General features: G+C 57.8%; 214 protein-coding genes (2 of these 214 cut by a window edge). 67 read left to right on the forward strand and 147 right to left on the reverse strand.

The genetic code is table 11. From position 1 onward, the window contains the following. A protein-coding gene (locus tag AB4O01_RS11165) for a PIN domain-containing protein (RefSeq protein WP_460091750.1) crosses the window boundary here: on the reverse strand, window positions 1–310 show its 5' end (the start). It extends 764 nt beyond the left edge of the window; the window shows 310 of its 1,074 coding nt (coding positions 1–310); the start codon lies at window positions 308–310; the stop codon falls past the left edge of the window. Between the two features lie 284 nt (window positions 311–594). On the opposite strand from AB4O01_RS11165, the gene AB4O01_RS11170 reads away from it, so the two are divergent. Next, entirely contained in the window at window positions 595–2,238 is a 1,644-nt protein-coding gene (locus AB4O01_RS11170; protein ID WP_460091752.1) for an SIR2 family NAD-dependent protein deacylase, read from the forward strand. 430 nt (window positions 2,239–2,668) lie between these two features. Here AB4O01_RS11170 and AB4O01_RS11175 read toward each other — a convergent pair whose 3' ends face one another. Beyond that, on the reverse strand, window positions 2,669–2,887 hold the full coding sequence (locus AB4O01_RS11175; RefSeq protein WP_460091753.1) for a hypothetical protein: 219 nt from the start codon (window positions 2,885–2,887) through the stop codon (window positions 2,669–2,671). A 129-nt stretch (window positions 2,888–3,016) separates the two neighbouring features. Then, entirely contained in the window at window positions 3,017–3,382 is a 366-nt protein-coding gene (locus AB4O01_RS11180; protein ID WP_460091755.1) for a histone-like nucleoid-structuring protein, MvaT/MvaU family, read from the reverse strand. Between the two features lie 1,148 nt (window positions 3,383–4,530). Here AB4O01_RS11180 and AB4O01_RS11185 point away from each other — a divergent pair. Beyond that, entirely contained in the window at window positions 4,531–4,764 is a 234-nt protein-coding gene (locus AB4O01_RS11185) for a hypothetical protein (RefSeq protein WP_460091756.1), read from the forward strand. 275 nt (window positions 4,765–5,039) lie between these two features. On the opposite strand, the gene AB4O01_RS11190 is transcribed toward AB4O01_RS11185, so the two are convergent. Beyond that, window positions 5,040–6,320: a Y-family DNA polymerase gene (locus tag AB4O01_RS11190; RefSeq protein ID WP_460091758.1), complete on the reverse strand. Its 1,281-nt coding sequence runs from the start codon at window positions 6,318–6,320 to the stop codon at window positions 5,040–5,042. Continuing rightward, window positions 6,307–6,738 (reverse strand): LexA family protein, encoded by a 432-nt coding sequence (locus tag AB4O01_RS11195; RefSeq protein WP_460091760.1) that lies wholly within the window; start codon window positions 6,736–6,738, stop codon window positions 6,307–6,309. The genes AB4O01_RS11190 and AB4O01_RS11195 overlap by 14 nt, the downstream gene beginning before the upstream one ends. A 98-nt stretch (window positions 6,739–6,836) precedes the next feature. Here AB4O01_RS11195 and AB4O01_RS11200 point away from each other — a divergent pair, with 98 nt between their 5' ends. Beyond that, window positions 6,837–7,532: an SOS response-associated peptidase family protein gene (locus tag AB4O01_RS11200; RefSeq protein ID WP_460091762.1), complete on the forward strand. Its 696-nt coding sequence runs from the start codon at window positions 6,837–6,839 to the stop codon at window positions 7,530–7,532. A gap of 251 nt (window positions 7,533–7,783) precedes the next feature. Further along, on the forward strand, window positions 7,784–8,608 hold the full coding sequence (locus AB4O01_RS11205) for an abortive infection family protein (protein ID WP_460091764.1): 825 nt from the start codon (window positions 7,784–7,786) through the stop codon (window positions 8,606–8,608). 180 nt (window positions 8,609–8,788) lie between these two features. Here the strand turns inward: AB4O01_RS11205 and AB4O01_RS11210 are convergent, their stop codons facing one another. Together AB4O01_RS11210 and AB4O01_RS11215 are read right to left on the reverse strand one after the other, a co-directional pair. Continuing rightward, window positions 8,789–9,697 carry a restriction endonuclease gene (locus AB4O01_RS11210; RefSeq protein WP_460091766.1) on the reverse strand — a complete coding sequence of 303 codons (909 nt, stop codon included), beginning with the start codon at window positions 9,695–9,697 and terminating at the stop codon, window positions 8,789–8,791. Between the two features lie 204 nt (window positions 9,698–9,901). Then, window positions 9,902–10,459 carry a lipocalin family protein gene (locus AB4O01_RS11215; RefSeq protein WP_460091767.1) on the reverse strand — a complete coding sequence of 186 codons (558 nt, stop codon included), beginning with the start codon at window positions 10,457–10,459 and terminating at the stop codon, window positions 9,902–9,904. Window positions 10,460–10,759: 300 nt separating this feature from the next. On the opposite strand from AB4O01_RS11215, the gene AB4O01_RS11220 reads away from it, so the two are divergent. The 6 genes from AB4O01_RS11220 (at window position 10,760) to AB4O01_RS11245 (ending at window position 22,567) form a co-directional block, all read left to right on the forward strand. After that, window positions 10,760–13,855: a TrlF family AAA-like ATPase gene (locus AB4O01_RS11220; RefSeq protein WP_460091769.1), complete on the forward strand. Its 3,096-nt coding sequence runs from the start codon at window positions 10,760–10,762 to the stop codon at window positions 13,853–13,855. A gap of 348 nt (window positions 13,856–14,203) precedes the next feature. Further along, on the forward strand, window positions 14,204–18,025 hold the full coding sequence (dsr1, locus tag AB4O01_RS11225) for an anti-phage defense-associated sirtuin Dsr1 (protein ID WP_460092249.1): 3,822 nt from the start codon (window positions 14,204–14,206) through the stop codon (window positions 18,023–18,025). Between the two features lie 239 nt (window positions 18,026–18,264). Then, window positions 18,265–19,176 carry an HNH endonuclease gene (locus AB4O01_RS11230; RefSeq protein ID WP_460091771.1) on the forward strand — a complete coding sequence of 304 codons (912 nt, stop codon included), beginning with the start codon at window positions 18,265–18,267 and terminating at the stop codon, window positions 19,174–19,176. A 51-nt stretch (window positions 19,177–19,227) separates the two neighbouring features. Next, window positions 19,228–20,631 carry a phospholipase D-like domain-containing protein gene (locus AB4O01_RS11235; protein ID WP_460091773.1) on the forward strand — a complete coding sequence of 468 codons (1,404 nt, stop codon included), beginning with the start codon at window positions 19,228–19,230 and terminating at the stop codon, window positions 20,629–20,631. Between the two features lie 42 nt (window positions 20,632–20,673). Then, window positions 20,674–21,660: a hypothetical protein gene (locus AB4O01_RS11240; RefSeq protein WP_460091774.1), complete on the forward strand. Its 987-nt coding sequence runs from the start codon at window positions 20,674–20,676 to the stop codon at window positions 21,658–21,660. A 145-nt stretch (window positions 21,661–21,805) separates the two neighbouring features. After that, window positions 21,806–22,567, forward strand: coding sequence for a hypothetical protein (locus AB4O01_RS11245; protein WP_460091776.1), 762 nt, complete (start codon window positions 21,806–21,808; stop codon window positions 22,565–22,567). Between the two features lie 1,252 nt (window positions 22,568–23,819). Here the strand turns inward: AB4O01_RS11245 and AB4O01_RS11250 are convergent. Continuing rightward, window positions 23,820–24,059: a hypothetical protein gene (locus AB4O01_RS11250; protein ID WP_460091777.1), complete on the reverse strand. Its 240-nt coding sequence runs from the start codon at window positions 24,057–24,059 to the stop codon at window positions 23,820–23,822. A gap of 365 nt (window positions 24,060–24,424) precedes the next feature. On the opposite strand from AB4O01_RS11250, the gene AB4O01_RS11255 reads away from it, so the two are divergent. Genes AB4O01_RS11255 through AB4O01_RS11265 form a run of 3 tightly spaced genes read left to right on the forward strand, consistent with a single transcriptional unit; the run spans window position 24,425 to window position 31,697 of the window. Then, the gene (locus tag AB4O01_RS11255; RefSeq protein ID WP_007908640.1) at window positions 24,425–25,051 is read left to right on the forward strand and encodes a response regulator transcription factor; all 627 of its coding nucleotides are present in this window, start codon (window positions 24,425–24,427) and stop codon (window positions 25,049–25,051) included. 8 nt (window positions 25,052–25,059) lie between these two features. Continuing rightward, window positions 25,060–28,704 (forward strand): transporter substrate-binding domain-containing protein, encoded by a 3,645-nt coding sequence (locus AB4O01_RS11260; protein WP_460091779.1) that lies wholly within the window; start codon window positions 25,060–25,062, stop codon window positions 28,702–28,704. A gap of 47 nt (window positions 28,705–28,751) precedes the next feature. Next, complete coding sequence (locus tag AB4O01_RS11265) at window positions 28,752–31,697, forward strand: HD domain-containing phosphohydrolase (protein ID WP_460091782.1); 2,946 nt, start codon at window positions 28,752–28,754, stop codon at window positions 31,695–31,697. On the opposite strand, the gene AB4O01_RS11270 is transcribed toward AB4O01_RS11265, so the two are convergent. After that, window positions 31,698–32,180, reverse strand: a complete 483-nt coding sequence (locus tag AB4O01_RS11270; protein WP_460091783.1) for a GAF domain-containing protein — start codon at window positions 32,178–32,180, stop codon at window positions 31,698–31,700. Next, entirely contained in the window at window positions 32,177–33,067 is an 891-nt protein-coding gene (locus AB4O01_RS11275) for an ATP-binding protein (RefSeq protein WP_093435135.1), read from the reverse strand. The genes AB4O01_RS11270 and AB4O01_RS11275 overlap by 4 nt, the downstream gene beginning before the upstream one ends. A gap of 167 nt (window positions 33,068–33,234) precedes the next feature. On the opposite strand from AB4O01_RS11275, the gene AB4O01_RS11280 reads away from it, so the two are divergent. Beyond that, window positions 33,235–35,556, forward strand: coding sequence for a hybrid sensor histidine kinase/response regulator (locus tag AB4O01_RS11280; protein WP_460091785.1), 2,322 nt, complete (start codon window positions 33,235–33,237; stop codon window positions 35,554–35,556). Here AB4O01_RS11280 and AB4O01_RS11285 read toward each other — a convergent pair. The 3 genes from AB4O01_RS11285 to msrB all read right to left on the reverse strand — a co-directional run bounded on the left by AB4O01_RS11285 (window position 35,540) and on the right by msrB (window position 36,988). Continuing rightward, a complete protein-coding gene (locus tag AB4O01_RS11285; RefSeq protein WP_116256540.1) occupies window positions 35,540–36,001 on the reverse strand; it encodes a MarR family winged helix-turn-helix transcriptional regulator in 462 nt (153 codons plus the stop codon). The genes AB4O01_RS11280 and AB4O01_RS11285 overlap by 17 nt on opposite strands. Beyond that, window positions 35,998–36,483, reverse strand: a complete 486-nt coding sequence (locus tag AB4O01_RS11290; RefSeq protein ID WP_016985485.1) for a glutathione peroxidase — start codon at window positions 36,481–36,483, stop codon at window positions 35,998–36,000. Before AB4O01_RS11290 ends, AB4O01_RS11285 begins: the two co-directional genes overlap by 4 nt. Before the next feature lie 109 nt (window positions 36,484–36,592). Beyond that, on the reverse strand, window positions 36,593–36,988 hold the full coding sequence (gene msrB / locus AB4O01_RS11295) for a peptide-methionine (R)-S-oxide reductase MsrB (protein WP_093435141.1): 396 nt from the start codon (window positions 36,986–36,988) through the stop codon (window positions 36,593–36,595). Between the two features lie 224 nt (window positions 36,989–37,212). Between msrB and AB4O01_RS11300 the strand changes: the two genes are divergently transcribed. Then, complete coding sequence (locus AB4O01_RS11300) at window positions 37,213–38,424, forward strand: pyridoxal phosphate-dependent aminotransferase (protein WP_007908620.1); 1,212 nt, start codon at window positions 37,213–37,215, stop codon at window positions 38,422–38,424. Window positions 38,425–38,727: 303 nt separating this feature from the next. Further along, window positions 38,728–39,615, forward strand: coding sequence for a protease HtpX (gene htpX, locus AB4O01_RS11305; protein WP_007908619.1), 888 nt, complete (start codon window positions 38,728–38,730; stop codon window positions 39,613–39,615). Window positions 39,616–39,816: 201 nt separating this feature from the next. Here the strand turns inward: htpX and AB4O01_RS11310 are convergent, their stop codons facing one another. Further along, the gene (locus AB4O01_RS11310) at window positions 39,817–40,464 is read right to left on the reverse strand and encodes a thiopurine S-methyltransferase (RefSeq protein WP_460091787.1); all 648 of its coding nucleotides are present in this window, start codon (window positions 40,462–40,464) and stop codon (window positions 39,817–39,819) included. Between the two features lie 103 nt (window positions 40,465–40,567). On the opposite strand from AB4O01_RS11310, the gene AB4O01_RS11315 reads away from it, so the two are divergent. Further along, the gene (locus AB4O01_RS11315; RefSeq protein ID WP_257355719.1) at window positions 40,568–41,335 is read left to right on the forward strand and encodes a DODA-type extradiol aromatic ring-opening family dioxygenase; all 768 of its coding nucleotides are present in this window, start codon (window positions 40,568–40,570) and stop codon (window positions 41,333–41,335) included. A 105-nt stretch (window positions 41,336–41,440) separates the two neighbouring features. On the opposite strand, the gene AB4O01_RS11320 is transcribed toward AB4O01_RS11315, so the two are convergent. Further along, entirely contained in the window at window positions 41,441–43,114 is a 1,674-nt protein-coding gene (locus tag AB4O01_RS11320) for a DEAD/DEAH box helicase (protein WP_008088238.1), read from the reverse strand. 422 nt (window positions 43,115–43,536) lie between these two features. Between AB4O01_RS11320 and AB4O01_RS11325 the strand changes: the two genes are divergently transcribed. Continuing rightward, window positions 43,537–44,328: a crotonase/enoyl-CoA hydratase family protein gene (locus AB4O01_RS11325; RefSeq protein ID WP_093435147.1), complete on the forward strand. Its 792-nt coding sequence runs from the start codon at window positions 43,537–43,539 to the stop codon at window positions 44,326–44,328. 106 nt (window positions 44,329–44,434) lie between these two features. Here the strand turns inward: AB4O01_RS11325 and AB4O01_RS11330 are convergent, their stop codons facing one another. After that, window positions 44,435–45,190, reverse strand: coding sequence for a spermidine synthase (locus tag AB4O01_RS11330; RefSeq protein ID WP_095125136.1), 756 nt, complete (start codon window positions 45,188–45,190; stop codon window positions 44,435–44,437). A 153-nt stretch (window positions 45,191–45,343) separates the two neighbouring features. Between AB4O01_RS11330 and AB4O01_RS11335 the strand changes: the two genes are divergently transcribed. Continuing rightward, window positions 45,344–46,690, forward strand: a complete 1,347-nt coding sequence (locus AB4O01_RS11335; RefSeq protein WP_460091788.1) for a class II 3-deoxy-7-phosphoheptulonate synthase — start codon at window positions 45,344–45,346, stop codon at window positions 46,688–46,690. A gap of 98 nt (window positions 46,691–46,788) precedes the next feature. On the opposite strand, the gene AB4O01_RS11340 is transcribed toward AB4O01_RS11335, so the two are convergent. Both AB4O01_RS11340 and AB4O01_RS11345 read right to left on the reverse strand, forming a co-directional pair. Further along, complete coding sequence (locus tag AB4O01_RS11340) at window positions 46,789–48,015, reverse strand: winged helix-turn-helix domain-containing protein (protein WP_460091789.1); 1,227 nt, start codon at window positions 48,013–48,015, stop codon at window positions 46,789–46,791. An 80-nt stretch (window positions 48,016–48,095) separates the two neighbouring features. Then, window positions 48,096–48,317, reverse strand: coding sequence for a DUF1127 domain-containing protein (locus tag AB4O01_RS11345; protein WP_093435156.1), 222 nt, complete (start codon window positions 48,315–48,317; stop codon window positions 48,096–48,098). A 96-nt stretch (window positions 48,318–48,413) separates the two neighbouring features. Here AB4O01_RS11345 and AB4O01_RS11350 point away from each other — a divergent pair, with 96 nt between their 5' ends. Then, the gene (locus AB4O01_RS11350; protein ID WP_007908606.1) at window positions 48,414–49,268 is read left to right on the forward strand and encodes a LysR substrate-binding domain-containing protein; all 855 of its coding nucleotides are present in this window, start codon (window positions 48,414–48,416) and stop codon (window positions 49,266–49,268) included. On the opposite strand, the gene AB4O01_RS11355 is transcribed toward AB4O01_RS11350, so the two are convergent. Then, window positions 49,258–50,007: a sulfite exporter TauE/SafE family protein gene (locus AB4O01_RS11355; protein ID WP_175553567.1), complete on the reverse strand. Its 750-nt coding sequence runs from the start codon at window positions 50,005–50,007 to the stop codon at window positions 49,258–49,260. The genes AB4O01_RS11350 and AB4O01_RS11355 overlap by 11 nt on opposite strands. 109 nt (window positions 50,008–50,116) lie before the next feature. Here AB4O01_RS11355 and AB4O01_RS11360 point away from each other — a divergent pair, with 109 nt between their 5' ends. The 3 genes from AB4O01_RS11360 to AB4O01_RS11370 all read left to right on the forward strand — a co-directional run bounded on the left by AB4O01_RS11360 (window position 50,117) and on the right by AB4O01_RS11370 (window position 52,348). Then, on the forward strand, window positions 50,117–51,073 hold the full coding sequence (locus AB4O01_RS11360) for a LysR family transcriptional regulator (protein WP_220556656.1): 957 nt from the start codon (window positions 50,117–50,119) through the stop codon (window positions 51,071–51,073). Window positions 51,074–51,145: 72 nt separating this feature from the next. Beyond that, window positions 51,146–51,601 carry a MarR family winged helix-turn-helix transcriptional regulator gene (locus tag AB4O01_RS11365; protein WP_460091791.1) on the forward strand — a complete coding sequence of 152 codons (456 nt, stop codon included), beginning with the start codon at window positions 51,146–51,148 and terminating at the stop codon, window positions 51,599–51,601. A 327-nt stretch (window positions 51,602–51,928) separates the two neighbouring features. After that, window positions 51,929–52,348: an organic hydroperoxide resistance protein gene (locus AB4O01_RS11370; RefSeq protein ID WP_093435168.1), complete on the forward strand. Its 420-nt coding sequence runs from the start codon at window positions 51,929–51,931 to the stop codon at window positions 52,346–52,348. 190 nt (window positions 52,349–52,538) lie between these two features. Here the strand turns inward: AB4O01_RS11370 and AB4O01_RS11375 are convergent, their stop codons facing one another. Next, window positions 52,539–53,108: an elongation factor P gene (locus AB4O01_RS11375; protein ID WP_007908599.1), complete on the reverse strand. Its 570-nt coding sequence runs from the start codon at window positions 53,106–53,108 to the stop codon at window positions 52,539–52,541. A 48-nt stretch (window positions 53,109–53,156) separates the two neighbouring features. Beyond that, window positions 53,157–54,299 (reverse strand): elongation factor P maturation arginine rhamnosyltransferase EarP, encoded by a 1,143-nt coding sequence (gene earP, locus AB4O01_RS11380; protein WP_460091793.1) that lies wholly within the window; start codon window positions 54,297–54,299, stop codon window positions 53,157–53,159. A gap of 124 nt (window positions 54,300–54,423) precedes the next feature. On the opposite strand from earP, the gene AB4O01_RS11385 reads away from it, so the two are divergent. Together AB4O01_RS11385 and AB4O01_RS11390 are read left to right on the forward strand one after the other, a co-directional pair. After that, a complete protein-coding gene (locus AB4O01_RS11385) occupies window positions 54,424–54,831 on the forward strand; it encodes a hypothetical protein (protein ID WP_460091794.1) in 408 nt (135 codons plus the stop codon). Between the two features lie 2 nt (window positions 54,832–54,833). Continuing rightward, complete coding sequence (locus AB4O01_RS11390; protein ID WP_034155245.1) at window positions 54,834–55,316, forward strand: GreA/GreB family elongation factor; 483 nt, start codon at window positions 54,834–54,836, stop codon at window positions 55,314–55,316. 9 nt (window positions 55,317–55,325) lie between these two features. Here the strand turns inward: AB4O01_RS11390 and cysB are convergent, their stop codons facing one another. From cysB to AB4O01_RS11415, 5 genes are all read right to left on the reverse strand, one after another. Continuing rightward, window positions 55,326–56,300 carry an HTH-type transcriptional regulator CysB gene (gene cysB, locus AB4O01_RS11395; protein ID WP_003183769.1) on the reverse strand — a complete coding sequence of 325 codons (975 nt, stop codon included), beginning with the start codon at window positions 56,298–56,300 and terminating at the stop codon, window positions 55,326–55,328. A gap of 113 nt (window positions 56,301–56,413) precedes the next feature. After that, window positions 56,414–56,917, reverse strand: coding sequence for a universal stress protein (locus AB4O01_RS11400; protein ID WP_016985500.1), 504 nt, complete (start codon window positions 56,915–56,917; stop codon window positions 56,414–56,416). Window positions 56,918–57,014: 97 nt separating this feature from the next. Further along, a complete protein-coding gene (locus AB4O01_RS11405) occupies window positions 57,015–57,920 on the reverse strand; it encodes a 5'-nucleotidase (protein ID WP_093435175.1) in 906 nt (301 codons plus the stop codon). 32 nt (window positions 57,921–57,952) lie between these two features. After that, window positions 57,953–58,909, reverse strand: a complete 957-nt coding sequence (locus AB4O01_RS11410; RefSeq protein WP_460091796.1) for a putative 2-dehydropantoate 2-reductase — start codon at window positions 58,907–58,909, stop codon at window positions 57,953–57,955. Beyond that, window positions 58,906–59,292, reverse strand: a complete 387-nt coding sequence (locus AB4O01_RS11415) for a thioredoxin family protein (RefSeq protein ID WP_093435180.1) — start codon at window positions 59,290–59,292, stop codon at window positions 58,906–58,908. Before AB4O01_RS11415 ends, AB4O01_RS11410 begins: the two co-directional genes overlap by 4 nt. On the opposite strand from AB4O01_RS11415, the gene AB4O01_RS11420 reads away from it, so the two are divergent. Then, the gene (locus AB4O01_RS11420; RefSeq protein ID WP_099756854.1) at window positions 59,291–59,734 is read left to right on the forward strand and encodes a PilZ domain-containing protein; all 444 of its coding nucleotides are present in this window, start codon (window positions 59,291–59,293) and stop codon (window positions 59,732–59,734) included. The genes AB4O01_RS11415 and AB4O01_RS11420 overlap by 2 nt on opposite strands. 143 nt (window positions 59,735–59,877) lie before the next feature. Then, window positions 59,878–60,954, forward strand: a complete 1,077-nt coding sequence (locus AB4O01_RS11425) for a 3-deoxy-7-phosphoheptulonate synthase (RefSeq protein ID WP_007908583.1) — start codon at window positions 59,878–59,880, stop codon at window positions 60,952–60,954. Window positions 60,955–61,014: 60 nt separating this feature from the next. Here the strand turns inward: AB4O01_RS11425 and AB4O01_RS11430 are convergent, their stop codons facing one another. Further along, complete coding sequence (locus AB4O01_RS11430) at window positions 61,015–61,296, reverse strand: GNAT family N-acetyltransferase (protein ID WP_003226804.1); 282 nt, start codon at window positions 61,294–61,296, stop codon at window positions 61,015–61,017. Between the two features lie 638 nt (window positions 61,297–61,934). Between AB4O01_RS11430 and oprI the strand changes: the two genes are divergently transcribed. Beyond that, a complete protein-coding gene (oprI, locus tag AB4O01_RS11435; protein ID WP_003199355.1) occupies window positions 61,935–62,186 on the forward strand; it encodes an outer membrane lipoprotei OprI in 252 nt (83 codons plus the stop codon). A gap of 126 nt (window positions 62,187–62,312) precedes the next feature. On the opposite strand, the gene AB4O01_RS11440 is transcribed toward oprI, so the two are convergent. From AB4O01_RS11440 to AB4O01_RS11450, 3 genes are all read right to left on the reverse strand, one after another. After that, complete coding sequence (locus AB4O01_RS11440) at window positions 62,313–63,284, reverse strand: L,D-transpeptidase family protein (protein ID WP_460091797.1); 972 nt, start codon at window positions 63,282–63,284, stop codon at window positions 62,313–62,315. A 198-nt stretch (window positions 63,285–63,482) separates the two neighbouring features. Next, window positions 63,483–63,776: a hypothetical protein gene (locus tag AB4O01_RS11445; protein WP_007908575.1), complete on the reverse strand. Its 294-nt coding sequence runs from the start codon at window positions 63,774–63,776 to the stop codon at window positions 63,483–63,485. 58 nt (window positions 63,777–63,834) lie between these two features. Then, complete coding sequence (locus AB4O01_RS11450) at window positions 63,835–64,440, reverse strand: arylesterase (protein ID WP_150706461.1); 606 nt, start codon at window positions 64,438–64,440, stop codon at window positions 63,835–63,837. Window positions 64,441–64,450: 10 nt separating this feature from the next. Between AB4O01_RS11450 and AB4O01_RS11455 the strand changes: the two genes are divergently transcribed. The 3 genes from AB4O01_RS11455 to greB are packed head-to-tail and all read left to right on the forward strand — an operon-like array spanning window position 64,451 to window position 68,170. Next, window positions 64,451–65,134, forward strand: a complete 684-nt coding sequence (locus AB4O01_RS11455; RefSeq protein WP_007908572.1) for an ABC transporter ATP-binding protein — start codon at window positions 64,451–64,453, stop codon at window positions 65,132–65,134. Further along, the gene (locus AB4O01_RS11460; protein ID WP_093435189.1) at window positions 65,134–67,638 is read left to right on the forward strand and encodes an ABC transporter permease; all 2,505 of its coding nucleotides are present in this window, start codon (window positions 65,134–65,136) and stop codon (window positions 67,636–67,638) included. The genes AB4O01_RS11455 and AB4O01_RS11460 overlap by 1 nt, the downstream gene beginning before the upstream one ends. A 34-nt stretch (window positions 67,639–67,672) precedes the next feature. Further along, a complete protein-coding gene (gene greB / locus AB4O01_RS11465) occupies window positions 67,673–68,170 on the forward strand; it encodes a transcription elongation factor GreB (RefSeq protein WP_003226818.1) in 498 nt (165 codons plus the stop codon). 6 nt (window positions 68,171–68,176) lie between these two features. On the opposite strand, the gene AB4O01_RS11470 is transcribed toward greB, so the two are convergent. From AB4O01_RS11470 to AB4O01_RS11480, 3 genes are all read right to left on the reverse strand, one after another. Continuing rightward, window positions 68,177–68,485: a hypothetical protein gene (locus AB4O01_RS11470; RefSeq protein ID WP_093435191.1), complete on the reverse strand. Its 309-nt coding sequence runs from the start codon at window positions 68,483–68,485 to the stop codon at window positions 68,177–68,179. 248 nt (window positions 68,486–68,733) lie between these two features. Next, window positions 68,734–69,168: a DoxX family protein gene (locus AB4O01_RS11475; RefSeq protein WP_007908568.1), complete on the reverse strand. Its 435-nt coding sequence runs from the start codon at window positions 69,166–69,168 to the stop codon at window positions 68,734–68,736. A gap of 112 nt (window positions 69,169–69,280) precedes the next feature. After that, on the reverse strand, window positions 69,281–70,702 hold the full coding sequence (locus tag AB4O01_RS11480) for an MltF family protein (protein ID WP_116256327.1): 1,422 nt from the start codon (window positions 70,700–70,702) through the stop codon (window positions 69,281–69,283). Between the two features lie 236 nt (window positions 70,703–70,938). Between AB4O01_RS11480 and AB4O01_RS11485 the strand changes: the two genes are divergently transcribed. From AB4O01_RS11485 to AB4O01_RS11495, 3 genes are all read left to right on the forward strand, one after another. After that, window positions 70,939–71,745: a TatD family hydrolase gene (locus AB4O01_RS11485; protein WP_460091800.1), complete on the forward strand. Its 807-nt coding sequence runs from the start codon at window positions 70,939–70,941 to the stop codon at window positions 71,743–71,745. A 214-nt stretch (window positions 71,746–71,959) separates the two neighbouring features. Next, window positions 71,960–73,441 carry a methyl-accepting chemotaxis protein gene (locus tag AB4O01_RS11490; RefSeq protein WP_460091802.1) on the forward strand — a complete coding sequence of 494 codons (1,482 nt, stop codon included), beginning with the start codon at window positions 71,960–71,962 and terminating at the stop codon, window positions 73,439–73,441. 213 nt (window positions 73,442–73,654) lie between these two features. Then, the gene (locus AB4O01_RS11495) at window positions 73,655–74,020 is read left to right on the forward strand and encodes a DUF962 domain-containing protein (RefSeq protein ID WP_034155260.1); all 366 of its coding nucleotides are present in this window, start codon (window positions 73,655–73,657) and stop codon (window positions 74,018–74,020) included. 1 nt (window position 74,021) lies between these two features. On the opposite strand, the gene AB4O01_RS11500 is transcribed toward AB4O01_RS11495, so the two are convergent. The 3 genes from AB4O01_RS11500 to AB4O01_RS11510 form a co-directional block, all read right to left on the reverse strand. Continuing rightward, complete coding sequence (locus tag AB4O01_RS11500; RefSeq protein WP_460091804.1) at window positions 74,022–74,816, reverse strand: acyl-CoA thioesterase; 795 nt, start codon at window positions 74,814–74,816, stop codon at window positions 74,022–74,024. Between the two features lie 238 nt (window positions 74,817–75,054). Continuing rightward, window positions 75,055–75,819 carry a CHAD domain-containing protein gene (locus AB4O01_RS11505; RefSeq protein WP_095048528.1) on the reverse strand — a complete coding sequence of 255 codons (765 nt, stop codon included), beginning with the start codon at window positions 75,817–75,819 and terminating at the stop codon, window positions 75,055–75,057. A 79-nt stretch (window positions 75,820–75,898) separates the two neighbouring features. Beyond that, window positions 75,899–76,177 carry a hypothetical protein gene (locus AB4O01_RS11510; protein ID WP_064120270.1) on the reverse strand — a complete coding sequence of 93 codons (279 nt, stop codon included), beginning with the start codon at window positions 76,175–76,177 and terminating at the stop codon, window positions 75,899–75,901. Between the two features lie 215 nt (window positions 76,178–76,392). Between AB4O01_RS11510 and AB4O01_RS11515 the strand changes: the two genes are divergently transcribed. Then, a complete protein-coding gene (locus AB4O01_RS11515) occupies window positions 76,393–77,433 on the forward strand; it encodes a patatin-like phospholipase family protein (RefSeq protein ID WP_093435209.1) in 1,041 nt (346 codons plus the stop codon). A gap of 123 nt (window positions 77,434–77,556) precedes the next feature. Here the strand turns inward: AB4O01_RS11515 and AB4O01_RS11520 are convergent, their stop codons facing one another. The 6 genes from AB4O01_RS11520 to kdpF form a co-directional block, all read right to left on the reverse strand. Then, window positions 77,557–78,255: a response regulator gene (locus AB4O01_RS11520; RefSeq protein WP_093435212.1), complete on the reverse strand. Its 699-nt coding sequence runs from the start codon at window positions 78,253–78,255 to the stop codon at window positions 77,557–77,559. Between the two features lie 48 nt (window positions 78,256–78,303). Continuing rightward, window positions 78,304–80,955 carry a DUF4118 domain-containing protein gene (locus AB4O01_RS11525; protein ID WP_460091806.1) on the reverse strand — a complete coding sequence of 884 codons (2,652 nt, stop codon included), beginning with the start codon at window positions 80,953–80,955 and terminating at the stop codon, window positions 78,304–78,306. A 130-nt stretch (window positions 80,956–81,085) separates the two neighbouring features. Continuing rightward, on the reverse strand, window positions 81,086–81,631 hold the full coding sequence (gene kdpC / locus AB4O01_RS11530) for a potassium-transporting ATPase subunit KdpC (RefSeq protein ID WP_460091808.1): 546 nt from the start codon (window positions 81,629–81,631) through the stop codon (window positions 81,086–81,088). Between the two features lie 454 nt (window positions 81,632–82,085). Further along, window positions 82,086–84,143 carry a potassium-transporting ATPase subunit KdpB gene (gene kdpB / locus AB4O01_RS11535; protein WP_093435221.1) on the reverse strand — a complete coding sequence of 686 codons (2,058 nt, stop codon included), beginning with the start codon at window positions 84,141–84,143 and terminating at the stop codon, window positions 82,086–82,088. 10 nt (window positions 84,144–84,153) lie between these two features. Then, the gene (kdpA, locus tag AB4O01_RS11540) at window positions 84,154–85,848 is read right to left on the reverse strand and encodes a potassium-transporting ATPase subunit KdpA (protein ID WP_093435224.1); all 1,695 of its coding nucleotides are present in this window, start codon (window positions 85,846–85,848) and stop codon (window positions 84,154–84,156) included. An 8-nt stretch (window positions 85,849–85,856) separates the two neighbouring features. Beyond that, window positions 85,857–85,946 carry a K(+)-transporting ATPase subunit F gene (kdpF, locus tag AB4O01_RS11545; RefSeq protein ID WP_007899818.1) on the reverse strand — a complete coding sequence of 30 codons (90 nt, stop codon included), beginning with the start codon at window positions 85,944–85,946 and terminating at the stop codon, window positions 85,857–85,859. 397 nt (window positions 85,947–86,343) lie between these two features. Between kdpF and eat the strand changes: the two genes are divergently transcribed. The 3 genes from eat to AB4O01_RS11560 all read left to right on the forward strand — a co-directional run bounded on the left by eat (window position 86,344) and on the right by AB4O01_RS11560 (window position 88,697). Continuing rightward, the gene (gene eat / locus AB4O01_RS11550) at window positions 86,344–87,708 is read left to right on the forward strand and encodes an ethanolamine permease (RefSeq protein WP_460091811.1); all 1,365 of its coding nucleotides are present in this window, start codon (window positions 86,344–86,346) and stop codon (window positions 87,706–87,708) included. 129 nt (window positions 87,709–87,837) lie between these two features. After that, the gene (locus AB4O01_RS11555) at window positions 87,838–88,005 is read left to right on the forward strand and encodes a DUF2897 family protein (protein WP_007908505.1); all 168 of its coding nucleotides are present in this window, start codon (window positions 87,838–87,840) and stop codon (window positions 88,003–88,005) included. Between the two features lie 137 nt (window positions 88,006–88,142). Further along, window positions 88,143–88,697: a TetR/AcrR family transcriptional regulator gene (locus AB4O01_RS11560; RefSeq protein WP_186620571.1), complete on the forward strand. Its 555-nt coding sequence runs from the start codon at window positions 88,143–88,145 to the stop codon at window positions 88,695–88,697. Here the strand turns inward: AB4O01_RS11560 and fabF (AB4O01_RS11565) are convergent. The 5 genes from fabF (AB4O01_RS11565) to AB4O01_RS11585 form a co-directional block, all read right to left on the reverse strand. Next, the gene (fabF, locus tag AB4O01_RS11565) at window positions 88,694–89,968 is read right to left on the reverse strand and encodes a beta-ketoacyl-ACP synthase II (protein ID WP_186620569.1); all 1,275 of its coding nucleotides are present in this window, start codon (window positions 89,966–89,968) and stop codon (window positions 88,694–88,696) included. The two genes, AB4O01_RS11560 and fabF (AB4O01_RS11565), sit on opposite strands and share 4 nt — an antisense overlap. Before the next feature lie 22 nt (window positions 89,969–89,990). Then, entirely contained in the window at window positions 89,991–90,794 is an 804-nt protein-coding gene (locus tag AB4O01_RS11570; protein WP_460091814.1) for an SDR family NAD(P)-dependent oxidoreductase, read from the reverse strand. A 215-nt stretch (window positions 90,795–91,009) separates the two neighbouring features. Further along, window positions 91,010–91,345 (reverse strand): ComEA family DNA-binding protein, encoded by a 336-nt coding sequence (locus AB4O01_RS11575; RefSeq protein WP_460091817.1) that lies wholly within the window; start codon window positions 91,343–91,345, stop codon window positions 91,010–91,012. A 110-nt stretch (window positions 91,346–91,455) separates the two neighbouring features. Further along, window positions 91,456–93,450 carry a polysaccharide biosynthesis protein gene (locus AB4O01_RS11580; protein WP_093435241.1) on the reverse strand — a complete coding sequence of 665 codons (1,995 nt, stop codon included), beginning with the start codon at window positions 93,448–93,450 and terminating at the stop codon, window positions 91,456–91,458. An 87-nt stretch (window positions 93,451–93,537) separates the two neighbouring features. Next, entirely contained in the window at window positions 93,538–94,566 is a 1,029-nt protein-coding gene (locus AB4O01_RS11585) for an MraY family glycosyltransferase (protein ID WP_460092252.1), read from the reverse strand. A gap of 347 nt (window positions 94,567–94,913) precedes the next feature. Here AB4O01_RS11585 and AB4O01_RS11590 point away from each other — a divergent pair, with 347 nt between their 5' ends. Genes AB4O01_RS11590 through AB4O01_RS11620 form a run of 7 tightly spaced genes read left to right on the forward strand, consistent with a single transcriptional unit; the run spans window position 94,914 to window position 100,919 of the window. Beyond that, the gene (locus AB4O01_RS11590) at window positions 94,914–95,933 is read left to right on the forward strand and encodes a glycosyltransferase (protein ID WP_460091819.1); all 1,020 of its coding nucleotides are present in this window, start codon (window positions 94,914–94,916) and stop codon (window positions 95,931–95,933) included. Then, window positions 95,933–97,090: an NAD(P)/FAD-dependent oxidoreductase gene (locus AB4O01_RS11595; protein ID WP_460091821.1), complete on the forward strand. Its 1,158-nt coding sequence runs from the start codon at window positions 95,933–95,935 to the stop codon at window positions 97,088–97,090. Before AB4O01_RS11590 ends, AB4O01_RS11595 begins: the two co-directional genes overlap by 1 nt. Then, window positions 97,087–97,824: a glycosyltransferase gene (locus AB4O01_RS11600; RefSeq protein WP_093435252.1), complete on the forward strand. Its 738-nt coding sequence runs from the start codon at window positions 97,087–97,089 to the stop codon at window positions 97,822–97,824. Before AB4O01_RS11595 ends, AB4O01_RS11600 begins: the two co-directional genes overlap by 4 nt. 2 nt (window positions 97,825–97,826) lie before the next feature. Then, window positions 97,827–98,768 carry an aldo/keto reductase gene (locus tag AB4O01_RS11605; RefSeq protein WP_257355761.1) on the forward strand — a complete coding sequence of 314 codons (942 nt, stop codon included), beginning with the start codon at window positions 97,827–97,829 and terminating at the stop codon, window positions 98,766–98,768. A 15-nt stretch (window positions 98,769–98,783) separates the two neighbouring features. Beyond that, window positions 98,784–99,149, forward strand: a complete 366-nt coding sequence (locus AB4O01_RS11610) for a GtrA family protein (RefSeq protein ID WP_460091825.1) — start codon at window positions 98,784–98,786, stop codon at window positions 99,147–99,149. Between the two features lie 29 nt (window positions 99,150–99,178). Beyond that, a complete protein-coding gene (locus AB4O01_RS11615; protein WP_460091827.1) occupies window positions 99,179–99,673 on the forward strand; it encodes a hypothetical protein in 495 nt (164 codons plus the stop codon). Beyond that, window positions 99,654–100,919, forward strand: a complete 1,266-nt coding sequence (locus AB4O01_RS11620; RefSeq protein ID WP_460091829.1) for a hypothetical protein — start codon at window positions 99,654–99,656, stop codon at window positions 100,917–100,919. The genes AB4O01_RS11615 and AB4O01_RS11620 overlap by 20 nt, the downstream gene beginning before the upstream one ends. A 55-nt stretch (window positions 100,920–100,974) precedes the next feature. On the opposite strand, the gene AB4O01_RS11625 is transcribed toward AB4O01_RS11620, so the two are convergent. The 24 genes from AB4O01_RS11625 to mtnA all read right to left on the reverse strand — a co-directional run bounded on the left by AB4O01_RS11625 (window position 100,975) and on the right by mtnA (window position 132,346). Then, the gene (locus tag AB4O01_RS11625; protein ID WP_460091832.1) at window positions 100,975–102,909 is read right to left on the reverse strand and encodes a hypothetical protein; all 1,935 of its coding nucleotides are present in this window, start codon (window positions 102,907–102,909) and stop codon (window positions 100,975–100,977) included. A 125-nt stretch (window positions 102,910–103,034) separates the two neighbouring features. Beyond that, window positions 103,035–104,414: an FAD/NAD(P)-binding protein gene (locus tag AB4O01_RS11630; RefSeq protein ID WP_460091835.1), complete on the reverse strand. Its 1,380-nt coding sequence runs from the start codon at window positions 104,412–104,414 to the stop codon at window positions 103,035–103,037. After that, entirely contained in the window at window positions 104,411–105,004 is a 594-nt protein-coding gene (gene cysC, locus AB4O01_RS11635; protein ID WP_093435268.1) for an adenylyl-sulfate kinase, read from the reverse strand. Before cysC ends, AB4O01_RS11630 begins: the two co-directional genes overlap by 4 nt. Before the next feature lie 62 nt (window positions 105,005–105,066). Further along, window positions 105,067–105,963 carry a hypothetical protein gene (locus AB4O01_RS11640; protein ID WP_460091837.1) on the reverse strand — a complete coding sequence of 299 codons (897 nt, stop codon included), beginning with the start codon at window positions 105,961–105,963 and terminating at the stop codon, window positions 105,067–105,069. A 102-nt stretch (window positions 105,964–106,065) separates the two neighbouring features. Beyond that, complete coding sequence (locus tag AB4O01_RS11645) at window positions 106,066–109,956, reverse strand: glycoside hydrolase family 99-like domain-containing protein (protein ID WP_460091839.1); 3,891 nt, start codon at window positions 109,954–109,956, stop codon at window positions 106,066–106,068. Window positions 109,957–109,960: 4 nt separating this feature from the next. After that, on the reverse strand, window positions 109,961–111,328 hold the full coding sequence (locus tag AB4O01_RS11650) for an ABC transporter ATP-binding protein (RefSeq protein WP_093435273.1): 1,368 nt from the start codon (window positions 111,326–111,328) through the stop codon (window positions 109,961–109,963). Next, window positions 111,318–112,136, reverse strand: a complete 819-nt coding sequence (locus AB4O01_RS11655) for an ABC transporter permease (protein ID WP_008079795.1) — start codon at window positions 112,134–112,136, stop codon at window positions 111,318–111,320. The genes AB4O01_RS11650 and AB4O01_RS11655 overlap by 11 nt, the downstream gene beginning before the upstream one ends. A gap of 117 nt (window positions 112,137–112,253) precedes the next feature. Further along, window positions 112,254–113,261: a glycosyltransferase family 2 protein gene (locus AB4O01_RS11660; protein ID WP_093435275.1), complete on the reverse strand. Its 1,008-nt coding sequence runs from the start codon at window positions 113,259–113,261 to the stop codon at window positions 112,254–112,256. A 352-nt stretch (window positions 113,262–113,613) separates the two neighbouring features. Beyond that, a complete protein-coding gene (locus AB4O01_RS11665) occupies window positions 113,614–114,573 on the reverse strand; it encodes a UDP-glucose 4-epimerase family protein (RefSeq protein ID WP_460091842.1) in 960 nt (319 codons plus the stop codon). Further along, complete coding sequence (locus AB4O01_RS11670) at window positions 114,570–115,493, reverse strand: glycosyltransferase (RefSeq protein ID WP_460091844.1); 924 nt, start codon at window positions 115,491–115,493, stop codon at window positions 114,570–114,572. Before AB4O01_RS11670 ends, AB4O01_RS11665 begins: the two co-directional genes overlap by 4 nt. A gap of 57 nt (window positions 115,494–115,550) precedes the next feature. Further along, window positions 115,551–116,441 (reverse strand): glucose-1-phosphate thymidylyltransferase RfbA, encoded by an 891-nt coding sequence (gene rfbA, locus AB4O01_RS11675; protein WP_460091846.1) that lies wholly within the window; start codon window positions 116,439–116,441, stop codon window positions 115,551–115,553. Then, on the reverse strand, window positions 116,438–117,319 hold the full coding sequence (gene rfbD, locus AB4O01_RS11680; protein ID WP_460091847.1) for a dTDP-4-dehydrorhamnose reductase: 882 nt from the start codon (window positions 117,317–117,319) through the stop codon (window positions 116,438–116,440). Before rfbD ends, rfbA begins: the two co-directional genes overlap by 4 nt. Then, window positions 117,316–118,392, reverse strand: coding sequence for a dTDP-glucose 4,6-dehydratase (rfbB, locus tag AB4O01_RS11685; protein ID WP_175559626.1), 1,077 nt, complete (start codon window positions 118,390–118,392; stop codon window positions 117,316–117,318). Before rfbB ends, rfbD begins: the two co-directional genes overlap by 4 nt. 223 nt (window positions 118,393–118,615) lie before the next feature. Continuing rightward, the gene (locus AB4O01_RS11690) at window positions 118,616–118,855 is read right to left on the reverse strand and encodes a lipopolysaccharide assembly protein LapA domain-containing protein (RefSeq protein ID WP_093435289.1); all 240 of its coding nucleotides are present in this window, start codon (window positions 118,853–118,855) and stop codon (window positions 118,616–118,618) included. A gap of 30 nt (window positions 118,856–118,885) precedes the next feature. After that, on the reverse strand, window positions 118,886–119,182 hold the full coding sequence (gene ihfB / locus AB4O01_RS11695) for an integration host factor subunit beta (RefSeq protein WP_003189779.1): 297 nt from the start codon (window positions 119,180–119,182) through the stop codon (window positions 118,886–118,888). A gap of 152 nt (window positions 119,183–119,334) precedes the next feature. Then, entirely contained in the window at window positions 119,335–119,613 is a 279-nt protein-coding gene (locus tag AB4O01_RS11700) for a hypothetical protein (RefSeq protein WP_007908433.1), read from the reverse strand. A gap of 203 nt (window positions 119,614–119,816) precedes the next feature. Continuing rightward, window positions 119,817–121,502: a 30S ribosomal protein S1 gene (gene rpsA / locus AB4O01_RS11705; protein ID WP_093435292.1), complete on the reverse strand. Its 1,686-nt coding sequence runs from the start codon at window positions 121,500–121,502 to the stop codon at window positions 119,817–119,819. A 119-nt stretch (window positions 121,503–121,621) separates the two neighbouring features. Beyond that, window positions 121,622–122,311 (reverse strand): (d)CMP kinase, encoded by a 690-nt coding sequence (gene cmk, locus AB4O01_RS11710; protein ID WP_064391442.1) that lies wholly within the window; start codon window positions 122,309–122,311, stop codon window positions 121,622–121,624. Then, a complete protein-coding gene (locus AB4O01_RS11715; protein WP_460092253.1) occupies window positions 122,308–124,515 on the reverse strand; it encodes a bifunctional prephenate dehydrogenase/3-phosphoshikimate 1-carboxyvinyltransferase in 2,208 nt (735 codons plus the stop codon). Before AB4O01_RS11715 ends, cmk begins: the two co-directional genes overlap by 4 nt. Window positions 124,516–124,543: 28 nt before the next feature. Then, window positions 124,544–125,656, reverse strand: coding sequence for a histidinol-phosphate transaminase (gene hisC, locus AB4O01_RS11720; protein WP_093435297.1), 1,113 nt, complete (start codon window positions 125,654–125,656; stop codon window positions 124,544–124,546). Between the two features lie 12 nt (window positions 125,657–125,668). Beyond that, a complete protein-coding gene (gene pheA / locus AB4O01_RS11725) occupies window positions 125,669–126,763 on the reverse strand; it encodes a prephenate dehydratase (RefSeq protein WP_016770924.1) in 1,095 nt (364 codons plus the stop codon). Continuing rightward, window positions 126,763–127,848 carry a 3-phosphoserine/phosphohydroxythreonine transaminase gene (serC, locus tag AB4O01_RS11730; protein ID WP_194934042.1) on the reverse strand — a complete coding sequence of 362 codons (1,086 nt, stop codon included), beginning with the start codon at window positions 127,846–127,848 and terminating at the stop codon, window positions 126,763–126,765. The genes pheA and serC overlap by 1 nt, the downstream gene beginning before the upstream one ends. 223 nt (window positions 127,849–128,071) lie before the next feature. Then, window positions 128,072–130,846 carry a DNA gyrase subunit A gene (gene gyrA, locus AB4O01_RS11735; protein ID WP_093435302.1) on the reverse strand — a complete coding sequence of 925 codons (2,775 nt, stop codon included), beginning with the start codon at window positions 130,844–130,846 and terminating at the stop codon, window positions 128,072–128,074. Window positions 130,847–131,269: 423 nt separating this feature from the next. Beyond that, a complete protein-coding gene (gene mtnA, locus AB4O01_RS11740; protein ID WP_093435305.1) occupies window positions 131,270–132,346 on the reverse strand; it encodes an S-methyl-5-thioribose-1-phosphate isomerase in 1,077 nt (358 codons plus the stop codon). Window positions 132,347–132,454: 108 nt separating this feature from the next. Between mtnA and AB4O01_RS11745 the strand changes: the two genes are divergently transcribed. The 5 genes from AB4O01_RS11745 to AB4O01_RS11765 all read left to right on the forward strand — a co-directional run bounded on the left by AB4O01_RS11745 (window position 132,455) and on the right by AB4O01_RS11765 (window position 137,323). Beyond that, the gene (locus AB4O01_RS11745; RefSeq protein ID WP_093435307.1) at window positions 132,455–133,789 is read left to right on the forward strand and encodes a TRZ/ATZ family hydrolase; all 1,335 of its coding nucleotides are present in this window, start codon (window positions 132,455–132,457) and stop codon (window positions 133,787–133,789) included. Between the two features lie 56 nt (window positions 133,790–133,845). After that, a complete protein-coding gene (gene ubiG, locus AB4O01_RS11750) occupies window positions 133,846–134,544 on the forward strand; it encodes a bifunctional 2-polyprenyl-6-hydroxyphenol methylase/3-demethylubiquinol 3-O-methyltransferase UbiG (RefSeq protein WP_093435309.1) in 699 nt (232 codons plus the stop codon). 4 nt (window positions 134,545–134,548) lie between these two features. Further along, window positions 134,549–135,220, forward strand: a complete 672-nt coding sequence (mupP, locus tag AB4O01_RS11755; RefSeq protein ID WP_093435311.1) for an N-acetylmuramic acid 6-phosphate phosphatase MupP — start codon at window positions 134,549–134,551, stop codon at window positions 135,218–135,220. 72 nt (window positions 135,221–135,292) lie between these two features. Next, window positions 135,293–136,033 (forward strand): YciK family oxidoreductase, encoded by a 741-nt coding sequence (locus AB4O01_RS11760; protein WP_460091850.1) that lies wholly within the window; start codon window positions 135,293–135,295, stop codon window positions 136,031–136,033. A gap of 363 nt (window positions 136,034–136,396) precedes the next feature. After that, the gene (locus AB4O01_RS11765; protein WP_460091852.1) at window positions 136,397–137,323 is read left to right on the forward strand and encodes a GGDEF domain-containing protein; all 927 of its coding nucleotides are present in this window, start codon (window positions 136,397–136,399) and stop codon (window positions 137,321–137,323) included. 134 nt (window positions 137,324–137,457) lie between these two features. Here AB4O01_RS11765 and AB4O01_RS11770 read toward each other — a convergent pair whose 3' ends face one another. The 7 genes from AB4O01_RS11770 to AB4O01_RS11800 form a co-directional block, all read right to left on the reverse strand. Then, window positions 137,458–138,219, reverse strand: a complete 762-nt coding sequence (locus AB4O01_RS11770) for a TenA family transcriptional regulator (protein ID WP_460091853.1) — start codon at window positions 138,217–138,219, stop codon at window positions 137,458–137,460. A 79-nt stretch (window positions 138,220–138,298) separates the two neighbouring features. Continuing rightward, window positions 138,299–140,758 (reverse strand): EAL domain-containing protein, encoded by a 2,460-nt coding sequence (locus tag AB4O01_RS11775; RefSeq protein WP_460091855.1) that lies wholly within the window; start codon window positions 140,756–140,758, stop codon window positions 138,299–138,301. Window positions 140,759–140,959: 201 nt separating this feature from the next. Further along, window positions 140,960–142,786, reverse strand: coding sequence for an ABC transporter ATP-binding protein (locus AB4O01_RS11780; protein ID WP_093435319.1), 1,827 nt, complete (start codon window positions 142,784–142,786; stop codon window positions 140,960–140,962). Continuing rightward, window positions 142,779–143,381, reverse strand: coding sequence for a DsbA family protein (locus tag AB4O01_RS11785; RefSeq protein ID WP_460092255.1), 603 nt, complete (start codon window positions 143,379–143,381; stop codon window positions 142,779–142,781). Before AB4O01_RS11785 ends, AB4O01_RS11780 begins: the two co-directional genes overlap by 8 nt. A gap of 35 nt (window positions 143,382–143,416) precedes the next feature. Beyond that, window positions 143,417–144,358, reverse strand: a complete 942-nt coding sequence (trhO, locus tag AB4O01_RS11790; protein WP_099756885.1) for an oxygen-dependent tRNA uridine(34) hydroxylase TrhO — start codon at window positions 144,356–144,358, stop codon at window positions 143,417–143,419. Between the two features lie 102 nt (window positions 144,359–144,460). Further along, window positions 144,461–144,760 (reverse strand): BolA family protein, encoded by a 300-nt coding sequence (locus AB4O01_RS11795; protein ID WP_064391455.1) that lies wholly within the window; start codon window positions 144,758–144,760, stop codon window positions 144,461–144,463. 12 nt (window positions 144,761–144,772) lie between these two features. After that, on the reverse strand, window positions 144,773–145,294 hold the full coding sequence (locus AB4O01_RS11800; protein ID WP_034155305.1) for a DUF2059 domain-containing protein: 522 nt from the start codon (window positions 145,292–145,294) through the stop codon (window positions 144,773–144,775). Between the two features lie 193 nt (window positions 145,295–145,487). Here AB4O01_RS11800 and AB4O01_RS11805 point away from each other — a divergent pair, with 193 nt between their 5' ends. Further along, entirely contained in the window at window positions 145,488–146,882 is a 1,395-nt protein-coding gene (locus AB4O01_RS11805) for a class II fumarate hydratase (protein ID WP_007908383.1), read from the forward strand. A 123-nt stretch (window positions 146,883–147,005) separates the two neighbouring features. Here the strand turns inward: AB4O01_RS11805 and AB4O01_RS11810 are convergent, their stop codons facing one another. Continuing rightward, window positions 147,006–147,965: a DMT family transporter gene (locus AB4O01_RS11810; RefSeq protein WP_116256294.1), complete on the reverse strand. Its 960-nt coding sequence runs from the start codon at window positions 147,963–147,965 to the stop codon at window positions 147,006–147,008. A 210-nt stretch (window positions 147,966–148,175) separates the two neighbouring features. On the opposite strand from AB4O01_RS11810, the gene AB4O01_RS11815 reads away from it, so the two are divergent. Next, complete coding sequence (locus AB4O01_RS11815; protein ID WP_093435328.1) at window positions 148,176–148,370, forward strand: DUF6316 family protein; 195 nt, start codon at window positions 148,176–148,178, stop codon at window positions 148,368–148,370. A gap of 139 nt (window positions 148,371–148,509) precedes the next feature. On the opposite strand, the gene AB4O01_RS11820 is transcribed toward AB4O01_RS11815, so the two are convergent. Together AB4O01_RS11820 and pap are read right to left on the reverse strand one after the other, a co-directional pair. Next, complete coding sequence (locus tag AB4O01_RS11820; protein ID WP_427120430.1) at window positions 148,510–149,694, reverse strand: thiolase family protein; 1,185 nt, start codon at window positions 149,692–149,694, stop codon at window positions 148,510–148,512. A gap of 102 nt (window positions 149,695–149,796) precedes the next feature. Further along, the gene (gene pap, locus AB4O01_RS11825) at window positions 149,797–151,311 is read right to left on the reverse strand and encodes a polyphosphate:AMP phosphotransferase (RefSeq protein ID WP_460091859.1); all 1,515 of its coding nucleotides are present in this window, start codon (window positions 151,309–151,311) and stop codon (window positions 149,797–149,799) included. Between the two features lie 172 nt (window positions 151,312–151,483). Here pap and mnmC point away from each other — a divergent pair, with 172 nt between their 5' ends. The 5 genes from mnmC (at window position 151,484) to AB4O01_RS11850 (ending at window position 158,891) form a co-directional block, all read left to right on the forward strand. Then, window positions 151,484–153,463, forward strand: a complete 1,980-nt coding sequence (gene mnmC / locus AB4O01_RS11830; protein WP_460091861.1) for a bifunctional tRNA (5-methylaminomethyl-2-thiouridine)(34)-methyltransferase MnmD/FAD-dependent 5-carboxymethylaminomethyl-2-thiouridine(34) oxidoreductase MnmC — start codon at window positions 151,484–151,486, stop codon at window positions 153,461–153,463. Between the two features lie 161 nt (window positions 153,464–153,624). Then, window positions 153,625–155,397: an N-acetylglutaminylglutamine amidotransferase gene (locus tag AB4O01_RS11835; RefSeq protein ID WP_460091862.1), complete on the forward strand. Its 1,773-nt coding sequence runs from the start codon at window positions 153,625–153,627 to the stop codon at window positions 155,395–155,397. A gap of 3 nt (window positions 155,398–155,400) precedes the next feature. Beyond that, window positions 155,401–157,146 carry an N-acetylglutaminylglutamine synthetase gene (ngg, locus tag AB4O01_RS11840; RefSeq protein WP_460091863.1) on the forward strand — a complete coding sequence of 582 codons (1,746 nt, stop codon included), beginning with the start codon at window positions 155,401–155,403 and terminating at the stop codon, window positions 157,144–157,146. A 156-nt stretch (window positions 157,147–157,302) separates the two neighbouring features. Then, on the forward strand, window positions 157,303–158,493 hold the full coding sequence (locus AB4O01_RS11845) for an osmoprotectant NAGGN system M42 family peptidase (protein WP_016985987.1): 1,191 nt from the start codon (window positions 157,303–157,305) through the stop codon (window positions 158,491–158,493). Window positions 158,494–158,663: 170 nt separating this feature from the next. Continuing rightward, window positions 158,664–158,891, forward strand: a complete 228-nt coding sequence (locus AB4O01_RS11850) for a YheU family protein (RefSeq protein ID WP_003199186.1) — start codon at window positions 158,664–158,666, stop codon at window positions 158,889–158,891. Window positions 158,892–158,896: 5 nt separating this feature from the next. Here AB4O01_RS11850 and csrA read toward each other — a convergent pair whose 3' ends face one another. The 3 genes from csrA to AB4O01_RS11865 all read right to left on the reverse strand — a co-directional run bounded on the left by csrA (window position 158,897) and on the right by AB4O01_RS11865 (window position 160,429). Then, on the reverse strand, window positions 158,897–159,082 hold the full coding sequence (gene csrA / locus AB4O01_RS11855; RefSeq protein WP_016985988.1) for a carbon storage regulator CsrA: 186 nt from the start codon (window positions 159,080–159,082) through the stop codon (window positions 158,897–158,899). Window positions 159,083–159,217: 135 nt separating this feature from the next. After that, window positions 159,218–159,550 (reverse strand): YnfA family protein, encoded by a 333-nt coding sequence (locus AB4O01_RS11860; protein WP_460091866.1) that lies wholly within the window; start codon window positions 159,548–159,550, stop codon window positions 159,218–159,220. Between the two features lie 63 nt (window positions 159,551–159,613). Then, window positions 159,614–160,429 carry an SDR family oxidoreductase gene (locus tag AB4O01_RS11865; protein ID WP_186620510.1) on the reverse strand — a complete coding sequence of 272 codons (816 nt, stop codon included), beginning with the start codon at window positions 160,427–160,429 and terminating at the stop codon, window positions 159,614–159,616. 323 nt (window positions 160,430–160,752) lie between these two features. Here AB4O01_RS11865 and AB4O01_RS11870 point away from each other — a divergent pair, with 323 nt between their 5' ends. Next, window positions 160,753–160,911 carry a DUF3309 family protein gene (locus tag AB4O01_RS11870; protein WP_169432680.1) on the forward strand — a complete coding sequence of 53 codons (159 nt, stop codon included), beginning with the start codon at window positions 160,753–160,755 and terminating at the stop codon, window positions 160,909–160,911. A gap of 74 nt (window positions 160,912–160,985) precedes the next feature. Here AB4O01_RS11870 and AB4O01_RS11875 read toward each other — a convergent pair whose 3' ends face one another. The 10 genes from AB4O01_RS11875 to AB4O01_RS11920 form a co-directional block, all read right to left on the reverse strand. Then, complete coding sequence (locus AB4O01_RS11875) at window positions 160,986–163,079, reverse strand: LTA synthase family protein (RefSeq protein ID WP_460091869.1); 2,094 nt, start codon at window positions 163,077–163,079, stop codon at window positions 160,986–160,988. Between the two features lie 314 nt (window positions 163,080–163,393). Then, entirely contained in the window at window positions 163,394–163,999 is a 606-nt protein-coding gene (locus AB4O01_RS11880) for an START domain-containing protein (protein WP_016985992.1), read from the reverse strand. A 41-nt stretch (window positions 164,000–164,040) separates the two neighbouring features. Further along, window positions 164,041–164,295 carry a YkgJ family cysteine cluster protein gene (locus AB4O01_RS11885; protein WP_007908349.1) on the reverse strand — a complete coding sequence of 85 codons (255 nt, stop codon included), beginning with the start codon at window positions 164,293–164,295 and terminating at the stop codon, window positions 164,041–164,043. Between the two features lie 166 nt (window positions 164,296–164,461). Next, window positions 164,462–164,932, reverse strand: coding sequence for a translation initiation factor 2 (locus tag AB4O01_RS11890; protein WP_460091871.1), 471 nt, complete (start codon window positions 164,930–164,932; stop codon window positions 164,462–164,464). Between the two features lie 79 nt (window positions 164,933–165,011). After that, window positions 165,012–166,451 (reverse strand): aminotransferase-like domain-containing protein, encoded by a 1,440-nt coding sequence (locus AB4O01_RS11895; RefSeq protein WP_016985994.1) that lies wholly within the window; start codon window positions 166,449–166,451, stop codon window positions 165,012–165,014. A gap of 201 nt (window positions 166,452–166,652) precedes the next feature. Then, entirely contained in the window at window positions 166,653–167,465 is an 813-nt protein-coding gene (locus AB4O01_RS11900; RefSeq protein ID WP_093435353.1) for an OmpA family protein, read from the reverse strand. After that, window positions 167,462–167,818 carry a DUF4398 domain-containing protein gene (locus AB4O01_RS11905; protein WP_460091873.1) on the reverse strand — a complete coding sequence of 119 codons (357 nt, stop codon included), beginning with the start codon at window positions 167,816–167,818 and terminating at the stop codon, window positions 167,462–167,464. Before AB4O01_RS11905 ends, AB4O01_RS11900 begins: the two co-directional genes overlap by 4 nt. Window positions 167,819–167,827: 9 nt before the next feature. Further along, the gene (locus AB4O01_RS11910; protein WP_095048587.1) at window positions 167,828–168,649 is read right to left on the reverse strand and encodes a substrate-binding periplasmic protein; all 822 of its coding nucleotides are present in this window, start codon (window positions 168,647–168,649) and stop codon (window positions 167,828–167,830) included. Between the two features lie 80 nt (window positions 168,650–168,729). Beyond that, window positions 168,730–169,659: an electron transfer flavoprotein subunit alpha/FixB family protein gene (locus AB4O01_RS11915; RefSeq protein ID WP_093435361.1), complete on the reverse strand. Its 930-nt coding sequence runs from the start codon at window positions 169,657–169,659 to the stop codon at window positions 168,730–168,732. Then, on the reverse strand, window positions 169,660–170,409 hold the full coding sequence (locus tag AB4O01_RS11920; protein WP_007908338.1) for an electron transfer flavoprotein subunit beta/FixA family protein: 750 nt from the start codon (window positions 170,407–170,409) through the stop codon (window positions 169,660–169,662). A 548-nt stretch (window positions 170,410–170,957) separates the two neighbouring features. On the opposite strand from AB4O01_RS11920, the gene AB4O01_RS11925 reads away from it, so the two are divergent. Further along, on the forward strand, window positions 170,958–172,622 hold the full coding sequence (locus AB4O01_RS11925; protein ID WP_016985998.1) for an electron transfer flavoprotein-ubiquinone oxidoreductase: 1,665 nt from the start codon (window positions 170,958–170,960) through the stop codon (window positions 172,620–172,622). A gap of 184 nt (window positions 172,623–172,806) precedes the next feature. Here the strand turns inward: AB4O01_RS11925 and AB4O01_RS11930 are convergent, their stop codons facing one another. Then, a complete protein-coding gene (locus tag AB4O01_RS11930; RefSeq protein WP_460091875.1) occupies window positions 172,807–173,697 on the reverse strand; it encodes an AraC family transcriptional regulator in 891 nt (296 codons plus the stop codon). A 192-nt stretch (window positions 173,698–173,889) separates the two neighbouring features. Between AB4O01_RS11930 and AB4O01_RS11935 the strand changes: the two genes are divergently transcribed. Further along, a complete protein-coding gene (locus tag AB4O01_RS11935) occupies window positions 173,890–174,942 on the forward strand; it encodes an NAD(P)-dependent alcohol dehydrogenase (protein ID WP_093435364.1) in 1,053 nt (350 codons plus the stop codon). Here the strand turns inward: AB4O01_RS11935 and AB4O01_RS11940 are convergent. The 10 genes from AB4O01_RS11940 to AB4O01_RS11985 all read right to left on the reverse strand — a co-directional run bounded on the left by AB4O01_RS11940 (window position 174,939) and on the right by AB4O01_RS11985 (window position 183,332). Further along, a complete protein-coding gene (locus AB4O01_RS11940; protein WP_093435365.1) occupies window positions 174,939–175,742 on the reverse strand; it encodes an IclR family transcriptional regulator in 804 nt (267 codons plus the stop codon). The two genes, AB4O01_RS11935 and AB4O01_RS11940, sit on opposite strands and share 4 nt — an antisense overlap. 61 nt (window positions 175,743–175,803) lie before the next feature. Beyond that, window positions 175,804–177,114, reverse strand: coding sequence for an MFS transporter (locus AB4O01_RS11945; RefSeq protein WP_093435366.1), 1,311 nt, complete (start codon window positions 177,112–177,114; stop codon window positions 175,804–175,806). Between the two features lie 174 nt (window positions 177,115–177,288). Then, window positions 177,289–178,437, reverse strand: a complete 1,149-nt coding sequence (dgoD, locus tag AB4O01_RS11950) for a galactonate dehydratase (protein WP_007908327.1) — start codon at window positions 178,435–178,437, stop codon at window positions 177,289–177,291. Window positions 178,438–178,498: 61 nt separating this feature from the next. Then, a complete protein-coding gene (locus tag AB4O01_RS11955) occupies window positions 178,499–179,119 on the reverse strand; it encodes a 2-dehydro-3-deoxy-6-phosphogalactonate aldolase (protein ID WP_460091878.1) in 621 nt (206 codons plus the stop codon). 19 nt (window positions 179,120–179,138) lie between these two features. Next, on the reverse strand, window positions 179,139–180,128 hold the full coding sequence (locus tag AB4O01_RS11960) for a 2-dehydro-3-deoxygalactonokinase (protein ID WP_460091879.1): 990 nt from the start codon (window positions 180,126–180,128) through the stop codon (window positions 179,139–179,141). Between the two features lie 154 nt (window positions 180,129–180,282). Next, window positions 180,283–180,804: a hypothetical protein gene (locus AB4O01_RS11965; protein ID WP_460091881.1), complete on the reverse strand. Its 522-nt coding sequence runs from the start codon at window positions 180,802–180,804 to the stop codon at window positions 180,283–180,285. Between the two features lies 1 nt (window position 180,805). After that, a complete protein-coding gene (locus AB4O01_RS11970) occupies window positions 180,806–181,534 on the reverse strand; it encodes an alpha/beta hydrolase family protein (protein WP_186620494.1) in 729 nt (242 codons plus the stop codon). Between the two features lie 5 nt (window positions 181,535–181,539). Further along, the gene (locus AB4O01_RS11975; protein WP_093435374.1) at window positions 181,540–182,034 is read right to left on the reverse strand and encodes a PAAR domain-containing protein; all 495 of its coding nucleotides are present in this window, start codon (window positions 182,032–182,034) and stop codon (window positions 181,540–181,542) included. Then, window positions 182,031–182,693, reverse strand: coding sequence for a hypothetical protein (locus AB4O01_RS11980; protein WP_460091882.1), 663 nt, complete (start codon window positions 182,691–182,693; stop codon window positions 182,031–182,033). The genes AB4O01_RS11975 and AB4O01_RS11980 overlap by 4 nt, the downstream gene beginning before the upstream one ends. A 159-nt stretch (window positions 182,694–182,852) precedes the next feature. Then, window positions 182,853–183,332, reverse strand: a complete 480-nt coding sequence (locus tag AB4O01_RS11985; RefSeq protein WP_093435380.1) for a GNAT family N-acetyltransferase — start codon at window positions 183,330–183,332, stop codon at window positions 182,853–182,855. A gap of 228 nt (window positions 183,333–183,560) precedes the next feature. On the opposite strand from AB4O01_RS11985, the gene AB4O01_RS11990 reads away from it, so the two are divergent. The 4 genes from AB4O01_RS11990 (at window position 183,561) to AB4O01_RS12005 (ending at window position 186,243) form a co-directional block, all read left to right on the forward strand. Continuing rightward, window positions 183,561–184,214, forward strand: coding sequence for an HD domain-containing protein (locus AB4O01_RS11990; protein WP_460091884.1), 654 nt, complete (start codon window positions 183,561–183,563; stop codon window positions 184,212–184,214). A 109-nt stretch (window positions 184,215–184,323) separates the two neighbouring features. Continuing rightward, window positions 184,324–185,520, forward strand: a complete 1,197-nt coding sequence (locus AB4O01_RS11995) for an MFS transporter (RefSeq protein WP_460091885.1) — start codon at window positions 184,324–184,326, stop codon at window positions 185,518–185,520. Between the two features lie 82 nt (window positions 185,521–185,602). Then, a complete protein-coding gene (locus AB4O01_RS12000; RefSeq protein ID WP_008085503.1) occupies window positions 185,603–185,944 on the forward strand; it encodes a hypothetical protein in 342 nt (113 codons plus the stop codon). A 44-nt stretch (window positions 185,945–185,988) separates the two neighbouring features. Further along, the gene (locus tag AB4O01_RS12005) at window positions 185,989–186,243 is read left to right on the forward strand and encodes a hypothetical protein (protein ID WP_093435386.1); all 255 of its coding nucleotides are present in this window, start codon (window positions 185,989–185,991) and stop codon (window positions 186,241–186,243) included. Window positions 186,244–186,403: 160 nt separating this feature from the next. Here the strand turns inward: AB4O01_RS12005 and AB4O01_RS12010 are convergent, their stop codons facing one another. From AB4O01_RS12010 to AB4O01_RS12140, 27 genes are all read right to left on the reverse strand, one after another. After that, window positions 186,404–187,333 carry a PfkB family carbohydrate kinase gene (locus AB4O01_RS12010; protein WP_460091886.1) on the reverse strand — a complete coding sequence of 310 codons (930 nt, stop codon included), beginning with the start codon at window positions 187,331–187,333 and terminating at the stop codon, window positions 186,404–186,406. Beyond that, a complete protein-coding gene (locus AB4O01_RS12015) occupies window positions 187,326–188,792 on the reverse strand; it encodes a purine-cytosine permease family protein (protein ID WP_460091888.1) in 1,467 nt (488 codons plus the stop codon). Before AB4O01_RS12015 ends, AB4O01_RS12010 begins: the two co-directional genes overlap by 8 nt. Before the next feature lie 203 nt (window positions 188,793–188,995). Then, the gene (locus AB4O01_RS12020) at window positions 188,996–189,994 is read right to left on the reverse strand and encodes an ADP-ribosylglycohydrolase family protein (protein ID WP_460091889.1); all 999 of its coding nucleotides are present in this window, start codon (window positions 189,992–189,994) and stop codon (window positions 188,996–188,998) included. Then, the gene (locus AB4O01_RS12025; protein WP_250605987.1) at window positions 189,991–190,704 is read right to left on the reverse strand and encodes a GntR family transcriptional regulator; all 714 of its coding nucleotides are present in this window, start codon (window positions 190,702–190,704) and stop codon (window positions 189,991–189,993) included. Before AB4O01_RS12025 ends, AB4O01_RS12020 begins: the two co-directional genes overlap by 4 nt. A gap of 298 nt (window positions 190,705–191,002) precedes the next feature. Continuing rightward, window positions 191,003–191,971, reverse strand: coding sequence for an L-arabinose ABC transporter permease AraH (gene araH, locus AB4O01_RS12030; RefSeq protein WP_026000669.1), 969 nt, complete (start codon window positions 191,969–191,971; stop codon window positions 191,003–191,005). Window positions 191,972–191,983: 12 nt separating this feature from the next. Then, entirely contained in the window at window positions 191,984–193,531 is a 1,548-nt protein-coding gene (gene araG / locus AB4O01_RS12035) for an L-arabinose ABC transporter ATP-binding protein AraG (protein WP_093435398.1), read from the reverse strand. 53 nt (window positions 193,532–193,584) lie between these two features. Then, complete coding sequence (locus AB4O01_RS12040) at window positions 193,585–194,589, reverse strand: substrate-binding domain-containing protein (protein ID WP_064120360.1); 1,005 nt, start codon at window positions 194,587–194,589, stop codon at window positions 193,585–193,587. A 135-nt stretch (window positions 194,590–194,724) separates the two neighbouring features. Then, on the reverse strand, window positions 194,725–195,543 hold the full coding sequence (locus tag AB4O01_RS12045) for an SDR family oxidoreductase (RefSeq protein ID WP_186620478.1): 819 nt from the start codon (window positions 195,541–195,543) through the stop codon (window positions 194,725–194,727). A 270-nt stretch (window positions 195,544–195,813) separates the two neighbouring features. Beyond that, window positions 195,814–196,689 carry an SMP-30/gluconolactonase/LRE family protein gene (locus AB4O01_RS12050; RefSeq protein ID WP_099756904.1) on the reverse strand — a complete coding sequence of 292 codons (876 nt, stop codon included), beginning with the start codon at window positions 196,687–196,689 and terminating at the stop codon, window positions 195,814–195,816. 132 nt (window positions 196,690–196,821) lie between these two features. Further along, on the reverse strand, window positions 196,822–197,538 hold the full coding sequence (locus tag AB4O01_RS12055) for a FadR/GntR family transcriptional regulator (RefSeq protein WP_093435405.1): 717 nt from the start codon (window positions 197,536–197,538) through the stop codon (window positions 196,822–196,824). Between the two features lie 201 nt (window positions 197,539–197,739). Beyond that, a complete protein-coding gene (locus tag AB4O01_RS12060) occupies window positions 197,740–198,300 on the reverse strand; it encodes a DUF1285 domain-containing protein (RefSeq protein ID WP_320336532.1) in 561 nt (186 codons plus the stop codon). A gap of 15 nt (window positions 198,301–198,315) precedes the next feature. Further along, the gene (locus AB4O01_RS12065; RefSeq protein ID WP_007908280.1) at window positions 198,316–198,921 is read right to left on the reverse strand and encodes a DUF4823 domain-containing protein; all 606 of its coding nucleotides are present in this window, start codon (window positions 198,919–198,921) and stop codon (window positions 198,316–198,318) included. A gap of 170 nt (window positions 198,922–199,091) precedes the next feature. Beyond that, window positions 199,092–200,060 (reverse strand): GTP 3',8-cyclase MoaA, encoded by a 969-nt coding sequence (locus AB4O01_RS12070; RefSeq protein WP_186620467.1) that lies wholly within the window; start codon window positions 200,058–200,060, stop codon window positions 199,092–199,094. Between the two features lie 137 nt (window positions 200,061–200,197). Next, window positions 200,198–200,836 (reverse strand): TetR/AcrR family transcriptional regulator, encoded by a 639-nt coding sequence (locus AB4O01_RS12075; protein ID WP_007908276.1) that lies wholly within the window; start codon window positions 200,834–200,836, stop codon window positions 200,198–200,200. A 351-nt stretch (window positions 200,837–201,187) separates the two neighbouring features. Next, the gene (locus AB4O01_RS12080) at window positions 201,188–201,979 is read right to left on the reverse strand and encodes a TatD family hydrolase (protein WP_460091893.1); all 792 of its coding nucleotides are present in this window, start codon (window positions 201,977–201,979) and stop codon (window positions 201,188–201,190) included. A 14-nt stretch (window positions 201,980–201,993) separates the two neighbouring features. Beyond that, the gene (locus tag AB4O01_RS12085; RefSeq protein WP_093435417.1) at window positions 201,994–202,350 is read right to left on the reverse strand and encodes a PilZ domain-containing protein; all 357 of its coding nucleotides are present in this window, start codon (window positions 202,348–202,350) and stop codon (window positions 201,994–201,996) included. Between the two features lie 42 nt (window positions 202,351–202,392). Beyond that, entirely contained in the window at window positions 202,393–203,376 is a 984-nt protein-coding gene (locus AB4O01_RS12090) for a DNA polymerase III subunit delta' (protein WP_095048608.1), read from the reverse strand. After that, window positions 203,369–204,001, reverse strand: a complete 633-nt coding sequence (gene tmk, locus AB4O01_RS12095) for a dTMP kinase (protein ID WP_093435422.1) — start codon at window positions 203,999–204,001, stop codon at window positions 203,369–203,371. The genes AB4O01_RS12090 and tmk overlap by 8 nt, the downstream gene beginning before the upstream one ends. 19 nt (window positions 204,002–204,020) lie before the next feature. Next, window positions 204,021–205,196: an endolytic transglycosylase MltG gene (gene mltG / locus AB4O01_RS12100; RefSeq protein WP_116256275.1), complete on the reverse strand. Its 1,176-nt coding sequence runs from the start codon at window positions 205,194–205,196 to the stop codon at window positions 204,021–204,023. A gap of 3 nt (window positions 205,197–205,199) precedes the next feature. After that, entirely contained in the window at window positions 205,200–206,015 is an 816-nt protein-coding gene (pabC, locus tag AB4O01_RS12105) for an aminodeoxychorismate lyase (protein WP_460091896.1), read from the reverse strand. Continuing rightward, window positions 206,015–207,259, reverse strand: a complete 1,245-nt coding sequence (gene fabF, locus AB4O01_RS12110) for a beta-ketoacyl-ACP synthase II (RefSeq protein ID WP_093435430.1) — start codon at window positions 207,257–207,259, stop codon at window positions 206,015–206,017. The genes pabC and fabF (AB4O01_RS12110) overlap by 1 nt, the downstream gene beginning before the upstream one ends. 108 nt (window positions 207,260–207,367) lie before the next feature. Further along, window positions 207,368–207,604 (reverse strand): acyl carrier protein, encoded by a 237-nt coding sequence (gene acpP / locus AB4O01_RS12115; protein WP_003175607.1) that lies wholly within the window; start codon window positions 207,602–207,604, stop codon window positions 207,368–207,370. Window positions 207,605–207,800: 196 nt separating this feature from the next. Further along, window positions 207,801–208,544 (reverse strand): 3-oxoacyl-ACP reductase FabG, encoded by a 744-nt coding sequence (fabG, locus tag AB4O01_RS12120; RefSeq protein ID WP_034155354.1) that lies wholly within the window; start codon window positions 208,542–208,544, stop codon window positions 207,801–207,803. 16 nt (window positions 208,545–208,560) lie between these two features. Next, on the reverse strand, window positions 208,561–209,499 hold the full coding sequence (fabD, locus tag AB4O01_RS12125) for an ACP S-malonyltransferase (protein WP_034155355.1): 939 nt from the start codon (window positions 209,497–209,499) through the stop codon (window positions 208,561–208,563). Window positions 209,500–209,621: 122 nt separating this feature from the next. Continuing rightward, a complete protein-coding gene (plsX, locus tag AB4O01_RS12130; protein ID WP_095125201.1) occupies window positions 209,622–210,632 on the reverse strand; it encodes a phosphate acyltransferase PlsX in 1,011 nt (336 codons plus the stop codon). 4 nt (window positions 210,633–210,636) lie between these two features. Next, a complete protein-coding gene (gene rpmF / locus AB4O01_RS12135; protein ID WP_003179396.1) occupies window positions 210,637–210,819 on the reverse strand; it encodes a 50S ribosomal protein L32 in 183 nt (60 codons plus the stop codon). A gap of 13 nt (window positions 210,820–210,832) precedes the next feature. After that, window positions 210,833–211,360, reverse strand: a complete 528-nt coding sequence (locus AB4O01_RS12140; protein WP_038364482.1) for a YceD family protein — start codon at window positions 211,358–211,360, stop codon at window positions 210,833–210,835. Between the two features lie 105 nt (window positions 211,361–211,465). Between AB4O01_RS12140 and AB4O01_RS12145 the strand changes: the two genes are divergently transcribed. After that, window positions 211,466–212,044 carry a Maf family protein gene (locus AB4O01_RS12145; RefSeq protein ID WP_116256273.1) on the forward strand — a complete coding sequence of 193 codons (579 nt, stop codon included), beginning with the start codon at window positions 211,466–211,468 and terminating at the stop codon, window positions 212,042–212,044. A 48-nt stretch (window positions 212,045–212,092) separates the two neighbouring features. Here AB4O01_RS12145 and AB4O01_RS12150 read toward each other — a convergent pair whose 3' ends face one another. The 3 genes from AB4O01_RS12150 to rluC are packed head-to-tail and all read right to left on the reverse strand — an operon-like array spanning window position 212,093 to window position 214,715. Continuing rightward, on the reverse strand, window positions 212,093–213,082 hold the full coding sequence (locus tag AB4O01_RS12150; RefSeq protein ID WP_460091899.1) for a S49 family peptidase: 990 nt from the start codon (window positions 213,080–213,082) through the stop codon (window positions 212,093–212,095). A gap of 24 nt (window positions 213,083–213,106) precedes the next feature. Then, on the reverse strand, window positions 213,107–213,769 hold the full coding sequence (locus AB4O01_RS12155) for an HAD-IA family hydrolase (RefSeq protein ID WP_460091901.1): 663 nt from the start codon (window positions 213,767–213,769) through the stop codon (window positions 213,107–213,109). Beyond that, window positions 213,756–214,715: a 23S rRNA pseudouridine(955/2504/2580) synthase RluC gene (gene rluC / locus AB4O01_RS12160; protein WP_038364486.1), complete on the reverse strand. Its 960-nt coding sequence runs from the start codon at window positions 214,713–214,715 to the stop codon at window positions 213,756–213,758. The genes AB4O01_RS12155 and rluC overlap by 14 nt, the downstream gene beginning before the upstream one ends. Window positions 214,716–215,414: 699 nt before the next feature. Here rluC and rne point away from each other — a divergent pair. Continuing rightward, window positions 215,415–218,654 carry a ribonuclease E gene (gene rne / locus AB4O01_RS12165; protein WP_460091902.1) on the forward strand — a complete coding sequence of 1,080 codons (3,240 nt, stop codon included), beginning with the start codon at window positions 215,415–215,417 and terminating at the stop codon, window positions 218,652–218,654. A gap of 267 nt (window positions 218,655–218,921) precedes the next feature. On the opposite strand, the gene AB4O01_RS12170 is transcribed toward rne, so the two are convergent. From AB4O01_RS12170 to AB4O01_RS12225, 12 genes are all read right to left on the reverse strand, one after another. Further along, a complete protein-coding gene (locus AB4O01_RS12170; RefSeq protein WP_116256271.1) occupies window positions 218,922–219,518 on the reverse strand; it encodes a nucleotidyltransferase family protein in 597 nt (198 codons plus the stop codon). Then, complete coding sequence (locus AB4O01_RS12175) at window positions 219,515–220,495, reverse strand: XdhC family protein (RefSeq protein ID WP_095048619.1); 981 nt, start codon at window positions 220,493–220,495, stop codon at window positions 219,515–219,517. Before AB4O01_RS12175 ends, AB4O01_RS12170 begins: the two co-directional genes overlap by 4 nt. After that, on the reverse strand, window positions 220,495–222,816 hold the full coding sequence (locus tag AB4O01_RS12180; protein WP_186620457.1) for a xanthine dehydrogenase family protein molybdopterin-binding subunit: 2,322 nt from the start codon (window positions 222,814–222,816) through the stop codon (window positions 220,495–220,497). The genes AB4O01_RS12175 and AB4O01_RS12180 overlap by 1 nt, the downstream gene beginning before the upstream one ends. Next, window positions 222,813–223,283 (reverse strand): (2Fe-2S)-binding protein, encoded by a 471-nt coding sequence (locus AB4O01_RS12185; protein WP_186620455.1) that lies wholly within the window; start codon window positions 223,281–223,283, stop codon window positions 222,813–222,815. The genes AB4O01_RS12180 and AB4O01_RS12185 overlap by 4 nt, the downstream gene beginning before the upstream one ends. A gap of 245 nt (window positions 223,284–223,528) precedes the next feature. Continuing rightward, window positions 223,529–224,548: a UDP-N-acetylmuramate dehydrogenase gene (gene murB / locus AB4O01_RS12190; RefSeq protein ID WP_186620453.1), complete on the reverse strand. Its 1,020-nt coding sequence runs from the start codon at window positions 224,546–224,548 to the stop codon at window positions 223,529–223,531. Continuing rightward, complete coding sequence (locus AB4O01_RS12195) at window positions 224,545–225,009, reverse strand: low molecular weight protein-tyrosine-phosphatase (RefSeq protein WP_016986041.1); 465 nt, start codon at window positions 225,007–225,009, stop codon at window positions 224,545–224,547. The genes murB and AB4O01_RS12195 overlap by 4 nt, the downstream gene beginning before the upstream one ends. After that, window positions 225,009–225,773, reverse strand: a complete 765-nt coding sequence (kdsB, locus tag AB4O01_RS12200; RefSeq protein WP_460091906.1) for a 3-deoxy-manno-octulosonate cytidylyltransferase — start codon at window positions 225,771–225,773, stop codon at window positions 225,009–225,011. The genes AB4O01_RS12195 and kdsB overlap by 1 nt, the downstream gene beginning before the upstream one ends. Then, window positions 225,770–225,955 (reverse strand): Trm112 family protein, encoded by a 186-nt coding sequence (locus tag AB4O01_RS12205; protein ID WP_038364501.1) that lies wholly within the window; start codon window positions 225,953–225,955, stop codon window positions 225,770–225,772. The genes kdsB and AB4O01_RS12205 overlap by 4 nt, the downstream gene beginning before the upstream one ends. 21 nt (window positions 225,956–225,976) lie before the next feature. After that, window positions 225,977–226,987, reverse strand: a complete 1,011-nt coding sequence (gene lpxK / locus AB4O01_RS12210) for a tetraacyldisaccharide 4'-kinase (RefSeq protein WP_460091908.1) — start codon at window positions 226,985–226,987, stop codon at window positions 225,977–225,979. Beyond that, a complete protein-coding gene (locus AB4O01_RS12215) occupies window positions 226,987–227,415 on the reverse strand; it encodes an ExbD/TolR family protein (protein WP_093435463.1) in 429 nt (142 codons plus the stop codon). Before AB4O01_RS12215 ends, lpxK begins: the two co-directional genes overlap by 1 nt. Then, entirely contained in the window at window positions 227,412–228,047 is a 636-nt protein-coding gene (locus tag AB4O01_RS12220) for a MotA/TolQ/ExbB proton channel family protein (protein ID WP_042560451.1), read from the reverse strand. The genes AB4O01_RS12215 and AB4O01_RS12220 overlap by 4 nt, the downstream gene beginning before the upstream one ends. A 101-nt stretch (window positions 228,048–228,148) precedes the next feature. Then, the gene (locus tag AB4O01_RS12225; RefSeq protein ID WP_460091910.1) at window positions 228,149–230,383 is read right to left on the reverse strand and encodes a DNA internalization-related competence protein ComEC/Rec2; all 2,235 of its coding nucleotides are present in this window, start codon (window positions 230,381–230,383) and stop codon (window positions 228,149–228,151) included. Window positions 230,384–230,519: 136 nt separating this feature from the next. Here AB4O01_RS12225 and AB4O01_RS12230 point away from each other — a divergent pair, with 136 nt between their 5' ends. After that, window positions 230,520–230,686, forward strand: partial view of a DUF2062 domain-containing protein gene (locus tag AB4O01_RS12230; protein WP_095048627.1) — the beginning only. It continues 352 nt past the right edge of the window; 167 of the gene's 519 nt are visible here — the first part of the coding sequence; its start codon is at window positions 230,520–230,522; its stop codon lies off the right edge, out of view.

Genomic DNA, 230,686 nt, shown 5'->3' on the forward strand with positions numbered 1-230,686 from the left:
ATGCTTTTAGCGCTTTTGCCTCTAGATCGTCTTCATTGATTTCCGTAAAAAGGCTTTTTATACTCTCGTCATCATACTCTTTAAGGACGGCGGCTTTTCGTCGGAAATTCTTGATGCCTTTGAGTGCCTCTTTGATGTGATCAATAATCTTTCGTCGCACTTCATTAACCACGATTGTGGTAGTGATGTGGCTCAGTTGATTATCGCTGCACAATTCCTCAAAAGACTTTATTGTACTAGAGTTGAAATCAAGATTTGCTTTGACAAAGAATTCCGTATCTATAAATACCTTGCGCGTAACTAACGGCATCTTCCTGTACTCCTTCAGGTCCATTGCGCTACTTTCGCACCAGCACGAAAAAAAGTCGATAGTGACCGCTCGGCTGAGTAGGAGGTGGCTGAGAAGCCTTCACACCCCGTGGCACACCAAGGGCAGAACTTCTGCGAGCACACCTCCTCTTTGCTGGCAGTAATTCACCAATCTCTTAGAAATGGATGACTGCAATTCACCGATAGCTGCCTGCTATCGAGGCTAATTTGGCATCTAAATGCCATTACTGATATCGTCCGACGCTGTTCAAGGAGGATTTCGCAGTGGCCACAACTTACCTCAAGTATTTCCCCAAGCCGGTTCTCGACGACCTAGTGAACGGCAGGTGGCTGCCAATTATCGGCGCCGGAATGTCCCTCAATGCACATGTCACGTCGGGTCAAAGACCGCCGCTTTGGGGTGAGTTAGGCAAGCTTCTGGAGGATGACTTGATTGATTTCAGCTCCAGTGGGGCCCTTGACGCAATCTCAGCTTACGAGCATGAACTTGGCCGTGCGAGGTTAATGGACAAGCTCACACAAGTGCTGTTAATCCACGAGGCGCAACCGGGGAAAGCACACAAGAGCTTTTGCTCCATTCCATTCGATATCGTTTGCACAACGAACTTCGATTTTCTGCTGGAGCAGGAATACCGCCTAGGGCCCAATACCGTCTACCCCATCCTTGAGGAGGAACAGCTGTCGCTGAATTCCTCTAAAGCGGGGGTGAACTTGCTGAAACTGCATGGCGATCTTCACCACCCTAGAAGGATGGTGGTTACAGAGGCCGATTACGACGGTTTCCTAGGGAACTACCCGCTCTTTGCAACCTATCTTGCGAACCTTTTGATCACCAAGACAGCGGTACTGGTTGGATATAGCCTTGACGATCCAGATTTTCGACAAATCTGGCACGTGGTAACACAGCGTTTAGGGCGTACCAGACGATTTGCCTACACCATCGTTGTTGGCGCGAATCAATCCGATGTCTCCCGATTCGAGCGTCGTGGGGTAAAGGTGATAAACCTGCCAGGTACCCGAGACAAATACGGGGAGATCCTTGCCGCCGCATTCGATGAGCTTCGGGAGCTTTTGAGAGACAAAGCCTTCACAGTTATGAAAGCGACCGAGGAGAGGGCAATGCAGGAGCTGTCGCTGCCGAGATCAGCGTCCTCACGGCTTTGCTTCTTTTCGTTACCGTTAGATGTTTTACCGTTCTATAAAGATCAAGTCTTCCCTGCTCTTGAGGATATCAACCTCGTCCCGATAACGGCGGATGGGGTGATTTCCCCAGGTGATATGGTCATCGCCAAGCTTGATGCGCTGATTGATAGATCAATTGCCATGGTCATTGATCTATCGTCTAACTGGACAATAGTTGAGCTAAAAATGGCGCTTAACCGTGCTGCGTCTAGGAGGCACGAGGGAAGGCCGCTCACGTTGATAGTGGTCATGAGAGAAGGGCAGCAATTACCTACCGCATTAGAAGGAGTGATGGCGATCTACCGCCCCGATCTTTTAACCTCTCAATCAGAGGATTTTGCTCGCAACCTAGTCGAAACCCTCGAACGGGCGCTTCCCTCCGACGGTGATTCCCAGTTAGACGAGGTGCGCCGGCTTTTTAGAGTTAAGGCATACCGCGCAGCTATAGTTTCCGCCATCACGTACCTTGAAGGTGAGCTGCGAAAAGTTATGCGGATCGGAGATGAGGAAACTGCTCTGAAGCCCCACCTGTCTCTGATTGGGATGATAAAAAGTGCGGTTAATCGCGGTCTGATCAGTGTAGAAGCGCTCCCAAATCTTCAAGATTGGATTCAGCTTAGGAACGGCATTGTACATTCGAAGGAGGAGCTAGAAGTGACCAGAGGAATGGCGAAAACGATTGTTGACGGCGTAATCAGAATCGTAAGCGAGTTTCATAGGTCATAGAGTAGGTCAGATTAAATCGAGAAAAGCGCATGCTTAGGCCCCCAGGTAGTGAAGTAATGAACGGCCAAGAGCCGACGCTCAACTCGCCCGCTACGACCAGAAGCTGAAGGTCGTTTTGGCTTAGGCTCAGATTGGGCAAGCCGGTCGCGCTCCTATCGACCAAAAACGGACAGCTCTGAGGGGCGGCTCTTGACCGAGCGCTGCCTGTCACCCTTTTGGGTTGTGGATCTGCAATAGATTCACCAGTTCGCCGGTCGTTACTTCGCCGCCTTTGAGTCACTTCGAATGCAACGGGTCGCTCGGCGCTGATGCGCATGCAACGTAGTGACAAGGCAAGCGAGGGTGGACAAACATGCAAATTCCCACGCTTAAAAGAATCAGACACCCGCCGTCATCTGGGAAGCGCCTAGCGTTGAAGGTAGGACGAATACTACAGCTGCCGTAATCGCATGATGGCTTTTGTAATTCCCTGGGCATTTGTGTCCAACGTGTTCAGAGCAGCCACCGCGTTAGCGGCGACTACTTCCACCCCATTCTCTGTAAGCCACACAGTCACTTCTTCGATGGCCGCTGCTAGGGCGTGTTGATTGTGTAGCATCAGCGTTAGCGCGTCCGCTATGTTTATGTTGGCTTCGGTGTTATCTGGCATGAATGTCGTCCATAGGTAATCTGTGCAAGCAAGACTATTGGGCAAATAAGTATTTTCCGTACCACCGAACAAAATCAGACAAACCTTACAAAAAAGACCCATAAGGGCCTTTTCATAGTTTCAGCGAGATTACTTCGAGAGCCATGACTCTACGGTGGCAGCGCCATGCTCTTTCTTCCATTCCTTCAAGGTTTTGTGGTTTCCGCCCTTGGTTTCAACGGACTCACCTGTATGAGGGTTCTTATAGACCTTCAACTGACGAGGCTTACGGCTGCCGCCTTTGACTTCTGATACAGGGGCACGTCGAACTGGCTGGGGATCAAGCAGATTGATCACATCGCGCAGGCTATATCCATACTCTGCTAGCAAAGCGCGCAGCTTTGATTCGAATTCAATTTCTCTCTTAAGACCTGCGTCACCCTTCAACGCTTCTAGCGCGCTTAGCTGCTCGGCGAGATGTTTTTCAAGCTGGCGGAACTCTGCGAGTTTTGACATGACGGGCCTCTTTCTAATAGTCCTACGAGACTACCATAAAAACGATTAATGTCATCATGGTTGGAGCCGCGAGGAATGCATTCTTTCCTTACCTTTGATACCCATACCGTTATGATTCAACCGACGATTTTCGAGAGTGAAAGCGGCGCCTATACATGCCCCCGGAGCGGAGCGAAGCTTTTGCATGTCGAACGAACATCACGGAATAAAATAATAAGGGCGAACGTCTTCAGGAGAAACTAGCCCTGCGGGCACGTAACTGCTAACTCCGAGCTTCCAGTGATGATTTATGTTCCTCACATACTCATCGGTTACCACTGGCATCATTTCCGCTTGAAAGGTCTCCCTATCAAAAATCTTAATGATGACCCTCCACCAATAAGGGTCTTCTGCGACGCCAAAAACGTCATCCCACTCCCGTTTAAACTCCTCCGATCTCACCAGTTCACTTCCAGCATCAACCACCAACGTTACGCTGCCCGATCGCGCACAGACGAAAAGTATTGGAGACAAAATCCCTCTCGCTAAAGCATCCTCTAGCCATAGGAACAAGTTGGGCTCACTGAGCGCACACCAAGCCACCCCTATACGCTGAATGCTTCGTACCATTAACGGTTTTCCGTCCATAGCTCTCCATTGAACAGCCTGCAAGATGCTGTACCCACATTGGTCCTCATTAATGAAAGGCCCGCTTTGCTCGTACTCTGTAAAGAAAAACCTAGAGTACCGAGAATACTCATTTCCAATTAACATACATTCGTACCTACTCTTGATAGCTACGAGCAATACAAGACCATCGCTTAATAAAATTCAAGAATTTGTTCTTAGCCAAATCGGCCTGCACCAACCACAATACCGGCTATCGGGAAATTCTGCACGCCCCGCTTATTATCGCGCCCCCAAAAACAATGCATATTGTTTGTCTAATAAACGCCCCCGCGCTATACGTGCAGCGAGATATGCCACACCATCATGGAAATCAATTAGTTACGTACCAAGACAAAACTCAAAATAACAGAATCAAAACCAAATTAATAAACCAAGAAATATCAGCTTTTTATTTTTTCGGCTTTGAATGGACCTTGACGATTCGCTCATCCTGAACTTTCATTAAAAACCATATTGGATAACGAGAGAGAGAGATTGAGATGAAAGCCCCAAAAACCCCGCAGACGCATAATACTAGGAGGCGCATCGAAGACCTCGAATTAAGACGCTGCCTTGCGCGCCGACTCATGTTGAAACACACAAACATCAACCAAATTATTGACTACATGACCGGGCATTTGGCACCACAGCATCTGAACCATTACTTCGACTTGGCCCTACAAGCCACCAAAGAAAATGAACAACTCCAAATGGATGCTTCATCACTTCCATGACCTTGACGTGACCTCTGATTGTAGAAGCGCTCCAGCATGGTATTACGATGCGGCGCAAATACTGCTTCTGGACTAAGAGGGGAAAGCCTTCCTTGCCTTATATTCGGTGATGAATTTTGGCGGATTATCTCCGCTTTACTCTCTACTACGTGGGAAATGCAGCGGAAGAGGCTACAGCCCCCCCCCCAATTGCTCTTCGACATGCCTGGGTACGATGATTAGCCAGCAATTGAGAAATATTCAATATGGCTGAAAGCGACTCGAACGCCTCTAGTTCATAGGGATTTGACGATCCATAACTGATCGAGTTTTGTGGTAAAGCTTTGGCTCATCAAATCCCGCCGCATTGACCATTGTGGATCTGCTGGAACGCTTGCGGCACGCAATGTCCCTCGTCCCCACCTGCCATTAATTTCATCAAGAATCCCCATCACCTTGCCCACCGCAGCAGGCTGCGAAAAAGCGAATAGGTCATCGGTGAACTCACCGGGCTGGCGTAGATCCATGAGTAACACTTCTGCTTTGCTGTATTTAAACCCAGACCGGAACAGCCGATTGACTGCCTCAGTTGCAGCCTTCGTCATCAACCTTACGTCATTGGTGGGATATGGTAGCTCGACCAATGCGCCGTTTGCATACTTCGCCTCTTCTGGGTTGAACATTCCAGTACGGATACTGACTCGTATCTTTTTGCAGAGAGAGTTCTGCGCCCGAAGCTTCTCAGCAGCACGCTGGGTGTATGTCGCCACCGCCTCTTTGATTGGCTCGATGTCTGTTAGGCGAGTGCCAAACATTCGACTGCAACAGATTTCCTGTTTCGGCGCGTCGGCCTCCCCTAGCTCCAGGCAAGGAGTCCCGGCAAGCTCGCGAGCGGTCTTCTCAATGACCACGCTGAACTTCTGCCTGAGCATCGTTGGATCAGCGTTGGCTAGGTCCATCGCCGTCTTGATTCCGAGGGAATCGAGGTGTGCCTTCATACGTTTGCCAACGCCCCAGACTTCTCCTACATCAGTGTTGCGCAGCGTCCAATCGCATTTGAACTGATCGCAGAGGTCCACCACTCCGCCCGTCTTATCGAGTAGACGTTTAGCGGTGTGGTTGGCCAGTTTCGCAAGGGTCTTGGTACGAGCGATCCCCACACCAACAGGTATGCCTGTTTGCTTGAAAATCGTTGCGCGGACTTTGCGGCCGAACGCTGTCAGATCACCGGGTATCCCCGTGAGATCCGCAAACGCTTCGTCGATGCTGTAAACCTCAAGTGCAGGTACTAGGGACTCGATGATGGTCATCACACGCTCGCTCATGTCCCCATAAAGCGCATAGTTGCTGCTGAACGCCACCACGCCGTTACGACGAAGGTGGTCTTTGATCTGAAAGTATGGCGCCCCCATCTTCACGAAGGGTTTCGCGTCGTATGAGCGGGCGATGACGCAGCCATCGTTGCTCGACAGTACTACGATGGGGGTTTTCGCAAGATCTGGTCGAAAGACCCGCTCACAGCTCGCGTAGAAGCTGTTGCAGTCGATCAGTCCGAATACCGGTTCAGGTTTTTTCATGACTGCGCACGCTGTACTTCACCACACCCCAGATCAATAGCTCGTCGCCTTCCATTACATGCCGCGCAGGGTACTTCGGGTTCTCGGACATCAAAATCACTTCGTGCTGACGCATATGCAGACGCTTGCAAATGGGCTCTGAATTTAGCGCTGCGATCACAATGTCACCATGCTCCGCGTATACGCTACGGTCGACGATCACCAAGTCTCCCCCATAGATGCCGGCTCCCTGCATGCTGTCGCCTTCGATCTTGACCAGATACACATGAGGCGCCCGGATGTTGAACAGTTCATCCAGTGAGATGTGCTTTTCAATGTGATCGGCCGCAGGGGATGGAAAACCCGCCGGTACCTGGAAGGAATAGAAAGGGAGCTTCTCGCCGCCAGACGATAGCAATCCTAGGAAGGTGATGCTCATGAGACACGCTCTGCGCAGATTACTGTATATACATACAGTTAACGATTTGCCTCGCTTGAGGTCAATCTCATATGTAGAAAATTTCGACGGGTGACAGCATGTGCGGGCGTTATTCGATCTACGAGTCCATGGACCACTACCTCAAGGAGCTGGCGCCTAAGCAGCTCATCATCAACGGCTACGACCTCTGGCCGATAGAACCCTACAACGTTGCTCCAACGACCCGTGTGGAGATTATTCGGCCGGTGGAGGACGGGCTAAGCATCGACAAGGTGCGCTGGGGATGGTCGCCATTCTGGGCAAAGGGGAAGCGGCCTGACCCAATAAACGCCAGAGTCGAGACAGTGATGACAGGAAAGTTCTTCAAGGAGCTTTGGCCACATGGCCGGATGCTTGCGCCGGCCAATGGCTGGTTCGAATGGGTGAAAGACCCTACCGACCCAAAAAAGAAACAGCCGTATTTCATCAGGCTTAGGGATGAGCGCCCGATGTTCTTCGCTGCACTCGGCCAGGTTCGACCAAGGCTCGAACCGGACGAGCGTGATGGTTTCGTGATTATCACGGCTGATAGCGACCAAGGTATGGTCGACATTCATGACCGCCGTCCCGTTGTCCTGAGCGCTGAGCATGCTCGGGAATGGGTTGATCCGAATACCTCAGCACTACGCGCTGAGGAGCTTGCCAGGGAGTGCTGTCGGGAGGTTGGGGACTTCGTCTGGTACCCGGTTGGCAGGGAGGTGGGCAACGTGCGGAATCAGGCGGCTGAACTTATTGACCCACTGGTTGCTGAGTAGCAATGTTCACAGTCACTCACCATGCGATTGTGAGGCTCAACCACCGGACATTCCCCACGTGATCAAAGGACGGTGTGTGCTCTAAGTGACGCTATTCGGCCTGCCAATCGGATTCAATCCGCCGAGATCCTTGCTCCTTTCAAAACGAACTATGTGCAGCAGATGGCCTTCCAGCACAGTGCTTGGACGAATGAACAATGGATTACTAAGCTTGCCACGCTGCCCAAAACAAAAAAGAGAGCATAAAACGAATGGCACTTCCAATCACAGACTTGATCGTGGCGACAGTCAGTAAGATGGTCGATGACTCCCAATCGGGGGCGTACAGAGAGCCAAGTCATTCGGATCTGGATTTCTACATTAGCCGCGCGGGACTATCGGAAATCGACCCAAAGGTACAGGGTCAAACGGTGGGCAAAGCGAAGCGTGTACGGGCTGTGCTGTCCTGGGCACTCGATAACGACCAAGCTGCCGGAGGAAAGCTGGTCGAGAGCTTGATTTCCAAGATAAGAGCTTCCGGTGGTTTCAGGGAAACGTCCGAAAACTATGTAGGAAATGATGTCATTTTGCGAGCCGTAGACGCCTTCAATTCCGAAGGCTATGTGCTCGCAATGGATGGAGATCTACGATCCAAGAACTTGGAATCACTAAGTGGCCGGAACCTCACCGAGGCACTACGAGCATATGCTAGACGCGCTAAGAAAGGTTCGGAAGACGCAGCGCTGCTCTCCGGCACAAGCAAAGACTTACTAGAAGCGACGGCGGCTCACGTGATAACAGTGAAGTTCGGCGCCTACCCTCAGCAAGCCAATTTTCCAGCATTGCTTGGCCAAGCCTTTGTTGCTCTCGGCATGGCTACGCCGGAAGACCCGCCATCACCGACGGAAGCTCCATGCCGCGTGATGGAACGAGGGATGTATCACGTTGCAGTAGGCGTAAATCGTCTTCGGAATAAAGAAGGCACCGGTCACGGTCGCCCTTGGTCTTCTGGCATTACAAAGGTCGAAGCAGAAACGGCGGTTGAGGCGGCTGGCGTAATAGCTGGGTACATGCTGGATAAGCTCAACACATACTAAAAGTGGAGATCGCCCGACTCTAACAGCTTTAGCGACTTGCTATGACGCAGCTGACCTGTGTCAGGCGGGAGAGATCACCCATGGATGCTTTCGCCTAATTGTTGCATTTCGGCGGCAGCTTAGGGTCGCATGCCGTCTTTAGAGACAGGCGAAAGATGACCGCTCTAGAACCTTCCCACGTTACCTCTTTGTTGGTTTACTCCCTTCGGTTGCGCCTGGCATCACGCGTCGCACTCGGAGCTGCTCCTTGTATTCCTCACAGTATTCATCGATGAGAATCTGCCGAGGCATATCGCTGAACATGTTGCCGCCGTCGGCAAATTGATGATTTGGTGGTGGGGCGGCTGCAAAACTTCCACTCATTGCATCAACGACAAGAATATAAGAAAAGAGATGGCGTGCTTCCAGCCCGCGAACCTGCCACTTCGCCGCAAGTTGATTGCGAGCATGGTATTTAGCTGCTTGATTTTTAGACCAAAAAAGCAACGCATGGATACCCTTAGCATGCCCCAAACCAAAAGGTGCTCCGGTTTCCAAGTCGAAGAAAGTCCAGAAAGGGGTTCCCACGCAGAGTTCGGTTGGTATCGCATTATGACGAAGCCGCATTCCTAACAGCTGTCCAATTGAGGGGATCTCATCGATACTTAAAGCTGAAATTCGGTTCCGCTCAGCGAAATCCTTTGCTCCAGATTGGAAACCGCTGGCAGAAACGATGACGCCTATTACATCAGAAAACTCGCCGATCTTAGCTTTGAAAGCCAATACATCGTTGCGTTCTACTCGTCTTTTTGTATTTTTACACTCAATAGCAACTCGATGCCGTATTCCAGCCACCTCAAACTCGTAATAAACGTCAATCTGATACTCGGCGCCTTCTCGGCCCATCAAACAAGCATCCTTCGCAACCACGACGTTGTGGCCACCAAGGCTCAGAAGTGTTTGATAAACATATTGAACGTGATCCTCAAAATCCTTCCAATTTAATGAGCTGGAGGGGTCGGCACGTTGCTGTTCGAGGGTTTCTATGAGGCCTAACATCGACCGTTGGATTGTTCTAGACATGGCGGCAAGGTTCGAATTGGAAGCCATTGGAAACCGACGCCATAACGCCGGAGTGCATGCCTGTATTTTATATGAGTTACATTGCGCCCCGCATTAACTCAGCACAATGCATCTATGAGGTGAATGGGCAAGATGCTTCAGACACGTGACGAGGGGTGCTGCTGGCCGTTCCCTGAGACTCAAGTCAGGCAACAATCGTCAGACTGCTGCCTACGCACCATTACAAGTTGACTAGGGCTGGGTCGGATCTGCCGGACGCCAGATCAGTTTGCTGGTGTCATACCCCTGTCGCTGGGCAATCTTTAGCAGTTGTTCACGGTTGACGCCGTTAATTTCAGAAGCGCGTGAAAGCACCCATAGATATTCACGGTTCGGGTGGCCGACCAGTGCGAACTGGTAGGCGGAGTCGTGGTAAAGCACCCAGTACTCACCTTTGGTTATGCCTGGTGCGATGCGGCTGAACCAGTTATCAAATTGCACCCACAGTTTGTCTGCCCTACCTGCCTGCTGCGGCTCGGCAATTCCGCGCACCTCTTTCCAATCGCCACCCTCCTCCCTGCAACGATTGGTGACGTCAATGCGGCCATCATCACGTAGACCATAATGCGCCTCTGACTGCTGGCAATTCCGCTGAAAGAACATAGGTAACCTAGCCTGCTCGTACCAAGTGCCCTGGTATTTCTGAAGGTCGATTTGCATGGTCGTGGGAGGGGGCTTCTGGCTTGGGCCTGCACATCCGGCGAGTGCTAAACCCAGGTAGGAAAGTAAAGCGATCTTGCGAATCGACATATCGACCTCCAGGTTGTCAGGAGAAACGCACATGTCATTGGAGATAAGTGAGGGCGAAAAGTGCTATCAATTTCTTGATGGCGGCGTTCACTGTTGGGACGGGCCGATTGCTGCCTTTCGCGACCGGCAGCATTCGGCCAAAAAAAGCGATGGGTCATGAGCGGTTGCTAGCGATCAGAAACAGGCATTTCAGGTAAAAAATCGTCGACTTGTCGGTAATAGGAACTAGACCTACCATCTGGTATCCATTGGCGCGATGAACCAAATGGATCGGCAGTTCCAGACAAAGGAAGGCGAGCAATGGCGATTCAGAGCGGCAGTGAGCGCGGTTCAGAGTGGCGGCAGTGGGATTTGCATATTCACACTCCAGCGTCATTTGAGTGGAGCGGGAAGAAGTTTGACCGGAAGAACCTAGGTTCACCTGCTAACAACGCCCTTGTGGACGAGATGATTAAGGCGCTGAATGAGGCGGAGCCCGATGTCTTTGCGCTGATGGATTATTGGACGTTTGACGGCTGGTTTGCGCTGAAACGCAGATTGAGTGAGCCGGATGCCCCGAAGTTGACGAAAACTGTCTTCCCTGGGATTGAGCTGAGGCTTGCTGCCCCTATGAAGGGGCGCCTTAACGCCCATGTTCTGTTCTCCAACGAGCTGAATGATCAGATCCTCAAAGATTTTTTATCCCACCTCCGACTCGCCGAAAACAGCAGGCCATTGTCAGGTGGGGGGCTCATCGATTTCGCCAAGCAAGTTCCGGACGCACTTCTCAGGTATCACGGTTTCAAGCCTGAGCAGGTGGCAGCAGATGATGCGCAGGCCTACATAGCTGGCGCTAAAATTGCCGAGTTGACTTGTGACAGCTACAAAGAGGCCATAGCAAAAGTTCCTGATGAACAAGCTATTGGGTTCATGCCATACGATACGAACGATGGCCTGAGCGATGTGAAATGGACAGATCACTACGCTTATTTCATTGGACTGGTACGATGCTCTCCGATTTTCGAAAGTCGAAATCTAGATGTCCGTGCCGCTTTTGTCGGTGAAGAAACTCCCGGTAATGCCAAGTTTTATGCTGGTATCAGAGAGGGATTGAAAGACGTATCTCGCCTAGTTGTGGCCGGAAGTGATGCGCACTGCTTTGTTGGTACTCATGGAAGCAATGATCGTCGTGGATACGGCGACTTTCCGTCAGGCAAGAAAACCTGGATCAAGGCTGACCCTACATTTCGTGGGTTGCAGCAAGCAATACTAGAGCCCGCAAAGCGCTCATTCATAGGCATATCACCGCCGAAGCTAGATCATATCGCGGCCAACAAAACGTATTTCATCGACCATGTGATGATCAGCAAAGTGCAGGGATCTGCACTGGCCTCGCACTGGCTGGGCGATGTCCAGCTTCCGTTGAACTCCGATCTTGTCGCCATAATTGGCAACAAGGGGAGTGGCAAAAGCGCTCTGGCTGACGTCCTGGCTCTGTTGGGCCATTCGCGCCAGACCAATCACTTCTCCTTCCTTCGAAAGGAGCGGTTCCGGGGGAAGGCTGGAGAGCCTGCTCGACAGTTCGAGGGGTTCATCATCTGGCATGATGGAACCATTAACACCTGCAATCTCAATGCGGACCCGCCCGCCGAGATGGTTGAAATGGTGAGGTATATCCCTCAGGGACACTTCGAAGATCTCTGCAACGCACATGTTACCGGCCAATCTAACGCTTTTGAAAATGAGCTTAGGGCGGTCATTTTCTCACATACCGATGATGCAATCCGTTTAGGCGCACTGGATTTTGACCAGCTAATTGAGCAGCAGGAGAGCACGTACCGCCTTCAGCTGAACGAGTTTCGTAAGGATCTGAAACGGGTCAATCTTGAAATCGCTACCTACGAAAACCAACTCCATCCTTTAGTCAGAAAAAGTCTAACGGAACAACTGACCCTCAAGCGACGGCAGCTTACGGAGCATGAGGCTGTGAGGCCAGCGGCGATTGAAAAGCCTTCTGCTGAGCTGTCACCTGAGCAAAAAAGGACGGCCGAGGCTATTGAGGCAATCGCTGCAAATCTCAAACTATTGGAAGATGAACACAACAAATCTAATGAAAAGGCCTCACAGCTAGCGGCCAAGAGCAAGGCTGTCAAGGACGTGAAGGAGCAAGTCCGGTTGCTCCAGCGTACCTACGACCAGTTCGTGAACGACACCAGTAGAGATCTCAACTTATTGGGTCTGGCTGTCACCGACGTGGCGAAAATCGACTTAAATCTTAGTGCACTGGTCCAGTTCGAAGAAGCGTTTCTAGCTGAGCAAACGACCATTGGTATTAGAGGCACCGCAGCGGAAGGTGAACGCCAGGAACTCTTAGGGAAGCAAGTCGAAGCTAAAGCGAAGTTGGATCAACCTCAGCTGTTTTATCAGAATCATCTGCTCGCAGTTCAAGAGTGGCAGAGGAAGTATCTGGAGCTTATTGGCTCTAGTGACTCTCCAGAAACTGTGAAAGGACTAGAGGCTAGGATCGCTCAAATAGATGCTCTGCCAGAGTTGTTGAAAGCTCATCGAAGCGCTCGACTGGCGTTGGCAGGCGAGGTCTACGACATCCTCGATGCTCAGCGACGAGCTAGGGAGGCGCTGTTCACGCCGGTTCAAGAATTAATCCAGGGAAACAGTCTGATTCGCGAGGAGTACAAGCTCCAGTTCAAGGCGAAGCTCGGCGGCTCAATTGACGCTTTTGCCACCAGCCTTTTCACTCTGCTGAAGCAAAACGTCGGTGAATTTCGAGGCGAGGACGAGAGCCTCAACACAGTGCGCCGATTGGGTGAAGCTGCTGATTTCGACAACCGCGAAGAGGCTGTTGCTTTTGCTCAAGCGCTGCACGACAGGATCTCAGCTGCGGCCGCTACGATTGGCGACAGGGTTGAATACGGCATCGACTCAATGCTGCGTAAGGACAAAAGTGCAAATGAGGTTTATGACCTCCTATTTGATCTTTCCTACCTAGAACCCCGGTATTCGTTGACGTTTCAAGATGCTGAGATCGAGCAGCTCTCTCCCGGTCAACGGGGTGCTCTGCTCTTGATCTTCTATCTGCTGGTGGACAGGGGGCGCAACCCGATCATTCTGGATCAGCCGGAAGAAAACCTCGATAACGAAACTGTGGTGAGCCTTCTTGTGCCAGTGCTCACCGAGGCTAAGAAGCGTCGGCAAATCATTATGGTCACGCACAACCCGAACCTTGCCGTTGTCTGCGACGCGGAGCAAATCATCTGGTCTCATTTTGATCGAGCGAACAGCCAAAAAATCTCCTACACCGCAGGAGCCATTGAAAGCCCTGCTATCAACGGGCATGTGGTGAAGGTGCTTGAGGGGACGAAGCCTGCCTTCGATAACCGCAGGTTCAAATATCATTGATGAGCGCCCGGCTTAATGTATGCAATGGCGTCGTGGGACGGAAATACCTGATGGTCAGAGATGGCCCCCAATTCCTGAAAACTCTAAAATCGAAAATTCCCGACAACCTCCCCGCAGAGTCAGGATTGACCTCATAACTCTGATACGTGAAATGCCTGAGCAAAGTATCGATTTCGGATAAGAACATATAACGCCTGCTCACCATTCCCTCCTTTGCGGCTGGCTGTAGGCGTCACCCATATATATTTTCGTAAGCAAAATTCGCGTCGGCAAAAGTAGGATGGCAACCGGTACCAGCGCATGCTAAATAGGCTTCCGCGCACATTCGGCATGTTTGAGGAAAAGGGAATGCAATTTGTAACTGACGGACCAGACATTCCGGACGAGCTGCTTCAGGCCCACGAGGAGGGACGCGTGGTGTTCTTCTGCGGAGCAGGTATTTCTTATCCCGCAGGCTTAACCGACTTCAAAGGCCTGGTGGAACAGATCTATCAAGAAGTACACGATGAGCTTGGCGGTGCCGAAGAAAAAGCCTTCAAGAATTACCAATTCGACGCCACTCTTGATCTGCTCGAACGACGAATCAACGGAGGCCGTTTCGCCGTCCGACAAGCTCTTTGCAGGGCTCTAAAACCAAACTTACGTAAGAAAGGTGCCGTTGACACACACGCCGCATTGCTGAGGCTCGCCCGTACCCGGCATGGCACGCTTCGCCTAGTGACGACAAACTTCGACCGCATTTTCGATACCGCAGCGAGAAAAGTCTCCCAGAAATTTCAGTCCTATTCGGCCCCGATGCTGCCTATTCCGAAAAATAGTCGCTGGGACGGATTGGTCTACTTGCATGGTGTATTGCCTAAAATTCCTGATGAGGCGGGCTTGAACCGTCTCGTAGTCACCAGTGGCGATTTCGGTCTGGCCTACTTGGTCGAACGGTGGGCGGCTCGATTCGTAAGCGAACTCTTTCGTAACTATGTCGTTTGCTTCGTTGGGTACAGCATTAATGACCCCGTTCTCAGGTACATGAGGGATGCGATAGCTGCTGACAGGATGCAGGGTGAGATCACCCCAAACGCATGGGCCTTCGGCTCAAGCTCTCCTGGAGAAGAGGAAGCCCGGCAAGAAGAGTGGGAAGCGAAAGGTGTTACCCCGATACTCTACAACGTACCGGCTGGTACCTATGATCATTCGGCGCTGCACTTGACGCTCCAAGCTTGGGGAGAAGTGTACAGAGACGGGGTAATGGGTAAGGAGCGCTTTGTCGTCACTCATGCTCAAAGTCGCCCATCGGCCAGCACAAGGCAGGATGACTATGTAGGCCGGGTGCTATGGGCCCTTTCTGATAAATCTGGTTTACCAGCTCGTCTTTTTGCCGATTTCAATCCGGTCCCTCCTCTTGACTGGCTTGAGGCTTTTGCAGACTACCGATACCGCCATACTGACTTGAATCGGTTTGGTGTAACTCCCCAAAATGAAACTGATAAAAAACTAAAATTTAGCCTCGTACAACGACCGGCGCCCTACCCACTCGCTCCCTCCATGTCACTGGTTTCGTCGAATGATTCCGGCTCACAGTGGGATGACGTAATGGGTCACATCGGCCGTTGGCTGGCTCGGCATCTAGATAATCCCGACCTACTTCTATGGATAGTCGATCGCGGCGGGCGAATCAATGACCAGTTCCGCTGGAGAATAGAGGAGCGGTTGGGCTTTTTTTCTCGACTGGAGACCGGGGGACAGACCTCTGAGCTGGCAGAAATCTTAAAAAATGCTCCGAAAGCACAACCAAACCGGTTGATGCAGATTCTATGGCGGCTGTTGTTAACTGGTAGGGTCAAACAGCCATGGCGCGACTCAGCCCTTTACGATTGGCAAGAGCGTTTCAAACGGGATGGATTAACGCTGACTGCACGGCTTCAGCTACGCGAGTTGCTCGCTCCAATGATCGCGCTATCGAAACCATTTCGCTGGCAAGAAGAGTCCGACCAGCCCTCCGTACCTAGAGGAATTCGTGACCTTGTTGAATGGAAATTAACGCTGGCGTCGGACGACATCTATTCGGTGTTTCGTAATTTCAAGAGCAGCCGATGGCAAGCTGCATTGCCTCTGCTACAGAGAGATCTCCAGCAGCTTTTAACGGATGCGCTGGAATTGCTTTGTGAACTGGGCGATGCGGACGAAGAAAAAGATCGATCTCATTGGGATCTTCCATCAATCGCACCCCATACTCAGAACCGCAAGAATCGTGATTGGGTAGCTTTGGTCGAACTCCTGCGGGACTCCTGGCTATCCGTCTACGATCAGAATATCCCGCTGGCCCACCATATTGCGAATGAGTGGTCCGAACTTCCGTTCGCGACTTACAAGCGTCTCGCACTATTCGCTGCCAGTCAGGAAAATTGCATCTCCCCCAATCAGTGGGTCGAGTGGCTTTTGGCAAATCATGCGTGGTGGCTTTGGTCTGTGGCTACTAAGCGCGAAATGTTTCGACTCATCGTGTTGCAGGGACGCTTCTTAGCGCCTGCGGATCAGAAGCGGCTTGAGACCGCAATATTGGTAGGCCCACCACGTCGCATGTATCGCGATGACATCCTGCCTGAAGCATGGAAAGACCTCGCAGACAGCGCCGTGTGGCGTAGGCTCGCCAAGCTGCAAAGCTCCGGCGTATCGCTGGGTAAGGCCGCATCTGCACGATTGAAAGCCTTGTCACGTGCGTATCCAAAATGGCGCCTTGCATCCAACGAAAGCGACGAGTTCTCTCATTGGATGAGCATGAGTGGTGAGCCTGACCACGAAGAAACCCAGAGCATTGACGTCGCACCAAGCAAAAGAGATGAGTTAGTCCAGTGGCTTAAAGCCCCGCCCTCTGAATCAGGACATTACGAAGACACCTGGCGCGAAACCTGTCGTAAGCATCCATTGAACGCAATGTACGCATTGAGAGATCTCGCGGAAGAAGGAGTATGGCCAGCCAATCGATGGCGGCAGGCTATTCAGACTTGGGGCGAAAAAGGTCGTACCAGGAGGTCGTGGCAGTATTCAGCTCCTTGGATACTGACCCTGCCAGATGACCTGCTGACAGAGATCGTCCACAGCGTTACATATTGGATCGATGCTGTGTCCAAGGTTATCAGCCATGACGAATCGACCCTTTTGGAATTGTGCGGGCGGATTATGGCTCTGCCGCTTGAGCCAAAATCAGGAATTACAAGCAACGGCGAGCCGCTGAACGATCCAGTGACCGATGCCATTAACCATCCGATTGGTCACGTCACCCAGGCGTTGTTGAGTCTTTGGCTGGCCAAACAACCCAACGATAACGATGGTCTACCGACTCAGATCAAAGACCTTTTCACCGAGCTGTGTGACACCACAATAGAAAAATACCGACATGGCAGAGTGATTCTCGGTTCGAGGTTGATCGTCCTTTTCCGTGTTGATAGCCCCTGGACAGAATCGTGCTTGCTTCCATTATTCGACTGGAACACTCATCCATTTGAAGCAAAGGGCGTATGGGAGGGTTTCCTATGGTCGCCTCGTTTGTACCGCCCTCTATTGCTAGCCTTCAAAAATCAATTCTTGGACACAGCCAAGCACTTTGAAGAATTGGGTGAGCACGCACAGCAATTCGCAGCTTTTCTCACGTACGCAGCGTTAGGCCCGCTTGAGGGCTATGCCGACATGGAATTTAGATCTGCCTTCAAAGAGTTGCCTAAGCGGGGCCTCGAAGACGCAGCGCAGGCTCTGACACAAGCTTTAGAAGGCGCTGCCGAGCAAAAGGAATCTTACTGGGAAAATCGAGTTCTCCCTTTTTGGCGAGACGTCTGGCCGAAGTCAAAGCAACTGGTAAGTCCGGCTATTGCCTCCTCACTGGCAAGCCTAGCCGTTGCATCTGGCGAAAAATTTCCAGCGGCCTTGGCTTCGGTTCGAGATTGGCTCCTGCCCATTGAGCATCCACATTCGTTGCTTCACGAAATGAATGAAAGCACCGTTTGCACCGACTTCCCGGCAGAAGCCCTATTGCTGCTGAGCCTCACAATAGAGGATCAACAATGGATTCCATCGGACCTCACATCCTGTCTCAGCAAAATTGTTCAAGCCGCTCCAAAGCTCACCGACGATGCTAGGTACCTACAATTGATGGTGGGGGTGCGTCGTCGCGGTGGATGACAGCGGACGCATGCATGCGTCATACGTGACTCATGCTAAAGTGCCATCAATAATTCGAAAGTAGCGGAAAAACTATAAGGAACAGATTATTTGACAGCGATCAGTCGGCCAATGCCAGGAACAAATATGGAATGATGTAGCAAAAACAACACCGTCTCAGATTCAGGCAAATCCATACGTCGTTCAGATTTGTAAGTCATTATGCGATTTCACTCCATTAATAACCATTTGAGGTGATTGTGCGCTGTTTATTCTGCAAGGAAGCGAGTCATGACACCAAGGGTGTCGAGCATCTAATTCCCGAATCTATAGGAAGCAAAAAACTGGTCCTTCCAAAAGGACTGGTTTGCGACAAGTGCAACAATTATTTCGCTAGAAAAGTAGAAAACCCCGTACTTTCCCACCCCTCGATAAGAAACCTCAGAGGTTGGTATCAAGTCCCCAATAAGAAGGGCACTTACCCATCCGTTTTAGGATGGATTGCTGGAACTGATATAGAAGTTAATTTACGAAAAGGTACAGATGGGAAATTACAGATCATCGCTGAAAAGCTATCTGAGCAAAAATTCGTTGACGCACATCTCTCCAGCATAACTACAGATTCAGATTTTTCACCATTTTTATTTAAGATTGAGATTGATCCACCACAAAAAGAGATGTCTCGTTTTTTAGCGATGATGGCTTTGGAAGCTTTGGCTCTGCGCTATGTGAAACTAGGAGACGTCAACGTTATCATTGACCATCCAGCTTACGACGCTATTAGACGATTCGCTAGATACGGTGAAGGCGTGAAACATTGGCCTTACCATCGGCAAGTTCTGTTTTCGATGGATGCACAAATGAAGCGTCCAGATACAGGCCAGTGGCTTCAGGCTGGCTTTGGGCATGATTTGATTTTTACTCCTCACCCCGAAACATACTTTACATTTTTACTGTACGGCGTCAATTTCACTATCAATCTAGGGGGCCCCTCAATTGATGGATATGAATTGTGGCTTCAAGAACATGATCCGCTAAAACGCATCGGTGTAAAGTTGATAAAAAAGCTCGTTGACGGAAAGGAAGTAGATTTCCTCGAAGGTAGCTTTAGCTCTAACGTTGGAGCCAAGTATGATCGAAAGGCTCAGCTGATGAAAAATAAATCTGTGTGAAACAGAGGCTCCAAGGAAAAGCGATCGACAATTGAAATGGAATAAATACAGATGAGCTTTGATTTGCTCTCGGTCCCAAAAGGATACCAACTGGATTTGGCGCTGGTTATCGCGCCTTACGTAGACGTGAAATTCATGGATGCGCTGGTTAAACGCATGAATCCCCGGCGGCTCTGTTTGTTAGTGGATGATGGTGTCAGACCCGAGGACCTACAAGGTTTCCATAAAGCTCGCCGCAAAGGTGTAAAGCTTGAGGTTCGTCTAGGCCGGGCAGCAGGCCTCATGCACATGAAAGCCTTTTATTTCGAATTCATCCGCGAGGAGGCACCGAAAAGACGAAAGCGCAGATTGTTATTCGGTTCGGCAAACGCTACGAATGCAGCATTTCTCGGCAGCAGGAATGCGGAGCTGATCGCAGACCTCGACTTAGCTATTCAACACGACGCGGATATTGCGCATTATTTTTCTAGAATCCTCGCAACCTTCGATACGGAATCTACGACGGTGATTGAGGGTGCGGAGGTCTGGCCGAGTCAAATACCAAAGCTCTACCTTCCAAGATTCAAGAGCATCGTGCCTTGCGCGATGCCTTTTGGATTCGACACCTGGCTGCAACGTGGCCTGCTTGCCGCTCAATATAGAAACGCCCCGCAGTTCGCGATATTGAGTATTCAGCTAAAGAAGGCCTTACCTCAAGACATGGTTGCAAAGATCTTCGCCAGTCGCAGCTTCACCGAGAAAGGTGATCGAGACATCGTCCGGTACGGCTACATGAACGGCAGCAGCGACATCGCTGTGGATGAAGCTGAAATACCTCGTTGGAAATCTCGGTATGGCGTGTGGACCCACTTGGGCGACTGGATTTCGTATGAATGCTACAAATCACATAGCACACACATGAAGTCGAAAGCCTCATCTGCCCGTCATGCAAAAATATCCAAGCTATTAGGCAGTGCTCATGATGCTGGTTGGCGTCGGGAAAAGATTGACGTTTTGTTGAGAGCGCTAGCGGAGGTATGGAACGATTTGGAGGCATCTGGCGTTGTTCCTAGCCTTTACCTCGAACGCAAAAACGGAAAATTGAACTCAGCCTTTTATGAGCAACGACTGATACAAAAATTAGAGCAGGATCTCCATCTTGCCCAAGACGAAGACTTTAGAAATCGGTATGTAAACGGGTACGACTTTCCGGACGTTCCGCGGTTTAGGCAAGATGTAATTGCATGGGAACGCTTTGTATACTCCTGGTGTGAGTCGATTGCAGTTGAGGCGGTAAAAAAACTAACACCATCGTTAGTAGCCCGACGAATCCGCCACACTATGGAGCGCGAGGGGCTTAACCTGTTTGATTTGGAGCCAAAAGAAATCGGTAGTTTTCTGAGAGAGAACTGGGAAAAGGAGTGGGAGGATTATGATATGACCCTGGGTGAATGGATAATTGCCTACCATGAATAAAACTGCCCTAGACGAAATCAACAAAGTAAAGGAACCCTTTTGATGCATTTCTTGGCACAGGTAGCGGCAGAAATCAATAAAAAGTCAAAATCATATAAAGTCGGAAAACTACAAAACATACGGAAAAAAATCAATAAACTGTCAAGGGTTCCCTCCAGCCAATTGTTCGATCAAAGAACTGTATTTGAAAATTGGGGATGGCACTATGGGGGACGAAAAGAGCTTCAGTTTAACATCGGCATTGAGGGAGAGTTCGTAAGGTACGGTGTCGCCTTTTCCCTAGAGTGCAGCCAATCTCTTCCTAATATCGACGTGCTCGTTCCCAAGATAGCGCGGTTTAATGAGTACCTAAGCGAGTTCTGCGAAAACTTTTCTGACTTGCGTATGTGGCATTACGAAGATGATGTCCGAAGCTCCGAATACATGCCCTCCTCCATTCCTCAGGAACGAGTGAAAGAAGGTGTTTTTATATTCCTTGGTACGAGATCAGAAAAGAGCGCTATCGACTATGACCAGATACTGGAAATTCTTGATCGACTACTTCCAATCTATTTATTCACAGAGGGAGGCCTTCCTGAGATAGCTTTGGATAAGAAGCTATACGATTTAAGATTTAGTGCGGGCTGTACAAAAAAACCATCGCAAACCTCAGGTCTACTCACCCAAAGAGAACTGGACATTCGACTGAGACATAACGATTATCAAAGCAACCTCTATATAGAACTGTCAGCTTTATACGGGGAAGATAATGTTGGCACAGAAATATACGCGAACGGCTTAAGCATAGATTTGGTAGTCAAACAGGGTGAAAGCTATTGGTTTTACGAAATTAAGACGGCATCTACTGCCAGAGCCTGCATTCGACAGGCACTTGGACAGATAATGGAATATTCTTACTGGCCTGGTCATCAACGCGCCGCAAAATTGTTTATCGTCGGCTCTGCGGTGGCGACTTCGGAGGAAATTTCGTACATCGAGTATTTACAAGAAACATTTAGCCTGCCACTCGAATACAAGGCGGTTAGCTAATAATCAATTCAATGCTTTATTTTTTATAGAAATAAACAATTTTGAATCAGCGCGCCTAGCTAGCGCAGACCAGGATGGTACATTTACAACTCATGTGTTCATCTTTGACTAAAATGCACCCGTCACAATTCCAGGCAGGTACCCCATGAAGCCAGTTCCCCCTGCAAATAGCCAACCCGCCAATGATTGGAGACTACAAACATTCACGTATTTAGCAGAGGATTGGGTATCGCCTTGGTCCGGAGTTTTGTCACCTAAGGGCACACGTATAACCGTATCCTCAATCATCTCTTTAACCAAAAAAAAGCAGCTTACCATCCCGTTACCAAATGCTTCGGCATTACTACTCAATTCATCTGCTTTGGCGTTCATTTCAGCACGCAACATTCGCGACCGGAGCGGTATTGATAGAACCTTGCATACTGAAGTCAATTTCCCCTCTGACGAGGAAGCTTTTGACTATATTGAAAAAATGATTGAATCGATTGTTTTGGCCTTCACGGCACTTGAGGCATTTGTTAACGAGACTATACCTTCAGACTATTTTTATGCACGCCACCACAGAAGTGACATCGTATTAGAGGCCGCTAGCAAACAAACGATTGAACGCCATACCAAGTTAGACGAAAAGCTAACAAATGTTCTGCCGGAAATCTTGAGCTGCACCTCACCAAAAGGTGGGAGATGCTGGCATGGATATAAAACTTTAAAAAATGCTCGAAACCGCATAATTCATATGAAAACAGAAGACCGTCGATCATCAGGTACCGAGATAGACACAGTATGGAAGGCCATTATTCTTGCACCCGCTCCCCACATTGCGGCAAAAGCAGTTATTGATCACTTCGTAAGCACGATGAAAGAAAAACCGAATTGGCACCAACAATTCCCCTATTTCACACCATGAATAATTAACACGGAGTGGAATAGGCAGCCATACTGCGTATGAGGCTTACACGCTGAATCAGGCGGACAACCCGTACCTTGTCATTTGTTAGACGCCTCACCCTAGTATGCTTTACGCCGCTTTTCTAAGACTGCTCGCACAGTCTCAAGCGCTGCTACAGATTCCCTAGCGACCTCACAACGACTATATATATACTTTAAAAGTATGTGCTTCTCGTTTTTTGTCCTGGCTAGATAAGCATCAGGTACACCACAACTGGGCGTTCGATGAGGAATCTCGCAAAACGCGCAGCCGACAACCAAGTTGACTTGCAGCAAATGATCTTCAGGCGCTTGTAAATGCTGAAAACGGTAAAACTGATAGATGCCGGAAATGTAGCAAAATACGGATTTTTTTGGTTTGAAGCTCTTGCAGATACATGGCGTTTTCAATGACATGTTCAGACCAAAGATGTGCACCGCGGCTTCGAACCTGCGGTGCACATTTTTATTCAACGTTGGTTGTAGTAATCGCGGATTATCTGCCAGATTTGGTAGAGTGCGAATGCGATCCTGAGGATAAACACAAGCATGCCTGCTCCTTGATGAAGCCGGCCTCCAGAAACGATATCCAGTCTTCATTTCTGGTAGGGGGGAGACGCCAGTGCACCCACCTTAGGCAAGCTCAAACCTATGATCCTTTCGCTGAACTGGTAGGGTTACTAATCCTAGGCAAAAGGGCCGATCTACCGGCCGTCTGAAAATCCAACCGATCGTCTGATCATACAGAACCAAATCTGATTGTGAAATCGTAGCTCGGTGCCATCATTGACAAAGTCACTTTGATATCGAACTGGTGTCCTTTTGCCATTATCAAGAAACTGGCACTCTGTCTTCTAATGATGGCAATTTGACGTGAGTGGATACTAGAGTTAAGATCTTCTTGCGCCAGTGCACCCACCTTGGGTGAACCTAAAGATAGCCACTAACTATCTTTAATGCGAAAACCGCCCACCAGGGCGGTTTTTTTATTCTCCATTTCAATTGAGTCAATTCACAAAGCCAATTAGGGAAGCTGTCTCAAGATATAATTTCAATGCTTTAAAAGAGCATTTATTTATAGAGGATGGCCGTCTGCGGCGCATTTCCTGAAGCGGGCAGGAGGATGTAGATGCAATAGAGCGACTGTACAACAGCTATCTGAGAGTTGGACAGCGCATTAAGTCGCGGCGAAAAGCAACTACCTTATGGCTAAGATACTTTTCTCATGCCTCTCAAATTTTTTTGTGTTTTTTGTGCGCAATCGACTCTTCAATAACATGGGCGTCTTCGATCCCCTTCGCAACTCTCTTGAGAGCAGCCAACGTTAGATCGATAGTTATTTCTACCTCACAATCGGGAAACGCCGAATCCTGCTTCAAGCGTAAATCCACTATTCTTGCTTGCTCAGCGATTGCTGCTACAAAGCCCAAAGCATCGTGTAGGTATTCTGCACGAAACCAAAAATCCGTCATACATCCATCCCTAGGCATCAAATTTAATTTAGAACAAATGTTGCCGCACCCTCAAAAATCTATATGAGTGAAAACTGCTGGCGACCTCACTAGCACAGATTTACACGAACTTCCCATTTATTATTGCCAATAGGTTCCAGGTTATCACCTTGGTCTAGGCATATAAGCGGGCTCACCCACCTCATGTTTGGGGAAAAGGTAACGAAGTAGCGATATAAAAAATCCGGTAGCCAAGCATCCTCAAAAATAGTTACTTTTTCATAAGCTATTAATTTCAATGACTTAGCTAGAGGTAACAGTTACTACGTGTACTAATCGCAAGAGCTAAGGTGCGCGCTTTATTCGTGCTTGCATGGGATTTGATTATGAACTCCGTTTTTATTGTCGACGATCACCCGGTCATCCGTCTCGCCGTTCGAATGCTGCTGGAGCATGAAGGTTACAAGGTCGTCGGTGAAACCGATAACGGAGTCGATGCCATGCAAATGGTGCGCGAGTGCATGCCCGATCTGGTCATTCTCGATGTGAGCATCCCCAAGCTGGATGGCCTCGAAGTACTGGCTCGCTTCAATGCCATGGGATCCCCGTTAAAGATCCTGATCCTGACGGCACAGTGTCCGACGCTGTTCGGCATTCGCTGCATGCAATCCGGCGCATCGGGTTATGTCTGTAAACAGGAAGACTTGAGTGAACTGGTCAGTGCGATCAAAGCGGTACTGTCCGGTTACAACTATTTCCCCAGCCAGGCATTGAATCCGGTGCGCAGCGACGACATCCGTTTTGCCGAACTTGAATTATTCAAATCTGTTAATGATCGTGAGTTGATGGTCTTGCAACTTTTCGCCCAGGGTCGCACTAACAAGGAAATAGCCAAGGGCATGTTTCTAAGTAATAAAACCGTCAGCACCTACAAAAAACGTCTGATGCAAAAACTCAAGGCCAAATCCCTTGTAGAACTTATCGAGATGGCCAAACGAAACGCACTCGTGTGAGAGCCCGCATGCCTAGCCGTTTAAAGGACTATTTAATTGCGTTGAGCGCAGGTTTTTACCTGAGCGCCAATGTGTTCGCCATGCCCGGCACCTCACCTGACTACGCCTTGCTCAGCCGGTCGGCGGACGAGCCAGTGCCGGTCACGCTCGAACACTCCCAACGGCAGTGGCTGCTGACACGTAACGAACTGGTCGTGGGCACCTCCGCGCCCGACTACCCGCCTTTTGACATGACGACCAGTGGCAAGGATTACGAAGGTCTGACGGCCGACTACACCGGGCTCCTCGGCCAGGCCACCGGTCTACCGATCCGGGTGCAGCGCTTTCCCTCTCGGGACGCGGCGATTAGCGCACTGGTCGATGGCCGGATCGACCTGCTCGGTACCGCGAACGGCTTCGAAGCGGGCAATGCCAACCTGGCGCTGTCGATACCCTACGCCGTTGACATGCCGGTGCTGGTTACCCGCGAGGACGAAACCCGCTCACTCACCGAAGGCCTGGCCGGGCTGCGATTGAGCATGGTCTATCACTATCTGCCGTTGCCCGAAGTCAAGGCGCTGTACCCCAAAGCGCTCATCACCTGCTACCCCTCCTACCAGAATGCAATCAACGCCGTGGCGTTCGATCAGGCCGATGTGTTTCTCGGCGACACGCTTTCAACTCACTACATGATCAACAAGGGTTATCTGAACAACGTGCGCATGGCCAATTTCGGCAAGCAGGAAGCCCAGGGATTCAGCTTCGCCGTGCGCCGCAACAACCCACAACTGCTGGCGATCATCGATGCAGTACTAAAAGCTGTGCCGGCCAGTGAGCGTGACAATATTGCCAAGCGCTGGAGCGCTGGCAGCGATCTGCTGCTCACCGACCGGAAACTGCAACTGACCCAGCGCGAAGAAGCGTGGCTCAAACAACATCCGGTGGTCAGTGTGGTGGTCAATGAAGCGTTCGCGCCGCTGACATTCTTTGACAACGACGGTAATTTTCGCGGCATCAGTGCCGACCTGCTCGAGCTGATCCGCCTGCGCACCGGCCTGCGTTTCGAGATCCGTCGCAGCCGCAACGACGCGGAAATGATCCAGCAGATCGACCGTCATCAAGCCGATCTGATCGCCGCATTACTGCCGACGGCGGAGCGCGAGAAAACCCTCAATTTCAGTCGTCCCTATCTGGAAAACTCCTACGTTCTGCTGACCCGCAAAAGCGCGGATGGTCCGACCAATCTGGGCAAGCTCAAGGGCAAGCGACTGGCGATTGCCCAAGGCAATCCGATGGTCGAGTACCTGCGTCGGGAATATCCGCGCATCCAGTTGATCGAAACGGCAGATACGTTCAGCGCGGTGTCCCAGCTCGCTGAAGGCCATGTCGACGGTGCGGTGAACTCGCTGGTGATTGCCAACTACTTCATTTCTTCACGAATCTTCAATCAGGCGCTGCAGATCACCACCACGATCGGCACGGGCCAGGCGGCGTTTTCACTGGCGACCGCGCGGGACAACACGGAACTGACGTCGATCATCAACAAGGCGTTGTTGAGCATCGCCCCCGACGAACTGGGGGTGATCAATGGACGCTGGCGCGGTTACTCGACTGTCTCGCAGAACATCTGGCACAACTACCAACGCCTGTTCTATCAAGTGATCATCGGCGCTTTCCTGTTACTGCTGTTGCTGCTGGTCTGGAACGCTTACATGCGCCACCAGATCAAAAAACGCCAGGCTGCCGAACGAGCGCTGAACGACCAGTTCGAATTCATGCGTTCGCTGGTCGACGGCACACCGCATCCAATTTACGTGCGCGACCGCCAGGGCCGGTTGCAAAGTTGCAATGAGAGCTATCTCGAAGCATTCAATGCCCGCCGCGAGGATGTCATCGGCAAAAACGTCATCGATGGCTCCCTGAGCAATGCCTTCGAGGCCCAGGCCTTTCAGGCCGATTACCAGCGTGTCATCGCCGAAGGCACGCCGATGGTCGTCGACCGGCCCCTGCACATCGGCAACCGGCGTCTGACGATCTATCACTGGATACTGCCGTACCGCGACTCCAGCGGTGAGGTGAAAGGCATCATTGGCGGCTGGATCGACATCAGCGAGCGCCGCCAGTTGTTCGACGAGTTGCGTACGGCCAAAGAACGGGCGGATGAGGCCAACCGGGCGAAAAGCACCTTTCTGGCGACCATGAGCCACGAGATCCGCACGCCGATGAACGCGGTGATCGGCATGCTCGAACTGACGCTCAAACGCATGGATCCGCAGCATCCGGATCGCTCATCCATCGACACCGCGTACCACTCGGCCAAGGACTTGCTGGGTTTGATCGGCGACATTCTCGACATCGCACGGATCGAATCCGGGCGTCTGAGTCTTTGCCCGGAACGGGTCAATCTGGTCGATACGGTGACGTCAGTCGCCAGGATCTTCGACGGTCTCGCCCGGCAGAAAAACCTCTCCCTGCAAGTCATCTTCAACCCACCGGATCTGGCCGTCGATGTGCATCTGGACCCACTGCGTTTCAAGCAGGTGCTGTCGAATCTGGTCAGCAATGCGATCAAATTCACTGAGCAGGGGCATGTGCGGATCACCCTCGACCTCATGAACACCGATGTACCTGCCCGCGCCCTGATGCAGTTGACCGTACAGGACAGCGGCGTCGGTATCAGTGCCGAGGATCAGCAGCGCTTGTTCGAACCGTTTGCCCAAGCGGAAAACAGCAGCCAGCAAGGCAGAGGTGGTGCCGGCCTGGGGCTGGTGATCAGCCGTAACCTGTGCGAAATGATGGGCGGGCAATTGCAATTGAGCAGCCAGCCTGGCATCGGCACCCAGGTCTGCGTCTCGCTGGCACTGGAAACGCTGCCGATACAGCTGAGCACGGTCAAAAGTGAATCCCCAATCAAGGCATCGCAGACCCCCTTACGCGTGTTGGTGGTGGACGACCATCCCGCCAATCGCCTGCTGATGTGTCAACAACTGGAGTTTCTCGGCCATCACTTCAGCATTGCCGAGAACGGTTGCAGCGGCCTGGAACTGTGGAAGACCGGTCACTTCGATCTGGTGATTGTCGACTGCAACATGCCGTTGATGAATGGCTATGATCTGACCCGCGCCATTCGTCAGCAGGAACTGCAGGCGCGCTGTCCGCCATGCACCGTGCTGGGTTTCACGGCCAATGCGCAGCCCGAAGAAATCCAGCGCTGCAAGCAGGCCGGCATGAACGACTGCCTGTTCAAACCCCTGAGCCTGAGCCTGCTCAGCCAGTGGGTCGATGGCATCACACCGACATCAGCGCCGCCGGCTTTCAACCTGCAAAACCTGAACATGCTGACCGGTGGCAATCCGGCCCAGGCTCGCCGTCTGCTGGCGGAATTGCTCAAAAGCAGCCGTATCGACCGAGAGGAACTGCTCGCACTGTCGCCGGAACAGGATCGCGGGGCGCTGGCGGTGGTCGCTCACAAAATCAAGGGTGCGGCACGTATCGCGCAGGCATCGCGCGTGATCGAGTGTTGCGATGCCCTTGAGCAGGCCTGCGCCGAGGCCATGGCGACAGACGAAGTCGCTCGCCGTTGCGAGGCGAGCAACCGCGCCATGCTCGAACTGGAGCAGGCACTACAGCAACAATTGGCGGTGTCGGATCGAAGCACAATGAGCTTGCCTTAACTATGCTTGGCGCTGAGCAGTGAGTTAACCATCATGGAGAGTCCGAAATGCCCAGCCCACTGCGCCCGGAGCAACGCCGGTTTCCGCTGCATGTGCACATCAGCGTCATGTTCACATTCCTGTTGCTGCTCACCGGGGTCGTACTGGGCCTGTTCAATTATCACCAGACCACGCAGATCATCCTGTCGAGCAGCGAAAAGCTGTTCGACAGGATCGAACAAGACGTACGTCTGGACATGTCCGCCACCTATCAGCCGATTCGGCACCTGCTGAGTTTGCTGGCGGATGACCCCGCCACTCAGGCCGCGCGCCTTGAACAACGCTTGCCCTTGCTCCGACCGTTTAGCCAGTCGCTCAGCGACAATCCCAATCTGGCGTCGCTATATCTGGGTTATGCCAATGGCGATTTTTTCATGGTGCGTCCGCTGCGCAGCGCCGCCATCAAGACATTGCTCAAGGCCCCTGAAGCGGCGGCGTATCAGGTCTGGAGTATCGAACATGACCCGCAGGGCGCGATGCACTCGCAATCGCTGTTTTTTGACCAGACATTGTCGCTGATCAGCCGTCAGGACAACCCCGACGACAGCTACGATCCGCGTAGCCGCGCGTGGTTCAACCATGCTCGCCAGCAAAACGAACAAATCACCACCGAGCCCTACGTGTTTTTCTCCACGCGCAATGTCGGCACGACGCTGGCCCGACGCAGCGGCGAGAACGCCGTCATCGGTGCTGACCTGACGCTGGTCGCCCTGTCGGCGGCGCTGAGCAAACATGTCGTCACACCCTCCACCGAAATTGCCCTGTTCGATGCCGAAGGCAACGCTGTGGCCTATCCCGACAGCGAACGCCTGATCGTCGACAGTAGCGGCGCGCATCTGGCCAAAGCGGCGGATCTGAGTCCGGGCTTGCATGCGCTGTTGTCCGGCGCAGCCACAGGCAATCGCCTGGAAGCCGATGGTCGCCAGTGGATCGTCGCCCGCAGCAACATTCAGGAGGGCGGTCCGAAAGGTTTGCAGTTGGCGCTGCTGGTGCCCGAGGACGAGTTATTGATCGATGCCTACCGCCTGCGCTGGCAAGGCGCGCTGATAACCCTCGCGACCCTGCTGCTGTGCCTGCCGCTGGGCTGGGTGATTTCGCGAATTCTGGTCAAGCCGTTGCATGCACTGGTCAAGGAAGCCGACGCGATTCGCAGTTTCGATTTCAACTTTCCTCTGGCCCGCCGCTCGCCGGTGCTTGAAGTCGACCAGTTGAGCGTGTCGATGGCGCGGATGAAAGACACTCTGGCGAGTTTCTTCCGGATTACCGACACCCTCGGCGCCGAAACCCGCTTCGCCCCGCTGCTGCAACGGGTGCTGTTTGAAACGGTGCAGATTGCGCAGGCGCAGGCAGGGCTGATCTATCTGCGTGAAAGCGACAGCAGCCGCATGGAGCCATACGGGCTGGTGATCGATGGTACGTCTCAGGCGTTGGAAGCATTCGACATTCAGGGCCACGACCTGCAGCAGAACAAAGGGCCGGCGTGGTTTGAACAATTGGTCGGCGCCAATAACGTGGTGAGCAACTTCGGCGTCGATCAGGCCGGCGACTTGCAGAAGGTCCTGCTGGCAATGCAATCGCCCCGCATCCATCTGATCGGCATCCGCCTGCACAACCGCCACGACGAAACCATCGGCCTGCTGATTCTGCTGGTGAGCGACAGCGGCACGGCAGCCGATCTGGAAAAACTGCGCCCTGATCGCATCGCGTTCCTCCAGGCTGTCTCCGGCGCGGCGGCGGTCAGCATCGAGAGCCAACGCCTGCAAGCCCGCCAAAAGCAATTGCTCGACGCCTTCATTCAACTGCTCGCTGGCGCCATCGACGCCAAGAGTCCGTACACCGGCGGCCATTGTCAGCGCGTGCCAGAGCTGACGTTGATGCTCGCTCAGGCGGCAGCGGCAAGCGAGGCGCCGGCGTTCAGTGCCTACCAACCGAGCGAGGATGAATGGGAAGCCTTGCACATTGCCGCGTGGCTGCACGACTGCGGCAAGGTGACGACGCCGGAATACGTGGTCGACAAGGCCACCAAACTGGAAACCATCAACGACCGTATTCATGAAATTCGCACGCGTTTCGAAGTGCTCAAGCGTGATGCCTGGATCAGCTATTGGCAGGCGTGCGCTCTGGGCGGCGATGAGACTGCACTGGCCGAATTGCGCGATGCCACGCTGACGGCGCTGGACGACGATTTTACGTTTGTCGCGCGCTGCAATCTGGGCAGTGAAGCGATGGCAGAGGCGGATCTGCAGCGCCTTGACCATCTGGCGCAACGCACCTGGCTACGCACCCTTGATGACCGCTTGGGCGTGTCATGGGAAGAGAACCGGCGTCAGGCGCGCACGCCGGCACCGAATCTGCCGGTCAGTGAAAAGCTTTTGGCAGACAAGCCAGAGCACTTGCTTGAACGCGACCCGAACGAGTTGATCCCCGAAGACAATCCATGGGGCTTCAAACTGGATGTACCGCACTACAAATACAATCGCGGCGAGCTGTACAACCTGAGCATCAACCGTGGCACCCTGACCCGCGAAGAGCGCTACATGATCAATCACCACATGGTGCAGACGATCATGATGCTCAGCCACCTGCCCTTCCCCGGCCACCTCGACAGCATTGCCGAAATCGCCGGCGGTCATCATGAAAAAATGGACGGCACCGGTTACCCGAAACGCCTGAAGCGTGAGGACATGAGCCTGCCCGCGCGGATGATGGCGATTGCCGATATCTTTGAGGCGCTGACCGCAGCCGATCGCCCGTACAAAAAGGCCAAAACCCTGAGCGAGGCCTTGGCGATCATGGCCACCATGTGCCGTGAGGCGCACATCGATGCTCAGCTATTCGGATTGTTCATCAACGAAGGCGTTTACATGCAGTACGCCGTGCGTTTTCTCGATCCCGCACAGATCGATAACGTCGATCCGGCCAGCCTGTTGCACAAGGCTGGCCTCACCGCATGATCAGCAGTCGGTCAGACGCAGGAAAATCGCTGCCAGTTGCTCGATGCCGGCCTGATCCTGCTCGGTAAAACGCGCCAGCTTCGGGCTGTCGAGGTCGAGTACACCGATCAGGCGACCGTCCTTGACCAACGGCACGACCAGCTCGCTGTTCGAGGCGCTGTCGCAGGCGATATGCCCCGGGAACGCGTGTACGTCTTCAACGCGCTGGGTTTGCCGAGTGGCCGCCGCCGCGCCACACACACCACGGCCAAACGGGATGCGCACGCAGGCGATCTGCCCCTGGAACGGACCAAGCACCAGTTCTTCGTTGCGATTGAGGTAAAAGCCCGCCCAGTTCAGGTCATCGAGCTGGTTGAACAGAAACGCCGAAAACTGCGCGGCGTTGGCGATGAAATCGCGCTCGTCCGCCAGCAGCGATTCCAGTTGTGCGGCCAACATGCCATAGCCTTCGAGGCCCTGGCCGCTTTGTTGCAAATCAATCATGCCTTGTGCTCCAACAATTTCAGTCCCACCCAGTAACGGGCGAATTGGTACGCGCAACGTCCGTTGCGATTACCGCGGCCGGTGGCCCAACGCACGGCGAGGATGTCCAGTGCTTCGTCGCGCTGCCAGCTCAGGCCGGCCTTGGCGGCCAACTGGCCGATCCAGTGTTCGACGACGTTAAGGAAGTGTTCTTGGGTAAACGGATAGAACGACAGCCACAGACCGAAACGGTCCGACAGCGCGATCTTGTCTTCAACGGCTTCGCTGGGATGCAGTTCGCCGTCGACGCGTTTCCAGTTTTCGTTATCGCTCTCCTTTTCCGGCACCAAGTGGCGGCGGTTGGAGGTGGCGTACAGCAAGACATTGTCCGGGGCCTGCTCGAGCGAGCCGTCGAGGACGCTTTTGAGAACGCGATAATCGCCTTCACCGGATTCGAACGACAAGTCATCGCAAAACAGCACGAAGCGTTGTGGCAGCTTGCCGATCTGCTCGACCACCCGCGGCAGATCCGCCAGATGATCACGCTCGATCTCGATCAGGCGCAGGCCGGTGGCGGCGTGTTCCGCCAGCAAGGCCCGCACCAGCGACGACTTGCCGGTACCGCGCGAACCCCAGAGCAACGCATGGTTGGCCGGCATGCCATCGAGAAACTGCTGGGTGTTGCGCCCCAGCTGTTCGAGCTGACGGTCAACGCCGATCAGGTCGGACAAGCGCATGTCGAGGCTGACTTCCAGCGGCATCAGATAGCCGCTGCGCCCGTCGCGTTGCCAGCGCGCCGCCAGACAAGTGCCCCAGTCGATCACCGGCCGTGGTGCCGGCAACAACGGTTCGATACGCGCCAGAACCGACTCGGCGCGTTCAAGAAAAGCATTTAATCGGGAATCCACGTCTTCTCCTCGGGCACGTTCACAGTGATGATGGTGAATCCTGCGACGACACACAGATAAAAATCACCCTACCAAGCCTTGTTACAAGGCGATTCGGGAACCTCGGTATCCATACATGATCGACTATGCTTGAGCAGCGAAGGGAAACGGAAGTGGTTCAACACCCCATGGATATCAAATTCACCCACCGGCTGTCTTACAAGCAAGCCAGGCTTACCGTGCTGGTCGGGTTCATTCTGGGCACGCTGCTCAGCCTGCTGCAAATCGGCATCGATTATGCCAGTGAAGACGCCTCCATCAACCGTGAAATCCTGTCTTTGCTGGAAATCAGCCACAACCCGGCCTCACGGATCGCCTACAACATCGACGCCGAACTGGCGCAGGAACTGACCCTGGGCCTGTTGCGCTCGCCGGCAATCATTTCTGCGCAACTGATCGACAACAACAATACGGTGCTGGCCAGCGTCAAACGACCGGAACTGAAAAGCGGCTATCGGGTCATCAGCGACTTCCTGTTTGGCGCCAAACGCCAGTTCGAAGACCGTCTGTATCTGGATCATCTGCCCAATGAATCGCTGGGCGTGTTAAGCCTTGAGGTCGACACCTATGCCTTCGGCAGTCGCTTCCTGCGCCGCGCCGAGGTGACCCTGCTCAATGGCTTCGCCCGCAGCCTGATTCTCACCGGCATCCTGTTGGCGCTGTTCTATGTGATGTTGACCAAACCACTGGTGCGGGTCATCCGCGAACTCAGCGGGCGCGACCCGCGCAGCGCCGAGCCGACCACGCTGGAGTGCCCGTCCGGCCACGGCAACGATGAAATCGGCGTGCTGGTCAAAGTCGCCAATCAGCAATTCGAGAACATTGCCACCGAGATCCAGCAGCGACGCAACGCCGAAAACCGTCTGACCGACTACCTCGGACAACTGGAAAACATCGTCTCGGCGCGCACCGCTGAACTCAAGGCGATCAACGCACGGCTGAGCCAGTCCAATCAGGAACTCGAAGTCGCCCGCAGCACCGCCCTGGAAATGGCCGAGGCCCGCTCGGCGTTCCTCGCCAACATGAGCCATGAGATCCGCACGCCGCTCAACGGCCTGCTGGGAATGATCGCGCTGTCACTCGACGGTCCGTTGAATGCCGAACAGCAGCAACAACTGTCGATCGCCCACGACTCGGGCAAGGTGCTGGTCGAATTGCTCAACGATATTCTCGACCTGTCGAAGTTCGATGCCGGGCAACTGGAGCTTGAGCACATCCCGTTCGATCTTGGCTCGTTGATTGAAGACACCGCCAACCTGTTGTCGCAGAATGCCGCGCCGAGCGTCGAACTGACCTGCCTGATCGACCCGCACTTCCCGGCACTGGTACTGGGCGATCCGACCCGCGTGCGGCAGATCGTCAGCAACCTGCTGTCCAACGCGCTGAAATTCACTCGGTTCGGCCGGGTCGATGTGCGCTTGTCGACCTACAAGGAGGGCGTGCGCATCGAGGTCTGCGACACCGGCATCGGTATCGCCCAGGACGCGCAGCTGAAAATCTTCCAGCCGTTCACTCAAGCGGGCGCCGGCATCACTCGACAATACGGCGGCACCGGGCTGGGTCTGGCGCTGACCTACAACCTCTGCGAAGCCATGCAGGGGCGTCTGACCATCAGTTCCGAAACCGGGTTCGGCAGTCAGTTCTGTGCCGAGCTGCCATTGCCGTGTCATACCCGCGCACTGGTTCCGGCGCCGCTGCACGGAAAAATCCTCGCCATCACCGCTGCCAGCAGTGGACTGGCGGAACTGTTGCAGAGCCTGCTGCCGGTGTGGGGACTTACATATGAGCAGCGCACCATCGATGACTCACTGCTGGGCCTGACGCCGGACGTGGTGATCACCGATTGTCCGGAGTGCCTGTTCGGTTTGCGCCCGACGCTTGTGGCGCCGATTTTGCTGGTAACCGCCTACGGCAGTTTCCTGCCCAGCGAAGAAGCCGCCGCACTCGCGCCTCTGCAGCAACAGGCCCGACCATTGGCGCGTAATGCGCTGTACCAGAACCTGCGACGTACCCTGCAACCGGACGTGGTCGCCGTTAACGATGCGCAGCTCGAAACGTCTCCCTCGGTGCGGCGCGGGCGGGTGTTGCTGGTCGAGGACAACCCGGTCAATCAACTGGTGGCCAAAGGCATGCTCGGCAAACTGGGCTGCGAGGTCATCGTCGCCGCCCACGGTGCCGAAGCGCTGGATCAGTTGGAGTATCACGAATTCGATCTGGTGCTGATGGACTGCAACATGCCCGTGATGGATGGCTACGAAGCCAGCCGACAGATCCGTCAAAGCGGGCGCTGGCCGAGCCTGCCCATCGTCGCTCTGACCGCCAACGCCATGTCCGAAGAACGCGAACGCTGTCGCGCAGCCGGCATGAGCGACTATCTGGCCAAGCCGTTTCGCCGTGAAGAGCTGGCGGCGCTGCTCGATCAGTGGATCCCGACTACGACAGCGCTTTGATCTGCCCCAGCAAGTGATCGAGGCCGTCACGCAACTCATTGAGACGGTCCAGATCCACCCCGCTGTCGCACAGCAATCGGGCCTTGAGCGGCCCGACCTGCTCGCGCAAGGCTTGCCCCGCCGGCGTCAGACTCAGGTGCACTTCGCGCTCGTCACGCGTTGAACGCTGGCGCTGTACCCATTGCAACTGTTCCAGACGCTTGAGCAATGGCGTCAGCGTGCCCGAGTCCAGTGCCAGACGCTCGCCCAACGCCTTGACCGTCGGTTGCTCCGGCGCAGCGTCCTGCCATTCCCACAACACCAGCATCGCCAGGTATTGCGGGTACGTCAGGCCGAGCTGATCGAGCATCGGTTTGTAGGCACGAATCACCGCCCGAGAGGCGGCGTACAGCTTGAAGCACAACTGGTTGTCGAGCTTCAGCGAATCGACCGGCAAGCTGTTCATTTGAGCAGGGCTTCGATCTCGCCGCTCAGCTCCTGCGGCTTGGTGGTCGGGGCAAAACGCTTGACCAGTTTTCCGTCCTTGCCAATCAGGAACTTGGTGAAGTTCCACTTGATGCCCTGGGAGCCAAGCAGGCCCGGCGCGCGTTTTTTCAGCTGCACGAACAGCGGATGCGCGTCTCCACCGTTAACGTCGATCTTCTTGAACAGCGGGAAGCTGACGCCGAAGTTCAGCTCGCAGAACTCACTGATCGCCCCTTCGTTACCCGGCTCCTGCTTGCCGAACTGATTGCACGGAAAGCCCAGAACCACCAGGCCCTGATCCTTGTAGGTCTGCCACAGTTCTTCGAGGCCTTTGTACTGTGGAGTGAAACCGCATTTGCTCGCGGTGTTGACCACTAAAACCGCTTTACCGGCGAAATCGGCGAGGGTCTTTTGCTCCCCCTTGATGGTGGTGCACGGAATGTTCAACAGGTTGTCGCTCATGGCGTCGGGCTCCGCAGACAGTCAAGAAAGATCAAACATAGCGAGCAATTAAATTGTGTGCAATTTAATTATCGAATAATAAGGCGACCCGAAGGTCGCCTTCATTCGTTTATGCGCGTGGAACCAGATCCAGGCAAACCGAATTGATGCAATAACGCAAACCAGTCGGCGGCGGGCCGTCCGGGAACACATGACCCAGATGCGCATCGCAGCGCGCGCACTTCACTTCCGTACGGATCATGCCGTGACTGATGTCACGGATTTCAGTCATCGCGCTTTCGCCGATTGGCGCGTAGAAGCTCGGCCAGCCGCAGCCGGAGTCGAATTTGGTCTTGGAGTCGAACAGCGGCTCGTTGCAGCAGACGCAGTGGTAGATACCATCGGTCTTGGTGTCGTTGTATTTACCGGAGAACGGGCGCTCGGTCGCGCTCAGACGACAAACGTTGTACTGCTCAGGGTCGAGCATCGCCCGCCATTCTTCCAGGGTTTTTTCCAACTTTTCCATCATCACACCTCAGCGGCTGAAAAAGCCCGATCTGTACCTTTTCCACGGATCGGGCGGCACGTATGATTGCGCCTCGTCACGCACCAGTCTGGCAGCCAGACCGGGCGCATTCAAACGGATTATGGGAGCCACGGCTCAAGACGTCCGCCTGTGTGAAGACGCAGGAATCCCAGTACGGTTGTCCATCCGCCGCCTGGATCGTTCATTTTCGGGATCACATCGCCATGCAGTTCAGCAAATCGAACAAGCTCGCCAACGTCTGCTACGACATTCGCGGCCCGGTGCTCAAGCACGCCAAACGACTGGAAGAGGAAGGCCAGCGCATCCTCAAGCTGAACATCGGCAACCCGGCGCCGTTTGGTTTCGAAGCGCCGGACGAAATTCTTCAGGATGTGATCCGCAACCTGCCGACCGCGCAAGGCTACAGCGACTCCAAAGGTCTGTTCAGCGCGCGTAAAGCGGTGATGCAGTACTACCAGCAGAAGAATGTTGAAGGTGTCGGCATCGAAGACATCTATCTGGGTAACGGCGTTTCCGAACTGATCGTGATGTCGTTGCAGGCGCTGCTCAACAACGGCGACGAAGTGCTGGTGCCCGCCCCGGACTACCCGTTGTGGACTGCCGCCGTCAGCCTCGCCGGCGGTAACGCCGTACATTACTTGTGCGACGAAGGCGCCGACTGGTTCCCGGATCTGGCCGACATCAAGGCCAAGATCACCCCGAACACCAAAGCGATGGTGATCATCAACCCGAACAACCCGACCGGCGCGGTGTATTCGAAGGAAGTGTTGCTGGGCATGCTGGAAATCGCCCGCGCGCACAACCTGGTGGTGTTCTCCGACGAGATCTACGACAAGATTCTGTACGACGATGCCGTGCACATCTGCACCGCGTCGCTAGCCCCGGACTTGCTGTGCCTGACCTTCAACGGTCTGTCGAAGTCCTACCGTGTGGCGGGTTTCCGCTCCGGCTGGATCGCCATTTCCGGGCCGAAGCACAACGCGCAGAGCTACATCGAAGGCATCGACATGCTGGCCAACATGCGCCTGTGCGCCAACGTGCCGAGCCAGCATGCGATCCAGACCGCTTTGGGCGGCTATCAGAGCATCAACGACCTGGTGCTGCCGCAGGGTCGTCTGCTGGAACAGCGTAACCGCACCTGGGAATTGCTTAACGACATTCCTGGCGTGAGCTGCGTCAAGCCGATGGGCGCGCTGTATGCGTTCCCGAAGATCGACCCGAAAGTCTGCCCGATCCATAACGACGAGAAGTTCGTCCTCGACCTGCTGCTCTCCGAGAAGCTGCTGGTGGTACAGGGCACGGCGTTCAACTGGCCGTGGCCGGATCACTTCCGCGTGGTCACCCTGCCCCGCGTCGACGATCTGGAAATGGCCATCGGCCGTATCGGCAACTTCCTCAAGTCCTACCGCCAGTAACTGGCCAGCAGTGCGCAACGGCCAAACGTTGCGCACTGTCTGATTCAGCAACACTTCTGCGTTCCGCGTCCGCGCACGCCTTCTACACTTGCGATTCGTACCGTTTACCTGCGTCCAGCTTAATGGCGACGGGTCGCGGCTGGCCGTCATCCCTATCGTTATCTGTCGTGGGAAATGTGCCGGGCACCGAAGAATCCGCTGTAGGACACAGTTTGAAATAGTCACTCAGTTGAATAGCCCGGTGCAGCACCTTATATACCCCGCAGTACGCTACATCTTTAGCTTGAGGAGATTTCTACAACCATGATGCGCATCCTGCTGTTTTTGGCCACTAACCTGGCGGTCGTGCTGATAGCCAGCATCACCCTGAGCCTTTTCGGCTTCAACGGGTTCATGGCGGCCAACGGGGTTGATCTCGACCTTAGTCAGCTGCTGGTTTTCTGTGCAGTCTTTGGTTTCGCCGGCTCGCTGTTCTCGCTGTTCATCTCCAAGTGGATGGCGAAGATGAGCACTGGCACCCAGATCATCAGCCAGCCACGTACCCGGCATGAGCAATGGCTGCTGCAAACTGTCGAGCAACTGTCCCGCGAAGCCGGGATCAAGATGCCCGAAGTCGGTATTTTCCCGGCCTACGAAGCAAACGCCTTCGCCACCGGCTGGAACAAGAACGACGCGTTGGTCGCGGTCAGCCAGGGCTTGCTCGAGCGCTTCTCGCCCGATGAAGTGAAAGCCGTGCTGGCCCACGAAATCGGCCACGTCGCCAACGGCGACATGGTCACCCTGGCGCTGATCCAGGGCGTGGTGAACACCTTCGTGATGTTCTTTGCGCGGATCATCGGCAACTTCGTCGACAAAGTGATCTTCAAGAACGAAGAAGGCCAAGGCATCGCCTACTACGTGGCGACCATTTTTGCCGAACTGGTACTGGGCATTCTCGCCAGTGCGATCGTCATGTGGTTCTCGCGCAAGCGCGAATTCCGTGCCGACGAAGCCGGCGCCCGCCTGGCCGGTACCAGCGCAATGATCGGCGCACTGCAACGCCTGCGCGCCGAACAGGGTCTGCCGGTGCACATGCCGGACACCCTTAACGCCTTTGGCATCAACGGTGGTATCAAACAGGGCTTTGCCCGCATGTTCATGAGCCACCCGCCGCTGGAAGAGCGTATCGACGCACTGCGTCGTCGCGGTTGATCCGACCGGTGTAACAATGAAAAAGGCCCGCAGTGATGCGGGCCTTTTTTACATCTTTGGATTGCGCGCCGACAGTGCCGGCCCTTTCGCGAGCAAGCTCGCTCCCACAGGGTTCTGCGGTGTTTAGGCGATCTGTGACATAGCACAAATCACTGTGGGAGCGAGCTTGCTCGCGAAGAGGCCCGTAACGGCGCCAACAAACTATCGGGAAGAAACGCGGTAAACCCGCTCCTCCAGCCGCGTCACGCCTGCCTGCAGGAACTTCCCGCTCTCCCCCAGCACATCCTGCTCTTCCAGCATCTGCACCTGCCAGGCACCACTCAGCAACCGCTGCACCTCATCATCCCCCACCGCAAACGGCGGCCCCGGCATCTGCGCCTGAGCGTAGTCCAGGGTAATCAACAACCCTTGCACAGCCAGCGGCAGAATCTGCTGAAGATGCGCCGCATAGCGCTCACGCATCGGCGCCGGCAAGGCAATCAGCGCGGCGCGGTCGTACAACGCGGTGCAATCGGCCACATCGCTCGCCGTTAGCGCAAAAAAGTCACCGCACCACAGCTCGATGGCTTCACCGCGATAGACCTTGAACGCGCCCTTCTGGCTGATCTGCGGCTGCACCTGATGTTCACTGAAAAAGTCCTCGATAGCCTTTTCCGACAGTTCGACCCCGAGCACCTGATGACCGCGTCCGGCCAGCCACGCCAGATCCAGACTTTTCCCACACAGAGGCACGAGCACTCGCGCCGTTTCAGGTGCCGCCCAGTGCCGCTGCAAATACGGGTTTACCTCAGGCAGATGGAAACCAATCTGCCCCGAAGCCCACTTCTTGTGCCAAAACTCAGGTTGCATGCATCACTCCCAATAATTCGATCAAAAAGCGTTAAAACTTATATTAGATTTAGATCAATGATCTGACTGAAGATGAAGCCATCTTAACGCTCAGGAACCCATCATGTTGCCCAGCCTGTTCATTTCCCATGGTTCACCCATGCTGGCCCTGGAGCCCGGCGCCAGTGGCCCGGCTCTGGCTCGTCTGGCCGCCGAATTGCCGAAACCCAAAGCCATCGTTATCGTCTCCGCGCACTGGGAAAGCCAGGAACTGCTGGTCAGCAGCCATGCGCAACCGGAAACCTGGCACGACTTCGGCGGCTTTCCCCGGGCGCTGTTTGAAGTGCAGTATCCGGCGCCGGGTAATCCGCAACTGGCTGCTGAGGTGGCTGATCTACTGACTGCCAACAACCTGCCTGCCCGTCTCGATCCGCAACGCCCGTTCGATCACGGTGTTTGGGTGCCACTGTCGCTGATGTACCCGCTGGCGGATATTCCAGTGGTGCAGGTTTCGCTACCTAGCCGCGCGGGCCCGGCGCTGCAAACCCGAGTCGGCCGGGCACTGGCGAGTCTGCGTGATCAGGGCATTTTGCTGATCGGCTCCGGCAGCATCACGCACAACCTGCGCGAACTGGACTGGCACGCCGGCCCGGAAAGCGTTGAGCCCTGGGCGCGGGATTTCCGTGACTGGGTGATCGACAAGCTCGCGGCCGACGATGAGGCAGCGCTGCATGATTATCGCCAGCAGGCGCCGCATGCGGTGCGCAGCCATCCGAGTGATGAGCATTTGTTGCCGTTGTATTTTGCCCGGGGTGCGGGCGGTGAGTTCAGCGTGGCGCACAAGGGATTCACGATGGGTGCGCTGGGCATGGATATTTACCGCTTCGGTTGACGCCTTCGCGAGCCGGCTCGCTCCCACAAAGGCAAAAAACAGGCAAAAAAAATCCCCGAACCAGTCGGGGATTTTTTATGTTCGATCAATCAGCCCAAGGGCGGATCAATCTTCGCGATAGCGACGCAGCTTCAACTGCTTGCCAGCAACGCGAGTGTCCTTCAGTTTGGTCAGGAGTTTGTCCAGACCATCTTCCGGCAGCTCGACGAGGCTGAAGCTGTCACGCACCTGGATGCGACCGATCGCTTCACGGGCCAGACCGCCTTCGTTGAGGATGGCGCCCAGCAGGTTCTTCGCAGCGATACCGTCACGCGCACCCAGCGCGGTACGGCAACGAGCACGGCCTTCGCCCAAAGGCATTGGCGCGCGACGCTCGCGGTCACCACGATCAGGACGATCACCAGTGCGCTCAGGACGGTCGCCACGCGGTGCGTTGTTCGGCACCAGTGGACGTTCCTTCTCGATCGCCGCCAGGTTCAGCGCTTGACCGTTGGTGGCTTTGCGCAGCAGCGCAGCAGCCAGAGCACGCGGGGTGCAGCCGATGTCTGCAGTCAGACGATCGAGCAGCTCACCGTGGGTCGATTCGGCATCAGCGACCAGCGGCGACAGGCTGTTGGTCAGTTTCTTGATGCGTGCATCGAGAACGGCTTGAGCGTCCGGCAGGCGTACTTCAGCAACTTTCTGACCGGTTACACGCTCGATCACTTGCAGCATGCGGCGCTCACGTGGAGTCACCAGCAGCAGTGCACGACCTTCGCGACCGGCACGGCCAGTGCGGCCGATACGGTGAACGTAGGACTCTGGGTCGTACGGCATGTCAACGTTGAACACGTGAGTGATGCGCGGAACGTCCAGACCACGAGCAGCTACGTCGGTCGCGACAACGATGTCCAGACGGCCATCTTTCAGCGAGTCAATAACGCGCTCACGCTGGTTCTGGGCGATGTCACCGTTCAGCGCCGCGGCTTTGTAGCCTTTGGCGTCGAGGGCGCTGGCCAGATCCAGGGTCGCTTGCTTGGTGCGTACGAACATGATCAGAGCGTCGAAATCTTCCACTTCCAGCAAGCTGAGAACGGCCGAAGTCTTCTGGTCAGCGTGAACCAACAGGTGAGCCTGTTCGATCGCGGTAACGGTCTGGGTCTTGGTCTGGATCTTCACGTGTTGCGGATCGCGCAGATGGCGTTCGGCAATGGCGCGGATCGACTGCGGCAGGGTAGCCGAGAACAAAACGGTCTGACGGGTCGCTGGCAGAGCCTTGAAGATGACTTCCAGGTCATCCATGAAGCCCAGTTTCAACATTTCGTCAGCTTCGTCGAGAACCAGGTGGTTCACGGTCGACAGAACTTTTTCGTCGCGACGCAGGTGGTCGCACAGACGGCCCGGAGTGGCGACAACGATCTGTGCGCCATTACGGATTGCTTTCAGTTGCGGGCCCATAGGCGCGCCGCCGTAAACGGCCACAACGGTAACGCCCGGCATTTGCTTGGCGTAGGTTTCAAAAGCGGTTGCTACTTGCAGCGCCAACTCACGAGTTGGCGCCAGGATCAGGGCTTGCGGTTCGCGCTTGGCAGGATCGATGCGGTGCAGAATAGGCAGTGCGAACGCGGCGGTTTTACCGGTACCGGTTTGCGCCTGACCAATCATGTCCTGGCCGGCCATGATGATCGGGATCGATTGCTGCTGAATCGCCGAAGGCTCTTCGTAGCCAGTCGCTGCGACGGCTGCAAGAATATTCGGGTTAAGATTAAAAGCGGCGAATCCGCCGGTTTCCTGGGTCATGGGTCTGCCTCTAAGTGCATCCGCAAAGACCCATGCTCCAAAGCTGCGCATGCCGTGTTGAGACTCAAGAGTCGCCCTGGCAGCTTTGTCGGCGGGGATTTGCGAAAACGAATGAATGAAAAAAAGAATCGTCCGGGAAGAGCCCGCAATGCGGACGTGCAGCCGAAGCTGACTTCGGGAAATGCGCTACCTAAACGCGGCCCGGTTAAAGGCCGGCGCGCACTATACCGGATTTTGCCCAAAAAGGGAGCTTTTTTTATTGCCTGAATGAGCGTGTCACCGCTGTGTAACGGGGTTTTGCGGATAATCGCGCGAAGGTCTATTTTTCAAAGGCCCGGCCCTGCGGGCGATGACGCTTAAACGATTCACTGATGTGCGGCATACCGTCGCTGCACCCGCCCTTCCCGCCCGAGGATCTACCCATGAATCAGCCCTGCCCCGGCCGCGTCAGCCGTGAACGTCGTGGTCACGTCCATCTGATTGGCCTGGATCGAGCGGCCAAGCGCAATGCTTTCGACCTCGACCTGCTCAACGAGCTGAGCTTGGCCTACGGCGAGTTCGAGGCCGACAGCGAAGCGCGGGTGGCGGTGGTGTTCGGGCATGGCGAGCACTTTACCGCTGGCCTGGATCTGGTCAACGCCAGTTCCGCCCTCGCCCAGGGCTGGCAGGTTCCGACCGGCGGTTGCGATCCGTGGGGCGTTTTCGTCGGCCCACGGGTGAGCAAACCAGTGATAGTCGCCGCGCAGGGTTATTGCCTGACCATCGGCATCGAGCTGATGCTGGCAGCCGATATAAACCTGTGTGCGAGCAATACCCGCTTCGCGCAGATGGAAGTGCAGCGTGGGATCTTTCCTTTTGGTGGTGCGACTTTACGTTTTCAGCAGATCGCCGGTTGGGGCAACGCGATGCGCTGGCTGCTGACCGGCGATGAGTTTGATGCGCACGAGGCGTTGCACCTGGGGTTGGTGCAGGAAGTCATGGCCAGCGAAGACCTGCTGCCGCGGGCGATTGAATTGGCTGAGCGGATTGCGCGGCAGGCGCCGTTGGGGGTGCAGGCGACGTTGATGTCGGCGCGGCAGGCGCGGTATGAAGGTGAGACAGCGGCCGCGCAAGGGTTACCGGCGTTGGTGAAGAAATTGTTGGCGAGTGAGGATGCCAAGGAAGGGGTGCGGTCGCTGGTGGAGCGGCGGCCTGGAGTCTTCAAAGGGATCTGAAATATTTGCTGGTTATCAGATCCTCTTCGCGAGCAGGCTCGCTCACAGGGAAAATGCATTCCAATGTGGGAGCGAGCCTGCTCGCGAAGAGGCCATCACTGACGACTCAGGTCGCCGGGCGAATACTGTTGATCAACGACTGCAACGAATACCCCAACCGCGGCGCCAGCGCTTCAGCCCGGGCCGTCAGTGCCTGCATGTCCAGCTCCTGATCGAGGTCCGCCGGCACAATCAGAATCACATTGCCCTCCTTCACCGGCAGCTCCCAATAATGCCGGTGATACAGCCCGCGCAACAACGCCGCGCCCAGAGGCTTGCCGTCATCGGTGGCCCACTGGTTGATCACCAGCCAACCACCCGGATTCAGACGCTTCTGGCAGTCGCCGAGAAAACTCCAGGCCAGATGCCCGACACCCGGACCGACATCGGTATACAGGTCGACAAAAATCAGGTCCGCCGGCTCAGCCGTCGGCAGTAACTCCAGCGCATCGCCAACACGGATGTACAGCCGCGGATCATCGTCCAGGCCAAGGTATTCGATGGCCAGGCGCGGCACATCCGGACGCAGTTCAATGGCTTCGACATCTTCCAGCGGCAGAAACTTGAGGCAGGCCTGGGTCAATGTACCGGCGCCGAGCCCGAGAAACAGCGCGCTCTCCGGCTGCTCGTGGCACAACGCGCCGATCAGCATCGCGCGGGTGTAATCGTATTCGAGCCAGCTCGGGTCGGCGGTGAACACGCAGCTCTGCTCGATCGCATCGCCGAACTCGAGAAAGCGGTAATCGGCCACTTCCAGCACGCGAATCACGCCGAACTCATCCTGTACTTCGGCGAGCAGATGCTCGACGCGCTCCTCAGTCATTTCGTCTCCTGATGGTCACCGGGCGCGGTGACGCGATGGCACCGCTGTGGCGCCGTGGCAAAGCGGCGATTGTCGGCGATGGGGCGGGAGCAGGTCACGTACTAATTGCTGCTACCATGGGCTTCCCGTGCGTAGAACCAATTAGAGACCGTGATGAGCCAACCGTGGAGTCCTGATAGCTGGCGCGCCCTGCCGATCCAGCAACAACCCCAATATCCTGACGCGGCGCATCTGCGCCAGGTCGAGCAGACGCTAGCCAGTTATCCGCCACTGGTGTTTGCCGGCGAAGCGCGCGAACTGCGCCGCCAGTTTGCCGAAGTCACCCAGGGCCGGGCATTCCTGCTGCAGGGCGGCGATTGCGCGGAAAGCTTTGCCGAATTCTCCGCGGCGAAGATTCGCGACACGTTCAAAGTGTTACTGCAAATGGCGATCGTCATGACCTTCGCCGCAGGCTGCCCGGTGGTCAAGGTCGGGCGCATGGCCGGTCAGTTTGCCAAACCGCGCTCGGCCAACGACGAGACCATCGACGGCGTGACGCTGCCGGCTTACCGGGGCGACATCGTCAACGGCATCGGCTTCGACGAAAAGAGCCGCGTGCCGGATCCAGAGCGCCTGCTGCAGTCCTATCACCAGTCCACCGCGACCCTGAACCTGCTGCGCGCGTTTGCTCAGGGCGGTTTTGCCGACCTGCACCAAGTGCACAAGTGGAACCTCGATTTCATCGCCAACTCGGCGCTGGCAGAAAAATACAGTCACCTCGCCGACCGCATCGATGAAACCCTGGCGTTCATGCGCGCCTGCGGCATGGACAGCTCGCCGCAACTGCGCGAAACCAGTTTCTTCACCGCCCACGAAGCGCTGCTGCTGAACTACGAAGAAGCCTTCGTGCGCCGCGACAGCCTGACCAACGATTACTACGATTGCTCGGCGCACATGCTGTGGATCGGCGACCGCACCCGTCAGCTCGACGGCGCGCATGTCGAATTCCTGCGCGGGGTGAACAACCCGATCGGCGTCAAAGTCGGCCCAAGCATGGATGCCGATGACCTGATCCGCCTGATCGACGTGCTCAACCCGGACAACGATCCGGGGCGCCTCAACCTGATTGCGCGGATGGGCGCGAACAAGGTGGGCGATCACCTGCCGGCGCTGATCCGCGCGGTGCAGCGCGAAGGCAAGCAAGTGCTGTGGAGTTCCGACCCGATGCACGGCAACACCATCAAGGCCAGCAGCGGCTACAAGACCCGCGACTTCGCGCAGATCCTTGGCGAGGTTAAACAGTTCTTCCAGGTGCACGAGGCGGAAGGCAGTTATGCCGGCGGCATTCACATCGAGATGACCGGGCAGAATGTCACCGAGTGCATCGGTGGTGCACGGCCGATTACTGAAGATGGCTTGTCGGATCGCTATCACACGCACTGTGATCCACGGATGAATGCTGACCAGTCGCTGGAGTTGGCGTTTTTGATTGCCGAGACGCTGAAACAAGTCCGCCGCTAGACCGCGTCGCCCCCTTCGCGAGCAAGCTCGCTCCCACATAGGTTTTGTGTACGACACAGATCCAGTGTGGGAGCGAGCTTGCTCGCGAAGGGGCCAACTCAGTCACCACCGATCTCGGCCAATGCCACCCGCAACCGCGCCGCACTCTCGCGCTGACAATTCAACTGCACCCGCGCCAGCCCCAACCAATCCGCCATCTGCCGCAGATTCACGGCCAGCGCCAGCATCCCCTGCTCATCCAGCCCCGGCGCTTCCTCGTGCAGCGCATGCACTGCCAACTGCCCCGCCGCCCGTTCGGCGCGCAAATCGACCCGTGCGGCGATCCTCTCGTTGTGCAAGAAGGGCAACACGTAATAGCCGTAGACTCGCTTGTCCTGTGGCGTATAAATCTCCAGTCGATAGCGAAAATCGAACAAGCGCTCAGTCCGGCTGCGCTCCCAGATCAACGAATCAAAGGGCGACAGCAGCGCACCGGCCATGACCTTGCGCGGGACGCTCGGCTCCGGCAGGCAATAGGCGATTTGCCGCCAACCGGCAACCTCGCACATCTGCAATTGCCCGGCCTCGACCAGTTCCGCGAGACGTGGCCGCGCATCCGCCGGATTCAGGCGAAAGTAATCACGCAGGTCTTTTTCAGTACCGACACCCAGGGCCTGTGCCGCGTGCAACAGCAGCCCACGTTGCGCTTCGGCTTCATCAGGCAACGCCTGTTGCAGGATCGATGAAGGGATCACCCGCTCCGGCAAATCATACAAACGCTCAAAACCACGCCGCCCCGCCACCGTCACTTCACCCGCCGCGAACAGCCACTCCAGCGCATGTTTTTCCGCGCTCCAGTCCCACCACGGCCCGGCCTTGTCTGCACGGGTTGAAAGGCTGCCGGCGCCCAACGCGCCCTGCTCTTGCACCGAATTCAAGACCCGACGCACCACGTCCTGCTGCTCGCGACCGAATCTGGCCAGTTGCTGATAAATATCCTCGCCACGCTTGGCCCGCTGCATGCGCCAGCCCAGCAACGGATACATCGACATCGGCAGCAACGAGGCTTCGTGTCCCCAGTATTCGAACAACGTGCGACGTCGCCCCGAACTCCAGGCAGCCTGGTCGAGCAAGTCGGAAGAATAGGAACCGAGACGGGAAAACAGCGGCAGGTAGTGCGAGCGCACCACGGCGTTGACGGAGTCGATTTGCAGCAAACCCAGCCTTTCGATCAGCCGGTTGACGTGTGGCGCCTTGACGGTCGGCGGCTGGCGCCCGTTGAACCCTTGGGCAGCCAGCGCCAGTCGTCGCGCCTGTTTGAGGGAAAAGGCCAGAGTCGCGGGCATGAGCATCTCCTTGTCTGCTCGCAACCTACCTCACTGGAAGAGGGTTTGTGTAGCGTTCTGCTCATCATTTATGCAGCGGGTCATTTATGCATCGGATCATCCCAGAACGGCCGCACGGACTCGTGTTCAACGTCGGCACGACTGACGCCGATGTCTTTCAACGCTTCGTCGCTCAGACTGGCAAGCAGCTCGCGTTCACGGTGCAATTCGTACCAGCGGCTAAACTTGTGCAGCAGGTCGGAAACGAGATGGCCGTGGCCGGAAAATTTTGCGTCGTCTACATACTCTCTTTGACCTTTCATCGTGTTGCCTCCTTTGTGGATGGCTCAAGTCTCGCGCCGGCGCTAAGATCAATCCAACGAATGTTTCTGATGGCATGCATCACGGAGATTCATCAATTGTCGGCCTACCCCAGTATCGATACCGATGTCCTGCGCACCTTTGTCGCGATTGCCGATCAGGGCGGTTTCACCCGCGCCGGCGAAATGGTCAACCGCACGCAGTCGGCGGTGAGCATGCAGATGAAGCGTCTGGAAGAAGACGTGTTGCAGCGGCAGTTGTTTGAGCGCGACGGACGCCAGGTGCGCCTGACCGCTGAAGGCCAGGTGCTGCTCGGATACGCGCGGCGCATCCTCAAGCTGCACAGCGAAGTGTTCAACACCTTGCGCGAGCCGCACATGGTCGGCACCGTGCGCATCGGCACGCCGGATGACTACGTGATGCGTTTTCTGCCGGGGATCCTGTCGCGGTTTGCGCAGTTCTATCCACTGATCCAGATCGAAGTGCATTGCGAATCGACCAAACAACTGTTGCAGCGTACTGACCTGGATTTGTCGATCGTCACCCGTGAACCGGGCAACGAAATCGGTCAGTTGCTGCGCAAGGAGCGTTTTGTCTGGGCCGAGGCGCAGAATTTCAGCGCCCACGAACAAACGCCACTACCTCTGGCGATGTTCAACAGTGATTGTTTCTGCCGCTTGTGGGCGTGTAACGCACTGGATGCGATGGGCCGCGAATACCGCATCGCATATAACAGCACCAGCCTCTCGGCGTTGATGGCAGTGGTGAGCGCGGGTCTGGCGATCACCGCGCAACTGGAAAGCCTGATCACCCCGGACATGCGCATTCTCGGCGCCGCCGAAGATCTGCCGCTGTTGCCCGAGGCCAGCATCATGCTGATCCGCAACCTGAACAATCCGTCGCCGATCACCGAGTGCCTGGCCGAGCATATCGTCGAAGGTTTTAAACTTTAAACGCGAGCATCACCGCACACAGCACCAGGAAACCGCAGAACAGCCCGCGCAGAAGCTTTTCCGGCATGGCGTGGGCAACTTTCACCCCCCAACTGATGCTCGCCAGACCGCCGATGGCCAGCGGCAGGCCGATCATCCAGTCCACTTCGTGATGTACCGCGTAGGTCACCAGGGTCACGCCGGTGCTTGGCAACGCCAGCGCCAGCGACAAGCCCTGAGCGACCACTTGCGTGGTGCCGAAGAGGCTGGTCAGCACCGGCGTTGCCACCACGGCACCGCCGACACCGAACAAGCCGCCCATGGTTCCGGACGCCGCACCGAGAACGCCGAGCCAAGGCCAGGAATAGCGCATCTCGGAAGTCGCAGCGGGTTGCTTGCCGAACATCTTCAGCAGGTTGTACGCCGAGAGCACCACCAGGAAAGCGACAAAACCGATGCGCATGGTTTGCGCATCGATACCCACCGCCCAGATCGAACCGATCCACGCAAAGCAAAAACCCATCACCGCCAAGGGCAACGCATGCCGCAGTTCGATGCGATTGCGCTGGTGATAGCGCCACAGCGCCAGCATCACGTTCGGCACCACCATGACCAGCGCCGTGCCTTGGGCAATCTGCTGATCGAGGCCGAACCACACACCGAGCAACGGGATAGCAATCAGGCCACCGCCGATGCCGAAAATGCCGCCAAGTGTGCCAAGGGCGGCGCCGAACAGCAGGTACAACAAAAACTCCATCACAGCTGAATTCCTCTTACGTCAGGCGATTCATCCTACGCAGTCGTGGCTGGCGGGGAAACGCACAGCAACGCACAATGGCTATGCCGATTTCGCACAAGCGTGAATTCTCATGAACCCCAACCAACTGACTGAACAATTAGGGCTGTTTCTTGATGTGTTGGAGAGTGGCAGCTTTTCCGCCGCCTCGCGCCGTCATCCGCTGACACCTTCGGCCGTTGCGCGACGCATCGACAGCCTGGAAAGCGCCGTCGGCAGCCAGTTATTTATACGCAGCACCCACGCCGTCAGAGCCACACCCGCCGGTCTGGCGTTTGCCGAACGTGCCCGGCGCATTGTCGCCGAGTTGCAACTGGCGCGGGCCGAAGCCGTGTCCTTGAGCAGCGCGCCGGAAGGCTTGATTCGCATCGACGCCCCCGCTGCGTTCGGGCGACGGCATCTGGCACCGGTGATCGCCGACTTTCTCGTCCTCTACCCGGGGCTGGATGTGCAGTTGCACTTGATCGACAGTTTCGTCGACATGGGCGGCTCGAACCTGGGCAAGGTTGACCTGGTGCTGCGTGCCGGGCAAATGGCTGACACGCGATTGGTGGCCACGCCTTTGGCGAGCATGGTGCGCATAGCCTGTGCCAGTCCTGACTATCTCAAACGCCGGGGTGTGCCCGGCAGTCCGGCGCAACTTGGCGAGCATGACGGTCTGGACTGGGAAGGCCTCGCCCCGCCCTTCGCCTGGCGGTTCGAGCAGGACGGCCAGATGCACTTGCACCGCCCGGCGCGCATCCGCATGAGCGCCAACAATGCCGAAGCGCTGGTGTGTGGGGCTTTGGCGGGATTAGGGATTGCGCATTTGCCGACCTGGCTGGCGAGCGAATACCTGCTGCGCGGTGAACTGGTCCCGCTGTTCTGCGAGAACGGTCTGCCGGCCCCGGAATCCACCGGCATCTACGCACTGCGCATGGAACAGCAAACCAACTCGCGCAGCCGCTTGTTGCTTGAATACCTCAAAACTCGTTTCAGTCCAGTGCCGCCGTGGGATCTGGCGCTGCAACGGGATCTCGGCCGCCATTAGATCCGGAGAATTATCTGGCGCATTAAAGATTCGAGCGCTAGATTCATGACCATCACCGAACAAGGCTTTGACATGACTTCCCAACGCGACACCTGCGACGACCTGCTGCTGGATAACCAGGCCTGCTTCGCCCTGCATTCCACTTCGCTGATGATGACCAAGGTCTACAAGCCGCTGCTGCAAGCCTTGAACCTGACCTATCCGCAGTACCTGGCGATGATGGTGTTGTGGGAGGAGGATGGATTGACGGTCGGAGAAATCAGCACTCGACTACTGACCGATCCTGGTTCGCTGACGCCACTGCTCAAACGCCTGGAGGGCGAAGGGTTGCTCAGCCGCACGCGCAGTCGTGAGGATGAGCGGGTAGTGATTGTCGAGCTGACCGAGCAAGGCCGAGCGCTGAAAGAAAAAGCCGAGACCGTTCCGCAATGCATCCTCGGCGCCAGCGGCTTCACTCTGGAACGGCTGCAAAAGCTGCAAGCGGAGTTGCAGGCGCTGCGCAGTCATCTACAAGAAAGCCTTATTTAAGGCCCACCAATCCCTGTAGGAGTGAGCCTGCTCGCGATAGCGGTGGTTCAGTCGACTTCTGAGTTGACTGGCACACCGCTATCGCGAGCAGGCTCACTCCTACATTTGATTTCATCGACTGAAAATTATTTTTCAGCGCTCCCATTGTCTCGCCATCCCCTCTAAGTCGAATCTTTCCAGCCGATGGACGAGTCAGCCAGATCAGTCCAGCGGGACATTTTTCGAAATTTATCTTGCACACTAAATATTCGCGCGATACATTCATCTGGCACTTACTTAGCGCGCAAATAATTAGCGCACAAAATCACACTCAACGAGGCTCACACCATGCAAACTCTCTACACTGCAATCGCAACCTCCACTGGCGGCCGTGACGGTCGTGCGGTCTCCAGCGACAACATCCTCGACGTCAAGCTCGCCACTCCGAAAGAACTCGGCGGTGCCGGCGGCGCGGCAACCAACCCTGAGCAGCTGTTCGCTGCCGGCTACTCGGCCTGCTTCATCGGCGCACTGAAATTCGTCGCCAGCCAGACCAAACGCAAAATCCCTGACGACGCCTCGATCACCGCCCACGTCGGTATCGGCCAGATCCCTGGCGGTTTCGGTCTGGACATCGACCTGCACATCAGCCTGCCAGGCCTGGAACAAGCCGATGCGCAAGCGCTGGTCGACGCCGCTCACCAGGTTTGCCCGTACTCCAACGCCACCCGTGGCAACGTCGATGTACGTCTGCACACCACCGTCTGAAACCGGACACAAACCCCCTGTGAGAGCGAGCCTGCTCGCGAAGGCGTCCTGTCAGTCAACATTTCATTGAATGACGTCCCGCATTCGCGAGCAGCCTCGCTCCCACAGGAGTCGGTGGTTAATGAGAAATCGCAGGCACGAAAAAGCCCGGCTCAATGGCCGGGCTTTTTCTTTCCGTAAAAAGCGGTGCTTATTTAGCACGGCCTTTGTAGGAACCGCCTTCGCGGGTGTCGATTTCGATCTTGTCACCGATTTCGATGAAGTCAGCAACTTGCAGCTCAGTACCGTTGGCCAGCTTGGCTGGCTTCATGACTTTGCCGGAAGTGTCGCCACGAGCCGAACCTTCGGTGTAGTCAACTACGCGCACGATGGTGGTCGGCAGCTCTACGGAAACCAGACGCTCTTCGAAGAAGATCGCTTCGCAAACATCGGTCATGCCTTCTTCAACGAAAGGCAGAACAGCTTCGATGTCTTCAGCGTTCAGCTCGTACATGGTGTAGTCAGTGGTGTCCATGAACGTGTAGGTGTCGCCGCTGATGAAGGACAGGGTCGCTTCTTTGCGGTCGAGGATTACGTCGTCCAGTTTGTCGTCAGCGCTGTAAACGATCTCGGTCTTGTAACCGGTCAGCAGGTTTTTCAGCTTGGTCTTCATGATCGCGCTGTTACGGCCCGACTTGGTGAATTCAGCTTTCTGAACCAGCCAAGGATCGTTCTCGAGACGGATCACGGTACCGGGTTTCAGTTCTTTACCAGTTTTCATTGCGAATATCCGAATTTGGATGGGATTTACAAAAATCTAGGCCGCGTATCATATCCAATTTAGGTAAAACTGTACCAGCGCTGCGGCAAGATCGGCCTGCAAGCCTTGTTCCAGACACCACGCTTCGGCATTTTCCTGCAGTTCTGGCCAATGATTGCGGACTTCGAGCCAGTGTTCACCGATAGGCTGACCGGCGCTCCAGGCTCGCCACAGACCGTTCATCGCCTCGGCAGCGGCCGATGACAGACCTTTTGTGTAAAGCGCGAGGAAGGCATCAAGCTTGTCCAGATGGATGTCTTCGTCCTGCTGATAGATGTGCCAGAGCATCGGCCGCCCCGCCCACTGCGCCCGCACAAACGAGTCCTCACCACGCACCGCGTTGAAATCACAGCACCAGAGCAAGTGGTCGTATTGATCCTGACGGACGAACGGCAACACCTGCACGGTCAACGACTGACGCACATTGATCTCGCCCACCGTCAGGGCTTCCACCCCGAGCCAGCGCGCCACGTCGCCAAGAATCCGCCCTTCCGGCACCAACAGGTGAGTCGGCGCAGCGTCCGCCGCCAAAACGTCCAGCCAACTGGCCAGCCCGGCATTCTCGTAGGCAAACAACGAAATCAGCTGGGCGTCAGACGCAGGATCGATCCCGAGACCTTGCAGGAATTGCCGTTGAGCTTCGGCATCCTGTTGAAACTGCCGAAGCTGCTCGAGCAAGCCGCGCTCACGCAACAGCCCGCCAGTGCCTGGCTGGAATCCGGGAAAGAAAAAGAACTTCTGCACCGATTTGTATTTGACCGACGGCAAGCCGTGACAACCAATCACCCAGTCTTCGGCGCTGAGATAGTCGAGGTTCATCCACAGTGGCGGCTGCTCGCGCGCAGCCATCGCGTCCATGTAGTCAGTGGGCAACTGACAAGCGAACGCTGCAATCACCACATCCGCCGCCTCTGTGTGCACCCAGTCAGCCGGCCAGTGCCGCACTTCAACGCCTTGTTGCGATTGCTGTGCGGCGTTGATATCAATCGCCGGGCAAATGCGTTCGAAGGCGCGCAGATCATCGACCCACAAGCGCACCGCCAAACCATGCTCAGCCACCAATTGCCGAGCCAGACGCCAGGTCACGCCGATGTCGCCAAAGTTGTCGACCACCGTGCAGAAAATATCCCAGCGGGGTTTCAATTGCGGCATTCAAGACTCCCGTTGGCAAAAGCTGCGATTGTCCGCATAAATCACCTCGCGCAGAAGAGCCGACGGCGATTAATCTTCGTGCGACAATCGCCACTTGCCCGCAATCATCCGCCAGGAGGCAGCCATGCCCTATCGCCCCAATCCGCGTCGCCCGTTGCCTGTTCAGCTTAGCGCGCTGCATTTGACCGGCAGCATTGCCTTGGGCATGTGGCTGGGCTTTGTCGCCATTGCGCTGACCTGCTGGCTGCTGTCGCACTTTTTGCTCGAGGAGCAATTGGCACCGGTTGCGCAAGCGGTGCAGCAACTGGCCAATCCACCGGTCGTGCAGGTGCAACCGGACATTCCTCCGCCGAGCCCGCAGTTCCAGCAATACGAAGAAAACCTGCGCAAGAACGAACAACAGGCACGTCTGGATCAGGCACGCGGCAGCACGCGTAATCTGTCCAATCCGAAATGCCAGTTCTGGCTGCAACAGGATCAGACGGCCCCGAGCGAGAAAAGCCGCGCCAACGTTTTGCAATTCTGCGATTGATCATGAACAAGCACATCGTCCACCAACTGATTCTCGACAAACTGCGCATCGACCTCGACATCGCCGAGCGCGCCGCACAAACCGCTTACGAAACCGCAACGCACGAAGAAAACATCGCCGAAAACAAGTACGACACGCTGGGTCTGGAAGCGTCGTATCTGGCAGCCGGGCAAGCAAAACGGGTCGAGGAAATCCGTCAGTCTTTGGCGTTGTGCCAGAACCTGACGCTGCGGGCCTACGATGAAAACCGTGGTATCGAAGTCGGTGCCCTGCTCGGCCTGGAGGACGAAAAGGGTCGCGAGCAATGGCTGTTTCTGGCGCCGGATGCAGCAGGCCTGAAAGTCGATGTGGTCGGTCAGCCGATTACCGTCATCACTCCGCGCTCGCCGCTGGGCAAAGGTCTGCTGGGCAAGTGCGAAGGTGATGAGGTGGAGATTCTGGTGGCGGGCACTCGGCAACAGTTTGCTGTCACCGAGGTACTCTGAGGCAACTGATCAGTGAACGGGTAGCTCGACGCCGTCGAACAGCTCTTCCAGTTCCTGCTTGTTGTGGCACTGAATGGCTTTGGCCATGACTTCGCGAGTCAGATGCGGGGCGAACTTCTCGATGAAGTCGCACATGAAGCCGCGCAGGAAAGTGCCGCGACGGAAACCGATCTTGGTCACGCTCGATTCGAACAATTCACTGGCATCCAGCACCACCAGATCGTTGTCGAGCTTGGTGTCGACTGCCATTTTAGCGACGATGCCCACGCCCAGACCCAGACGCACGTAAGTCTTGATCACGTCGGCGTCGGCGGCGGTGAACACCACTTTCGGCGTCAGGCCGCGATGGCTGAAGGCTTCGTCGAGTTTCGAACGGCCGGTGAAGCCGAACACGTAAGTCACGATCGGGTATTCGGCCAGCGCTTCCAGAGTCAGCTTTGGCAACTTGGTCAGCGGATGGCCCTGCGGGACGACCACGCAACGATTCCAGCGGTAGCACGGCATCATCACCAGATCGCCGAACAGCTCCAGCGCTTCGGTGGCGATGGCAAAATCCACAGTGCCATCAGCGGCCATTTCGGCGATCTGCATCGGCGAACCCTGGTGCATGTGCAGCGCCACGTCCGGGTATTGCTTGATGAAATTGCTGATCACCGGCGGCAGTGCATAACGTGCCTGGGTGTGGGTGGTGGCGATCGACAGGGTGCCTTTCTTCTCGTTGGAGAATTCCTGGGCGATCTGCTTGATGCTTTCGACCTTGCGCAGAATCTCACCGGCGGTGGTGATGATGCGCTCGCCGGCCGGGGTCACGCGGGTCAGGTGTTTGCCGCTGCGGGCAAACACTTCGACACCGAGTTCGTCTTCCAGCAGGCGGATTTGTTTACTGATGCCCGGTTGCGAGGTGTAAAGGCTTTGGGCTGTAGCGGAAACGTTGAGGTCGTGGTGCGCCACTTCCCAGATGTAGCGCAATTGTTGAAGCTTCATATGAATCCCTCAAAGCAGGTAGACGCCACGGGCATCAGCGACGGTATATAACTATATTAATGGTTTGAATAATAAATCTAGAACTTTTTTATCAAAGCGCCATTATTCCTGCCTTAGCGATCCTCCCGCCGCCGCCGCTCCACTAACGGCACCAGATAAACCGGCACCTTGGCCAATTGCAGGACCCGCGCCGCCGTGCGCCCCAACGGCGTTTCCGCGCCCACCCCATGGCTATGACTGCCTACGATCAGCAGATCGACGGAGAGTTTCTGCACCTGGTCGAGAATCACCTGCGACGGATCGCCCTGCAGCACGCGCACGGCGCGAATGCGCTGCAGATCCTGTTCGCCTTCATCCCCCAGTTCTTCGCGAAAACTGTCCAGCACCCGCTGCTCGATATTGGCAATGACAGTTTTCAGACCCTGACTATGAAATTCGTTCAATGCCTGCTCGTCGAGATAGCTCTGCAACACCGATTCGGCAAACAGCCCCATCGGCTCCACCGCGTGCACCACGTACAGATCGGCATTGAACGTTCGCGCCAACGCCAGGGCATGCTGCATCACTAACGGTGCGTACAGACCGAGGTCAGTGGCATACAGCATCGAACGAATCATATGACCTCCTCGCGTGCCAACATGGCGGAGATTTGATTCAGCTTAGCAGTGCCTTGGCGACTACGACGGGCGACGCAACGTCTTGAAGCACAGGGCTTTAGATGGACGGCTCATTGCTGATGCCGTGAGGCACGTGACCGGTGGCGACCACTTCGCGGGCGAGTTCGCAGTGACCGGCCTGATCGTCGAAAAACACGTCGGCGGCGAAGGCTTCAAGGAACGCCGATTTGGTCAGGCCACCGAGAAACAGTGACTCGTCGAGACGAATGTCCCACTCGCGCAAGGTGCGGATCACCCGCTCATGGGCCGGCGCCGAACGTGCAGTGACCAGCGCCGTGCGGATCGGGCAATCGTCATCGGGAAACTCGCGCTGCAACAGATTGAGCGCCGCCAGAAAGCCCTTGAACGGCCCACCGCGCAACGGCTCGCGAGCCGACTCACGCTCCTTGGCCTGGAACGCTTCGAGCCCGCCGGACTGATAGACGCGTTCCGACTCGTCGGAAAAAATCACTGCGTCGCCGTCGAAGGCGATGCGCAATTCGTCACTGGCCGCACGACTGGCACCACCGGACAGAATCGTCGCCGCTGCAAATCCGGCATCCAGCGCCGCGCGCACATCTTCGGCATGGGTCGAAAGAAACAGGTCGCAACCAAAGGCTTTCAGATACGGATACGGACTGCGCCCGCCAACAAACGCCGCGCGGGAAATCGCCAGACCATAATGATGAATCGAGTTGAATACGCGCAGGCCGGTGTCGGCACTGTTGCGCGAGACCAGAATCACCTCGACCCGCGCGCGGCCGAGGCGACTGTTGAGTTTCAGGAGTTTTTCCACCAGCGGAAAAGCATCGCCAGGTGCGAGGATTTCGTCTTCATGCTCAATCTGGTATTGCCGATAGGCTTCGACACCGCTCGACAGGTAGACCTTGTGGCTCTCGCTCAGGTCGAACAGGGCACGCGACGAAATCGCCAGCACCAGTTTGTCATCGATGTTCTTGGCCATGCCTTCCCCCGCCCCTCACAAAAAAAAACGACCTAAACGTTGCGCCGGTCGATAAAACGTAAATTACGATACAGCGCTTCGATGCGCGGCAGCTCACAGCCCGCCGCTTTGGCCGCTGCCAGTGGCCGAGCGTAAATCGCCTCCAGCTCCAGCGGTCGCTTATGTAAAAAGTCGTGGTACATGCTCGGCCAGTAGTCGGGCATTTTCTCGGTCATCATGAACAGGTAATCGGCGTATCCCGGCGGTATGTCCTGGCCGCAGGCCTTGGCACCCTGCACCACTTCGGCCATCAACGCCTGGATCTGCATGCGGCTGTCGGCGTCTGCCATCAGCGGCGTGGTGCTGGCGCCGAGCAGTACCGAAAGTCCATTGTAGGGGATGTTCCACACCAGTTTCTGCCAGCGCGCCTGGTGCAGATTGGCCATCGCCTGGGAATCGATTCCGGCGGCGCGGAACAACCCGGCTCCCTCCTCGACGATCGCCATGCGTGCAGCGTCAGCGCTGAACGGACCACTGTGGTAACCGACGTTCACCGCGCCCAAGGCTTGGTGGGTAACTTGTCCAGGCCCCTCGCGATGCACGCAGATCAGGCACAAGCCACCCAATAGGTGCAGGGAATCGGGAAGCAGCTCACGCAAACTGTCTTCGACGTCGAGACCGTTTTGCAGCACCAGCACTTTCGCATCCGGTTTGGCCGCTTGAATGATCGACGGAGCCAGGCCGGCGTTGCTGGTAGTCTTCGCCCCCACTAACAGCCAGTCGCACTTGGGCATGTCTTCGGCGGCGGAATAGGCCTGCGCCGGATGCAATGTCAGCGGGCCATGCACCGCGCTGTTGATTTGCAAACCGCGCTCAGCCACCGCCGAAAACTCGCTGCGCAACAAAAAGTGCACATCGAAACCGGCGCGCGCCAGCATCACACCGTAAAAACCACCAATTGCGCCGGTGCCGATGATCCCTACGACCGGTTTATTCACTGCCCCCATCATGGCAACTCCTCTGCAATTCGCCCCAGTGCCTGCGCCAGCGCCGCGTTCAACGCATCGGTCGTCAGGCGCGTGTGCAATGCCCCAAAGAACTCGCCGTCGCGCACCACGAACAACGCCGGTAAATGAAAGACCTGATAGCGCTCGACCAACCCGCCGTTGTCGCCGGCATCGATCCAGCACAGACGATCAATCCCCAGCGCCATAGCCGGCAACACTTCGCGGGCATATCGGCAACTGGCGCAGCCGACGCTGGTGAAAATCACCAGCGAAACGCCGCTCATCGCCAATAGCCGTTGGTCGGCGTCGAAATCGGTCAGTTCGGATTCGACCACTATACTGGGGGAAACAATGTCAAATGGCTGACACAGGGAGTCTGTGCTCATGGGACGTTTCATTCCTCATCCGGACGAGGTGCCGGTTGAATTAACCTTGCTCAAGCCTGAGTGTATTTCCAGGCAACAGCTGCACACTATCAGCCTCGGCGGCATCGCTTGCAATTACCACCGTGCCTGGCGCCATGGCACGGCGCTGCAAGTGCGCATGCCGTCACTGCATGCCGACATTTGTTACCCGGGCTACGTGGCGTGGTGCCTGCGGCGCAAAAAAGGCTATCTGGTGGGCATCGCGTTTACCGATGAGCAGACGCTGTTCAGTGCGCGAATGGGTGAGCAAGTGTGTCAGATCGAGCGCTACTGCCGCATGCACGACACCCACGATGACCTGCAAGAAATTCAGGCGGTGGCCCTGCAATGGGTCGAGCAACACGCCGACGAGTTCTCCCACGACAGCGTGCGCAAGGCTTTCGCCCAGCCAGTACTGGACTGACGCTCTTCTCTAAACCGTTACATGCCCATTGTCGAGCAGGCGCTTTACGCGCTAAGGTTCCGCTCCCCGACGCGCTTAAATCTGCTGTGCTCCGCCGCGCGGGGATCGCTGGCGGCCGGCACCCGTGACCTGACGAGTAAACGATGGCTGATTTACCGATCAACGACCTAAACGTCGCCTCTAACGAGACCCTGATCACTCCCGATCAGCTCAAGCGTGATATTCCTCTGAGCGATGCTGCCCTGCGCACCGTCACCAAGGGCCGCGAAGTCATTCGCAACATTCTTGATGGCACCGACCACCGTCTGTTCGTAGTGATCGGCCCGTGCTCGATCCACGATATCAAGGCTGCCCACGAATACGCCGATCGCCTCAAGGTGCTGGCTGCGGAAGTCTCCGACACCCTATACCTGGTCATGCGCGTGTATTTCGAGAAACCACGGACCACCGTGGGCTGGAAAGGCCTGATCAACGATCCGTACCTGGACGACTCGTTCAAGATTCAGGACGGCCTGCACATCGGTCGTCAGTTGCTGCTGGATCTGGCCGAAAAAGGCCTGCCGACCGCCACCGAAGCCCTCGACCCGATCTCCCCGCAGTATCTGCAGGACCTGATCAGTTGGTCGGCCATCGGCGCACGTACCACTGAATCGCAGACTCACCGTGAGATGGCTTCCGGCCTGTCCTCGGCCGTCGGCTTCAAGAACGGCACCGACGGCGGTCTGACTGTGGCGATCAACGCCTTGCAGTCGGTGTCCAGCCCGCACCGCTTCCTCGGCATCAACCAGGAAGGTGGCGTGTCGATCGTCACCACCAAAGGCAATGCCTACGGTCACGTGGTGCTGCGCGGTGGTAACGGCAAGCCGAACTATGATTCGGTCAGCGTTGCCCTGTGCGAGCAGGCGCTGAACAAAGCGAAGATCAAGCCGAACATCATGGTCGACTGCAGCCACGCCAACTCCAACAAGGATCCGGCCCTGCAACCGCTGGTGATGGAGAACGTCGCCAACCAGATCCTCGAAGGCAACCAGTCGATCATCGGCCTGATGGTCGAAAGTCACCTGAACTGGGGCTGCCAGGCGATTCCGAAAGACCTCGCCGACCTGCAATACGGCGTGTCGATCACCGATGCCTGCATCGACTGGTCCGCTACCGAGAACACCCTGCGCAGCATGCACGCCAAGCTCAAGGATGTTCTGCCAAAACGCCAGCGCAGCTGATACGCGTTTTACAGGCATAAAAAAACGCCGGGCAATGCCCGGCGTTTTTGTGTGTGCGATTCAGATCTTGGCGGCGCGGCGCTGATGACGCTCCATGTAGCGCTCGACGTAGGAGCAAGACGGGATCACCGTGTAGCCCATTTCTTCGGCGTACTGCAGCGCGCTTTCGGTCAGCGCTGCGGCAATGCCACGGCCACGCAGGGCGTTGGGCACAAACGTGCGATAGATATCCAGGGTCTGTTTCCCCAGATCCATATAGGTCAGGTAGGCACGATGACCGTCCACATTGGTCTCGAACTGATGACCAGCCTGGTCATGGTGGATGGACAACGCCTCGCTCATCACTACTCCTCGCGGGTCTTGAATTCTGACCCCTACCTTACCGATGTTTTTCCGGCGAAGGAACATCTACGCCACCCCGTGCCTGATGGACACCGAGAAGAGCCACACCGATCTCGCGCAACCTGGCACCTGATAAATAGTAGGCACCATTGGCAAAAATGCTCAAGGTACGCTCGTCATCAAGCGGGTTGACGGGGGTTGCTCCGATGGACGCAGGGTGGGCCTGGAAGAAGATCTTGCCAAACCGGTCACCTGAACATTGCCGGATGTTGAGACTTAAGACGTGCAGCGTTTTTTAAAGTCACCTCAACATGGACAAAGATAAGCGAAGCAGCACGCAAATTCGGAACAAAAGTGTCGACGTATTCATCTAGAAAGACTTTAGCCAAGACTGCAAAAACAGCACGTGGCAACGGGAACTTTTTCTCATTAACTCGCTCAGCTCGGGGCTTGTAGCTGTATATTTTTTAAACAGCGCAGTTAAAAGTTGCTCGAAAAAGAATCAACGCCTACAATTTTTTTTGCTTCTTGCCTTACGTCAGTTTACTTACTACAAGTAATGGGTAGTATGTACGCCGGCTATTTCCTCAATCGTGAGGAGACAGCCACTTAATTGAAAGTCCTTGAAGGGGAACACGATGAACAACGTTCTGAAATTCTCTGCTCTGGCTCTGGCCGCAGTTCTGGCTACCGGTTGCAGCAGCGCATCGAAAGAAACCGAAGCACGTCTGACCGCTACTGAAGACGCAGCTGCTCGCTCCCAGGCTCGTGCAGACGAAGCTTACCGTAAAGCTGATGAAGCTCTGGCTGCTGCTCAAAAAGCACAACAGACTGCTGACGAAGCTAACGAGCGTGCTCTGCGCATGCTGGACAAAGCTAGCCGCAAGTAATAATCCTTCGGGGTTGTTATCGAGCCGACCCGATTTTTCGGGTCGGCTTTTTTGTGCCCGATGCTTTTGCCCGGGCAATAAAAAACCCGCCGGCGCTGTACGCATCGGCGGGCCTTTAACCTCGACTTACTGCTGCAAGTCGATCGGTGTACTCGAAACCATCGGGGCCGAGGCACTCGGCGTGCCGATTTCCGTTGGCAGGCCATCTTCGGCCGCGACCACATCACGCACCACATCCCAGTTCACCCGCAGGTTGCTGGTGACGTCTTCACGCTTGAGCATCGCGTTGATCACCGCAGTGTGCTTGTCGACCACCGACGGGTTGCCCTTGTCGTCGATCGGCGTGTGCGCTTCCAGATAAACCTTGCCGCCACTGCTGCCGAACTTGTAGGCATCGTTGAGGATACGCACCGACGTGCCTACCGGCACCATGCTGGCCATTTCCAGCACGTTATTGTTGAACATGCGGAAGCAGCCGTGACTGGTGCGCATGCCGATACCGAATTTCTTGTTCGAACCGTGGATCAGGTAACCCGGCGTACCCAGGGTGAACTTGAACGGGCCCAACGGGTTGTCTGGGCCGGCCGGCACTACGTTTGGCAGCGGATCACCGTCTGCGGCGTGTTCAGCCTTGATCGACGCTGGAGGCGTCCAGGTCGGGTTTGGCGTTTTGGCGATGATCGAGGTGTGGGCGATTGGCGAGCCCCAACCCTCACGACCGATACCCAGCGGGAACGTGTACACCACGTTGCGGCCTTTCGGGAAGTAGTAGAGGCGGTATTCGGCAAGGTTGATAACGATGCCTTCGCGCGGGCCCGGCGGCAGAATGAAGCGGGTCGGCAAGACGATTTCAGTGCCGGCACCCGGCAACCAGGCATCGACGCCCGGGTTGGCCGCGACCATCTCCGAGTAGCCCAGATCGTACTTCGTGCCCAGATCGGCGAAGGTATCTTCGTACTTGGCTTTGATCACCTGCACCTGACCGATGATGTCTTCACCGGGTGGTGGCAGGGGAAACTCCAATGCAGCAACGGGACCGGCCACACACAGGGCGGCAAGTGACAGGCAGCGGGTGACGGCAGGAAAGCGCGGCAACATCCGGAAAATCCTTCGCATGATCAACAAGGGTATAAGAGCGCGATTGTACACCGCACTTTGAATATTCGGGGAGATCACCCCATTGCAGGCGACAAGGTGTTCCAGGTGGGAGCGAGCTTGCTCGCGAAAGCGGTGGGTCAGTCGCCAAAAATGTTAACTGACTTGGCCTCTTCGCGAGCAAGCTCGGCTCCCACAGAATCAGAGCTCGAAACGCAGCTCCGGCCAGATCGGCGAGGTGCCGCGCTTCTGCGATTCCAGAATCGCCCGGCACAGCGAGCACAGGCGCTGATCCTGAAACACCCGGCGATCAACGCTCGACCAGCGCGGTTGCGCCGGCAGCAAGCTGCCGCACAGGGTGCGATCAGCCGAACCACCGAGTTCGAGTTGACGGGTCACCAGATGCACCCGCACTTCCTGGCAGGCGAACAGATCCAGCTGTTCGTCAGGCTCGATCAGTTGGTAGGCAAACAGGGACCAGGCAGAACGCGACATCGGGGGCTCCAGATAAGGGGGGCGCCACATTAGCCGAAAGCCTGTCCTTAGAAAAGCCTCATAACAGCGGTTTTAGCGTCGGCCAGACATTTTCCAGCAACTTGCCCTGAGCCCCGGCTGCCGGGTGCAGACCATCGGCCTGCATCAGGTCCGGATGACCGCCCACACCGTCGAGGAAAAACGGTACCAGGGGGATCTTTTTATCGTTGGCGAGTTTGCCGTAGACCTCGGCGAAGGCATCGGTGTAACGCTTGCCGTAATTGGGCGGCAGTTGCATGCCGAGCAGCAGCACCTTGGCCCCGCTCTGACGCGAGCTGTCGATCATCGAGGCAAGATTTTGTTGCAATTGAGTTGGCGGCATTCCACGCAAGCCATCGTTGCCACCCAGTTCGAGGATCACCAGTTCCGGCTTATGCTCTGCAAGCAGCGCCGGCAGCCGTGCCTGGCCTCCGGCGCTGGTGTCGCCGCTGATGGAGGCATTGACCACTTTGTCGTCGAAACCCTCCTGTTTGAGCCGTTGTTCGAGCAACGACACCCATCCCAAGCGGGTATCCAGTCCGAAACCGGCGCTGATACTATCGCCAACGATCAGGACAGTACCCGCCGCTGCGTTCTGGGCCATGCACATCAAGGCCAGGCCAGCACTCAAAAACCACACACGCATCGGATTCTCCATGGGCGCAAGCATTCTCACCGCGAAGAACCTCAGCAAAGTGGTTCCCAGCGCGGAAGGTGAACTGACTATCCTGCACGAACTCAGCCTGGAACTGAACAAGGGCGACAGCCTCGCCATCGTCGGCGCGTCCGGTTCGGGCAAATCCACCCTCCTCGGCCTGCTCGCCGGCCTCGACTTGCCGAGCAGCGGCGAAGTCATCCTCGCCGGCCAGGGCCTGAGCAATCTCGACGAAGACCAGCGTGCACGCATTCGTGCCGAGCATGTCGGCTTCGTCTTCCAGTCCTTTCAGTTGCTCGATAGCCTCAACGCACTGGAAAACGTCATGCTGCCGCTGGAACTCGACGGCCGCAAAGATGCGCGTGAACGGGCCACCGAATTGCTCCAGCGCGTCGGTCTCGGCCAGCGCCTGACGCACTCGCCGCGCCAGCTCTCCGGTGGCGAGCAGCAACGTGTGGCCATTGCCCGCGCCTTCGCAGCCGAGCCTGACGTGCTGTTCGCCGATGAACCGACCGGCAACCTCGACAGCCACACCGGCGAGCGCATCAGCGACTTGCTCTTCGAATTGAACAAGGAACGCGGCACCACCCTGGTTCTGGTGACACACGACGAACGCCTGGCCCATCGCTGCCGGCGCCTGATCCGTCTTGAAGCCGGGCTGTTGGTCGCCCCTCTGGAGCCTTGATGGCACGTTTGCCGCTGTTGCGTCTGTTCAGTCTCGCCATACGCCAACTCATGCGCGATGCCCGCGCCGGGGAATTGCGTGTGTTGTTCTTCGCGCTGGTGGTGGCGGTGGCGGCGAGTACCGCCATCGGTTATTTCGGCGCCCGCCTCAACGGCGCCATGATGCTGCGCGCGACCGAATTTCTCGGTGCCGATCTGGTGCTGGAGGGCAGCTCGCCAGCCCGTGAAGAACAGATCAGGAGTGGCACCGAGCTGCGTCTGAAGCATGCGCAAGTGGTGGAATTCTCCAGCGTCATCGCCACCGACAATGGCATTCAGTTGTCGAGTATCAAAGCCGTCGACCGTGCCTATCCGTTGCGCGGCGAACTGAAGAGCGCACCCGCGCCGTTCGCCACCGAAGAATCTGGCGGCGAACCGCAACCCGGCGAAGCCTGGGTCGAGGCACGCCTGCTGACTGCACTGGATCTGAAAATTGGCGACAGCATCGATGTCGGCATGAAGACGTTGAAACTGGCCCGAGTACTGACGTATGAACCGGATCGCGCCGGCAACTTCTATAGCCTCACGCCGCGAGTCATGATCAACCTCGACGACCTCGCGGCCACCGGCGTGGTGCAACCCGGCAGCCGCGTGAGTTACCGCGAGCTGTGGCGCGGTGAACCGCAGGCGCTGGAAACTTATCGACAACTGATCAAACCCGGGCTCGCCGCGAATCAGCGGATTCAGGACGCCCGCGATGGCAACCGGCAGATCGGCGGTGCACTCGGTAAGGCCGAGCGCTATTTGAATATGGCCAGTCTGGTCGCCGTCTTGTTGGCCGGAGTGGCGGTGGCATTGTCGGCCAACCGTTTCGCCAGTCGCCGTTTCGACGCCAGTGCCTTGCTGCGCTGCCTCGGTCTGTCGCGGCGGGAAACCATGGTGCTGTTCAGTCTGCAGTTGACTGTACTCGGGCTGTTCGCCGCACTCAGCGGTGCGCTGCTCGGCTGGCTCGCGCAACTGGGTCTGTTCGCACTGCTGCATGATTTGCTGCCAAGCGATGTTCCACCGGGCGGTGTGTTTCCTGCCATTGCCGGGATCGGCACCGGGCTGGTCGCCTTGGCCGGTTTCGCATTGCCGCCACTGGCCGCATTGGGTCGTGTGCCGCCGCTGCGTGTATTGCGCCGCGACATGCTGCCGATTCCGTCGAGCACCTGGATGGTTTACGGCGCAGCATTAGGCGCCCTCGGCCTGATCATGTGGCGCCTGAGCCTCGATCTGCTGCTGACATTCGCCTTGCTCGGCGGTGGCGTGGTCGCCGCGTTGGTATTGGGCGGTTTGCTGTTGTTGCTGCTGCAAAGCCTGCGGCGGATGCTCGCCCGTGCTTCGCTGCCATGGCGCTTGGGCCTGGGCCAGTTGCTGCGGCATCCGTTGGCAGCGGCCGGTCAGTCGCTGGCCTTCGGCCTGATTCTGCTGTCGATGGCCTTGATCGCCCTGCTGCGCGGCGAATTGCTCGACACCTGGCAAAACCAGTTGCCGAAAAACGCGCCGAACTACTTCGCCCTGAATATTCTGCCGGCAGATAAACAGGCTTTCACCGATCACCTGATAAAAGTGTCCGCGCAAGCCGCACCTCTTTATCCGGTCGTACCCGGCCGATTGATCAGCATCAACGGCGAAGCTGTGCAGCAAATCGTCAGCAAGGATTCGGCAGGCGATCGCGCTGTGCAGCGCGACTTGAGCCTGACCTGGGCGGCGGATTTGCCGGCGGGGAACAAGCTCACTGCCGGTGAGTGGTGGAAAGATCAGCCAACCGACGGTGTTCCCGGCGTATCGGTGGAAGGCAAAGTCGCCGAAAGCCTCAAGCTCAAACTCGGCGATCACATGGTGTTCAGTGTCGGCGGGGTCAACCGTGAAGCGAAGGTCACCAGCCTGCGCGAGATCAACTGGGACAACTTCCAGCCGAACTTCTTCATGATCTTCCAGCCCGGCACCTTGAAGGATCTGCCGGCGACTTACCTGACCAGCTTCTATCTGGCCCCCGGCCATGATCAGCAGATCGTCGAACTGTCGCGCGCATTCCCGGCGGTGACCATTCTTCAGGTCGAGGCCCTGCTGGAACAACTGCGCAGCATCCTCGCCCAAGTCACTTTGGCGGTCGAATATGTGTTGTTGTTTGTGTTGGCGGCGGGTATGGCCGTGCTGTTTTCCGGTTTGCAGGCAACGCTGGATGAACGTATCCGCCAAGGTGCACTGTTGCGTGCATTGGGCGCGGAGCGGCAGTTGCTGATCAAGGCGCGGCGCATCGAATTCGGCCTGCTCGGTGCAGTCAGCGGATTACTCGCCGCGATCGGCTCGGAAGTGGTGAGTCTGGTGTTGTATCGCTACGCGTTCGATCTGCCGTGGCATCCGCATCCGTGGTTGCTGGTGCTGCCGTTGATTGGCGCGGCGTTGATTGGTGGTGCCGGTGTATTCGGTACGCGTCGGGCACTCAACGCAAGTCCACTGACAGTGTTGCGTGAGGGTTGATAGACTCAAGCGGTCTTAATCAAAAGAAGTTGCCATGAGCCGTTATCGCCCTCCCCGCACCGCCGGCACCGCGCTGATCACCCCTGAAGGTGAAGCGCGGATGCGCGCCGAATTCCATGAGTTGTGGCATGTGCGCCGCCCGCAAGTGACGCAATCGGTCAGCGAGGCCGCGGCTCAGGGCGATCGTTCGGAGAACGCCGAGTACACCTATGGCAAGAAGATGCTGCGCGAGATCGACAGTCGCGTACGCTTTCTCACCAAACGTCTGGAAGCGTTGAAAGTCGTCAGTGAAAAACCCAGCGATCCGAACAAAGTCTACTTCGGCGCCTGGGTGACCATCGAGGACGAAGACGGCAAGCAATCGCGCTACCGCATCGTCGGCCCCGATGAACTGGATCTGAAACTGGGCCTGATCAGCATCGACTCGCCACTGGCCCGCGCCTTGATCGGCAAGGCGCTGGATGCTGAAGTCCGGGTGCAGACGCCGACCGGCGAGCAGTTCGTTTACATCGTCGCCATCGACTATCCGTAAAGCGAATCAGCGGCGGGTGATCAGGCCCTGCCGCGCAACGCGCACCAGTTGCTTGATCATCTCCGGCGCATCTTCAGCGCTCGGCGTCTGAATCACCGCCAGATCAAAACTGTCACTGGCAAAACGTGACAGCGACTCGCCGTCTTCAACGAACTGGATCAGGAACGCGGCAGGACCGCCACTGCGCCGTGGCCAGCCATCGAGATAACGCAGCAGCGTTGGCTGATGTTTGCCGCCAAGGAGAATTTTCGGGTTGCGTTGAGTGATATGCGCAGTGATCGGCGCGGGACGTGCTGGAGGGCGTAGTGCATTCATCGTGTCGTGTCTCTGCCTCAAAAGTCTGCATGGCAGGTGAGAGGCAACACCGAACCAGCGCTTTAGCGGTATTTCGAAGCCCTGTTCCGGCTTCTGACGGCAACTTTTGAAGTCACCTGGCGCCCCGCAAGTAGCTGTTTAAATCGGCGCATGGGCAACATCCTAGAGAACGTGACCGATCAGTGTCAAGAATCAGCCGCAACAAAAAAGGCCCGCACAATGCGGGCCTGTTCCTTGAGCCAGAGCGCTTAACCGGCGATGGCGCGGTCCACCGAGAGCTTGCCGGCGCCTTCGATCAGGACGGCGAGGCTGCCACCGAGCAGAGCCAGGGCGAACTCGTAACCGTTGTTGGCCATAAACAGACCGTTGCTGATGTGAACGGTGAAGATCGCCACCAGCGACAGAAAGGTCAGACCCAATGCTGCCGGACGCACCAGCAGGCCAATGATCAACGCCAGGCCAGCGAAGAACTCAGTACCGCCCGCCAATGTGGCCATCAGGTAGCCCGGGTGCAGACCGATGCTGTCCATGTACTGCGCGGTGCCCGCCAAACCGTAACCACCAAACAGACCGAAAAGTTTTTGCGAACCGTGAGCCGCAAAGATTACGCCGACAGCAATGCGCAGGATGGTCAGACCATAGCCAGCGCGGGTGAACAGTACTTTGTTGATCAGAGAGCTCATGGGGCGTTCCTTGTTTTTGCGAGAAGTTATGTGTGTTGGTTGGCCGCTATATTAATCAATAAATTTCATGTTAAAAGCGCAAATATTCCGCCATAACAATCAGTTTATTAGATCATTTCCGTGAGACGACTTTTTGCGCCCCGGGCTCCAACGACTCCCGCTCCCGGTCGAACGCCAAGTAATACTTGTTCACGCTATTAACATAGCTGACCGGCCCCATTCCTACCTGCTCCATGGCAATGCGTTCGACCTGGAAGAACCACTGATTGGGGTTCAGTCCACGCCGCCGGGCTTCAGCGCGCATGCCCTGCACGCGCTCGGGGCCGATGTTGTAGGCCGCCAACGTGAAAGCCATGCGTTCACGTTCATTGAGCTTGGGACTGTTGAAGAACTTGCGGCGGATCATCGCCAGGTACTTGGCCCCGGCCTGCACATTCGCATCGAGATTTTGAATGTTGTTCACGCCGACTCGCTGAGCGGCAGAAGGCGTGATCTGCATCAGCCCGGTCGGACCACTGCCGCTGCGGGCATTGGGTTGCAGGCGTGACTCCTTAAACGCCAGTGCGGCCAGATTCAGCCAGTCCATGTTCTGCGCGTCGGCATGCTTTTGCAGGGTCGGGCGCAGTTTTTCCAGGCGCTGGCGATCAGCCTTGGCCAAGGGATAGTGGACTTGATAGAGACGCCGATAGATGCGCAAAAACGCCGCATCTTCATTGGATGGCTTCTTGTAACCGCCGAGAAAGCGATCGATGCTCGCGCGCAACATCGAGGCATCGCGGCGTACGAACCAGTACTCCTCGCCCGGCTCACTGATTATCAGTTGCCGGTCAAAACGCAGCTTCGGCAGGATCTTGCCCCAACGCTCAGCGATAGGTTGCTCGACGATGGTCAGGTGGAAAATGCCACCCTGAACCATCTCCAGCACGTCTTCGACCGCCAGGGTCGGATCGACCCATTCGATCTTGATCGGCGCCAATTTGTGCAACGCCAGTTTCTGATTGAGCTGACTGACCGCCTCCCCCGCCGCACTGCCGGTCGGCAACGCCAGGGTTTTGCCGGAAAGCTGCTCGACCTTGGTGTAGCGCCGCTCGCCCTTGATCCCGACCAGCACCAGCGGCACATTGCTGGCAATCGGTTCGCTACTGGCGACCGCGAAGCCCGCTTGCAAATCGAGCAATTCGCCCGGCGCGACCAGATCACCCTCGCCCCGCTGCAAGGCGCCGAGCAGTTGGTCCTTGGCTTTGGGAATGATCTTGAGGGTGATTTCCTGACCATCGCGGGCATGGCCGTTGAGGTATTGCTCGAAGGCGCGCAGGCGATGGTATTCGACGCCGATGGCCTGGCCCTGGACTTCGCCGGAGCTGTTGCGGCTCTGATTGACCAGCACCCGCAACACGCGGCTGCTACGAATCTCGGACAAGTCGCGCACCTTGGCCGCCGGCACGGCTTGCAGCGGCCCGGGCAGGCGCGCAACCGCCGTCATCGGCAGTAGCAGCGAGCCACACAACAGGAGCAAAACCGAGGGACGAACCATCCACTCTCCGGAAAGAATACGGGGCGATTTCATCGTTAAAACGTCGAAATCACCGACGAAAACAGAGCGCCATGAGCGCTGGCAACGTGCGAGAGACTGGCACAGTAATGGCACTTCTACCAAACCGGTCTGCGTCGCGGCATCAACAGACAGCTATAACTCGTTGTAGTTCTTGGCTTTTCTTATGAATCTACAGCTCTGGTATGCTTTCCGGCCTTCGGCCCGAGGTAGCAACCATGCAACTCATCGATATCGGCGTCAACCTGACCAACCCCAGTTTCGCCGACAAACATCAGGCCGTACTCGAGCGCGCCTATGCCGCGGGCGTGTGCCAACTGGTGCTGACCGGCACCAGCGTCGAGGGCAGCGAGCAAGCCCTGGAGCTGTGCCAGCAACTCGATGAAAGCGGCCAGCGCCTGTTCGCCACCGCCGGTATTCATCCGCATTCGGCCAGTGACTGGAACGTTGATAGCGCAAGCCGTTTGCGCAGTCTGCTGCAGGAGAAAAACGTGGTAGCCGTGGGTGAATGCGGGCTGGATTTCAACCGTGATTTCTCGCCGCGCCCACAGCAGGAAAAAGTCCTTGAGGAACACTTGGCGCTAGCCGTTGAACTGCAAATGCCAGTGTTCCTGCACGAGCGTGATGCCAGCCAGCGCCTGCTGGAAATCCTCAGAGACTTCCGCGATCAATTACCCGCCGCTGTGGTGCATTGCTTCACCGGCGAGCAAAAAGCCTTGTTCAGCTATCTCGACCTGGATCTGCACATCGGCATCACCGGCTGGATCTGTGATGAGCGCCGAGGCACGCATTTGCATCCGCTGGTGAAAGAGATCAAACGCGGGCGCTTGATGCTGGAAAGTGACGCGCCTTATTTGCTGCCGCGCACGCTGCGCCCGAAGCCGAAAAACGGTTGCAATGAGCCGGCGTATCTGACTGAAGTGCTGCGTGAAGTGGCGCTGCATCGTGGCGAAACCGAGGAAGATCTGGCGGCGCACACCACCGCGTGCGCCCGCGCGTTCTACAACCTCCCCACCCTTTCCTGACACACCCCAATTTCCTCTGTAGGAGTGAGCCTGCTCGCGATGGCGGCAGCTCATTCAACATTGAGGTGACTGACACACCGTCATCGCGAGCAGGCTCACTCCTACAAGGGCGGGACCGTGCGGTCTGTTGACTCATATCAAGATCCGCAGATCCGCATAGCGGCACAATAATGGCACCTTGCCAAAACTGTTTCCGCTATCAGAGAAGACCTCCATGGGTGCCTGGCTTAGCAATATCTCGCTGAAATACAAATTCTGGGCGGTCAATGCGGTCGCCTTCGTCACCACCCTGCTGCTGGTGCTGTACGCCGTGCAGCTCGAACAACAGGCGCGCAGTCACGCATCACAGGCCTCGGCGCAAGCCCAGGCACAACTGCTTAAAGCCTGGCCGGTCGGTCAGCCATTGCCCAAAGCCGATCAGGTGTTGACCTTCAAACGCGGCGGAGCACCGCGCCTGAACGATCAACCCTTGCTGGAAATCACTGAAAGCAACGGCTGGAACGACATCAATCATATGCCGCTGTTCGGCGAAAATCCGTTGATGGGCGCCGAAGTGTTCAGCCGCGCCGATGGTCAACAGGTCGCGGTGATTGCCTATGGTCCGAGCCTGAGCCAAGTGTTCAGCGAGCGTTTCGCCAACTACGCGGTGGCGGTGTTCATCCTGATGTTCGCCATGCTGTGCGCCTCGCAACTGTTGATCCGCTTCCTGCTCAGCCAGCTCAACACCTTGAAAGACGTGATGCTTCACGTCGAGAAAAGCGGCGATCTCTCGGCCCGAGTGCCGCTGGCCGGTAAAGACGAAGTCGGGCAGATGGCCAATGCGTTTAACGCGATGCAGGCCGGTTACCAGCGCGTTGTGACGACCGTCGCCAACACCGCGCGGCAACTGGATGTCGGCGCGGCACGGCTAGCGTCGAGCATGAACGAAGTGCGCCACGGCATGCTCGGCCAGCAGAGCGAAACCGATCAGGCCGCCACCGCGATCAACGAAATGACCGCCACCGTTTACCACATCGCCCAGCACGCCGGCGCCACCCGCGACCTGTCGCAGACCGCCGATGGCCTCGCCGGCAGCGGTCAGCAAGTGGTCGCGCGGGTGCAGCAGTCGATTGCCGGACTCTCCAGCGGAGTGCAGCAGACGGCCGAGATGATTCAACGACTGGCCGAGGACAGCCAGAAGATCAACGGCGTGGTCAGCGTGATTCACAGCATTGCCGAGCAAACCAACCTGTTGGCACTGAACGCCGCCATCGAGGCGGCCCGCGCTGGGGAGATGGGCCGCGGCTTTGCCGTGGTCGCCGATGAAGTGCGTAACCTCGCCAAACGCGTGCAGACCTCGACCGACGAGATCACCACGATGGTCTCGGCCTTGCAGGCTGGCACTCGCGATGCGGTGGATTTCATGCAGGAAAGTTCGTACAAGGCCGACGACTGCGTGCAGCAAGCGCAAGAGGCCGGTGCGGCGCTGGCGGAAATCACCGGCGCGGTGGCGCAGATGCGTGAGAGCAACACGCAGATTGCCGTGGCGGCGGAGCAGCAGAGCCAGGTCGCGGAAGAGATGAACCGGGCGGTGGTGAGCATTCGTGATGTGACCGAGAACACGGTGCAGCAGACTGTGGATTCGGCGACCACGAGTAATGAACTGGCGACGTTGGCCGGGGAATTGAGCAAGGCGATCGGTCAACTGAAACTCTGATGCCCCCTTCGCGAGCAAGCTCGCTCCCACAAGGGGATTTGTGTGCGCACCGATCCAATGTGGGAGCGAGCCTGCTCGCGAAAGCGTCAGCCCCGGCAACATCGAATCTTGCGATGACGCCTATCACTTCAATAGCCAACCTTGATTCGCCGCCCTCCGTGCCCAGGCCTATTCTTCAACCATATGTTCAACAAGGATCGAGGAGTAGAAAACATGGGCAAACGTCACCCCAACCTTCCCGCGTGGCAATGGCGCGCGTACCCGGGCAATCACCAGCACCCGACCAATCTGGTGCTGCACCTGATTGCCGTGCCGTTGTTTATCGTCGCGTTTCTACTGATCGTCTCCGGGGTGTTCAGCCTGAGTCTGGCCAGTGTGGCTATCGGCGTGATCGGCATCATCGCGGCGCTGGGTTTGCAGCGTCACGGCCACAGCCTGGAGGCGCAAGCCTCCGAGCCGTTCAGCGATCGTAAAGATGCCGTCTCGCGTTTACTGGTCGAGCAGTTTCTGACCTTTCCGCGCTTCTTTCTGAGTGGCGGCTGGTGGCGCGCCTGGCGTGAACGCCACCGTCGGCATTGAGTCAGGCGAAAATCGTAACGGTCTGGCGACTCATGGCAATCAACTCTCCTTCTGCGCTCCACAGCTTGGCGGCGACATGGCCGTAGCCGTCGGCGGCGTATTCGATATCGGCCAGATATTGGCACCAGTCCAGCGTGCTCAAATCGTGCAGCGGCTGCACGAATTCGATGGTCCAGGTCAGCGTGCTACCCGGTGCCGGCTTCTTCAGATATGGCAACAGCGCGGGCGGCCACGCGTCCACCAGGGCCAGCAGATGCGCCTCATTGACCGGTTCTTCTTTGACATCTCCGCGTAACCGCACCCAGCCGCCCATCAGCCGCGATTGAGTGCCAGTGAACGGCATGCCGCCGACGCTCCAGCGCATCGCCAGATGGCGCATGAATTCTGGGGTCACGCCTTTGATGTAAGGCAACTCCTGGCATTCATCCCAGTGCTTCATTGATGGCGCCGGATAGGCTTCGACTGCCACCTCCGACGGCCGCGACGCACCGAAGCTGCCTTGAACGATCGTTACCACCTGACCATTCTGCAGCGCCCGGCCCATGACCTGGCTGACGGCCTTGCCTTCGCGCAGTACATCGACTTCGAAACTCACCGGGACTTCAGGTTCGACAGGGCCGACAAAGGTGATCGCCAGCGAACGCACCGGGCGATCCGCCGGGACTTTCGCGCGCATGGCTTCGTATTGCAGCGCGGCCACCAGACCACCGAAACTGGCACGGCCTTGGCCCCATTCGGCAGGGATCGTCAGTTCCGGTTGGCGGCGGACCGCCTCGAGCAGATCGCTAAAGCGCATGGCAACCTCAGAAAACAAGAAAGGAATGCAGGGATCTTAACCAGAGCTGCAGAGCGCCGCAGCGTCTATTCCGGTCAAATGGGCTGACAGAAAGGCCTTACCGGGCTAACCGACACACACAACACCCTGTGGGAGCGAGCTTGCTCGCGAAAGTGGTGTGTCAGGCAAGAATGTACCGCCTGACAGAATGCATTCGCGAGCAAGCTCGCTCCCACAAGGGGATGTGGTGATTTCAGGATTATTTGAAACAGGCTGAACTGAGTTTTTCCAGCACGCGATCTGCCTTGCTTTCGGCTTTGATCATGGTCGCCTGCCAAGTGGCGACACAGGGCTGCAGATCCGCCTCAAGCTCAGCCTTCGCCAGCCACTGCCAGCAATCGTGCCAGTCGCCCAGCGCGCCTTGGGCAGACTTGAGGCGAGCCAGCGCCGCCTCGGGCAAGCGGTCGAGTTCGGGATAGGCTTCGATGCCGTAGCGCACGCGTTTGATCAGCAAACGCAGGCGATGACGGTCGTGAGCGGGATCGTGCAGCGCCTCGTCGAGTTTCTGCCATTGCTTGCCCAAGCGTTTTTCGATGCGTTTGTCCAAGCCCTTGAGCAAGCCCTGACGCTGAGACGCACGCAGAAATCGCGGGAAAGCGTCGAGAATCATCAGCAGCGAAGCCACCTCGGCGCTCGCCGCCAGCGCCGGATAAGCCTCGGCCATCTGCGCCATACGCCGTTGCGCGGCCTCAGGCTGATCATGCAGGAGCAGATACGCCGCGAGCACCTCGCGATCACGCCACGGCGTGGTCAATTGGCCGACCGCCGAAGCGGCATCTTCCAGTTGTTCGACACCGGGCAGACCGCGCAATGGCCGCAACAGACTGCGCAAGCGCCGCACCGTGGTGCGCAGATCATGTAGCGCCTCGGGGTCGGTCCGTGCAGTGAGCCGTGCCTGACAGGCCAGCAGGCGCACTTCCAGACTCAGGACATGAGCCACCAACCGGTCAACCAACGCAGACATCACTTGCTCCTGATTCAAATGGCTTCAAGGTTCATTTTGCCGCTCAGTCAAAGCAGCGTCCTTGCTTCACGTCAGCAGCTTAGCGGCCAGCGCGGGATTCGCGAATGTAGAAGCGCGCTTTCTCGGCTTTGTTGCTGCAGCCTTCGAACCCTTCGAATTGCTGCTGGGTCTTCGCCGCGGTCAGCAGCGACAACGCTTTGGAGTAGCTGACAGTGCCGGCAAAGCCTTCGGCCTTGGCCAGATCCAGCTCATGCCAAGCCGCGTCGAGCTGGCTGCCGCAGCTGTCGCGGTAAGCGGTTTTACCGGCGCAACCGGCCAATGCCAGAGCCATCAACGGCACACAGATCCAGGCTTTCATCACTCACACCTCAAATAGGTCAACAGTCTTGCAGGTAAGACGGCCGGGCTACGAAAAAGTGCCTTGCCGGCGGGTGAAACCGCGCAACTGAGAAGGATAGCGCTGAAGGGCCATGCAGTAGCGAAAAAACGACGTCACCGGCGCACTCAACGACTTCGGCGATTGAGCCTGCCCGGCGATGGGTGCATTGTGGAACCTTGTCGGGAGGACGCTGGATGAAAAAAAAACGTGTCGCGCTGGTACTGGGCTCCGGTGGCGCCCGGGGCTATGCCCATATCGGGGTCATTGAAGAGATCGAGAAACGCGGTTACGAAATCGCCTGCATTGCGGGGTGTTCGATGGGCGCCGTGGTCGGTGGGATCTATGCCGCCGGCAAACTCGACGTCTACAAGAACTGGATCGAAAGTCTCGACTATCTGGATGTACTGCGCTTGGTCGACGTGAGTTTTCGCCTTGGCGCGATTCGCGGCGAAAAGGTCTTCGGGCAGATCCGCAAGATCGTCGGTGAGGTCAACATCGAAGACTTGCGCATCCCCTACACCGCCGTCGCCGCCGACCTCACCAACCAGCAGGAGATCTGGTTTCAGGAAGGCTGCCTGCATCAGGCGATGCGCGCCTCGGCGGCGATTCCCAGCCTGTTCACCCCGGTGATGCAAGGCAATCGCATGCTGGTCGACGGTGGCATTCTCAACCCCTTGCCGATCGTGCCCGTGGTGTCGAGTCACTGCGATCTGATCATTGCGGTCAATCTCAATTCGACCAATCAGCGTCACTACAAATTGCCGGTGATCCAGCGCCCTGCCGCTTTTCGCTCACGCTTCGACAGCCTGATCAGTTCGTTGGGATCGAAGATGCCATTCCGCCGTACACAGGCCGAGCAATTGTTGCGGCTCGAACAGGAAGCACTGCGCGCCGAAGCGGCGGACATCAATCCCTGGCTGGACGGCGCCGAGCCGGAAAGCCAGCAACCGGCAGCCGCGCCCGAGCGTGAAGGCGCACCGAAATCGGCGACTGGTTCATTCATCATCGATAACGTCGGGCCGGCCTCGTTGCTGGATCTGATCAACCAGAGTTTCGAGGTGATGCAGACCTCGCTGGCGCAGTACAAGATCGCCGGATATCCGCCGGATATCCTGATCAATGTACCGAAGCGGGTGTGCCGGTTTTTCGAGTTTTACAAGGCGCCGGAGTTGATCGCATTGGGACGCGAGATTGCCCGGGATACGCTGGATCGGTATGACAGTGAGCAGGGATGACTGGCTAAAATTCTTCATTGAATTTGAGGACCTCTTCGCGAGCAAGCTCGCTCCCACATTTGGAATGCATGCCCCTGTGGGAGCGAGCTTGCTCGCGAAAGCGCCAGATCGGCCAATACAAAACTACAGGCTGTTCTCACTCAACAGCCGATAGCCAACCCCGGCCTCGGTCACGATAAACCGCGGCCGCGTCGGGTCATCCGCCAGTTTCTGGCGCAAATGCCCCACCACAATCCGCAGATAATGGCTGTCCTCGGTGTGCGTCGGCCCCCAGATATCCTTGAGCAATTGTTGCTGGGTAATCACCCGCCCCGGATGCCGTGCCAGTTGCGCCAGCACCGCGTATTCCTTGCGGGTCAGCGCCACTTCGACACCGTCGAGCAACACCCGCCGATAAGCCAGATCCACGGTCAGCGGGCCGAAGCTCAGCGCCGCCTGCTGCGCCTCCCCCGCCGGCGCCTGACGCAACAAGGCGCGAACCCGCGCGAGAAACTCCTGAATGCCAAACGGTTTGGTCACGTAGTCATTGGCACCGCCATCCAGCGCCTGGACTTTCTGCCCTTCGCTGGCGCGCACCGACAGCACCAGCACCGGCGCCGTCGCCCACTCGCGAAACTCGCGCAGCACTTGCTGGCCATCCATGTCCGGCAGGCCTAAATCGAGCACCAGCAGGTCCGGTTTGTTCAGCGCCGCTTGCGCCAAACCCTCGGCACCGTTGCCGGCCTCAAGCACTTTATAGCCCTGTGAGGTAAGGCTGATGCGCAGGAACTTACGGATCTGCGGTTCGTCGTCGATGACCAAAATGGTCGTGGTCTGGCTCATGAATTCACATCAACACAAATAATTGGCAAGAGAGTAGCGCAGTCGGCTTCAGCCTTCATCGTCCATCCCCGGTTGCGTCTGCAACGGCAAGTGCAAAGTGATGCAGGTGCCGTGTCCCTCGATGCCGTCGGCGACGCTGATGCGCCCGCCGTGCGCGCCAACCATGCCCTGACAGATCGCCAGGCCGAGGCCCGTGCCCTGGCCGCCACGATCACCCCGGGCAGCGGTGTAGAACATGTCGAAAATCTTCGCCCGCTCATCCTCCGGAATCCCCGGCCCTTCATCGCTGACCGAGAAGAAAATCTCTTGGTCATCCGCGCCCGCACTAAGTTGCAAGCGACCGTGAGCGGGTGAAAAACGTGCGGCGTTTTCCAGCACGTTGACCAGCGCCTGCTCGATCAGCGCCGCATGCACGAACAACAGCGGTAACTCGGCCGGCACATCAGTGCTGACTTGCAACGGCGCGAGCACCGCGCGCAGGCGATTGAGCGAACTGCCGACGATATCGGCCGGCGACACCCAGTCCCGCGCCAGCTTCAGCGCGCCGTGGCCGAGGCGGGTCATGTCGAGCAGATTCTGGATGTAGCGATCAAGGCGCTCGGCTTCATCGCGGGTGCCTTCAAGCAGTTCACGACGATCTTCCAGCGGGATCGCTTCGCCGAGGGCCAACAGGCTGTCGATGCTGCCGCGCATGGCCGTCAGCGGCGTGCGCAAATCGTGGGATACGGAGGCCAACAAGGCACTGCGCAGTTGTTCGGTTTCACCGTGCAGGCGTGCGGCTTCCAGGTCATCAGCCAACTGCGCGCGCGCCAACGCTTGGGCGAGCGGCTGACTCAACGCGGTCAGCAAACGCCGACGCTGGCCGCTCAAGGTCTGGCCTTCTTTCGCACAGACCCCGAGCAGCGCCAGCGGCCCGTCCTCGACCGACAGCGGCCACCACCACCAGCGTCCGAACGGCAGTGTGCCAGTGCCCATGCCTGCCGGTTGATCGTGTTGCCAGGCCCAGTCAGCGGCGGCGCGTTCGGACTCGGTAAACTCCAACGGCCCGCCGGTCTCGACCTTCCAGCCGCCCTGCCCGTCCCGGTTGAGCAGGCATAACTGCAGATCGCTCCAGCCATTGAGGTGTTGCGCGGCAGCGCTGACCACCGCTTGGCGATCGGTCGCAGCGGTGAGTTTGCGCGACAGGTCGAGCAGTTCAGTGGTCTCTTCCTGGGTGTCGCGCAGGGCCTGCAATTGCCGACGCTGACGCGCCGCGAGGTTGCCAGTGAGCGCTGCCATCAACAGGAAGAACAGCAAAGTCAGCACGTCTTCTTCGCGCTGAATGCTGAAGGAAAAATTCGGCGGGATGAACAGAAAGTCGTAGGTCAGAAACGACAGCGCGGCACAGGCCAGCGCCGGGCCGAGACTGCTGCGCACCGCCACCAGCAGCACCGCCGCAAGGAACACCAGCGAGATGTTCGGCAGCGGCAGCACGCTTGACACTGCCCACGCCAGGGCGGTGGCCAATACGGTGGCGACCAGCGCCAAGGCATAGTCGAACCACACCAGGGTCAGCGCGTTGCGCGGGCGCGGTTGATGCTGTTGCTGATCGCTGTCGAGGACGTTGATCTCCAGCCCGTGAGCCTGACGCAGCAGGCGCGCCGCGAGTCCGCCGCCGAACAGACGCCGGCGTAGATGTGGCCGGGACTGGCCGACCAACACCAGGCTCGCACGGCGTTCGGCAGCGTGCTGGATCAGGGTTTTCGCCACCTCACCGGCGCGCAGCAACACCACTTCACCGCCCAGGCGCTCGGCCAGTTGCTGAGCGCTTTGCAGGCGCAGGCGCGATTGCTCGTCGCGTATGCTGCCGTTATCGACATGCACCAGACTCCACGGTAAATGCCGGCGCTGGGCAACGCGACTGGCGTGGCGCACCAGGCGTTCGGCCTGCGCATCACCATCGACGCCGACCAGCAAGCGCCCGCGAACTGCCGGCGCGGCCTGACCGAGTTGGCGATAGCCTTGGGCGAGATCGTTATCGACCTGTGCGGCAGCGGTTTGCATCGCCAGTTCGCGCAATGCGGTGAGGTTGGTCTGGGTGAAAAACGCATCGATCGCCGCACGCGCCTGCTCCGGCACGTAGACCTTGCCTTCACGCAAGCGCTCGAGCAATTCGCGCGGCGGCAGGTCGATCAGCAGCAGTTCGTAAGCTTCTTGCAGCACCCAGTCCGGCAGGGTTTCGCGCACTTGCACACCGGTGATGCCGCGCACCTGATCGTTGAGACTTTCCAGGTGCTGGACGTTGACCGTGGTGAACACGTCGATGCCGGCGGCGAGCAGTTCCTGAATGTCTTGCCAGCGTTTCGTGTGGCGACTACCGGGCGCGTTGCTGTGGGCCAGCTCATCGACCAGCACCAGTTTCGGTTTGGCCGCGAGAATGCCGTCGAGGTCCATTTCTTCGAGCATCACGCCACGGTATTCCGAGCGCACCAACGCTTGCTGCGGCAAGCCGCCGAGCAGCGCTTCGGTTTCGGCGCGACCATGGGTTTCGACGACGCCAGCGATGACTTTCACGCCTTGGCGCAATTGCGTGTGGGCGGCCTGGAGCATGGCGTAGGTCTTGCCGACACCGGGAGCGGCGCCGAGGAAAACCTTGAGCCGGCCACGGCCGTCACGGGGCAGGTCTGCTAACAGCGCGTCGGCGCGGCCGGAGTCGCTCATGCTGGGAGTTCTCTCTTGCTGATGTTGATTCGGTGTTCGTTATGGCCCTTTCGCGAGCAAGCTCGCTCCCACATTTGGAACGCGTCCTCCTGTGGGAGCGAGCTTGCTCGCGAATGGCAACATCACAGAACTACAGTTTTTCCAGTGCCATGTTCAGCGCCAGCACATTCACCACTGGCGGTCCCACCAGCGGCTGTTCGGTGTGCGCATCGAGCAGTTGCTGAAGAGTCGATACCGACAAGTTTCGCGCTGCCGCAACTCGCGCCAGTTGATAGGCAATTGCCGCCGGTGGCAAGTGCGGATCGAGACCACTGCCGGAGGTGGTCAGCAGGGCCAATGGCACTGGGCCTTGGCCGGGAACCTGGAGTTTGTTGGCGTCGTCGATCACGCGGGTTGCCAGTGCCGGATTGCTCGGGGCCAGGTTGCTCGCGCTGCTGGAAACGGTCGCAAACGCACCGGCGGAGGGACGTGGATGAAACCACGCATCGCCGACAAAATCCTGCGCGATCAGCGACGAGCCGCGGACCTTGCCGTCGGCGTCTCGCACCAGGCTGCCATTGGCTTGGGCGGGGAATGCGACTTGCGCAACACCGGTCACCACCAGTGGATAGGCGACACCGGTGACCAGGGTCATCAGCACCAGCAGGCTCAGGGCCGGACGTATCATTGTGGACATTTCAAGATCCTCGAATTCGTTGGGCAAACTTTTGCGGGGGGTCAGGGAGATCTTTTCCCCCTCACCCCAGCCCTCTCCCCCAAGGGGGCGAGGGGGAAAGGGAGCCGATTTCCATGCTTTTCAAAACTTGCGTTCGGCTCGGTATTTCAGATCGGTGCAGCTCTCGTAAACACCTCGGTCAGTCCCTCTCCCTTAAGTTCGCGAAGGGAAAGGGAGCCGATCTTTGTGCAGTTCAAAACCTGAGTTCGGCTCGGTATTTCAAGTCGGTGCAGCTCTCGTAAACACCTCGGTCAGTCCCTCTCCCTTAAGTTCGCGAAGGGAAAGGGAGCCGATCTTTGTGCAGTTCAAAACCTGAGTTCGGCTCGGTATTTCAGGTCGATGTACCTCTGTTGAGCCACTCGGTCAGTCCCCTCTCCCTCTGGGAGAGGGTTAGGGTGAGGGGCTTTTTCCGGCCTCACACCAGATGCAGCGCCGTGAGCAACATGTCGATCGCCTTGATCCCCACGAACGGCACCAGAATCCCGCCCAGTCCGTAGATCAGCAGATTGCGTCGCAGCAGCGCTGCCGCACTCGCCGCCTGCACGCGCACACCGCGCAGTGCCAGCGGAATCAGCACGACGATGATCAACGCGTTGAAGACGATGGCCGAGAGAATCGCGCTCTGCGGACTGGTCAGTTGCATGATGTTCAGCACGCCCAGTTGCGGATAGATCGAAGCGAACAGCGCCGGCAGAATCGCGAAATATTTGGCCACGTCGTTGGCGATGGAAAACGTCGTCAGCGCACCGCGCGTCACCAGCAATTCCTTGCCGATCTGCACCACGTCGAGCAGCTTGGTCGGGTCGCTATCGAGGTCGACCATGTTCGCCGCTTCGCGGGCAGCCTGGGTGCCGTCGTTCATCGCCATGCCGACGTCCGCCTGAGCCAGCGCCGGCGCGTCGTTGGCACCGTCACCGCACATCGCAACCAGACGACCATCGTTCTGCTCGTGACGAATGCGCGCGAGTTTCTTCTCCGGGGTGGCTTCGGCGAGGACGTCATCAACGCCTGCTTCAGCGGCGATGGCGGCAGCGGTCAACGGGTTGTCGCCAGTGACCATCACGGTACGAATGCCCAGTTTGCGCAGTTCAGCGAAACGTTCGCGGATCCCCGGTTTGACCACGTCCTTGAGATGGATCGCGCCAAGCAGTTTGCCGTCAGCGCAGACCAGCAACGGCGTGCCGCCGCTCTGGGCGATCTTGTCGATTTCCCGCGACAGGGCCGGAGCCAGATCCGAGCGTTTTTGGCCGAGGAAACTCAGCAGCGAATCCACTGCACCTTTGCGGTAGACACGGCCCTGATAGTCGACCCCGGACAAACGGGTTTCAGCGCTGAAAGGCACAGCGGTCAGGGTTTCCAGCGCCGGTTCAGGCTGCGGGTGCAGACCACGCAGGTACTCGACGATGGATTTACCTTCAGCGGTTTCGTCAGCCAAAGAAGCGAACAGCGCACCTTCGGCCAGCTCGCGACCACTCACACCCGGCGCGGCATACACCGCACTGCAACGACGGTTACCGAAGGTGATGGTGCCGGTCTTGTCGAGCAGCAACACATGCACGTCGCCCGCCGCTTCCACCGCACGACCGGACTTGGCGATCACATTGAGGCGCACCAGACGATCCATCCCGGCGATACCGATCGCCGAGAGCAAACCACCGATGGTGGTCGGGATCAGCGTAACCAGCAGCGCCACCAGAAACACCAGCGGCAGGCTGCCGTTGGCGAAACGGGCGAACGGTTGCAGGGTCACGACCACCAGCAGGAAGATCAGGGTCAGGCCGATCAGCAGGATATCCAGCGCCACTTCGTTCGGGGTTTTCTGGCGTTTGGCGCCTTCGACCAGCGCGATCATGCGATCGAGGGTCGACTCGCCCGGATTGGCGGTGATCTGCACCAGCAACCAGTCGGAGACCAGACGCGTGTTGCCGGTGACGGCCGAGCGGTCGCCGCCGGACTCACGAATCACCGGCGCCGATTCACCGGTGATCGCCGCTTCGTTGACCGCCGCGATACCTTCAATGACTTCGCCATCACCGGGGATCATTTCCCCTGCTTCGACGCGCACCACATCACCCTTGCGCAGACTCGCCGCCGGCACTACCTGAAAGCTGCCGTTGGCCAGTTTGCGCCGTGCGCTGAGGCCTTCGCTGCCCGCCTTGAGGCTGTCGGCGCGGGCCTTGCCGCGACCTTCGGCCAAAGCTTCAGCGAAGTTGGCGAACAGCACGGTGAACCATAGCCACAGGGCAATTTGCGCCGCCACGAAAGTCGGTACATCGGCGTCAGGAATGAAGCACAGCACGGTGGTGAAAATCGCCGTCAGCTCAACCACCAGCATCACCGGCGAACGTTTCAGTTGCCGTGGGTCGAGCTTGACGAAAGCTTGCACCAGCGCCGGCCGCCACAGGGCCGAGATCGCGGTTTTCGCTTGTTCCGGCGCCTTGACGGCAGCGGGTTTGATTGCGGGCATATTCATCATTCAGTCCTCAGAAGCCCATGCTCAGGTGTTCGGCAATCGGGCCGAGCGCCAGAGTCGGCAAGAAGGTCAGGCCGCCCACCAGCAAAATGGTCACGGTCAACAGGGTCACGAACAGCGGGCCGTGGGTCGGGAAGCTGTTCTGGCCGATCGGTGCGGTTTTCTTCATCGCCAGGCTGCCGGCCAGAGCCAGTACCGGGAGGATGTAGCCGAAGCGACCGATCAGCATGCCCAGACCCAGCATCAGGTTGTGGAACGGTGTGTTGGCACCCAGGCCACCGAACGCCGAGCCGTTGTTGGCGCTCGCCGAGGTGTAGGCGTAGAGTAATTGACTGAAACCGTGCGGGCCGGGGTTACTGATGGTCGCCGCAGCACTGGGAACCGCTGCGGCAATCGCACCGAGCACCAGCACGCCAACCGGCATGACCAGCAGGGTCACCACCAGCAATTGCACTTCGCGCGCCTGGAGTTTCTTGCCGAGGTATTCCGGCGTACGCCCGATCATCAGACCGGCGAGGAACACCGCGATCAGCACGTTGAGCAACATGCCGTAGAGCCCGGCACCGACGCCGCCGAAGATCACTTCGCCGACCATCATGTTGACCAGCGCGACCATGCCGCTGAGCGGGTTGAGGCTGTCGTGCATGCCGTTGACCGAACCGTTCGAGGCGGCCGTGGTGGTCACCGACCACAGCACGGTAGCGGTGGTGCCGAAGCGCGTTTCTTTACCTTCCAGCGGCGCGGTCTGTTCGACGGCAGCGTTGTTCAGGGTCGGGTTCGGTTGATATTCGGCCCACAGCGAGGTCGCGCCGCCGATCAGGAACAGCGCCAGCATGCAGGCGATGATCGCGCGGCTCTGACGCAGGTCTTTGACGTAGTGGCCGAAAGTGAACACCAGCGCCACCGGGATCAGAATAATTGACGAGACTTCGAACAGGTTGCTCCACGCGCTCGGGTTCTCGAACGGGTGCGCCGAGTTAACGCCGAAGAAACCGCCACCGTTGGTGCCCAGTTGCTTGATCGCAATCTGACTGGCCGCCGGGCCGAGCGGGATCACTTGATCAACGCCCTGCATCGTCACCGCATTCACATACTGCGCGAAGGTTTGCGGCACGCCCTGCCAGACCAGATACAGTGCCAGCAACAGGCACAGCGGCAGCAGACCGTAGAGGGTGGCGCGGGTCATGTCGACCCAGAAGTTGCCGAGGGTTTTCGTCGATTTGCGGCCGATGCCACGGCACAGTGCGACCAGAACGGCGAGGCCAGTAGCGGCGCTGACAAAGTTCTGCACGGTGAGGCCGATCATCTGGCTCAGGTAGCTCAGAGACGCTTCACCGCTGTAGGACTGCCAGTTGGTGTTGGTCATGAAACTGACGGCCGTGTTGAACGCTTGCGTCCATTCCATGCCCGGCAGATTTTGTGGATTCAGCGGCAAGTGATCCTGGAACAACAGAATCGCGAACAGCAGGAGGAAACCGGCAAGGTTGAAGGCCAGCAGCGCCAGCGTGTACTTCTGCCAGCTCTGCTCGGCGTTAGGATCAACCCCGGCGACGCGATAACAGCCGCGCTCGACCGGACCGAGAACCGGCGTCAGCCAAGTCCGCTGACCTTCCATTACCTTGTAGTAGAAGCGCCCGAGGAACGGCGCCGGCAGCAAGACCACCGCAAAAAACGCGAGGATCAGCCAATAGTCATAACTGTGCATAGCCGCTCCTAGTTCCGATCCGCGCGCAATAGCGCAACCAACAGATAAATGAACAGCCCCACTGCCAACAGCAGTGACACCCCGTCCAGAACGCTCATGGAAGATCTCCGTGTTACGGCGTATTGCCGCGTGTGGAGGCATTGTCGGAAAGGAGGCTGTAAAGGAACGAGAGCGAGGGGTCTGGCTGGGCATAAAGAAAGCGTAAAGAGTGGATTTATGCCGGCGTTACAGGTGGGTTTTGCACCTTATGGGCGGGCCTCTTCGCGAGCAGGCTCGCTCCCACAATTTGAAATGCATTCCCCTGTGGGAGCGACTTGCTCGCGAAGACGGCATAACAAGCACCATCGCACCCAACTGGCGCACAAAAAGCAGCTATCCCACCGCGAACATCCCCGATACGACAGCTTTCAACTCATTACGACTTGTTTCAGCGCGCTGGCACGCCCACTGCACACGCCCTCCCCGAGCTTTCCAAACCGTTCAGGGAGCAAACGCATGAACACACAACTCAAACCCACACTCGGCACGCTGCATCTGTGGGGCATCGCTGTGGGGCTGGTGATTTCCGGAGAATATTTCGGCTGGAGTTACGGCTGGGGCGTCGCCGGAACACTGGGCTTCCTGGTGACCTCGTTCATGGTCGCGACCATGTACACCTGCTTCATTTTCAGTTTCACCGAACTGACGACCGCGATTCCTCATGCGGGCGGGCCGTTTGCCTATAGTCGTCGAGCGTTTGGTGAAAAAGGCGGATTGATCGCCGGGCTGGCGACGCTGATCGAATTCGTCTTCGCTCCACCGGCCATCGCGCTGGCGATTGGCGCCTACCTGAATGTGCAGTTTCCGGCACTCGATCCGAAGCATGCGGCGGTCGGCGCTTACATCGTGTTCATGGGGCTGAACATTCTCGGGGTGAAACTGGCGGCGACCTTCGAGCTGGTGGTCTGCGTACTGGCGGTGGCAGAGTTGCTGGTGTTCATGGGCGTGGTCGCGCCGGCCTTCAGCTTCAGCAACTTCGCACTGAATGGCTGGGCCGGTTCGGATGTGTTCGGTGCGCCAGCGATTGCCGGGATGTTCGCGGCCATTCCGTTTGCGATCTGGTTTTTCCTGGCGATTGAAGGCGCAGCGATGGCTGCCGAAGAAGCCAAGGATCCGAAACGCACGATTCCCAAGGCCTACATCAGCGGCATTTTGACTTTGGTAGTGCTGGCAATGGGCGTGATGTTCTTTGCCGGTGGCGTCGGCGACTGGCGCACCCTGGCCAACATCAACGACCCGCTACCGCAAGCGATGAAAACCGTGGTCGGCGACAACTCCGGCTGGCTGCACATGCTGGTGTGGATCGGCCTGTTCGGTCTGGTCGCCAGTTTCCACGGGATCATTCTCGGCTACTCACGTCAGTTCTTCGCCCTCGCCCGCGCCGGCTATCTTCCCGCTTCGCTGGCGAAACTCTCGCGCTTCCAGACACCGCACCGCGCCATTATTGTCGGCGGCATCATCGGCATCGCCGCGATTTACAGCGACGGCCTGATCAACCTCGGTGGCATGACCCTTACCGCCGCGATGATCACCATGGCCGTATTCGGCGCCATCGTGATGTACATCATGAGCATGCTCAGCCTGTTCAAATTGCGTAAATCGGAGCCGAATCTGGAACGTACTTTCCGCGCGCCGTGCTATCCGTTGATTCCAATGATTGCATTGGTGCTGGCGGTGGTGTGTCTGGTGGCGATGGCGTGGTTCAATGCGTTGATCGGCTTGATTTTCCTTGGCTTCATGGCGGTCGGTTTCGGCTACTTCCTGCTGACCGGACAACTGCGTGCCAACGCACCGGCCGATGCGATGCTGACAGGTCATTGAGGGATTTCGGGTGAACCCGATGCAAGCGGCCTAGAATGGAACCACTGCGAAGTCACTTCGCTCAAACGTGGTATGCAGCGTCGCACGGCGAAATCCTCGCCCGTTGACCTGTCCTTAAGGAGAGCCGTTATGCCCTGGTATGCCTGGTTGATTCTGGTGGTTGCAATCGGCTCGATCGTCGGCGGATTAATGATGCTGCGCGATACCGCCAACAAGGTCGATCTGACCGATGAAGAACGCCGACGCGTTGCCCAACGCAATGCCGAAGCGGACGCCAAAGACGCGCAAGACCGTTGAACACAACCCTGCCTGATCGGCGGGGTTTGTGCTTTTTATAGCCATTTGACCTATCCGCATGCTTTTAAGAAGTAGAAGTACAGTCACCATCTAATTTTCCTTGGTTAAGATGGGGACATTGTTGCGGAGAGTTCCAGATGCGTTATTCGCAGGACCATAAAGCCCAAACCCATCAGCGCATCATCAAGGAGGCTTCGGCACGTTTTCGCAAGGACGGAATCGGCGCTACAGGTCTGCAACCCTTGATGAAAGCGCTGGGGCTGACCCATGGCGGTTTCTATTCGCATTTCAAATCCAAGGACGAGTTGGTTGAGAAGGCCTTGCAGGAGGCCGGCAACCAGGTGGATGGGTTATGTGCCGAGATTTTTGCCCAGGACAACGCGCTTGATGTGTTCATCGAGACGTATCTGTCCGAATGGCACCAGACATCACCACACGAAGGCTGCCCATTGCTGACCATTTCTTCCGAGTTAGGGCTGCGCGGACAACCGAGTCCTACCAGCGACGTGGTACTCAACGCACGACTGGAGCAGATCGAGAACAGCCTCGAAGGCGAGAACAGCGCTGACCGCGCCATCGTCATCATGTCGACCCTGGTCGGTGCACTGCTGCTGTCGCGCAGTGTCGCGGATGCCGGGTTTGCGCAACGCATCCTCGATATCACCCGCGATCACCTCAAGAACCGGGACTAAGCCTGCCAGCGCTTGAACAATACGCTGGCATTGACCCCGCCAAACCCGAAACCATTGGACAGTGCATATTCGATAGACATTGGCCGAGCCTGGCCATGAACAATGTCTACACCTGCGCTCGCCGGATCGGGATTGTCGAAATTCAAAGTCGGCGGCACCACCTGATCACGAATCGCCAACAGTGTGAAAATGGCTTCAAGCCCACCGGCAGCGCCGAGCAAATGACCGGTGGCTGACTTGGTCGAGGTCACGGCGATTTTATTCTCGGTACCGAACAACGCCTTGATCGCGGCCAACTCACCCAGATCGCCCACTGGCGTCGAGGTCGCATGCGCATTGAGATGCTGCACCTGATCCGGCTCGATACCCGCCTGCGCCAGTGCCAGCGTCATCGCCCGCCGCGCCCCGCTGCCATCTTCAGGCCCGGCCGTCAGGTGATAGGCGTCGGCGCTGGTGCCATAGCCGACCAGCTCCGCCAGCGGCGTCGCGCCACGCGCCAGCGCATGCTCGAGGGATTCGATCACCAACAACCCCGCGCCCTCGCCCATGACGAAACCGTCGCGCCCGCTGTCGAACGGCCGCGAGGCGCGCTGCGGGGTGTCGTTGTAACCGCTCGACAGTGCCCGCGCTGCCGCGAAACCGGCCAGACTGACGCGGTCGATGCAGGCTTCCGCACCGCCACACACGGCAATATCCGCTTCGCCGGCGCGGATCAATCGTGCCGCGTCGCCAATCGCTTGAACACCCGCAGCGCACGCCGTCACCGGCGCCCCCAAAGGCCCCTTCAGGCCGTGTTGAATGGATACGTGACCTGCCGCGAGATTGACCAGAAACGACGGAATGGTAAACGGTGACAAACGCCGAGGACCGCGACTGTCGGTGGTGCGCACGGCGTCGGCAATCGCGCCAAAACCGCCGACACCGGAACCGATGATCGTTGCGCTACGCTCCTGGCTTTTGTTTTCTGAAGGATGCCAGTCGGCCTGCTCCAGCGCCTGTCGGGCAGCCTCCATGGCGAACAGAATGAAGCGATCCATCTTCTTCTGCTCTTTGGGCGGCGTGGCGCGATCCGGATCGAAACCTGCTTCAGCGTCCTCTTCCAGCGTCGGCACCGCACCGCCGACTCGCGTGGGTAAATCAGCGACCGTTGCCTCAGGCAAGTTACGCAAACCAGAGCGACCGGCCAGCAAACGCTGCCATACGACTTCGAGATCGCTGCCCAAGGGTGAAACCAGGCCCATGCCCGTGACGACTATTCGACGCGAATCCATACTGTGGTGACCTCTGATCAATTCAATTGCCGGACTTGTAGCGTTGCGCTGCAGCACTGCGGGAAAGGTTCGGCGCCATGACATGGCGAGCCGCAACAAAGGCGTGCCATTCGCCTGCGTCAGGCAGTGAAGGAATGGTGATCAACTCGCCCTGATCCAGACCGGCCAGCGCCGCATCAACCATCTCGCCCGCCTCCATGACCATTTCTGCCGGAATGCCACTGGCATCGATACCGGAACGCTCCCAGATTTCGGTGCGGGTCACACCCGGCAGCACGGCCTGGATCTGCACGCCGGTGCCTTCGAGTTCAGTGTTCAGCGACTGGGTAAGACTCAGTACATAGGCTTTACTGGCGCTGTAGGTGGCGTTGAAGCGTTCCGGAAACAATGCCACCACCGAGGCGATATTGATGATCGTGCCACGCCCGGCCTTGGCGAAACTGGCAGCAGCCGCCGATGCCAGGCGGGTGACGGCGGTGATGTTCAGCTGGATCAACCGCTCCAACTGGTCCATATCGGCGTTAGCCAGCAAACCGTCCGACGCCACACCGGCGTTATTCACCAGTAAACTGATGCTGGAATCGCTGCGCAGGCGTTGTTCGAGTTTGAGCACATCGTCCTTTTGCGTCAGGTCAGCTTTCAGCACTTCGACCTGAACGCCATGGGCATCACGCAACTGGCTAGCAGCACTTTCCAGACGATCCTTGTCACGGGCAACCAGCAGCAAATCAAAACCACGCGCCGCCAGGCGCTGAGCGTAAATCGCACCGATTCCGGACGATGCGCCGGTAACCAGAGCAGTACCTTGAGATTGTGCGGAATTCATGAGAATGCTCCTGGAATGCTTGATGACGGGAGTTGCCGATGAAACCTGCTGGCTCGACGAATCGGCGAATTATTATAGGCATAATCCAAACGCAATATGATAGCCGTAATTTTAAATCGTCCGACGGTTGCCCTCTCCACCGCTACCAGCGGCCATGCACTGCGCAAGTAAAAAAGGCCGGTCAATGACCGGCCTCTTGGCTTTGAACACTCAGCTTAGTTGACTTCCAGCTTGTCGCGATTGCGATCCAGAATCGCCTTGCCAATTCCCTTCACTTCCAGCAACTCATCCACCGAGGAGAACGGCCCGTTTGTTTCACGATACGTAACAATCGCTTTCGCCTTGGCCTCACCGACTCCCGCCAGTTCCTTTTGCAGCGTTGCCGCATCGGCATCGTTGAGGTCGACTTTTGCGCTTTGGGAAGGTGCAGTTGTCTCCATCACCAACGGTGCCTTGGGTGACTCCGCTGGCGCAACAGGTGCGGCAATAGCGGCGATCGAGGCGCTGGTGAGGAAAGCAAAAATCAGAGAATAGAAGTAACCGGTACGCATTAGTGACGCTCCATCATCGTTTGAGAAAGCAGCTTTTCCGAAGCTGCTCTTCAAACGTAGGTCATGGTGGAGGGATGTCAAAAATGCGTGCGTTACAGAATGTGAAACAATCAGGGTTCGAGACGACGCTGCTGGTAGATCCAGTCGACGATCTCGCCATCGGGGGTGTAGCCGCTGACGGTTTCGCGCAATAACTGGCGAACGCGCGAGTAATCATCCTCATCAACCGCCGCCAACAAACTGGCCAACCTAACCTTTAACACTTCCCAAGGTAGATGATCCTCATTGGCCGTCATGATCATCGGATGTGGTGTTGCAGCAACGTTGTCTCCGATCAACAGCTCTTCATAGAGCTTTTCACCTGGACGCAACCCCGTGAACTCGATGGAGATGTCGCCCTGCGGATTGCGATCGGAACGAATACTCAAACCGGACAAGTGGATCATCTTCTCTGCCAGTTCGACGATTTTCACCGGCTCGCCCATGTCCAGCACAAACACATCGCCACCCTGGCCCATCGAACCGGCCTGAATAACCAGTTGCGCGGCTTCGGGGATGGTCATGAAGTAGCGCGTGATTTTCGGATGGGTGACCGTCAGCGGGCCACCGGACTTGATCTGGCTGTGAAACAACGGAATGACCGAGCCTGACGAGCCCAGCACATTGCCGAACCGCACCATGGTGAAACGGGTTTTGTTGACGCGTGAGACATTGGCCTTGTCACCGAACATCACAGGGGCGACCTCACGGCTGAGCGCCTGAAGGGTCAGTTCGGCCAGGCGTTTGGTACTGCCCATGATGTTGGTCGGGCGAACCGCCTTGTCCGTCGAAATCAAGACGAAATTGGACACGCCGGACTGCAAGGCAGCCTGAGCAGTGTTGAGTGTTCCGATTACGTTATTGAGCACACCTTCGGCAATATTGTGCTCGACCATCGGCACATGTTTATAGGCCGCAGCGTGATAAACGGTATCGACCTGCCAGGTTTTCATCACATCCAGGAGCTTTTCCTGATGGCGAATGGACCCCAGAATCGGCAACAACCGCACTGGCACCGACTCGCGGCTGCCGCGTTGTTCCAGCTCGGACAAAATACTGTAGAGATTGAATTCACTGTGTTCGAACAGAATCAGCGTGGTCGGGCCCAAGGCAAAAATCTGCCGACACAATTCCGAGCCGATGGAGCCGCCAGCCCCCGTGACCATGACGACCTTTCCTTTGATGCAATGCGCCAGCAGATCAGGTTGCGCCGGCACGGCATCGCGCCCCAGCAAATCGGCAATATCGACTTCCTGAATGTCTTCAACCCTGACACGGCCGCTGGCCAGATCAGTAAAGTTCGGAACACTGCGTACATGGAGCGGGAAGCCTTCCAGCAGATTCAGAATCTCGCGGCGACGCGCGCGGGTTGATGACGGCAGCGCCAGAAGAATCTCCTGCGCACCGGTCACATCGATCATTTGCTGGATGTGTTGGGGTTTGTAAACCTGCAGGCCGGAAATCGAACGATCGGCGATACTCGCGTCATCATCAATGAACGCGACCGGGCGCATTACTCGCCCCATTCGCAACGCTGCGACGAGCTGATTGCCAGCAACACCCGCGCCGTAAATGGCGACTTTGGTCAGCCCGTCTTCACGGTTGGTGAAGGGCACATGCTGAGCCGCCGTGAACCAGTCGCCCATGAAGTACTGGCGCATGCACAGGCGCAAGCCGCCGATAATGACGAGACTGAGCCACCAATAGTTGAAAATGATCGATCGCGGAACAACTGCTTCATGATTGCTGTACCAATAGACCACCAGCGCCAGGATCAGAGAAGAGAGACTGACAGCTTTGACAATCGCAATCAGCGCATCGTTGCCGAAGTAGCGCATGACGGCACGGTACATGCCGAAACGAACAAACAGAGGAATAGCGATAATTGGAGCGCTGACAAACAGCCAGAAATGCGCCCTCAGCGGGTTATACATATCGTCGATGCCGAGTCGGACGATAAAGGCGAGCCAGAGCGCGCCCCAGACCAGAAAAACATCTGTGGCTACTTGAATCAGTCGTTTCTGCCTGCGTGGCAAGCCCAGCAAAAAGGCGCGTAATTTATCCATAAACCTCAACCGACCCGGCGCGTTAACCCACTTAATCCGCCTGCATTGTACGTAAAAATTACAACCCACACAGAACTTGTCTGACGATCAACGTCCTGAGCCTTTAACCTCCAGTTCTCCAGCATGGAACTTTACCGCCAGCACCAATAAGGGAATATACGCGATTACCAGCCCCACCCCTCCGTCCAGCCCCCAGACGACTACGCAAAGTGCTATCGGCAGCAACCACAACACATTGATCAGAGCGACCGCAGACGTCACCGGCAAATGGCGCCCATATCGACGCGACGCATACTGATAAGCATGACTTCTATGGGCTTCGTACACCTTGTCGCCCCGCAACAACCGGCGAAGTAAAGTGAACGTGGCGTCAACGATGAACACGCCTAGCAAGATAAGCCAGCCCCAAAGGAAATCCGGATTTATTGCCGTCGCCTGCAACGACAGTACACCCAGGATCACGCCGAGAAACCCGCTTCCCGCATCCCCCATGAAGATTTTCGCCGGGGGAAAATTCCACAGTAGAAATCCCAGGACTGCCATGCTCAGCAGCAAAGGAGCCCAGACAAGGCTTTGCTGACCGCTCAACCAGTAAAGAAGACAGACCGAGCCGCAGACACTGATCGCCTCGACACTTGCCAGGCCGTCGATTCCGTCCATGAAGTTGTACAGATTCAACATCCATACCAGATAGAACAGCGCGAAAATGTGCCCAATCCATCCCAGATCAAAGCTCGATCCAAACAAGGTGACAGGCGCTAGCCCTCCGGTCCAGACCAGTACCCAGACGGCCGCACCAAAATGCCCGAGCAGACGCCAGCGAGCGGCAATATGACCATGGTCATCCATGAACCCGATCAGAGCCACCAACCCGCCCGCAACGGCAGCGCCGAGAAAAAAATCAACACCGATTACGCCCGTTGACCAAAGCGCCAACAAAGCACCTAAAAACGTCAGTACGATCGAAACGCCACCACCCCGTGGTGTAGGCATAGTGTGTGAGCTGCGATCATTGGGTACGTCGAGCATGCTGCGTGCCAGCGCATATCGGCGAAGGCCTGCGGTCATTGCGAACGAAAGAACGCAGATTGCGGGCATGAGCCACCAGAAAATCATTAAGTACATCACTCCGAAGTAAAAAGCGGTCAAACGCACTACCGACCCACCGTCCAAGTCTGATGGTGAGGCAATAAAAATTTCTTCCGACGCGTCGCCGCTATCGCCAATTGATGCGTATAAAGCGGACCCAGCCGGTAAAAATAGCTAAGGATACACGACGAATTGTTCGCTGAACGAACGGCAACGGTTCGATGCAAGACGCAGCCAGCGGGCTTTCTTATAGATTTTCCTGCGAAATGCCAGCCACGAAAAGGGTGACGCCACCTACCGTGCAGATTAAGATTACGCGCTTTTTTTTGAAATTATGGGCGACAGCCTGCGGCTGACGTCTCGAGGAACTCTAAATGGTATTTTTTCCGGTATTTCTTTCGGTTGTTTTCGTCGTTCGCAACCAATCAAACCATCTTGGAAGTATCCTGGCAGACGCAGTCGAACGGATGTCGACACTGGTAAGTGACTATGAACTCATTGTTGTCGACAATGCGTCTGACGATGACAGCATATCCATATTAAAAAGCCTGACTGCTGAAAATGGCCTGCCAAACTTGCAAGTTTATGCCTTGACTAAAGAAGTCGATGCCGACACCGCATCGTGGGCAGGTCTGGAGAATGCCTTGGGTGATTTCGTCGCGGTGATCGACCCACTCGTTGATGACATCGCTTTTCTACCTGAAATGCTCGACAAAGCGGTCAGCGGTGCAGACGTGGTTTTTGCTAAAAACAAACAGAACCCCCCTCAAAGCTTCGCTTATGAGGTCGCTTACTCCGTTTTCAACAAAGTCTACAAATCGTTCAACGGCATTCATCTCGCCACCGATGCGCCTCAGTACCGGGTGCTCAGCAAACGGGTGATCAATTTTATTCTTCAACATCCGCAGCCGTCGGTTACTTACCGCCACCTGCCTGCTACAGGCGGCTTTGCCCGCGCCAATCTGAACTACAGTTCCAGCCCTCGCGTCACGCAAAGAAAACGACTGCGCGAAAGTATTGATCGCGGCATGTTGTTATTGGTGTCGACTACGCGTGCTCCGATGCGCCTGGTTACTTCACTTTCACTCTTCGGGGCTGTAGCGAATCTCATCTATTGTTTTTATGTGGTCGCCAGCGGTTTCCTGAAAGCGGATATTGCGCCCGGCTGGATCAGTCTTTCCTTACAACAGTCCGGGATGTTCTTCCTGATTTCGCTGGTGCTGTTGGTATTGGGTGAGTACATCCTGCACATGACCAGTCTTTCCAATGAAGGACCGCTCTACCATATTGCCCAGGAATTCACCAGTGCACGGATTACCCGTCGAGAAAAACTGAACATCGAGGAAGTAGCGTCGCCTGAAGCACCGTTGCCTACTTCTGGCCGAGTTGTGTGATGCCGACGACCAACATGCAGGACGCGGTGATTATCGGAGGAGGGTTTTACGGCGCGGCGATCGCAGTCTACCTGGCGAAGCAACGCGGCATGAAGCGAGTCACTCTTATAGAGCGTGAGTCGTCATTGCTGAGCCGTGCCTCCTATAATAACCAGGCACGTGTTCACAACGGCTATCACTATCCGCGCAGCTTCACCACCGCTTATCGCAGTCGCATCAACCTGCCGAAATTCGTTCAAGACTGGCCCGATGCGGTGAAACAGGATTTCACCAAACTGTACGCCATCGCCCGACGTAACTCGAAAGTCACGGCGAATCAGTTCGAGCGCTTTTATCGAGAAATCGGCGCAAAAATAGAACTCGCCAGCCCAGCGCTTCGAGCCTTGTTTGAACCTCGCCTGATCGAAGAGGTTTATCTGGTTGAAGAGTATGCGTTCGATTCAACTCAACTGGCCAAGTGGGCGTTGCGTGAACTGCTGGAAAGCGGCGTCAATATCCGTCTGAACACCCAGGCGGTGGCCATCAGCAACAACCCGAATCAGTCGCTGAATGTAACACTCACTGGCGACGGCAAAGAACCGGAACAACTCAGTGCTCGATACGTGTTCAACTGCACCTACAGTGGCCTGAATCAGTTTGGCGGCGACTTTCCCGGCACGCGCACTGCACTCAAGCAAGAAATCACTGAAATGGCGCTGATGCAGATGCCACCCGCACTTTGCGATCTGGGTATTACCGTGATGGATGGCCCCTTCTTCTCAGTCATGCCCTTCCCAGCGCGCGGCTTGCATACCGTATCGCATGTTCGCTACACCCCGCATATGCACTGGTCCGACGAACCTGGCTCCAACCCTTATCAAAAACTGGACAACTATAAAAGGGACACTCGCGTAGATCGAATGATCCGCGACATTGGTCGCTACCTGCCTTCAGTCATGGACTCCAAATACGTCGATTCGCTTTTCGAAGTCAAAACAATCCTCACCAAAAACGAGGGCGACGATGGTCGACCCATTTTGTTCGAGAAACACGAAACGCTTCCAGGTTGTTACTCCATCCTGGGCGGAAAGATCGACAATATTTATGACGTGCTGGAAAAGCTCGATACTGAAAACCTCTCCTGCACGCCCTCCTCTTCTTCTGAGCAACTACCATGAATTCGTTGATTGAAATCACCATCCCCATTTTGAACGAAGAGTCGACGCTGGCGGAACAAGTCCTCAAAACACACAACTATATTCAAAGTAACTTGAGCGACATTGGTACTGTTCGTATCGTCTTGGCGGACAACGGTTCCACCGATCGTACCCAAGAGATTGCCCTGGAACTGGAAAAAACCCTCCCGGATGTTCGTTACCTTCGCCTTGAGCAGCGTGGCGTTGGCCGGGCACTTAAAGCATCCTGGTCGCAATCGAGCGCCGAAATCGTCGGCTACATGGACCTGGACCTAGCTACCGACCTGAGCCACCTGCGCCCGGCACTGGAGGCACTGAAAGCAAACAAGGCCGATATCGTGACCGGATCGCGGCTTGCGAAGGGCGCTAAAGTCATTGGCAGAAAGCCCCTCAGAAACGTCACAAGTTTCGGCTTCAACCTCATCGTCAAACTCATTTTCCGCACCTCCTTCAGCGATGGCATGTGCGGATTCAAGTTTCTTCAGCGAAAGGTCCTGGCGCCGCTGATGCACACAGGCGCCAATAGCGACGGATGGTTCTTTGCAACCGAAGTGCTGATCACCGGCGAACACTTGAAATACCGTGTGATGGATCTGCCAGTCACCTGGACCGACGATCCGAACTCGAAAGTGAAGGTTCTCAAACTGACCATCGAGTATCTCAAGGCCATGGCTTCTCTACGCCAACGCCTCAAAAACTCACAACGTGAAGCCTGAACATGCCAATACTCACGCCAAGCGAAAAGCAGTTGGTACTCGGCACCGCGCTATGGGGCTGGGGGATAGAACGCGATCAGGCTTACCATTTGCTTGAGCAGTTTTTGCTCAGTGGCGGCACAATGGTCGACACCGCAACGAACTACCCTATCAACAAGCGCTCGGAGGACTTCGGTCTGGCTGTTCGCTGGCTCGCTGACTGGGCAGAGCACAACGCTGACTCAAACCTCGCACTGACGGTAAAAATCGGCTCGAGAGACAATATGGGGTCGCCAGACGTCCATCTGGCGCCCGATGACATTGCTCGTGCATCCGATATTCTGATGGGGCAGTTTGGCTCGGCACTTTCGTGCGTCTCAATCCACTGGGACAACCGCTCGGATGATGATGTGCACGGCGCAACAGTCGCACAGACAGTCGAGGCCATGTACAAGCTTGAACAGCAGGGTCTTGCTATCGGGCTTTCCGGCATCAGGCATCCAGAGGCGTATTACAAGGCCAATCCGTCGCTGTCGCAAAAATGGATTATCCAGGTCAAGGAAAACTTCAAGACCCATGCCGCTCGCTCTTCCTACGAAGCGTGGTTTCCTGATGCAAAATACCTGGCCTATGGCATTAATCTGGGCGGCCTGAAAACTGAAGTGTCCAAAACAAACAGCTCGATGGAATTGCGCAACATCAACATTCCCCAAGCGTTTACAGAAAAGCTTGTCGACTTCATCAACGCACCGCACGAATTCGAACCCAGGCCGACAACCCTCAACGAACTCGCCCTCGCCGCCTCATTTGTGAACCCCGCCCTGTCGGGAATCGTCATTGGCCCGAGAAACACAGATCAATTGGACAGCACCCTCACCTATTGGAAATCATTACAAGCGCTAGCAGAGAAAAGCAAAGGACAGAAAATCTTCACTCAACTGTTCGAAGAACTACCGTCCGACTAGGAAGACTCGCTGACAATGCAAGCGCTTAAATACATATTTGCAGGCGTCGCCAACACGGCTATCGGCTACGGCGTCTTCCTGCTGCTGGTCACGTTCTTTGACATGAATCCGTCCTATGCCAACGCCATTGGCTACGTGATAGCCCTGATCGCAGCATTCGTACTCAATAAAACATTTGTGTTCAATCAATCGACCACTGATCGAAGTACGATCCCGAAATTCATTATTGCGTTCAGCATCTCGTTCGCAATCAACCAATTGGTACTTCTGGCGGGCTATCGGTGGTTGGGCATCGATGCAGAAATTGCACAAATATTTGCGATGATTTCTTACACGATTGCGTTTTATTTATTAAATAAAAAATTTGTTTTCAACAAATAATATGCCGGCCATATTGACGAGGATCCGAAGTGCCAAAGTATCTTTCACTCAAAATCAATAAGCCGATCAATCGGTGGGGGCTAGCTTATGGCCTCGCCTTGATTTCCTCTGTACTTGCAGGCGTCATATTATTCTCCGCCAACAACACTACGAAAACTACAAAACTACCCCTTCAAGAAAACTACATACCCGAACTCAAAGCAAACTTCGACACCTGCGAAATAGGTGCATTCTGGATTTCCGCCAGCGGATGGGCGCTCCTCGACCTTCCCGATAACACAATCAAAATCCATCTGTACGCCCGCGGAGATGGTGGAGCAATAAAGCTGCTCACGCGTCGCATCTACAGAAAAGATGTCAGTGACTTCCTCAAAATAAAGAGCGACTTCCACTTGCATGGCTTTCACGCCACAGGCATTCGCCGCAACCTTCAGGCGTATTATGGAAAGTCACTGGAACTATATGTCGAAGACTCTAAAGGCGTAATGCATTACGGAGGCGCAAATGTCTGCACCGGAAAATGATCCATCGAACAACAAAACAATTCTGTTTGGTTTGTTTCTAGTAGCACTCTACGTGAGTTTTTACCTCACACTGAGCATCAACACCTTCTCCGACGACTCCAAGTTCCTGACAGCCGCAACATCTGGAGCATCTTCGCTCAGCTATTTGCTGGAGCGCTACTACACTTGGACAGGCCGAATAGCAATTGAAGGCATCATGTACGAAACCATTGCCACCCCAGCATTCTGGAAGCTGGCGATTCCTTCTTTTCTACTCCTTAGCGCCTACTCCATATGGAAATCGTTTTTTTCGGACAAGATCGACTTCGCCTATGGGATACCGTTGTGCATGTTCGGTGTTTTAATAATCAGCCACCCCATTCTAGACACGACGGTCTTTTACGTAACCGGTTTTTATAATTATTTACTACCAGTTGCTTGCGGGCTTTTTGCATCCGCATTATTCGTAAAACCATCATCTTTTTCGACACCTGAGAAAATACTCGCGATCCCATTGGCGTTCATTGCATCGCAATCTGAACAAGTCGGAATTTCGATGATTGCAGTGTTTGCAACGTCGCTCATTTGGGATCGGAGAAACCAGGCAACCTTCAGAGCTCTCTTGGCCTTGATCGTTATTGCGGGCTTTGCACTTCTAATCACTGCCCCAGGTAACTATTTACGCTTGACAACGGAAGCAGTGTACATGCCGGAATTCACCGAATATTCTTTTATCAGAAAGGCTTTGAATGGATTCGATATATTCAACGCCCACTACATTGACCCGATGAACCTGTACCCGAAGATCATCGCACTGCTACTTGTTTTGTTAACCATGGGAAAGACTTTCGAATTAAAACGCACTGCGCTGATATTGACCATTGGCGGAATTTTCCAAGGCAGCATCCTTTCCTTTTTATTCACAACCGGCAACGATGATTACTATTCAATAAGAAACTTGAACTCCGGATTTGGTCTGACTTATTTCTTTTCGTACGCACTTTCGATCAGTTCATTGATCAGTGCTACTTACCTGATGAAAAAAAGCTTGGCCACAAACAGCAGTTTTTATATAGGAACACTTCTACTTCTATTGCATACCGGCGTAACTGCTGTCGTAGGTCTCTCACCAACAGCTTATGAGTCTGGATACAGGGTTCTGCTCGTTGGCGATATCATCAGCCTCATGCTTATTTGCTTGTTACTCAGAAATGTAACATGGCCAAATCAGCACAAGCCTTTGACTTGCAAAGTGCTATCCAACTAGATCTTCAGAGTACCCGAAGGCGAGCGTCCCCTGATTGCCACGCTCGCCTGCGAGGTCAACTTCCCGTACTTGCCAGCGCCGTCTTCCTCAAGTGAAATCCTGCTAATTGAGCGGTAATCAATACGATACCGAGTACACTCATCGTGTTTGTATAAAACAGTAAACGAGCGTCAGCCGCATTTCCAAATAGAGCAAGACCTGCAAAATAGAAGCCTGCGGACAAATACACTACTACAATTTCTACGCTGACTTTTTTCAAGGCTACTAACAACATGAACAGCAGGATCGAAATCAAATACAGGCACCAGGGTTTAAATATGAAAAGCTTCGAGGCCGTCAGCACATACTGCACAACTTCTTCACGCACACTCGAACTCGGGAGACTATAACCGTATTTATTGGAATCAACCTGCGGCGTCACTACGAGGAATGGCTCCCCTGAGTTTCCCCCCACGAGAAACTTTGCAAGCATTAACTTATTATAGCCAATACAGACCGGATACTCCTTGACTACGGAAAACCAGAGGGTATCAACACTTTCATCGAAGGGTAATTTTGAGAATAGACCTGGTGATAAATTGGAATGCCTTGGGTCATAGCCAGCCTTGATCTCAGACAACGCAAGCGCCGGCGCAATACTTTCAAACAAGTTCTTCTCAGCACATATACTTGCGCCTGCAATGTCCATCACCCTAGTAATACGAATGAGTTTGGTCGCACCCTTTATTTCTCGAAACTCGGGTACCGAATACCTGTCAAATTGTATTTTTACAGTATAAACCGCTCCACTCAATATCAGGCCCGATACAATCACGAAGGCCAAAGAGCTTGGTCCTGAGGGAGAACGTTTGCTGAAAATCCATACTGAGTAGAACAGCAAAGGCACAGCAGCGGTGATTGCATTATGCCGAGTACAGACAGCTAAAAACACAAGAAATATAGAGACCCCAAATAGAAAAAATAAACTTGGACGCGACCTGGGCTCTTTCATTGCAAGCATGACTGCAAAAGCCGCCACAAAGAAAGAAGCCATCAGCACATCTTTCCATATCGCAGCAATGGTACCAATCACAACTGGAACAATCAGATAAAGCAGGAAGAATGCCGTCGAAAGCGTATGCCTTCTCAGAAAATAGTACATCACATAGTAAACCGCCCCCAGTAAAAGCAGCAATTGTGAAAACAACATTGCTACAGGGCCACGCGAAACAATATCAACAACACGCCAGACATAACTTACAACGGGAGGCCAGGTCGAATCCACTACGCCACTTCTAGCTCCTTCAAGCGCATGAAATGTATCAAATGTCATAAACCCTGGATAAAACATCCAGCTTATCAGTAACGTGACACTGACGGGCACGAAGAAACCCGGAGCTATCTTCAGTAAACCTTGAACAACACCTTTTGCCAGTGCAAAAAACAGTCCGGCAAAGACCAACGAACTGGCAAAACTAAGCAACAGCAACCTTTTATAATTGACCTCTCGGCCAGGCTTAAATATTGATAGCTCAAACTGTGGATCTGGAGCCGTGGCGCTTATCACAAGTACGTCGCCTACAACTTCAACTTTGTCGACGCCTTGCAACGGGATAATTCGCGCCAGTAACTCTGTCGGCGTTAACGTCACAGTGGAAAAAAGATAGTTGAGCTGAACACTTTTTATCGTCATATTGACTAAACTGTCGGCAGGATCAACCCTGAGTGACTTGATTGCGCCATCCGGCAACGTCAAGCCTATGCCGAGCCCCGGTTTCCCCTCGTATGCAACCCGCTCACTATTCTCAGCCGAATAGGATGGATAAATCGAATCATCCTTGAAGACGGGAAAATACAGCTGCATGAATTCAGGCTTATTGGTTTCTGCAAAAAAAACAATAGTGTCTTTATGAACTGCGCCCAAGCCGAAAACCAGCATCAAAGAAAAAATCAACGCTGCACAATAAAACAGCAATGCCCTTGCCAGGCACTTTAAAGTTGGAAATCTCATAAACCCTCTGCCCAGCATTTATTTTTCGATTCAAGCCAGCCTAATGGCGAAACTCAAATGACGATCTGAAAAGTTCTTCAAGGACGACTGTTCGGAACCGCCCGCCAAGGGCGGTTCCGACGACATCACTCGCCAATATTCCCGACCAGATCGACCGCGAGTTTTTTAGAATACTGACGCAATTCCGGAACAGCGGTTGCTTCCCAATAATCGGCTTTCAACATTGGGCCTACGTAATACAGCCATGAGGAACAAACACCTGAAGTATTTTTGACTGCCAGTTGCTCGTTGACACACAAACCCAAGCCAAGTACATCAACCTGTATGACACCGTCGGCGCACAGCTGTTGAATCAGGGGATCCTTGACACGATGCAAGTTGGTAGTCGGGCCTGTGCAATTAATAACCTGCTCGACGTCTAGCTGTTCGAAGGCTTGTTCGTTGCGTCGTTGAATTCCTATACGCAAATGATCGAAACCCGTCTCAACGCTTTTGATACGGCCTGCAAGAAATCGGACTTGTCCGGCGCTCAACGCTTCTTCAAAACGCTGATAGGCCGCTGGCGCGACCCGATGACGGTGAACATCCCAATACGGCTGGAGATGACGCAAGAAGCGTCGGCGCTCGGTGAGCGGCAATCGAAGCCACAGGTCAGAAGTTATCGGGCGCAGGGCCGCCACCCAGTCACGCCAATCCAGCCCATCATTACGCTTGGCGCTGATCTCACGTCGAATCAATTGCAAGTAGCCACGTACCGAAGGCGGTGCTTGCAGAAGTCGCTCGACGAAATCGGCGGGGACTTCATCAGTCGTTCGCTTCGGGCGATGAGGCAAGGGCCGAAGCCCTCGCCGGGAAACCATATAGATAGGGCCTTTATGTCCGTTTTGCAGCAGACCCAGTGACACATCCAGTGCCGTGAGCCCGGTGCCCACTAGCAACACAGCCCGATTCGGGTCTTTGGATTGCGTTGCACCCGCTGCCCACGGATCAGACTGATAACGGTCACCCCTCATCGACGAGGAGAATCCAGGAGGATCGAGCGGTGAGAAATTACCGAAGGCCAGTACCACCTGATCTGCATCGATGTACTGCCCGTTAGCCAGTTCGACAACCGCGCCCGTCTTTCGAGGTTGCAGACTGCGAACCTCCGCCACGATACGTTCCAGCGTTACTCCACTTGCACAACGCCTCTCTGCATCGTCCAGAACTGAAGTCAGGTATTCCCCATAGATCTTGCGCGGAACAAATGACGACGCCGTATAAGCGGGGTCTTTTGCCTGACAGTAGCGTAGAAAATGTTCCGGATCATCGACATCCGCACTCATATTGCCGGCCGGCACATTGAGCAGGTGCAGCGAACTGTTCGTACCGTAAGCCAATCCTCGCGCCATGGTTCCAGAGCGATTGATCAACACGACTCGCACATCGGCCGGGCTGCGCCGTAAAAACTGCGTGGCCGTGACTGCGCCACTGAAACCAGCGCCAATGATGACGAGGGTTTTCATTGACCGAACCTTTTATCCAGGTAATCCAGCACTCTGGCGATGGACTCGGACAAGTCCTCGGTCACGGTGTTGATCCGGATATGCGGATCCGTGGGCGCCTCATAGGCGGAATCGATCCCGGTGAAGTTCTTTATCTGTCCGGCTCTGGCCTTGCCGTAGAGCCCCTTGGGGTCGCGGCGCTCACACTCTTCCAAAGAGGTGTCGATAAACACTTCGACAAACGCGTCATTTCCGATCACATCGCGCGCCATCGCGCGATCACGGTGAAAAGGGGAAATAAATGCCGTGATCACGATCAGTCCAGCATCAATGAGCAATTTCGAAACTTCCGCGACGCGGCGAATGTTCTCAACGCGATCAGCATCGGTAAAACCAAGGTCCTTGCACAAGCCCATGCGCAAGTTGTCGCCATCCAGCAAAAAGGTGTGCCTGGCCTTGGCAACCAGTGCTTGCTCCAACGCGTTGGCGATCGTGGATTTGCCCGCCCCACTCAAACCCGTAAGCCAGATCACTGCCGGTTTTTGCCCTTTCACCTGAGCTCTCGCCGAGGCACTGATGGCCGTGGTGTGAAAAACCAGATCCTTACTCATTCGATTAACCTTATTCCAATCAGACGATCAAGGCCCGCCAGCGAACTGGCGGGCCTCCTGCACTACACGTGGGGCAGTAGACGATCACGCAAGGCCTTGATGCGGGCCTCGCAAATGCGATAAGACTCACTACTGAGCAAGTCGAGACGCTGTTGCTCGTCAGTCAGTGCAAGCGTATGCGTGTCGCAGCCAATTCGGTGAATGTAATCACCGATAAAGTCACACGTGCGCAGCGACGCCCAATCGGTGCCGTCGCGAGTGAACAACTGCATCGTCAGATAGTAGTCTTCCATGTACTTCATATCATCGAAGTAAGTGATGGCTTGCAGATCGCACTGATCAAGATCCAGCAGGAAACTGTGCAGCGGTGCATGGTTATGCTCGATGAAATCGCGATAGGTTTCACCGTAGTCATAAATTTTGTCGCGCTTGATAATACAACCGGTCACCGAATCCACCATTGTGGAGTAAACCCGCGCAAAGGTTGCGTTCTTGCCGCTGGACTTGAGTTGCTCGATCTGTGAGCTGTAAGCCCACGGAAACAACATGTCGTCGTAATCAAGAAATGCCGCATAACCACTGCCAACAGCTTTCAGTGCATCGTTCAGCATCAGCGAACGCAGATCCGGGGCTTGCTCTGTAGAGAAGTAACGACGAATCAGCGGCGCGCAATGCTCGCTCCACGGCAGTTGATCAAGTTGCGCCTGCAGCAGCGCAATTTCTTCGTCATCCATATCCTGAATAGCCAGCACCGGCAGCACTCGGCAACCGGACTGGGCAATCAACGACAGCAGCGCATTGATCAGCGAAGCGCGGTCGCCACGACGGTGGTAACGCACGATAGTCGATACCGTATCGAGCGCTGCGCCCTGGATGCCGCTCTCCGGCAGAAGACGGAAACAGGCGGCCTCACAACATACTTTGTACCCGACTGCCGGAGCCGTCAGTTGCAATTCCATGCAAGCCACCTGACTTGCATCGATGCTGAGATTGACAGTCCCCTCCCCCTGCACGAACAGCGGATCATTTCGCACACTGGCCGACACCGAATAGCCCTTGTGTCATTTCGCCATTTTCAGCAACGACTCGATGGCTGTCGCAGGAAACAGGCAGATGTCACTGAACACCAACGTGAACTCGGCATCAGCGGGCTGGTGGCCATGAGTATTCACGCCTTGCGCCTGCAATACCTGCTGGAGCTGGGGATTGTCGGCGGTGACGGAGCAGTTGTGCAGCACGCTCGAACTGGCCAGGCAAGCAAGGAACTTGCGAGCCGATTCCGGCTCGGCGTCCAGACGAGCCTGGGCCTCGGGTGTCAAAGCCACGTTGAGCTTCAAATCGGTGGCAGGAACACAATGGCTGATCGCTGCAAACGGCTGACCGGACAACGCGCGACCGATGGAATTGAGGTAGCCGTAACCGAAGCGCGTATCCGGTTCAAGGTGTGCGCCTTCGGCCCATTCATTCCATGCGTTGACGACGACATATCGACGATCTTCCGCCAGGTTTTGCTCGGAATAGTCGACCAAAAACTCCATCCACCTCTGGAATTTTTCCGTAGTGAAATTGTTCAGCACATAGGCTCTGTTGCCGTAACGAGCGGTGTTATCCCACGTAGGAACCAAAGACCGGAACAGGGTGAAATCCTTGCCCAGATCTTGTGCCATGTAATGGTCGGCAACTTCACCGTAGTTAATGACGTTACCTTCCAGAGGCCAGTACGGACGCAACTGGTTGCGAGTATCTGGTACAGCGTCAGCTGTCCAGTCGTGCAGCACCCGCTCAACCGCAGCATCCATCCCGTGGTCTTGAGGCTGCGTCGCACCACGCGTCAATGTCGCCACCATGTAAGGCGCCTTCAGGCCGGCGCTCTCACACTCTTCGCGCCAGACTTCCAGGTATTCTTCGATATGCTCGATCGACGACGGACGATACACATGCAGCATCGGACGCCCGTCTACTTTGATGTAGCGCTCGTCTTTGAAGAACGGAATGAGATAGCGAATGAAGCCACGCGCATCTTCTTTCGAGTAAACCTGACCGAGCAGAATTTCCTGCTCGTTGCCATCCCAACGGCGAGTCCAGTTTTCATTCGCCCAGCAAAAGGCAAACGGCATGTTGATCTCGGGATTGGCCACCAGCATCTGTGCCGGCTTCTCAAGGATCATTCGGCCGGTGAACCAATAATGATAGAAAATCAGGCCATGAACACCGGACTTTTGCATCATTTCAGCCTGTTGCTGCAACTGCGCCGGGCCATCGAGGTGGTAGTACCCGATGTCCTCGTGCGGAACGTGTTGCTGATAATGCCCAAAGAACAGCGGATTGGCCGAACGAACTTTGTGCCACTCGGTAAACCCGGTTCCGTGCCATTCGTCATTTTCAGGCGTTGGGTGGAACTGAGGCAGGTAATACGCCAGTACTTTGACCGTGTCGTGTTTGATGCTGGCCGAGTAATCAACCTGCGGCTCGTAGTAGTCGCGCGGCTCGTGAGAAATCTGCGGCGCTTCCAGCTGATAATTACGCCCTTCACTGGTTGTTGTATTGACCAGCACCAAGCGCTGCAGCGTACGGCTCAACATGTCCGGCGCAACAGCGTCGTCGGCATTTACGAAATGCTCAAACTGTAACGGCAGTTGTAACAGATCAATGATCGTGCCGACCCGCGCCCAGAACAGACCCGCACGTGGGAATTGCGCGCCAGGGAAACTCTTGGCGTCCACTTCCGTGCACTTTTCCAGAACCGTGGCAATCACGTTTCCGGCATCACTCCAGCCAGCCTGATGGTAGTCCGCAGACTCAGCTCGGATGTCGACGGGATAAACCACTTTCGCGTCGCCACCGAGCAATTGCAGAATCTGGCCGACATTGGCAGGCGAGCCGCAGAGGAGATCAAGACGCTCTTTGACACCCGAACCGTCGTCGTTGCCGGTTTCGTCATGCAAGTGCGCGACAACGTCGTAGTCCTTGAGGCGATCACCGAACTGGGCAATCAGCGATGCAATAGCGCCAGCATGCTCAGGGACGACATCAACAACCAATTGGCGCAACAGAGGCACGGCAGTGCGCAGCGGTTTATCATCAAACCTAGAATTGTCACTGCCAATCCGCGAAACATACAAATCGAACTCGACAGGGATATTCTTGAGGTATCCCAGCCAGTCTCCGGACATTTGCTCACTGCTCAAATGAAAGTGAACGGCAACCATTGCGGAAGCAGTTTTTGGAGCCTCGGGAAGATAAGGGTCCAGATAGTAAGGCACGACTTTCAGTACTTCGTACTCAGTCAATGCAGCATCGTCAAGTTGTTTGGAGACCTGGCTCAGGGCAAGTCGCTTCTGACTGCGCTTGAGCTTGCGGGCAGCAATCGCCAAGGCATGACGCAATCCACCACGTCGTGCTTCACGGACAAAGCGCCCCAGCAACTCCGGCTGTTGCGAAACCAGATTCAACAACTGCACGACAACGCGGTGGCGGCTGACCGTACGGGAAAGGTGGTAGTTACGACCTTTGACATCGTAAATCGACCGCCCCTCATAATATCCGTGGCGCAAGTAATGGATCAGCGGATTGACACGCCGCAGTCGCACATCCGAATAATGTTCCAGGTACGCGTTGGTGGAAAAACCTGCCGAAGGATCACGACCTTCGCGCCAACCTTGCTCCAGATAGTGCTGCAACGGATTGACACCGGCGGCGCGAACGTCTTCGTAGGTACTCAGATAATATTCGGCATCAAACAGCTCGCTCTCGGCGGGATGATCACCTCGATACCGCAAGCCGAATCGCTCGGCAATATGCGAAACCAGTGACTTGAGCAAAAACCGCCCGGACGCATACCGACGCAAGTCAGCCTCAAGGCTCTGAACCGATCCCTCAGACTCGGAAAGCATCGATTTGGAAGAATCGTGTTGAGTCTCAAGCCAGAGACGATAATCGCTCAGTTTTGAATAATCAGCCTTCAGCTCAGCGTGGCTCGTCTCAAGCTTTCCGAGATCAGTGGCAAGTGCGCTGTGATCAGCTTCCAGTGCTTCGAGACTTTTGCCTTGCAGGCTCAGTTGCGCATTCAGTTCCGTATTGCTTACATCGAAATGACGCATGAGGCGATACGCCGGCAAGCGCTCGATCATTGCTTGATAGAGTTCGTTGACTGTATCGACAACGGCTTGATCATCTGCACGCTCATCACGCGACAGTTGCAAAAGCACAAGGCTCAGGCTCAGAACATCGGCAGGAACGCTGGCATCCTTGCTGAGCTCATTCAGCGTAAAGCTGTTGTGTTGCAGCGAGTGCTGGAGAAACTTGTTCTGATATTCCTGGAACTCCGGCCCTTGCGGGTCGAACGGCAAATCCAGCGACTCGGAAATACGGCGCAACTGCTGCTCAGGTGCCTGAAGCATCAGCTCGTAGTTGACAAAAACCCGCGAAGCACCCTGGCTGTACTTCAAGCTGAACAGCATGTGCTCGAGCCAGAGAAAGTAGCCCTTCTCCACTTCGAACTCATTGCGCTTGACCAACGAGTAAGCCACATTCTTGGGATTACGGAAGGCGACCACGTAGCTGACCTTCAGACCCAGCTCGGCAAAGATTTCCTGCCAGAACGGCAGTAGTCTCGCCATGCGCGGGTCTTTTACGCCGAAACACTTGATGTGGGCGACTTTCTCACGCAGATGCTCGATGGCGCGAATCTTGTGGCTTTGGGTGATCGGCAAGTTCAGCTCTTCAGGGCTGATCGGCACCAGACTATCCCAAGCGTGGCCCAAAGCGGCCAGCAACTCTTCGTTGTACGCAGTGATCGTTGCGTCTTCAAAGAAGCCTTTTTCGTTATTGCCCGATTCTGCAGGCAACAGGTTATCGCCCAGGTCGACGCCAAGGACTTTTAAACCACGCGTAATGGCACTCGTACCGCTTCGGTGCATGCCCAGAACGACGACTATTTGTTTATGGTCCATAAGATTAATTATGCTCAACGCTTGAAATGGTAAAAGCTGAAATACATTTGAAATCGACCGTACCGGTGGCGGTACTCGCGGTTTCCGGCAGAACACGAAACAGGCATGCGTCGGTCAATCGGTGAAGGTATGTTTCGCCCTCGCCCACGACGCCTACTACTCCACAGTTGAGGAAGTAGGTTCCCGGATTCAAGTTACACTGGAACGCAATCTCGGCCTGAACTTCGCTGCCGGCGGCGACATACGTAATAGAGTCCTGGGCGCCAGCCGCACTCGCAGCACCACCAATTTCGATGCCCGCCAATGTCTTGATCATCATGCCGAAACGAACCGCTACGGCACCTGTCGCAAATGCCACTCGATATGTATATCGATAGGTGTCGCCACGCTTGAGGCAATTGACCTGCTGTCCGGCAGCATTGAGGATGCGTGAATCGCTGATCAGAACGCCGTGCGATTCATAGGACATCATGCTCTTGGAAACGATATGCGGGTCGTAGTACTCCTCCAACCCGTTGTCCGAGGCCTGTGATGCCTCGACGGCGACCGCCGAGCGTTTCGCCTCAGCCTCAAGTTCACGTCGCTCCAGGGCGCCGGACTTGATCTCTTCACGTATGACACTGACCTTGTCGGCCGGCGCGTACAGCAACTTCTGATACTGACCGACGATGACCTTGGGCACACCTTCAGCAAGCTTCTCGCCTTTATCCAGAAGAATGGCGCGGGTACACAGTTCAATGACCGCACTGCCAGAGTGCGATACGAACAGAATCGTTGCGCCACTGGCCTTGATCGCTTCGATGCGGGCAAAACACTTGCGCTGGAACAACTCGTCGCCGACAGACAATGCCTCATCGACAATCAGAATTTGTGGGTCAACGTTAATCGCTACCGCAAATGCCAGTCGAACCATCATGCCGCTGGAATAGGTCTTGACTGGCTGATCGATAAACTCGCCAATCTCGGCAAACGCTTCGATTTCGGAAAACCGCGCATCGGTTTCTTCACGCGTAAGACCGAGCACCGCAGCGTTCATGTAAACGTTTTCACGTCCGCTGAATTCCGGGTTGAAGCCAGAACCCAACTCTAGCAAGGCGGCCACACGGCCGTGCGTGAGGATGTCACCATGCGTCTGATTGAGCGTGCCGCAAATCATCTGCAGCAGCGTCGACTTACCACTGCCATTGCGCCCAAGAATACCGACCGTCTCACCCTTGTTGATGGTGAAGGAGACATCCTGCAACGCCCAGAACTCTCGAAAGTATTGCCGACGGTCGCGCGCGAACATTTGCAGCAGCCGATCTCTCGGTTTGTCGTAGATATGAAAACACTTGCTCAGACCGTTAACGGCAATCGCTGTATTAGAGGACATCGGCAAATCCTTTACGCGTTTTTTGGAACCACGCAAATCCTAGCCAGAAGACAAGAGCTGCAGCGATATAGTAGAAACCGAGGTGAATGAAGCTGGGCAGTTCACCGCGGAAAAGCAACGCTCGCGTATCTTCGATCGCGGGTGTCAGAGGATTCAGAAACAGCAAGTGCCGGTATTGTTCCGGCAGCGCGGTGATGGGGTAGAAAATCGGCGATAGGAACATCAGAACCGAGGTACATACCCCAATGATCTGACTGACGTCTCGCAGATATACGCCCATCGAGGCGAGGAACCAGACGAGGCCTATGACAAAAATCAGCAGCGGCGCCAGAAACACCGGCAGCAGCAGAATTGTCAGGTGCAACTTGCCGAAAAAAATCAGGTAGGCAACCAACCAGACGCTCAGGCTGACAAGGAAGTGGAACATCGCAGCGCCCAAGGTTACCCAAGGGAGAATTTCCAGCGGAAACACTACTTTCTTCACATAGTTGACGTTGCCGACGATCAGTCCTGGCGCTCTATTGATGCACTCGGAAAACAGGTTGAACACAATCAACCCGGCAAACAGCATCAGGGCAAATTCGGTTTTGGAGCTACTGTCTACACTCCACCTGGCTTTGAACACGACGCTGAAAACGAATGTATAGATCACTAGCATGACGATCGGATTGAACAGCGACCACAGCATGCCCATGATGGATCCGCGATAGCGCCCGACAATTTCCCGCTGCACCAGCGCCCGGATCAGGCCTCTGTTGCGCCAGATGCCGCCTACCATCTCCTTCGGCGATGTTGAAAAATTCAGCATTGTGCACAAACCTCAAAAAAACCGAGGGAGTCCAGCTTCCCCAGCAAACGCTCTTGTTTGATGACTACTTGAGTGACCACAGAATTATTCCTGAAAGGGGCCAAAGCAACGTGAGTGTCAAATTCCATTGAACAGCGTCGCCAGCATCAGCCCCAGATTGCCCCATAAGGATTGCCGGTACACTCCGGATCGTCGTAACCAGATGATCCGGGACAAGCCACGTGAGCGACGCGCCCGCTGGAAACAATCCAGCCTCATCCTGCTTTCTTCATTGAGCTGCAGTCGATTCGACTCCAGCGCAGTAACATTCTTTTGATTCCAGCCGCGAAAACGACCACGAAACAACATGCGCAAACGACCGATCTGGGCGCTCAACCCCGAAGCCGCGCCAATCAGATTGGCGTCATGCTGGCGATAAAGAACGGTCGGTGAAAAATCGTAAAGAACCCGTCCACCGCTTCCGCTCACCAGCAGGTACGCCCACCAGTCGTGCGACACGATATCCACCCCGCTCCCCGCTCGCTGAAACAACTGACGAGCGACGTCATTGAAGACCATCGTGTTGCCGCCCCCGACGCTCTCCACCAATGCATTGGAAAATCCCATGGGCCGGCTGAACAAGGGTGAAAGGCCAATGTGATTACCGCGCTCGTCGATCAGCTCGGTTCTGCCGCAGTAAAGCGCGGGCACATCGACCGGCGCTTGCGCCAATCGCTTCAAAGCCACTTCCAGCTTTGTTTGCTGCCAGATATCGTCCTGATCCGCCCACGCATAAAAGTCGGCATCAATTGACTCATCACAGGTAACAGTGAGGAAATTGGCTGCATAACCACGCCCCGGGCCGTGCTGAATCAATAGTTTGTCATGCCCCCAACGATCACCGAACTCGCGAAGCAATGCCAATGTCGAGTCAGATGAACCATCGTCCGAGACCACTACAAACCAGTGGGGGTAAGTTTGACGAGCGATGGATTCCAGTTGTTGAGCCAAAAAGCGCTCACCATTGAACGTACAGACAAGAATCGCAACACATCCCAAATGCGCCACCGAATCTTGCTGACTATCGTCTATACAGCGGCGATCCAAACTGTTGTTTTGGACAACCGGGGAAAGGGGGGCTACCACCGAGCACTCCGTTGCTGAAATGATAAAACTTTGCCTGCGCAAGTTCGTTCAATAGATACGAAAACCTGGACAGTCGAACAAGCCACATAAAACAGGCTCACACGCTGCTCCAAGCTGCGCAAAATTTGCAATTATAACGATGAAGCAACGCCATTTGATAACCCCGTGACATTACGCCTACCCTATCGCCGACTCAGACCCGGAGATTTTAACATTGATAATAATGAGCGCATGGCTCCAATATTTCTGATGCCCCCCCCTTGCGCTGCGAGCTTAGGGTAGCAAGCGGCCTTTGAGCAAAATAGGGTGGCAGTTTGCCAAGTTCTCCACGTAGCGAGAGCCATTATCAGCTTCAGCACTGCTTCGCACGGTAGTGCCCTGCCGTATTACGCAATGCTTGATCCACGCTAGTCGCCGGCAACCACCCAAGGATGGCCTGGGTTTTGTCAATATCGACTTGCAGAGAGCCACACAAACGCTGCGCCAGATCCTGTCGCCCGATCAGCGCTGCCCCCACCGTCATCAACGAGGACGGCAACGGCAACAAGCGAGGCTTGACGCCCAGCGCGCCCGCCATTCGCCGAAGCAATTGTGTTGTAGAAAGGTCCTCCGCGTCGCTGACCAGAAACACATGGCCGCCAGCAGCGGGATGCTTGATACACACAGTGATCAGATCAATGAGATTGCCGATAGCCACCAGACTGCGACGATTGTTGATCGCACCAAAAGGCAGCGGTATGCCGCGCTCAAGCCAACGCATCATATTGAGAAAGTTGGCTTTGACGCCCGGGCCATAGATCAGGGGCGGTCGGATAATCACGACTTCCATCCCTGTGTCCTGACTGATCTGCCTTAATGCGCCCTCCGCTTCACGCTTGGATATACCGTAAGGATCGACCGGCGCCGGCGCATCATCAGCAGAAAACGGCGCACCCGGTAATGTTGCCTCGCCGTTGACCTTGATCGAGCTGATGAAAATGAAGCGTTTGACTCCGGATTTCGCCGCATGACGGGCAAGTCGCGCGGTGCCTTCGACGTTGACCTGTCGAAACGCCGCGAGCGGATCTGCAGCCACTTCATTCATGACATGCACGCGCGCCGCGCAATGGACGACTACATCAACATTTTCCAAAGGCGGTAGCGGGGAGTTTTCGTCCAACCCGAACGCCACGACCGGACAAAGACCGGCTAACCTCGTTTCGCCACGAACGGCGGCGACAGGCGTAAATACCTTATCGCGCAACAAACGAAATACGAGCGCTTCACCGACGAACCCGGTAGCACCTGTCACTAAAACACGAGGAGCGCTCATTTGGCTTTGTTTCCAATTACCGCTGTAGCCCAGCAAACACAGAAGAAAAATATCTTGTCGCGCACTCGACGACGACACTTCCAGGCACTCAGTGAAAGGGTCAGCATCTGCCACCGCCCCAATGGCAGCCAGCGTCGGACAAACCGATCATTTTCAAGTCCGACCAAACGGACGATCCTTCTGACTTGGGAAAACCACCATCCGTCGTGAATAGTCTTGTAGCGCGCAATCAGTGGATTAAGACCGGTATTGGCACCGACCTGATTTCGTTCATGCTGGCGATAACTCATGGACGGTCGATGGTCGATAAACCATTTGAAGCCCCGACTTCGGGCAAACGCATAGCAATACCAATCATGCAGACTGACGTGCTGTAATTCCTGCCAGTCAGCCAGCATCGCAGTGCGCAGGGCGCTGACGAATGTGCGACTCAGCACATACGTGCAGCCCGGGCCAGCAGCTTCAAACAGAAAATCCCAGGGTGTCTGGCGCTGCGCCTTATCAAGCAGATGGGTGCGGCCGTCCGGCCAGAATGCGACGACATTGCTCGAATAGGCATCCACCGCGCGTGACCGAATCTCGCGCACCGCCCGCTCAAGCTTGTCCGGATACCAGATGTCATCCTGATCAGCAAATGCGACGAAATCGTAGCTCTCGATAGCCACATCACGGATCAGCCTGAAAAAATTCCGCGAAGCGCCCCCAAACGAACCGGCGGGCGGCAACACGAAAACGCCGGGATGTCGAGACGCGTATGCCGCGCACCACGCCTCGGTTCCATCGGTAGAAGTATCAATACTGATATAAACACTTACATCAACACCAGTTTGGCCGAGAATCGAGGCGAGTTGCTCTTCAATCCACTGCATTCCATTGAAGGCTGCCAGCAAAACCGCAACATTGAGACGTTTTACTGGCATAACTTTCCTGCTCGGACTGGTTAAACTTTCTCACTCGAACAACTTCGTTTTTACGAATCAGTGAGAAGGCGAATCCAGCAACTTCTGCAAGTATTGGCCGTAACCAGTCTTCCTCAAGGCTTCAGCTTGAACACCCAACTGCTCGGCAGTGATCCAGCCGTTGTGGTAGGCAATTTCTTCCAGGCAAGCGACTTTCAGGCCCTGGCGCTGTTCGATGGTGTGCACGAAATGGCTAGCCTCAAGCAGAGAGTCGTGAGTGCCGGTATCTAGCCAAGCGAAACCACGCCCGAGCATTTCGACATTCAGTGCCTGCTGCTCGAGGTAAGCGCGGTTGACGTCGGTGATTTCCAGCTCGCCACGCTCGGAAGGCTTGATCTTCTTGGCAATGTCGACGACTTGGTTGTCGTAGAAATAGAGACCGGTTATTGCGTAGCTGGATTTTGGCTTCAGCGGCTTTTCTTCGATGCTCAGGGCGCGGCCGGATGCATCGAACTCCACCACACCAAAGCGCTCTGGATCGGAAACATGGTAGCCAAACACGGTCGCACCATCCTGCCGGGCACAGGCAGAACGCAGGTTGTCGGAGAAGTGCTGGCCGTAAAAGATGTTGTCACCGAGGATCAGGCAGCAAGGGTCTCTACCAATGAACTCTTCACCGATGATGAACGCCTGAGCCAGACCATCCGGGCTTGGTTGTTCGGCGTAGGTCAATTTGATGCCGTAGAGACTACCGTCACCCAGCAGCTTGCGGAAACATGGAAGATCTTCCGGCGTAGAGATGATCAGGATTTCACGCATTCCCGCCAGCATCAAAACTGACAGCGGATAAAAGATCATCGGTTTGTCGTAGATAGGCAACATTTGCTTCGACACACCCAGCGTCAGCGGATGCAGACGAGTACCCGAACCACCGGCGAGAATGATACCTTTACGATTTGTCGTGGTCATTTGTTCAAAACTTCCCTAAGCATTCGGGTTACACCACTTTGCCAATCCGGCAAGTGCAGAGAAAAATTGTCACGTAGTTTCTGCGTATTCAAACGTGAATTCAGAGGACGCCGTGCAGGTGTTGGATAAGCGCTGGATTCGATCGGATCTACCGTTTTAACCGCAAGCTGCTCGCCATTGGCTTGAGCAAATTCGATGACATGGCTGGCATAGCCGTGCCAGGAAACCTCACCGCCTGCTGTCAGGTGATAAAGACCCGCCAGTTCAGGGCGCTGTATCACTTGTTGAATAGCCAAAACCGTCACGTCGGCAATCAGATCAGCACCTGTCGGAGCCCCGATCTGGTCGGCAATAACGTTAAGCGTTTCGCGATCCTTGGCTAAACGCAGCATGGTTTTGGCAAAATTGTTGCCACGCGCGCCGTAAACCCAACTGGTGCGGAAGATCAGGTACTTGCAACCTGACGCAATAATCGCTTGCTCACCGGCCAGCTTACTGGCGCCATAGTGATTCACCGGGGCGGCTGCATCAGTTTCTTGCCAAGGCTGCGTACCCTGCCCGCTGAACACATAGTCGGTCGAGTAATGAACAAGCCAGCTACCCAAGGACGCAGCCTCTTCAGCCATGACCTGACTCGCCCGAGAGTTCACACGGTCTGACAGTTCGGTTTCCGACTCAGCCTTATCGACAGCGGTATAGGCCGCGGCATTGACGATTACGTCAGGTCCAACCTTGCGAATCGTCGTGCGCAGGGCGTCCAGATCAGATAAGTCACCACCGGTATTGCGATCAAGGGCAATTAATTCTCCAAGTGGCGCAAGGGCGCGTTGTAGCTCCCATCCCACCTGCCCATTCATACCCAGCAATAAAGTTCTCATGCTTTAGTCGATCGATCTGCGTAGTTCTGGTCAATCCACTGCTGGTAGCTACCGCTCTTCACGTGTTCAACCCATTCAGTGTTGGTGAGGTACCACTCGACGGTTTTGCGAATACCGGTTTCAAAAGTCTCTTCCGGTGTCCAGCCCAGTTCTCGCTGAATCTTGCTAGCGTCGATTGCATAACGTACGTCGTGGCCAGGACGATCCTGCACATAAGTAATCAGGCTGGCATGCGGACGGTGAGCTGAATCAGGACGCAACTCATCGAGCAACGCACAGAGGGTGTGCACCACTTCGATGTTTTGTTTTTCGTTATGACCGCCGATATTGTAAGTCTCACCGATCACGCCTTCGGTGACGACTTTGTACAACGCGCGCGCGTGATCTTCGACATACAGCCAGTCACGAACCTGGTTGCCTTTGCCGTAAACCGGCAGAGGCTTGCCTTCCAGCGCATTGAGAATGATCAGCGGGATCAGTTTCTCAGGGAAATGGCATGGACCGTAGTTGTTCGAGCAGTTAGTCACCAAGGTAGGCAGGCCGTAAGTACGGGCCCAGGCGCGAACCAAGTGATCGGAGCTAGCCTTGCTGGCCGAGTAAGGCGAACTTGGCTGGTATGGCGTGGTTTCGGTGAAGAGGTCTTCCGGACCTTCGAGGTCTCCGTAAACTTCGTCAGTCGAAATATGGTGGAAGCGGAAACTGGCTTTACGCGCATCATCCAGCGCGGCCCAGTAGTGGCGGGCGGCCTCGAGCAGCGTGTAAGTACCGATGATGTTGGTCTGGATAAACTCGGACGGACCAGAGATCGAGCGATCGACGTGGGATTCTGCGGCCAGGTGCATGATTGCATCTGGTTGGTGTTCACGCAGGACACGGTCGATCTGATCACGATCACAGATATCGACGCGTTCAAATGCATAGCGCGAATTCTGGCTGACTTCTGCCAGCGACTCCAGATTACCGGCGTAAGTCAGCTTATCGACGTTAACGACAGCATCGGACGTATTGGAGATTATGTGACGGATGACTGCCGAGCCGATGAACCCGGCGCCGCCGGTAACTAGAATTTTCACGCGAAACGATACCCTTGAGCTGCGGATAGCGCTGCCACTGAGCGCCATCTAATCCATGAATGCAGAGGCCAGTCGCAATTGGCATCCATCAGAGTCAGTCTGAATCGTCATGCAATAAGGCACGATCGAACAAGGGGAGCATTTTACAGCTTAATGATGGTTTTACTAATGGATAAAGACAGGCTGAGGCGCAATTTCGACAGATGCCCTGCGCCTGTCGTTTTCAGACCAGTCGCTTGCGTGCGGCTCTGGACGAACGCCCCAGAAACCAGCCCAATACAGGGCCGATCAACATGCCGATCAACAGTGCTAACACTGCAACTAGCGACACTGGCAACTGCGGGCCGGAAAAACCTAGAAACAAAAGCGAAACCGACTGCTGATTCTCAAGCACAAACGCCAGAACAATCAGAACCATCAGCAGAAGAAATACGCCAAGCAGTATGCGTTTCAGGTTACGCATTCACGCCCCCTCGAATTTGAATAGCGAAGATCAAACCCCCTCCTCCTCTTCCTCATTCACCCGATCACGCAACTCCTTACCCGGCTTGAAGTGCGGTACGAATTTACCGTCAAGGCTGACAGACTGGCCAGTCTTTGGATTGCGGCCAACACGAGGCGCACGGTAGTGCAGAGAGAAGCTGCCAAACCCACGGATCTCGATACGATCACCGGTGGCGAGGCACTGGGACATTTGCTCAAGCATGGTCTTGATGGCCAGCTCCACATCCTTGGATGAGAGTAGCCCTTGATGGGTGACAATTCGTTCGATCAACTCCGACTTCGTCATATTTTTCCCTTCTTTTTCAAGCAGCTAGATCAGCGCTTGAAAGGTTTTAGCACGCCCGGAAGATTTTGAACAGCCCAGGGATTGACATATCTTCCTCCGCGTCAAAACGCCCATTTTCAGGGCATCAAAGCAACAAACTGAGCAATGCATGCCTATCGACAGATCACCAGCATGGTTCGCGTCACGTAGCCCGCCGGATTGAAGCCAAAAGGAAACTCATCTTCATCCTTGGCATCATCCGATCGCGTGATCACTTTGTACCCAGCGCCCTTGCACTCCTTTGCCGCACGCTTCTGGCATTTCTCCCAGCCAGAGCCCAACCCAGAGCAGTCGACCTCTATACCACTGACGCCACGCACCGCATGGGTTTTGGCACTGGTCGTACAGCCAGCCAGAACCAGCACAGCCATGAGGACAATAAACTTGTTCATCCACTTCCTTATGCCAGACAACTGCCCGACGACTACACACTTAAGACCAAGCTTAGTCGTGAATAGGCGATTGATCCGATTAAAGAAACAGACCGCCTGGAAGCCAGATTGGTTTCACCAAAACCCTCATGCAAGCCGCGAACACTAAATCGCAGGCACAAAAAAGGGCGACCGAAGTCGCCCTTTTCATGATCAAGCAGAACTTAGTTCTGTTTGGCCATTGCTTGACGCAGCAGTGCAGCCATAGTGGTATCGGCAGGAGCAGCAGCCTCACCTTCTTTCAGGCTCTGGATTGCTTCTTTCTCTTCAGCATCGTCTTTCGATTTGATCGACAGCTGAATTACACGGCTCTTACGATCAACGCTGATGATCTTGGCTTCTACTTCCTGGCCTTCTTTCAGAACGTTGCGCGCGTCTTCAACGCGGTCACGGCTGATTTCGGAGGCTTTCAGAGTCGCTTCGATATCGTCGGCCAGAACGATGATGGCGCCTTTGGCGTCAACTTCTTTCACGGTGCCAGTAACGATTGCGCCTTTGTCGTTAACCGAGACGTACTCGGAGAACGGATCGCTTTCCAGTTGCTTGATACCCAGGGAGATACGCTCGCGCTCTGGGTCAACCGACAGGATAACGGTGTCCAGCTCGTCGCCCTTCTTGAAACGACGTACGGCTTCTTCGCCCACTTCGTTCCAGGAGATGTCGGACAGGTGAACCAGACCGTCGATGCCGCCGTCCAGACCAATGAAGATACCGAAATCGGTGATCGACTTGATGGTGCCGGAGATTTTATCGCCCTTGTTGAACTGGCCAGAGAAATCTTCCCATGGGTTAGATTTGCACTGCTTGATGCCCAGGGAGATACGACGACGCTCTTCGTCGATGTCCAGAACCATAACTTCCACTTCGTCGCCGACTTGTACGACTTTCGAAGGGTGGATGTTCTTGTTGGTCCAGTCCATTTCCGAAACGTGCACCAGACCTTCAACGCCTTCTTCCAGCTCAGCGAAGCAGCCGTAGTCGGTCAGGTTGGTTACACGAGCGGTAACGCGAGTGCTTTCTGGGTAACGGGCTTTGATAGCAACCCATGGATCTTCGCCCAGTTGCTTCAGGCCCAGGGAAACACGGTTGCGTTCGCGATCGTATTTCAGAACCTTAACGTCGATTTCGTCACCAACGTTGACGATTTCGGAAGGATGCTTGATGCGCTTCCAGGCCATGTCGGTGATGTGCAGCAGGCCGTCCACGCCACCCAGATCGACGAATGCGCCGTAATCGGTGAGGTTTTTGACGATACCTTTGACTTGCTGGCCTTCCTGCAGGGATTCCAGCAGAGCTTCACGCTCGGCGGAGTTCTCGGCTTCCAGGACGCTGCGACGGGAAACGACAACGTTGTTGCGCTTCTGGTCCAGCTTGATGACCTTGAACTCCAGCTCTTTGCCTTCCAGGTGCGTGGTGTCGCGCACTGGACGGACGTCAACCAGGGAACCTGGCAGGAACGCACGGATGCCGTTAACGTCGACAGTGAAGCCGCCTTTAACCTTACCGTTGATAACGCCCTTGACCACTTCCTCGGCTGCGAAGGCTGCTTCCAGAACGATCCAGCATTCAGCGCGCTTGGCTTTTTCACGGGACAGCTTGGTTTCACCGAAACCGTCTTCAACCGAGTCCAGCGCAACGTGAACTTCGTCACCGACATTGATAGTCAGATCGCCAGCGTCGTTGTAGAACTGCTCAAGCGGGATGAGTGCTTCAGACTTCAGGCCAGCGTGAACGGTTACCCAGCGAGCTTGGTAATCGATATCAACGATAACACCGGTGATGATGGAGCCTGCCTGAAGGTTCAGGGTTTTTAGGCTTTCTTCAAAGAGTTCCGCAAAGCTTTCGCTCATTTTAATTCCTGTAAATGAGGGCGAAGGATACGCCCATCTCCACACCCCAGACGGTGTGGGTTAGTTTCATATAGAAGAAGCGTCGCAGGACTATGACTGGTCCCCTGCGGCCTTCTTGGTCACCCGGCGATATCGCGAATGGCGATCTCGCTCATGATGCGTTCAAGCACCTGATCGATGGACAACTCCGTGGAATCCAGCTGTATGGCGTCAGCCGCCGGCTTAAGCGGGGCTACCGCTCGCTGGGTGTCACGCTCGTCGCGTGCACGGATCTCATCTAGCAGACTCGACAGACTAACACCCTCGACTTTGCCCTTCAACTGCAAATATCGACGGCGCGCCCTCTCCTCGGCACTGGCGGTCAGGAAAATCTTCAGCGGTGCATCCGGAAAAACCACCGTGCCCATGTCGCGACCATCGGCCACCAGACCCGGCGCTTCTTGGAAAGCACGCTGGCGCTGCAGCAGCGCCTCGCGTACGGCCGGCAATGCAGCCACTTGCGAAGCGCCGGAGCCGACGCTTTCGGTGCGGATCACATCGCTGACTTCGTCACCTTCCAGAATGATCCGTTGCAACTGACCTTCGGTCGCCGCAATGAACTGAACATCCAGATGAGCGGCAAGCTTCTTCAGCAGCTCTTCATTGGTCAGGTCGACACCATGGTTGTGCGCAGCAAATGCCAGCAAGCGGTACAACGCACCGGAATCCAGCAGGTTCCAGCCCAGACGCTTGGCCAGAATTCCGGCTACGGTGCCTTTGCCCGAGCCGCTTGGCCCATCAATGGTGATGACCGGTGCAATGTTTTTCACGACTGAGCCTCTTGTGCCACACGAATACCGACCTGCCCGCACAGCGCGAGGAAGTTGGGGAACGACGTCGCGACGTTAGCGCAATCATGGATGCGGATCGGTGCGGTGGCGCGCAGGGAGGCCACACTGAAAGCCATCGCGATACGGTGATCGCCGTGACCATGCACTTCGCCGCCGCCAATCTGGCCGCCGTCGATGATGATGCCGTCCGGGGTCGGCTGGCATTTGACGCCCAGCGCCAATAGACCGTCCGCCATGACTTGGATGCGATCCGACTCCTTGACCCGCAGCTCTTCAGCGCCGGTCAGCACAGTGCGTCCTTCGGCACAGGCCGCCGCCACGAACAGCACCGGGAATTCGTCGATGGCCAGCGGAACCAGCTCTTCGGGAATCTCGATACCTTTGAGTTTAGCTGCCCGTACGCGCAGGTCAGCCACAGGCTCGCCGCCGACTTCACGCTGGTTTTCCAGAGTGATGTCCGCACCCATCAGGCGCAGGATGTCGATCACGCCGGTACGGGTCGGGTTGATGCCGACGTGCTCAAGCACCAGCTCCGAACCTTCAGCGATCGATGCTGCGACCAGGAAGAACGCCGACGACGAGATGTCGCCCGGCACTTCAATATGGGTCGCAGTCAGTTTGCCACCGGACTCAACCGATGCCGTGGCGCCATCAACGCTTACCGAATAACCAAAACCACGCAGCATGCGTTCGGTATGGTCACGGGTAGGTGCCGGCTCGGTCACGGTGGTCTTGCCCTCAGCGTACAGACCGGCGAGCAGCAGGCAGGATTTCACCTGCGCACTGGCCATCGGCATGGTGTAAGTCAGGCCTTTGAGTTTATGCCCGCCACGAATGGTCATCGGCGGACGGCCTTCGGCAGCAGTTTCGATGACCGCGCCCATTTCGCGCAGCGGATTGGCCACGCGGTTCATCGGACGCTTGGACAGCGAGGCATCCCCCGTCAAAACACTGTCGAAGTTTTGCGCAGCCAACAGGCCGGACAGCAGACGCATCGACGTGCCGGAGTTGCCCAGATAGATCGGGCCCGGCGCCGGTTTCAGGCCGTACAGGCCGACACCGTGAATGGTCACGCGGCCGTGGTGCGGGCCTTCGATGACTACGCCCATGTCGCGGAATGCCTGCAAGGTCGCCAGGGCGTCTTCGCCCTCAAGGAAACCTTCGACTTCGGTGACGCCTTCGGCCAGCGAGCCGAGCATGATCGAACGGTGGGAAATGGATTTGTCACCCGGTACGCGAATCCGACCGGACAGGCGGCCACCAGGTTGAGCCAGGAAGATCAGATCGTTGGAATTCATAGCGTCCACATAGGCCCTGCGGGCCAGGATTTTACTGAAATGCTCGCGGGCAACCCGGGCGCGCGTGAAGACGCCCAACAATTGGTGCCCATCCCCTGCATCGACCGCGTCGCGCAAAGCGTCGAGGTCGCTGCGAAATGTATCGAGTGTGCGCAGGACAGCCTCGCGGTTGGCGAGGAAGATGTCGTGCCACATCACCGGGTCGCTTCCGGCGATTCTTGTGAAATCGCGGAAACCGCCCGCAGCGTAACGGAAGATCTCAAGATTTTCATTGCGCTTGGCCAATGAATCGACCAGACCAAAGGCCAGCAGGTGCGGCAGATGACTGGTCGCGGCCAGCACTTCATCATGACGCTCGACCTGCATATGCTCGACGTCGGCGCCCAATTCGCGCCACAGACGATCGACCACAGCCAACGCCGCCGGATCGGTTTGCTCAAGCGGCGTGAGGATCACTTTGTGGCGACGGAACAGTTCGGCATTGGAGGCTTCCACCCCGCTCTGCTCGGAGCCGGCAATCGGATGGCCCGGCACGAAACGCGCCGGCATGCCGCCAAACGCCTCGGTCGCCGCGCGCACCACATTGCCTTTGGCGCTACCGACATCGGTCAGAATCGCCGCCCCCAGATCAATACTCGCCAAACGCGCGAGCACTTTTTCCATGGCCAGAATCGGCACCGCCAACTGAATTACGTCAGCGCCCTGACAGGCCACCACCAGATCATCTTCACAACGATCGACCACACCCAACTCGACCGCCAGCTTGCGCGATTGCGGATCGAGATCGACCCCGACCACTTCGCGGCAGATGCCACTTTCACGCAAGCCTTTGGCAAACGAACCACCGATCAACCCCAGACCGACCACCACAAGGCGCCCGATCATAGGTGCAGCAGATTGCAGTGCAGTGACATCACCCACGAGCCAGAACCTTGCGCAGCGCTTCGAGGAAGCGGCTGTTTTCCGCAGGCAGACCAATGGTCACCCGCAGGTGGTTCGGCATGCCGTAGTTGGCCACCGGACGCACGATCACGCCTTCGCGCAGCAAGCCCTGAAACACCGGGGCTGCGACTTGAGCGAGATCGACGCAGATAAAGTTGCCTTTGGATTCGATCCAGCTCAGGCCCAGCTCACGGAAACCGGCCTGCAACTGCTGCATGCCTGCCTCGTTGAGTTGACGGCTTTGCGCCAGATATTCCTCATCCTTCAACGCCGCACAGGCTGCCGCCAAGGCGAGGCTGTTGACGTTGAATGGCTGGCGAACACGGTTCAGTACATCAGCCACAACCGGGGTCGACAGACCGTAGCCAACACGCAATGCCGCCAGACCATAGGCCTTGGAGAAGGTACGCGAGACCAACAGATTCGGGTAAGCGGCAAGGAAATCCAGTCCGTCCGGCAGATCACTGCCTTCGGCGTACTCAATGTACGCCTCGTCGAGCACCACCAACACGTGCTCCGGAACATCCTGCAGGAACTCGTCCAGCGCTTCTGCGCCGAACCAGGTACCGGTCGGGTTGTTCGGGTTGGCGATAAATACGACGCGGGTATTGCCATCGATGGCCGCGAGCATCGCAGGCAGATCATGCCCCCAATCCTTGGCCGGCACCACTTTGGCCTGAGCACCGACCGCCTGAGTGGCAATCGGATACACCGCAAACGCATGTTCGCTGAAAACAGCGTTCAGGCCCGGTGCCAGATAGGCACGCGCGACCAGCTCAAGAATGTCGTTGGAGCCGTTACCCAGAGTGACCTGGCTCAGCTCGACACGGCATTGCTCGGCCAGCAGGGATTTCAATGCGAAACCGTTGCCATCCGGATAACGGGTGAGCTCGGCCAGCTCTTCGCGGATGGCCGCCAAGGCTTTTGGACTGGCGCCCAGCGGGTTTTCGTTGCTCGCCAGTTTGACGATTTTGGCCGGATCCAGGTCCAGCTCGCGCGCCAGTTCGTCCACAGGCTTGCCCGGAACGTACGGCGATAGTTGTTGCACGCCCGGCTGTGCCAGAGCGAGGAAATTGCCACTCATTTGCTACCGCCCTTAGAGAACTGCTTTCGGGTAGGAACCCAGCACTTTGAGTGCTACTGCTTCCTGACTGATCTTTTCCAGCACACCTTTGATCAACGGATCACGGTGGTGGCCGACGAAGTCGATGAAGAACACGTAGGTCCATTTGCCGCTGCGCGACGGACGGGTTTCGATCCGGGTCAGGTCGATCCCGTTGTCATGGAACGGCACCAGCAGCTCGTGGAGCGCACCCGGCTTGTTGCTCATCGAAACGATGATCGAGGTCTTGTCGTCACCGGTCGGCGGTACTTCCTGATTACCGATCATCAGGAAGCGCGTCGAGTTGTCCGGACGGTCTTCGATCTTCTCGGCCAGACGGGTCAGGCCATACAGACCGGCCGCCATATCACCGGCAATCGCTGCCGAGTTCCACTCGCCTTTAACCCGTTTGGCCGCTTCGGCGTTGCTCGATACCGCAACGCGCTCGACATTCGGGTAATGCGCGTCCAGCCACTTGCGGCACTGGGCCAGCGACTGCGCGTGGGAATAGATACGGCTGATACTGTCGGTCTTGGTGTTTTCACCAACCAACAGGTGATGGTGAATGCGCAGCTCGACTTCGCCACAGATAACCATGTCGTGCTCGAGGAAGCTGTCCAGCGTGTGGTTGACCGCGCCTTCGGTGGAGTTTTCCACCGGCACCACGCCAAAATTCACCGCACCGGCTGCCACTTCACGGAACACTTCGTCGATCGCCGCCATCGGCTTGCTGATCACCGCGTGACCGAAGTGCTTCATGGCTGCAGCCTGGGTGAAGGTGCCTTCAGGACCGAGGTAAGCCACTTTCAGCGGCTGCTCCAGCGCCAGGCACGAGGACATGATTTCGCGGAACAACCGCGCCATCTCTTCGTTGCCCAGCGGTCCCTGATTGCGCTCCATCACACGCTTGAGCACCTGAGCTTCGCGCTCAGGACGATAGAACACCGGCACTTCGCCTTCGGCCAGCGAGGCCATCTTTACTCGCGCGACTTCTTGGGCGCAACGCGCACGCTCACTGATCAGCTCAAGGACTTTGGTGTCCAGAGCGTCAATACGAACGCGCAGTGCCTTGAGTTCTTGCTCGGACATCAGCCGTGTTCCTTCTCGAATTCAGCCATGTACGCCACCAGCGCGTTAACGGCGGTGATGTCGACGGCGTTGTAGATGGAGGCGCGCATGCCGCCCACGGAGCGGTGGCCCTTCAGATTGAGCAAGCCGCGCTCTTCGGCACCGACCAGGAACGGCTTGTCCAGACGATCATCAGCCAGACGGAACGGCACGTTCATCCACGAGCGATCCGACTTGTTGATCGGGTTGCTGTAGAGGCCGCTGGCGTCGATGAAGTCGTACAGCGTGCGCTGTTTGACGTCATTCAGTTTGGCGATCGCTTCGACACCACCCTGCTCTTTCAACCACTGGAACACCAGACCAGACAGGTACCAGGCCAGTGTCGGCGGGGTGTTGTACATCGAGCCGTTATCGGCCGCGACTTTGTAGTCGAGCATCGTCGGGCACAGCGAGCGCGCCTTGCCGAGCAAGTCTTCGCGGATGATGTTGACGACGATACCGCTTGGGCCGATGTTTTTCTGTGCGCCGGCGTAGATCATGCCGAAACGCGAGATGTCGACCGGACGCGAGAGGATGTCCGAAGACATGTCCGCTACCAACGGCACGTCACCGGTTTCGGGGATCCACTGAAACTCCAGACCGCCGATGGTTTCGTTCGGCGCGTAGTGAACGTAAGCGGCGTCTTTCGACAGGTTCCACTCGTTCTGGCCCGGAATGGCGAAATAGTCGTAAGGCTTGGCGGTGGCGGCAACGTTGACGTGGCCGTAGCGCGAGGCTTCTTCGATGGCTTTCTGTGACCAGATACCGGTGTCGATATAGTCGGCCGAGCCGTTTTCCGGCAGCAGGTTCAGTGGAATCTGCGCGAATTGCTGGCTGGCGCCACCTTGCAGAAACAGCACTTTGTAGTTCGACGGGATATTCAGCAGGTCACGCAGATCCTGCTCGGCCTGGGTGGCGATGGACACGAACTCATCACTGCGATGGCTCATTTCCATGACCGACAGACCCTTGCCGTGCCAATCAAGGAGTTCACCCTGGGCACGTTGCAGGACAGCTTCAGGAAGCGCCGCAGGACCGGCGCAGAAGTTATAGGCTCGCTTGCTCACATCCAATCTCGCTCTGATTTGGTGGTATCACATATCAGTCGGCGCTGATTTTATGTGGGAGCGAGCTTGCTCGCGAAGGCGGACTGACATTCAACAACGATGTCGCCTGATACTCCGCCTTCGCGAGCAAGCTCGCTCCCACATGGATCTTCATGGGCGCCGAAATTTCATACCGGACAAATAACAAGGGGGCGAATTCTCATCCGCCCCCTCGTTTGTCCGCTTATTCTTGCGGTTCTTCGTCTGCTGCGGCGTCGAGTTGCTGGTCTTCGGCAGCATCGTCGATCACGACATTGCCTTCGAATTCCTCGCCCTCTTCACCCTCAAGCTCTTCACCTTCAACTTCCGAAGGCTCCTGAACCCGCTCCAGCCCGACCAGGGTTTCATCCTTGGCCAGCTTGATCAGCGTGACGCCCTGTGTGTTACGACCCAGGCTCGACACTTCGTCGACACGGGTACGCACCAGAGTGCCCTGATCGGAGATCAACATGATTTCTTCACCGTCCTGCACCTGAACCGCGCCGACCAGACGGCCGTTACGCTCGTTGCTGACCATGGCGATAACGCCCTGACCGCCACGCTTGTATTCAGGGAACTCGGTGATCGCCGTACGCTTGCCGTAGCCGCGCTCGGAAGCCGTGAGAATCTCGCTGCCTTCTTCTGGAATCAGCATGGAGATCAGCTTCTGCCCTTCTGGCAGACGCATACCACGCACACCGCGGGCGGTACGGCCCATGGCGCGAACTTCGGATTCCTTGAAGCGAGTCACTTTGCCGCCGTCGGAGAACAGCATGATTTCCTGCTCGCCATCGGTAATGGCGGCGGAGATCAGGATGTCACCTTCGTCCAGCTCCAGTGCGATCAGACCAACGCTGCGCTGACGGCTGAAGGCCACCAGCGGGGTCTTCTTCACGGTACCGTTGGCGGTCGACATGAAGATGAACGGGGCTTTCTTGCGGTCGGCAGCCTTGATGCGAGCACGACGTTCTTCATCGGTCTCGTTGCTGTTTTCGATTTCTTCTACATCAGCCTCGGCGCCTTCGGCTTCTTCTTCATCGGCCTGACGCTTCATGGCTTCGAGATCGACCGGCAGCATGGTGGTGATGTATTCACCTTCGCTCAATGGCAGAAGGTTGACCAGCGGACGACCACGGGCGGCGCGGGACGCTTCCGGAATCTCGTAGGTCTTGAGCCAGTACACCTTGCCTTTGCTGGAGAACAGCAGCAGCGTGGTGTGGCTGTTGGCAACCAGCAGGTGAGCGATGTAGTCCTCATCCTTGACGCCGGTGGCCGACTTGCCTTTACCGCCACGACGCTGAGCCTGGTACGCAGCCAGTGGCTGGGTCTTGGCGTAGCCACCGTGGGAGATGGTCACGACGCGCTCTTCTTCCGGGATCATGTCACCCAGGGTCAGATCGAGACGGGCATCGAGAATTTCGGTGCGGCGCTGGTCGCCGTATTCGGCGCGGATCACTTCCAGCTCTTCGCGGATCACTTCCATCAGGCGCACGGCGCTGTTGAGGATGCGGATCAGCTCGCCGATCTGGTTGAGGATCTCTTGATACTCGGCCAGCAGTTTTTCGTGTTCCAGACCGGTCAGACGGTGCAGACGCAGTTCCAGAATGGCTTGCGCCTGTTCTGGCGACAGGAAGTACTTGCCTTCACGCAGACCGTATTGCGGATCGAGGTTTTCCGGACGGCACGAATCGGCACCGGCACGCTCAACCATCGCCACCACTGCCGAGGATTCCCACGGCGTGCTGACCAGCGCTTCTTTGGCTTCCGACGGCGTCGGCGAAGCCTTGATCAGGGCGATGACCGGGTCGATGTTCGACAGGGCAACGGCCTGGCCTTCGAGGATATGACCACGCTCGCGCGCCTTGCGCAGTTCGAACACGGTACGGCGGGTGACCACTTCGCGACGGTGACGGACGAAGGCTTCCAGCAGATCCTTGAGGTTCAGGATGCGTGGACGGCCGTCGATCAGCGCAACGATGTTGATGCCGAATACCGATTGCAGCTGGGTCTGGGCGTAGAGGTTGTTGAGGATCACCTCAGGCACTTCGCCGCGACGCAGTTCAATCACGACGCGCATACCGTCCTTGTCGGACTCGTCGCGCAGTTCGGTGATACCTTCCAGCTTCTTCTCTTTGACCAGCTCGGCGATCTTCTCGATCAGACGCGCTTTGTTCAACTGGTAAGGGAGTTCGGTGATGACGATCTGCTGACGGCCACCGACCTTGTCGATGTCTTCGATGATCGAGCGGGCGCGCATGTAAATACGGCCACGACCGGTACGGTAGGCTTCGATGATGCCGGCGCGACCGTTGATGATCGCGGCGGTCGGGAAGTCCGGACCGGGGATGTATTGCATCAGTTCATCGACGGTCAGCTCAGGATTGTCGATGAGCGCCAGGCAACCATCGATGACTTCACCGAGGTTGTGCGGCGGAATGTTGGTCGCCATGCCCACGGCGATACCGCTGGAGCCGTTGACCAGCAGGTTGGGGATACGGGTCGGCATGACCGCCGGGATCATTTCGGTGCCGTCGTAGTTCGGCACCCAATCCACGGTTTCCTTGTGCAGGTCAGCCAGCAGCTCGTGCGCCAGCTTGGTCATGCGCACTTCGGTGTATCGCATGGCCGCAGCGTTGTCGCCGTCGACCGAACCGAAGTTGCCCTGACCGTCTACCAGCAGGTAGCGCAGGGAGAAAGGCTGGGCCATACGAACGATGGTGTCGTACACCGCGGTATCACCGTGCGGGTGATACTTACCGATCACGTCGCCGACAACACGGGCAGATTTCTTGTACGGCTTGTTGAAGTCGTTGCCCAGCTCGCTCATCGCGAACAGTACGCGACGGTGCACGGGCTTGAGGCCATCGCGCGCATCCGGCAGTGCACGGCCGACGATCACGCTCATCGCGTAGTCGAGGTAGGACTGTTTCAGCTCGTCTTCGATATTGACCGGGAGGATTTCTTTGGCCAGTTCGCCCATGAGAAGCCTGATTCCTTTTTCTGGTGAAACTTCGTCATATCCATATGGGACCAACGAAGCTCGTCGGGGCAGACCGAGTGCCATGCACCGACTTACGACAAATCAACATTGGATCGCGGATTTGCGCAGTAAAGACAGCTCCGTGGAGCTGCCTCGGAAAACGCCGGATGTTATCACAAGAGCCGCCACGCACCTATCCCCCTGATGCGCATGGAGCATAGTTAGTTGACCGGTGACAGGCTTAACGGGGACGAGAGAGGCTCAGAGCTTCTTTGAATGCAGAATCAGGGCTTGGTTTAGCGATGTTTATTGACATTTAGGGCCCCTTCGCGAGCAGGCTCGCTCCCACAGGGTTCTGTGGCGCTCACAAAACCTGTGGGAACGAGCCTGATCGCGAAGAGGACAACGCAGACATCAAGCCAATCAGTGCAGGCGCTTGCGGCACATCAACTGGGCCATTTTCGCGGTATCCGGGCGCTCGACGATGCCTTTTTCGGTGACGATCGCATCGATCAGGTCGGCCGGCGTCACGTCAAATACCGGGTTGAACGCTTCAACGTCCGCGCCGACGCGCTTGCCACCCACTTCGAGCAACTCGGCGCCATCACGCTCCTCGATCGGGATGTCGTCACCGCTGGCCAGATTCATGTCGATGGTCGAACTTGGCGCCACCACCATGAAACGCACGCCGTGGTGCATGGCGTTGACCGCCAGTTGGTAGGTGCCGATCTTGTTGGCCACGTCACCGTTGGCGGTGATGCGGTCCGCACCGACGATCACCCAGGTCACGCCTTTGGTTTTCATGATGTGCGCAGCGGCGGAGTCGGCATTCAAGGTGACCGGAATGCCTTCGTTGGCCAGTTCCCAAGCGGTCAGGCGCGAACCCTGCAGCCACGGACGGGTTTCATCGGCGTAAACGCGCTCGACCATGCCTTCCAGATAAGCCGCGCGAATCACCCCCAGCGCCGTACCGAACCCGCCGGTAGCCAGCGCACCGGTGTTGCAGTGAGTCAGAATCGCCTGCGCATTGCCCTGGTGCTTGCGGATCAGGTCAACGCCGAGCTGGGCCATGGTCAGGTTGGCTTCGCGGTCGCTTTCATGAATGGCAATGGCTTCGGCTTCCAGCGCCGCCAACGGGTCGGCGTTGCCTTTCAGACGATCCAGTCGATCGTGCATCCGGCCCAACGCCCAGAACAGATTGACTGCGGTCGGACGAGAATCGGCCAGCAAGGCGAAATCTTCTTCCAGCGCCGCAGCCCAGTCGCCACCTTCGGTCAGACGGGCACGGGCCGCCAGCACAATGCCATAGGCTGCGCTGATGCCGATGGCCGGCGCACCGCGCACCACCATCGAACGAATCGCCTCGGCCACGCCGGCGGCGCTGGTGTAGGCAATCCAGGTTTCCTCGAACGGCAAAATACGCTGATCCAGCAGGTGGAGCGCGCCATCTCGCCAATCGATGGCCTTTACTTTCTCCGCAGCCAACAGTCGATCGCGCATCCCTCACCCCGTACTCATGAACAAAAGCCGCCGATTATAGCGATCCCCCCGCGAAGACGCTCGGGTATACTTCGCCATCCTTTACAAAAGCACTGGAACCGCCCCTCGATGCCGAAACCTGCCATTGCGCTCGACTTATTATTGCTGCCGACCTGGCTGGTACCCGTCGAACCTGCAGGCGTTGTGCTCAAGGAGCACGGCCTGGGCATTCGCGACGGTCGCATCGTGTTTATCGGCCCGCGCGCCGAAGCATTGAAGTGTAACGCCACAGAAACCCGGGAATTGCCGGATGTGCTGCTCGCCCCCGGCCTGATCAACGCGCACGGTCACGCGGCGATGACGCTGTTTCGTGGCCTGGCCGATGATTTGCCGCTGATGACCTGGCTGGAAAATCACATCTGGCCGGCCGAGGCCAAGTGGGTCGATGAAGATTTCGTTCGCGATGGGACTGATTTGGCTATCGCCGAGCAGATCAAGGGCGGCATCACCTGTTTCTCGGACATGTATTTCTACCCGAAAGTCGCCAGCGAGCGCGTGCACAACAGCGGCATTCGCGCGCAGATCGCCATTCCAATCCTTGATTTCCCGATTCCGGGCGCCAGCAGCGCCGATGAAGCCATTCGTCAGGGCGTCGAGTTGTTCGGCGATCTCAAGCACCATGAACGGATCAAGATCACCTTCGGCCCCCATGCACCGTACACCGTCGGTGACGAAAACCTCGAGAAAATCCGCGTGATTGCCGAGGAGCTGGACGCCTCGATCCATATGCACGTGCACGAAACCGCTTTCGAAGTTCAGCAAGCGCTGGAGCAGCGCGGTGAACGTCCGCTCGCGCGCCTCGGCCGTCTCGGCCTGCTCGGCCCGCGCTTCCAGGCCGTGCACATGACCCAGATCAGCGATGACGACCTGGCGTTACTGGTAGAAAGCAACACCAGCGTGATCCACTGCCCGGAATCGAACCTGAAACTCGCCAGCGGCTTCTGCCCGGTCGAGCGTTTGTGGCAGGCTGGCGTCAACGTGGCCGTTGGCACCGATGGCGCCGCCAGCAATAACGATCTGGATCTGCTCGGCGAAACCCGTACCGCTGCGCTGCTGGCCAAAGCCGTCGCCGGTTCCGCCACCGCACTCGACGCCCATCGAGCGCTGCGCATGGCCACACTCAACGGCGCGCGCGCACTGGGGATCGAGGCGCAAGTCGGCTCGCTGGAAATTGGCAAAGCTGCCGACATCGTCGCTTTCGACCTGTCCGGCCTGGCCCAGCAACCGGTATATGACCCGGTCTCGCAGCTTATATATGCCACCGGTCGCGATTGCGTGAAACACCTGTGGGTCGCCGGCAAGCAACTGCTCGACGACCGCCGCCTGACGCGCATGGACGAAGAGCAACTGGGCGCCACCGCCCGGACCTGGGGCCAGCGCATCAGCGGCCACACCGAATCGTAAACACCTTGGCGCAAACGCCAGGGCTACAGCACTTTTAAAGTTTTAGAGGATTAAACATGAGCAACGTCGACCACGCTGAAATCGCCAAATTCGAAGCCTTGGCCCATCGCTGGTGGGACCGCGAAAGCGAGTTCAAACCACTGCACGACATCAACCCGCTGCGGGTCAACTGGATTGACGAGCGGGTCAATCTGGCCGGCAAGAAAGTCCTCGACGTCGGTTGCGGCGGCGGCATCCTCAGCGAAGCCATGGCGCAACGCGGTGCCACGGTGATGGGCATCGACATGGGCGAAGCGCCGCTGGCGGTCGCGCAACTGCATCAACTGGAATCCGGCGTCAGCGTTGAGTACCGCCAGATCACCGCCGAAGCCCTGGCCGAAGAAATGCCGGAGCAGTTTGACGTGGTCACGTGCCTGGAAATGCTCGAGCACGTGCCGGATCCGTCGTCAGTGATCCGCGCCTGCTTCCGCATGGTCAAGCCGGGCGGTCAGGTGTTCTTCTCGACCATCAACCGCAACCCGAAGGCCTACCTGTTCGCCATCATCGGCGCTGAATACATCATGAAGCTGCTGCCGCGCGGCACCCACGATTTCAAGAAATTCATCCGCCCGTCCGAGCTGGGTGCCTGGAGCCGCATGGCCGGCCTGACCGTCAAAGACATCATCGGCCTGACCTACAACCCGCTGACCAAGCACTACAAACTGGCCAGCGACGTTGACGTCAACTACATGATCCAGACCCTGCGCGAGGAGTAAGCCGATGGCGATCAGAGCAGTTCTTTTCGACATGGACGGCACCCTGCTCGACACGGCGCCGGACTTCATCGCCATCTGCCAGGCCATGCGTGCAGATCGCGGCTTGCCGCCGATCAACGACAAGCACATCCGCGACGAGATTTCCGGTGGCGCCAAAGCCATGGTCGCGGTGACGTTTTCGATGGACCCGGAATCGCCGGGCTTCGAAGAACTGCGTCTGGAGTTCCTTGAGCGCTATCTGGTTGGCTGCGCCGTGCACAGCAAACTGTTTGACGGCATGGGTGAACTGCTGGCCGATATCGAAAAGGCCAAGCTGATCTGGGGCGTGGTCACCAACAAGCCACTGCGCTTTGCCGAGCCGATCATGCAGCAACTGGGATTGGCTGAGCGTTCGGCCTTGCTGATCTGCCCGGATCACGTGAAGAACAGCAAGCCGGATCCGGAGCCATTGATCCTCGCGTGCAAGATGCTTGATCTGGATCCGGCGACGGTGCTGTTTGTCGGCGATGATCTGCGTGATATCGAATCGGGGCGCGATGCCGGTACGAAAACGGCAGCGGTGACGTTCGGCTACATCCACCCGGACGACAACCCGCGGCATTGGGGGGCGGACGTGGTGGTGGATCATCCGTCGGAGCTGCGCAAGGTGCTCGATAGCGCGCTTTGCAGTTGCTGAGACCTGACGCAGAGCGTCATTGGCTGCATTCCCACGCAGAGCGTGGGAACGATCTGACTTGATGAGGTTTTTATGTTTGATTATTCCGCTCGCCCCGAATTGCTCAAGGATCGGGTCATTCTGGTCACCGGTGCCGGTCGCGGGATCGGCGCGGCAGCCGCAAAAACCTACGCCGCCCATGGCGCTACGGTATTGCTGCTGGGCAAAACCGAAGCGAACCTGACGCAGGTGTATGACGAGATCGAGGCTACCGGGCATCCGCAACCCGCCGTGATTCCGTTCAATCTCGAAACCGCCCTGCCCCATCAGTACGATGAGCTGGCCGCGATGATCGAGACCGAGTTCGGCCACCTCGACGGCCTGCTGCACAACGCTTCGATCATCGGCCCGCGCACGCCGATCGAACAGTTGTCCGGTGAAAACTTCATGCGCGTCATGCAAGTCAACGTCAACGCCATGTTCATGCTGACCAGCACCCTGCTGCCGCTGCTCAAGCTGTCGCAGGATGCCTCGGTGGTGTTCACCTCCAGCAGCGTCGGGCGCAAGGGCCGTGCGTACTGGGGCGCTTATGGCGTATCGAAGTTCGCCACCGAAGGCTTGATGCAAACCCTGGCCGATGAAGTCGACGGTGTCGCGCCGGTACGCTCCAACAGCATCAACCCGGGCGGCACGCGCACCAGCATGCGCGCCCAGGCGTATCCGGGGGAAAACCCGCTGAACAACCCGACACCGGAAGAAATCATGCCGGTCTACCTGTACCTGATGGGCCCGGACAGCACCGGCATCAATGGCCAGGCCTTCAACGCGCAATAACTGCCATACGTCGCTTTTGTTGCCGCGGCAGATTCCTGTCGCGGCATGCATTTGCCGCTGGCGACTGTCATATTTCAGTCAATTTTCCACCGCGCCCCTCCCCCTTGATCAGCCAACTTATTGATTCCAAACGGTTTAAATAAAACCGAACCGAATGGCACGACTTTCGCTCTAAATTTCCTCAAAGCATGCCGTGTGAAGGCAGTGGGGCAAGGCCGAATTCGATAGCTGACTAATCGTCTTCAGGCAGACTAAACTTACGCCAAATGTCCTACGGGACTGATGGATCAGTATGACGCGCAGCCCATAGCCGCTCTCACCCAGCCTGTAAGACAGACTTACTGCTTTAGGGGCTCACGCCATATGAAATCACCCTCCCAGACCAATGCAATTGACTTTGACAGTGCCAAATTGCAACGCCTGGGCTTTGGTCAGCTGCCTCCCCTTCTGGAGCGACCGGCCAGTCTTGCGCAATTGCGCCAGCAAATGAGCCTGCAACTGCAAACCAGCCTCGAACCGCAACGCATCCTCGGTCTGTTTTTCCGCGAAGTTCAGCGTCTCGTGCCCCTGGACGCGCTTAGCTACGTGCATCAGGGCAGTGACCTGCGTCTGGAGTTCGGTGCCCGCGGCCACCACTCGATCAGCTATACCCTGAGCCACGAAGGCGAGCATATGGGCGAACTGGTGTTCCGTCGCAATCAGCGCTTCAACGACAAGGAACAAGGTCAGCTGGAGTCGTTACTGTCATCCTTGCTGTACCCGATGCGCAACGCGCTGCTTTATCGCGAGGCGACTCAGAGTGCCCTGCGCGATCCGCTGACCGGCGCCGGTAACCGCATCGCCATGGAGCAAACCCTGCAGCGGGAGATCGATATGTCTCGCCGACATCAACAACCGTTGTCGCTGCTGATGCTCGATATCGACCACTTCAAACGGGTCAACGACAGCCATGGCCACAGCGCCGGCGATGACGTGCTTAAAGCCATCGCCGCGACAATCAAGGCGCAACTGCGCAACGTCGACATGGTGTTCCGTTACGGTGGTGAGGAGTTTCTGGTGCTGCTGTCCAATACCAGCCGGGAAGCGGCAGCGATGGTCGGCGAACGACTGCGCTATGCGACGCAGGCGGCCGAATACTATGCCGATGGGCAGTTGATTGAATTGACGGTGAGCCTGGGATGTTCGACGTTGTTGCCGGGCGAATCGGCTGACAGCTTGCTGCGCCGCGCTGACAGTGCGTTGTATGTGGCCAAGCGTGAAGGTCGCAACCGCCTGGCGATGGCGGGCTAAGCCTTTCAGGCAACACAAAACAGTGTGGGAGCGAGCTTGCTCGCGAAAGCGGTGAATCAGTCAACGCAGTGCTGACTGACATGACCCCTTCGCGAGCAGGCTCGCTCCCACATTGGTATTGCGTGAGGCTTGAATCAGCTCTCGACTACCGCCCTGCGCTCTCGGTTGACCAGCAAGCGTTCCGACGTCTCCAGTTGCATGCAACGCTCCAGAAACAGATACATGTAGTCATAGCTCTTGCAGACGGCCTGACGCAACTCGGCCTGCAAGGCCTTGCTCGGGTTCATCCCGGCCAGGGTGCAGATGATTTCCAGCGCCTCCCACGGATGGGCATCGTCGTACTGGGCATGCATCTTCAACCACTTCATCGCGCGCTTGCGATCCTCTTCGGGAAACGCTGCGGCATACACGCCGGAGGAGCAGACCAGCGCCGACCACTCCCCGGTCGCGCCTTCGATGGCATAGTTGGTGGCCGCGATGGCCACAATCAACGAATCGGCTGAGCTGGTGTGCCAGCACCAATGACTCAAGGCATGCAGTTCGGGCGGCACATGTTGGGCCTGAAGGTCTTCCAGACTGACGCCATGTGCACGACTCCAGTGCACCCAATAATCCGCATGATTGAGTTCAACGCGGATATTGCGCATCAGCCAGCGCCGCGCCATGTCTTCGCCCGGATGCCGGGCAAACCTGGTTTTGGTGAGATTCTGCGCCATGTACAGCGCAAACTGCTCAACCACCGGCCAGCCCCCGATCAGGTACTGACGCATGGTTCTGGCGCTGAGCTTGTTATCACGCATGCGCAGGTAAAGTTCATGCTCGACAACCCGGCGCTTGCTCTCGCTGCAATCCGCAATGAGCTGTTGTGCCCAGGCAGGATAACTTGCAGCTTCCATGAGTGGTCCGGTTCGGTTGAATGTGTCGATCACTGTTCGGCTCCTTTTGATTTGTGATTGTAAGGATCGGCGAGAGACTTCAACGGAACGTGCCAGGCGCTTTGAATAACAGCGGTTGCGGTCTGGCGGGCCGACTTTGCAAACTGTCGCAGGTAAACAACTGTGGGCGTTCTATAACATAACCCTGAGCGTAATCCACACCAATTTCAAGCAGGGCCTGCTCGATCTGGGTTGTTTCAACAAACTCGGCAATTGTCTTTTTACCCATGACATGCCCGATGTGATTGATCACTTCGACCATTGCGCGGTTAATCGGGTCGTCCAGCATATCCTTTACGAAACTCCCGTCGATCTTCAGGAAGTCTACAGGCAAATGTTTCAGATAAGCGAATGAAGACATTCCGGCGCAAAAATCATCTAACGAAAAATAGCAACCCAAGCCTTTGAGTTCATTAATAAATCTTATTGCACTGCCCAGATTTGAAATTGCACTGGTTTCTGTAATTTCAAAACAAATCATTTCAGGCGGTATTGCATAGTTAACAAACTGTTCCCGCAGAAAGTGCAAAAACGCGTCATCTCCTATAGTAATGCCTGACAGATTAATCGCACACATTGCTAAAGGTTGTTGATGTTCTTGGGCAATACATTGAGCAATAACCTTGAATACATTCTGAACTACCCAACGATCCAGTTGACTCATCAAACCATAGCGCTCGGCGGCGGGAATGAAACTGTCCGGCAGAATCATCCGCCCCGCTTCATCGTGCAGACGCAGCAGAATCTCGATGTGCCCACCGTTGTTGTCACCCGGCTTGAGCGGAGCGATTTCCTGGGCGTACAGACAAAAACGGTTTTCTTCCAGGGCCATGTGCAAGCGTTGCACCCAGGCCATCTCACCAAAGCGCAGGGACAGTTCGGAATCGTCAGCGTGATAAACCTGCACGCGGTTGCGGCCCTTTTCCTTGGCCATGTAACAGGCCATATCTGCGGCACGCAATGAGGCTTCGAGGGTCGTCGGGATTTGTGCGATATGCACCAGGCCAATACTCACGGTGGTCAGGAACGGCCGCCCCTTCCAGACAAAGTGCAGATTCTGCACAGTCTGACGCAGCGCCTCGGCAATCTTTTCCGCCGCGTCCGGCGCGCAGTTCTCCAGCAAAATGCCGAACTCATCACCACCCAGTCGCGCCAGCGTATCGCCCTCGCGCAGCCCGGACTGCAGCAGCGTACAAATGTGCCGCAACAACTCATCGCCGGCGGCATGGCCGCAGGTGTCGTTGACCAGTTTGAATTGATCAAGATCGAGGAACATCAGCGCATGCCGCCCGGTATGGCGGGTGAGATTGTGCAGCGCCTGCTCCAGGCGATATTCGAACTCGCGACGGTTAGCCAGCCCGGTCAGCGCGTCATGGGTGGCCTGCCACGACAGATTGGCGATGTATTGCCGTTCCTGGGTCATGTCGTGCAACACCAGCACCGTGCCACTGACCTTTCCGGCATTACGGATCGGCGCGCCGACCAGGGTCACCGACAATGTCGTGCCATCAAGGCGCTGGATCAGCTTCGAGTGTTCGCTGCCGCCACTGAGCTTGCCGCTGAGAATGTGCTCGATCAGGGTCAGCCCTTCGGACTGGGCGTTGTCGTCGAGCAGATTGAACAATGCCGCCAGCGGCAAACCCGCCGCCTGTTCGGCTTTCCAGTGGGTCATGGCTTCAGCGGCCGGGTTCATGTAATCGATAGCGCCGCTGACGTCGGTGGTAATGACGCCATCACCGATCGAATGCAAGGTAACGTGCGCCCGATCCTTCTCCAGTTGCAGCGCCTCGGCAAAGGCATGGCGCTGTTTGAGCAACTTGTGCGTGCGCCACAGGGCCAGCACGATCAGCCCCAGCGCCGTGGCGAGATTGGTCAACAGCAGCAGCCGCAGGATCATCCGCGAGCCTTCGCCCAAGGCATCACTGAAGGCTTTCGCGGCCGGGGTCACGCCATCGTTGATGGCAAAAATGCGTGCCTTCCAACCCTGGATATCGGCGCTGCTGGCGGTGTTTTGCGAAATGCTGCGGTGCATCTCCTGCGCCACGTCATCCAGCTCGACCAGATAGGCGTCACCGACCGTCCAGCGGTCAATTGCGGTTTCCAGATAACTGAAATGGCGGAAGTTGAGGTACAGCCAGATCAGGCTGGAAACATCGTCCGGGTGGTTGCCACCCTTGAGAATGCCTTCGCGCGCCGCGGCCAGATCCGGCGGTTGATGATCCAGCGCCAGGCGCAACTGATGCCCGCCTTGCGGCACACCGATCGCAGTGCGGTACTTGAGGAAAATCGCCTCGTCACGGCTGTCGGCGTAGAGATTGAGATAGTAAATCGCGTCTTTCTGGCCCTTGGACCAGAGGCTTTCACCAGCGACGTAACCGCGAACCGCCGAGAGCACGTAAAGACTCACGCCGCCCAATAACGCTTGAAACAACACGACGGCAATAAATGGCCAGACGATGCCCAACAACCGTGGCGTTCCGAGAGTCCGCTTTTGCTTCATGAGATCCCTTGCGCAAGCACTGCCAGATGAACACCGGAAAATCCCGCTCCTGACAGCTCAGCCTAGGCTAATTTTCGCCAAGTCAAAGGGACAGCTCTGCCGTCCTCTAGGTCGATTGTGCAAATGGCGGGACTGTACGGGCGTTCCGAGTGATTTTACTTAATGCAATTCAAGCACTAAGCACAGAAACCGGCACGAAACTCAAGGGCGCTGGATCTGCTGCAGATGACCATAGAGCTTGGCATACAGACCACCATCGGCAATCAACTGCTGATGATCGCCATCTTCAGCGACCTGACCGCCATCGAACACCAGCACGCGATCAGCCTGTTTCACCGCCGACAGTCGGTGGGCAATGATCAGCGTGGTGCGGCCATTGAGGAAGCGCGCCATGGCCTGATGCAGGTTGTACTCGGTGGCGGCGTCGAGGGCCGAGGTGGCTTCGTCGAGGATCACGACTTTCGGTTCGGCGAGGATCATCCGCGCGATGGCCAGACGTTGCCGCTGCCCGCCGGACAGGCGCACGCCGGAGCGGCCGACGATACTGTCCAGACCATTGGGCAAGGCGCGGATGGTCGCTTCGAGCTGAGCGATTTCCAGCGCCTGCCAGCACGCCTCGTCACTGCGGGTGCGGCCCATGGTCAGGTTGGCGCGCACGGTGTCGTTGAACAGCGCCGGGTGCTGCAACACCACCGCGACGTTTTCGCGAACCGTGTCCAGACCGATTTCCTGCTGGGTCGAACCGCCGAAGCGGATGGTGCCGGACAGTGGCGTATAGAGCCCGAGCAGCAATTGCACGAGGGTACTTTTGCCGCCGCCACTGGCGCCGACAATCGCAACTTTTTCACCGGGAGCAATCGACAGATTCAGCTGATCCAGCACCAGGTCATCGCCGTAGCCGAAGCTCAGGCCCTGTACCTGAATACCTACGGTGTCCCGGCCCTTGAACGGATCGACACCGCCGGGATATTGCGGCTCATCGGCGCGCGCCAGCAGTTCGTTGATCCGCGCCAGCGCCCCGCCCGCCGCGTAATAGGCGTATTGCAGATTGAGCAGTTGTTCAACCGGGCCGATCATGAACCACAGGTAGCTGAACACCGCGAGCATCTGGCCGATCGACAGGTCGGAGAACAACACCGTGAGCATCGCCGCCGCGCGGAAAATGTCGATGCCGAACTGGAACAACAAACCGCTGGCACGGTTGGACGCGTCGGTTTTCCACTGCGAGTTGACCGCGTAGTTACGCACTTCCTGCGCGCGCAGACCGAGCCGCCCGAGGAAGAAACCCTGACGGTTGCCGGCACGGATCTCCTGAATCGCATCAAGGGTTTCGCTCAACGCCTGGGTGAAGCGCGAGGTGCTGTCGTTCTCAAGCTTCTTCAGGTGTTTGACGCGTTTGCCCAACTGCACCGTGGCGTAGATCACCAGCGGGTTGAACAGCAGAATCAGCAGCGCCAGTTTCCAGTGCATCCACATCAGGATGCTCGCGGTGCCGACCAGCGTCAGCATCGCCACCAGAAAGCGACTGAGGGTTTCGCCGACGAATTTGTCGAGGGTATCCAGATCGGTGACCAGGTGCGTCGTTACTGTGCCGCTACCGAGGCTTTCGTATTCGCCGAGGGAAATCCGCTTGAGGCGTTCGATCAGACGCACGCGAATACGATAGACGATGTCCTTGGCCAGCCGTGCAAACAGCCGCGACTGCAACACACCAAAGCACAGCGAACTGCAACGCAGGGTAAGGGTCACCAGCAACATCAGGCCGATATAGCCGGCCGCTTGCTGCCACATCGTCGGCAGCACATGGTTCATGACTTTCAGCGCGGCATCGCCATGGCCGAGCAGGACTTCGTCCACCAGCAGCGGCAACAGCAATGGAATCGGCACGCTGCACAGCGTCGCCAGCACAGCCACGCCGTTGGCAATCCATAGGGATTTTTTGTGAGTGAGTGCCAGTCGCCGGACTTCTGCCCAGCTCAGCCGGTCGACACGCTTTACGGCTGGCGTGTCATCGGCCAGGTCAGGCACAGGCGGCGCGCTCCAGCCAGCGGCCGAGCAATGGCGACAGTTCGCTGAGCGGTTGATAGCCATTGGTCAGCAGCGCCAGTTGGCCATTGCGTTCGGCGAGCAGGGTCGGGAAACCGGCGATGCCCAGATCCTGCACCCAACTGAAATCGGCCTGAGTGGCTTTGTGCTGATCGGCATGATCGAACAACGCCGCGAACTCGATGCGCGGCACACCGGCCTTCTCCGCCAAATCGACCAATACACTGGCCTGGGTGACATCGCGGCCTTCAGCGTAAAACGCCTGCTGGATCAGTCCGACCAATGTCCACGCGCAATCCGGCGCCAGACTGCGCGCCGTGACGATCGCGCGGCAGGCAGGCTCGGTGTCGTAGACAAAACCGTCAGGTAACGCACCTTCAAACTTGAACGGTTGACCGGTGGCCTCGGTGACCGCTTGCCAGTGTTCAAGAATGTAGCGACGCGTGGTCGGCTCCAGCGCCGAGCCGCTGCCGGTGCGCAAACCACCGACCACCAGATGCAACTCCACCCCGGCTGCTTGCGCCTGCTCAACCAATGCCTTGGCCACCGGAGCAAAACCCCAGCACCACGAACACATCGGATCCATCACATAGAGCAGGCGCGCAGACATGATTAAGCCTCGGTGGATGCTTGCTTGTAGTTGTAGCCGATCGGGTGCGGCATGTTGCGCGCCTTGGCCAGTTCGATCTGCTTCTGCCGGTCGATGGCGCTGCGGCGGGTTTTCTCGCTCAACGTGTCCCAGCAATGCGGGCAACTGATGCCGGCAACGTAATGCTCGCTGGTGCGATCTTCAACACTGACCGGTGTGCGACAGGCATGACATTGATCGTAGTCGCCTTCGCTGAGGTCGTGACGCACGGTCACGCGGTTGTCGAACACGAAGCAGTCGCCCTGCCACTTGGTTTCTTCCTGCGGCACCTCTTCGAGGTACTTCAGGATGCCACCCTTGAGGTGGTAAACCTCTTCGAAACCCTCGCCGAGCATGTAGCTCGAAGCTTTCTCGCAGCGAATGCCACCGGTGCAGAACATTGCGACCTTCTTGTGCACGGCCGGGTCGAAGTGTTCTTTGATGTAGTCGGGGAATTCGCGAAAACTGGTGGTTTTCGGATCGATGGCGCCTTCGAAAGTGCCGATCGATACTTCGTAATCGTTACGGGTGTCGATCAACAGCACTTCCGGGTCACTGATCAACGCGTTCCAGTCTTGCGGATCAACGTAGGTGCCGACCTTTTTGTTCGGGTCGACGCCTTCGACACCGAGGGTGACGATCTCTTTCTTCAGTTTGACCTTGGTGCGATAGAACGGCTGCTCGTCGCAGTACGACTCTTTGTGATCGATGTCGATCATGCGTGGGTCGTTCTTGAGCCAGGCGAGCAGACCGTCGATGCCTTCGCGAGTGCCGGACACCGTGCCATTGATGCCTTCTTCGGCGATCAGCAGGGTGCCTTTGATCTGGTTGTCGACCATCGCTTGCAGCAGCGGCTCGCGCAGGTTGACGTAATCTTCGAGGGTGACGAACTTATACAGTGCCGCCACGACAATCGGTTGTGTCATGGGTATTTCTCCAGGTGGCTACCCTCGCAAAGGGTGAACCGGATTCAAAAAAAAACGCGCCGGGTGAGCGGCGCGTTGCGGATTCTAGCAAAAAACCGAAGCTTAATGCTTACTGCCGCCAGCACAGGTCGGCGATGCCGGAGCGGCGCCGATCTCTGCCCATTCCTGCGGGGTGTAGGTGTGCAGCGCCAACGCATGGAACTCGCCCATCAGCTCACCGAGCGTGCCGTAGACTTTCTGGTGGCGCTTGACCCGGTTCAGGCCGTCGAACTGCGCGCTGACCACCACGGCCTTGTAGTGCGTCTGCAACCCGCGACTGTGCATGTGGCTTTCGTCCAGCACTTGCAGGTGCTCAGGCTGAAGCAGGGCTAGCGTCGATTCGATGCGTTGTTGCATGGTCATCACGAACTCCGCTTACTTCTTCTTGGCCGGCGCAGCAGCGCCTTTCGGATCCAGCTCTTTGGTCATGTCGTCGAGCAGCTTGTTGACGACAGGCACGGCGCTTTCCAGTTTGGCCTGGGTCATCTGGGCCGATTGCTGGGTCAGCTGCGGCATTTTTTCCAGGACTTTCTTGCCCAGTGGCGACTGGTAGAACGCGACCAGGTCTTTCAGCTCGGATTCGCTGAAGTTGCTGGTGTAAAGCTTGACCATGTCAGGCTTGAGCTTGTTCCAGCCGATGGCCTGGTCCAGGGCGGCGTTGGCCTTGGCCTGGTAGGTTTCCAGTACGGCTTTCTTGGCTTCCGGGGCTTTGGTCTGTTCAAAACGCTGAGCGAACATTTGCTGCACTTGCATGTACACCGGAGTGCCCAGCTTGTCAGCGTGCGCCAGGGTCAGGAAAGCTTCAGCACTGGCGTTGTGGCTGGCGGTATCGGCAAGCACCTGGCCGCTGGCGCAAACCAGTGCAACCGCGGTGCAGATGGCACGAAGACGAGTCATCGAGTTTCCTTTTCAGCTAGGCGAGGTAAAACCCCAAGGGCGACCATTCTGCGCCTAAAAAACCTCGTGGCTCAACCCCCGAGCCTTGCCGTGCTTGATTGGCCGGGTTTTACCGGTCAACAGTCGGTTCGAGGGAACCACCACGGCCGATGCCGGCCTAAACTGCGCAAACAGACCAACAGGAGTGTGCACGATGAGCCGTATCGAAACCGACAGCCTGGGCCAGATCGAAGTCCCGGACGACGCCTACTGGGGTGCTCAGACGCAACGCTCGCTGATCAACTTCGCCATTGGTCAGGAACGCATGCCGCTGCCGGTACTGCACGCTCTGGCCCTGATCAAGAAAGCCGCTGCACGGGTCAACGACCGTAACGGCGATTTGCCCGCCGACATCGCCCGCCTGATCGAACAGGCTGCCGACGAAGTGCTCGACGGCCAGCACGACGACCAGTTTCCGCTGGTGGTCTGGCAGACCGGCAGCGGCACGCAGAGCAACATGAACGTCAACGAAGTCATCGCCGGGCGCGCCAACGAACTGGCCGGCAACCCGCGCGGCGGCAAGACGCCGGTGCACCCGAACGATCACGTCAACCGCTCGCAAAGCTCCAACGACTGCTTCCCCACCGCCATGAGCATTGCCACCGCCCAGGCCGTGCAGGAACAACTGCTGCCGGCGATTGCCGAGTTGTCTGGCGGCCTCGCCGAACTGGCCGCGCGGCACATGAAACTGGTGAAAACCGGTCGCACGCACATGATGGATGCGACGCCGATCACCTTCGGTCAGGAGTTGTCCGGGTTCATCGCGCAACTGGATTACGCCGAACGCGCAATCCGCGCTGCGTTGCCAGCCGTGTGTGAACTGGCTCAGGGCGGCACCGCGGTCGGCACCGGGCTGAATTCGCCGCATGGTTTTGGTGAGGCGATTGCTGCAGAACTGGCGGCGCTGTCCGGCCTGCCCTTCGTCACCGCGCCGAACAAGTTCGCCGCCCTCGCCGGCCACGAACCGCTGACCAGCCTGTCCGGCGCGCTGAAAACCCTCGCCGTGGCGCTGATGAAAATCGCCAATGACCTGCGCCTGCTCGGCTCCGGTCCCCGCGCAGGTTTTGCCGAAGTGCGGCTGCCGGCAAATGAGCCGGGCAGCTCGATCATGCCCGGCAAGGTCAACCCGACCCAGTGCGAGGCATTGTCGATGCTCGCCTGTCAGGTGCTGGGCAACGACGTGACCATCGGCATTGCCGCGAGTCAGGGTCACTTGCAGTTGAACGTGTTCAAACCGGTGATCATCCACAACCTGCTGCAATCGATCCGCCTGCTCGCCGATGGCTGCAGCAACTTCCAGCAGCACTGCATTGCCGGGCTGGAGCCGGACGCCGAAGTCATGGCCCGACACCTGGAGCGCGGGCTGATGCTGGTGACGGCACTGAATCCGCACATTGGTTATGACAAATCAGCGGAGATCGCCAAGAAGGCTTACAGCGAAGGGCTGACCTTGCGTGAGGCGGCGTTGGCGTTGGGCTATCTGACGGATGAAGAGTTTGATGCGTGGGTGCGGCCGGAGAATATGATCGAGGCAGGCGCCAAGGGTTAAGTTTTGTAGAGCCTGAAAGTCCGTCTTCGCGAGCAAGCCCGCTCCCACATTTGGGCGCATTTCCAACATGAGAATGCAGTCGAATGTGGGAGCGAGCTTGCTCGCGAACGGGGGCGACGCGGTTTAACTGGCTGCCATCTTCAACCGCCGCGCCTTCAACCCGGCAATCAACGAAGGCCCCAACGCCACCAGCGCCGACCCCAGCACCACCAGCACCGCCCCGCCATAACCCAACCCGTTGATCTGCTCGGCATGCACATATTCGGGCCATATCCCCGCCGCAATCGCCACCGCGCCAAAGGTCACCAACGGCGTGATCGCCAACGTCGCACTGACCCGCGACGCTTCCCAATGCGCCAGCGCTTCAGCGAACGCGCCATAGGCAATCAACGTGTTCATGCAGCACGCCAGCAGCAGCCAGCCCTGCAACGGGCTGAGGTTCAGCGCTTCGAGCGGATGCACCCACGGCGTCAGCAACAGTGCGCAGAACAGGTAGATCACCATCATCACTTGCAACGAATTCCATACCGTCAGCAATTGCTTCTGACCCAGCGCATAAAAGGTCCACACCGTCGACGCCAACAGCACCAGCAACACCCCGGCGGTGTAATCCGACAACGAGGTCAGCAGCTCTGCCAGTCGTTGATTGAAAAACAGCACGAAACCGATCAACAGCACCGCCAACCCGATTCCCTGACCAATACTGAAACGCTCCTTGAACACAAACAGACTGGCGATCAACAACATGATCGGGCCCATCTGCACCACCAGTTGCGCGGTGCCGGGGCTGAGCAGATTGAGCCCCATCAGGTACAGCACATAGTTGCCGACCAGCCCGAGCACCGCCATCAGCACCAGCCAACCACCCCTGGGACCCAGCACTTTGCGACTGGGCAGACGTTTCACCGCCGCCAGATAGATGAACAGACAGCCACCGGACACCAGCAGACGAAACCAGGTCACCGTGACCGGGTCCATCACCAGCAGCACCTGTTTGAGTTTGATCGGCAGGATGCCCCACAGAAACGCGGTCAGCAGCGCCAGGAACAAGCCGTACACCCAGCGACCCGATGAAATGTGCATGGAAACCCCAAAGCCTGCTGACAAGTGCGCTCATTCTAGGCGCGCCATGAACCGACACACAGGGACAGTTAAGGCCAGGACGCGAATGAAACTGTTCAGGTCGCAGCATTAAATTGACGTCGCGCCGTTGATCGGCTGTACAGGCGCGCCAAATGCTTCAGGCATAAGCTCAATGGATCCCTTTCAGCGCACCAGCCAAGGAGACCGATCATGTTAGCAATGCGCGCGCAGGACAGCGCCCCCGCCACGCACTTTCGCAGTGATCGCTTGTGCCGGGTCAATGGCGAACTGTTTTTCAGCACTCGGGAAAATACCCTTGAGGGGCCGTTCGACAGTCCCGAGAAGGCTGAGCAGGAAATAAAGGCGTATATCGCGCGGATGCAGCTACAGGATTCCAACCGGTAAACCCGGTAGATCCCTTCGCGAGCAAGCTCGCTCCCACATTGGATCTCTGGTGTACACAAAATCAGTGTTCACTGAAGATCTACTGTGGGAGCGAGCTTGCTCGCGAAGAGGGCTGAACAGACAACTAGTGAATTGAGGATTAACGCACCGCCTCAAACAGCCCCGTCGCGCCCATCCCGCCGCCCACGCACATGGTGACGATGCCGTAACGCAGATTACGCCGCTGCAACTCCCGCACCAGATGCCCGACCTGCCGCGACCCGGTCATGCCAAACGGGTGACCAATGGAAATCGAGCCGCCATTGACGTTGTATTTCTGATTATCGATCTCCAGCCGGTCCCGGCTGTACAGGCACTGCGAAGCAAACGCCTCGTTCAGTTCCCACAGATCGATATCCGCCACCTGCAAGCCTTTGGCCTTGAGCAGCTTCGGCACCGAGAACACCGGGCCGATACCCATTTCGTCCGGCTCGCAACCGGCCACGGTGAAGCCGCGGAAAAATGCTTTCGGCTTGAGGCCCAACTGCAAGGCTTTCTCCAGGCTCATCACCAGCGTCATCGACGCACCGTCGGACAGCTGCGAGGAGTTGCCCGCCGTCACCGAACCATCCTCGGCGAACACCGGTTTCAATCCGGCGAGACTTTCATAGGTGGTGTCCGGGCGATTGCAGTCGTCGCGATCAACCACACCGTCGAGAATCTGCACTGCACCGGTGTTTTTGTCCTCGACGCGATACTTCACCGCCATCGGCACGATTTCATCGTTGAACAGTCCCGCAGCCTGCGCCTGAGCGGTGCGGATCTGGCTCTGCAATGAATAGCGATCCTGCGCTTCACGGCTGACGCCATAACGCCGCGCGACCACTTCGGCGGTCTGGCCCATCGTGTAGTAGATGCCCGGCGTTTGCTGCTTGAGCAGCGGGTTGATCAGGTGATCGGTGTTGACGCTTTTCATCGTCAGGCTGATCGACTCGACGCCGCCGGCCACGATGATGTCGCTGCAACCCGAAGCGATCTGGTTGGCAGCAATCGCAATCGCCTGCAAGCCCGATGAACAGAAACGGTTGAGGGTCATGCCGGCGGTGCCGGTGCCCAAACGCGACAGCACCGCGACGTTACGACCGATGTTGTAGCCCTGCGCGCCTTCGTTGGAGCCGGCGCCGACAATGCAGTCCTCGACGCTGGCCGGATCGATGTCGTTGCGCTCAAGCAGCGCGTTGACGCAATGGGCCGCCATGTCATCGGGACGGGTCTGGTTGAACTTGCCGCGAAAGGACTTGGCCAGGCCAGTCCGCACGCTGTCGACGATCACCACTTCACGCATGGCATACCTCATTGTTGTGGTCGGTTGAGAGTGGACCGAGCATAAGTCCACCGCATCAACCACCGCGACAATCATTCACCCCGCGTATGCGCGTCTATCGGCTCAGTCCTTGTGTTTCTTCGCGTGCTTGTCGGATTTCTCGAAGGCCTCTTCCAGTGCACGGTTGATCGTGCGCAACACCTTCACCCGGGCCCAGCGCTTGTCATTGGCCTCGATCAGCGTCCATGGCGAGATCTCCGAGCTGGTGCGGTCGACCATATCGCCGACGGCAGCGCGATAGGCGTCCCACTTGTCGCGGTTGCGCCAGTCGTCTTCGGTGATCTTGAAGCGTTTGAAGGGGATCGCTTCGCGCGCCTGGAAACGCTCCATCTGCGTATCTTTATCAATAGCCAGCCAGAACTTGACGACGATCACTCCGGCGTCGGACAGCTGCTCTTCGAAATCGTTGATTTCGCCGTAGGCACGCAACCAGTCGGCCGGCGTGCAGAAGCCCTCAATCCGCTCTACCAGCACCCGGCCGTACCAAGAGCGGTCGAACACGGTGAACTTGCCGCGCGCCGGAATGTGCCGCCAGAAGCGCCACAAGTACGGCTGAGCGCGCTCCTCCTCAGTCGGTGCGGCGATCGGCACGATGTTGTATTGCCGTGGATCGAGCGCCGCCGCGACCCGACGGATCGCCCCGCCCTTGCCGGCGGCATCGTTGCCTTCGAACACCGCCACCAGCGCGTGGCGGCGCATGCGTTTGTCGCGCATCAGCCCAGACAAGCGCGCCTGCTCGGTGATCAGTTGTTCTTCGTAGTCTTTCTTCTCCAGACGCTGGGTCAGGTCGAGGCTGTCGAGCAGGTTCAACTGATCGACCGGCGTGCCCAACGGCGCGGCGCTGACATCGTGCGGATGCACGTCCGGACGCTTCAGCGCATTTTGCAAACCTTCGAGGAGAATCTTGCCGACCGCCAGGCTGCGATAGTTGGCGTCGGCGCCTTCGATCACATGCCACGGCGCGTAATCGCGACTGGTACGGCGCAGCACGCGCTCGCCGTATTTGACGAACTTGTCGTAGGTTTCCGATTGCTGCCAGTCCAGCGGGCTGATGCGCCAGCTGTGCAGCGGATCATCGGCCAATGCTTTGAGCCGGGCCTTCATCTGTTTCTTGGACAGGTGAAACCAGAACTTGAAGATCAGCGCGCCTTCATCGCGGAGCATCTTTTCCAGACGCTCGGCGCCGGCGATCGCCTGATCCAGACGCGGATCCTTGAACAAGCCATGCACCCGCCCCTGCAGCATCTGGCTGTACCAGTTGCCGAAAAAGATGCCCATGCGCCCCTTGGCCGGGAGCATTCGCCAGTAGCGCCACGCCGGTGGCCGCGACAACTCTTCATCGGTCTGCTGATCGAACGTGCGCACTTCGATCAGGCGCGGGTCCATCCACTCGTTGAGCAACTTGACCGTCTCGCCCTTGCCCGCGCCTTCAATGCCGTTGATCAGGATGATCACCGGAAAACGCTTCTGCTGCTGCAGTTCGAACTGAGCTTCGAGCAAGGCTTCACGCAATGCCGGGACGGCCGCATCAAAGGTGTCTTTGTCGATGGCGTGACCGATTTCAGCGGATTCAAACATGGGACGGCTCCTTCCAGGATTCAGCAAGACTAGCGGATTGGGCACAGCAGCGGCGCAGAAATTCCCACGGCTGGCGGATTGTCCGTGAGTCAACGGGCGCAAGCCTTGCCATGGATCAAGCAGCCCCTGCGCGATCGGCTAGAATGGCCGCCTTGTCGTTGCCGAGCCTGCCATGAAACCTGTATTGCCCCACGCCCAACTCGATTGGGATGACCACGGACGCCCGCGTTCGCGGGTATTCGATGACGTGTACTTTTCCGACCAGTCAGGGCTGGAAGAAACCCGTTACGTGTTCCTCGAACAGAACCGCCTGGCCGAGCGTTTTGCCGCGCTGCCGGCGGGTGGGCGACTGGTCATCGGCGAAACCGGGTTTGGCACCGGGCTGAATTTTCTTTGCGCCTGGCAGTTGTTCGAGCGGCACGCCATGGCGGGTGCGCGCCTGCATTTTGTCAGCGTCGAAAAATACCCGCTGAGCCCTGCCGACCTGAAACGTGCGCTTGCCCTATGGCCGGAACTCAAGCCACTGGCCGATCAGTTACTACGGCATTACGTGGCGATCCATGCCGGCTTTCAGCGCATCACCCTGGCCCACGGCCGCGTGACGCTGACGCTGTTGATCGGCGATGCCCTGGAACAACTGCCGCAACTCGACGCGCAGATTGATGCGTGGTTTCTCGACGGTTTCGCCCCGGCGAAAAACCCCGACATGTGGACTGCCGAACTGTTTGTCGAGCTGGCGCGACTGGCAGCGCCCGGCTCAACCATCAGCACCTTCACCAGTACCGGTTGGGTCCGCCGTTTGCTCAACGCCGCCGGGTTCAAAATGAAGCGCACGCCGGGCATCGGTCACAAGTGGGAAATCCTCCGTGGCGAGTTTCTCGGCTGGCCGGCGGAAGTGACGCCGCCGACACCGGAAAAACCCTGGTTCGCTCGTCCTGCACCGATCGCGGCTGAACGTCGAGCGCTGGTGATTGGCGCCGGTCTCGCCGGCTGCGCCACGGCGTCCAGCCTGGCCGCACGTGGCTGGCAGGTGACGTTGCTCGAACGCCATGCGGCGGTGGCGCAAGAAGCCTCGGGCAATCCGCAGGGCGTGCTGTACCTGAAATTGTCCGCCCACGGCACGGCACTGTCGCAACTGATCGTCAGCGGTTTCGGTTACACCCGACGCCTGCTGGAAACCCTGCAACGCGGCACCGACTGGGACGCTTGCGGCGTGCTGCAACTGGCGTTCAATGCCAAGGAAGCCGAGCGTCACGCCCAGTTGGCCGAAGCCTTCCCGGAAGACCTGTTGCAGTGGCTGGATCAGCCCGAGGCGCAGGCCCGTGCCGGGGTCGGTCTGGCCCATGGCGGCTTGTACTATCCCGAAGGCGGTTGGGTGCATCCGCCGGCGTTGTGTCAGGCGCAAGCGGCGCAGGCGAACATCGAACTGCTCAATCATTGCCAAGCACTGCAACTGCGCAGGGTCGATGACCAGTGGCAAGCCCGCGACGGTGACCGCTTGCTCGCCAGCGCGCCGGTCGTGGTGTTGGCCGGTGCCGCCGACATCAAATGTTTTGCGCAGAGCGCCGAGTTACCGCTCAAGCGCATTCGCGGGCAGATCACCCGTCTCGCCGAAACCGCAGAAAGCCAGGCACTGGCCACTGTGGTCTGCGCCGAAGGCTACGTCGCTCCCGCCCGTCTGGGCGAACACACGCTCGGCGCCAGTTTCGACTTCAACAGCGATGACCTGACGCCGACCACCGCCGAACACGTGGGCAATCTGGCGATGCTCGAAGAGATCTCAAGCGATCTGGTTACGCGTCTGCACATCAGTGAACAGCCGGTCGAAAATCTTCAGGGCCGCGCAGCCTTTCGCTGCACCAGCCCTGACTATTTGCCGATTGTCGGCCCCCTCGCCGACCGCGAAGCGTTCCTCGACACCTACTCGGCGCTGAGCAAAGACGCCCGCCAAGTGCCGGACATCGCCTGCCCTTGGCTGGACGGTTTATACGTCAACAGCGGCCACGGCTCTCGCGGGCTGATCACCGCGCCATTGTCCGGCGAACTGCTCGCCGCATGGCTGGACAATGAACCTCTGCCGCTGCCACGCAGTGTCGCCGAAGCCTGTCACCCCAACCGCTTTGCGTTACGTCGGTTGATTCGCGGCAAATGAACTGAAGACCATGGCCATGACGTTGGCCCACTGGTCTGACGGCGCCGCTTATAACTTATCGTTCTAAAACTCCCACAACCGCACCGGGTCAGTTTCTGAGTACCGGCCATTTCGGCCGCTGAAGAAACACCCTCCCCAACGGAAAAACCGGTAAGGACTTTATGTGCGGATTAGCTGGCGAGTTACGTTTTGATCAACAACCTGCAGACCTTGCAGCGATCGAGAGAATCACCCATCACCTGGCCCCTCGCGGCCCCGACGCGTGGGGCTTCCATGCCCAAGGGCCGATTGCCCTGGGTCACCGTCGCCTGAAAATCATGGACCTGTCGGACGGCTCGGCGCAGCCGATGATCGACAGCCAGTTGGGCTTGTCCCTGGCCTTCAACGGCGCGATCTACAACTTCCCGGAACTGCGTGCCGAACTTGAAGCGCTGGGTTACGCGTTCTACTCCGGTGGCGACACCGAAGTACTGCTCAAGGGCTACCACGCCTGGGGCGAAGCGCTGCTGCCGAAGCTCAATGGCATGTTCGCGTTTGCCATCTGGGAACGCGACGCCAAACGCCTGTTCATCGCCCGCGACCGTCTCGGCGTGAAGCCGTTGTACCTGTCGCGCACCGGTCAGCGTTTGCGCTTTGCTTCGGCCTTGCCGGCGCTGCTCAAGGGCGGCGACATCAACCCGATCCTCGATCCGGTGGCGCTCAATCATTACCTGAATTTCCATGCCGTGGTCCCCGCGCCACGCACCCTGCTGGCCGGCATCGAAAAACTGCCACCGGCGACCTGGATGCGCGTTGAAGCCGATGGCACCACCGAACAGAAAACCTGGTGGACCCTGCCTTACGGCCCACACGATGATGAGAAAAATCTGACCCTCGAAGATTGGGTTGATCGCGTCCTCGACAGCACCCGCGAAGCGGTGGCGATTCGTCAACGCGCGGCAGTGGATGTCGGTGTGCTGCTGTCCGGCGGCGTCGATTCGAGCATGCTCGTCGGCCTGTTGCGTGAAGTCGGCGTCGACAACCTTTCGACCTTTTCCATCGGTTTCCAGGATGCCGGCGGCGAACGCGGTGACGAATTCCAGTACTCGGATCTGATCGCCAAACACTACGGCACTCAGCATCATCAACTGCGCATCGACGAGAAAGAGATCATCGAGCAATTGCCCGCCGCGTTCCGCGCGATGAGCGAGCCGATGGTCAGCCATGACTGCATCGCCTTCTATCTGCTGTCGCGCGAAGTGGCCAAGCATTGCAAAGTGGTGCAGAGCGGCCAGGGTGCTGACGAGTTGTTCGCCGGTTATCACTGGTACCCGCAAGTCGACGGCGCGGCCGATCCGTACGCGGCGTATCGCAACGCATTTTTCGACCGCAGCTACGACGACTACGCCGCCACCGTGCAGCCGAAATGGCTGACCGCGAACGATGCTGCCGGCGACTTTGTGAAAGAACATTTCGCCCAGCCCGGCGCCGAGGCGGCGGTGGACAAAGCCCTGCGTCTGGACAGCACGGTGATGCTGGTCGACGACCCGGTTAAACGCGTCGACAACATGACCATGGCTTGGGGTCTGGAGGCGCGTACGCCGTTTCTCGACTATCGGCTGGTGGAACTCTCGGCCCGAGTGCCTGGCCAATTCAAGCTGCCTGACGGCGGTAAACAAGTGCTCAAAGAAGCCGCGCGCCGAGTCATCCCGAGTGAGGTGATCGACCGTAAAAAAGGTTACTTCCCGGTGCCGGGCCTCAAGCACTTGCAGGGCGACACGCTGAACTGGGTGCGCGAGTTGCTGCTCGATCCGAGTCAGGATCGCGGTCTGTTCAATCCGGCCATGCTCGACAAATTGCTGACCGATCCGCAAGGCCAACTGACGCCGTTGCGCGGTTCGAAGTTGTGGCAACTGGCTGCCCTGAACCTGTGGCTCAGTGAACAAGGAATCTGATCGATGAAACCCCACGCCACAGCCATCAACCAACGGCTGCTACGCGGTCAGACGCCGTCCTATGAACGCTTGCAGGCGCGTCTGGCCGAAGACGGCAGCACGTTGGCCGCCGACCCTATCGCCGTCCATTGCGGCTGGGGCCGGTTGCTGATCGGCCACACGTTTCCCGACCCGGCATCGCTGGCACAGGAGCTGCTCAAAGAACAGCCCGGCGAGCGTGATATCGCGTTGTACGTCGCGGCGCCGCAGCAGATCCTCGGCCTGGAACCGACGCAACTGTTTCTCGACCCGTCGGACACCTTGCGCCTGTGGTTCAGCGATTACCGCCAGGCCACCCGTGTGTTTCGCGGCTTTCGTATTCGCCGCGCGCAGAGTGAGGCGGACTGGCAGGCGATCAATCTGTTGTATCAGGCGCGCGGCATGTTGCCGATCGATGCCACGCGGCTCACTCCGCATCATCAGGGCGGCCCGGTGTACTGGCTGGCCGAGGATGAAGACAGCGGCGCGGTGATCGGCAGCGTCATGGGCCTGAACCATCAAAAGGCTTTCAACGACCCGGAAAACGGCAGCAGCCTGTGGTGCTTGGCGGTTGATCCGCAATGCTCGCGGCCGGGTGTTGGTGAAGTGCTGGTGCGGCACCTGATCGAGCACTTCATGAGTCGCGGCTTGAGCTATCTGGATCTGTCGGTTCTGCATGACAACCGGCAGGCGAAAAACCTCTACGCCAAGCTCGGCTTTCGCAATCTGTCGACCTTCGCCATCAAGCGCAAAAACGGCATCAACCAGCCGCTGTTTCTCGGCCCGGGGCCGGAGGCGCAGTTCAACCCGTATGCGCGGATCATCGTTGAAGAAGCTCATCGACGCGGTATCGACGTGCAGGTGGATGACGCCGATGCCGGGCTGTTCACCCTCAGCCACGGCGGGCGTCGCGTACGTTGCCGCGAATCGTTGAGCGACCTGACCAGCGCGATCAGCATGAGCCTGTGCCAAGACAAAAGCCTGACCCACAAAGTGCTCAAAGGCGCCGGACTGAACCTGCCCTCGCAGCAACTGGCCGGTAATGCCGACGACAATCTGGCCTTCCTCGATGAGCATCAACGGGTGGTGGTCAAACCGCTCGACGGTGAACAGGGCCAAGGCGTGGCGGTGGATTTGCAGAGCATCGAAGAGGTGCAGCAAGCCATCGAAGCGGCGAAGCAATTTGACAGCCGCGTGCTGCTCGAAAGCTTCCACGAAGGGCTTGATCTGCGGATTCTGGTGATTGGCTTTGAAGTGGTGGCGGCGGCGATTCGCAAGCCGGCGGAAGTGGTCGGCGATGGCCAGCATTCGGTGGGCGCGTTGATCGAGGCGCAGAGCCGTCGTCGGCAAGCGGCGACCAGTGGCGAAAGCAAGATCCCGCTGGATCACGAAACCCAGCGCACCCTGCATGCGGCCGGTTATGACTACAGCAGCATTCTGCCGGCCGGCGAGCACCTGTTTGTGCGGCGTACGGCGAATCTGCACACCGGCGGCACGCTGGAAGATGTCACCGCAATCCTGCACCCGACGCTGGTCGATGCAGCGGTACGGGCGGCGCGGGCGCTGGACATTCCGATGGTCGGCCTCGACTTGATGGTGCCGGCGGCGGATCAACCCGAGTACGTGTTTATCGAGGCCAACGAACGTGCCGGTCTGGCCAACCATGAGCCGCAGCCGACGGCGGAGCGCTTTGTCGATTTGTTGTTTCCGCACAGTCAGCCGGCTATTTAACCCTTTCCTGATCGTTCCCACGTCGAGGCGTCGAACCGTCTGCATGGGAACGCCTCACCGGACGCTCTGCGTCCACTCTTGGGACGCAGAGCGTCCCCGGCTGCATTCCCACGCAGAGCGTGGGAACGATCAGCGCTCAACCCATCAGGAGTTTCCATGACCACGCAAATCCCCGAACCGGATCTCAACTACCTGCAAAAAGTCCTGCTGGAAATGCTCGCCATTCCCAGCCCCACCGGGTTTACCGACACCATCGTGCGTTACGTCGCCGAGCGTCTGGAAGAGCTCGGCATTCCCTTTGAAATGACTCGACGCGGTACCATTCGCGCCACGCTCAAAGGCAAGAAGAACAGCCCCGACCGCGCCGTTTCCGCGCACCTGGACACCATCGGCGCCGCCGTTCGTGCGATCAAGGACAACGGCCGCTTGACCCTCGCCCCGGTCGGCTGCTGGTCGAGCCGCTTTGCCGAGGGCAGCCGCGTCAGCCTGTTTACCGACAACGGCGTGATTCGCGGCAGTGTCTTGCCGCTGATGGCGTCCGGGCATGCCTTCAACACTGCCGTTGATGAAATGCCGATCAGTTGGGATCACGTCGAACTGCGTCTGGATGCCTACTGTGCGACCAAGGCTGACTGCGATTCGCTGGGCATCAGCATCGGCGACGTGGTGGCATTCGATCCGCTGCCGGAATTCACCGAAAGCGGTCACATCAGCGCCCGTCACCTCGATGACAAGGCCGGCGTTGCGGCGCTGCTCGCGGCACTCAAAGCCATCGTCGACAGCGGCCAGGAGCTGATGATCGACTGCCACCCGCTGTTCACCATCACCGAGGAAACCGGCAGCGGCGCGGCGGCGGCGCTGCCGTGGGACGTCAGCGAATTCGTCGGCATCGACATCGCGCCGGTCGCTCCCGGCCAGCACTCCAGCGAGCATGCGGTGAGTGTGGCGATGCAGGATTCTGGCGGCCCGTACGATTATCACCTGTCGCGACATTTGCTGCGTCTGGCCGGTGAAAACGAACTGCCGGTGCGCCGCGACCTGTTCCGCTATTACTTCAGCGATGCGCACTCGGCGGTGACCGCCGGCCACGACATCCGCACCGCCCTGCTCGCGTTTGGCTGCGATGCGACCCATGGGTATGAGCGCACGCACATCGACAGTCTGGCGGCGTTGAGTCGTTTGCTGGGCGCTTATATTCTGAGCCCGCCGGTGTTCGCCAGCGATGCGGCGCCAGCGAATGCTTCACTGGATCGCTTCAGTCATCAGATTGAGCATGACACACAGATGGAGAGCGATACGCGAGTACCGTCGGTGGACAGTCTGGTGGGGCAGCGTAACGATAGTTAGATCATCGTTGTTTGGAATACCGCTATCGCGAGCAGGCGAAGGCCTACCTTTGGAATGCGTTCCCCTGCAGGAGTGAGCCTGCTCGCGATGAGGTCGGTACAGGCAACACAAAACTGGCAGGCAAACCGCAATCGCCGTAGCATCCCGCCATTGATTCAGCCGAGGTGCCCATGCTTATTCCCCACGACCAACTTGAAGTCGACACCCTCACCCGCCTCATCGAGGATTTCGTCACCCGCGACGGCACCGACAACGGTGATGACACGCCGCTGGAAACCCGCGTGCTGCGCGTGCGTCAGGCATTGACCAAAGGCCAGGCGCTGATCGTCTTCGACCCGGAAAGCGAGCAGTGCCAGTTGATGCTCAAGCACGACGTGCCCAAGCACCTGTTCGACTGAAATCCTCAGCGAACTTTCTGCGTGGCTTGCTTGCGCTGAATCCGCTCATAGACCTCCGCGCGGTGCACGTTGACCTTTTGTGGCGCCTCGACGCCAAATCGCACACTGGCACCGTTCACTGACAGAACGCGCAAGGTGATGTCATCACCGATTGAAATCAACTCACCAACGACACGGCTGAGTACAAGCATGAGATTCGTCCTTCAGGGTTAGCGAACCCTGAAGATGCGCGGCTTGCCGCGCCTCTTCAATGCACGGCGAGCAAATCAGTTTTGCCTTACACCCATGCTCGCCCTGAGCTGTCAGACGCTTCCCACAAAAGACCTTCAGACAGCAGAAAAGCGTGGCCCGAACAGAATCACGCTGGCGCCGATCACGCACAGCGCCACGCCGATCCAGTCCGAACCCAAGGGACGCACGCGCTCGACCACCATCAGCCAGCCAATCGAAGTGACAATGTAGATGCCGCCATAAGCGGCGTAGGCACGACCGGCATAGTTGGCTTCAACACGGGTCAGCAACAGTGCGAACAGGGTCAGGCTGAGCAGCGCAGGAATCACCCACAACGCACTTTTGCCCTGACGCAGCCACATGAAGAAGGCGAAACATCCGGCGATTTCAAACAGCGCCGCGAGAAAGAACCACAGGTAATTGAGCATTGATGCGTCTCGACAAGGTGACCAGTGCGGCCACCCTAACGACGCTGTCTGCAACGGGCAAGGTCAGCCGTTGTTCTGTTTGGCTTTGGCGCGCATCTTCTCCGCCATTGAAGTCATTTCGTTGTAGAGCAGTTGCGGGTTCTTCTGCTTCAGCGCCCAGGCCATGCGCCCTTGTTCGTGGGGCAGGATCATGAACTCGCCAGCGGCGACTTGCTGATAGATGTAGTCAGCGATATCCGCCGCCGTAATTGGCGAACTTTCCAGCAACTTGCCGACCTGCGCTTTCATCGCCGGGGTCGGCCCACGGAACGAATCGAGCAAGTTGGTCTGGAAGAACGAGGGGCAGACCACGTGCACGCCGACTTCCTGCTGCGCCAGTTCGATCAGCAGACTTTCCGACAGTGCTACCACGCCGGCCTTGGCCACGTTGTAGTTGCTCATCGCCGGGCCTTGCATCAGTGCCGCCATGGAGGCGATGTTGATGATTTTGCCTTTGCTTTGTTCAAGCAGTGGCAGGAACGCCTTGCAGCCCTTGACCACGCCCATCAGGTTGATCGCGATCTGCCAGTCCCAGTCTTCCAGCGACAGTTCGCTGAAAAAGCCACCCGAGGCCACGCCGGCGTTGTTGACGATGATGTCGATGCCGCCGAGCTTCACTTCACAGGCCTGAGCGAACGCGGTGAGCTGGCTGTAATCACGCACATCGCAGCGCTGGGTAAAACCGTCGCCGCCCGCCTCGCGGACCATTTTCAGGGTTTCCTGCAGACCGGGTTCGCTGACGTCGGACAAGGCCAGTTGCCAGCCTTCACGGGCCCAGCGCAGCGCGATTTCGCGACCCAGGCCCGAGCCCGCACCAGTGATCATCATGCGATTTTGCATAGCAGACAGCCTTGTTGTTCCGGGGAAGATGCGCGGAGTGTAGCGAAGGATCAGCGCGCGCCCACGCTCCATCAAGTTGCTGAATGGAGGATCAAAAGATCGCAGCCTTCGGCAGCTCCTACATGGATTCCGGCAGGCGCTGTCGAGTGAAACGAGGCGGCGAACTTTTCGCTGTAAAGGAAATAAGCGAGCGATCCAAATACATTAAAAAAACATTGAATTTTCTTTCATGCACACCGGTCGGAATTTGTAAGCCGTCTGGAATTACTTAGTCTCCAGTCGCCCTTGAATACCAAGACTTCTCGAACGCTATCAACAAGGAAATCGACATGGGCACAATTCTAATCATTATCCTGATCCTGTTGCTGATCGGTGGTCTGCCGGTCTTCCCGCACTCCAGAAGTTGGGGTTATGGTCCTTCGGGCATTATCGGCGTGGTGTTGGTGGTGCTGTTGGTGCTGCTGTTACTCGGTCGGATATAACGCTTCAAGCGCAAAAAAAGAGGCCCTGTTCAGGGCCTCTTTTTTATTGCGTGGATTTTACTGTCGGCAAGCGATCAATCAGGCTTGCCGTTGATGACACCGGCAGTGTTGTCCATCAGGCTTTTGGTCGCCGTTTGCAGGAACGCTTCGAGTTTGAGTTTCAACTCGGCAGTGCGCGGTGCATTCGGAACGATCTCGGCATGTGGATTGGCACCCAACTGGTATTGCCAGATCTTCGGCCCCATTTCCTTGTCCTTCGGCAGGACCAGAATCTGGTCGGCGGTGACGATGGCAGTGGTCTGCTCGCTGCCCGACGGCTTGATCACCCCGAAACCGGTGTCGCCTTCCGGCAGATTGAGCAGGTCACGGCCCCAGCACTGATGACGCACTTCGCCACCGAGACGGCCCATGATGGTCGGCACAATGTCGATCTGCGTCCCCACGGTGTGGTCACGGGTGCCGAACTTCTCCTGAATACCAGGCGCGATCATCAGCATCGGCACGTTGAAGCGGCCCAAGTCCATTTCGGTGATCTGGCGCTCGTTGCCGAAGCCGTGGTCGCCGACGATGACGAACAGGGTTTCCTTGAAGTACGGCTCTTTGCGCGCCTTCTCGAAGAACTGACCCAGCGCCCAGTCGGCGTAGCGCATGGCGGTCAAGTGTTCGTTGAGGCTGCCGCGATCGGTCACACGCTCGACCGGCAATGGCGTCGGCAAGGCGTATGGCGTGTGGTTGGACAGCGTTTGCAGCAAGGCATAGAACGGCTTGCCGTTTTCACGCTTCTTCAACTCGATCAGACCACGATCGAACATGTCCTGATCGGACACGCCCCAGGTCGGGTCGGAGAAGACCGGGTTGACGAAGTCGTTACGACCAACGAAGTTGGTCATGCCCTGGTTGCTGAAGAAGCCCGACTGGTTGTCCCAGGCGAAGTCGCCGTTGTACACGTAGACGTCGTCATACTTGCGCGTGCTGAGCAGCTGCGGCAGGCCGGAGAGCTTGTGGCTGCCTTCCGGGGTCTGCATCAGGTATTCGAAACCTGGCAGATTCGGGAAGCAGGCCATCGTCGCGAACATGCCCTGGTGGGTGTGCGTACCGTTGGAGAAGAAGCGGTCGAACAGCAAGCCTTCCTTTGACAGTTTGTCCAGGTATGGCGTGATGTTGCCCGGCGCACCCAGCGCACCGACCGAGTGACCGGCCATGCTTTCCATCAGGATCACGACAACGTTCTTGATCGGCAGGGTCTTGTCGGCCGGTGGCGTGTATTCACGGCGTACGGCGGCGATATCGGCATCGACCAGTTTGTCGTCCGGCATCAGCAGCATATCGCGCACGACCTTCTGCGCTTGCTCCTGCGGCAGTGTAGCTTTCCAGATGTTGTTGCGGTCTTCGCCCATACGGTCCTTGGCGGCCGCGATCAGCGACAGCGTGCCGTTGAGGCCGAGCTGGTTGGCGAAGTTGGAGTCGGTGGTGTACACGTCACCCCAGCGCAGTGGCGGGCCTTGACGCAAGGTGCCGCGGGCGGCAACTACACAGATCAACAGGCAGACCACGAACACCGCCAGACGGGTGTACCACGGCGCAACTTGACGGGTACCGACACTGCCACCGCTGAACGGGCCGCGCGGACGCGTGGCACGGTCGGCGCCTTTGAACGCGAGGGTCAGAATGACGGTGCCGATCACCCACGCGAGCAGGTAGCGCACCACCGGAAAACCGTACCAGAGCATGCTCATCACGGTTTTCGGGTCTTCTTTCACGTACTGGAACACCAGGCCGTTGAGGCGCTGGTGGAACTCGCGGTAGAAGTCCATCTCCATCAGGCCGAGGAACAGCGCGATGCTTGAGGCGATGGTCAGCCACAAGCGGAAGAAGCCGCGTGCGGCCATGGCGCGGGCACTGAACAGCGCCAGTACCAGCGGAATGCACACGTAAACCACCAGGCGCAGGTCGAAACGCAGGCCGTTGGCGAAGGCTTCGAGGAAGGTCGAAGCCGGGGTGTCGAGGATCATCTCGCGGTTGTAGACCAGCAGCGCGAGGCGCAGCACGGAAAACATCACCATCATGACCAGCGCGCAAAGCAGCGTGTAGGCCAGATGCGATTTGACGGTCGGTTGCAGCAGGCGAGCAGAAGATCGCTGCTGATTCAGGGCGTCCGGGTTTGCCATGTCGTTTTAGGACCCATTGGAAGTTGAAGTTGCAAAAATACAGCGGCGCCAGGCCCTCTATTGGTCATTCCAGACCCCGGGGCTTGCGCGGTGCGCAAATGTTGCACGATCACCCGCACCATTGCCATTGATTACTGCCCTGCCGCCCGACACTTTCATTTAGTGCAGCCGCGAACCGGGGCAGCGTGCAAACAGCGCGGGCGAATTGTCAGGAACACTTTGTGAAAATTTCGTGCAACGCATATCTGGAAACACAATATAGATACAAAACAAAACGCCCCGAATCGATCGGGGCGTTTTGTTGCAACGCGAGATTACTTCTCGGCGCGTTCTTTCAAGGCTTTGAGGGTATTGAACGGTGCATCGACGACAAACTTGTTGGCAATCATCGACGGCACGCTACCACCCGGCTCGGTATGCACCTGATAGGTCACTTCAACCTGATCACCTTTGGGTACGAATTTCCAGAAGCCTTTGACCTGCGCTACACGGACAAAGCCTTTCTCTTCCGGAATGTACTTGGGCAGACCTTCGAGGTTACGGGTCAGGCTGCCATCGGCGCCTTCAACGGTGGTGATGTGCAGCACCGAATCACGCGGGGTCACCGGCCAAGGCGTGTTGAACTGGGTGTAGGTCCAGCTCTGATCGCCCTCGTGCTTGAGCAGTTTCTGGGTCTTGCATTCGTGAATCCAGGCGCACGCGCCGGAGACGTCTTCCTGCAGTGCGCGCAGTTTGGCGACGGTGGTTTTCATCAGCGCAACGCCCTGGTAGGACTTGTAGTCCGAACCTGGCACTTCACTCAGGGACACCTTGATGCCGTCCTCGTTCTTGGCGACTTTCCAGTCTTCAGCCTGAGCGACGGAGGTAGCCAGCACAGCGGTCAAACCACACAACACAGCGATACGATGCAGCGAACCCATAGTCTTATTCCTTATTGTTGAAGTTCCGTTCGTTTGACACATCACGCCGCCGTCATCTGCTCCCACCAGCCAATCAGCCTGATCGCTTCTTCCGAGCTGCTGCCACAGACTTCGACATCCGCCGCAAAGCCGGAACAGACTGCCGGGCGCTCGGGGCGGCCGAAAATGCTGCACAGGTTTTCGACCGAGAGTTGCACGCAACGTTCGCCGGCAGGTTTGCCATCAGGCATGCCGGGAATTGGCGAACTGATGGAAGGGGCAATGCAGCAAGCGCCACAGCCTTCACGGCATTTCATGACGAACAATTCCTCGCGACGGGCGATGTGTAAAAGGGACGCGGAACAGAGTAACCGCTAAAACGGCTGTTTTAAATTCCCTGAACCGGGGTTTTTACCGATAACTGAATGTGACTGACCAGTCTCCGACAAAGCGTCTGGTCTGCGGGTCACAGATGGCCTGCAGTCACTGCTTGAATTCAAAATCCAGCGCCGCACCTTCGACTTCACGGCGCTCTTCGTTGCGCAGTTGCAACTGCATTTCGTTGCTGAGCAAACGTCCGTTGAGCTGGAAGCCGTTGTTCTTCTCGCCAAACATCTGCGGCAGGATCGGCTCGCGCTTGGGCAATTCAACCGTGCCCTTGGGCTTCAATTCCTCGACCATGTCTTTGGGCAGGCTCAAATCGAGTTTGGCCGACGGCAACTTGGTTTTTACCACTTCACTGGCGGGTTTCGATTTCGAGGCGATTGGCTTGCGCTTCTTGATGACTTTTTGCTGAGGTTTCTTCGCCGGAGCTGCCTTCTGCGCTGGCGTGTTTTTTTTCGCCGGGCTCGTCGCCGCCGGTTTTTCCTGAGCCGCAGCGGCCACGACGCCAGGCGCATGACCGATCATCAGCAAACCCAGCAAAACCCAAGCGGCAGGAGCAATCGCTTTCATGAACCCAACAGTGGCAAACGGCAGATGGCCATATGCTCGCTTGTTGGGCGCCACAAGACAAGCATCAGCCACCGCTCGTTCAGAATCCGCCAGCGGTTTCCTGACACAGTTGCGTCGCCAGCAAGCCAAGGGTCATCAACGCCCGCTCCGCCTCGCGGTTCCACGGAATCCCGCAGTTCAGGCGAATACAGTGGTTGAACTGCTCGGTATTACTGAAGATCAGTCCCGGCGCAATGCTGATGCCCTGCTGCAGGGCGCGCACATGCAATTCCTGAGTATTCACCCTACCCGGCAAGCTCACCCAGAGGATGAAACCGCCCGTAGGCCGGGTCATTTGCGTGCCTTCGGGGAAGTACTGCTGCACCGCCAACTGGAACGCGCTGAGGTTTTTTCGGTATTCCTGGCGGATGTACCGTAAATGCCGGTCATAACCGCCGTTTTCCAGATAAGCGGCAATCGCCATCTGCGTCACGCTGCACGCCGAGTGGGTGCTGAAGGTCTGCAGGCGCTGGATTTCCTGCTGATATTTGCCAGCGATCATCCAGCCGATGCGCACACCAGGTGACAAGGTTTTGGAGAAGCTCGAACAGTAGATCACCCGATCCAGTCGGTCATAAGCCTTGAGCGCTTTGGTTTTGCCCTGCTCGAACATCAACTCGCCGTAGATGTCGTCTTCGACAATCTGGATGTCGAAGTCCGAGGCCAGACGCAGCAACTGTTTCTGCCGCTCTTCGGGCATGGTGCCGCCCAGTGGATTGCTCAGGCGCGTGGTCAGCACCAGCGCTTTGATCGACCATTGGTTGGCGGCCAGTTGCAGCGCTTCGAGGCTCATGCCAGTGGCCGGATCGCTAGGGATTTCGATGACCTTCAAGCCGAGCAGATCGGCCAATTGCAGCAAACCGTAATAGGTCGGTGATTCGGCGGCGATCAGATCGCCCGGCCGGGTCAGCACACGCAAAGACATCTGCAAGGCATCGACACAACCGTGGGTGATGACCACTTCCGACGGATCGACCACCACACCGGCGTCGCGCATGCGGATCGCCACTTGCCGGCGCAGCGGCTCAAAACCGGGGCTGAACATGTAGCTGAAAGCACGCGGACTATGGAAGCGGGTGACCTTGGCCAGTTGCTGATGCAGTGCGCGCACTGGCAGGTAATCGACACTCGGCACGGCCGCACCGAGCGGGAACACACCTTCGCGGCGTGATTCGACCAGAACCTGTTGAATGATGCTGCTGCGGGTAACCAGCCCCGGCCGCTCGACACGGGCGATGTCCGGTGTCGGCGCCGTCAGTGCCGGCGTCTGGTGCACGTAATAACCGGACTGCGGGCGCGCCCGAATCAGCCCCTGATCTTCGAGATTGGCGTAAGCCTGCAACACCGTCGCATGGCTGACGTTGAGCTGCGAACTCATCTTGCGCACCGAAGGCACGCGCTCCCCCGGTTGATAGACCCCACGGCGGATGTCTTCGGCCAGTTGCTGAGCAATACGTTGGTAGAGCAAGAGATTGGTCATGACGCAGCACTCGATTTCACGGGCATTTTATTCTTGTGTGAAACAATACCGGAACAGTTTAGAAGTGTACTGGGACAGTTGCCACATTACTCGACCATACAGTGCGGTGTCTGCCCCCTACTGTACGGATTGCGAGCCAATCGACAGACGTAAAAAAGCCCGGCACTGCATGACAGCCCGGGCTTTCCAGAGACGCAACCCTTAACGGGCGGCGCCGAGCTGGCCTTTTTCATCGGAGAAGACAATTTCAACCCGACGATTCTGTGCCCGCCCACGCTCGGAAGCGTTGGCGTCCACCGGGTATTCGTCGCCGTAGCCTTCGACCTGAATGCGTTTGTCGTCGATGCCCAGGTCCATCAGCACGTCCGCCACCGATTGTGCGCGGTCACGGGACAGCTTGAGGTTCTCCTGTTTGCCGCCGGTGCTGTCGGTGTAGCCCTCGATGCGCACTACACGTTTGGGGTTCAGTTGCAGGAACTGGACGATTTTCAGCACAACACGGTTGGCCGAGTTTTTCAGCTCTGCTTCACCGGTGTCGAACAGTACATCGCCGAGGGTCATCACCAGACCACGGTCGGTCTGCGTGGTGGCCAGTGCAACGATCTGTTCCTCGAGCCATTTACCCTGCTGCTGCACGCTGAGCAACTTGGATTCACGCAGGGCCAGTTGCAAGCGCTGGCGATCCAGTTCGAGCTTGGCCGCGCGCTCTTCGTTGAGCACCTGATTGGTGTGCTCGCGGGCAATTTCGCTGTAACGCTGGCTCAGGTAGGCGTAGTGCACAACATCGGAACCGCTGCCCCAATAGGTCGACAGGCGATCGGCACGGGCCAGCGACTCACCGGCGCGGATCACATCTTTCGGCGCGATGCGCAGCACGTTGGAGTCTTCCTTGACCTTCTGGAAGTCGGCGCTGGCTTCTTGCAGAGCGGATTCGCTGTGTTGACCGGCGCAGCCGTACAGGCTGACGCAACCGGCGAGGATCAGGCCGCCGACAACTTTCGATTTGAGGCTCATTGGGCATCTCCCAGTTGCTTGCGCAGACGGACGATGCGGGTGTTAAGCACATTCACCTGTTCTTGACTTTTTTGCGTCAGCACTTTGGCTTCGGCCAGACGTGCATCCAGTTCAGCCTGTTCCGAACGCATACGCGCGTTCCGATAGGACTGGTCAGCCATGTTGCCTTTGGCGCGGTTGTACTTGGTTTCGGCCAGTTTCATTTCCGGCACTTCATCGGCGGTGGCGCCAACAGCCTTGGCCTGGGTGATGGCTTGCTCGGTCAGGCGCATTTGTTCATTGGGTGCCGGATCGGTCGCGCAACCGGCCAGGGCCAGAACGGCCACAGCCGCGAAAAAAGGTCGAATACTCACTAAGAATCCCTACTGTTTTGGGGCACTGACGGGTTGTGGCGGCTGTTGCTGCTGCGCCTTCCAGCGCTCGATATTGCGTTGCAGCGCGGCTTCCGTCAGTCCGGACGCGGGCAATTCTGTCATCTTTTTGGCCAACTGTCCGCGCAACCACGGATCGTTGCATGCCGAGTTATGCGAAACTGCGAGGAACAGCCCCGGCCGGTCGACCGGTTGCTCGAACACCAACAGGTCATTGGCCATACCCAATGCCTGCGCGGCGGCCATGCCCGAGTAGCGGCCGGCGAGTACATATTCCACTTCGCCCAAGAGCAATTTCTGTAGCGCCTGAGTGAGGTTGGCTGTCCGGGTCAGGGTCAGATTCTGCTCGGCGAAAGTGCCAAATGCCTGGGTCATACGAGACTTTTCCGACAACGCACCGACGTGACCGTGCAGGTCTTTGGCCTCGCTGTAGACCAGCGTCGAGCCTTTGCGGGTCCACACCAGATAGTCGTTTTCCAGCAACGGCGGATGGATGTAGTCGAGGTTTTCCAGCTCATTGAGGGTCAGCGGCGCGTCGGCGAGCATGTCCATGCGCCCGCTGCGCACTTCATCGAGGGCTTGCGAACGTTTGCCGGCGTAGAGCAATTCGACTTTGATGCCGAGGTCTTTGGCGACTTGTTGCAGCAGATCAGCGCTGGCACCGATCAACTGCTTGGGATTCTGCGGGTCCTGCCACAGGTACGGCGGCGCATCCGGGCTACCGGTGACGACGAGGCGCTCGCATTTGCCCGCGGCCATCGCCAACCCCGGCAACAGGGCCAACCCCAACAACCATCCGCAACGCAGATCCATGGCAAAACGCTCCCACTCAAATCCGAGACAAAAAAAAGCCCGACCAAAAGGTCGGGCTCTTTATAAGTGAAGCCGCTGGATTAGACCAGCTTCTCCAGCTCAGGGACGGCTTCGAACAGATCCGCCACGAGACCGTAATCGGCCACCTGGAAGATCGGCGCTTCTTCGTCCTTGTTGATCGCAACGATCACTTTGGAGTCTTTCATACCGGCCAAGTGCTGGATCGCGCCGGAGATACCGACGGCAATGTACAGCTGTGGCGCAACGATCTTGCCGGTCTGACCGACCTGCATGTCGTTCGGTACGAAACCTGCGTCGACGGCGGCGCGCGAAGCCCCCACCGCAGCGCCCAGCTTGTCGGCCAGAGCGTACAGATGCTTGAAGTTGTCGCCGTTCTGCATGCCGCGGCCGCCGGAAACGACGATCTTGGCAGCGGTCAGCTCAGGACGATCGGACTTGGCCAGTTCTTCGTTGACGAAGCTGGAAGTGCCGGCGTTGTGCGCAGCAGCAACAGCTTCAACGGCAGCCGAACCACCTTCAGCGGCAACCGGGTCGAAACCGGTGGCACGCACGGTGATCACTTTGATCGCAGCGGTCGACTGCACGGTAGCGATAGCGTTACCGGCGTAGATCGGACGTTTGAACGTGTCAGCGCTTTCGACCGAGATGATCTCGGAGATCTGGTCAACGTCCAGCTGCGCAGCAACGCGCGGCAGGATGTTTTTGCCGTTGGAGGTGGCGGCAGCCAGGATGTGGCTGTAACCAGCGCCCAGCTCAGCTACCAACGGAGCAACGTTTTCCGGCAGCTGATGCGCGTAAGCCGCGTTGTCAGCATTCAGGACTTTGCTCACGCCAGCGATTTTCGCTGCGGCTTCAGCCACGGCGCCAGCGCCTTGACCTGCAACCAGAACGTGGACGTCGCCGCCGATTTTGACCGCAGCAGCCACGGTGTTCAGTGTGGCCGGGGCCAGCACTTTGTTGTCGTGTTCAGCAATAACCAAGATAGTCATTTAGATTACCTTCGCTTCGTTTTTCAGTTTCTCGACCAATTCAGCTACCGACTTAACCTTGATGCCCGCGCTGCGTGCAGCCGGCGCTTCGACTTTCAGGGTCTTGTTGGTGGAGGCGGTGGAAACGCCCAAAGCGTCCGGAGTCAGCACTTCGAGAGGCTTCTTCTTGGCTTTCATGATGTTTGGCAGGGACGCGTAGCGCGGCTCGTTCAAACGCAGGTCGGTAGTGACGATTGCCGGCAGTTTCAGGGAAACCGTCTGCGCGCCGCCGTCGATTTCACGGGTCACGGCAACGCTGTCGCCGGAGACTTCGACTTTCGAGGCGAACGTGCCCTGACCGTAGCCGCTCAGTGCAGCAAGCATCTGGCCGGTCTGGTTGTTGTCGCTATCGATCGCCTGTTTGCCGAGGATAACCAGTTGCGGCTGTTCCTTGTCGACCACAGCCTTGAGCAGCTTGGCCACGGCGAGCGAGGTCAGATCTTCAGCGGATTCGACGAGGATGGCACGGTCGGCACCCAGAGCCAGTGCGGTACGCAGTTGCTCCTGAGCGGTGGTCGGGCCGATGGAGACGACGACGATTTCAGTCGCAACACCTTTCTCTTTCAGGCGTACGGCTTCTTCCACTGCGATTTCGCAGAACGGGTTCATCGACATCTTGACGTTGGCGAGATCGACGCCGGAATTGTCCGCCTTGACGCGAACCTTGACGTTGTAATCCACAACGCGTTTGACAGCTACAAGAACCTTCATGGATTCCTCGTTACTCTCCGGTGAAAAGAAAGTCGCCTAGGCGAACCTGGCGGTTGATGCTCATCAGGCTAAAGGGCACCTCTAAAAACGCCGACTTGGGTGTCTGGTGGCTGCACAGTGTGAGGACCTGCGACCGTTCGTCAGGGGTGACCGACGAGTCATTGATCTTCACGCTGTGTAAACTGCGCGCCGGACTGCGCTGCGCATCACCTTCTACTGCCTGTGCCCTGTCTTTAGACGTGCTCTTGAAACCGCCAGTCTGCCTACGACGAGCGCAAAACCGCCCGTATCTTGACCGGAACGCCTATTCCGGTCAATACAGCAAAATGACCATTCATAAGCCGCGCTTCTTTGATTTCTCTGGGCTGGAGCCGATTCAAACAAACGTTTGTATTGGACGCTCGGAGTGGTGTAGATATAATGCGCCGCCTAGAGAGAAAGGTCGGTCTCCAATATTCCCCTTGACGTTAACGTAAAGGAATAGCGGATGCGACATCAAACCTCCAAATTAGAAAAAAAACTGTTGAGCCTTGAGTAGGAGATAGCCTGTGGAACGCGAATACATGGAATTCGACGTGGTCATCGTCGGTGCCGGCCCCGCTGGCCTGTCCGCCGCCTGCCGTCTGAAGCAGAAGGCCGCCGAAGCCGGTAAGGAAATCAGCGTCTGCGTGGTCGAAAAAGGCTCCGAAGTCGGCGCACACATCCTGTCCGGTGCCGTATTCGAACCACGCGCTCTGAACGAACTGTTCCCGGACTGGAAAGAACTCGGCGCACCGCTGAACACGCCAGTGACCCGCGACGATATTTTCGTGCTGAAAAACGCCGAAAACGCGCAAAAAATTCCGGACTTCTTTGTGCCCAAGACCATGCACAACGAAGGCAACTACATTATTTCCCTCGGCAACCTGTGCCGCTGGCTCGCCCAGCAGGCTGAGAACCTCGGCGTGGAAATCTACCCGGGTTTCGCCGCTCAGGAAGCACTGATCGACGAACAAGGCGTAGTGCGCGGGATCATCACTGGTGATCTGGGCGTCGACCGCGAAGGCAACCCGAAAGAAGGCTTGTACACCCCGGGCATGGAACTGCGTGGCAAGTACACGCTGTTCGCCGAAGGCTGCCGTGGCCACATCGGCAAGCAACTGATCAAGCGCTACAACCTCGACAGCGATGCCGACGCCCAGCACTACGGCATCGGCCTGAAAGAAATCTGGGAAATCGACCCGGCCAAACATCAACCAGGCCTGGTGGTGCATACCGCCGGTTGGCCGCTGGACATCATGGGCACCGAAAACACCGGTGGCTCGTTCCTCTATCACCTGGAAAACAACCAGGTGGTGGTTGGTCTGATCGTTGACCTGTCCTACAGCAACACTTACCTGTCGCCGTTCGACGAGTTCCAGCGCCTCAAGCATCACCCGGTGCTGGCGCAGTACCTGGAAGGCGGCAAGCGCATCAGCTACGGCGCGCGCGCGATCTGCAAAGGTGGCCTGAACTCGCTGCCGAAAATGGTCTTCAAGGGCGGCGCGTTGATCGGCTGCGACCTCGGCACCCTGAACTTCGCCAAGATCAAGGGCAGCCACACCGCGATGAAGTCCGGCATGCTCGCCGCAGAATCCGTGGCTGACGCGCTGTTCGCGGAAAAGGACGGCACTGAAGAGCTGACCACTTACGTCGACGCGTTCAAGAAGAGCTGGCTTTACGACGAACTGTTCGCCAGCCGTAACTTCGGCCCGGCGATCCACAAGTTCGGCGCCATCGTTGGCGGCGGTTTCAACTGGCTGGACCAGAACATCTTCGGCGGCAAACTGCCGTTCACCCTGCACGACACCAAGCCGGACTACGCCTGCCTCAAGCTCGCCGCCGACTGCAAAAAGATCGACTACCCGAAACCCGACGGCAAACTCAGCTTCGACAAACTGAGCTCGGTGTTCATCTCCGGTACCAACCACGAAGAAGAGCAGCCGTGCCACCTGAAGCTGACCGACCCGAGCATCCCGATCAGCAAGAACCTGCCGCTGTACGACGAACCGGCGCAGCGCTACTGCCCGGCCGGTGTGTACGAAGTGATCACCAAGGAAGACGGCGAGAAGCGCTTCCAGATCAACGCGCAGAACTGCGTGCACTGCAAGACCTGTGACATCAAGGACCCTTCGCAGAACATCACCTGGGTCACGCCGGAAGGCGCTGGCGGCCCGACTTACCCAAATATGTAAGTCGAACCGCTGAACATCAAGGCTCCCGAATCGGGGGCCTTTTTGTTGCCCAAAATTCCTCTGACACCACAAAACAACTGTGGGAGCGAGCCTGCTCGCGAAAGCGGTGTGTCATATAAAAATGATGTCGACTGATGCACCGCATTCGCGAGCAGGCTCGCTCCCACAGGGGATTATCGTCTAATCAGGCAGCGCGCTCGTCACCCGGACTATGCTCAAAGTAACGCTTGTACTCGCGGCTGAATTGCGAAGTACTCTGATACCCCACCCGATGCGCCACCTGCGCCACACCCAGGCCTTCGGCGACCAACAACGTCTGCGCCTTCAGTAACCGCAGGCGCTTCAGATACTGCACCGGCGACAACAACGTGCTGCGTTTGAAATGCTCATGAAAGGTCGACACGCTCATGTTCGCGCAACCGGCCAGCGTTTCAACGTTCAACGGCTCGGTGTAATGCGCATGCAGATGACTGATCGACGCCGCCACCCGCGCGAATTGCCCTTGCTGCTCGACCAATGCCCGCAACACATCCGCCTGCGGCCCACGCAACGCGACAAACAACAACTCCCTTACCCGCGCCGGCCCGAGAATCTGACATTCCAGCGGATCGTGCAGGCAACTGAGCAAGCGCTCGACGCAACCGCGCATGGCAGCGTCGAGCACCACCGAGGTCATCGACTCCGGCGTCTGCGCCGGGATATGCCGGCCCGGCGCCAGCCCCATGGCCAGCACCAGCTCACCGAGCAAGACCCGGTCGATCGCCACCGAAACACCGAGCAACGGCGCATCCGGCAAGGCAAACGTCTCGCATTCGAACGGCACCGGCAGCGCCTGAATCAGATAATGCCCGGCGCCGTACTCCATGGTGCGCGGCCCGAGAAACGCCAGTTTGCTGCCCTGGGCGATGATCATCAGGCTCGGTTCGTAAATGTGCGGGCCACGGGCAACGTCGCAACTGGCACGCAACACCTGCACACCCGGCAGCCCGGTCTGGCTGTAACCATCGCGCAGCGCCAGCGGTTCAATAAGCGAAACCAGCCGGGCATTGGCATCAAGATGACGGGTCAACTGCATCGAATTGCTCTTCACAAAAAATCACGAAAATAAGGGATGAAAGCATCATCGCAGATCCTTTTGCCAATGCGACCGATCAAACCCGCATGCCGGAGGATTAGGCATGAGACCCGGAGGAATCGTCATGGCCGGACCGACAGTTGGCGCCCAGAATGCGCCGCCTCACTTGTTCCTGCTTTTGCGAGGTTTCACATGTACACCGCCATCGGTTATGCCGCCCAATCGGCCACCACCCCCCTCGCCCCGATGAAATTCGAACGCCGCAGCCCTCGCGCCGACGACGTAGCGATCGAGATCCTCTATTGCGGCGTCTGCCACTCCGACATCCACCAGGCGCGCAACGAATGGGGTATCGCCGTTTACCCGTTGATGCCCGGCCACGAGATCGTCGGCAAAGTCACCGCCGTTGGTGCGAACGTCACCCGACACAAAGTAGGCGATCTGGTCGGCGTCGGCTGCATGGTCGACTCGTGCCGCACCTGTGAAGCCTGCCAGTCGAACCTTGAGCAATATTGCCTCGAAGGTCCGACCATGACCTATGCCACCCCGGACCGGGTCGACGGCAGCAACACCATGGGCGGTTATTCGGACAGCATCGTCGTCAGCGAACACTTCGTCGTGCGCATCCCGGAGAAACTGGCACTCGCCAGCGCCGCGCCGATTCTCTGTGCCGGCATCACCACCTACTCGCCGCTCAAGCACTACGGTGTAAAAGCGGGCGACAAGGTCGGGATTCTCGGCATGGGCGGTCTGGGCCACATGGGCATCAAGTTCGCAAAGGCCATGGGCGCCGAAGTCACGCTGTTCACCCGCTCGGCGAGCAAGGCTGAAGAAGGTCGTCGTCAGGGCGCCGATCACGTAATCGTTTCCACCGACGCCGAGCAAATGAAAGCCGCTGCCGGTTACTTCGACTTCCTGCTCGACACCATTCCGGTGCAGCACGACCTCAACCCGTACCTCGACACCCTGCGGTTCGACGGCGTGCACATTCTGGTCGGCCTGATCGAACCGATTGATCCACCGGTACACGCAGGCAAACTGGTGATGAGCCGTCGCGTGCTGGCCGGCTCGTTGATCGGTGGCGTCGCAGAAACCCAGGAAGTGCTGGATTTCTGCGCCGAACACAACATTACTTGCGACATCGAAATGCTCGACATCCGCCAGATCAACGAGGCTTACGCCCGGATGATTGCCGGTGACGTGAAGTACCGCTTCGTGATCGACATGGCAACGCTCAAGGTTTAAATCTTCAGACCGAGTTCCGCCGAGAGCCGGGCTGTGACCCCTTTGATCAGGGGAATCAGCTCGGCCATTTTTTCCAGCGGCATGTACGGCACGGTGCTGGCGATACTGATCGCCGCCACGATGCCCTTACTCGCATCACGAATCGGCGCCGCCACGCAGCGGATCGACGGTTCGTTGTCTTCCAGATCGAATGCGTAGCCACCGGCGACGTACTCGGTCATGCGCTGCTCAAGCTGCTCCCACGACTGCTGAGGATGCTGCGGCCAGAACTGACTCTTCCCACCTGCCGGCAGACTGATGTCGTAGAGACGCTGCCAATCTTTCGGCGAGTCATCGAGCATTAACGCCTTGCCGATACCGGTGCGCGCCAGCGGCATGCGATGGCCGACCCGCGAACGCATTTCCGGGCCGTTGCGCCCCGGATTTTTCAGCAGATACAACACTTCATCGCCTTCGCGAATGCCCAAGTGCACGGTGTCACCAGTCAGCGCCGACAACTCGTCCAGATACGGCCCGGCCAGGGTCACCAGCGGCAACTCCTCACGCGCCTGGAAACCCAGTTCGATCAGCTTCGGTCCGAGCAGGTAACCGATTTGCGGCACCACGCGCAGATAGCGCTCATCCACCAGGCAACTGGCCAGACGATGGGTGGTGCTGCGCGTGGTACCGATCAGCCGGGCAATCTCCTTGAGATCGCGGGCGCCACTGGCCACCGCTTGCACCACACCCAAGCCACGCAACAGCGTCTGGGTGCCGGTGGGCGCGGCGTCCTTGGTTTTTTCCGGGGCGTCTTCCTGCATATCCAGCCTTTTACCGTTGAGCGAGGGAACGGGCGGCATTATGGTCGCCCGACGCAGACCACTACAACTCGATACGCTCGACCTTGCCGACCAGCAGCACATAGGACAACGCACCGACCAAGGCGAGCACCGCGATGTAGGTGATCGCCGGCGCGAACGAATCGCCGCTGGCAAGGAAGCCAATCACGATCGGCGTGGCGATCGCCGACAGGTTGCCGATGAAGTTGAACACCCCGCCGGTCAGCCCGAGCAACCGTGCCGGCGCCAGCGTCGACACCAGCGACCAGGTGATCGAGGCCAGACCGTTGCCGAAAAATGCCAACGCCAGAAAGGCAATCACCAGCGGCGTCGATTCAACAAAATTGGCACCAATGATCGAAGTGGAAATCAGCAGCCCGCCAATGATCGGCAGCTTGCGCGCAAAACCAACCGTGCAGCCGCGACGGATCAGCAAGTCGGAAAAGAATCCCGAGCACAGCACGCCAATGAACGCAGCGAGAAACGGCAGCGATGCCAGCAGGCCGGACTTGATGAAGTCCATGCCGCGATATTTCACCAGATAGGTCGGGAACCACGTCAGGAAAAACCACAGCGTCGAGTTCAGGCAAAACTGGCCGAGGTAGATGCCCCACAATTTGCGCTTGGTCAGGACGATGCCCAAATCGGTCCAGCTGAATTTGGCTTTGACCTTGGCGGACTCTTGCTGAATATCGACCAGACCACCGCCCTCGCGGATCAAGTCGATTTCGGCTTCATTGGCGCCTTTGAAATCCCGTGGCTCGCGATACACCGCGTACCAGATTGCCGCCCAGATAATGCCGACGGCGCCGGTGGCGACGAACACCATGTGCCAGCCGAACTCATGTTGCAGCCAAGCGAGTACCGGAGTGAGAAATGCCAGGCCGACAAATTGTCCGGAGGTGTAGAAGCCGATGGCCGTGGCGCGCTCACGCTCGGGGAACCAAGTGGTGACCACGCGACTGTTGATCGGATAAGCCGGCGCTTCCAGCGCACCGACCGCCATGCGCAACACGAACAGCGCAATGAAGCTGGCCGCGAAACCGAGCATCACCGTGGCAATCGACCACAACAGCAGCGCAACGCTGTAAAGAATGCGCGGCGGCACGCGATCGACCAGCCAGCCGCCAGGGATCTGCATGGCGGCGTAGGTCCAGCCGAATGCGGAAAAGATCAGACCGACGTGAATCGGGTCGATGCCCAGCTCACTGGTCAGCGCCGGTGCGGCAATCGACAGGTTGCTGCGGTCGAGGTAGTTGATGACCACGGTGATAAACAGCAACACCATGATGAAAAACCGCTTGCGGCTAGGCGTGACTAAAGACGCCTGCCCGGTGAGGGTTTGCGGTTGCATGGGGAGAGCCTCTTTTTATGTTTATTGAGGTCGGCCTGAGGCCTGATCGTTCCCACGCTCCGCGTGGGAATGCAGCCGGGGACGCTCCGCGTCCCAAAAGCGCACGCAGAGCGTCCATTGAGGCATTCCCACGCAGAGCGTGGGAACGATCTCATCGGGTGTGTCAGGGACGACTCACCATTCGGCAAAACTGCCATCGGCATGACGCCAGATCGGGTTGCGCCAGCGATGCCCGACCGCTGCGCGCTCAATCACATATTCTTCGTTGATCTCAATGCCCAACCCCGGGCCGTTCGGAATCTTCACGAAACCTTTGTCGTAATCGAACACCCGTGGATCCTTCACGTAGTCGAGCAAATCGTTGCTCTCGTTGTAATGGATGCCCAGGCTTTGCTCCTGGATAAACGCGTTGTAACAAGCCGCGTCCAATTGCAAACACGCCGCCAGCGCAATCGGCCCCAACGGGCAGTGCAGCGCCAGTGCCACATCGTAGGCCTCGGCCATGTTGGCGATCTTGCGGGTTTCGGTGATGCCGCCCGCGTGGGAGGCATCCGGCTGGATGATGTCGACGTAACCTTCGCTCAACACGCGTTTAAAGTCCCAACGCGAAAACAGCCGCTCACCCAGAGCAATCGGCGTGCTGGTCAACGGCGCGAGCTCTTTCAGCGCTTCGTAGTTTTCGCTGAGCACCGGTTCTTCGATAAACATCAGTTTGTACGGATCAAGTTCCTTCATCAGCACCTTGGCCATCGGCTTGTGCACGCGGCCATGGAAGTCGACGCCGATGCCAACGTTCGGCCCGACCGCATCACGCACGGCGGCGACGTTGGCCAGCGCCAGATCGACTTTTTCGAAGGTGTCGAGAAATTGCAGCTCTTCGGTGCCGTTCATTTTCACCGCAGTAAAACCACGGCTCACCGCCTCTTTCGCCGCACGCGCGGTGTCGGCCGGACGGTCGCCACCGATCCACGAATACACGCGAATCTTGTCGCGCACTTGGCCACCGAGCAGATCGCTGACCGACACCCCGAGCGCCTTGCCCTTGATGTCCCACAACGCCTGATCGATACCGGCCAGCGCACTCATGTGAATCGCGCCGCCACGGTAGAAACCGCCGCGATAGAGCACGGTCCAGATATCTTCGATATTGCGTGGGTCTTTGCCGATCAGGTAATCGGACAATTCTTCAACGGCAGCCGCGACGGTATGCGCGCGCCCTTCAACCACGGGTTCGCCCCAACCGGTCACGCCTTCGTCGGTTTCGACCTTGAGGAAGCACCAGCGCGGCGGGACGATGAAGGTGGTGAGTTTGGTGATTTTCATCTCTGCTCTCTTTTTGTAAATGCAGCTCTTATAGATGCAGCGCACACAGCGCCAAAAAGTCTTAGCGAAGGGCCTTCCACGCAGCCACGTAGGCCTTGGCGTTCAGCGCCACTTGCTCCGGCGTCATGCCCGGTTTGAACAGTCCGGAACCGAGGCCGAAACCTTTTACACCGGCATCGATAAACGCCTGCATATTGTCCGGGGTGATGCCGCCGACCGGCGCCAGTACTGTTCCCGTCGGCAACACTGCGAGCCAGGCTTTGACGACCGCCGGGCCCATCTGCTCTGCCGGAAACATCTTGAGAATGTCCGCGCCCTCCTCCAGTGCCGCGAAGGCCTCGGTCGGCGTGGCGACACCCGGCGACAGAAACAGCCCCGCCGCTTTCGCCGCACGCAAGACCTTGGCGTCACTGTGCGGCATGACAATCACTTGGCCGCCGGCTTCTTTCACCAACTCGACCTGTGCCGGGGTCAACACCGTGCCGGCACCGATCAGGCAATCGGCGGGCAGGGCCTTACGCAGGATGCGGATACTTTCGTACGGCGACGGGGAATTGAGCGGTACTTCGATGACGCGAAATCCGGCCGCATACAGGACTTCTCCGACAGCGGCGGCTTCCTGCGGATGCAGGCCCCGCAGGATCGCGATCAGACCGTTTTGCGCCAGTGCTTGCTTGAGCATGTCAGGCCTCCAGTCAGGGTTAACGGGATGAGGAATCGATCAGTCCGGCGGCCTGCGCCAGTTGCCACAGACCACGCTCGGTGGCCTGCTCGGCCAGCGTCACGTTGGCGAAACCGCAGGCATCGAGGGCGCGGCTGTAGCGCGCACAGAGCTGCGCGTTGCCGATGAGGATGATCGAAGGAAGATTCGTGTTGTTGCGACGACGTCGCTGAACCGTGGCGAGCGCCGCCAGCTCATGGCCGATCATCAGGCCGGACAGATAATCCGCCTGCGCGGTCGGGCTGAGTTCGCCGGTCAGGCCCAAGGTACGGGCACTGAACAACGTCGACAGCACGCCGAGTTCGCCGTCCACCGACTGCGCAACCTGCACACCACGGTCAAACGCCAAAGCATCGAACGTCGCACCTTGCTTCAGGGTACGACCGAGAATGCTGTGTTCACTGAGCACGGCGAACACTTCACCGGTCATAAACGTGTCGAAGTGAGTGATGCAGCCATCGACCACATCCACCCATTTCGAGTGGCTGCCCGGCAGGCCGATCAACAGATCAGCACCCGCCTCAATCGGCAGATTCTGCAACACGCCAAGCACCTGGGTTTCTTCGCCGCGCATCACATTCGGCAGACGCGAACGTTGGATCACGCCCGGCACGATATGCACCACGGTGCCGCGCAGACTGATCAGTGTTTGTAGGGATTTTCCGAGATTGGCGACGTTCGCCGGCGTCTCGCAGTAGGCCGCTTCACGCCAGCCCTGTGCGCTGCCAACCATGCCGCAGGCAATCACCGGCAGATCCGGCTGCGCATCGAGCCAGTCGCCGCACGCCTCGTCGAACGCCAGTTCAAAACCATCGGCGCATTCGCGACCGTTGATGATTCGCGGGGTCTTGGGCAACTGCATGATCCCGGACGACAGCGCGCGCTGCTCCAGCACCACGCCGCCCGCCGCGAGTTTGTAAGCACGTAATGAGGTCGTCCCCCAGTCGAGCGCGATCAATTGCGCCAGCATCGCTTCACCTGTTTTGTTTTTGGCAGTGAGTGCGACGGACTATAGACCTCTCAGACGGTAAATCTCAATATGTAATTTTGCATCCCATATTTTGGGATAATTACATCTACCCACCCTCCTCGAACAGATCCGTGATTCACCGTTATCAATATCACTACTGATGCTCTATCGCCTGAACGAAAACACTGGCAGGAATATTCATCGATTTTGAGTAATACGGACCGTAAGCGTAGGCAGCTGTCCTGAACTTACATGCCACGACCTGACGCGCGCTCAATACCATCAACAGTTGTTTTTTATTGAAGTACGTACTCAGCGTTCCACCGTCCGGTGTATGCACCGCAGAGACCTCAGCCGAATACACATATGGCCCCGCAGCAGATTCATTTAATACCGCGACGACCTCCCCTTCGAGATACCGGGTCAGGTCCTGTTTTGTTTCGAAGAAGCCACTCTCATCCAATGAACAGATCAAGGCATTGCCGACCTGATGTTGGCCGGCATTGATCTCGAAGAATCGCAACAGATCAGTCATTGAACTGAAGCGAACATCCAGAAGAGCACTGTCTCCAGGCTTGGTAACAGAAACAAATTCAATTTCGGTCTCTGGTAATGGCACTCTTTTTGCGCACGAAGCACACAAACAAAGAACTAGAACTGCAAGCAACACTCGCATGTCAAGACTCCAGGTATTTGATCATTTTTTCAGCGATGAGATCACATGCGGACTGTTCGCCAAGAATCCTCGCCTTGAACATTACGCCTGCATCTTCGTGGTTGGTGTCTACCGCTTTATTGATATCAGGACCCGAGCTCATAACCCAGCGTTCTCCCATCTCGGCGACATCATCGGACTGATTGGGTTTCGCCGGTGCAGCCAATATATTGATCCAGTACTCTGCACCAGGCTTCGGGGTGGTGGCGTAAATGTCTGAAATCAGCCAGACACCCAGTCCGCCGCCCACAGGATCAAGCGTGACCAAGGACTTCACCGTAAATCCCTGTTCTTTGAGTATGGCTGCCAGATGAGCGCCGTTCCATCCTCCAAGACTGTGACCGACGATACTTATATAAATTGATTTATCACCTTTCAGATAACTCAGCACATACTTTTCTATGTCTTTCTTGCCGCGCACATCCTTATAACTAAGGTACACCGACTTTATTTTTCCAATTTGCGCGTCGCTGAATTTTTTAGGCAATAAAACCTGCGCACTGGTTACGTTACCGTGAGGTGGTTGATCTTGATAATACGGCTCCTTGTCTCCAGCCCCGCCAATGAAAAACACGACGATTTTTTTGATTTTGATTGCCACGGTTTTTACAGTCTGATCGGTTTTGCAAGTCAACTCGTGACTCACCACCTCGTTTTTGCAATCTTTGAGTGCAGGGTTTGCGACTTCCATTTCGATCACTCTACAAACAGTTTGATTGTTTCGGCCAAATGCGAGCTGACCATATGAGTAAAGCCCTGCTCATTGGTGATTCCGTGTTCCATGCTGCCATCGCCCCGTTGAATCACATAGGGATGATCGGGCACCGGCTCGCCAGTTGCTTCATTCACCACTTGCAACCTGTCCGTAAAATGCACCGGCATCGGCAACAGCCCACTAAACGCTGCCCCTCCGCCACTCTGGCCGATAATCACCGTCCCCGAGCCACCCACCACGACATTGCCGTGGCCTCCGGTACTGTCGAGCGTGGCGGCATTCAAGCCGTTGATAAAAACGGTGCCGGAAACGGCTCCGGTAATCGGACTGCCACACGCCGATTTATCGGTCATGCGCGCGGCGGCGAGGCCGTCGAAGAAGACGTTCGGCGAGCCGGAGGCAATCGGGTTGGTGCCATGCCCTGGCAATGGGCAGGCGGTCGGGTCGGTGACGCGTGCAGCGGGTTTACCACTCAATTCAAAGCTCCTTGCTTCAGGGGTTCCGGGTGCGGCTGATGAATATCGATGTCGGTCGCGGCGAAGCGCCAGCGGTTGTCGACGGGGTCGAACAGGGCGTGGCAATGTTCACGGCTGTCGGGGGGTGTAGCGAATTGCAGATGCTGCCAGGCTTCGTCTACCTGCCATGCCAGTTCGGCCGGCGAGGCGTCGTCGAGTTCGTTGAGCCAGGCGTTGTAGTTGCGCAGGTGATTACGCTCGTAAGTCGATTGCAGCAATTCGGCCATTTGTGCGCCGAGGTCGAGATGATGCTGGCCCGTCCACTGGCCGATCTCGGAATAGACGTACCAGCCCATCGGCATCAACCCGCCGTCCTTGAGCAGCGAATGCCCGGCAGGGGCGACGAAACCACAGCAAATGTGCAGCATCAGCCAGCCTTGATGGGCGTCGATAAACGCCGTCGGATCGAAGGTGCGCAGCGGTATCACGCGGTACTCGGCGAGCCCGGCGCTGCGGGTCATCAACTCGGCATCAAGGCGTGACACGAACGCGCGAATGGCGCTGCCGCCCGTACGATTTGTCATGCACAGAATGTCGACCGGTTGACGCGTGGGGTTGTCGGTGGAGCCTGAGTTTTTCACCAGGCCATACAGACGCATTGACGCCCGTAGTCCGCTCATCGCTGGTCACTCATTGACGCAGCGATGGCTCCACGGGCGTGGAGAAATTGTGCCAGAGGCATTGCAGGTGTCGTCCGTGAGCGCGCAAAAATGGCGCGTAGAATGCCGGACTAGAGCGTTGGCGACAATCGAATCAGCACCGCAATGCCATCATTGTGATCAGCCCTCGGCAAACTCACGCAGAACCTGGCCATCCATGCGGTAGCGCACCCACTCTTCCTGGGGTTGTGCGCCGAGGGATTTGTAGAATTCGATGGCCGGCGTGTTCCAGTCCAGAACACTCCATTCGAAGCGGCCGCAGTCGTTGTCGCAGGCGATTTTCGCCAAGTGACGCAACAAGGTTTTGCCAGCACCGCCGCCGCGTTGTTCGGGGGTGATGTAGAGGTCTTCGAGGTACAGGCAGTTGCTGCCGAGCCAGGTCGAATAGCTGAAGAAGAACACCGCGAAACCGATTGGCAAACCATCGCGTAGGCAGATCAGGCCGTGGGCGGTGGCGCCTTCGCTGAACAGGCTGCGTTCGATGTCGGCAACGCTGGCGATGACTTCGTGACGGGCCTTTTCGAAATCGGCGAGTTCAGTGATGAAGGCGAGGATTTGCGGGGCATCGCTGGGGGTCGCCGGGCGGATTTCGATCGTCATGGACGGGCCTTGTCGGAAAAAGGAAAACGCCATACTAAGGTGGTGAGCGGCGCTCGTCACATGGCAAAACACACACTACCCTGCGCAATGTTGCAAACACTGCAGTTCCCTGTGGGAGTGAGCCTGCTCGCGAAAGCATTCTGTCATTCAACAATGCAAGTGACTGTAAGGACGCCTTCGCGAGCAAGCTCGCTCCCACAGGGACTTCGACAATCTGAAAGGATGCTCATGAACCCAGCGTTTTTTACCCCCGTAGAGGCACTCGCAGTAGCCCTGTTGCCCCACGCCCTCGAGCCATCAGACGACGGCGCTCACGACCTCGCTCACCTGCAGCGGGTCTGGCATAACGTGCGTACGCTGCAAGCAGAAGAAGGCGGCGATCTTGAGGTGTTGTTGGCCGCCGTGCTCTTGCACGATTGCGTCGCCGTCGAGAAGAACTCGCCACTGCGTTCGCAGGCTTCGCGGCTGGCGGCAGATAAAGCTTCGTCAGTGCTTGCCGATCTGAACTGGTCCGAAGAAAAAATCGCCGCCGTCGCCCACGCCATCGAAGCCCACAGTTTCTCCGCCAACATCACCCCGCTCACCCTCGAAGCGAAAATAGTCCAGGACGCTGACCGCCTCGACTCTTTGGGCATGCTCGGCGTCGCCCGCACTTTCTACATCGCGGGGCGCATGGGTTCGGCGCTGTACGACCCGCAGGATCCCGAAGCGAAACAACGCGATTACGATGACACGCGTTTTTGCCTCGATCATTTCCAGACCAAACTGCTGCACCTCGCCGACGGTTTCCAGACCGTCGCCGGCCAGCGTCTTGCGCAGGTCCGTCATCTGCGCCTGAAGGGATTCATGGAGCAGTTCAAGGAAGAGATCGGCCTCGCTTGAGCATTACTCCGGCGTGCAGCGATCCTGACTTCGCCAAGCTCAGACCTAAGCCGCCTGCCTGACGTGTTAAACAGATGACGCTGAATTTTTCCGCTTAAGGATTCACTTCATGTCGCAAGTAACACCCAAGGTTTCAGGCAAGTTGTTCGGCCTGTTCTGCCTCGCCAGTTATCTGCTGTCGCTGTCTTACGGCTCGACGTTTTTATTGTCACTGTTGATCAGTTCTCGCGGCGGCAATGAGCACGATGCCGGCAGCGTGATTTCGGCGGCGATGCTCAGTACGTTTGTCGCAGTGCTGGTGTCCGGGCATCTGTCGGACTGGCTCGGTGCGGCGCGTTCGATTGCCCTGTTTGGTCTGTTGCTGGTAGCAGCGAGTCTGGGCTTTGCGCTGACGCCAGGGTTTGGTCATCTGTTATTGGTTTTCGGTTTGCTGCTGGGTTTGGGCTGGGGCGTTTTCTATACCTTGGGGCCGATCATCGTCGCCAGTCTGGTGACCCCGGCGCAGCGCGCCAAGTACTTCGCGCTGCTGTCGGGCAGCATGATGACCGGGATCGGAAGCGGCCCTTTACTCGGACGGGCAGCGAGTGCGCTGGGCTTGCCAGTGACCTCGGCGTTTTATCTGGCGGCGCTGGCAAGCCTGATCGGGGTGCTGCTGTTCTGGCAGCTGGGTGCTCGTTTGAAAAGCACGCAGACCCCGACAGCGGCAAAAATCAGCTGGCAAGCGACCACTCAAGTGCTCGGCTCGCGTGCGCTGTTTCCGATCATCATGGTTGGTCTCGGCGGTTGCGTATTCGGTGGATTGTCGAGCTTTCAGACCAGCTATGCCGCCGCCCGCTCGCTGGATTATTCGTTATTTTTTCTCGGCTTCATGAGCGCGGCAATCAGCAGTCGGATGTTGATCGCCGGATATGTCGTCAAGCGTGATCCTTTGCGCGCGTCGTGCCTGCTGTCGGGGCTGATGCTGGGTTCGATTGTGCTGTTCGCGTTCGGCGTGCACGGCGGGTTCACTTACCTGCTGGCGGCAGTGCTGCTGGGTGTTGGTTATGGCCTGACCTATTCGGTGATCAACGGCCTGGCGGCCAACGAAGCACCGGCCGGTACTACATCGCAGGCCTTGTTGCTGTTCAGTCTTTCGTACTTCATCGGCGTGTTTGGTTTCCCGCTATTGGCCGGGAAAACCATCGTTGAGCACGGCATGAGCACACTGCTTTTGACGGTCTTGATCGTCGCGTTGGCCAACTGGCTGATTACCCTTGGCCGCTTGCTCTGGCGGCGGATCAGTCTGAAAGCCGCGCAGGCAACCTAGACCGTTCGTCGCTGATCAGGCACCAATCCGATCACTGGGCAGACCAACAACAGGTAAGGATTCCAATCACTGGAGAAGCCCTATGATCCCGTCAAGGTTGACCGCTTTCGTATTCAGCGCCCTGCTCTGCCCTGCGGTTTTCGCCGCATCCGCCACCGCTGCGGGCACCGGCCCTACCGATCCGACTCCGCCACGCGCCCCCGCCATCAACAGTGCTCCCGGTATGAATACCGATGGCTCGGGAGTGCCCTTGATCAATCAGCCTCCCGCCACCGGCACCGACCCGCGCACTCAGGGCAGCGACCCGGGCCGGCAGGGCGGCATGAACACCCCCGACGCCCCCGCCACGCCAGACAATGCGGGCCCCGGCATCGGCTCGAAAACCACCACCGGTGGCTCCGGTTCCGAAGGCTCCGGTCAGTAGTTCGCCGACGCGAGCGTCCTGTTCAATCCAATGAAGAGGTAACCATGAACGTCGATAAAAACCTGGAAAAAGAAGTCCTCACCCGTCTGTTGCACGCCCATCCGAGTGGTCTGGGAAAAGAGGTGCTGGATAATTACCGGGGCGAGAAGGTAGTGGCCAGCGCCCTCGCCGCTTTGCAGGATCGTGGACTGATTCACCACGGGCATGTGACCTGCAACGAGGCTGGCGAACATTCGTTGAACCTGCCGATCAAGCTCAGTGCGGCTGGCGTGGAGGTAGCGCGCAAGCTGGATAGCTGAGCGATATGATCGTGTGATCGCTAATCATGCAGGAGATGCAGTTGGCTGCGATCTTTGCTTTTATAAGATCAAAAGATCGCAGCCTTCGGCAGCTCCTACATTGGATCTGAGGCGAACATAAATCCCCTGTGGGAGCGAGCTTGCTCGCGAAAGCTATCTATCAGGCGCCGCCGGACTCGCGGATAAACGCATCCACTTCAGTCGCACCCGGCGAAGTCGCCGGCCCCCACCGCGTCACCGCCAAAGCTGCCGCCGCATTCGCCCGTCGCGCTGCTTCATGCGCTGTCAAACCCTGCGCCAGTCCCGCGACAAAGACGCCGGCATGGGCATCGCCGGCACCATTGCTGTCCACCGCTTTCACAGCAAACCCCGGGACATGCCGACGCTCATCGCGCTGATGAATCCAGCACCCTTGCGGCCCGTCACGGACCACGATCAGCACTTCATTGGGCAGATGCTCAGCGAGACGATCCAGCGCACCCCCAATATCCTCGGCCCCGGTGAACCGCAGTGCCTCGACACTGTTGCTGGTCCACACATCGATTCGCGGCAGCAACGCCTGCATCAGCGGCGAGTCCGGCGATTCCACCAACGGGCCCGGATCGAACACTACGTTGATCGACTCCGGTAACGCCAATGTCCAGTCGAGCAACGCCTGCGCTTTGCCTTCGTGCAACAGGCTGTAGCCACTGAGATAAACGTAATCGCCCGCCTCGACCGCAACGCTGTTCAGATCCTCCGCCGTCACCTCACCTTCAGCGCCGATGTAGGAAATGAAACTGCGCTCCGCCGACGCATCGGTCAGCGCCACACACAACCCTGTGTCGCGCTGCGCAGGCTGGCGAATGCCGATGTGAATCCCCTCGGCATTCATCGCCTCACGCGCCAGATCACCGAAACGCCCAGTGCCATGGCGGCCGAGATAAACCACCGGCAGGCGATTGCGCACGGCCGCCGCCATCACATTGAAACCGCCGCCCGCTTCGAAACCCGCCGACTGCGCCAGCACGTCGCCGCCAACCTGCGGCAGCTTATCCACGGCCATGACCAGGTCGATGATGACCTGGCCGGTGTGCAACATCTTAGGCATGAGCATTCTCGGTTTGCGCGGCGCGACGGTCTTTCGCCCCGCCGAGGACAAAGTAAATGCCACCGGCCACCACGAACGTCACGATCCAGCCGAGGCCGTTGTGGCCCAGCCACGAGTCGGACAAAAAGCCTTTGAACCAGACGTTTTCAGCGGTAGTGCCAATGGTGGTGAAACTGAAGCCAAGGACGATGGCAATCGCCCACGCGCCAAACGCACGCCACTCGATACCGCCGTGATACCAGTAGGCACTGCTCGGGCTGACGTCGAGCAGGTCTTTCGGGCTGTAGTAATGACGGTGAATCAGGTCAACGACGAAGATCCCGACCCACGCGGTGATCGGCACCGCCAGCAGGGAAATAAAGGTAATGAACGGGCCGTAGAAACTGTCGGCGATCAGCATGAAGTAGATTGAGCCGGCGAAGATCGCGACGATATCGACCACCACCGCGTAGACGCGTTTGACCTTCAGGCCAAGGGTCAGCGTGGTCAGACCGGCGGAGTACACCGACAGATTGTTCGACAGCAACAAGCCACCGAACGCCGTGATCAGGTACGGCACGGCCATCCACGTTGGCAGCATGTCGCGGATTGCAACAATCGGGTCAGTCGCCGAGGCGAGGTCGTTGTTGCCCACCGACAGCAGACCGCCAAGAGTGATCAGCAGCACCAGCGGAATGCCCGCACCGAACGCGGCAGACGCCACCAGTCGCACAGCCTTGACGCTGCGATGCTGATAGCGCGACATGTCGGCGCCAGCGTTGGCCCAACCAATGCCGGTACCGGCGGCCATGGTGCCGATACCGATGATCATTGCACTCATCGGCGCGGGCGTGGCATTGAACACCGCGCTCCAGTCGATGGTCGCGCAGAGGAAACCGCCGACCAGAAGATTCAGCGCGCCGAACACGTAGGTCGCCCACTTCTGGATCACCAGCAAGGTCGCGTGGCCGAGGCCGGACACTGACAAAGTCAGCAGGACGAAAATCGCGATAAAGATCAACGTCAGTATCGGCGCACTTTTCGCTTCCACTGGCGAGCCGAACAGGATCGAGCACAGCGACAACAGCACAAATGCAGCGGTGGTGGTGTTGACCGTTTCCCAACCCAGGCGCGACATCAGCGAGACCAGCGTCGGGCCGATATTGCCGCGCACGCCGAAGATCGCTCGCGACAAGGTCAGGCTCGGTGCGCGGCCACGGCGACCGGCAATCGAGATGATCCCGACCACCGCGAACGAACCGGCAGCACCGATGATTGCGACGATGATCGCCTGCCAGATCGCCAGCCCGCGAAACGCCACCAGCGTGGCGCCCAGCGGCAGACCGAGGATGGAAATGTTGGCGGCGAACCAGACCCAGAACAGTTGCAGCGGATGGCCGTTGCACTCGGCTTCCGGCACCGGTTCGATGCCGCGGGTTTCCAGTTGCCCGGCGCTCTGCGCGGCGTTTGATGAACTCATGAAGATGCTCCTGTTTGCCTTTTTTGTGGTTGTGGCAATGATGCAAAACGACAAGACATCGCGGCCGTCCTCGGCCTGTCTGCGCGATCCATTGCGGGTTAAAAATTCGAAATTCGCGGTGCGGCTTTCGCGAGCAGGCTCGCTCCCACAGGTACCGTGTAATCCTTGTGGGAGCGAGCCTGCTCGCGAAGGCGCTAACCTGGTTAGCGCAAGGCCAACAGCCCCTGCACCAACGGCTCCAGCTCCAGATGATTGACGGCCTTCACCGTGTCGATCATCGGCACTGGCCAGCTCTCAAGACCCAGGCAGGCCCCGAGCATGGCGCCGAGAATCGCCGCGATGGTGTCAGTGTCACCGCCAAGACTGGCGGCCATGCACAACGCATCAAACGCGCTCATCTCGCCGACGGCCACTTGCTGCGCCAGGGCAAAGGAGACCACCACCGATTCCTGCGACGCCACCGAAGTACCGATCACGTCATAGAGCAGATCCGCCAGCAAAGCCTTGTCGCTATCGACACTGATGGTGCGCGCCCAACTGATGCGCGAGGCAATGCGCCCACCGGCCACCCAGTGCCCGTGCGCCTCGGCTTGCTGAGCGATGTGCTGGCCGAGGTTCAACGCTTCGCCCAGGTCCATGCCATTGATGCCGGCAGATACCACCGCTGCCACCGCCGCCGCACTGGAAATCCCCAGCGTGGTGTTGTGGGTGACCTGACAGGCCTGTACCACCGCTGCGATAAACCGCTGAGGATCGGCCACATCCGCCGCGATCCCTACCGGCGTAATGCGCATGGCCGCGCCGTTGGTGGTGCCGAAGCGTCCGGCCTCTTCCGGCGAATGGCCGGCGAGGATCATTTCGATGGCGCGCTTGGTCGACGGCCCGAGCAAGTCCTGCGAGCCCTTGGCCTGCATCTCGGCTTCCCACTCGATCAAGCGTTGCGCGAGGATCGCCGGTTCGATGCGGCCTTTGCCTTCGACCAGCAACTCACCAACCAAAATGGCTTGTTCAGTGTCGTCGGTGATCGAGCCTTTGGGCATGTTTGCGGCGATCGGTTGCAGTGGCCCGGCATCCTGCAGATCAGTGATCTGGCCGAAGCGGGTCTTGATCGTTTCGCGGTTCAGCGATTGCGTCGGCATGCCCAGTGCATCACCGAGGGCCAGGCCATAGAAAGCACCAAGGGCACGGTTGAGCGCGGTCATTTCGATTCTCCAAATTGCAGGTGCAAACGGAAATGCACCGGATCGAGCAGGCTTTCGACCAACTCCATGAAACGGTTCTGGCGATCATAGGTGGTACGCAACGCCTTGAGGAAAACGGTGCCGACCGGGCGCCCGAGCAATTCGGCGTCTTCGGCATTCAACGGCTCGGCACCGATCCACTGATCACCGCGTTCGCCGATGTAGCCGTAGGCGGCCAGGGTGATGGTCAGGGAATTGTCGATCAGACCGACACGCGGCAGGCTTTCCAGGCCGCCGGTGGCCGGCATCAAAGAGCGTTCGAGAGAGACCAGCGTGCCGTCGTTGGAGCGCCGACGGCGGTCGAGGGTGATGAATTGGTCAGTGCCGAACCGCGAGAGCAGATCGGGCCGGGTCACGGCTTCCAGACGCAGCACTTCGGTATTGATCAGCGCGCCGCTGTCGGCCAGCGCCTGCGCCCAGCCGCTGCGCTGGTCGAGCGCGACACCGTCGAAAGTGACGATGGAGCCGACGCCGCTTTGCGTGGCGATGTAATTGCGCCGTTTCAGTTCGGCCAGCGCTTCGCGCAGCGTGCCTCGGCTGACTTGGAATTCTTGAGCCAACTGATGTTCGCCGGGCAACAGAAAACCATCCTCCATGAGGCCGCTTTCGATGCGTCGGACGAGTTCGTCGACCACCCGTTGTTTCTTGTCAAATCGTACCTGTCTAATCATGTACAAATTGATACCCGAAACGGGTGCGGGCGAGCAAGGAATATTTGGGGGGTCGGACAGAAGGCGGGAAGATCAACAGCACCCTCACCCTAGCCCTCTCCCGGAGGGAGAGGGGACTGAATGGGGGAGGCTCAAGAAGTACGCCGACCTGAAAGTGCTTCGCCGAATCCACAACCGACCCGAAAGTGCGTTTCCGATTCCATAATCGACTAGGTCTTTCAAGTCGGTGCAGGACGCAAAACACCTCGGTCGGCCCCCTCTCCCTCTGGGAGAGGGCTGGGGTGAGGGGCTCTTGATCTTAGCGTTGTTTCAGGCGGTCAATCACGACGGCCAGCAGCAGGATCGAACCACGAATCACATACTGATAAAACGTGTCGATATTCTTCAAGTTCATCGCATTCTCAATGATCGCCAGAATCAACACCCCGGCAATCACATGCCGAATCATGCCGATCCCACCGCTCAACGACACCCCGCCCAACACGCAGGCCGAGATCACCGTCAGTTCAAATCCCTGACCAATCATCGGCTGCCCCGAGGTCATCCGAGACGCCAGAATCACCCCCGCCAACGCACCAATCACACCATGCACGGCAAAGATAATGATCTTGGTCCGGTCAACGTTCACACCCGCGAGCAACGCCGCTTCCTGGTTGCCACCGATGGCCATGGTGTTGCGCCCGTAGGTGGTGTAATTCAACAGCCAACCAAAAAACAGAAAGCAAACAATGGTGATCAGAATCGGCACCGGCACGCCAAACAACTGGCCATTGCCGAAAACGAAGAACGATTCCTGCGACACGCCCACTGCTTTGCCGTTGGCAAAAATGTAAGCCAGACCGCGAACGATCTGCATGGTCGCCAACGTCGTGATCAACGCATTGACGCGCAACTTGGCAATCACGATCCCGTTGATCAACCCGACAATCAGGCCCATCACCAGCGCCGCGCTGACACCGAGAAACACGCTATTGGTGTCACGCATCACCACCGCCGCAACCACCCCGGCGCAGGCAATCACCGAGCCCACCGACAGGTCGAAATGCCCCGACGCCAGGCAGTACAACATCGTGCACGCGGCAATCCCGGTGGTGGAAATCGCCAAGCCCAGGCCACGCATGTTCAGCGGCGAAAGAAAGTTGTCGATCAGCAGCGTGCAGGCAACGAATATGCCCACAGCCGCCAGCAACATGACCCAGTCATCAAGGAAGCGTCGCATGTCCAGCGGCTTGCGCTCTTTCGGCAGGGTTTCGTTTTGGGTTGTCATCATAGTCACCTCTCAGTTCGCCACGCCGTCAGCGCGGTGGCGCGGCAAAGCCAGTTGCAGCAGGTTGGATTCATTGGCCTGGTCGCGGCTGATTTCGCCGCGCAAGGCGCCTTCGCAGAGCACCAGAATGCGGTCGGAAATGCCCATAACTTCCATCAGGTCGCTGGACACCACGATCACCGAAATACCCTCAGCAGCGAGGTTATGGATGATCTGGTAAATCTCGGCTTTGGCACCGATGTCGATGCCGCGCGTCGGTTCGTCGAGCAGCAGGACCTTCATCGGCATCGACAGCCAGCGACCGAGAATGGCCTTCTGCTGATTGCCGCCGGAGAGGAATTTGATCTGCTGGCCGGCGTGCGGGGTTTTCACTTTCAGCGCTTTGATCTGTTTGTCGGCGTTGCCCTTTTCCCACAGACCACGAATCAGGCAACCGAGGCCCGAATGAGCGCCGCGTGCGCTGATGTTGATGTTTTCGGCGACGCTGGCCAGCGGGATGATGCCTTCCTTCTTGCGATCTTCCGGGCAGAGCAGAATGCCCGCAGCAATCGCGTCGCGCGGTGATCGCAGTTTCAGTTCGTGACCGCGCAATTCGAGGCGTCCGGCGGTGTTGCGTTCCAGCCCGCTGAGCAAGCGAAACAGCTCGGTGCGCCCTGCCCCGACCAATCCGAACAGGCCAAGGATTTCACCTTTGTGCGCTTCGAAACTGATCGGCTCGCGCAGACCCGGGCCGAGCAAACCATCAACCTTCAGCGCGACGGCACCGCGTGGTCGATGGCGATAATCGTAGATGTCCTGAATGTCACGACCGACCATGCAGGTCACCAGTTGATCGTGGGTCAACTGGCTCATGTCGTCGAAGGTGCGCACGTAGCGACCGTCCTTGAACACCGTCACGGCGTCACAGATGCGGAACACTTCTTCCATGCGGTGGGAAACGTAGAGCACGACTTTGCCCTCGTCACGCAGGCGTCCGATGATCGCCATCAAGCGGTCGATCTCACGGGCCGAAAGGCTGCTGGTCGGCTCGTCGAAAGCGATGACGTGGGCGCCGCGCGACAGCGCCTTGGCGATTTCCACCAGTTGCCGCTGGCCGAGGGACAAGCGCCCGACCTTGGTCTGCGGATCGATTTCGTCGGCCAGGCCTTTGAGGCAGTTCAACGCTTGCTGACGCAGGACACCGCGATTGATCAAACCGAAACTGGCCGGTAAATGGCCGAGAAACAGGTTTTCGGCGACGGTCATTTCCGGCACCAGATGCAACTCCTGGTGAATCACCGCGACGCCGCTGCCGATGCTGTCAGCGGTCGACTTGAACGCCATGGTCTGCTCGCCGATCTGCAACTCGCCGCTGCTCGGGATGTAAGCACCGCCGAGGATTTTCAGCAGGGTCGATTTGCCGGCGCCGTTCTCGCCCATCAAGGCGTGAACCTGGCCGGGATGGGCGACAAAGCTGATGGCGTCCAGCGCTTTCACCCCGGGAAAGGTTTTGCCGATCCCGTTGAAGCGCAGGCTGCCGCTGGCGCCGTGTTGTTCTTGTGTTTGTACTTGCGCGTGCATAAAGCCACCTCTTCACACCGAAAAACGGCCCGGCTGCCCGGGCCGTCACTGCGTCAGTTCCACAGGCCGATTTTTTCCAGCTCTTGCTTGAAGTTCTCGCGGGTGATCAGGGTGACGTCGTCCATCGCGGTGTACTTCGGCGGTTCTTTGCCGGTGGTGACCCACTCGTACATCATCTCGGCGGTTTTGTAGCCTTCGATGTGCGGGCTTGGCAGCATCGAGCCGAAGAAGCCGCTGTTCGGCTTTTTCAGTTCGCCGATGGCGTCGGTGCCGTTGATGCCGATGCCGATCACGTTGGCCGCGGCAAAACCGGCGGCTTCGGTGGCGCGTACGCCGCCGAGCACAGTGTTGTCGTTCATGCCGCCGATGATCAGGTTTTTCGCCGCGCTCGGCAGTTTCACCAGCGCCGAGTTGGTGGCGTCCATGCTGCCCGGTACGTCGAGGGTTTTCAGTGCGGCAAACAGAATGTGATCCTTCGGCATCCCGGCGTCCTCGAGGGATTTCACCGAACCGTCGGTGCGCTTCTTGCCGGTGTCGAGTTCGTTGTAGGTGTTGACCACCGCGTAGGTGTCTTTCCAGTCCCAGTTGCGTTTCTTCGCTTCGGCGACCATCGCGTTGCCCTGCTTCTGGCCGACTTCGAACGCGGCCATGCCGAGGTATGGCACGTCTTCCATGAACTTGCCGTTGGCGTCGACGAAACGGTCATCGACGGCAATCACTTTCAGGTCGTTGAGTTTGGCCTTGGCCATGATTGCCGGGCCGAGCGAGACGTCCGGCGGGCAAATCACGAAGCCCTTGGCACCGTTGGCAGCAAGACTGTCGATCGCCGAGAGGGTTTTCTCACCGTCCGGCACGGCAATCTTGATCAGTTCAAAGCCCTTGTCCTTGGCGGCTTTCTCGGCGAAGGCCCACTCGGTCTGGAACCACGGTTCTTCCGCCTGCTTGACCAGAAAACCGATTTTCACGGTGTCGGCAGCGAGCAGCGCACTGCTCAGGCTGAACGCGGTGACCGCCAGGGCGGTACTGCACAGGGTACGAATCCCGAAACGACGTTTCATAAGCTGACTCCTTGTTATTTTTTTGAGCAATGTTTGAAAAGCGTTAAAGCGTGTTCCTGCAATGCCTGTTGAAAATAGTCATATCGTATGATGATTGGATTTCACACGGATTTATCCGCGTGAAAACCACTGTGCTCAGTCGTGGTACATCACCGAGCGACCACCATCGATGGTGATGCATGAAGCATTGATGAACGGCGCTTCATCACTGGCCAGAAACACCGCCGTCATTGCCACTTCGAGCGGCTGACCGATGCGTTTCGGCGGGTGCAGATCGAAGGCGCGCTGACGCTCGGCGTGCGGGTCGGCGAATCCGTTCCAGTAGTCGACGTTCAACTGCGTCTCGATATAGCCCGGGGCGATAGCGTTGACGCGGATGCCCTTCGCGGCGTACTCGATGCCGAGCGCGCGGGTCAGGCCGAGCAAACCGTGTTTGGCCACCGGGTACGGAAAGCAACCGGGAATGATGTGGCTGGAATGGGTCGAGGCGATATTGATGATGCTGCCGACGCCCTGCTCGATCATCTGCGGCAGCACTGCCTTGCAACCAAACCAGGCGCCGTCCAGATCAATGGCGAAGCAGCGACGCCAGTCTTCTTCGGTCATGGCCAGCGGATCACGGAACACGTTGACCCCGGCGCAGTTGACCAGCACATCGATGCGCCCGTGCAGCTCAACGGCGCGTTTGGCCATGGCATGCAGGTCGGGCTGATGCGAGACATCCGCCTTCAGCGCTTGCACGTCGTAACCTTGCTCACGCCAGTGCACGGCCACCGTTTCGACTTTTTCCGCCTGAATATCACTGATCACCAGTTTCGCTTGCTGCGAGGCGAACGCCGCAACAATGGCTTCGCCGATGCCTTGCGCGGCGCCGGTCAGCAGCACGACCTTGTTTTTCAGACGCTCGCCCTTCGGCGGTGCGGGCACCGGCGGCAGGGAAAGAGGTTCAGCCATGGATCAGGACTCCTGTTTCGCAAGCACAAAAAAACCGGGCATCTGCCGATGTCCGGTCTGGAAGGCGGTTGGAACGAAACAGGCAAGCGCACGCGACAGCTTGGGGCCGTTGCGAGACGCGGACTCCACACGGGAGTGCGATAGACATTCGCTGCATCACTTCACCTGTTTTGTTTTTTTAAGTGTGAGTGCGTGTTACTGCTGGAGCCGACTATAAACCCGACTGCCGAATAATCTCAATATATAATTTTGCATCCCATATTTTGGGATTTAACTGGCAAACCGTGTACAGAGTTTTCCTGCGACATCCACGCGCATCGACAGCACCGCGCCATCCAGCGGATGGTTGTGCGGACTCTTGGCGCTGGTGATGTACAGGGTTTTCAGGTCTTCACCGCCGAACACACAACTGGTCGGGCGGCTGACTGGCAGATCGATCCTGCGGTCGACCTTGCCGTCAGGCGTCAGGCGCAGCAGGCAGCTGCCGTCCCAGCGGGCATTCCACACGTAGCCTTCGGCATCCATTGCTGAACCGTCCGGGCCACCGTTCTGATCAGGGCCGTACCAGGGAGTGGCCACATCAAGGTTGCCGTCGGCGTGAATAAAATAGCGATACAGCGTGTCATCGAGACTGTCACCGAACAGGACTGTGGTGCCGTCGTCGCTCCACAGCAGCGTGTTGGGAATGCCCAGGCCGCGCAGCAATGGCGTGACCCGTTTATCCGGATCAATGCGGAACAGGCCACCGGAGCGCTGGGTGATCGGCAGATCTTCGCCCTGCTCGCCGATGTTGTTTTGCATGGTGCCGAGCCACAGTCGCCCCTGAGCATCGCAACGCGCTTCGTTGGGGCGATTGCCCGGTTGCGGGTCGGCGACGCAGAACAGCGTCAGGCGTGGTTCTAGGCCCGGGGAATCGAGGTCGAGGCGATAGACGCCGCTGCTCAGGGTCACCAGTGCATCGCCGCTGGCGCAGGGGATGAAGGCGGAAACGTGTTCGGGCATCTGCCAGATCTGCACGTTCTGGCCGATAAGGCGCAGGGCCTGTTTGCCGGCGATGTCCACCCAGTACAACGCCTGCGTCGGTGCGTCCCAGAACGGGCCTTCACCGAGTCGGGCGCGGTGTTGGGTCAGGGCGGTCCACGGCATATAACGGTCTCCATTGTTCTTGTGATTTTCTGTAGGAGTGAGCCTGCTCGCGATGGCGCAGTGTCAGTTGACTTCAATGCGGCTGATATACCGCTATCGCGAGCAGGCTCACTCCTACAGGGGATCTGGGTGTTAGCCAGCTTTTTTGTCGGCCATGACTTTCGGGTAGAAGCGTTTGATCGCCAGGTCCGCATTGTCGATCAGGGTCATGCACGCCCACACGCCCCGCGCGGAATCCCGGGCGGCGATGGCGTCGGCCATGTCCTTGTGGATCGGCAAGGTGCGGCGCAGTTCATCCGGATCGGCAGCAGACACTTCGAACGACACCGCCAGCAACGCGCCGAGGGCCGGAACCATTTGTTCAATGAATTGATTGTGGCTGGCCGCGAGGATGCATTCGTGGAAGAACTGGTCGGCGCGGTTGTAATCGGTGCCGCTGTCGACCGCGCGCTCGAGGGCGTTGTAAGCCAGTTGCACCGCTTCGATCTGGTCCAGCGTCGCCCGCTCACACGCCCAGCGCACGGCCATCGGTTCGATGGTACGGCGCAGGTCGAGCAAGTCATCGACGAAATTTTCCGGCAGGCCGTTGCGCGACAGCCAACCGACCACTTGCGGATCGAACAGGTTCCAGCGCCGCACCGGCAGCACGCGGGTGCCGACTTTCGGCCCGACTTCGAGCATGCCTTTGGCAACGAGGGTCTTGATTGCTTCGCGAATAACCGTACGACTGACGCCGAGTTGTTCACCCAGATCGGCCTCAACCTTGATGGTCTGCCCCGGCTTGACCTGGCCAGCGGCAATCCAGCTGCCAAGCCAGTCAACGGTCGACGAATGAAAGCTGCTGGACATGAACACCTCAAAGCGGATCGCGATAGGTGAACACGCTAATCATCATATGATTAACAGTCAATCAGCATTTTTCAGGCAACCCACAAAACCAAATGTGGGAGCGAGCCTGCTCGCGAAGGCGGTAGGTCAGTCAATACCCAGGCTGACTGATACACCGCTTTCGCGAGCAAGCTCGCTCCCACAGTTCGGGATTTGTATTGCTCAGGGTTCCAGGCCGACGCGGAAGAACTCGCCGCCGCTCCACACACCGAGCCAGCGCTGGCCATCGATTTCGCGACTGACCGCCAGCTCCACCAGTTGATAGAACACATTGCGGTGGATCAGCGCTTCAAGGTTGGTGCGCACATGCACGTAAGGCGCCGGCTCCTGGGTCACGGGATCAATCTCAACCCGGATCGGATGCGCCGGCCCGGCCTCGGTGGTTTCATCAACGTTAGTGGTAAAGCGCAACAGCTGCGCCTCCCCTTCGCCTTCAACCTCGACCGCAATCGCCACAAACGGCGCATCGTCGACCTTGATCCCGACCTTCTCGACCGGGGTAATCAGGAAATAATCATCGCCGTCGCGGCGCATGATCGTGGAGAACAATTTGACCATCGGCTTGCGCCCGATCGGCGTGCCCAGGTAATACCAGGTGCCGTCGCGGGCGATGCGCATGTCGATGTCGCCGCAGAAGTCCGGATTCCACAAGTGCACCGGCGGCAAGCCTTTGGTTTTGGGGATCTGTCCCAACAGGTCATTGGCTTTTTGCGGGCCACTCATGGCGTTCTCCTTGAATTATTGGTCGCCGACTCCCAACAGGCTGCGCGCGTACTGGGCCAGCGGCGGGCCGATCAGGTCTTCGGGCTTGCTGTCGTGGAACGTCAGTAAACCGCCACGACTCTTGATCCGTGCAGTATCAATCAAATACTGGGTGCTGGTCTCGATCAACATGATCTGAATCACACCGCCGTCGATGCCGAGGCGATCAACCGCTTCTTCATCGAGCCACTCATCGGAGTTGCCGATGCGATCGTCAGCCTTGGCGAAACGCGTGTACAGCAGATAGTGCGCACCAGCATCGCGAGCTTCGCCCATCGCCTGGTCCAGGCCTTCCGGCGCGCGAGCACGGCGGACCATCGGGAAGTACTCGACGAAGCCTTTGAAGGCTTCTTCGGCCACCACGTTCGGGCGCGGGTAGGAACCGCCCGGCGGTGCGAACGCGCCTTGGGCAATGTAGATGAACGAGTCCGGCTGAATGCGGAAGTTGTTCACGCGACGGCTGTCGCTATGATCCAGCAAGCCCGCGTCGCTCATCTGGTAGCGAGTGCCTTCGGCCATATCGCTGACAGTCATACAGCCGCCAAGCGCCAAAACGGCCAGCAGCAAAACCAGGCTACGCATCCTATTCCTCCAGAGGCCGGTGACGGAAAACCGGCGAATGGCCGTAGGATGCAGCTTTTGCGCCAGCTCAAGAAATTTGTTGATGGTTAAATCGTATTCGCGAGCAGGCTCGCTCCCACAGGGGGAATACATTCCAAGGTGGGAGCGAGCCTGCTCGCGAAAGCGGTTGATCAGCCGCCGATAATTTTCATCACTGTCGCGCCACCTGAGAACGCCACCTCCTGCTTGTCGCCCAACGCTTTGACCAGCAAACGCTGGAGCGCTGGCAAGGCCTGATGACGCGGCTTGTCGAGCAAATCGCCGACATAGTGACGGTTGCTCGACGACAGGCAACCATGTAGCCAACCGGTCGACGACAGGCGCAAGCGCGAGCAGGTCCGGCAGAACGGCACGCTTTCGTTGGCGATCACGCCAAAGTTGCCCAGGCCAGGAATCGCATAGCGCACCGCCGTAGCGTCCACTGGCGCGTCGGTTTGCGCGTACTCGTAACGTTCGCCAATCAGCTGCAGCAATTGCTGCAGGCTGACGAACTGTTGCAGGAAGGCATTGGAGTCCTTGGCCAGATGGCCCATGCGCATCAGCTCGATAAAGCGCAGTTCGTATCCGCGCTCCAGGCAGTAATCCAGCAGCGGCATCACCTGGTCGAGGTTCTGCCCGCGCAACGGCACCATGTTGACCTTGATCTTCATCCCCGCCGCTGCCGCTTGATCCATGCCGTCGAGCACGGTGGCCAGATCGCCGCCACGGGCGATGCTGCGGAAAGCACCGGCGTCGAGGGTATCGAGGGACACGTTGATCCGGCGCAGACCGGCATCCACCAGCAGCGGCAGTTTTTTTGCAAGGAGTTGACCGTTGGTGGTCAGGCTGATGTCTTCCAGGCCCATCTTGCCGACAGCGGTCATGAACGTTTCGAGTTTGGGGCTGACCAGCGGCTCGCCACCGGTAATTCGCAGCCGCTCGATGCCGGCGGCCTCGATCAGATACGCCACGCCACGCGCCATGGCCTCAGCCGACAGCTCATCCTGCGCAGCCACCAACCGCTTGCCGTTGGGCACGCAGTAGGTACACGCGTAATTGCAGGCTGAAGTCAGACTGATCCGCAGATTGCGAAAACGCCTGCCTTGACGGTCAACGATCATGATCACTCCGGCGATAGAAAATCGAGCTGCTAAAACTTGACTCACAAATCAAGTTTTAGCAAGCCCTATGCCTGAGTATATTCCTGCGTTACTGCGTCATGTAGCGAAATCATGGCGCAATAAGGCGGCTGAATGGCTCAGCTGCTTGGCGTTTCCGGGTCACGCTTGCGTTTGTTGCCCATGCGCACGCCAATGTCCATCAGGAATTGGAAGAAACCTTCCTGATCTTCCAGCACATTGCTCCAGAACGGCGAGTGATACAGCGCAACAGCGCCGTGCACCAGCGCCCAGGACGCGCAGTAGTGGAAGTATGGCGGCACGTCTTCGAGCTTGCCTTCGCTGATGCGGCCCTTGATCAACAGGGTCAGGCGTTCGAAGTTCGAGGCACGGATCTTGTGCAACTCCTCGACCATTTCCGGCACCTGATTGCCTTTGACGACCTTCTCTTCGAGACGGTCGAACAGGCGATAACGCTGCGGGTCGCGCATGCGGAATTCGAAGTAGGCGCGGGACAGCGCTTCCTTGTCCTTGTCGACATCGGCCGAATGCAGCAGCTCGTTCAAATCGCGCTCGTAATCGAGCATGAGGCGCAGATAGATCTCGGCCTTGGATTTGAAGTGCTTGTAGATCGTGCCTTTGCCGATACCCACGGCATCAGCAATCATCTCGACGGTGACACTGTCTTCACCTTGGTCGAGGAACAGCTTGAGCGCGGTATCGAGAATTTCTTGCTCGCGGCGACGAAACTCACGGACCTTACGAGGTTCTTTGTGCATAAGAAAAGGTCTGAAGGGTCAAAATTCGAAGCCGCGTATTATGCCTAACTTGCGCAAAAATGCACGGATCATCCGACCATATCTGTGTTTCATGTTCATTTTGAGAACGTTTTGGGCGCAATGAGAACTCAACTGAAGCGAACGTATTCCAAATTTGTTTAAAAACCCCGACCGGCTAACTGGACTGCACGCCAGACTGATCAATACTTGAACTGTCGGGCGACATCTCCCCCAAGTGTCGTGCCGGTAAAGGTACCAAGGGACCGCGTGCCTTTGTTTTACTCCTAATGGTCTTAACCCGGATTCACCCCCCAGAACCCGGGTTTTTTTTGCCTGCGATTTGGCTAAGGCCTACAGGGCAGATTTAACACAGGCCAGCGGGAACAGACGCTTGAAGTTCTCGGTTGTCTGCTCGGCAAAACGCTCGTAGTTTTCCCCACGCAGCATCGCCAGAAACTCCGCCACTTCACGCACGTACTGCGGCAGGTTCGGCTTGCCGCGATAAGGGATCGGTGCCAGATACGGTGAATCGGTTTCCACCAGCAAGCGATCCACCGGGACCTTGCTCGCGACGTCGCGCAACGCATCAGCATTGCGGAACGTGACAATACCCGACAGGGAAATGTAATAACCCATGTCAAGTGCAGCCTTGGCCATGCCCCAGTCTTCGGTGAAGCAATGCAGCACACCGGCCTGAGGCAACGCCGCTTCGCGCAGCAATTCAAGGGTATCGGCACGCGCGCCACGGGTGTGGATGATCACCGGTTTGCCGGTCTGCTGCGCCGCTTGCAGGTGCAGACGGAACGACTCCTGCTGCAGTTCGGCGGCTTCCGGCTCATAGTGATAATCGAGGCCGGTCTCACCAATCGCCACGACTTTCGAGTGATTGAGTTCGTGCAACAGCCAGTCCAGCGCTGGCGCCGCACCGGGTTGTACATCGAGCGGATGCACGCCGACCGAACAATCGACATCGTCAAAACGCTCAGCCAGGGCTTTGACGTCGGCGGCGTTATCGGCACTCACGCCGATGCACAAGAAGTGCCCTACTCCGCGCTCACGGGCCGCATCCAGTGCAGCATCCAGCGAGCCGTCATGGGCGGCGAGGTCGAGGCGATCAAGGTGACAATGGGAATCTACAAGCATAAAAAGACGGCTACTTACATCGTATGAGTGGGACGGTCGGATTTAAGCGCTCCGGCCAGATGGGTTTCGATGCGACTGCGCGCCGTGTTGTCGCCATCGTTGAACTGTACGCCAACACCGGCAGCGCGATTGCCTTGCGCCCCTTTGGGGGTGATCCACGCGACCTTGCCGGCCACCGGGATCTTCTCGGCCTCGTCCATCAGGTTGAGCAGCATGAACACCTCATCGCCCAAGCGGTAACTCTTGTTGGTCGGGATGAACAAGCCACCGTTCTTGATAAACGGCATATAAGCGGCGTAGAGCACCGACTTGTCCTTGATGTTCAGGGACAAAATGCCGTTGCGCGGCCCAGGGCTGACGGATTCATTCATGTTGACCTCCACTGCTGACGTTCAGAGTCTAGGTACACATTCTTATCTTTGACCAGGCAATCCCGCCCATTGCACCAACAACGCTTCCAGCAGCAAGGCCGGATTGAGGTTGGCTTTGCTCATGACTTTCTGGCGCTGGGCGAGAATCCAGTCCTGAATCTCGAGGACTTTGCCTTGCGCACTTTTCTGCGCCAGGTATTGCACGACTTTGCGCATGTCGGTCAGACCGAGCCCTGCTTCATCCTGAGTCAATTGATAACGCAGGATCAGGCTCGACCAATCGCAGAACCAGTCAAACAGACGCAGCATCGGAATGCTTTTCCACTCCTCAGCCAGTTGCGTCGGCGATTGCTGCTGCTTGAGCAACTTCTTCACGCCCTCGACCACTTGCGCGCGTTGTTCACGCACGCCCTGGGATTGCAGACTGACCGCCATCAACGGTGAGCCGGCGGCCAGCGTCAGCAGTTCGACACGTTCGTCTTCGGAGCAGTCCGGCAGTGCCTGAGCCAGCCATTGCAGGCTCATCGCCTCGCCCGGCAGCGGACAGGCCTGCTGCACGCAACGGCTCTTGATCGTTGGCAGCAAGCGGCTGGTCTGGTGGCTGACCAACAGCAGAACGGTATCGCCGGAAGGCTCTTCAAGGCTCTTGAGCAAGGCGTTGGCGGCATTGATGTTCATCGACTCGACCGGCTCGATCAGCACCACTTTGCGCCCGCCCAGTTGCGCGGTCTGCACCACGAAGCTGACCAGATCGCGGACCTGATCGACCTTGATCGCCTTATCGGCTTCTTCCGGTTCGAGAATGTAATTATCGGGGTGACTGCCGGCCTTGAGCAGCAGGCAGGATTTGCACTCGCCGCAGGCTTCCGGCGTCGGCCGCTGGCACAACAGGCTGGCCATCAAGCGTTCGGCCAGCGCACGTTTGCCGATGCCGGCCGGGCCATGCAGCAGATAGGCGTGGGCGTGCTGCTTACGCCCGGCCAGTTGCTGCCAGAGGCTGTCCTGCCATGGATAGGCCTCAGCCACGGGCCAGCTCCAGCAAATTCGGAATCAGGGTATCCAGCGATTGTTGAACCTTGGCCAGTGGCTGACCGGCATCGATGCGCACATAGCGCGCGGGATCGGCTTCGGCGCGCTTCAGAAACGCATTGCGTACAGCCTCGAAAAACGCCCGGCCTTCCAGTTCGAAACGATCCAGACGGCCACGGGCACTGGCGCGGGCCAGGCCGATTTCTACCGGCAGATCGAAAATCAGCGTCAGATCCGGACGCAGGTCGCCCTGCACGAAAGTTTCCAGTGTGGCGATGCGCTCCAGCGACAAACCGCGACCGCCGCCCTGATAGGCGTACGTGGAATCGGTGAAACGATCACACAGCACTACCGCACCCCGGGCCAGCGCCGGTCGAATCACTTCAGCCAGGTGCTGAGCGCGCGCGGCGAATACCAGCAACAACTCGGCGTCCGGGTTCATGACCTCGTCGGCCGGCGCCAGCAGCACTTCGCGAATCCGCTCGGCCAATGGCGTGCCACCCGGCTCGCGGGTCAGCACCACTTCGATACCGGCGGCGCGCAGGCGCTCGGCAAGGTATTCGCGGTTAGTGCTTTTGCCGGCGCCTTCCGGGCCTTCCAGGGTAATAAACAAGCCAGTCACAGGCAGTCCTTAATCAAAGTCATTGCGTGTTTTGTGGGGCGGCGGCTTCTGGAGCCGGCGCAGGCTCCTGAGGCGTAACTTGCGGCAACGCTTCCGGGGCGGTATCCGGAGAGGCGGCAGGAATCGCCTCCTCGGCAGCCGGAGCGGCTTCAGGGGTTATCGCCGGCGCCGGGCTGGAACGGTAATCGGCACGGCGCTTGAGCTGGTACTCACGCACCGCGTTATTGTGTGCATCCAGATCGTCAGAGAAGACATGGCTGCCATCGCCACGTGCAACGAAGTAAAGACTGGTGCCGTCCACAGGATTCAGTGCCGCGTGAATCGCTTCACGCCCGACCATCGCAATCGGAGTCGGTGGCAGGCCGGGAATTACGTAGGTGTTGTAAGGCGTCGGCTCTTTCAAATGCGCCCGAGTCAGCTTGCCGGTGTAGCGATCGCCCAGACCATAGATGACGGTCGGGTCGGTCTGCAACTGCATGCCCAGGGCCATGCGACGCACGAAGACACCGGCAATCTGCCCACGCTCCTGCGGTACACCGGTTTCCTTTTCGACCAGCGACGCCATGATCAGCGCTTGATAGGGTTCGGTATACGGCACATCGGCAGAACGACTTTCCCACTCTTTCGCCAGCACTTCATCGAGGCGATCAAAGGCTTTCTTTAGCAGTTCGGCATCGGACATGCCGCGCACAAAGCGGTAAGTGTCCGGGAAGAAACGGCCCTCCGGGAACAACCCTTTATGACCAATCTTCGCCATGACGTCGCTGTCGCTCAAACCGTTGAGGGTCTGCTCGACCTTGTCGTCTTTGGCCAACGCCGCGCGCACTTGATGAAAATTCCAGCCCTCGACCAGCGTCAGGCTGTACTGGACCACTTCACCGCGCTTCCACAAGTCGATCAGACCGTTGACGGTCATGCCCGGCTGCATACGGTATTCGCCGCTATGGATCGGTGTACCGGCGAGATTGAAGCGCCAATAGACTCGCAACCAGAATGCGTCCTTGATGACGCCATCGGTTTCGAGGGAAAGGAACGTACGGGTCGGAGTGGAGCCTTTCGGCACATCCAGCAGTTCTTCCTGCGTGATGTTCAGAGGCTGTTCCAGCGCGGAGTGAATCTTCCAGGCGCTGGCGCCCATCAACAGCCCTGCCAGAACCAGTCCGGTTTCCAGCAGCAGCAAAAGTTTACGTCTCACAAATCAGGCATCCAGTAGGGCGCGGGCAATGGTTTGCAGTTTACGGGTGAGCGGGCCAACCGGCCAGCTCAGTGCAGCGTAGGCGCGTACCGGCCAGACGCCATACACGCTGTTGCAGACAAACACTTCATCGGCCCATTGCAGCTGTTCGAGGCTGATGTCGGCGATCTGCGTGGGAATGGCCAGTGACTCGGCCTGAAACAATATTTCGGCGCGCATCACACCGGCAACGCCGCAGCGTTTCAGATCCGGCGTGATCAATACACCGTCGCGCACCAGAAACACATTACTGAACACCCCTTCGATCACTCGACCGGCCTGATCAAGCATCAAGCCTTCGGCGTGCTCGCTGTCCTGCCATTCGGCACGGGCGATGACTTGTTCCAGTCGATTGAGGTGTTTGAGTCCAGCCAGTAAAGGCTGTATGGAGAGTCGCGTGTTACACGGAAACAGACGAATGCCTTGTTCAGCATGCACAGCGGGATAAGCTGCCGGAGGATTGCCTTGCAGAATACATCGGCCAGGCGCCGCCGGATCAGGTGCGTAACCGCGCAGACCGTCGCCACGGGTGAGGATCAGCTTGAGTACACCCTCGCCCATCGCTGCCGCATAACTCAGCAGCTCGTGGCGAACCCGTTCGATATCGGCGGCGATGGCCAGACGCGAACAACCATCGGCCAGACGCGTCAGGTGCCGATCCAGCAGGATCGGCTGTCCATCACGCACGGCGATGGTCTCGAACAGACCGTCGCCGTAAGCCAGGCCGCGATCTTTCAGCGACAGAGCGTCAGCCGGTTGACCGTCGACCCAGCTGTCCATCAGCCTGCGAACCGACGGAACGCCAAGGTGCCGTTGGTGCCGCCAAAACCGAAGGAGTTGGACAGCACGACATCGATGTCCATGTTGCGCGCAGTGTGCGGCACGAAATCGAGATCGCAGCCTTCATCCGGCTCATCGAGGTTGATGGTCGGCGGTGCCACTTGGCTGTTGATCGCAAGAACGCTGAAGATCGCTTCAACCGCGCCCGCCGCACCTAACAGGTGACCGGTCATCGATTTGGTCGAGCTCACTGCCAGTTTGTAGGCGTGATCACCGAACACGGTCTTGATCGCATTGGCTTCGGCGAGGTCGCCGGCCGAAGTCGAAGTACCGTGAGCGTTAATGTATTGCACTTGATCGGCGTTGATCTTCGCATCACGCAGCGCGTTGGTGATGCAGCGTGCTGCACCGGCGCCATCGGCAGGTGGCGAGGTCATATGGAACGCGTCGCCACTGGTGCCAAAGCCGATGAGTTCGGCATAGATGGTCGCGCCGCGCGCCTTGGCGTGTTCCAGCTCTTCGAGAACCAGTGCACCGGCACCGTCGGACAGGACGAAACCATCACGGCCCTTGTCCCATGGACGGCTGGCGCGAGTCGGTTCGTCATTGCGGGTCGACAGCGCACGGGACGCGCCGAAGCCACCCATGCCCAGACCGCATGCGGCCATTTCGGCACCGCCGGCAATCATCACGTCGGCTTCGTCGTACATGATGTTGCGCGCCGCCATGCCGATGCAGTGCGTACCGGTGGTACATGCAGTGGCGATGGCGTAGTTAGGTCCCTGTGCCCCCAGGTGGATGGACAGGAAACCGGAAATCATATTGATGATCGAGCCAGGTACGAAGAATGGCGAGATTCGACGCGGGCCCGTCTCATGCAGGGTACGGCTGGTTTCTTCGATGTTGGTCAGACCGCCGATTCCCGAACCCATGGCCACGCCAATGCGTTCACGGTTGGCGTCGGTGACTTCCAGACCAGCGTTGCGTACAGCCTGAAAGCCGGCAGCGAGACCGTACTGAATGAACAGGTCGAGCTTGCGCGCTTCCTTGACCGACAGGTATTCCTCGACATTGAAGCCCTTTACCGAGCCGCCAAAGCGGGTGGAATAGGCAGAAAGGTCGGTGTGTTCGATCAGACCAATGCCACTGCGGCCAGCCAGAATGCCCTGCCAACTGCTCGGCACATCCGTGCCCAGTGGCGACAACATACCCATACCGGTGACTACGACGCGTCTACGCGACACAGCACTCTCCTTTTTCAAATGACGATTTTGCATCAGGCCTAAAGAAAAAACCGCACGCCATGATGGCAGTGCGGTTTTTCCATGACAGCAAACAACGATTACAAACTATTACGCCTGGTGGCTAGTAACGTAGTCGATTGCAGCTTGTACAGTAGTGATCTTTTCAGCTTCTTCGTCAGGGATTTCGGTCTCGAATTCCTCTTCCAGAGCCATCACCAGCTCAACGGTGTCAAGGGAGTCGGCACCCAGGTCTTCTACGAAGGAAGCGGTGTTGACCACTTCTTCTTCTTTAACACCCAGTTGCTCGGCAACGATTTTCTTGACGCGCTCTTCGATGGTGCTCATACCTTGTTTTCACTCCTAATGGACAAATTCAGGCAGCTGGCCAGTGGGTAAGTGTATAGAAAGACTTTTCAGTTTTTCAACTGAAAGCTTCACTCCTCAAACCCTGCAGCCCTCTGCCTATAAATAGATTGCAGCTTTATAACGGATTTTAGACAGCTCGTATGACATTTTTTTGAAGCAATCCGTCACATTTTACTTACATGTACATCCCACCGTTCACCGGGATTGTAGCCCCAGTGACGTATGCCGCACCGTCGGATGCAAGAAAAGCGACCACAGACGCGATCTCTTGAGCTTGCCCCAGACGACCCAGCGGAATCTGCGTCTGCAAGGCTTCACGCTGTGCTTCAGGCAGTTCGCGCGTCATATCGGTGTCGATAAACCCTGGGGTTACCGAGTTGACCGTAATCGAACGCGAACCGACTTCACGCGCCATCGCACGGCTGAAACCTTCCAGACCGGCCTTGGCGGCTGCATAGTTTACTTGGCCAGCGTTGCCCATGGCACCCACCACCGAGCCAATACTGATAATTCGGCCCCAGCGCGCCTTGGTCATACCGCGCAGAACGCCCTTGGACAGGCGATACAGACTGTTCAGGTTGGTATCGATTACGTCGTACCACTCGTCGTCTTTCATGCGCATCATCAGGTTATCGCGGGTGATGCCGGCATTATTGACCAGGATTGCCACTGGCGCACCGAACTGTTCCTGAATACCCGCCAGCACTGCACTGACCGATTCATCGCTGGTGACATTGAGTTCGAAGCCAGCGCCCTGAATACCGTTTTCCTTCAGGGTCGCAGCGATACGCTCGGCACCCGAAGCGGAAGTCGCGGTGCCAATGACGATGGCGCCCTGACGACCCAGTTCCAGCGCGATAGCCTGGCCGATGCCGCGGCTTGCACCGGTGACCAGTGCAACTTTACCTTGCAGACTCATGCAAGTTTCTCCTGATTCAGGCTTGCGCTGCGCGAGCGGCAGCGAAAGCGTCTGGGGTATTGAGGTTGGAAGTCGCCACGCCTTCGGCGCAACGCTTGTTCAGGCCGGCCAGGACTTTGCCCGGGCCGCATTCGACCAGATTGGTCGCGCCTTTGGCAGCGAGAGTCTGTACCGACTCGACCCAGCGCACGGGCTTGTACAGTTGTTCGAGCAGATCACGCTTGAGGGTTTCCAGATCAGCCGGCACTTGCGCGCTGACGTTCTGTACCACCGGGATCTGCGGCGCCTGCCAGTCGATGGCGGCGATGGATTCGGCAAAGCGCTCGGCGGCCGGACGCATCAGCTCGCAGTGCGACGGCACGCTCACCGGCAGCGGCATGGCACGCTTGGCACCACGCGCCTTGCAGCCTTCGATGGCGCGCTCGACGGCAGCCTTGGCTCCGGCAATGACCACTTGGCCCGGCGAGTTGAAGTTGACCGCGCTGACCACTTCACCTTGCGCCGCTTCGGCACAGGCAGCCAGCACATCAGCATCTTCCAGACCGAGGATGGCAGCCATGCCGCCCTGCCCGGCCGGAACAGCTTCCTGCATCAACTGACCGCGACGCTCGACGAGCTTCACCGCATCAGCCAGTGTCAGGCTGCCGGCAGCAACCAGAGCGCTGTATTCACCCAGGCTGTGACCGGCAACAAAAGCCGGACGCGCACCACCTTCAGCCAGCCACAGACGCCACAGGGCGATCGAAGCGGTCAGAATGGCCGGTTGGGTTTTATCGGTTTGATTGAGCAGCTCTTCCGGGCCCTGCTGGGTCAGCGCCCACAGGTCATAGCCCAGAGCCTCAGAGGCTTCTTTGAAAGTTTCGAGGATCAACGGATATTCCGCGCCCAGCTCGGCCAGCATGCCGAGGGACTGCGAACCTTGTCCTGGAAAGACGAATGCGAGGGAAGCAGACATGTAACAAGCCCCTAATGATCTTGTCGTCGGAAAATGGCGCCCCACTGGGGACGCAAGAAACTGACAGTTGGATGGCCCTTTGAACCGGGCGGTCACATTTAAGCATTGTCCGACGAAAACGCCTAAGATAACAAATCCTCCAGACGGCCATGGAGACGCTCGGGAAGATTTTCCTGAATCTCGATCAGCGCACGGGAAATAGCACTCTGAAAGCCCTGAACACCGGCCGAACCGTGGCTTTTCACCACGATACCCTGCAAGCCGAGAAAGCTTGCGCCGTTATGTCGTGCCGGCGCCAGATCCGCCTGCAAACGCTTCATCAGCGGCAACGCCAACGCCCCCACGACACGAGAGGCCAGATTCTTTTTGAACAGCGCCTCGATACGCGCAGCAATCATCGTCGCCAGACCTTCACTGGACTTGAGCAGGATGTTGCCGACAAATCCATCACACACCACCACATCAGCTTCGCCACGATACAAGCCGTCGCCTTCGATAAAGCCGATGTAGTTGATGCCGCGCGCAGCCTGCAATAGCGTCGCAGCCAGCTTGACCTGCTGATTGCCCTTGATGTCTTCGGTACCGATGTTCAGCAGCGCGACGCGCGGGCGATGGATGCCCAGCGTTTGCGCCGCAACAGAACCCATCACCGCAAACTGCAGCAGATGTTCGGCACTGCAATCGACATTGGCGCCCAGATCGAGCAACTGGCAATAACCCTTCTGCGTCGGAATCGCGGCAACCATCGCCGGACGATCGATACCCGGCAACGTCTTCAGCACGAATCGCGACAACGCCATCAGCGCGCCAGTATTGCCGGCACTGACACAGGCTTGAGCCTTGCCATCACGCACCAACTCCAGAGCAACACGCATCGACGAGTCCGGCTTGCCACGCAACGCCTGTGTCGGTTTTTCGTCCATGGTGATGACTTCGCTGGCCGCAACAATCGTCAGGCGCGCGCGATCGGCAGCCGATTGGCCGTGGATCAATTCTTCAAGAAGGGAGGGTTGACCGACGAGGGTCAGGTGCAGCGAGGGCGTAGCAGACAGGCAAGCGAGGCTGGCCTGAACAATGCTGCGGGGACCGAAGTCCCCGCCCATTGCGTCAATCGCGATGACTTGAGCGGACAAGTGATTACTCGTCAGCGCCCTTGTCGATCACTTTACGGCCACGGTATACGCCTTCTGGCGATACGTGGTGACGCAGGTGAACTTCACCAGTGGTTTTTTCTACAGACAGGGTGCTAGCCTCGAGAGCGTCGTGCGAACGGCGCATGTCACGGGCAGAGCGGGATTTTTTGTTCTGCTGAACAGCCATAATTGATTAACTCCTAAACGTTTGGGTCACGCTTTAACTGCGCCAATACACTGAACGGGTTGGACCGCGTTACCTCGTCCTCGCTCGGTTCGGGCTCATCTGCTCCCGCCGGCTGCTGGCATTCTTCCGGATGATGAGCAGGCACAATAGGCAAGGCAAGCAAAAGCTCTTCCTCGACCAGTGACTGCAGATCCAATGGATCTTCGCCCAGTTCCAGCACGTCATAACCTTTCGGTAACGACTGGGTATTCGCACCCTCCTTCACTACAGCGTAACTGCATTCGCTGTGGATCGGCAGGGTGACCAGCTCAAGACAACGCTGGCAAACCATTTTGACCTCGGTGTCGATAAAGCTGTGGATCACCACAGATTTACGTTCATCTCGTTCAAAAACGAATTTCGCCTGCACCGTACCGACATCGTCGGAAAGCGGGTCGCAGAGTCTCTTCAAATCGGCCAGCAGCAGTTCACCTTGAAGGGTGGTGCCACGGTCAGCCAATTTGCGCGGGTCAACGTGAGGTGGAATCGGGTCATTCAACATAGGCGCAGCATTATAGGGATGCACCCACCCATGTCAAAGGAAATTGTGCCCTGTCCGTCACTTGCGTGCCTCCGCTAGAATTCGCACCTGCCTCAGGAGACGCGAATGCTGCCTTTATTACTCGCTTCAAGCTCGACCTATCGTCGGGAATTGCTCGCCCGCCTGCACCTGCCGTTCGTCTGCAGCTCGCCGGATATCGATGAAAGTCACCGCCCGGGCGAATCGGCGATCGAACTGGTCAAGCGCCTCGCCGAACAAAAAGCCCGGGCATTGGCTGACAGCTATCCCGCCCATCTGATTATCGGCTCGGACCAGGTTGCCGTGCTCGGCGAGCAGATCATCGGCAAGCCGCATACCTTCGAGAAGGCTCGCGAGCAACTGATGGCTGCCAGTGGCGCCAGCGTAACGTTCCTCACCGGCCTGGCTCTGCTTAACAGCCAGACCGGCCAATGCCAGGTCGACTGTGTGCCGTTCACCGTGCACATGCGCCAACTCGATCAGGCGCGCATTGAGCGCTACCTGCGACTGGAGCAGCCCTACGATTGTGCGGGCAGCTTCAAGGCTGAAGGACTGGGCGTGAGCCTGTTTCAATCCACCGAAGGCCCTGACGCCACCAGCCTGATCGGCCTGCCGCTGATTCGCCTGATCGACATGCTGTTGGCTGAAGGCGTGCAAATTCCCTGACCCACAAAAAACCGGCCATCAAGGCCGGTTTTTTTCAGCTGCAACTTCTTAACGCAATGAAGGCCCGTGGAAACCCATCCACATCGCCAACTGCTCAGCCACACTGGCGCCGAGCTTCTTCGAGAAGCGATCGAACGGCGACTCCTGAACGGTGAAGTCGACCAACTCCTTCTCGCCAATCACATCACGCGCCACCGAACTGGCATTGCCCAGACCATCGATCAAGCCCAGCGGCAGCGCTTGCTCACCCGACCAGACCAGCCCGGAGAACAACTCCGGATGCTCTTTGTCTTTCAGACGATCGCCACGACCCTGCTTGACGCTATTGATGAACTGCTTGTGCGTGGTGTCCAGCACCGTTTGCCAGAAGGCCGTTTCATCAGACTTCTGCGGCTGGAACGGGTCAAGGAACGACTTATGCTCGCCCGAGGTGTACGTGCGACGCTCGACACCCAGCTTCTCCATGGTGCCGACAAAGCCGTAACCGGCCGCCGTCACACCAATCGAGCCAACCAGACTCGCCTTGTCGGCATAGATCTGATCCGCCGCACTGGCAATGTAATAAGCACCGGAGGCGCCCAGATCGGAAATCACCGCGTAAAGCTTGATCTCCGGATGCAGACCGCGCAGACGCTTGATCTCGTCATACACATAACCCGATTGCACCGGACTGCCGCCAGGACTGTTGATGCGCAGGATCACGCCTTTGACCTTCTTGTCCTCGAACGCTGCCCGCAGGCTGCCAACAATGTTGTCGGCACTGGCCGGCTCTTTGTCGGCGATCATGCCGGTGACGTCGATCAACGCGGTGTAGTTCGGCCCGCGCGTGGCGCTCTTTTCCATGTCCATCAGCGGCGTGAACAGGATCAGCGCCACAAACAGATAAACAAACGTCAGCAGCTTGAAGAAAATCCCCCAACGCCGCGAACGACGCTGTTCCTGAACACCAGCCAGCAGAGTCTTTTCCAACAGTTTCCAGCTTTTTTCGTCACCGCTGTCGGCACTTGCCTTGGCCGGTGCTTTCCATTCGTCGGTCATGCCATCCACCCCAGCAAAAACGTATTAAGCCTGCTTCCCCAGCCAGGCATGCAATTCGGAAAAACGGTCGATCGACAGACGTGGCTCGAATTGTTGCAGCAATTCGATCGATTGCGCGCCATAACTGACCGCGACCGAATCCATCCCCGCATTACGCGCCATCAAAAGATCGAAGGACGAATCGCCGACCATCAAGGCCTGCTCCGGGCGCACACCACAATGAGCAAGGATCTGCTCCAGCATCAGAGGGTGCGGCTTGCTCGCAGTTTCATCGGCAGCGCGGGTGATATCGAAATAATCTTCCCAGCCATTAGCCTTGAGCACTCGATCCAGTCCGCGACGATTCTTGCCGGTCGCCACCGCGAGGTGATAACCCTGCTCGCGAAAGGACGCCATCGACTCGACTACGCCTTCGAACAACGGCGAAGGCACAGCTTCTGCGGCGATGTAGTGATCGGCGTAATACTCGCGAAACGCGGTCATTTCGGCGTCACTGATCTCGGGATACAGCGTGCGAATCGCTTCGGGCAAGCCCAGACCGATGATGCCTTTGACAGCAAAGTCGTCGCGCAACTCGAAACCGGAACGCCCGGACGCCGAATGCATGGCTTCGACGATCCGGTGAATGGAGTCGGCCAGGGTGCCGTCCCAATCGAAAATCAGCAGTTTGTAATCAGATGGGCGCACTCAATCGCTCCACGGTCTTGGCCCACATTTCATCGACCGGCGCCTGCAAGGTCAGCTTGCCGCCATCGGGCAGCGGCACGGTCAGCATGTAGGCGTGCAGGAACAGGCGCTTGCCGCCCAGATCACGGATTTCCTTGGTGAAATCCTCATCGCCATACTTGCTGTCGCCAGCAATGCAATGACCGGCATGCAAGGTATGCACGCGAATCTGGTGGGTGCGACCGGTCACCGGTTTAGCCTCGACCATGGTGGCGAAGTCACCGAAGCGGCGCAGCACCTTGAACATGGTCAGGGCTTCTTTACCTTCTTCGTTGACTTCAACCATGCGCTCGCCGGAACGCAGATTGCTCTTGAGCAATGGCGCGCTGACTTTCTTGATCGAGGTCGCCCAGTTGCCGCGCACCAGCGCCATGTAACGCTTGTCGACGCCATCGCCGCGCAATTGCTCGTGCAAGTGGCGCAACATGCTGCGTTTTTTGGCGATCATCAGCAGGCCGGAGGTGTCACGGTCGAGACGGTGTACCAGCTCCAGCTCCTTGGCATCGGGACGCAACTGACGAAAGGCTTCGATCACACCGAAATTCAAGCCACTGCCACCGTGAACCGCAATGCCGGCGGGCTTGTTGATCACGATCAGGGCTTTGTCTTCGAAGACAATCGAGGCTTCCAGGCGCTGCAACAAGCCTTGGGCTAGTGGCACCGGCTCATCACGTTCAGGCACGCGAACCGGCGGCACGCGCACGATATCACCGGCCTGCAGCTTGTATTCGGGCTTGATCCGACCTTTGTTCACGCGCACTTCGCCTTTACGCAAAATGCGGTAAATCAAGGTCTTGGGCACGCCTTTGAGCCGGGCGAGGAGAAAGTTGTCGATTCGTTGGCCGGCATACTCCGGCGAGACTTCAAGCAATTGAACGCCTGGAGTCGAAGGGGCAGTAGTTGTCATGCCGCGGATGATAACAATTTTTATGGAATTGAAGCACTTAATCATTGCTGCTATAGTCGCGAACGCCGCCAAAAGCGGCCTGGACAGAGGAACCACGGTCAAAAACCGGCCCTGACCAACGCAATTCACCAGGACGCGAGGCCGTCCTACGGGGCTTTCGCTACGTAACGGTGGAGTTTTCAGTTGTAACAAGCGCAGGTGACATGAGGCCTGAATTACACCGTCGAGCAGAGTTTTTACTCGCCTGACAGGCACACATTCAAGGCCAGTTCACAAAGTGCAGTCAGCTGCAGATGACCCCGAGCGAATGCTTCGGAAACAACGCCTGAATTAGCCATGATGCGTGACCTCCCCTTTCGGAGCTCACGGTAAATGCCAACCCGCTGCGGATTCTGCGCGCGGCAGCACCCGAATTATCAGGGATACGTGTAGGGTGGAGATGCACAACCGCTGGACTGTGTAGCAATAGGCTTTATCAAGACGCTTCATCTCGTCCACAGCCGCTGGTTGATTCCTCCTCCTGACTGAGTGCTTAAGTAGCCACAGCAAGCAGGACGCGTACGTCGCTATATCGGCCCAATTGGCCGCATATCGCTGGACACGGGAATGGCCAACCACTCCCGACGCACCTGACACCGACCGTGAGAAGTCGTGTGTGCCGAACGCCGTTTCCGGCAGCCCGGAAACCGACGGTACTACATGAAAAGAATGCTGATTAACGCAACTCAACCCGAAGAGTTGCGTGTTGCACTGGTAGATGGCCAACGCCTCTACGACCTGGACATCGAATCCGGTGCACGCGAGCAGAAGAAGGCCAACATCTATAAAGGCCGCATCACTCGCATCGAACCAAGCCTTGAGGCTGCCTTTGTCGATTTCGGCTCCGAGCGCCACGGCTTCCTGCCACTCAAAGAAATCTCCCGCGAATACTTCAAGAAAGCCCCTGAAGGCCGCGTCAATATCAAGGACGTCCTGAGCGAAGGCCAGGAAGTCATCGTTCAGGTCGAAAAAGAAGAACGTGGCAACAAGGGCGCAGCCCTGACCACCTTCATCAGCCTGGCCGGTCGTTACCTCGTGCTGATGCCGAACAACCCGCGTGCCGGCGGTATCTCCCGTCGCATCGAAGGCGAAGAGCGCAATGAACTGCGCGAAGCGCTGAACGGTCTGGTCGCACCAGCCGACATGGGTCTGATCGTGCGCACTGCCGGCCTTGGCCGCAGCAGCGAAGAAATGCAGTGGGACCTCGACTACCTGCTGCAACTGTGGACCGCCATCAAAGAAGCCTCGCTGGATCGCTCCGCGCCATTCCTGATCTACCAGGAAAGCAACGTGATCATCCGCGCCATCCGCGATTACCTGCGCCAGGACATCGGCGAAGTGCTGATCGACAGCGTTGAAGCCCAGGACGAAGCCCTGACCTTCATCCGCCAGGTGATGCCGCAGTACGCCAGCAAGATCAAGCTGTACGAAGACAGCGTACCGCTGTTCAACCGTTTCCAGATCGAAAGCCAGATCGAGACCGCTTTCCAGCGCGTCGTTGAACTGCCTTCCGGTGGTTCCATCGTTATCGATCCGACCGAAGCCCTGGTGTCGATCGACATCAACTCGGCGCGCGCCACCAAAGGCAGCGACATCGAAGAAACCGCTCTGCAGACCAACCTTGAAGCTGCCGAAGAAATCGCCCGTCAGTTGCGCCTGCGCGACATCGGCGGCCTGATCGTCATCGACTTCATCGACATGACCCCTGCCAAGAACCAGCGCGCCGTGGAAGAAAAAGTCCGCGAATGCCTGGAAGCCGACCGCGCTCGCGTGCAGATCGGCCGCATCTCGCGCTTCGGCCTGCTGGAAATGTCCCGTCAGCGCCTGCGTCCATCGCTGGGCGAAAGCAGCGGCATCGTTTGCCCGCGTTGCAACGGCACCGGCATCATCCGTGACGTTGAATCGCTGTCGCTGGCGATCCTGCGCCTGATCGAAGAAGAAGCCCTGAAAGACCGCACCGCCGAAGTGCGCGCCCAGGTGCCGATCCCGGTCGCTGCGTTCCTGCTCAACGAAAAACGCAACTCGATCACCAAGATCGAACTGCGCACCCGTGCCCGCATCATCATTCTGCCGAACGACCACCTCGAAACCCCGCATTTCGAAGTTCAGCGTCTGCGTGACGACAGCCCGGAAGCCGCGACCAACCAGTCCAGCTACGAAATCGCTGCTGCCGCTGCTGAAGTCGAAGAAGTTCAGCCAGCCGCTGCGACCCGCACCCTGGTTCGCCAGGAAGCCGCGGTCAAGACTGCTCCGGCCCGTGCCAACGCTCCGGTTCCGACCGAAGTCGCCGCCCCGGCCGCTGCTGCACCGGCTCCAGTCGCTGCACCAGAGCCAAGCCTGTTCAAAGGCCTGGTGAAATCGCTGGTCAGCCTGTTCGCCACCAAAGAAGAGCCAGCCGCTCCGGTTGTGGTTGAAAAACCAGCCGCCGAACGTCCGGCCCGTAACGAAGAGCGTCGCAACGGTCGTCAGCAGAGCCGCAACCGTAATGGTCGCCGCGATGAAGAACGCAAGCCACGCGAAGAACGTGCTCCACGTGAAGAACGTGCGCCACGCGAGCCGCGCGAAGAGCGCGCGCCACGTGAAGCCCGTGAAGTCCGCGAACCACGTGAAGCTCGTACCGAAGCGCCAGTTGCCCGCGAAGAACGTGCACCACGCGCTCCACGTGAAGAACGTGCACCACGTGCGCCGCGCGAAGACCGCAAGCCACGCGGCGAGCGTGAAGAGCGTGTGCGTGAACTGCGCGAGCCACTGGACGCCGTTCCAGCCGCTGTAGCTGACGTTGCCGTTACCGCTGAAGAACGCCCGACCCGTCAGCCACGTGAAGAACGCGCACCGCGTCCGCCACGTGAAGAGCGTCAACCGCGTGCCGAACAGGCCGCTGCTGCCGTCGCTGAAGAAGAAGTGAACACCAACGAAGAGCAACTGCCGGAAGACGGTTCGGAGAACGCCGAAGGCGATCGCCCACGTCGTCGTTCGCGCGGTCAGCGTCGTCGCAGCAACCGTCGTGAGCGTCAGCGTGATGCCAACGGCAACGTGATCGAAGGTTCGGAAGAATCCGAAGCCGGCGAAAACGCTGAAGCGCCAAGCACCGCCGATCTGGCTGCTGGCCTGGCTGTGACCGCCGCTGTTGCCAGCACCGTGATCAGTGCACCGGCTGAAGCTCAAGCCCACGAGCAAGCTGAACGCGCCACCGCGGCTGTTCAGGAAACCGCTCCAGTGGAAGCGCCGGTTGTTGAAGCGACTACTCCAGTAGAAGTGGTTGCTGCTCCGGAAGTCGAAGTGGCTCCAGTTCAAGAGACCCTGCCTCAGGTAGAGCCAGCGCCAGTTGTGGCTGCGGAGCCGGTGGTTGAAACCGTCGCAGAAACCGTAACCGAAACCGTGCGTGAAGTTCGCGAAGAGCAGACTGCCTTCAACTGGGTTGCCGAACCGACTGTTGCTGAAACCCCAGCGCCAGTGGTGGAAGCACCGGTTGTTGAAGCGCCAGTGTTTGAAACCCCAGTGTTTGAAGAACGTAAGGCTGCCGAACCAGCACCTGTCGTTGAAGCAGCGGTTGTCGAAGCACCCGTGGTGACCGAAGCGCCAGCCCCGGTGGTTGAAGCTCCAGCACCGGTCAGCGCTCTGACGCCAAGCGGCCGCGCGCCAAACGACCCACGTGAAGTGCGTCGTCGCAAGCGTGAAGAAGAGCGTCTGCAGAAGGAAGCCGAATTGGCTGCCGCTGCTGCGCCAGTCGCTGCCGAGCCAGCCGTGGTTGCTGAAGTGGTCGAGGCAGCTCCTGCCCCGGTGACTGAAGAAGCTGTGGTTGAGTCGGTGATTGCAGAAGCACCACGCTCCGTTCAAGACGCGGTCGAGCAGCACCAAGAGGCCGAGGAAAAAGAACACGAGCCTAAACCACTCGTGTAATTTCCAAAGCCAATAAAAAGCCCCGCCCGATTATTCAGGCGGGGTTTTTTTATGCCTCGATTTTTTGTGCTGGACTCTAGATCAACCCCCTCACCCCAGCCCTCTCCCCAGGGGGCGAGGGGGAAAGGGAGCCGATCTCCGTGTGTTTCAAGGCCGGAGTTCGACTCGAAGTTTCAGGTCGGTGTACCTCGAAAGAACACCTCGGTCAGTCCCCTCTCCCTCTGGGAGAGCGTTAGGGTGAGGGGCTCTCAGGAATTTACGCAGCTCTCAAGACGAAGTAAAAACCAAAGCCTCCGGCACATCGATATCCCACAACACCCCAGGATCATCCACCGTCACCTCAACCACCCTGCCCTGTTTGAACAATGGTCTGGCCCCTCGATCGCCACTCAACGCCTGCAACCCCGCACTAAACGACCGCCCAAACCCCACAGGATGACCAAACTCCCCTTCCTGCACCGGCACGCTCACTGCATCATCGGCAATGGCCGCGACCACCCGCTCAATACTCGACGGCAAGATAAACGGCATATCACCCAGCACAATCAACCAGCCATCTGCCTCAGGGCATGCCGCGACGCCAGCGGCAATGCTGTCACCCATCCCGGTCGATTCAATCGAGACCACGTCACAGCCATAGGCCTGCGCCATGCGCATCGCTTGCGGCCGCGCTTCAGTCGTCACCAGCACACGCTTGTCGAGACTGACCGGCAGATTCAACAGCACCTGCTCAATCACCGAACGCACCGCGCCATCACGCCCGGTGCAGTCCGCCAGCAACTTGTCCTTATCAGCACCTGCCACCTGGCGAAAACGACTGCCCTCACCCGCCGCCAGCACAATCACTGCAATGGATCGACTCATGCGTCCTCCAAAGTTTTCTTCTGCTTCAACTCGACGCCGTTCTTGATCGCGACGATTTCCGCCAACAGGGACAAAGCAATTTCCGCTGGCGAATGACTGCCGATGTGCAAACCGATCGGCCCGTGCAGCCGATCGATCGCCTGCACCGACAAGCCTAGCTGAGCCAGATTCTCCCGACGCTTCCGGCTGTTAACCCGAGAGCCGAGAGCGCCGACATAGAAGGCCGGAGAATCCAGCGCCGTGAGCAGCGCCATGTCGTCCAGACGCGGATCGTGGGTCAACGCGACAATCGCCGTACGTTCGTCGGTCTGGATACTCAACACCGCCTCATCCGGCATGCCCGAGACGAAACGCCCGTGATGCTCTTCCCAGCCGTAGACGAATTCGCTGCGCGGATCGCAGATCAGTACTTCGAAATCCAGCAGGCGCGCCATATCCGCCACGTAGCGCGACAACTGCCCGGCGCCGATCAACAATAGACGCCAACGCGGGCCGTAGATTGCGCGCAGGGTTTTGCCGTCGAACTCCAGCGAGTCAGACTTGCTGGCCGGCGACAGAAGCACTTCACCGGTTTCAATGTTCAACTCACGGGCAACGATCTCGTGTGCTTCGCACCGCGCGAGCAACTCGGCAACCCACGCGGGATCGCCGATCCGTTCTTCAGTCAGGCGCAACGTGCCGCCACAAGGCAAGCCAAAGCGCGCCGCCTCCTCGCGTGTAACGCCATAGGTAATCAACTGTACCGGCGGCCCATCGGTGGCGATGCGGCCGTCGTGCAGGCGGGCGATCAAATCATCCTCGACGCACCCGCCCGACACCGAACCGATCACCACGCCATCCTCACGCAAGGCGAGCATGGCACCGGGCGCCCGGGGCGCCGTGCCCCAGGTCTGCACCACGCTGAACAGCACCACCCGCTGTCCGGCGCGGCGCCATTCGAGGACGCTGCGCAGGACATTGAGGTCGACGCTGTCCATTACGCCTCTGCCTTCTGCCAGCCCTGCAACTGGTAACGCACCGGCAGATTACGGATGCGCTTGCCAGTAGCGGCAAAGATCGCGTTACACAAGGCCGGAGCAATCGGCGGCACGCCCGGTTCGCCGACACCGCCCAACGGCACGTCGCCCGGCGGCGTCACCAGATGCACGGCAACTTCTTTCGGCGCCAGCGACATGCGCGCCACTTCGTACATGTGGAAGTTGTCCTGCTGGACCTTGCCGTCCTTGAAGCTGATTTCGCCCAGTACTGCGTTGCCCAGGCCCATCACGCAGGCGCCTTCGAACTGCGAACGGATACGTTCAGGGTTGATCTGCGGCCCGCAATCCACGGCAATATCGGCCTTGTGCACGATCAGCGTACCGTCGTCCTTGACCTCGACTTCGATCACCGCCGCCACGTACGTGACGAAGCTGTAATGCACCGCCAGACCCAGACCACGGCCCTTCGGCAGTTTGCGCCCCCAACCGGCTGCTTTCGCGGCGGTTTCCAGCACGGTGCGCATGCGCCCGGTATCGATCGGATACCGCTCGGGCGATTCGCCATAGTTCCACTCTTCGCTCAAGGTGCGTGGATCGATCTGCCGATCCGGACCGAGCAGTTTGACCTGGTACTTGAGCGGATCCTCGCCAGCCTTGTGCGCCAGCTCATCGACGAAACTCTGGATGGCAAAACCATGAGGAATGTTCGACACCGAGCGATACCAGCCAACCCGTGTGTGCACGGTCGCCTCGGGGTTTTCCAGGCGTACGTTGGGAATCGCGTAGGCCATGTTGGTGAAACCCATGCCCAGTTCGAAAGCCGCTTCATGGTTCATCCCCGGCGCGAACAGCGCGGTGATGCTCGGCGCCACGGTGCGATGCAACCAGCCGGATGGCATGCCGTCCTTGCCCACGCCAGCCTTCAGATACTCGGCGGACACGGTGTGGAAATACGAGTTGTGGATGTCATCTTCACGCGTCCACTGCACCCGTACGGCTTTGCCGGGGAACTCTTTGGCGAGAATCGCCGCTTCGACGACGAAATCCGGTTTCGACTTGCGACCAAAACCACCGCCAAGCAAGGTGACATTGAACGTGACATTGTCGAACGGCAGTCCAAGACGCTCGGCAATGCGCTCACGAGTGACTTGCGGCGCCTGACTCGGTGCCCACGCTTCGCAAACGCCGTCCTTGTAGCGAGCGATGGCAACCATTGGCTCCATCGGTGCCTGGGCCAGATGCGGCAGGTAGTAGGATGCTTCAAGCGTACTCGCAGCACCACTCAGGGCCTTGTCTATATCGCCGGTGTTGCGCACCACTTTGCCGGGTTTCAGCGAGGCGGCTTCAAGCTCTTTGCGATAGGCGATCGAGTCATAACTGGCGTTCGGGCCGTCATCCCATTCGATTTTCAACGCTTCACGGCCCTTGATCGCGGCCCAGGTATTGCTGGCGACCACGGCCACACCACCCAGTGGCTGAAACTCGGAAGGCAGCGGACGGCTTTCGATCTGCAGCACTTTGAGCACACCGGGGACTTTCAGCGCAGCGCTGTCATCCAGCGATTTGACCTTGCCGCCGTACACCGCCGGACGGGCGATAGTTGCGTACAACATGCCGTCGAAATGCACATCGGCGCCGTACACCGCACGACCGTTGACGATGTCTGCGCCATCGATGGCTTTCGTACCTTCCTTGCCGATGTAGCGAAACTCCGACGGCTGCTTGAGGCGCAGGCTGTCACGCGTCGGTACCGGCAACGCACTGGCTGCGGCGGCCAGTTCGCCATAGCCCAGCTCACGGCCAGACGGTTTGTGAATGACTTTGTGCAGTTGCGCGTGGCATTCACCGACCGGCACTTTCCACTGCGCAGCGGCGGCCTGTTCAAGCATGGTTCGCGCCGCCGCACCGCAACGCCGCATTGGTTCATACCAATGGCGCATGCTGCGCGAACCGTCGGTGTCCTGGTTGCCGAAGCGCACTTCATCACCCGGCGCCTGCTGCACTTTGACGCGCGCCCAATCGGCTTCCAGTTCATCAGCAACAACCATGGTCAGACTGGTGCGCACGCCCTGGCCCATCTCGGAACGGTTACACACCACAGTGACCGTGCCGTCAGCGGCAATGCTGACGTAGACCTTCGGATCGTCGATCCAGCCATTGGGCATGCCATCGGCGCCGAATTGCTTCGGTTTGTCTTCAGCCAACGCATCCTGCCAACCCCAACTGGCGGCCAACACCAGCGCGCCGGTGGCGCCGACGCCTTTGAGGAAACCGCGACGGCTGAGATTGCTCAGGGCGAAATCATTCGGAAGGCGACTCATGCCTTGGCCTCCTTCAAGTGAGTGGAAGCCTGGCGGATCGCGGTCTTGATCCGGTTGTAGGTGCCGCAGCGGCAAATGTTACCGACCATGGCTTCTTCGATCTGCTCGTCGCTCGGGTTCGGGTTGGTCTTGAGCAACGCGGTAGCCGACATGATCTGCCCGCCCTGACAGAATCCGCATTGCGCTACAGCGGTGTCGAGCCAGACTTGCTGTACCACCTGCCCCACAGGGTCGGCGTGCAGGTTGTCGATGGTGGTGACGTTCTGGCCGACCACCGAACCGATCGGCGTGATGCAACTGCGCGCCGGCAAGCCGTCGATATGAATGGTGCAGGCGCCGCACAACCCCATGCCGCAGCCGAACTTGGTGCCGTTATAACCGGCGACATCACGAATCGCCCACAACAGCGGCATGTCTTCGGTGACATCGAGAGGATGGTCTTGACCGTTGAGTTTCAGGGTAATCATGGGCACGCCCGCATATTTGTAGTGGTTATGGGGTCGAGCAATCTGCCGCCGTTGAATCGGCGGTGGTTCACGCAGATCGACTCAGGCTAATCAGGCTCTCTTGTGCCGACGCGAACGTCTGCACCGGGCCTTTGGTGGAGCAAATGACGGTTATCGTTAGCTCGCTAAGTTAACCCAGCGTTAACAAAAAAGCCCTGCACTTTTTATCAGTGCAGGGCTTTGGATGGCGCTTTGAAAGCGTAGCCTCAATAGCGATTAGGCTCCATCTCCAGGTCGACATTGAAACGTTCGGCAATGTCTTTCTGGATGCGTTGCGCCAGATCGAGCAGTTGCAGCCCGGTTGCCGCGCCGTAGTTGACCAGCACCAGCGCTTGAAATTTATGCACGCCGGCATCGGCTTCACGGAAACCTTTCCAGCCGGCACGCTCGATCAGCCAGCCTGCCGCGAGCTTCATTTGTCCGTTCGGCTGCGCGTAGGCGACCACATCCGGATGCTGTTCCTTGATCTTCGCGACGATGGCCGCCGACACCAGCGGATTCTTGAAGAAGCTGCCGGCATTTCCGAGCACCGCCGGATCCGGCAGTTTTTCGCTGCGGATACTGCAAATCGCACGGCTGACGTCGGTAGGCGTCGGCTGCTCGATGCCCTGCTCGGTCAGGCGCTGACGCACCGGGCCGTATTCCAGATGCAAATGCGCAATGCGGTCGAGTGCAAAGCGCACGCGCAGAATCAGCCAACGCCCCGGCTGCTGCTTGAACAAGCTGTCGCGGTAGGCGAAGTTGCATTCTTCGAGGGTGAAATCGCGCAGCTCGCCGGTCTGGCGATCCAGCGCGGTGAGGCCGGCAAACACATCCTTGATCTCGACGCCGTAGGCACCGATGTTCTGCATCGGCGCAGCGCCAACCGTACCGGGAATAAGGCTGAGGTTTTCCAGCCCGGAGAATCCTTGCGCCAACGTGTGCTGCACAAACGGATGCCACGGCTCGCCCGCTTCCGCCTCGATCACCACACGGTTGCCGTCATCGCTGATCACGCGGATCCCGCGTGTCGCCATGCGCAGCACCAGCGCGGCAATGTCGGCGGTCAGCAGCAAGTTGCTGCCGCCGCCAATCACCAGCAACGGCATATCGTGCGCGGTGGCGTAGGCCAGCGCTTCACGGACATCGGCATCGCTGTGGGCTTCGGCGAACAGTTGCGCGCGCACATCCACGCCAAAACTGTTGAACGGTTTCAGGGAAACCTGCGGTTGCACCTGCAAACTCATAACCGGCCCTTCACTTCGATCAACAATTGGTCACAGGCTGCTTCGATCAGATCCAGCACTTGCTCGAAACCCTGATCGCCGTCGTAATACGGATCCGGCACTTCATCTACCACCCCGGCATAACGGCGCAAAAACAGGTCCAGCTCGGCTTTGCCGGTGGACGGCTGCAACGCCTTGAGGTTGCGCAGGTTGCTGTTGTCCATGGCCAGGATCAGGTCGTAACTGGCGAAATCGGCACGGCTGACCTGCTGCGCGCGTTGCGCCGACAGGTCATAGCCACGCACTTTGGCGGCGGCCTGGCTGCGCTTGTCCGGCGGGTTGCCGACGTGCCAGTCACCGGTGCCGGCGGAGGCCACTTCGACCTGATCCGCCAGCCCTGCTTCACGCAGTTTGTGACGCAATACGCCTTCGGCCGTGGGCGAACGGCAAATGTTGCCCAGGCACACAAACAGAACGCGCATCAGGCCTCCAGCAGGCGACGAACGCGCTCGAGGTCTTCGGCCGTGTCAACGCCAGTCGGCGGTGCGATCAGCGCGTCGGCGACATGAATTCGCACACCGTGCCACAGAGCACGCAGTTGCTCGAGGGATTCAGTGTTTTCCAGCCAGCATGGGCCCCAGCTCACAAAGTCCTGGAGGAAACCGGCGCGGTAGGCATAAATGCCTATGTGACGACGGTACGGCACGCCTTCGGGCAATTGCTCGCGACTCTTGGCAAACGCATCGCGCGCCCATGGCAAAGTCGCGCGGCTGAAGGTCAGCGCCAGACCGTTGAGATCACTGACGACTTTGACCACGTTCGGATTGAACAGGGTTTCCACGTCCTCGATCGGCTCGGCCAGCGTGGCCATGCGCGCTTCGGTGTGGGCAGCCAGATTGGCGGCGACCTGATCGATCACGCTCGGCGGAATCAGCGGCTCGTCACCCTGCACGTTGACCACGATCGCGTCGGATTCAAGACCCAGTTTCGCCGCGACTTCGGCCAGACGATCGGTGCCGGAATTGTGATCTTCACGGGTCAGCACCACTTCGGCACCAAAAGCCTTGCAGGCCTCGACGATGCGCGCATCGTCAGTCGCGACGACCACACGGCTGGCGCTGCTTTTGCTCGCCTGTTCCCAGACGTGCTGGATCATCGGCTTGCCGGCGATGTCGAGCAGCGGTTTGCCGGGCAGGCGGGTCGAGGCGAAACGCGACGGGATGACAACGGTGAAGGCAGTGGTCATTTATCCAGACGCTCGTCGGTGGTCAGGGTGCGGGCTTCGCTTTCGAGCATGACCGGGATGCCATCGCGGATCGGGTACGCCAGACCGGCGCCCTTGCTGATCAGTTCGCTCTTGTCGGCGCTGAGCTTGAGCGGGCCTTTGCAGATCGGGCACGCGAGGATATCGAGCAATTTGGTGTCCATGAACATTCCCTGAGTAAAGAGTTAAGGCAAAAGACGATCCGGCAACAGGCGCATCAGTTGCGTGTCGAACCAGGCCACAAAGGCCGGCGACGGCAGCGCATCGACCGCCAGATACCACCAGTCGTCAGCCGCAAAGGCACGGCACTTCACCGCGTCCTTTTCGGTCATCACCAACGGCAATGACGGTGTGAAATTCAACGCCTGCACGCTGTATTGGGCGTGGTCGGCAAACGCATGGGGGACTGCTCGCCAGTCTAGCGCTTCGAGGGTATTGAAGAAACGTTGCGGATTGCCGATCCCGGCGACCGCGTGCACGGCCTGGCCTGGCGGAAAATGATCGAGTGACTTGCGCTCGCCGCTGCGTAGATTGATCAGCGCAGTCGGTTGCAGATGGAAAGCGAAACCGTCATCGCGATCCTCGGTGGCACCATTGAACAGCACACCGTCGACGCTTTGCAGACGCTCGATCGGCTCACGCAACGGCCCTGCCGGCAAGCAGCGTTTGTTACCGAGACCGCGCGCGGCGTCGATCAGCACCAGCTCCAGATCCCGCGCCAGACGGTAATGCTGCATACCGTCATCGGACAGAATCAGGTCCAGCGGTTCGCTGGCGAGCAAGGCTTTGACCGCTGCGCTGCGATCCGGATCGATCATCAGCGGCACGCCGGTGCGCTGGACGATCAGCAACGGTTCGTCACCGGCGATGTCAGCGGTTTGCTCGGCCGCAACGCGCCACGGCAGTTGCGGCGGTTTGGCGCCGTAACCACGGCTGACCACGCCGACGCGCAAACCGCTGCGCCGGCAATGTTCGATCAACCAGAGAATCATCGGCGTCTTGCCGGTGCCACCGACGGTGATGTTGCCGACCACGATCAACGGCACCGATGGCTGGTAGATCTGACCTTCACCGGCAAGAAAGCGCTGGCGCTTACCCACCACCACGCGGCGATAGAGCATTTCCAGCGGCCGCAGCAGCGTCAGGGCCGGGTGCCCCTGATACCACGCGGCGAGCAAGCGATCGGACAGGCTCATCAGGATTTGGGCGCCGCCTCGACCGTGGTCATGCGCAGATGGCTGAAACCGAGCTTGCCGGCCGCATCCATGGCGGTGATCACGGATTGATGCTGAGTCTTGCCATCGGCACTGATCGACAACGGCATGTTGGTGTCGCCGTTGGACTCTTTCTGCATGGCTTCCATCAGGGTCGCCAGGTCGTTCTTCGGCAGAATCTTGTTGTTCACCGAAAACACGCCTTCGGCGCTGATGGCCACGTCGATCTGCTTGACTTGCTGGTCTTCGGCCGGGGAGCCGCTGACCGCTTCCGGCAGGTCAACACGCAACTGGGTTTCGCGAGTGAACGTGGTGGTCACGACGAAAAACAGCAGCAGAATGAACACCACGTCGATCAGCGACGCGAGGTTGATGTCCACGGTTTCCCGGGGTTTGCGACGGAACTTCACGCGCGGCCCTCGGCCAGGTCGACGTCACGATCGCCCTGCACCACTTCAACCAGCTTGATCGCTTCCTGCTCCATGCCCACCACCAATTCATCGATGCGGCGTTGCAGGAAACGGTGGAAGAACACCGCCGGAATACCGACCATCAGGCCCGCAGCGGTGGTGATCAGCGCCTTGGAAATACCGCCCGCCAACACCGAGGCATTGGTGGTCATGCCGGAGCCGGTGAACGCGCTGAAGATATCGATCATGCCCAGCACGGTGCCAAGCAGACCCAGTAATGGCGCCATGGCTGCGATAGTGCCAAGAGCATTGATGTAGCGCTCGAGTTCATGAATGACCCGGGCGGCGGCCTCTTCGATGCACTCTTTCATGATCTCGCGACCATGTTTGGAGTTGGCCAGGCCCGCCGCGAGGATTTCCCCCAGTGGCGAATTGGCGCGCAATTCCTTGAGTTTTTCTTTATTGAGCTGCTTGTCCTTGATCCAGACCCAGACCTGGCCCAGCAGATGCTCGGGGGTAACGCGACTGGCGCGCAGGGTCCACAGGCGCTCGGCGACGATCGCCATGGCCGCGATGGAGCTCAGAATGATCGGCAACATCATCCAGCCGCCGGATTTGACCAATTCCCACACAGTGACAGTCCCCTCGAAAAAGTGCGCCACTTTACCATACCGATCCACGATTAAGACCCGCCACCCCGACGACCGTGCCGCCCCATTTACCTACGTCCCGATCAGCGGGCCAGTGCGGGCGGATCACGCCAGAAACGCCGCTGATGACGCATCGTGCGTGGTGCCCGGAAGGTGCCCAGTTGCAGATGAATGGCGCCCTGCTCGGCGCTGTCGTAAATATTCAGGCCCAGTTTGCGATAACGCGCCAGCACGGTCGGGTGTGGATGGCCAAATGAGTTGCCATGACCTCGAGAGATCAGCACGGACTCGGGTTTCAAGACGTTGAGCAGCGCCATTGACGATGAACTGCGGCTGCCATGATGGGGCGATTGCAGCCATTGCGTCGGCACGGCCAGTGGACCGTCGAGCAGCACGCGCTCGGCATGGCTGTCGATGTCGCCGGTCAACAGCAGGCGCTCGCCATTGGCCTCGATCTGCAATACACAGGAACGCTGATTGCTGTCGTCAGCGTCCGCCCACTGCCAGAGTTGAAAACGCACGCCGTCCCATTGCCATTGCTGGCCACTTGCACAGGCTTCGGCGTTCAATTGCGCGGGCAGCCCCGCCGGGTCACCGCTGACTACCTGATCGACGGTCAAACCCCGGCTGATCGCCAAAGCGCCGCCGGCGTGATCGGCGTCGGCATGGCTGAGCAGCATCAAATCGAGTTTTTCCACGCTGAGTTTGCGCAATGAAGGCAGCACCACACGCTCGCCGAGGTCGAACTCACCAAAGCGCGGCCCCGCATCGTAGAGCAACGCGTGATGGCGGGTCCGGATCAGGATGGCCAAGCCTTGGCCGACATCGAGCTGCCAGATATCGGCCAATCCTTCATCTATCTGATCGCGTGGCGGCACGACCAGCAGCAACAACAACGGCCAGCCCAGTGGACGCAGCGGCACGCCGCGCGGCAACAGTAATAACCCGGCGCCGAGGCTGCCAATGGCCCAGACCCAAGCGGGTATCGAGGGTGCGATCCACGCCGGCCAATGCCCGGCAATCGTCGCCAGCGCGTGAAACAACCCATCGATCAAACCGCCGGCCAGCCACAGCAGGCCGGCGCCGACAAAAGGAACAGGCAGCAACACGGTTCCAAGCAGCGCCGGCGGTAACACCGCAAGACTGACCCAAGGCACCGCAAGCAAATTGGCCAGCGGCCCGCTGAGGCTGATCGGCAGGTTCAGCGCCAGCAACACCGGACATAAGCCGATCGCGATCAACCACTGCGCCCGCGTCCAGGTCTGCCACCAGCGCCACGCGCCCAAGCGGCCGCCAAAGGTAAAGATCAGCACCGCCACCGCCGCAAACGAGAGCCACAGACCCGGACGCAAACTGGCGAGCGGGTCCAGCAACAGCACAGCGTTGAACGCCAGCAACAACGGCCACCCTGCGCCAAGATGACGAAAACGCAGGCGCCACAACAGCACCAGTCCGACCATCACGCAGGCGCGCTGCACTGGCACGTCGAACCCGGCAAGCAGGCCATAACCGAGTGCTGCCGCGAACCCCAGACCACAGGCCCACGGCAGCCACGGCCAGCGCAGCGGCCACAGGCCATATCGCGCCATGCCGGCGACCAGCCCATACATCAGCGCCGCCAGCAATCCGATGTGCTGACCGGAAATCACCAGCAAGTGCACGGTGCCGGTGTCCTGCAGAGTCTGCCAGTCCTCACGACTGAGCCCCGAGCCGTCACCCAGCACCAACGCCGCCAATGCGCCGTTTCGCCCCTGCGCATCCACGCTCAGCAAACGCTGGCGAATACTGTCACGCCAGGCCCAACGCGCTTCGCTCAAGCGCTGGCCGTCCTTGATCGTGCCGGTGGCGCCAATACGTTGCGCCAGCAGCCAGGCCTCGTAGTCAAAGGCCTCGGGATTGCGCAATCCACCGGGACGCTTGAGCTTGACCGCCAAACGCCAACGCTCGCCGCTGTTGACCGGCGGCCCGGCGTACCAGGCAAGCCGCATCAGCGATGGCAGTTTTTCATGACGCGAGTGCGCCTCGGCCAATTCGAAGCGCACCACGCCGTCGCTGTTCTGCGGCAAACCGACGACCCACCCTTCAACCCACCGGGTTTCGCCATCCAGCCCGGCCGGCAAACGATCATTCAACGCCCATTGCGCACCGACGCTGGCCCACGTGAAGCCAAACAGCAAAAACGCCAGCGGATAGCTGCGGAACGGCAGCAGCATCAAAGCCACGACCGGCAACAACAGCATCAACCAGACCGGCGGTAATGCCGGCATAAAAACCGCGACCAGCAGACCGACTGCGAGCGCCATCATACCTGTGCGCATAAGCCCGTCCTTGAGAGTCCCGCACTTAGGCATAGCGGTTGTCGGTTACACGCGTCGTCAACAATTGTCACAAAGTCTGAATGGGCGCTTCGTAGAATCCAGACATACTTGCCGCCTTAACCGACCGAGAAGCCTTATGCCCCGGCGCTTATTCAAACGTTATATGCCCGACCCGACGAGCATCAGGGAACACAAATCCTTACGCTTTCTCGGCAAGTTGCTGCATGACCCGAACCTCTGGCACCTCAATCGTCACTCGGTCGCCCGGGCGATGGCGGTTGGCCTGTTCGCCGCGTTCCTGCC

Source organism: Pseudomonas sp. S2_E02 (assembly GCF_054668355.1).

Coding starts and splice junctions, on each gene's coding strand:
- AB4O01_RS11175 (WP_460091753.1), bottom strand. CDS start 2,887: ATGCCAGATAACACCGAAGCCAACATAAACATAGCGGACGCGCTAACG.
- AB4O01_RS11180 (WP_460091755.1), bottom strand. CDS start 3,382: ATGTCAAAACTCGCAGAGTTCCGCCAGCTTGAAAAACATCTCGCCGAG.
- AB4O01_RS11185 (WP_460091756.1), top strand. CDS start 4,531: ATGAAAGCCCCAAAAACCCCGCAGACGCATAATACTAGGAGGCGCATC.
- AB4O01_RS11190 (WP_460091758.1), bottom strand. CDS start 6,320: ATGAAAAAACCTGAACCGGTATTCGGACTGATCGACTGCAACAGCTTC.
- AB4O01_RS11195 (WP_460091760.1), bottom strand. CDS start 6,738: ATGAGCATCACCTTCCTAGGATTGCTATCGTCTGGCGGCGAGAAGCTC.
- AB4O01_RS11200 (WP_460091762.1), top strand. CDS start 6,837: ATGTGCGGGCGTTATTCGATCTACGAGTCCATGGACCACTACCTCAAG.
- AB4O01_RS11205 (WP_460091764.1), top strand. CDS start 7,784: ATGGCACTTCCAATCACAGACTTGATCGTGGCGACAGTCAGTAAGATG.
- AB4O01_RS11210 (WP_460091766.1), bottom strand. CDS start 9,697: ATGGCTTCCAATTCGAACCTTGCCGCCATGTCTAGAACAATCCAACGG.
- AB4O01_RS11215 (WP_460091767.1), bottom strand. CDS start 10,459: ATGTCGATTCGCAAGATCGCTTTACTTTCCTACCTGGGTTTAGCACTC.
- AB4O01_RS11220 (WP_460091769.1), top strand. CDS start 10,760: ATGGCGATTCAGAGCGGCAGTGAGCGCGGTTCAGAGTGGCGGCAGTGG.
- dsr1 (WP_460092249.1), top strand. CDS start 14,204: ATGCAATTTGTAACTGACGGACCAGACATTCCGGACGAGCTGCTTCAG.
- AB4O01_RS11235 (WP_460091773.1), top strand. CDS start 19,228: ATGAGCTTTGATTTGCTCTCGGTCCCAAAAGGATACCAACTGGATTTG.
- AB4O01_RS11240 (WP_460091774.1), top strand. CDS start 20,674: ATGCATTTCTTGGCACAGGTAGCGGCAGAAATCAATAAAAAGTCAAAA.
- AB4O01_RS11245 (WP_460091776.1), top strand. CDS start 21,806: ATGAAGCCAGTTCCCCCTGCAAATAGCCAACCCGCCAATGATTGGAGA.
- AB4O01_RS11250 (WP_460091777.1), bottom strand. CDS start 24,059: ATGACGGATTTTTGGTTTCGTGCAGAATACCTACACGATGCTTTGGGC.
- AB4O01_RS11255 (WP_007908640.1), top strand. CDS start 24,425: ATGAACTCCGTTTTTATTGTCGACGATCACCCGGTCATCCGTCTCGCC.
- AB4O01_RS11260 (WP_460091779.1), top strand. CDS start 25,060: ATGCCTAGCCGTTTAAAGGACTATTTAATTGCGTTGAGCGCAGGTTTT.
- AB4O01_RS11265 (WP_460091782.1), top strand. CDS start 28,752: ATGCCCAGCCCACTGCGCCCGGAGCAACGCCGGTTTCCGCTGCATGTG.
- AB4O01_RS11270 (WP_460091783.1), bottom strand. CDS start 32,180: ATGATTGATTTGCAACAAAGCGGCCAGGGCCTCGAAGGCTATGGCATG.
- AB4O01_RS11280 (WP_460091785.1), top strand. CDS start 33,235: ATGGATATCAAATTCACCCACCGGCTGTCTTACAAGCAAGCCAGGCTT.
- AB4O01_RS11285 (WP_116256540.1), bottom strand. CDS start 36,001: ATGAACAGCTTGCCGGTCGATTCGCTGAAGCTCGACAACCAGTTGTGC.
- AB4O01_RS11290 (WP_016985485.1), bottom strand. CDS start 36,483: ATGAGCGACAACCTGTTGAACATTCCGTGCACCACCATCAAGGGGGAG.
- msrB (WP_093435141.1), bottom strand. CDS start 36,988: ATGGAAAAGTTGGAAAAAACCCTGGAAGAATGGCGGGCGATGCTCGAC.
- AB4O01_RS11300 (WP_007908620.1), top strand. CDS start 37,213: ATGCAGTTCAGCAAATCGAACAAGCTCGCCAACGTCTGCTACGACATT.
- htpX (WP_007908619.1), top strand. CDS start 38,728: ATGATGCGCATCCTGCTGTTTTTGGCCACTAACCTGGCGGTCGTGCTG.
- AB4O01_RS11310 (WP_460091787.1), bottom strand. CDS start 40,464: ATGCAACCTGAGTTTTGGCACAAGAAGTGGGCTTCGGGGCAGATTGGT.
- AB4O01_RS11315 (WP_257355719.1), top strand. CDS start 40,568: ATGTTGCCCAGCCTGTTCATTTCCCATGGTTCACCCATGCTGGCCCTG.
- AB4O01_RS11320 (WP_008088238.1), bottom strand. CDS start 43,114: ATGACCCAGGAAACCGGCGGATTCGCCGCTTTTAATCTTAACCCGAAT.
- AB4O01_RS11325 (WP_093435147.1), top strand. CDS start 43,537: ATGAATCAGCCCTGCCCCGGCCGCGTCAGCCGTGAACGTCGTGGTCAC.
- AB4O01_RS11330 (WP_095125136.1), bottom strand. CDS start 45,190: ATGACTGAGGAGCGCGTCGAGCATCTGCTCGCCGAAGTACAGGATGAG.
- AB4O01_RS11335 (WP_460091788.1), top strand. CDS start 45,344: ATGAGCCAACCGTGGAGTCCTGATAGCTGGCGCGCCCTGCCGATCCAG.
- AB4O01_RS11340 (WP_460091789.1), bottom strand. CDS start 48,015: ATGCCCGCGACTCTGGCCTTTTCCCTCAAACAGGCGCGACGACTGGCG.
- AB4O01_RS11345 (WP_093435156.1), bottom strand. CDS start 48,317: ATGAAAGGTCAAAGAGAGTATGTAGACGACGCAAAATTTTCCGGCCAC.
- AB4O01_RS11360 (WP_220556656.1), top strand. CDS start 50,117: ATGAACCCCAACCAACTGACTGAACAATTAGGGCTGTTTCTTGATGTG.
- AB4O01_RS11365 (WP_460091791.1), top strand. CDS start 51,146: ATGACTTCCCAACGCGACACCTGCGACGACCTGCTGCTGGATAACCAG.
- AB4O01_RS11370 (WP_093435168.1), top strand. CDS start 51,929: ATGCAAACTCTCTACACTGCAATCGCAACCTCCACTGGCGGCCGTGAC.
- AB4O01_RS11375 (WP_007908599.1), bottom strand. CDS start 53,108: ATGAAAACTGGTAAAGAACTGAAACCCGGTACCGTGATCCGTCTCGAG.
- earP (WP_460091793.1), bottom strand. CDS start 54,299: ATGCCGCAATTGAAACCCCGCTGGGATATTTTCTGCACGGTGGTCGAC.
- AB4O01_RS11385 (WP_460091794.1), top strand. CDS start 54,424: ATGCCCTATCGCCCCAATCCGCGTCGCCCGTTGCCTGTTCAGCTTAGC.
- AB4O01_RS11390 (WP_034155245.1), top strand. CDS start 54,834: ATGAACAAGCACATCGTCCACCAACTGATTCTCGACAAACTGCGCATC.
- cysB (WP_003183769.1), bottom strand. CDS start 56,300: ATGAAGCTTCAACAATTGCGCTACATCTGGGAAGTGGCGCACCACGAC.
- AB4O01_RS11400 (WP_016985500.1), bottom strand. CDS start 56,917: ATGATTCGTTCGATGCTGTATGCCACTGACCTCGGTCTGTACGCACCG.
- AB4O01_RS11405 (WP_093435175.1), bottom strand. CDS start 57,920: ATGGCCAAGAACATCGATGACAAACTGGTGCTGGCGATTTCGTCGCGT.
- AB4O01_RS11410 (WP_460091796.1), bottom strand. CDS start 58,909: ATGATGGGGGCAGTGAATAAACCGGTCGTAGGGATCATCGGCACCGGC.
- AB4O01_RS11420 (WP_099756854.1), top strand. CDS start 59,291: ATGGGACGTTTCATTCCTCATCCGGACGAGGTGCCGGTTGAATTAACC.
- AB4O01_RS11415 (WP_093435180.1), bottom strand. CDS start 59,292: ATGAGCACAGACTCCCTGTGTCAGCCATTTGACATTGTTTCCCCCAGT.
- AB4O01_RS11425 (WP_007908583.1), top strand. CDS start 59,878: ATGGCTGATTTACCGATCAACGACCTAAACGTCGCCTCTAACGAGACC.
- AB4O01_RS11430 (WP_003226804.1), bottom strand. CDS start 61,296: ATGAGCGAGGCGTTGTCCATCCACCATGACCAGGCTGGTCATCAGTTC.
- oprI (WP_003199355.1), top strand. CDS start 61,935: ATGAACAACGTTCTGAAATTCTCTGCTCTGGCTCTGGCCGCAGTTCTG.
- AB4O01_RS11440 (WP_460091797.1), bottom strand. CDS start 63,284: ATGTTGCCGCGCTTTCCTGCCGTCACCCGCTGCCTGTCACTTGCCGCC.
- AB4O01_RS11445 (WP_007908575.1), bottom strand. CDS start 63,776: ATGTCGCGTTCTGCCTGGTCCCTGTTTGCCTACCAACTGATCGAGCCT.
- AB4O01_RS11450 (WP_150706461.1), bottom strand. CDS start 64,440: ATGCGTGTGTGGTTTTTGAGTGCTGGCCTGGCCTTGATGTGCATGGCC.
- AB4O01_RS11455 (WP_007908572.1), top strand. CDS start 64,451: ATGGGCGCAAGCATTCTCACCGCGAAGAACCTCAGCAAAGTGGTTCCC.
- AB4O01_RS11460 (WP_093435189.1), top strand. CDS start 65,134: ATGGCACGTTTGCCGCTGTTGCGTCTGTTCAGTCTCGCCATACGCCAA.
- greB (WP_003226818.1), top strand. CDS start 67,673: ATGAGCCGTTATCGCCCTCCCCGCACCGCCGGCACCGCGCTGATCACC.
- AB4O01_RS11470 (WP_093435191.1), bottom strand. CDS start 68,485: ATGAATGCACTACGCCCTCCAGCACGTCCCGCGCCGATCACTGCGCAT.
- AB4O01_RS11475 (WP_007908568.1), bottom strand. CDS start 69,168: ATGAGCTCTCTGATCAACAAAGTACTGTTCACCCGCGCTGGCTATGGT.
- AB4O01_RS11480 (WP_116256327.1), bottom strand. CDS start 70,702: ATGGTTCGTCCCTCGGTTTTGCTCCTGTTGTGTGGCTCGCTGCTACTG.
- AB4O01_RS11485 (WP_460091800.1), top strand. CDS start 70,939: ATGCAACTCATCGATATCGGCGTCAACCTGACCAACCCCAGTTTCGCC.
- AB4O01_RS11490 (WP_460091802.1), top strand. CDS start 71,960: ATGGGTGCCTGGCTTAGCAATATCTCGCTGAAATACAAATTCTGGGCG.
- AB4O01_RS11495 (WP_034155260.1), top strand. CDS start 73,655: ATGGGCAAACGTCACCCCAACCTTCCCGCGTGGCAATGGCGCGCGTAC.
- AB4O01_RS11500 (WP_460091804.1), bottom strand. CDS start 74,816: ATGCGCTTTAGCGATCTGCTCGAGGCGGTCCGCCGCCAACCGGAACTG.
- AB4O01_RS11505 (WP_095048528.1), bottom strand. CDS start 75,819: ATGTCTGCGTTGGTTGACCGGTTGGTGGCTCATGTCCTGAGTCTGGAA.
- AB4O01_RS11510 (WP_064120270.1), bottom strand. CDS start 76,177: ATGAAAGCCTGGATCTGTGTGCCGTTGATGGCTCTGGCATTGGCCGGT.
- AB4O01_RS11515 (WP_093435209.1), top strand. CDS start 76,393: ATGAAAAAAAAACGTGTCGCGCTGGTACTGGGCTCCGGTGGCGCCCGG.
- AB4O01_RS11520 (WP_093435212.1), bottom strand. CDS start 78,255: ATGAGCCAGACCACGACCATTTTGGTCATCGACGACGAACCGCAGATC.
- AB4O01_RS11525 (WP_460091806.1), bottom strand. CDS start 80,955: ATGAGCGACTCCGGCCGCGCCGACGCGCTGTTAGCAGACCTGCCCCGT.
- kdpC (WP_460091808.1), bottom strand. CDS start 81,631: ATGTCCACAATGATACGTCCGGCCCTGAGCCTGCTGGTGCTGATGACC.
- kdpB (WP_093435221.1), bottom strand. CDS start 84,143: ATGAATATGCCCGCAATCAAACCCGCTGCCGTCAAGGCGCCGGAACAA.
- kdpA (WP_093435224.1), bottom strand. CDS start 85,848: ATGCACAGTTATGACTATTGGCTGATCCTCGCGTTTTTTGCGGTGGTC.
- kdpF (WP_007899818.1), bottom strand. CDS start 85,946: ATGAGCGTTCTGGACGGGGTGTCACTGCTGTTGGCAGTGGGGCTGTTC.
- eat (WP_460091811.1), top strand. CDS start 86,344: ATGAACACACAACTCAAACCCACACTCGGCACGCTGCATCTGTGGGGC.
- AB4O01_RS11555 (WP_007908505.1), top strand. CDS start 87,838: ATGCCCTGGTATGCCTGGTTGATTCTGGTGGTTGCAATCGGCTCGATC.
- AB4O01_RS11560 (WP_186620571.1), top strand. CDS start 88,143: ATGCGTTATTCGCAGGACCATAAAGCCCAAACCCATCAGCGCATCATC.
- fabF (WP_186620569.1), bottom strand. CDS start 89,968: ATGGATTCGCGTCGAATAGTCGTCACGGGCATGGGCCTGGTTTCACCC.
- AB4O01_RS11570 (WP_460091814.1), bottom strand. CDS start 90,794: ATGAATTCCGCACAATCTCAAGGTACTGCTCTGGTTACCGGCGCATCG.
- AB4O01_RS11575 (WP_460091817.1), bottom strand. CDS start 91,345: ATGCGTACCGGTTACTTCTATTCTCTGATTTTTGCTTTCCTCACCAGC.
- AB4O01_RS11580 (WP_093435241.1), bottom strand. CDS start 93,450: ATGGATAAATTACGCGCCTTTTTGCTGGGCTTGCCACGCAGGCAGAAA.
- AB4O01_RS11585 (WP_460092252.1), bottom strand. CDS start 94,566: ATGATTTTCTGGTGGCTCATGCCCGCAATCTGCGTTCTTTCGTTCGCA.
- AB4O01_RS11590 (WP_460091819.1), top strand. CDS start 94,914: ATGGTATTTTTTCCGGTATTTCTTTCGGTTGTTTTCGTCGTTCGCAAC.
- AB4O01_RS11595 (WP_460091821.1), top strand. CDS start 95,933: ATGCCGACGACCAACATGCAGGACGCGGTGATTATCGGAGGAGGGTTT.
- AB4O01_RS11600 (WP_093435252.1), top strand. CDS start 97,087: ATGAATTCGTTGATTGAAATCACCATCCCCATTTTGAACGAAGAGTCG.
- AB4O01_RS11605 (WP_257355761.1), top strand. CDS start 97,827: ATGCCAATACTCACGCCAAGCGAAAAGCAGTTGGTACTCGGCACCGCG.
- AB4O01_RS11610 (WP_460091825.1), top strand. CDS start 98,784: ATGCAAGCGCTTAAATACATATTTGCAGGCGTCGCCAACACGGCTATC.
- AB4O01_RS11620 (WP_460091829.1), top strand. CDS start 99,654: ATGTCTGCACCGGAAAATGATCCATCGAACAACAAAACAATTCTGTTT.
- AB4O01_RS11625 (WP_460091832.1), bottom strand. CDS start 102,909: ATGAGATTTCCAACTTTAAAGTGCCTGGCAAGGGCATTGCTGTTTTAT.
- AB4O01_RS11630 (WP_460091835.1), bottom strand. CDS start 104,414: ATGAAAACCCTCGTCATCATTGGCGCTGGTTTCAGTGGCGCAGTCACG.
- cysC (WP_093435268.1), bottom strand. CDS start 105,004: ATGAGTAAGGATCTGGTTTTTCACACCACGGCCATCAGTGCCTCGGCG.
- AB4O01_RS11640 (WP_460091837.1), bottom strand. CDS start 105,963: ATGGAATTGCAACTGACGGCTCCGGCAGTCGGGTACAAAGTATGTTGT.
- AB4O01_RS11645 (WP_460091839.1), bottom strand. CDS start 109,956: ATGGACCATAAACAAATAGTCGTCGTTCTGGGCATGCACCGAAGCGGT.
- AB4O01_RS11650 (WP_093435273.1), bottom strand. CDS start 111,328: ATGTCCTCTAATACAGCGATTGCCGTTAACGGTCTGAGCAAGTGTTTT.
- AB4O01_RS11655 (WP_008079795.1), bottom strand. CDS start 112,136: ATGCTGAATTTTTCAACATCGCCGAAGGAGATGGTAGGCGGCATCTGG.
- AB4O01_RS11665 (WP_460091842.1), bottom strand. CDS start 114,573: ATGAGCGCTCCTCGTGTTTTAGTGACAGGTGCTACCGGGTTCGTCGGT.
- AB4O01_RS11670 (WP_460091844.1), bottom strand. CDS start 115,493: ATGCCAGTAAAACGTCTCAATGTTGCGGTTTTGCTGGCAGCCTTCAAT.
- rfbA (WP_460091846.1), bottom strand. CDS start 116,441: ATGACCACGACAAATCGTAAAGGTATCATTCTCGCCGGTGGTTCGGGT.
- rfbD (WP_460091847.1), bottom strand. CDS start 117,319: ATGAGAACTTTATTGCTGGGTATGAATGGGCAGGTGGGATGGGAGCTA.
- AB4O01_RS11690 (WP_093435289.1), bottom strand. CDS start 118,855: ATGCGTAACCTGAAACGCATACTGCTTGGCGTATTTCTTCTGCTGATG.
- ihfB (WP_003189779.1), bottom strand. CDS start 119,182: ATGACGAAGTCGGAGTTGATCGAACGAATTGTCACCCATCAAGGGCTA.
- AB4O01_RS11700 (WP_007908433.1), bottom strand. CDS start 119,613: ATGAACAAGTTTATTGTCCTCATGGCTGTGCTGGTTCTGGCTGGCTGT.
- rpsA (WP_093435292.1), bottom strand. CDS start 121,502: ATGAGCGAAAGCTTTGCGGAACTCTTTGAAGAAAGCCTAAAAACCCTG.
- AB4O01_RS11715 (WP_460092253.1), bottom strand. CDS start 124,515: ATGATCGGGCGCCTTGTGGTGGTCGGTCTGGGGTTGATCGGTGGTTCG.
- hisC (WP_093435297.1), bottom strand. CDS start 125,656: ATGAGTGGCAATTTCCTCGCTCTGGCACAGCCGGGCGTGCAACAACTA.
- pheA (WP_016770924.1), bottom strand. CDS start 126,763: ATGTCCGAGCAAGAACTCAAGGCACTGCGCGTTCGTATTGACGCTCTG.
- gyrA (WP_093435302.1), bottom strand. CDS start 130,846: ATGGGCGAACTGGCCAAAGAAATCCTCCCGGTCAATATCGAAGACGAG.
- mtnA (WP_093435305.1), bottom strand. CDS start 132,346: ATGCGCGATCGACTGTTGGCTGCGGAGAAAGTAAAGGCCATCGATTGG.
- AB4O01_RS11745 (WP_093435307.1), top strand. CDS start 132,455: ATGCCGAAACCTGCCATTGCGCTCGACTTATTATTGCTGCCGACCTGG.
- ubiG (WP_093435309.1), top strand. CDS start 133,846: ATGAGCAACGTCGACCACGCTGAAATCGCCAAATTCGAAGCCTTGGCC.
- mupP (WP_093435311.1), top strand. CDS start 134,549: ATGGCGATCAGAGCAGTTCTTTTCGACATGGACGGCACCCTGCTCGAC.
- AB4O01_RS11760 (WP_460091850.1), top strand. CDS start 135,293: ATGTTTGATTATTCCGCTCGCCCCGAATTGCTCAAGGATCGGGTCATT.
- AB4O01_RS11765 (WP_460091852.1), top strand. CDS start 136,397: ATGAAATCACCCTCCCAGACCAATGCAATTGACTTTGACAGTGCCAAA.
- AB4O01_RS11770 (WP_460091853.1), bottom strand. CDS start 138,219: ATGGAAGCTGCAAGTTATCCTGCCTGGGCACAACAGCTCATTGCGGAT.
- AB4O01_RS11775 (WP_460091855.1), bottom strand. CDS start 140,758: ATGAAGCAAAAGCGGACTCTCGGAACGCCACGGTTGTTGGGCATCGTC.
- AB4O01_RS11785 (WP_460092255.1), bottom strand. CDS start 143,381: ATGTGTTCGTGGTGCTGGGGTTTTGCTCCGGTGGCCAAGGCATTGGTT.
- trhO (WP_099756885.1), bottom strand. CDS start 144,358: ATGACACAACCGATTGTCGTGGCGGCACTGTATAAGTTCGTCACCCTC.
- AB4O01_RS11795 (WP_064391455.1), bottom strand. CDS start 144,760: ATGACCATGCAACAACGCATCGAATCGACGCTAGCCCTGCTTCAGCCT.
- AB4O01_RS11800 (WP_034155305.1), bottom strand. CDS start 145,294: ATGACTCGTCTTCGTGCCATCTGCACCGCGGTTGCACTGGTTTGCGCC.
- AB4O01_RS11805 (WP_007908383.1), top strand. CDS start 145,488: ATGAGCCGTATCGAAACCGACAGCCTGGGCCAGATCGAAGTCCCGGAC.
- AB4O01_RS11810 (WP_116256294.1), bottom strand. CDS start 147,965: ATGCACATTTCATCGGGTCGCTGGGTGTACGGCTTGTTCCTGGCGCTG.
- AB4O01_RS11815 (WP_093435328.1), top strand. CDS start 148,176: ATGTTAGCAATGCGCGCGCAGGACAGCGCCCCCGCCACGCACTTTCGC.
- AB4O01_RS11820 (WP_427120430.1), bottom strand. CDS start 149,694: ATGCGTGAAGTGGTGATCGTCGACAGCGTGCGGACTGGCCTGGCCAAG.
- pap (WP_460091859.1), bottom strand. CDS start 151,311: ATGTTTGAATCCGCTGAAATCGGTCACGCCATCGACAAAGACACCTTT.
- mnmC (WP_460091861.1), top strand. CDS start 151,484: ATGAAACCTGTATTGCCCCACGCCCAACTCGATTGGGATGACCACGGA.
- AB4O01_RS11835 (WP_460091862.1), top strand. CDS start 153,625: ATGTGCGGATTAGCTGGCGAGTTACGTTTTGATCAACAACCTGCAGAC.
- ngg (WP_460091863.1), top strand. CDS start 155,401: ATGAAACCCCACGCCACAGCCATCAACCAACGGCTGCTACGCGGTCAG.
- AB4O01_RS11845 (WP_016985987.1), top strand. CDS start 157,303: ATGACCACGCAAATCCCCGAACCGGATCTCAACTACCTGCAAAAAGTC.
- AB4O01_RS11850 (WP_003199186.1), top strand. CDS start 158,664: ATGCTTATTCCCCACGACCAACTTGAAGTCGACACCCTCACCCGCCTC.
- csrA (WP_016985988.1), bottom strand. CDS start 159,082: ATGCTTGTACTCAGCCGTGTCGTTGGTGAGTTGATTTCAATCGGTGAT.
- AB4O01_RS11860 (WP_460091866.1), bottom strand. CDS start 159,550: ATGCTCAATTACCTGTGGTTCTTTCTCGCGGCGCTGTTTGAAATCGCC.
- AB4O01_RS11865 (WP_186620510.1), bottom strand. CDS start 160,429: ATGCAAAATCGCATGATGATCACTGGTGCGGGCTCGGGCCTGGGTCGC.
- AB4O01_RS11875 (WP_460091869.1), bottom strand. CDS start 163,079: ATGGCAAACCCGGACGCCCTGAATCAGCAGCGATCTTCTGCTCGCCTG.
- AB4O01_RS11880 (WP_016985992.1), bottom strand. CDS start 163,999: ATGGGTTCGCTGCATCGTATCGCTGTGTTGTGTGGTTTGACCGCTGTG.
- AB4O01_RS11885 (WP_007908349.1), bottom strand. CDS start 164,295: ATGAAATGCCGTGAAGGCTGTGGCGCTTGCTGCATTGCCCCTTCCATC.
- AB4O01_RS11890 (WP_460091871.1), bottom strand. CDS start 164,932: ATGAAAGCGATTGCTCCTGCCGCTTGGGTTTTGCTGGGTTTGCTGATG.
- AB4O01_RS11895 (WP_016985994.1), bottom strand. CDS start 166,451: ATGACCAATCTCTTGCTCTACCAACGTATTGCTCAGCAACTGGCCGAA.
- AB4O01_RS11900 (WP_093435353.1), bottom strand. CDS start 167,465: ATGAGCCTCAAATCGAAAGTTGTCGGCGGCCTGATCCTCGCCGGTTGC.
- AB4O01_RS11910 (WP_095048587.1), bottom strand. CDS start 168,649: ATGGATCTGCGTTGCGGATGGTTGTTGGGGTTGGCCCTGTTGCCGGGG.
- AB4O01_RS11915 (WP_093435361.1), bottom strand. CDS start 169,659: ATGACTATCTTGGTTATTGCTGAACACGACAACAAAGTGCTGGCCCCG.
- AB4O01_RS11920 (WP_007908338.1), bottom strand. CDS start 170,409: ATGAAGGTTCTTGTAGCTGTCAAACGCGTTGTGGATTACAACGTCAAG.
- AB4O01_RS11930 (WP_460091875.1), bottom strand. CDS start 173,697: ATGCAGTTGACCCGTCATCTTGATGCCAATGCCCGGCTGGTTTCGCTT.
- AB4O01_RS11935 (WP_093435364.1), top strand. CDS start 173,890: ATGTACACCGCCATCGGTTATGCCGCCCAATCGGCCACCACCCCCCTC.
- AB4O01_RS11940 (WP_093435365.1), bottom strand. CDS start 175,742: ATGCAGGAAGACGCCCCGGAAAAAACCAAGGACGCCGCGCCCACCGGC.
- AB4O01_RS11945 (WP_093435366.1), bottom strand. CDS start 177,114: ATGCAACCGCAAACCCTCACCGGGCAGGCGTCTTTAGTCACGCCTAGC.
- dgoD (WP_007908327.1), bottom strand. CDS start 178,437: ATGAAAATCACCAAACTCACCACCTTCATCGTCCCGCCGCGCTGGTGC.
- AB4O01_RS11955 (WP_460091878.1), bottom strand. CDS start 179,119: ATGCTCAAGCAAGCACTGGCGCAAAACGGTCTGATCGCGATCCTGCGG.
- AB4O01_RS11960 (WP_460091879.1), bottom strand. CDS start 180,128: ATGCTGGCGCAATTGATCGCGCTCGACTGGGGGACGACCTCATTACGT.
- AB4O01_RS11965 (WP_460091881.1), bottom strand. CDS start 180,804: ATGCGAGTGTTGCTTGCAGTTCTAGTTCTTTGTTTGTGTGCTTCGTGC.
- AB4O01_RS11970 (WP_186620494.1), bottom strand. CDS start 181,534: ATGGAAGTCGCAAACCCTGCACTCAAAGATTGCAAAAACGAGGTGGTG.
- AB4O01_RS11980 (WP_460091882.1), bottom strand. CDS start 182,693: ATGAGCGGACTACGGGCGTCAATGCGTCTGTATGGCCTGGTGAAAAAC.
- AB4O01_RS11985 (WP_093435380.1), bottom strand. CDS start 183,332: ATGACGATCGAAATCCGCCCGGCGACCCCCAGCGATGCCCCGCAAATC.
- AB4O01_RS11990 (WP_460091884.1), top strand. CDS start 183,561: ATGAACCCAGCGTTTTTTACCCCCGTAGAGGCACTCGCAGTAGCCCTG.
- AB4O01_RS11995 (WP_460091885.1), top strand. CDS start 184,324: ATGTCGCAAGTAACACCCAAGGTTTCAGGCAAGTTGTTCGGCCTGTTC.
- AB4O01_RS12000 (WP_008085503.1), top strand. CDS start 185,603: ATGATCCCGTCAAGGTTGACCGCTTTCGTATTCAGCGCCCTGCTCTGC.
- AB4O01_RS12005 (WP_093435386.1), top strand. CDS start 185,989: ATGAACGTCGATAAAAACCTGGAAAAAGAAGTCCTCACCCGTCTGTTG.
- AB4O01_RS12010 (WP_460091886.1), bottom strand. CDS start 187,333: ATGCCTAAGATGTTGCACACCGGCCAGGTCATCATCGACCTGGTCATG.
- AB4O01_RS12015 (WP_460091888.1), bottom strand. CDS start 188,792: ATGAGTTCATCAAACGCCGCGCAGAGCGCCGGGCAACTGGAAACCCGC.
- AB4O01_RS12020 (WP_460091889.1), bottom strand. CDS start 189,994: ATGACCGCGCTCAACCGTGCCCTTGGTGCTTTCTATGGCCTGGCCCTC.
- AB4O01_RS12025 (WP_250605987.1), bottom strand. CDS start 190,704: ATGATTAGACAGGTACGATTTGACAAGAAACAACGGGTGGTCGACGAA.
- araH (WP_026000669.1), bottom strand. CDS start 191,971: ATGACAACCCAAAACGAAACCCTGCCGAAAGAGCGCAAGCCGCTGGAC.
- araG (WP_093435398.1), bottom strand. CDS start 193,531: ATGCACGCGCAAGTACAAACACAAGAACAACACGGCGCCAGCGGCAGC.
- AB4O01_RS12040 (WP_064120360.1), bottom strand. CDS start 194,589: ATGAAACGTCGTTTCGGGATTCGTACCCTGTGCAGTACCGCCCTGGCG.
- AB4O01_RS12045 (WP_186620478.1), bottom strand. CDS start 195,543: ATGGCTGAACCTCTTTCCCTGCCGCCGGTGCCCGCACCGCCGAAGGGC.
- AB4O01_RS12050 (WP_099756904.1), bottom strand. CDS start 196,689: ATGCCGTGGACCGCCCTGACCCAACACCGCGCCCGACTCGGTGAAGGC.
- AB4O01_RS12055 (WP_093435405.1), bottom strand. CDS start 197,538: ATGTCCAGCAGCTTTCATTCGTCGACCGTTGACTGGCTTGGCAGCTGG.
- AB4O01_RS12060 (WP_320336532.1), bottom strand. CDS start 198,300: ATGAGTGGCCCGCAAAAAGCCAATGACCTGTTGGGACAGATCCCCAAA.
- AB4O01_RS12065 (WP_007908280.1), bottom strand. CDS start 198,921: ATGCGTAGCCTGGTTTTGCTGCTGGCCGTTTTGGCGCTTGGCGGCTGT.
- AB4O01_RS12070 (WP_186620467.1), bottom strand. CDS start 200,060: ATGATCGTTGACCGTCAAGGCAGGCGTTTTCGCAATCTGCGGATCAGT.
- AB4O01_RS12075 (WP_007908276.1), bottom strand. CDS start 200,836: ATGCACAAAGAACCTCGTAAGGTCCGTGAGTTTCGTCGCCGCGAGCAA.
- AB4O01_RS12080 (WP_460091893.1), bottom strand. CDS start 201,979: ATGCTTGTAGATTCCCATTGTCACCTTGATCGCCTCGACCTCGCCGCC.
- AB4O01_RS12085 (WP_093435417.1), bottom strand. CDS start 202,350: ATGAATGAATCCGTCAGCCCTGGGCCGCGCAACGGCATTTTGTCCCTG.
- pabC (WP_460091896.1), bottom strand. CDS start 206,015: ATGGACAGCTGGGTCGACGGTCAACCGGCTGACGCTCTGTCGCTGAAA.
- acpP (WP_003175607.1), bottom strand. CDS start 207,604: ATGAGCACCATCGAAGAGCGCGTCAAGAAAATCGTTGCCGAGCAACTG.
- fabG (WP_034155354.1), bottom strand. CDS start 208,544: ATGAGTCTGCAAGGTAAAGTTGCACTGGTCACCGGTGCAAGCCGCGGC.
- fabD (WP_034155355.1), bottom strand. CDS start 209,499: ATGTCTGCTTCCCTCGCATTCGTCTTTCCAGGACAAGGTTCGCAGTCC.
- rpmF (WP_003179396.1), bottom strand. CDS start 210,819: ATGGCTGTTCAGCAGAACAAAAAATCCCGCTCTGCCCGTGACATGCGC.
- AB4O01_RS12140 (WP_038364482.1), bottom strand. CDS start 211,360: ATGTTGAATGACCCGATTCCACCTCACGTTGACCCGCGCAAATTGGCT.
- AB4O01_RS12145 (WP_116256273.1), top strand. CDS start 211,466: ATGCTGCCTTTATTACTCGCTTCAAGCTCGACCTATCGTCGGGAATTG.
- AB4O01_RS12150 (WP_460091899.1), bottom strand. CDS start 213,082: ATGACCGACGAATGGAAAGCACCGGCCAAGGCAAGTGCCGACAGCGGT.
- rluC (WP_038364486.1), bottom strand. CDS start 214,715: ATGACAACTACTGCCCCTTCGACTCCAGGCGTTCAATTGCTTGAAGTC.
- rne (WP_460091902.1), top strand. CDS start 215,415: ATGAAAAGAATGCTGATTAACGCAACTCAACCCGAAGAGTTGCGTGTT.
- AB4O01_RS12170 (WP_116256271.1), bottom strand. CDS start 219,518: ATGAGTCGATCCATTGCAGTGATTGTGCTGGCGGCGGGTGAGGGCAGT.
- AB4O01_RS12175 (WP_095048619.1), bottom strand. CDS start 220,495: ATGGACAGCGTCGACCTCAATGTCCTGCGCAGCGTCCTCGAATGGCGC.
- AB4O01_RS12180 (WP_186620457.1), bottom strand. CDS start 222,816: ATGAGTCGCCTTCCGAATGATTTCGCCCTGAGCAATCTCAGCCGTCGC.
- AB4O01_RS12185 (WP_186620455.1), bottom strand. CDS start 223,283: ATGATTACCCTGAAACTCAACGGTCAAGACCATCCTCTCGATGTCACC.
- murB (WP_186620453.1), bottom strand. CDS start 224,548: ATGAGTTTGCAGGTGCAACCGCAGGTTTCCCTGAAACCGTTCAACAGT.
- AB4O01_RS12195 (WP_016986041.1), bottom strand. CDS start 225,009: ATGCGCGTTCTGTTTGTGTGCCTGGGCAACATTTGCCGTTCGCCCACG.
- kdsB (WP_460091906.1), bottom strand. CDS start 225,773: ATGACCACTGCCTTCACCGTTGTCATCCCGTCGCGTTTCGCCTCGACC.
- AB4O01_RS12205 (WP_038364501.1), bottom strand. CDS start 225,955: ATGGACACCAAATTGCTCGATATCCTCGCGTGCCCGATCTGCAAAGGC.
- lpxK (WP_460091908.1), bottom strand. CDS start 226,987: ATGAGCCTGTCCGATCGCTTGCTCGCCGCGTGGTATCAGGGGCACCCG.
- AB4O01_RS12225 (WP_460091910.1), bottom strand. CDS start 230,383: ATGCGCACAGGTATGATGGCGCTCGCAGTCGGTCTGCTGGTCGCGGTT.